The 224,941-nt window shown below is 59.8% G+C and carries 194 protein-coding genes, 1 tRNA gene and 2 pseudogenes; 91 read left to right on the forward strand and 106 right to left on the reverse strand.

What is annotated here, in order from left to right:
- Positions 1-18: 18 nt before the first annotated feature.
- The 5 genes from D8U18_RS02270 to tpx form a co-directional block, all read right to left on the reverse strand.
- Positions 19-1,497 (reverse strand): efflux transporter outer membrane subunit, encoded by a 1,479-nt coding sequence (locus D8U18_RS02270; RefSeq protein ID WP_131106916.1) that lies wholly within the window; start codon positions 1,495-1,497, stop codon positions 19-21.
- Positions 1,494-4,601: an efflux RND transporter permease subunit gene (locus D8U18_RS02275; RefSeq protein ID WP_131106917.1), complete on the reverse strand. Its 3,108-nt coding sequence runs from the start codon at positions 4,599-4,601 to the stop codon at positions 1,494-1,496. The genes D8U18_RS02270 and D8U18_RS02275 overlap by 4 nt, the downstream gene beginning before the upstream one ends.
- Entirely contained in the window at positions 4,598-7,702 is a 3,105-nt protein-coding gene (locus D8U18_RS02280) for an MdtB/MuxB family multidrug efflux RND transporter permease subunit (RefSeq protein WP_131106918.1), read from the reverse strand. Before D8U18_RS02280 ends, D8U18_RS02275 begins: the two co-directional genes overlap by 4 nt.
- Positions 7,699-9,015, reverse strand: a complete 1,317-nt coding sequence (locus D8U18_RS02285) for an MdtA/MuxA family multidrug efflux RND transporter periplasmic adaptor subunit (RefSeq protein ID WP_131106919.1) — start codon at positions 9,013-9,015, stop codon at positions 7,699-7,701. Before D8U18_RS02285 ends, D8U18_RS02280 begins: the two co-directional genes overlap by 4 nt.
- 371 nt (positions 9,016-9,386) lie before the next feature.
- Positions 9,387-9,887 carry a thiol peroxidase gene (gene tpx, locus D8U18_RS02290; protein WP_056855499.1) on the reverse strand — a complete coding sequence of 167 codons (501 nt, stop codon included), beginning with the start codon at positions 9,885-9,887 and terminating at the stop codon, positions 9,387-9,389.
- 360 nt (positions 9,888-10,247) lie between these two features.
- Between tpx and D8U18_RS02295 the strand changes: the two genes are divergently transcribed.
- From D8U18_RS02295 to D8U18_RS02370, 16 genes are all read left to right on the forward strand, one after another.
- Complete coding sequence (locus D8U18_RS02295) at positions 10,248-10,673, forward strand: YciI family protein (RefSeq protein ID WP_131106920.1); 426 nt, start codon at positions 10,248-10,250, stop codon at positions 10,671-10,673.
- Positions 10,674-11,132: 459 nt separating this feature from the next.
- Positions 11,133-11,411: a DUF6124 family protein gene (locus tag D8U18_RS02300; protein ID WP_130905642.1), complete on the forward strand. Its 279-nt coding sequence runs from the start codon at positions 11,133-11,135 to the stop codon at positions 11,409-11,411.
- Positions 11,412-11,709: 298 nt separating this feature from the next.
- Complete coding sequence (locus D8U18_RS02305) at positions 11,710-12,501, forward strand: hypothetical protein (protein WP_056855502.1); 792 nt, start codon at positions 11,710-11,712, stop codon at positions 12,499-12,501.
- An 11-nt stretch (positions 12,502-12,512) separates the two neighbouring features.
- Positions 12,513-13,964: a DUF1254 domain-containing protein gene (locus D8U18_RS02310; protein ID WP_131106921.1), complete on the forward strand. Its 1,452-nt coding sequence runs from the start codon at positions 12,513-12,515 to the stop codon at positions 13,962-13,964.
- A 27-nt stretch (positions 13,965-13,991) separates the two neighbouring features.
- Positions 13,992-15,398, forward strand: coding sequence for a DUF1254 domain-containing protein (locus tag D8U18_RS02315; protein WP_056855503.1), 1,407 nt, complete (start codon positions 13,992-13,994; stop codon positions 15,396-15,398).
- Positions 15,399-15,410: 12 nt separating this feature from the next.
- Entirely contained in the window at positions 15,411-16,355 is a 945-nt protein-coding gene (locus D8U18_RS02320; RefSeq protein ID WP_131106922.1) for a transporter, read from the forward strand.
- A gap of 8 nt (positions 16,356-16,363) precedes the next feature.
- Positions 16,364-17,344, forward strand: a complete 981-nt coding sequence (locus D8U18_RS02325) for a MoxR family ATPase (RefSeq protein WP_130931248.1) — start codon at positions 16,364-16,366, stop codon at positions 17,342-17,344.
- Positions 17,341-18,276, forward strand: coding sequence for a DUF58 domain-containing protein (locus D8U18_RS02330; RefSeq protein ID WP_056855506.1), 936 nt, complete (start codon positions 17,341-17,343; stop codon positions 18,274-18,276). The genes D8U18_RS02325 and D8U18_RS02330 overlap by 4 nt, the downstream gene beginning before the upstream one ends.
- Entirely contained in the window at positions 18,273-18,854 is a 582-nt protein-coding gene (locus D8U18_RS02335) for a DUF4381 domain-containing protein (RefSeq protein WP_131106923.1), read from the forward strand. Before D8U18_RS02330 ends, D8U18_RS02335 begins: the two co-directional genes overlap by 4 nt.
- Positions 18,841-19,833 carry a VWA domain-containing protein gene (locus D8U18_RS02340; protein ID WP_131106924.1) on the forward strand — a complete coding sequence of 331 codons (993 nt, stop codon included), beginning with the start codon at positions 18,841-18,843 and terminating at the stop codon, positions 19,831-19,833. Before D8U18_RS02335 ends, D8U18_RS02340 begins: the two co-directional genes overlap by 14 nt.
- A 1-nt stretch (position 19,834) precedes the next feature.
- Positions 19,835-21,415, forward strand: coding sequence for a VWA domain-containing protein (locus D8U18_RS02345; RefSeq protein WP_131106925.1), 1,581 nt, complete (start codon positions 19,835-19,837; stop codon positions 21,413-21,415).
- A complete protein-coding gene (locus D8U18_RS02350; protein WP_131106926.1) occupies positions 21,412-22,860 on the forward strand; it encodes a BatD family protein in 1,449 nt (482 codons plus the stop codon). Before D8U18_RS02345 ends, D8U18_RS02350 begins: the two co-directional genes overlap by 4 nt.
- Positions 22,857-23,885 carry an HAD family hydrolase gene (locus D8U18_RS02355; RefSeq protein ID WP_131106927.1) on the forward strand — a complete coding sequence of 343 codons (1,029 nt, stop codon included), beginning with the start codon at positions 22,857-22,859 and terminating at the stop codon, positions 23,883-23,885. Before D8U18_RS02350 ends, D8U18_RS02355 begins: the two co-directional genes overlap by 4 nt.
- A 70-nt stretch (positions 23,886-23,955) precedes the next feature.
- Positions 23,956-25,536, forward strand: a complete 1,581-nt coding sequence (locus D8U18_RS02360) for an arylsulfatase (protein ID WP_131106928.1) — start codon at positions 23,956-23,958, stop codon at positions 25,534-25,536.
- A gap of 187 nt (positions 25,537-25,723) precedes the next feature.
- The gene (locus tag D8U18_RS02365) at positions 25,724-28,237 is read left to right on the forward strand and encodes a fused MFS/spermidine synthase (protein WP_131106929.1); all 2,514 of its coding nucleotides are present in this window, start codon (positions 25,724-25,726) and stop codon (positions 28,235-28,237) included.
- Positions 28,238-28,464: 227 nt separating this feature from the next.
- Positions 28,465-30,831, forward strand: coding sequence for a tetratricopeptide repeat protein (locus D8U18_RS02370; protein ID WP_131106930.1), 2,367 nt, complete (start codon positions 28,465-28,467; stop codon positions 30,829-30,831).
- Between the two features lie 137 nt (positions 30,832-30,968).
- On the opposite strand, the gene D8U18_RS02375 is transcribed toward D8U18_RS02370, so the two are convergent.
- The gene (locus D8U18_RS02375; RefSeq protein ID WP_056855515.1) at positions 30,969-31,463 is read right to left on the reverse strand and encodes a hypothetical protein; all 495 of its coding nucleotides are present in this window, start codon (positions 31,461-31,463) and stop codon (positions 30,969-30,971) included.
- Positions 31,464-31,558: 95 nt separating this feature from the next.
- Entirely contained in the window at positions 31,559-31,999 is a 441-nt protein-coding gene (locus D8U18_RS02380; RefSeq protein WP_131106931.1) for a carboxymuconolactone decarboxylase family protein, read from the reverse strand.
- Positions 32,000-32,204: 205 nt separating this feature from the next.
- Between D8U18_RS02380 and D8U18_RS02385 the strand changes: the two genes are divergently transcribed.
- From D8U18_RS02385 to D8U18_RS02400, 4 genes are all read left to right on the forward strand, one after another.
- A complete protein-coding gene (locus tag D8U18_RS02385; RefSeq protein ID WP_130905655.1) occupies positions 32,205-33,638 on the forward strand; it encodes a PLP-dependent aminotransferase family protein in 1,434 nt (477 codons plus the stop codon).
- A gap of 124 nt (positions 33,639-33,762) precedes the next feature.
- Positions 33,763-34,056, forward strand: coding sequence for an antibiotic biosynthesis monooxygenase family protein (locus D8U18_RS02390; protein ID WP_056855518.1), 294 nt, complete (start codon positions 33,763-33,765; stop codon positions 34,054-34,056).
- 183 nt (positions 34,057-34,239) lie between these two features.
- The gene (locus D8U18_RS02395; RefSeq protein WP_056855602.1) at positions 34,240-34,650 is read left to right on the forward strand and encodes a cupin domain-containing protein; all 411 of its coding nucleotides are present in this window, start codon (positions 34,240-34,242) and stop codon (positions 34,648-34,650) included.
- A gap of 229 nt (positions 34,651-34,879) precedes the next feature.
- The gene (locus D8U18_RS02400; RefSeq protein ID WP_131106932.1) at positions 34,880-35,593 is read left to right on the forward strand and encodes an ATPase; all 714 of its coding nucleotides are present in this window, start codon (positions 34,880-34,882) and stop codon (positions 35,591-35,593) included.
- A gap of 165 nt (positions 35,594-35,758) precedes the next feature.
- Here the strand turns inward: D8U18_RS02400 and D8U18_RS02405 are convergent, their stop codons facing one another.
- Positions 35,759-40,654 carry an NAD-glutamate dehydrogenase gene (locus D8U18_RS02405; protein WP_056855520.1) on the reverse strand — a complete coding sequence of 1,632 codons (4,896 nt, stop codon included), beginning with the start codon at positions 40,652-40,654 and terminating at the stop codon, positions 35,759-35,761.
- A 505-nt stretch (positions 40,655-41,159) separates the two neighbouring features.
- On the opposite strand from D8U18_RS02405, the gene D8U18_RS02410 reads away from it, so the two are divergent.
- From D8U18_RS02410 to D8U18_RS02455, 10 genes are all read left to right on the forward strand, one after another.
- A complete protein-coding gene (locus D8U18_RS02410; RefSeq protein ID WP_130905658.1) occupies positions 41,160-41,513 on the forward strand; it encodes a hypothetical protein in 354 nt (117 codons plus the stop codon).
- Positions 41,514-41,803: 290 nt separating this feature from the next.
- The gene (locus D8U18_RS02415; protein WP_003218556.1) at positions 41,804-42,763 is read left to right on the forward strand and encodes a MoxR family ATPase; all 960 of its coding nucleotides are present in this window, start codon (positions 41,804-41,806) and stop codon (positions 42,761-42,763) included.
- A 5-nt stretch (positions 42,764-42,768) separates the two neighbouring features.
- Entirely contained in the window at positions 42,769-43,713 is a 945-nt protein-coding gene (locus D8U18_RS02420) for a DUF58 domain-containing protein (protein ID WP_056855522.1), read from the forward strand.
- On the forward strand, positions 43,710-44,204 hold the full coding sequence (locus D8U18_RS02425) for a DUF4381 domain-containing protein (protein ID WP_056855523.1): 495 nt from the start codon (positions 43,710-43,712) through the stop codon (positions 44,202-44,204). The genes D8U18_RS02420 and D8U18_RS02425 overlap by 4 nt, the downstream gene beginning before the upstream one ends.
- Positions 44,197-45,276, forward strand: coding sequence for a VWA domain-containing protein (locus D8U18_RS02430; protein WP_131106933.1), 1,080 nt, complete (start codon positions 44,197-44,199; stop codon positions 45,274-45,276). The genes D8U18_RS02425 and D8U18_RS02430 overlap by 8 nt, the downstream gene beginning before the upstream one ends.
- Positions 45,273-47,009: a VWA domain-containing protein gene (locus D8U18_RS02435; RefSeq protein ID WP_056855525.1), complete on the forward strand. Its 1,737-nt coding sequence runs from the start codon at positions 45,273-45,275 to the stop codon at positions 47,007-47,009. The genes D8U18_RS02430 and D8U18_RS02435 overlap by 4 nt, the downstream gene beginning before the upstream one ends.
- Positions 47,006-48,646, forward strand: coding sequence for a BatD family protein (locus D8U18_RS02440; protein ID WP_130905661.1), 1,641 nt, complete (start codon positions 47,006-47,008; stop codon positions 48,644-48,646). The genes D8U18_RS02435 and D8U18_RS02440 overlap by 4 nt, the downstream gene beginning before the upstream one ends.
- A 54-nt stretch (positions 48,647-48,700) precedes the next feature.
- Positions 48,701-49,945, forward strand: coding sequence for an exonuclease SbcCD subunit D C-terminal domain-containing protein (locus D8U18_RS02445; RefSeq protein ID WP_056855603.1), 1,245 nt, complete (start codon positions 48,701-48,703; stop codon positions 49,943-49,945).
- Positions 49,942-53,583 carry an AAA family ATPase gene (locus tag D8U18_RS02450; RefSeq protein WP_131106934.1) on the forward strand — a complete coding sequence of 1,214 codons (3,642 nt, stop codon included), beginning with the start codon at positions 49,942-49,944 and terminating at the stop codon, positions 53,581-53,583. Before D8U18_RS02445 ends, D8U18_RS02450 begins: the two co-directional genes overlap by 4 nt.
- Positions 53,580-54,176, forward strand: a complete 597-nt coding sequence (locus D8U18_RS02455) for a glutathione S-transferase (protein ID WP_131106935.1) — start codon at positions 53,580-53,582, stop codon at positions 54,174-54,176. Before D8U18_RS02450 ends, D8U18_RS02455 begins: the two co-directional genes overlap by 4 nt.
- A 105-nt stretch (positions 54,177-54,281) precedes the next feature.
- On the opposite strand, the gene D8U18_RS02460 is transcribed toward D8U18_RS02455, so the two are convergent.
- The 9 genes from D8U18_RS02460 to D8U18_RS02495 all read right to left on the reverse strand — a co-directional run bounded on the left by D8U18_RS02460 (position 54,282) and on the right by D8U18_RS02495 (position 61,222).
- The gene (locus D8U18_RS02460; protein WP_131106936.1) at positions 54,282-54,539 is read right to left on the reverse strand and encodes a hypothetical protein; all 258 of its coding nucleotides are present in this window, start codon (positions 54,537-54,539) and stop codon (positions 54,282-54,284) included.
- Complete coding sequence (locus D8U18_RS02465; protein WP_056855531.1) at positions 54,536-54,748, reverse strand: hypothetical protein; 213 nt, start codon at positions 54,746-54,748, stop codon at positions 54,536-54,538. Before D8U18_RS02465 ends, D8U18_RS02460 begins: the two co-directional genes overlap by 4 nt.
- Before the next feature lie 115 nt (positions 54,749-54,863).
- A complete protein-coding gene (locus D8U18_RS29200) occupies positions 54,864-54,989 on the reverse strand; it encodes a hypothetical protein (RefSeq protein WP_256590244.1) in 126 nt (41 codons plus the stop codon).
- Positions 54,990-55,197: 208 nt separating this feature from the next.
- Positions 55,198-55,377, reverse strand: a complete 180-nt coding sequence (locus tag D8U18_RS02470; RefSeq protein WP_019650041.1) for a hypothetical protein — start codon at positions 55,375-55,377, stop codon at positions 55,198-55,200.
- 155 nt (positions 55,378-55,532) lie between these two features.
- Positions 55,533-56,702: a lactonase family protein gene (locus D8U18_RS02475; protein ID WP_131106937.1), complete on the reverse strand. Its 1,170-nt coding sequence runs from the start codon at positions 56,700-56,702 to the stop codon at positions 55,533-55,535.
- Positions 56,695-57,033, reverse strand: coding sequence for a DUF5629 family protein (locus D8U18_RS02480; protein ID WP_131106938.1), 339 nt, complete (start codon positions 57,031-57,033; stop codon positions 56,695-56,697). The genes D8U18_RS02475 and D8U18_RS02480 overlap by 8 nt, the downstream gene beginning before the upstream one ends.
- Positions 57,034-57,163: 130 nt before the next feature.
- Positions 57,164-58,744, reverse strand: coding sequence for an aldehyde dehydrogenase (NADP(+)) (locus D8U18_RS02485; protein WP_056855534.1), 1,581 nt, complete (start codon positions 58,742-58,744; stop codon positions 57,164-57,166).
- 10 nt (positions 58,745-58,754) lie between these two features.
- A complete protein-coding gene (gene araD1, locus D8U18_RS02490) occupies positions 58,755-59,747 on the reverse strand; it encodes an AraD1 family protein (RefSeq protein ID WP_130906785.1) in 993 nt (330 codons plus the stop codon).
- 152 nt (positions 59,748-59,899) lie between these two features.
- Entirely contained in the window at positions 59,900-61,222 is a 1,323-nt protein-coding gene (locus tag D8U18_RS02495) for an MFS transporter (protein WP_056855536.1), read from the reverse strand.
- 193 nt (positions 61,223-61,415) lie between these two features.
- Between D8U18_RS02495 and D8U18_RS02500 the strand changes: the two genes are divergently transcribed.
- Positions 61,416-63,152, forward strand: a complete 1,737-nt coding sequence (locus tag D8U18_RS02500; protein WP_075945160.1) for an IlvD/Edd family dehydratase — start codon at positions 61,416-61,418, stop codon at positions 63,150-63,152.
- Between the two features lie 142 nt (positions 63,153-63,294).
- On the forward strand, positions 63,295-64,014 hold the full coding sequence (locus D8U18_RS02505) for a FadR/GntR family transcriptional regulator (RefSeq protein ID WP_056855538.1): 720 nt from the start codon (positions 63,295-63,297) through the stop codon (positions 64,012-64,014).
- A 171-nt stretch (positions 64,015-64,185) separates the two neighbouring features.
- Here the strand turns inward: D8U18_RS02505 and D8U18_RS02515 are convergent, their stop codons facing one another.
- From D8U18_RS02515 to D8U18_RS02555, 8 genes are all read right to left on the reverse strand, one after another.
- A complete protein-coding gene (locus tag D8U18_RS02515) occupies positions 64,186-66,570 on the reverse strand; it encodes an RND family transporter (RefSeq protein WP_056855539.1) in 2,385 nt (794 codons plus the stop codon).
- Positions 66,571-66,598: 28 nt separating this feature from the next.
- Positions 66,599-67,651 (reverse strand): YCF48-related protein, encoded by a 1,053-nt coding sequence (locus tag D8U18_RS02520; protein ID WP_130930895.1) that lies wholly within the window; start codon positions 67,649-67,651, stop codon positions 66,599-66,601.
- Between the two features lie 1,389 nt (positions 67,652-69,040).
- Positions 69,041-71,698 carry an aminopeptidase N gene (gene pepN, locus D8U18_RS02530; RefSeq protein ID WP_131106940.1) on the reverse strand — a complete coding sequence of 886 codons (2,658 nt, stop codon included), beginning with the start codon at positions 71,696-71,698 and terminating at the stop codon, positions 69,041-69,043.
- 10 nt (positions 71,699-71,708) lie between these two features.
- Positions 71,709-72,539 carry a DUF2797 domain-containing protein gene (locus tag D8U18_RS02535; RefSeq protein ID WP_130905672.1) on the reverse strand — a complete coding sequence of 277 codons (831 nt, stop codon included), beginning with the start codon at positions 72,537-72,539 and terminating at the stop codon, positions 71,709-71,711.
- Positions 72,536-72,796, reverse strand: coding sequence for a DUF1315 family protein (locus D8U18_RS02540; RefSeq protein ID WP_056855543.1), 261 nt, complete (start codon positions 72,794-72,796; stop codon positions 72,536-72,538). Before D8U18_RS02540 ends, D8U18_RS02535 begins: the two co-directional genes overlap by 4 nt.
- A 31-nt stretch (positions 72,797-72,827) precedes the next feature.
- Entirely contained in the window at positions 72,828-73,697 is an 870-nt protein-coding gene (locus D8U18_RS02545; protein WP_130905673.1) for a rhomboid family intramembrane serine protease, read from the reverse strand.
- A complete protein-coding gene (locus D8U18_RS02550) occupies positions 73,694-74,665 on the reverse strand; it encodes a metallophosphoesterase (protein ID WP_056855545.1) in 972 nt (323 codons plus the stop codon). The genes D8U18_RS02545 and D8U18_RS02550 overlap by 4 nt, the downstream gene beginning before the upstream one ends.
- Positions 74,665-75,555 carry an NAD(+) kinase gene (locus tag D8U18_RS02555; protein WP_056855546.1) on the reverse strand — a complete coding sequence of 297 codons (891 nt, stop codon included), beginning with the start codon at positions 75,553-75,555 and terminating at the stop codon, positions 74,665-74,667. Before D8U18_RS02555 ends, D8U18_RS02550 begins: the two co-directional genes overlap by 1 nt.
- Before the next feature lie 118 nt (positions 75,556-75,673).
- Here D8U18_RS02555 and D8U18_RS02560 point away from each other — a divergent pair, with 118 nt between their 5' ends.
- Entirely contained in the window at positions 75,674-76,624 is a 951-nt protein-coding gene (locus D8U18_RS02560) for a DUF1853 family protein (RefSeq protein ID WP_130905674.1), read from the forward strand.
- A 41-nt stretch (positions 76,625-76,665) separates the two neighbouring features.
- Here D8U18_RS02560 and D8U18_RS02565 read toward each other — a convergent pair whose 3' ends face one another.
- The 3 genes from D8U18_RS02565 to D8U18_RS02575 all read right to left on the reverse strand — a co-directional run bounded on the left by D8U18_RS02565 (position 76,666) and on the right by D8U18_RS02575 (position 79,005).
- The gene (locus D8U18_RS02565; protein ID WP_056855548.1) at positions 76,666-77,949 is read right to left on the reverse strand and encodes an arsenic transporter; all 1,284 of its coding nucleotides are present in this window, start codon (positions 77,947-77,949) and stop codon (positions 76,666-76,668) included.
- Between the two features lie 31 nt (positions 77,950-77,980).
- Positions 77,981-78,328 carry a metalloregulator ArsR/SmtB family transcription factor gene (locus tag D8U18_RS02570; protein WP_130906779.1) on the reverse strand — a complete coding sequence of 116 codons (348 nt, stop codon included), beginning with the start codon at positions 78,326-78,328 and terminating at the stop codon, positions 77,981-77,983.
- A gap of 116 nt (positions 78,329-78,444) precedes the next feature.
- Complete coding sequence (locus tag D8U18_RS02575) at positions 78,445-79,005, reverse strand: NADPH-dependent FMN reductase (protein ID WP_056855550.1); 561 nt, start codon at positions 79,003-79,005, stop codon at positions 78,445-78,447.
- Positions 79,006-79,186: 181 nt separating this feature from the next.
- Between D8U18_RS02575 and D8U18_RS02580 the strand changes: the two genes are divergently transcribed.
- Both D8U18_RS02580 and D8U18_RS02585 read left to right on the forward strand, forming a co-directional pair.
- The gene (locus tag D8U18_RS02580) at positions 79,187-79,414 is read left to right on the forward strand and encodes a hypothetical protein (protein WP_056855551.1); all 228 of its coding nucleotides are present in this window, start codon (positions 79,187-79,189) and stop codon (positions 79,412-79,414) included.
- Positions 79,415-79,501: 87 nt separating this feature from the next.
- Positions 79,502-80,395: a LysR substrate-binding domain-containing protein gene (locus D8U18_RS02585; RefSeq protein ID WP_056855552.1), complete on the forward strand. Its 894-nt coding sequence runs from the start codon at positions 79,502-79,504 to the stop codon at positions 80,393-80,395.
- Here the strand turns inward: D8U18_RS02585 and D8U18_RS02590 are convergent.
- The 5 genes from D8U18_RS02590 to D8U18_RS02610 all read right to left on the reverse strand — a co-directional run bounded on the left by D8U18_RS02590 (position 80,361) and on the right by D8U18_RS02610 (position 85,749).
- Positions 80,361-80,975 carry a GNAT family N-acetyltransferase gene (locus tag D8U18_RS02590; protein ID WP_056855553.1) on the reverse strand — a complete coding sequence of 205 codons (615 nt, stop codon included), beginning with the start codon at positions 80,973-80,975 and terminating at the stop codon, positions 80,361-80,363. The two genes, D8U18_RS02585 and D8U18_RS02590, sit on opposite strands and share 35 nt — an antisense overlap.
- Positions 80,976-80,989: 14 nt before the next feature.
- A complete protein-coding gene (locus D8U18_RS02595; protein ID WP_130906778.1) occupies positions 80,990-83,245 on the reverse strand; it encodes an arginine/lysine/ornithine decarboxylase in 2,256 nt (751 codons plus the stop codon).
- Positions 83,246-83,499: 254 nt separating this feature from the next.
- On the reverse strand, positions 83,500-84,258 hold the full coding sequence (gene dnaQ, locus D8U18_RS02600; RefSeq protein ID WP_130930782.1) for a DNA polymerase III subunit epsilon: 759 nt from the start codon (positions 84,256-84,258) through the stop codon (positions 83,500-83,502).
- Positions 84,259-84,447: 189 nt separating this feature from the next.
- Positions 84,448-84,900: a ribonuclease HI gene (rnhA, locus tag D8U18_RS02605; protein ID WP_056855556.1), complete on the reverse strand. Its 453-nt coding sequence runs from the start codon at positions 84,898-84,900 to the stop codon at positions 84,448-84,450.
- 90 nt (positions 84,901-84,990) lie between these two features.
- On the reverse strand, positions 84,991-85,749 hold the full coding sequence (locus D8U18_RS02610; RefSeq protein WP_130905678.1) for a methyltransferase domain-containing protein: 759 nt from the start codon (positions 85,747-85,749) through the stop codon (positions 84,991-84,993).
- A gap of 65 nt (positions 85,750-85,814) precedes the next feature.
- On the opposite strand from D8U18_RS02610, the gene gloB reads away from it, so the two are divergent.
- The 9 genes from gloB (at position 85,815) to D8U18_RS02655 (ending at position 97,287) form a co-directional block, all read left to right on the forward strand.
- A complete protein-coding gene (gene gloB / locus D8U18_RS02615; RefSeq protein WP_130905679.1) occupies positions 85,815-86,582 on the forward strand; it encodes a hydroxyacylglutathione hydrolase in 768 nt (255 codons plus the stop codon).
- 99 nt (positions 86,583-86,681) lie between these two features.
- Positions 86,682-88,130, forward strand: a complete 1,449-nt coding sequence (locus tag D8U18_RS02620) for a transglycosylase SLT domain-containing protein (protein WP_056855559.1) — start codon at positions 86,682-86,684, stop codon at positions 88,128-88,130.
- 314 nt (positions 88,131-88,444) lie between these two features.
- Positions 88,445-90,277 (forward strand): extracellular solute-binding protein, encoded by a 1,833-nt coding sequence (locus tag D8U18_RS02625; RefSeq protein WP_131106941.1) that lies wholly within the window; start codon positions 88,445-88,447, stop codon positions 90,275-90,277.
- Entirely contained in the window at positions 90,274-92,115 is a 1,842-nt protein-coding gene (locus D8U18_RS02630; RefSeq protein ID WP_130905682.1) for an extracellular solute-binding protein, read from the forward strand. The genes D8U18_RS02625 and D8U18_RS02630 overlap by 4 nt, the downstream gene beginning before the upstream one ends.
- A gap of 4 nt (positions 92,116-92,119) precedes the next feature.
- Positions 92,120-93,193 carry a microcin C ABC transporter permease YejB gene (locus D8U18_RS02635; protein ID WP_056855562.1) on the forward strand — a complete coding sequence of 358 codons (1,074 nt, stop codon included), beginning with the start codon at positions 92,120-92,122 and terminating at the stop codon, positions 93,191-93,193.
- A 1-nt stretch (position 93,194) separates the two neighbouring features.
- On the forward strand, positions 93,195-94,214 hold the full coding sequence (locus tag D8U18_RS02640; RefSeq protein WP_056855563.1) for an ABC transporter permease: 1,020 nt from the start codon (positions 93,195-93,197) through the stop codon (positions 94,212-94,214).
- A 1-nt stretch (position 94,215) separates the two neighbouring features.
- A complete protein-coding gene (locus tag D8U18_RS02645) occupies positions 94,216-95,826 on the forward strand; it encodes an ABC transporter ATP-binding protein (protein WP_131106942.1) in 1,611 nt (536 codons plus the stop codon).
- A 21-nt stretch (positions 95,827-95,847) separates the two neighbouring features.
- Positions 95,848-96,642, forward strand: coding sequence for an enoyl-ACP reductase FabI (gene fabI / locus D8U18_RS02650; RefSeq protein WP_007937760.1), 795 nt, complete (start codon positions 95,848-95,850; stop codon positions 96,640-96,642).
- Between the two features lie 219 nt (positions 96,643-96,861).
- Positions 96,862-97,287, forward strand: coding sequence for a VOC family protein (locus D8U18_RS02655; protein ID WP_131107011.1), 426 nt, complete (start codon positions 96,862-96,864; stop codon positions 97,285-97,287).
- A 120-nt stretch (positions 97,288-97,407) separates the two neighbouring features.
- Here the strand turns inward: D8U18_RS02655 and D8U18_RS02660 are convergent, their stop codons facing one another.
- From D8U18_RS02660 to D8U18_RS02690, 6 genes are all read right to left on the reverse strand, one after another.
- A complete protein-coding gene (locus tag D8U18_RS02660) occupies positions 97,408-97,989 on the reverse strand; it encodes a GGDEF domain-containing protein (RefSeq protein WP_131106943.1) in 582 nt (193 codons plus the stop codon).
- 74 nt (positions 97,990-98,063) lie between these two features.
- On the reverse strand, positions 98,064-98,645 hold the full coding sequence (locus D8U18_RS02665) for a hypothetical protein (protein WP_130906774.1): 582 nt from the start codon (positions 98,643-98,645) through the stop codon (positions 98,064-98,066).
- A gap of 1 nt (position 98,646) precedes the next feature.
- Positions 98,647-100,815, reverse strand: a complete 2,169-nt coding sequence (locus tag D8U18_RS02670) for a xanthine dehydrogenase family protein molybdopterin-binding subunit (protein WP_131106944.1) — start codon at positions 100,813-100,815, stop codon at positions 98,647-98,649.
- Between the two features lie 7 nt (positions 100,816-100,822).
- Positions 100,823-101,278, reverse strand: a complete 456-nt coding sequence (locus D8U18_RS02675) for a (2Fe-2S)-binding protein (protein ID WP_056855569.1) — start codon at positions 101,276-101,278, stop codon at positions 100,823-100,825.
- 355 nt (positions 101,279-101,633) lie between these two features.
- On the reverse strand, positions 101,634-102,788 hold the full coding sequence (locus tag D8U18_RS02685; RefSeq protein WP_131106946.1) for an NnrS family protein: 1,155 nt from the start codon (positions 102,786-102,788) through the stop codon (positions 101,634-101,636).
- Positions 102,788-103,036 (reverse strand): hypothetical protein, encoded by a 249-nt coding sequence (locus tag D8U18_RS02690; RefSeq protein ID WP_056855571.1) that lies wholly within the window; start codon positions 103,034-103,036, stop codon positions 102,788-102,790. Before D8U18_RS02690 ends, D8U18_RS02685 begins: the two co-directional genes overlap by 1 nt.
- 265 nt (positions 103,037-103,301) lie before the next feature.
- Between D8U18_RS02690 and D8U18_RS02695 the strand changes: the two genes are divergently transcribed.
- Complete coding sequence (locus tag D8U18_RS02695; RefSeq protein WP_056855572.1) at positions 103,302-103,805, forward strand: VOC family protein; 504 nt, start codon at positions 103,302-103,304, stop codon at positions 103,803-103,805.
- Between the two features lie 33 nt (positions 103,806-103,838).
- Positions 103,839-104,672 carry an AraC family transcriptional regulator gene (locus tag D8U18_RS02700; RefSeq protein ID WP_056855573.1) on the forward strand — a complete coding sequence of 278 codons (834 nt, stop codon included), beginning with the start codon at positions 103,839-103,841 and terminating at the stop codon, positions 104,670-104,672.
- On the opposite strand, the gene D8U18_RS02705 is transcribed toward D8U18_RS02700, so the two are convergent.
- A complete protein-coding gene (locus D8U18_RS02705; protein ID WP_130930776.1) occupies positions 104,673-105,260 on the reverse strand; it encodes a LysE family translocator in 588 nt (195 codons plus the stop codon).
- Between the two features lie 90 nt (positions 105,261-105,350).
- Positions 105,351-106,682 (reverse strand): PLP-dependent aminotransferase family protein, encoded by a 1,332-nt coding sequence (locus tag D8U18_RS02710; RefSeq protein ID WP_131106947.1) that lies wholly within the window; start codon positions 106,680-106,682, stop codon positions 105,351-105,353.
- A 90-nt stretch (positions 106,683-106,772) separates the two neighbouring features.
- Between D8U18_RS02710 and D8U18_RS02715 the strand changes: the two genes are divergently transcribed.
- The 5 genes from D8U18_RS02715 (at position 106,773) to D8U18_RS02735 (ending at position 110,757) form a co-directional block, all read left to right on the forward strand.
- Positions 106,773-107,669 (forward strand): DMT family transporter, encoded by an 897-nt coding sequence (locus tag D8U18_RS02715; protein WP_131106948.1) that lies wholly within the window; start codon positions 106,773-106,775, stop codon positions 107,667-107,669.
- An 87-nt stretch (positions 107,670-107,756) separates the two neighbouring features.
- The gene (locus D8U18_RS02720) at positions 107,757-108,377 is read left to right on the forward strand and encodes a LysE family translocator (RefSeq protein ID WP_056855577.1); all 621 of its coding nucleotides are present in this window, start codon (positions 107,757-107,759) and stop codon (positions 108,375-108,377) included.
- A 73-nt stretch (positions 108,378-108,450) separates the two neighbouring features.
- Entirely contained in the window at positions 108,451-109,533 is a 1,083-nt protein-coding gene (locus D8U18_RS02725) for a bifunctional transcriptional activator/DNA repair protein Ada (RefSeq protein WP_131106949.1), read from the forward strand.
- A 36-nt stretch (positions 109,534-109,569) separates the two neighbouring features.
- Positions 109,570-110,187 (forward strand): DNA-3-methyladenine glycosylase, encoded by a 618-nt coding sequence (locus D8U18_RS02730; protein WP_131106950.1) that lies wholly within the window; start codon positions 109,570-109,572, stop codon positions 110,185-110,187.
- A gap of 81 nt (positions 110,188-110,268) precedes the next feature.
- The gene (locus D8U18_RS02735; protein WP_056855579.1) at positions 110,269-110,757 is read left to right on the forward strand and encodes a GFA family protein; all 489 of its coding nucleotides are present in this window, start codon (positions 110,269-110,271) and stop codon (positions 110,755-110,757) included.
- Positions 110,758-110,780: 23 nt separating this feature from the next.
- On the opposite strand, the gene miaE is transcribed toward D8U18_RS02735, so the two are convergent.
- Complete coding sequence (miaE, locus tag D8U18_RS02740) at positions 110,781-111,389, reverse strand: tRNA isopentenyl-2-thiomethyl-A-37 hydroxylase MiaE (RefSeq protein WP_056855580.1); 609 nt, start codon at positions 111,387-111,389, stop codon at positions 110,781-110,783.
- Positions 111,390-111,551: 162 nt separating this feature from the next.
- Here miaE and D8U18_RS02745 point away from each other — a divergent pair, with 162 nt between their 5' ends.
- A complete protein-coding gene (locus D8U18_RS02745) occupies positions 111,552-112,415 on the forward strand; it encodes a universal stress protein (RefSeq protein ID WP_056855581.1) in 864 nt (287 codons plus the stop codon).
- A 97-nt stretch (positions 112,416-112,512) separates the two neighbouring features.
- On the opposite strand, the gene D8U18_RS02750 is transcribed toward D8U18_RS02745, so the two are convergent.
- A complete protein-coding gene (locus D8U18_RS02750) occupies positions 112,513-112,983 on the reverse strand; it encodes a DUF1289 domain-containing protein (RefSeq protein ID WP_056854460.1) in 471 nt (156 codons plus the stop codon).
- 457 nt (positions 112,984-113,440) lie between these two features.
- Between D8U18_RS02750 and acnB the strand changes: the two genes are divergently transcribed.
- Positions 113,441-116,041: a bifunctional aconitate hydratase 2/2-methylisocitrate dehydratase gene (acnB, locus tag D8U18_RS02755; RefSeq protein WP_131107012.1), complete on the forward strand. Its 2,601-nt coding sequence runs from the start codon at positions 113,441-113,443 to the stop codon at positions 116,039-116,041.
- A 240-nt stretch (positions 116,042-116,281) separates the two neighbouring features.
- Here the strand turns inward: acnB and D8U18_RS02765 are convergent, their stop codons facing one another.
- Positions 116,282-117,562, reverse strand: a complete 1,281-nt coding sequence (locus D8U18_RS02765; protein ID WP_056854458.1) for a serine/threonine transporter — start codon at positions 117,560-117,562, stop codon at positions 116,282-116,284.
- A 378-nt stretch (positions 117,563-117,940) separates the two neighbouring features.
- Here D8U18_RS02765 and D8U18_RS02770 point away from each other — a divergent pair, with 378 nt between their 5' ends.
- The 3 genes from D8U18_RS02770 (at position 117,941) to D8U18_RS02780 (ending at position 120,086) form a co-directional block, all read left to right on the forward strand.
- Positions 117,941-118,324 (forward strand): tautomerase family protein, encoded by a 384-nt coding sequence (locus D8U18_RS02770; protein ID WP_130905695.1) that lies wholly within the window; start codon positions 117,941-117,943, stop codon positions 118,322-118,324.
- A gap of 29 nt (positions 118,325-118,353) precedes the next feature.
- Positions 118,354-118,962 (forward strand): TetR/AcrR family transcriptional regulator, encoded by a 609-nt coding sequence (locus tag D8U18_RS02775; protein WP_131106952.1) that lies wholly within the window; start codon positions 118,354-118,356, stop codon positions 118,960-118,962.
- A 155-nt stretch (positions 118,963-119,117) separates the two neighbouring features.
- Positions 119,118-120,086 carry a 2-hydroxyacid dehydrogenase gene (locus D8U18_RS02780; protein ID WP_056854455.1) on the forward strand — a complete coding sequence of 323 codons (969 nt, stop codon included), beginning with the start codon at positions 119,118-119,120 and terminating at the stop codon, positions 120,084-120,086.
- 24 nt (positions 120,087-120,110) lie between these two features.
- On the opposite strand, the gene D8U18_RS02785 is transcribed toward D8U18_RS02780, so the two are convergent.
- The 9 genes from D8U18_RS02785 to D8U18_RS02835 form a co-directional block, all read right to left on the reverse strand.
- The gene (locus tag D8U18_RS02785; protein ID WP_056854454.1) at positions 120,111-120,404 is read right to left on the reverse strand and encodes a DUF971 domain-containing protein; all 294 of its coding nucleotides are present in this window, start codon (positions 120,402-120,404) and stop codon (positions 120,111-120,113) included.
- The gene (locus D8U18_RS02790) at positions 120,401-121,363 is read right to left on the reverse strand and encodes a HEAT repeat domain-containing protein (protein WP_131106953.1); all 963 of its coding nucleotides are present in this window, start codon (positions 121,361-121,363) and stop codon (positions 120,401-120,403) included. The genes D8U18_RS02785 and D8U18_RS02790 overlap by 4 nt, the downstream gene beginning before the upstream one ends.
- Complete coding sequence (locus tag D8U18_RS02795) at positions 121,360-122,208, reverse strand: ABC transporter ATP-binding protein (RefSeq protein WP_131106954.1); 849 nt, start codon at positions 122,206-122,208, stop codon at positions 121,360-121,362. Before D8U18_RS02795 ends, D8U18_RS02790 begins: the two co-directional genes overlap by 4 nt.
- Positions 122,205-122,990: an ABC transporter permease gene (locus D8U18_RS02800; RefSeq protein WP_131106955.1), complete on the reverse strand. Its 786-nt coding sequence runs from the start codon at positions 122,988-122,990 to the stop codon at positions 122,205-122,207. The genes D8U18_RS02795 and D8U18_RS02800 overlap by 4 nt, the downstream gene beginning before the upstream one ends.
- Positions 122,991-123,125: 135 nt before the next feature.
- A complete protein-coding gene (locus D8U18_RS02810; protein ID WP_177434979.1) occupies positions 123,126-124,532 on the reverse strand; it encodes an ABC transporter substrate-binding protein in 1,407 nt (468 codons plus the stop codon).
- Between the two features lie 229 nt (positions 124,533-124,761).
- Positions 124,762-125,007, reverse strand: a complete 246-nt coding sequence (locus tag D8U18_RS02820) for a ferredoxin family protein (RefSeq protein WP_056854450.1) — start codon at positions 125,005-125,007, stop codon at positions 124,762-124,764.
- A gap of 27 nt (positions 125,008-125,034) precedes the next feature.
- Complete coding sequence (locus D8U18_RS02825; protein ID WP_131106956.1) at positions 125,035-126,765, reverse strand: fumarate reductase/succinate dehydrogenase flavoprotein subunit; 1,731 nt, start codon at positions 126,763-126,765, stop codon at positions 125,035-125,037.
- Positions 126,762-127,529, reverse strand: a complete 768-nt coding sequence (locus D8U18_RS02830) for a GntR family transcriptional regulator (protein WP_131106957.1) — start codon at positions 127,527-127,529, stop codon at positions 126,762-126,764. The genes D8U18_RS02825 and D8U18_RS02830 overlap by 4 nt, the downstream gene beginning before the upstream one ends.
- A gap of 153 nt (positions 127,530-127,682) precedes the next feature.
- Positions 127,683-128,570 (reverse strand): Dyp-type peroxidase, encoded by an 888-nt coding sequence (locus tag D8U18_RS02835; RefSeq protein ID WP_131106958.1) that lies wholly within the window; start codon positions 128,568-128,570, stop codon positions 127,683-127,685.
- A 255-nt stretch (positions 128,571-128,825) separates the two neighbouring features.
- On the opposite strand from D8U18_RS02835, the gene D8U18_RS02840 reads away from it, so the two are divergent.
- Complete coding sequence (locus D8U18_RS02840; protein ID WP_056854446.1) at positions 128,826-130,451, forward strand: NADP-dependent glyceraldehyde-3-phosphate dehydrogenase; 1,626 nt, start codon at positions 128,826-128,828, stop codon at positions 130,449-130,451.
- A 127-nt stretch (positions 130,452-130,578) separates the two neighbouring features.
- Here the strand turns inward: D8U18_RS02840 and D8U18_RS02845 are convergent, their stop codons facing one another.
- A complete protein-coding gene (locus tag D8U18_RS02845) occupies positions 130,579-131,472 on the reverse strand; it encodes a DMT family transporter (RefSeq protein ID WP_131106959.1) in 894 nt (297 codons plus the stop codon).
- 135 nt (positions 131,473-131,607) lie between these two features.
- On the opposite strand from D8U18_RS02845, the gene D8U18_RS02850 reads away from it, so the two are divergent.
- Positions 131,608-132,045 (forward strand): Lrp/AsnC family transcriptional regulator, encoded by a 438-nt coding sequence (locus tag D8U18_RS02850; protein WP_056854444.1) that lies wholly within the window; start codon positions 131,608-131,610, stop codon positions 132,043-132,045.
- A 65-nt stretch (positions 132,046-132,110) separates the two neighbouring features.
- On the opposite strand, the gene D8U18_RS02855 is transcribed toward D8U18_RS02850, so the two are convergent.
- Positions 132,111-132,782: a Bax inhibitor-1/YccA family protein gene (locus D8U18_RS02855; RefSeq protein WP_008006561.1), complete on the reverse strand. Its 672-nt coding sequence runs from the start codon at positions 132,780-132,782 to the stop codon at positions 132,111-132,113.
- A gap of 123 nt (positions 132,783-132,905) precedes the next feature.
- Here D8U18_RS02855 and D8U18_RS02860 point away from each other — a divergent pair.
- Together D8U18_RS02860 and D8U18_RS02865 are read left to right on the forward strand one after the other, a co-directional pair.
- Positions 132,906-132,993: transfer RNA gene (locus D8U18_RS02860), tRNA-Ser, on the forward strand.
- A gap of 185 nt (positions 132,994-133,178) precedes the next feature.
- On the forward strand, positions 133,179-133,619 hold the full coding sequence (locus D8U18_RS02865; protein ID WP_056856521.1) for a TspO/MBR family protein: 441 nt from the start codon (positions 133,179-133,181) through the stop codon (positions 133,617-133,619).
- Between the two features lie 83 nt (positions 133,620-133,702).
- On the opposite strand, the gene D8U18_RS02870 is transcribed toward D8U18_RS02865, so the two are convergent.
- From D8U18_RS02870 to D8U18_RS02890, 5 genes are all read right to left on the reverse strand, one after another.
- Positions 133,703-134,158: an Hsp20 family protein gene (locus D8U18_RS02870; protein ID WP_056856522.1), complete on the reverse strand. Its 456-nt coding sequence runs from the start codon at positions 134,156-134,158 to the stop codon at positions 133,703-133,705.
- A gap of 557 nt (positions 134,159-134,715) precedes the next feature.
- Positions 134,716-136,842, reverse strand: coding sequence for a TonB-dependent siderophore receptor (locus D8U18_RS02875; RefSeq protein ID WP_131106960.1), 2,127 nt, complete (start codon positions 136,840-136,842; stop codon positions 134,716-134,718).
- Between the two features lie 652 nt (positions 136,843-137,494).
- Positions 137,495-138,973 carry a DUF1254 domain-containing protein gene (locus tag D8U18_RS02880; RefSeq protein WP_131107014.1) on the reverse strand — a complete coding sequence of 493 codons (1,479 nt, stop codon included), beginning with the start codon at positions 138,971-138,973 and terminating at the stop codon, positions 137,495-137,497.
- A 245-nt stretch (positions 138,974-139,218) separates the two neighbouring features.
- A complete protein-coding gene (locus tag D8U18_RS02885; RefSeq protein WP_130905706.1) occupies positions 139,219-140,454 on the reverse strand; it encodes a saccharopine dehydrogenase family protein in 1,236 nt (411 codons plus the stop codon).
- 30 nt (positions 140,455-140,484) lie between these two features.
- Positions 140,485-141,582, reverse strand: a complete 1,098-nt coding sequence (locus D8U18_RS02890) for a carboxynorspermidine decarboxylase (protein WP_131106961.1) — start codon at positions 141,580-141,582, stop codon at positions 140,485-140,487.
- Positions 141,583-141,923: 341 nt separating this feature from the next.
- Between D8U18_RS02890 and D8U18_RS02895 the strand changes: the two genes are divergently transcribed.
- From D8U18_RS02895 to D8U18_RS02920, 6 genes are all read left to right on the forward strand, one after another.
- Complete coding sequence (locus D8U18_RS02895; RefSeq protein WP_056856526.1) at positions 141,924-142,889, forward strand: amino acid ABC transporter permease; 966 nt, start codon at positions 141,924-141,926, stop codon at positions 142,887-142,889.
- A gap of 15 nt (positions 142,890-142,904) precedes the next feature.
- Positions 142,905-143,675 (forward strand): amino acid ABC transporter ATP-binding protein, encoded by a 771-nt coding sequence (locus tag D8U18_RS02900; RefSeq protein ID WP_131106962.1) that lies wholly within the window; start codon positions 142,905-142,907, stop codon positions 143,673-143,675.
- 60 nt (positions 143,676-143,735) lie between these two features.
- The gene (locus D8U18_RS02905) at positions 143,736-144,575 is read left to right on the forward strand and encodes a transporter substrate-binding domain-containing protein (RefSeq protein WP_056856528.1); all 840 of its coding nucleotides are present in this window, start codon (positions 143,736-143,738) and stop codon (positions 144,573-144,575) included.
- Positions 144,576-144,666: 91 nt separating this feature from the next.
- Positions 144,667-145,974 carry an FAD-binding oxidoreductase gene (locus D8U18_RS02910; RefSeq protein WP_131106963.1) on the forward strand — a complete coding sequence of 436 codons (1,308 nt, stop codon included), beginning with the start codon at positions 144,667-144,669 and terminating at the stop codon, positions 145,972-145,974.
- Positions 145,975-145,994: 20 nt separating this feature from the next.
- A complete protein-coding gene (locus D8U18_RS02915) occupies positions 145,995-146,465 on the forward strand; it encodes an Lrp/AsnC family transcriptional regulator (protein WP_056856897.1) in 471 nt (156 codons plus the stop codon).
- Between the two features lie 131 nt (positions 146,466-146,596).
- The gene (locus tag D8U18_RS02920; protein WP_131106964.1) at positions 146,597-147,247 is read left to right on the forward strand and encodes a glycosyltransferase family A protein; all 651 of its coding nucleotides are present in this window, start codon (positions 146,597-146,599) and stop codon (positions 147,245-147,247) included.
- Here D8U18_RS02920 and D8U18_RS02925 read toward each other — a convergent pair whose 3' ends face one another.
- The 11 genes and pseudogenes from D8U18_RS02925 to D8U18_RS02975 form a co-directional block, all read right to left on the reverse strand.
- Positions 147,248-147,847 (reverse strand): SAM-dependent methyltransferase, encoded by a 600-nt coding sequence (locus tag D8U18_RS02925; RefSeq protein WP_131106965.1) that lies wholly within the window; start codon positions 147,845-147,847, stop codon positions 147,248-147,250. It lies immediately after the preceding gene.
- The gene (locus D8U18_RS02930; RefSeq protein ID WP_241664280.1) at positions 147,844-148,560 is read right to left on the reverse strand and encodes a PIG-L family deacetylase; all 717 of its coding nucleotides are present in this window, start codon (positions 148,558-148,560) and stop codon (positions 147,844-147,846) included. The genes D8U18_RS02925 and D8U18_RS02930 overlap by 4 nt, the downstream gene beginning before the upstream one ends.
- Before the next feature lie 53 nt (positions 148,561-148,613).
- Positions 148,614-149,642, reverse strand: coding sequence for an acyl-CoA dehydrogenase (locus D8U18_RS02935; protein WP_131106967.1), 1,029 nt, complete (start codon positions 149,640-149,642; stop codon positions 148,614-148,616).
- A gap of 161 nt (positions 149,643-149,803) precedes the next feature.
- Entirely contained in the window at positions 149,804-150,538 is a 735-nt protein-coding gene (locus D8U18_RS02940; protein WP_131106968.1) for a DUF72 domain-containing protein, read from the reverse strand.
- A 150-nt stretch (positions 150,539-150,688) separates the two neighbouring features.
- Positions 150,689-150,910, reverse strand: a pseudogene (locus D8U18_RS28930) (glutathione-dependent formaldehyde dehydrogenase); the annotation flags it as partial.
- A gap of 100 nt (positions 150,911-151,010) precedes the next feature.
- Positions 151,011-151,511: a CinA family protein gene (locus D8U18_RS02950; protein WP_131106969.1), complete on the reverse strand. Its 501-nt coding sequence runs from the start codon at positions 151,509-151,511 to the stop codon at positions 151,011-151,013.
- Positions 151,512-151,576: 65 nt separating this feature from the next.
- Positions 151,577-151,825 (reverse strand): hypothetical protein, encoded by a 249-nt coding sequence (locus tag D8U18_RS02955; protein WP_131106970.1) that lies wholly within the window; start codon positions 151,823-151,825, stop codon positions 151,577-151,579.
- Between the two features lie 124 nt (positions 151,826-151,949).
- The gene (locus tag D8U18_RS02960; protein WP_130905718.1) at positions 151,950-152,768 is read right to left on the reverse strand and encodes a DUF3618 domain-containing protein; all 819 of its coding nucleotides are present in this window, start codon (positions 152,766-152,768) and stop codon (positions 151,950-151,952) included.
- Entirely contained in the window at positions 152,765-153,193 is a 429-nt protein-coding gene (locus D8U18_RS02965; protein WP_130905719.1) for a phage holin family protein, read from the reverse strand. The genes D8U18_RS02960 and D8U18_RS02965 overlap by 4 nt, the downstream gene beginning before the upstream one ends.
- Entirely contained in the window at positions 153,193-153,840 is a 648-nt protein-coding gene (locus tag D8U18_RS02970; RefSeq protein WP_131106971.1) for a hypothetical protein, read from the reverse strand. Before D8U18_RS02970 ends, D8U18_RS02965 begins: the two co-directional genes overlap by 1 nt.
- Positions 153,841-154,060: 220 nt before the next feature.
- Positions 154,061-155,017 (reverse strand): LysR family transcriptional regulator, encoded by a 957-nt coding sequence (locus D8U18_RS02975; protein WP_131106972.1) that lies wholly within the window; start codon positions 155,015-155,017, stop codon positions 154,061-154,063.
- Positions 155,018-155,142: 125 nt separating this feature from the next.
- Between D8U18_RS02975 and D8U18_RS02980 the strand changes: the two genes are divergently transcribed.
- Together D8U18_RS02980 and D8U18_RS02985 are read left to right on the forward strand one after the other, a co-directional pair.
- On the forward strand, positions 155,143-155,997 hold the full coding sequence (locus D8U18_RS02980) for a type 1 glutamine amidotransferase domain-containing protein (protein ID WP_131106973.1): 855 nt from the start codon (positions 155,143-155,145) through the stop codon (positions 155,995-155,997).
- A gap of 501 nt (positions 155,998-156,498) precedes the next feature.
- Positions 156,499-157,422, forward strand: a complete 924-nt coding sequence (locus D8U18_RS02985) for a TIGR03571 family LLM class oxidoreductase (RefSeq protein WP_131106974.1) — start codon at positions 156,499-156,501, stop codon at positions 157,420-157,422.
- Between the two features lie 147 nt (positions 157,423-157,569).
- Here D8U18_RS02985 and D8U18_RS02990 read toward each other — a convergent pair whose 3' ends face one another.
- Together D8U18_RS02990 and D8U18_RS02995 are read right to left on the reverse strand one after the other, a co-directional pair.
- The gene (locus D8U18_RS02990) at positions 157,570-158,352 is read right to left on the reverse strand and encodes an SDR family oxidoreductase (protein ID WP_131106975.1); all 783 of its coding nucleotides are present in this window, start codon (positions 158,350-158,352) and stop codon (positions 157,570-157,572) included.
- Positions 158,353-158,457: 105 nt separating this feature from the next.
- Positions 158,458-159,387: a LysR family transcriptional regulator gene (locus D8U18_RS02995; protein WP_131106976.1), complete on the reverse strand. Its 930-nt coding sequence runs from the start codon at positions 159,385-159,387 to the stop codon at positions 158,458-158,460.
- Positions 159,388-159,530: 143 nt separating this feature from the next.
- Here D8U18_RS02995 and D8U18_RS03000 point away from each other — a divergent pair, with 143 nt between their 5' ends.
- A complete protein-coding gene (locus D8U18_RS03000; protein ID WP_131106977.1) occupies positions 159,531-160,436 on the forward strand; it encodes an NAD-dependent epimerase/dehydratase family protein in 906 nt (301 codons plus the stop codon).
- 291 nt (positions 160,437-160,727) lie between these two features.
- On the opposite strand, the gene D8U18_RS03005 is transcribed toward D8U18_RS03000, so the two are convergent.
- The 8 genes from D8U18_RS03005 to D8U18_RS03040 form a co-directional block, all read right to left on the reverse strand.
- Complete coding sequence (locus D8U18_RS03005; protein WP_131106978.1) at positions 160,728-161,708, reverse strand: transketolase C-terminal domain-containing protein; 981 nt, start codon at positions 161,706-161,708, stop codon at positions 160,728-160,730.
- A gap of 3 nt (positions 161,709-161,711) precedes the next feature.
- Positions 161,712-162,596 (reverse strand): transketolase, encoded by an 885-nt coding sequence (locus D8U18_RS03010; RefSeq protein ID WP_131106979.1) that lies wholly within the window; start codon positions 162,594-162,596, stop codon positions 161,712-161,714.
- Positions 162,597-162,675: 79 nt separating this feature from the next.
- Entirely contained in the window at positions 162,676-163,779 is a 1,104-nt protein-coding gene (locus D8U18_RS03015; protein WP_131106980.1) for an LLM class flavin-dependent oxidoreductase, read from the reverse strand.
- Between the two features lie 201 nt (positions 163,780-163,980).
- Positions 163,981-164,778: an SDR family oxidoreductase gene (locus D8U18_RS03020; protein WP_131106981.1), complete on the reverse strand. Its 798-nt coding sequence runs from the start codon at positions 164,776-164,778 to the stop codon at positions 163,981-163,983.
- A gap of 29 nt (positions 164,779-164,807) precedes the next feature.
- A complete protein-coding gene (locus D8U18_RS03025) occupies positions 164,808-166,307 on the reverse strand; it encodes a sugar ABC transporter ATP-binding protein (protein ID WP_131106982.1) in 1,500 nt (499 codons plus the stop codon).
- A gap of 23 nt (positions 166,308-166,330) precedes the next feature.
- Complete coding sequence (locus tag D8U18_RS03030; protein ID WP_131106983.1) at positions 166,331-167,281, reverse strand: sugar ABC transporter substrate-binding protein; 951 nt, start codon at positions 167,279-167,281, stop codon at positions 166,331-166,333.
- Between the two features lie 59 nt (positions 167,282-167,340).
- The gene (locus D8U18_RS03035; RefSeq protein ID WP_241664281.1) at positions 167,341-168,189 is read right to left on the reverse strand and encodes an ABC transporter permease; all 849 of its coding nucleotides are present in this window, start codon (positions 168,187-168,189) and stop codon (positions 167,341-167,343) included.
- A 197-nt stretch (positions 168,190-168,386) separates the two neighbouring features.
- Positions 168,387-168,902 (reverse strand): flavin reductase family protein, encoded by a 516-nt coding sequence (locus tag D8U18_RS03040; RefSeq protein ID WP_131106985.1) that lies wholly within the window; start codon positions 168,900-168,902, stop codon positions 168,387-168,389.
- 309 nt (positions 168,903-169,211) lie between these two features.
- Between D8U18_RS03040 and D8U18_RS03045 the strand changes: the two genes are divergently transcribed.
- The gene (locus D8U18_RS03045; RefSeq protein WP_241664284.1) at positions 169,212-170,117 is read left to right on the forward strand and encodes a LysR family transcriptional regulator; all 906 of its coding nucleotides are present in this window, start codon (positions 169,212-169,214) and stop codon (positions 170,115-170,117) included.
- 30 nt (positions 170,118-170,147) lie between these two features.
- Here the strand turns inward: D8U18_RS03045 and D8U18_RS03050 are convergent, their stop codons facing one another.
- The 4 genes from D8U18_RS03050 to D8U18_RS03065 all read right to left on the reverse strand — a co-directional run bounded on the left by D8U18_RS03050 (position 170,148) and on the right by D8U18_RS03065 (position 175,337).
- Positions 170,148-171,713: an FGGY family carbohydrate kinase gene (locus tag D8U18_RS03050; protein WP_277752455.1), complete on the reverse strand. Its 1,566-nt coding sequence runs from the start codon at positions 171,711-171,713 to the stop codon at positions 170,148-170,150.
- Between the two features lie 57 nt (positions 171,714-171,770).
- Complete coding sequence (gene sulP, locus D8U18_RS03055; RefSeq protein WP_131106988.1) at positions 171,771-173,561, reverse strand: sulfate permease; 1,791 nt, start codon at positions 173,559-173,561, stop codon at positions 171,771-171,773.
- Between the two features lie 48 nt (positions 173,562-173,609).
- Positions 173,610-174,428, reverse strand: a complete 819-nt coding sequence (gene ppk2, locus D8U18_RS03060) for a polyphosphate kinase 2 (RefSeq protein ID WP_131106989.1) — start codon at positions 174,426-174,428, stop codon at positions 173,610-173,612.
- Positions 174,429-174,563: 135 nt separating this feature from the next.
- Positions 174,564-175,337 (reverse strand): AraC family transcriptional regulator, encoded by a 774-nt coding sequence (locus D8U18_RS03065; protein WP_130905722.1) that lies wholly within the window; start codon positions 175,335-175,337, stop codon positions 174,564-174,566.
- Positions 175,338-175,638: 301 nt separating this feature from the next.
- Between D8U18_RS03065 and D8U18_RS03070 the strand changes: the two genes are divergently transcribed.
- From D8U18_RS03070 to D8U18_RS03080, 3 genes are all read left to right on the forward strand, one after another.
- Positions 175,639-176,565, forward strand: a complete 927-nt coding sequence (locus D8U18_RS03070; protein WP_131106990.1) for a 4-hydroxyproline epimerase — start codon at positions 175,639-175,641, stop codon at positions 176,563-176,565.
- 61 nt (positions 176,566-176,626) lie between these two features.
- Positions 176,627-177,574, forward strand: coding sequence for a dihydrodipicolinate synthase family protein (locus tag D8U18_RS03075; protein ID WP_131106991.1), 948 nt, complete (start codon positions 176,627-176,629; stop codon positions 177,572-177,574).
- A 44-nt stretch (positions 177,575-177,618) separates the two neighbouring features.
- Complete coding sequence (locus tag D8U18_RS03080; protein WP_241664283.1) at positions 177,619-178,992, forward strand: FAD-dependent oxidoreductase; 1,374 nt, start codon at positions 177,619-177,621, stop codon at positions 178,990-178,992.
- Positions 178,993-179,019: 27 nt separating this feature from the next.
- Here the strand turns inward: D8U18_RS03080 and D8U18_RS03085 are convergent, their stop codons facing one another.
- A complete protein-coding gene (locus D8U18_RS03085) occupies positions 179,020-179,643 on the reverse strand; it encodes an NIPSNAP family protein (protein ID WP_130930750.1) in 624 nt (207 codons plus the stop codon).
- 278 nt (positions 179,644-179,921) lie between these two features.
- On the opposite strand from D8U18_RS03085, the gene D8U18_RS03090 reads away from it, so the two are divergent.
- The 7 genes from D8U18_RS03090 (at position 179,922) to D8U18_RS03120 (ending at position 187,518) form a co-directional block, all read left to right on the forward strand.
- Positions 179,922-180,353: a hypothetical protein gene (locus tag D8U18_RS03090; RefSeq protein ID WP_056856899.1), complete on the forward strand. Its 432-nt coding sequence runs from the start codon at positions 179,922-179,924 to the stop codon at positions 180,351-180,353.
- Between the two features lie 85 nt (positions 180,354-180,438).
- Positions 180,439-180,717 carry a hypothetical protein gene (locus D8U18_RS03095; RefSeq protein WP_056856547.1) on the forward strand — a complete coding sequence of 93 codons (279 nt, stop codon included), beginning with the start codon at positions 180,439-180,441 and terminating at the stop codon, positions 180,715-180,717.
- 151 nt (positions 180,718-180,868) lie between these two features.
- Positions 180,869-181,960, forward strand: a complete 1,092-nt coding sequence (gene psrA / locus D8U18_RS03100; RefSeq protein ID WP_131106992.1) for an iron-containing alcohol dehydrogenase PsrA — start codon at positions 180,869-180,871, stop codon at positions 181,958-181,960.
- Between the two features lie 128 nt (positions 181,961-182,088).
- On the forward strand, positions 182,089-183,384 hold the full coding sequence (locus D8U18_RS03105; RefSeq protein WP_131106993.1) for an MFS transporter: 1,296 nt from the start codon (positions 182,089-182,091) through the stop codon (positions 183,382-183,384).
- Between the two features lie 54 nt (positions 183,385-183,438).
- A complete protein-coding gene (locus D8U18_RS03110; RefSeq protein ID WP_131106994.1) occupies positions 183,439-184,311 on the forward strand; it encodes a LysR substrate-binding domain-containing protein in 873 nt (290 codons plus the stop codon).
- 87 nt (positions 184,312-184,398) lie between these two features.
- The gene (gene phnX, locus D8U18_RS03115; RefSeq protein WP_131106995.1) at positions 184,399-185,226 is read left to right on the forward strand and encodes a phosphonoacetaldehyde hydrolase; all 828 of its coding nucleotides are present in this window, start codon (positions 184,399-184,401) and stop codon (positions 185,224-185,226) included.
- A 171-nt stretch (positions 185,227-185,397) separates the two neighbouring features.
- Positions 185,398-187,518, forward strand: coding sequence for a TonB-dependent receptor (locus D8U18_RS03120; protein ID WP_131106996.1), 2,121 nt, complete (start codon positions 185,398-185,400; stop codon positions 187,516-187,518).
- A gap of 121 nt (positions 187,519-187,639) precedes the next feature.
- Here D8U18_RS03120 and D8U18_RS03125 read toward each other — a convergent pair whose 3' ends face one another.
- Positions 187,640-187,864 (reverse strand): hypothetical protein, encoded by a 225-nt coding sequence (locus D8U18_RS03125; protein ID WP_056856549.1) that lies wholly within the window; start codon positions 187,862-187,864, stop codon positions 187,640-187,642.
- A 618-nt stretch (positions 187,865-188,482) separates the two neighbouring features.
- On the opposite strand from D8U18_RS03125, the gene D8U18_RS03135 reads away from it, so the two are divergent.
- Positions 188,483-189,400 (forward strand): bifunctional helix-turn-helix transcriptional regulator/GNAT family N-acetyltransferase, encoded by a 918-nt coding sequence (locus tag D8U18_RS03135; RefSeq protein ID WP_130905727.1) that lies wholly within the window; start codon positions 188,483-188,485, stop codon positions 189,398-189,400.
- A 20-nt stretch (positions 189,401-189,420) separates the two neighbouring features.
- On the opposite strand, the gene D8U18_RS03140 is transcribed toward D8U18_RS03135, so the two are convergent.
- Entirely contained in the window at positions 189,421-190,185 is a 765-nt protein-coding gene (locus D8U18_RS03140) for a tetratricopeptide repeat protein (protein WP_131106997.1), read from the reverse strand.
- Positions 190,186-191,074: 889 nt separating this feature from the next.
- Positions 191,075-192,031 (reverse strand): AraC family transcriptional regulator, encoded by a 957-nt coding sequence (locus D8U18_RS03150; protein ID WP_131106999.1) that lies wholly within the window; start codon positions 192,029-192,031, stop codon positions 191,075-191,077.
- A gap of 200 nt (positions 192,032-192,231) precedes the next feature.
- Here D8U18_RS03150 and D8U18_RS03155 point away from each other — a divergent pair, with 200 nt between their 5' ends.
- The gene (locus D8U18_RS03155; protein ID WP_131107000.1) at positions 192,232-193,185 is read left to right on the forward strand and encodes a diiron oxygenase; all 954 of its coding nucleotides are present in this window, start codon (positions 192,232-192,234) and stop codon (positions 193,183-193,185) included.
- 82 nt (positions 193,186-193,267) lie between these two features.
- The gene (locus D8U18_RS03160; RefSeq protein WP_056856901.1) at positions 193,268-193,702 is read left to right on the forward strand and encodes an MAPEG family protein; all 435 of its coding nucleotides are present in this window, start codon (positions 193,268-193,270) and stop codon (positions 193,700-193,702) included.
- A 123-nt stretch (positions 193,703-193,825) separates the two neighbouring features.
- Here D8U18_RS03160 and D8U18_RS03165 read toward each other — a convergent pair whose 3' ends face one another.
- The 17 genes and pseudogenes from D8U18_RS03165 to D8U18_RS03245 form a co-directional block, all read right to left on the reverse strand.
- Complete coding sequence (locus tag D8U18_RS03165; RefSeq protein WP_131107001.1) at positions 193,826-194,968, reverse strand: acyl-CoA dehydrogenase family protein; 1,143 nt, start codon at positions 194,966-194,968, stop codon at positions 193,826-193,828.
- 13 nt (positions 194,969-194,981) lie between these two features.
- The gene (locus D8U18_RS03170; protein WP_056856556.1) at positions 194,982-196,175 is read right to left on the reverse strand and encodes an acyl-CoA dehydrogenase family protein; all 1,194 of its coding nucleotides are present in this window, start codon (positions 196,173-196,175) and stop codon (positions 194,982-194,984) included.
- Between the two features lie 171 nt (positions 196,176-196,346).
- Entirely contained in the window at positions 196,347-197,429 is a 1,083-nt protein-coding gene (locus D8U18_RS03175; RefSeq protein ID WP_056856557.1) for a Zn-dependent alcohol dehydrogenase, read from the reverse strand.
- A 29-nt stretch (positions 197,430-197,458) separates the two neighbouring features.
- Positions 197,459-198,811, reverse strand: coding sequence for a coniferyl aldehyde dehydrogenase (locus D8U18_RS03180; RefSeq protein ID WP_131107002.1), 1,353 nt, complete (start codon positions 198,809-198,811; stop codon positions 197,459-197,461).
- A 132-nt stretch (positions 198,812-198,943) separates the two neighbouring features.
- Positions 198,944-201,118 (reverse strand): LuxR C-terminal-related transcriptional regulator, encoded by a 2,175-nt coding sequence (locus tag D8U18_RS29205; RefSeq protein ID WP_131107003.1) that lies wholly within the window; start codon positions 201,116-201,118, stop codon positions 198,944-198,946.
- Positions 201,119-201,254: 136 nt separating this feature from the next.
- Positions 201,255-202,622, reverse strand: a complete 1,368-nt coding sequence (locus D8U18_RS03190) for a DUF1329 domain-containing protein (protein WP_130905736.1) — start codon at positions 202,620-202,622, stop codon at positions 201,255-201,257.
- A gap of 26 nt (positions 202,623-202,648) precedes the next feature.
- Positions 202,649-204,481, reverse strand: coding sequence for a DUF1302 domain-containing protein (locus D8U18_RS03195; RefSeq protein ID WP_056856561.1), 1,833 nt, complete (start codon positions 204,479-204,481; stop codon positions 202,649-202,651).
- A gap of 167 nt (positions 204,482-204,648) precedes the next feature.
- A complete protein-coding gene (locus D8U18_RS03200) occupies positions 204,649-205,437 on the reverse strand; it encodes a crotonase/enoyl-CoA hydratase family protein (RefSeq protein ID WP_131107004.1) in 789 nt (262 codons plus the stop codon).
- Positions 205,438-205,446: 9 nt separating this feature from the next.
- Entirely contained in the window at positions 205,447-206,448 is a 1,002-nt protein-coding gene (locus D8U18_RS03205) for an acyl-CoA dehydrogenase family protein (protein ID WP_131107005.1), read from the reverse strand.
- A 21-nt stretch (positions 206,449-206,469) separates the two neighbouring features.
- Entirely contained in the window at positions 206,470-207,627 is a 1,158-nt protein-coding gene (locus D8U18_RS03210) for an acyl-CoA dehydrogenase family protein (RefSeq protein ID WP_056856564.1), read from the reverse strand.
- The gene (locus tag D8U18_RS03215) at positions 207,624-208,832 is read right to left on the reverse strand and encodes a lipid-transfer protein (RefSeq protein ID WP_130930743.1); all 1,209 of its coding nucleotides are present in this window, start codon (positions 208,830-208,832) and stop codon (positions 207,624-207,626) included. The genes D8U18_RS03210 and D8U18_RS03215 overlap by 4 nt, the downstream gene beginning before the upstream one ends.
- Before the next feature lie 31 nt (positions 208,833-208,863).
- On the reverse strand, positions 208,864-210,003 hold the full coding sequence (locus D8U18_RS03220) for an acyl-CoA dehydrogenase family protein (RefSeq protein ID WP_130905740.1): 1,140 nt from the start codon (positions 210,001-210,003) through the stop codon (positions 208,864-208,866).
- Between the two features lie 186 nt (positions 210,004-210,189).
- Complete coding sequence (locus D8U18_RS03225) at positions 210,190-211,713, reverse strand: long-chain-fatty-acid--CoA ligase (protein WP_056856567.1); 1,524 nt, start codon at positions 211,711-211,713, stop codon at positions 210,190-210,192.
- Positions 211,704-212,120 carry a PaaI family thioesterase gene (locus D8U18_RS03230; RefSeq protein WP_056856568.1) on the reverse strand — a complete coding sequence of 139 codons (417 nt, stop codon included), beginning with the start codon at positions 212,118-212,120 and terminating at the stop codon, positions 211,704-211,706. Before D8U18_RS03230 ends, D8U18_RS03225 begins: the two co-directional genes overlap by 10 nt.
- Positions 212,120-213,679, reverse strand: a pseudogene (locus D8U18_RS03235) (long-chain fatty acid--CoA ligase); the annotation flags it as partial. The gene D8U18_RS03230 and the pseudogene D8U18_RS03235, both read right to left, overlap by 1 nt.
- Before the next feature lie 57 nt (positions 213,680-213,736).
- A complete protein-coding gene (locus tag D8U18_RS03240; protein ID WP_131107006.1) occupies positions 213,737-214,540 on the reverse strand; it encodes an enoyl-CoA hydratase-related protein in 804 nt (267 codons plus the stop codon).
- A gap of 35 nt (positions 214,541-214,575) precedes the next feature.
- Positions 214,576-215,730: a CaiB/BaiF CoA-transferase family protein gene (locus D8U18_RS03245; RefSeq protein WP_131107007.1), complete on the reverse strand. Its 1,155-nt coding sequence runs from the start codon at positions 215,728-215,730 to the stop codon at positions 214,576-214,578.
- Positions 215,731-215,927: 197 nt separating this feature from the next.
- Between D8U18_RS03245 and D8U18_RS03250 the strand changes: the two genes are divergently transcribed.
- The 8 genes from D8U18_RS03250 to D8U18_RS03285 all read left to right on the forward strand — a co-directional run bounded on the left by D8U18_RS03250 (position 215,928) and on the right by D8U18_RS03285 (position 224,549).
- Positions 215,928-218,747 (forward strand): LuxR C-terminal-related transcriptional regulator, encoded by a 2,820-nt coding sequence (locus tag D8U18_RS03250; protein ID WP_131107008.1) that lies wholly within the window; start codon positions 215,928-215,930, stop codon positions 218,745-218,747.
- 315 nt (positions 218,748-219,062) lie between these two features.
- Positions 219,063-220,163 (forward strand): acyl-CoA dehydrogenase family protein, encoded by a 1,101-nt coding sequence (locus D8U18_RS03255; protein ID WP_236708514.1) that lies wholly within the window; start codon positions 219,063-219,065, stop codon positions 220,161-220,163.
- Between the two features lie 29 nt (positions 220,164-220,192).
- Complete coding sequence (locus tag D8U18_RS03260) at positions 220,193-221,377, forward strand: lipid-transfer protein (RefSeq protein WP_056856574.1); 1,185 nt, start codon at positions 220,193-220,195, stop codon at positions 221,375-221,377.
- A gap of 29 nt (positions 221,378-221,406) precedes the next feature.
- The gene (locus D8U18_RS03265; RefSeq protein ID WP_130930739.1) at positions 221,407-221,847 is read left to right on the forward strand and encodes a MaoC family dehydratase N-terminal domain-containing protein; all 441 of its coding nucleotides are present in this window, start codon (positions 221,407-221,409) and stop codon (positions 221,845-221,847) included.
- Between the two features lie 14 nt (positions 221,848-221,861).
- Entirely contained in the window at positions 221,862-222,278 is a 417-nt protein-coding gene (locus D8U18_RS03270) for a MaoC family dehydratase (RefSeq protein ID WP_130906726.1), read from the forward strand.
- Between the two features lie 30 nt (positions 222,279-222,308).
- On the forward strand, positions 222,309-223,133 hold the full coding sequence (locus D8U18_RS03275; RefSeq protein WP_056856577.1) for an SDR family oxidoreductase: 825 nt from the start codon (positions 222,309-222,311) through the stop codon (positions 223,131-223,133).
- Between the two features lie 139 nt (positions 223,134-223,272).
- Positions 223,273-223,920 carry a TetR/AcrR family transcriptional regulator gene (locus tag D8U18_RS03280; protein ID WP_131107009.1) on the forward strand — a complete coding sequence of 216 codons (648 nt, stop codon included), beginning with the start codon at positions 223,273-223,275 and terminating at the stop codon, positions 223,918-223,920.
- Positions 223,917-224,549, forward strand: a complete 633-nt coding sequence (locus tag D8U18_RS03285) for an SDR family NAD(P)-dependent oxidoreductase (protein WP_130905748.1) — start codon at positions 223,917-223,919, stop codon at positions 224,547-224,549. The genes D8U18_RS03280 and D8U18_RS03285 overlap by 4 nt, the downstream gene beginning before the upstream one ends.
- Positions 224,550-224,941 lie beyond the last annotated feature (392 nt).

Genomic DNA, 224,941 nt, shown 5'->3' on the forward strand with positions numbered 1-224,941 from the left:
CCCCCCCCCCTGCAATTCCTACAGATTCTGCGGTGACACCTGCCCGTCCCAGCCGCCGCCCAGTGCGGCAATCAACTGCACGCTGGCGATCAAGCGGCTCTGCAACAAATCCAGGTTACTGCGCTCATTATTCAAGGCCGCCGCTTGCACCACGACCACATCGAGATAAGCGATCACACCGGCCTTGTACTGATTCTGGGTCAAGCGCAACGACTCGCGCGCGGCATCCAGCGCCTGTTGCCGCACGACGGCCTCATCCTGCAATACCTTGAGCTGGACCAGATAGTTTTCCACTTCACGAAAGCCATCGAGCACGGTCTGACGGTACTTGGCCACGGTTTCGTCGTAGGCGGCTTCACTGCGGTCCACTTCAGCAGAGCGTTGCCCGCCATCGAACAACGTCATGGCCAGTTGCGGCCCCACCGACCAGAAGCGGTTCGGTACGCTGAACAGGTCTTTGGAGGTGCTACTGCTGTAGCCGCCATTCAGACTCAGGGTCAGGTCCGGGTAGTACGCCGCCTTCGCCACGCCGATGTTGGCATTGGCGGCGATCACCGAGCGCTCGGCCGAAGCAATGTCGGGGCGCCGTTCCAGCAGTTGCGAAGGCAGGCTCAGGGGCACCTCGGGCAGCGCCGGGATGTTGGGGGTTTCTGCCAGGCTGAACTCTGCTGGCGGCAAGCCGACCAGTACGGCAATGGCATTTTCGAACTGGGCACGCTGCCAGATCAGATCGACCATGTCCGCTTCGGTACCCTTGAGCTGAGTCTGCGCCTGCGCCACCGCATCCTTGCCGGAAACACCGGCACGGTATTGGTTTTCGGTCATTTTAAGAGAGCGTCGATAGGCCTCGACCGTGGCTTCCAGCAGACGCTTTTGCTCGTCGATCACCCGCAATTGCAAATAGTTCTGCACCAGCTCCGATTGCTGGCTCAAGCGCATCGCCGCCAGGTCGGCAAAGCTCGCCTGGGCATTGGCCGTGTCGGCTTCGAGACCACGGCGCAGTTTGCCCCAGACATCCGCTTCCCAACTCACCCCGGCCTGAGCGGTGTAGGTGTCGCGAATACCGCTGGAAGAACTGGTCAGGCTGGAACTGCTGCTGCCGGTGCCCTGGCTGGAGCGGTTTTTGCCCAGCGACAGGTCAACCGTTGGAAAAAACGCGCCCCGGGCGCTGCGCACCAATGCCTGGGCCTGGCGATACTGGGCTTCGGATTGCGCGACAGTCTGGTTGGAGCTGTTGAGTTTCTCGATCAGGCCATTGAGCTGCTGATCGCCATACAACTCCCACCACGCACCGCGAGCCAGGGAATCGCTCGGACTGGCCTGACGCCAGCCTGCCGCTTCCTTGTACTGCGCAGGTTCGGCGGTTTGCGGGCGCTGGTAATCCGGGCCGATGGCGCAGGCGCTGAGCAGGGCCGCGCACAGCGACAGGCTCAACAATCGCGAGCCTCGGGCGGTGATCAGCGGTGTAGCCAGGTTGAACAGCGAACGGTCAGTCATAGCGGAGTTTCCAGAGCAGCATCGGTACGCACCCCACGCCAGTGGTTGAAGCGATGGCGCAGTTTGTCGAGATAGAGGTAAACCACCGGGGTGGTGTAAAGGGTCAGCACCTGGCTGAAGATCAGCCCGCCGATAATGGTCAGGCCCAGCGGCTGACGCATTTCCGCGCCTTCGGCACGCCCCAGCAGCAACGGCAATGCACCGAGGATCGCGGCCAGCGTCGTCATCAGAATCGGCCGCAAACGTTGCAGGCAGGCGTTGCGAATCGACTCCAGCGGCGCCATGCCCTGATGCCGTTCCAGTTGCAGCGCCAGGTCGATCATCAGAATCGCGTTCTTTTTCACCACGCCGATCAGCAGGAACAGGCCCAGCAAGGAAATCAGGCTGAACTCGCCACCCAGCGCGTAGATCGACAGCAATGCGCCGACACCCGCCGACGGCAACGTGGAGAGAATCGTCAACGGGTGGATATAGCTTTCATACAGCACGCCAAGGACCAGATACACCGCCACCAGCGCGCCGAGGATCATCCACGGTTGGCTTTTCTGGGTGGCGGCAAAGGCATCGGCAGTACCGGCCATTTTCGCGATCACATCTTCAGGCAAACCCACCGAGGCAATTGCCCGCTCGATGGCGGCGCTGCCCTGCTCCACGGTTACGCCTTCGGCCATGTCGAAGGCGATGCTTTCCGAAGCGAACTGGCCTTCATGGCTGACCCGATCGTCTTCCAGGCTGTTTTCATAGCGAGCGATGGTCGACAGCGGGATCCGTGCGCCATCGGCGGTAATCACCTGCACCTGATTGAGGGTTATAGGATCCTGGGCGTATTTCGGGTTGACCTCCATCACGACCCGATATTGGTTCAGGCTGTCGTAGATGGTGGAAATCTGCCGCTGGCTGTAGGCGTTATTGAGCACCGCCGTGACCATGTCCATGTCCACACCCAGGCGCTTGGCCTGGTCACGATCGACAATCAACGTCACTTGCTGCGCACCCCGGCCTTCGCGGGCGTCAATCGCGGTCAGCTGCGGCAGCGCTTTAAGCGCGGTGACGACTTTCGGATACCACTCGCGCAGCGAGCCCAGATCGCCACTTTGCAGGATGTAGGAATACTGCGACGAGGATTGCTCGCGGCCACCACCGAATTGCAGGTCCTGGTCGGCCATCAGCATCAGTTGTGCGCCGGGCACCTTGGGCATTTCCTTGCGCAGGCGTTCGATGACCTTTTGTGCGGAAATCCCGCGTTCCTTGATGGGCTTGAGGCGCACCAGCATGAAGGCGTTATTGGTGCCGTTCGAGCCCCCGATGAAGCCCGCCACGCTTTCGACCGCCTCGTCCTTCAACACCTCGCGGCGGAAAGTTTCCATTTTCGGCTGCATCACCGAGAACGAAAGGCCATCGTCGCCGCGCACGAAACCGATCAGCTGGCCGGTATCCTGCTGCGGCATAAATGTTTTTGGAACAACCACATACAACGCGATGTTCACGCCAATTGTCACAAACAGGCTAAGCAACGTCAGGCGCCGATGACGCAGCACCCAGTCCAGGCTGGTCGCGTATTTGCCGACCATCCACTCGTTCGCCCGCTGGCTCCAGCGTTGCAGACGGTTTTCCTGGCCCTGCGTGTGCGGCTTCAACCAACGCGCGCAGAGCATGGGCGTCAAGGTCAGGGAAACGATCAGCGACACCACGATGGACGCCGCCAGCGTAATGGAAAACTCGCGGAACAGGCTTTCGACAATCCCGCCCATGAACAGGATCGACAGGAACACCGCCACCAGCGATACGTTCATCGACAGCAAGGTGAAGCCGACTTCCTGCGCGCCCAGGTACGCCGCTTTCATGGGGCGAATGCCAGCGTCGATGTGCCGGGAAATGTTCTCCAGCACTACGATGGCATCGTCAACCACCAGGCCGGTGGCCAGAATCAGTGCCATCAACGACAGGTTGTTCAGGGAAAACCCGTACAGGTACATCACGGCAAACGTACCGACCAGCGACACCGGCACCGCTAGCGTCGGAATCAGCGAAGCGCGGAAATTGCCGAGAAACAGGAACACCACCAGAATCACCAGAGCCACGGCGATCAGCAGGGTCATTTCCGCTTCGTGCAGGGTGGCCTTGATCACCGGTGAACGGTCCATGGCCAGGTTCAGTTTGACACTGGCCGGCAGCACCGCCTGCAACGCCGGCAACTGGGCCTTGATCTCGTTGACCGTCTCGATGATGTTGGCGCCAGCCTGGCGGTTGATCACCAGCAGCACCGCCGCGTCATTGTTGAAGAAACCGCTGTTGTAGCGGTCCTCGACGCCGTCGCTGACCTTGGCCACATCCTTCAGGCGCAAGGCTGCACCGTCCGCGTAGTGGATGATCAGCGATTCGTAATCCTTGGCCTTCTCCAATTGGTCGTTGGCCTGCACCTGCCAGAGGCGCTGGGCATCTTCCACCGAGCCCTTGGGCCGGCGTACGTTGGCCTCGGCGATGGTTTTACGTACATCGTCCAGCGCGACGCCGTACTGGTTGAGCGCCTGGGGTTCGAGTTCGATACGCACGGCCGGCAGGGAACTGCCGCCGATCTGCACTTCACCCACGCCCTGTACCTGGGACAGGCTCTGGGACAGGATGGTGGAAGCCAGGTCGTACAACTGGCCCTTTTCCAGTACATCAGAGGTCAGCGACAGCACCATGATCGGCGCCTGGGACGGGTTGACCTTCTTGTACGTCGGCATACTGCGCATGCCGCTGGGCAACAGGTTGCGCGAAGCATTGATCGCCGCTTGCACTTCCCGCGCCGCGCCATTGATGTCGCGATCGAGATCGAATTGCAGGATCACCCGGGTCGAGCCCTGACTGGAGCGACTGCTCATGGTGTTGACCCCGGCGATGGCGCCGAAGGAACGCTCCAGCGGCGTGGCCACGGTCGACGCCATGACCTCCGGGCTCGCGCCAGGCAAACTGGCCTGAACCACGATCACCGGAAAGTCCATTTGCGGCAACGGCGACACTGGCAGAAGGCCGAAACTCACACCGCCCAGCAGCATGATCGCCAGGCTCAGCAACATGGTCGCCACCGGGCGCTTGATGAAAGGACCGGAGAGGTTCATGGCTGCTCTACCGCGTCCACAGGCTCAGGCTTGCGCCCCCAGCGCCGACCGAGACGGTCGAAATACAGGTAGATCACCGGCGTGGTGAACAGCGTCAGAACCTGGCTCAGCAACAAACCACCCACCATCACCAGACCCAACGGCTGGCGCAGTTCTGCGCCGGAACCGGTGGCCAGCATCAACGGCACGGCACCAAACAACGCCGCCAACGTGGTCATCAGGATCGGCCGGAACCGCAACAGCGCCGCCTGATAAATCGCTGTCTGCGGGTCCATGCCCTGATTGCGTTCGGCGTCGAGGGCGAAGTCGATCATCATGATCGCGTTCTTCTTGACGATACCGATCAGCAAAATGATGCCAATGATCGCGATCATCCCCAGGTCATTGCCGCTCAGGATCAACGCCAGCAAGGCGCCGACCGCCGCCGAGGGCAAGGTCGAGAGAATGGTGATCGGGTGGATGTAGCTCTCGTAGAGTACGCCCAGCACGATGTACATGGTCACCACCGCCGCCAGGATCAGCAGCAATGTACTCGACAACGAAGCCTGGAACGCCTCGGCAGCGCCCTGGAACTGGGTCTGCACACCGATCGGCATGCCGATGTCCTTTTGCACCTGCTCGATGATCTCCACCGCATGCCCCAACGCCACGCCGGGCGCGAGGTTGAACGACATCATCACCGCCGGGAACTGACCGATGTGGGTAATCGCCAGTTGCGCCTGGCGCTCTTCGATGCGCGCCAGACTGGACAAGCGCACCTGCCCGCCATCGGTGGTCTTGACGTGGATCTGGTCCAGCGCCTGCGGGCCGATTTTCTCGCCGGATTGCGATTGCAGCACCACCCGATACTGGCTGGCCTGGGTGTAGATCGTGGAAATCTGCCGCTGACCGAAGGCGTCATACAGCGCATCGGTGATGTTCGACACCGACACGCCGAGCCGCGACGCCGCATCACGGTCGATCACCAGATAGACCTGCAAGCCCTTGTCCTGCAAATCGCTGGCGACATCAGTCAGTTCAGGCAGTTGTGCCAACGCCTCCACCAGACGCCCACTCCACAGGCTGAGCAGTTCGGAGTCCGGCGAAGACATGCTGAACTGGTACTGCGTGCGGCTGACCCGGTCCTCGATGGTCAGGTCCTGTACCGGCTGCATGAACAGGCGGATGCCCACCAGTTTGTCCAGTTCCGGTTGCAGGCGCGCAATCACTTCAGTGGCGCTCAGGTCGCGGTCACTGTGGGATTTGAGGTTGATCAGCAAGCGGCCACTGTTGAGTGTCGAGTTGTCGCCATCCACCCCTATGTAGGACGACAGGCTCTCGACCGCCGGATCCGCGAGGATGACCTTGGCCAGCGCTTGCTGACGCTCACTCATCGCCGCGAAGGAAATCGACTGCGGCGCCTCGGAAATGCCCTGGATCACCCCGGTGTCCTGCACCGGGAAAAAGCCCTTGGGCACCACCATGTACAGAAACACAGTCAGCGCCAAGGTACCGATGGCCACCATCAGCGTCAGCGGCTGGTGCTTGAGCACCCACTGCAACTTGCGCCCGTACGCCGCGATCATCCAGTCGATGAACGCGCCGCTGGTCCGGTAGAAACGACCCTGTTCCTGTTCCTTGGGCTCGCGCTTGAGCAGGCGCGCGCACATCATCGGCGTCAGGGTCAGGGACACCACAAGCGAAATCAGGATGGCGACTGCCAGGGTAATGGCGAATTCGCGGAACAGGCGCCCTACCACATCGGCCATGAACAGCAGCGGAATCAGTACGGCGATCAGCGACAGGGTCAGGGAAATCAGGGTGAAGCCGATCTGTTTGGCGCCCTTGAGCGCGGCGTTCAGCGGGCTGTCGCCCTCCTCGATAAACCGGGAAATGTTCTCCAGCATGACGATCGCATCGTCCACCACAAAACCGGTGGCGATGGTCAGGGCCATCAGGGTCAGGTTATTGACCGAGAACCCCGCCAGGTACATCACGCCGAAGGTGCCGATCAGCGACAGCGGCACGGCCACCGACGGAATGATCGTCGCACTGGCCCGACGCAGGAACAGGAACGTGACCATGACCACCAACGCTATGGCGATCAGCAGTTCGTGTTGCACATCCTTGACCGAGGCACGGATGGTCTGGGTGCGGTCGGTGAGGACCACCACATCGAGACCAGCCGGCAGGTTGTCGGTGATGCTCGGCAGCAAGGCCTTGATCCGGTCGACCACTTCGATGACGTTGGCTCCGGGCTGGCGCTGGATGTTCAACAGCACCGCCTGGTTTTCGTTGGCCCACGCGGCCAGACGCTCGTTTTCGGCGCCGTCGACGATTTCCGCCACGTCCTTGAGGCGCAGGGGCGCACCGTTGGCGTAAGCGAGGATCAGGTTGGCGTAGTCCTTGGGCGAGGTCAGTTGATCGTTTGCATCAAGCATCGACACCCGGGTCGGGCCGTCGAAGTTGCCCTTGGGCTGGTTGACGTTGGAGGCACCGATCAACGTGCGCACGTCGGACAGGTTCAGGCCGTTGGCGGCGAGCGCCTCGGGGTTGACCTTGATTCGCACGGCCTGACGCTGACCACCGGCAATGCTGACCATGCCGACGCCACTGATCTGGGCAATCTTTTGCGCCATGCGGGTGTCGACCAGGTCATTGAGCTTTGGCAACAGCATGGTCTTGGACGTGATGGCCAGGGTCAGCACCGGCGTATCGGCCGGGTTGACCTTGTTGTACACCGGCGGCGCCGGCAGGTCCGAGGGCAGCAGATTGGTGGCGGCGTTGATGGCCGCTTGCACCTGCTGCTCGGCCACGTCCATGTTGATGTCGAGGCTGAACCGCAAGGTCAGGACCGACGCACCACCAGAACTGGTGGAGGCCATTTGCGTCAGACCGGGCATTTGCCCGAACTGGCGTTCAAGGGGCGCAGTCACGGCGCTGGTCATGACATCCGGGCTGGCGCCGGGATAGAGCGTCATGACCCGAATGGTCGGGTAGTCGACCTGGGGCAAGGCCGACACGGGCAGCAACCGATAGGCGATCACACCGGCCAGAATAATGGCCAGCATGCTCAGGGTCGTCGCTACCGGACGAAGGATGAACAGCCGCGAGAGATTCATGCGCCGCCCTTTTTCGCCTTGTCGGCAGGTGCCGGTTCAGTCGTGGTAGCCGCGGATTTGCCCTGTAGATGGCCGGCTGGGCTGGTCGGCACTTGCTGCGGATCGTTGACCACTTCCACATCGCTGCCGTCCTTCAAGCGATCAGTGCCTTCCAGCACCACACGATCACCGGCGGCCAGGCCTTCGGTGACCACGGTGTTCTCACCGTCGCTGGCACCGATCTTCAGTTGACGAATCTTGACCTTCTTGTCGCCATCCAGGGCATAGACGAAAGTGCCGTTGGTGCCGAACTGAATCGCCGCCGAAGGTGCGAGCACCACGCCTTTGAGGGTGTCGGCCAGCAGGCGCACATTGACGAACTGGTTGGGAAACAGCGCCTGGTCACGGTTGTCGTAACGCGCCTTGAATTTCAGGGTGCCGGTGGTGACATCGATCTGGTTGTCCAGGCTCTGCAACACGCCGGTGGCCTGCAATTTGGTGTCGCCGCGATCCCAGGCCTCGGCTGGCAATTTTGCGCCACTGCGATAGCGCGCCAGCACTACATCGAGGCTGTTCTCCGGCAAGGTGAATGCCACGCTGATCGGTTGCGTCTGGGTGATGATCGCCAGCGCCGTGGTGTCATTGGCCGCTACCAGGTTACCGACATCGAGCTGACGCAAACCGACGCGACCAGCGATGGGCGCACGGATCCGGGTGAATTCGAGATTGAGCTTGGCGTCGTTGACCGCCGCCTGATTGGTCTTGACCGTGCCCTGGTACTGGCCGACCAGTGCTTCGGCGGTGTCCAGAGTCTGCTTGGCGATGCTGTCTTCGCGATAAAGGCCGCGATAGCGCTCGACGTCGACCTGGGCGTTCTTCAGTTGCGCCTGATTCTGCAGCAAGGTGCCTTCGGCCTGGAGCAGCGCGTTCTGGTAAGGACGCGGATCAATCTCGGCCAGCAGATCGCCGGCCTTGACCATCTGCCCTTCCTCGAAATGGATCTTGACCAGCTCACCGCCCACGCGGCTGCGCACATTGATCGTGTTCAGCGCGGTGACCGTGCCCAGCGCCTTGTAATACAGCGGGAAGTCACCGGTGACCGCCGGCGCCACACGCACCGGAACGGGCCCGGACGCCCCGCCGAACCCCGGACGCATACCGCCCGAACGGCCTGTGTGTCCGGCCACGGCTTTCTGCCCCGCCCCCTCTTTGGGCGCAGTACTGCCGGGCCAGAATTTCCAGCACAGGCCAGCGATGACCAGCAGGACAAGCAGGCCGAACAGCCAGCGACGAGGACTACGGGAAGCAGAGGATTGCATTGAATGATCAACCATTGGGCGCGTGGGCTTGTTTTACATGAGGCTGAACGATAAGCACTGGCGGGGATTAAGCAAAGTGCCTTTACCGGCAATTTACCTTCGGCTTACGTAACAGAAGATTTATCCAAGACACTGAAACACAAATGAAAACGGCCTGGACAGAGGGGTAATGCTATTCAGTTATGGACGAACACTGCACCTGTGGCGAGGGAGCTTGCTCCCGCTGGAGCGCGAAGCGGCCCCAAAAATGGGACTGCTAAGCGGTCCAGCGGGACGATGCGGCGCTCCGGCAAGCTCCCCCTCCACAGGTTACTGATTACTCGCTCTATCTCTTAACTGAACAGCATTGTGGAGATTAGGAGGCGTTAAACTTTGTAAAGGTATGCTTATTTCAGGGCAGCGAGCGCTGCTTCGTAGTTCGGCTCTTCAGCGATTTCCTTGACCAGTTCGCTGTGCAGCACGTTGTCATTCTCGTCCAGAACCACCACGGCACGGGCAGTCAGGCCTTTCAGTGGGCCGTCAGCGATGGCCACGCCGTAGTTTTCGATGAACTCGGCACCGCGCAGGGTCGACAGGTTCTGGACGTTTTCCAGGCCTTCCGCACCGCAGAAACGCGCCTGGGCGAATGGCAGGTCGGCGGAGATGCACAACACCACGGTGTTGGCGACATCGTTGGCCTGGGCGTTGAACTTGCGCACGGACGTGGCGCAGGTCGGGGTGTCGACGCTTGGGAAGATGTTCAGCACTTTGCGCTTGCCGGCAAAGTCTTTCAGGGTGACGTCGGACAGATTGCCGGCAACCAGAGAAAAGGCTGGCGCCTTGGAACCGGCTTGAGGCAGTTGGCCGTTGACTTGAACAGGGTTGCCTTTAAGAGTGACTTGAGCCATGAACGGAGTCCTTCTGAACGTTGTGGTAGAGAATTTTGAAGAGGTCGAAGTTAACCACGAAATGGCCCGGTGACCTACCCCGGATACAAATCGTGAAGTATTGCTTTGCCAGTCACCACCAAACCCTGTGGGAGCCGGGCTTGCCCGCGATGACGGCCTTACATTCAACACCGCTGTGACCGGCCGATTGCTATCGCTGGCAAGCCAGCTCCCACAGAGAATCGCGGTGTTACATAAATAATCGCTACGCATCGCAATGCCGCGCCTAAGGTTCTTTCAGTTTTTTTGGACGCGCTGTCGATTTGCGTCCTCACCATTCGACCATTAAGCGAATCGTTCAAATCATGCGGAGAAACCACCATGCGCTTCATGATCATCATCAAAGCCAGCCAGGATTCCGAAGCCGGCATCATGCCCAGCACCGAACTGCTGACCGCCATGGGCAACTACAACGAAGAACTGGCCAAGGCCGGCATCCTGCTCGCTGGTGAAGGCCTGCATCCGAGCAGCAAAGGCGCCCGCGTGCGCTTCGCGGGTGATAAACGCACGGTCATCGACGGCCCCTTTGCCGAAACCAAGGAACTGATCGCCGGTTTCTGGCTATGGCAGGTGAAATCAAAAGAAGAGGCCGTCGAATGGGTCAAGCGCTGCCCCAACCCAATGCCCGGCACGGAAGCGGAAATCGAGATTCGCCAGGTATTTGAAATGGAGGATTTCGGTGCAGAGCTGACGCCGGAATTGCGGGAGCAGGAAGAGCGGGCGTTTGGCAAGGGCAAGCAGTCCTGAGCCATTTTCAAGTGAGTTGCCATGATGCGCTGGCATGGCCACGTCCCGAGTGGACGTGATCTCCGACGGGCTCTACCTCTGCTAAACCGCTTACTTTTGCTCAGCGTCAGTGAGCGTGATGTTTTGCATCAAAATGCCAGCTTCCGGGAGGCTACAGCGCCTTGCGGCATTGCCTACAACTACGCCAGAATCCGCCGGCTTGTGCGTCCCAGAGGCCGTCGGTAACTTGATTGGCGTCGCTGATTGTCAGTGACCGGGTTTAGTAGCCCGGCTTGTTGCTAACGGTTGCATGAGTGTCATCTGGTCAGGTATTCACCTGTATTTGATGGCGGCTGTGCGCATGGCATCTTCGGGTGCACCGGGTTTGGCAACGTACCGGTCTACTAACTTGCGCATAGCTGCCACCCTTTCGTTTAGTAGCGAGATGGTTGCGCCCCCTACTTTTAGAGGTACGTTGCCATGACCAAATCGAGCTCAACTCCACCGGACACCGATCCAGACACCTCCAGCCAATCTCCCCACCAACCCAGCAACATCTTCCTCATCGCCCCCGACATCGACAATCAAACCCTGCTGGCATATGCCTGTGAATCGCTGGCCTCGGCGAATGTCATGGCCAGTGATTTCGCCAGATATCTGCAAGGCTCGCAGAGCAACACGCTGCTGGGGATTCAGCAATCGATCATGCTCGGGGAGTTGGCAGTCAACCGGGTGCTGGACAACCTCGACCCGCCCTGATTCACACTGAACTACAACGTCCGTGAAACCCGCCGTTTGTTTCATTACAGACTGCGGGTTTTCTAGTTCCAGCAACCCCGCCCGCCTTCAACCCACTGATTTTTATTAACTTTTTAGTACACGAGAAAATCAAAAAACTTGTACAAAAAACTAAATAGTTAACACTTTTGGCTGGATTTCCCTCATATTGCTGCTACCTTCAAGGACGTGTCCTACGGGCTTGAAGGAAAGGGATTACGCAGTAACGGCCATCAAGTGCCGAGTCATCCAAGTGAGCCACCAGGGAGCCGGGGGAATCATGTCAAACACATTGGGGAAGCACGCCTTTCTTTTGGCGTTTTCGTTCGTGCCTTTTATTTACGCGCACGCGGATGACGCCGAGACCGCCAACAAAAGCAACAACCCCCTGAACATCGCACCGGGGATGAGTCTGCAGGACTATTACACCCCGAAGTTTTACGACTCCAATATCCACACCAACGATCTGTTGGTGCGTGGCACGCTGCCGATTGCGCCCAACGACTTCATCGGTGTCCCGCAGTTGATACGTGCCACTGCGCCGATCAGCACTCGCCCCGATCCCAGCAGCGGCTACAGCACCGGTGAGGGCGACCTCAACCTGTTCGATATCTTTTTGCTCAAGACCGAGGGTGTGCAATTGGGTGTTGGCCCGATGATCACCGCGCCCACCGCCGATCAGGACGAGCTCGGCACCGGCAAATGGCAAGGTGGTCTGGCCGCCGTCGCCATCGATTCCTCGCCCCGGGGCCTTTTGGGTGCGCTGGTGCAATACCAGAGCTCTTTCGCAGGTGACAGCGACCGGCCCCACGTCGAAAGCGCAACCTTGCAGCCTTTCATCATTCACAACCTGGAAAAAGGCTGGTACCTGCGTTCAACCGGTACCTGGACCTTCGACCTGAAAAACGACACCCACTACATCCCACTCGGTTTGGGTGGCGGCAAAGTCTGGAAGTCCGGTTCCAATATCCTCAACGCATTCATAGAGCCGCAGTGGACCGTCGATCACAAAGGTGATGGCCTGCCGAAATTTACGCTGTACGCCGGCCTCAATGTCACGTTCGGCAAATAGGGATTTTTTCTATGCACATTGCACTTCGCGCCGCCGGTTTCAGCCTGATGACCATGTTCGTCAGTTGTGGGGTCGGTGCGCAGGAGCTGGACACGCGAATCGGCAAGATCAGCATGGAAGGCGAGCTGCCGGCCCACGATTCCGTCGCCAAACTGTACGCTGAACTGGATTTCCAGCAGGCCACCCAGAGTTACCTGTGGGCCTTGCCACTGGTGTCTTACGCGCAATGGCAGGCAGAGTTTCGCGACAAACTCGGCGCCCACAGTGGCGACCTGATGGTACTCAACAGCTACGAAGACAAGCTTGGCGTGATCACCGCCAACGCCACCACGCCGTATATCCTCGGCTTTGTCGACTTGAATGAAACCGGGCCGCTGGTCATTGAATTGCCGTCAGGCCCAACAGCGGGCGGCATCGGTGATTTCTGGCAGCGGGCGATCATCGACATGGGCCAGACCGGCCCGGACAAAGGCAAGGGCGGCAAATACCTGGTGCTGCCACCGGGCGCCGAGCTGCCGGCCGATGCTGGCAAGTATTACCTGGCCAAATCGGAAACCATGAACGTGCTGGTGGGTTTTCGTGTGCTCGATCCGGACCCGGCCAAGGGCAAGGCACTGGTCGAACAATTCAAGATGTACCCCTACGCCCAACGTGCCGAGCCGACCAAGACCAAACTGCTCACTCCCGGTGGCAAAGCCTGGTCCGGCACCCAGCCACGCGGCCTGGCGTATTGGCAGCGCCTGCACCAGATCATCCAGAAAGAACCGGTCAACGAACGCGACCGCTTTTACATGGCCATGCTCGCCAGCCTCGGCATCGAGAAAGACAAGCCGTTCAACCCCAATGACAACCAGCGCAAGGCACTTGAGCAAGGGGCACAGGTCGGTGAGCTGATCGCCAAGGCCAACACCTTCGCCAAGCGTTTCCCGGATGCACAGTACTGGCCTGATCGGCAATGGGACACGGTGCTGAACATCGCCGAGCCATCGCAACGCGTGGCCTATTACGACCAGCTGTGGGAACGCAGTGCGTGGTTCTACGAAGCGGTCACCAACACCAAAGGCATGGTCTCGAAAACCCCGGGCCTCGGTCAGACCTACCTGGGCGCATACACCGACGCCAAGGGTGAATGGCTCGACGGCGGGAAAAACTATCGCCTGCACGTCGGCGCCAATCCTCCGGCCAAGCAGTTCTGGTCGATGACCGTGTACGACATCGACAGTCGCTGCCTGATCGACAATCCGCAGCGCAAGGCCGACCTCTCCTCGCGCCAGGACCTGAAGAAAAACGCCGATGGGTCCGTCGACCTGTACTTCGGCCCGACCGCACCAAAAGGCTTCGAGAATAATTGGGTACAAACCCTGCCGGGCAAGCACTGGTTCAGTTACTTCCGTCTGTACGCGCCGACCGAGGCCTATTTCGACAAAAGCTGGAAACTCGACGACATCACAAACGTGGAATAACGCCCGCGATTGCAACAAGGACGCATGATGAATCAACGTAACGTGCTGTTGACCGTAGTGACCCTGGCGCTGAGCACCAGTGCCTGGGCCGAGTTCACAGCCACCCCGGAACAAGCAAGAGGCATAGCCAAGGAAGCCTATTTATACGGTTTCCCGGTGGTGGAGATGTACAAGACGCTCTACACCCAGGCCGTAGACGAGACGAGCGCGAACTACAAGGCACCGTTCAATCAGATCGGCAACACCGCCAAGGCCTTTACCGCCAAGGACACCGCGTTCGTCACGCCAAATGCTGACACGCCCTACTCCTTCGTATGGATGGACTTGCGCGCAGAACCGCTGGTACTGACGCTTCCGCCCGTCGAAGAGCACCGTTATTACTCCGTGCAGCTGATTGACGCCTATACGCAAAACTTCGCCTACCTGGGCACCCGCAGCACTGGCAATAACGGTGGCCATTTCATGATCGCCGGCCCCGACTGGCAGGGTAAGCAACCGTTGAACATCGATCGGCTGCTGCGCAGTGAAAGCAACATCGCCTACGCGCTGTATCGCACCCAGCTGTTCGACGACGCGGACTTGGCCAAGGTCAAGCAGATCCAGAAGGGTTACAAGGTCGAAACCCTGAGTCATTACGACAAGCACAAGGCGCCGCCGGCCCCGGCAAAAATCGCCTGGCCCAAACCCGCGCCGACCATGAGCGACACCCCGGACCTGTTCCGCTACCTGAATTTCATGCTGGCCTTCACCCCGCCCCAGGACGTTGAAAAGGATCTTCTTGCACGTTTCAAAACCATTGGCATCGAAGCCGGCAAACCATTCGACCTGAGCAAACTGAGCGCCGATCAGCGCCAGGCCCTGGAAGATGGCATCGCTGACGCGAAAGCAGAGTTCGCCCAATTCAAGAAAAGCAGAGTCGATACCCACGAAGTCACCAGCGGCGATTTTTTTGGCACCCGCGACCACCTCAAGGGCAACTACCTGTACCGCTACGCGGGCGCCAACATGGGGATTTTCGGCAATTCCGCTGAAGAGGCGAATTACATCGGTTACTTCGTCGACAAGGACAACCACCCTGTCGATGCCTCGAAGCACGACTACACCTTGCATTTCGATAAAGGTGCACTGCCCCCGGCCGACGCTTTCTGGTCGCTGACAATGTACGACGGCAGGAACAAACTGCTGGTGGCCAATCCGCTCAATCGCTACCTGATCAACTCGCGCATGCTGCCGGACCTCAAGCTCGACGCGGACGGCGGCCTGACCCTTTACATACAAAACAAGGCACCGGCCAAAGAGCTGGAAAGCAACTGGCTGCCAGCACCGAACGGCCCGTTCTATGGCGTATTGCGCCTCTACTTGCCGAAACCGGAAGTCAACAGCGGCCAATGGAAAATGCCGTTGCTGACACCCGTCAACCAACAAGATCAATAAGCGGAGTCAGTGATGATCAAGCCCTGTGTTGTGCGCCCATTGTTGGCGCTGTGCATGATCGGCGGCAGTCCGCTGGTGTTGGCCGTTGAAGGCGGCGTCGGCCGGCCGATCACCGGGCAGCAGGTTTTTTCCAATGCCGGGATCGTGCCGCCCGAACCGGGCTGGGTCATGTCGCTGACCAGCATCTGGTATGACGGCGATCTCAAGGGCAACACCCAAGTGCCGATTGTCGGCGCGTTGAGTACCGGGCTGGACATGAAGGTTTCCTACACCATGGCCAACTTCACCCATGTCTGGGACACCGGCAAGGGACGCTGGAACTACGCCTCGGCCATCGGCGTGCCCGTGCAGTACACCGACGTGACCGCCAACATCACAGGTCCTCGCGGCAGAACCCTGGGGACAGAAGACACAGGCACCCAGTTTGCCGACATGCTGGTGACACCGATCGCCGCCGGCTATCACTTCGACGAGGTCAACCATATCTCGTTCTCGCTGCCGATCTACGTGCCGACCGGCGCCTATAACGACGACCGCCTGGCCAACCCCGGGCAGAACACCTACACCTTCATGCCTACCGTGGCCTTCACTCACCTGGACGGAAACGGTGGCGAGCTCACCCTGTCCAGCGGCCTTGAGTTCTACAGCGAAAACGACGCCACGGATTACCAGAACGGCGATCTATTCACCTTCGACGCGCTCTGGACCCACGGCTTCGGCAATGGCTGGGCTGCCGGTGTGGCCGCCGGTTACATCCAGCAGATCAACGACGATAGCGGCAGCGCCACCAGCGGTTTTCGCGGGCGCTCGGTGGGCGCCGGTCCTGTCGTGGGCTGGACCGGCAAGTTTGCCGACGCCGAAGCCAACCTGAGCCTGCGCTGGGTGCCGGAGTTCGACACCAAGAACCGGCCGGAAGGCAATGGCATCGCCGTCAACATGACACTGGCATTTTTCTAGGAGGCCGCGTGACTGCGCTCAATGACCTCAACGCCCTGCAAGCCAGCATCGCCGAAGCAGTGCTCGGCCAGGACCAGGTGATCCGGCAAATCCTCCTGGGCTTGCTGGCCAACGGGCACCTGCTGCTGGAAAGCCTGCCCGGGCTGGCCAAGACCCGCACGGTAAAAGCGCTGGCCAAGCACCTGGACGCGAAGATGAGCCGCATCCAGTTCACCCCGGACTTACTACCATCGGACATCACCGGCGCCGAAGTGCTGCATCAGGTCGATGGCCAGAACCAGATCCAGTTCCAGCCCGGCCCGCTGTTCGGCAACCTGATCCTGGCCGACGAAATCAACCGCGCCCCGGCCAAAGTCCAGGCCGCGTTACTCGAAGCCATGGAAGAACGGCAGATCACCGTGGCCGGCAACAGCCATGCCTTGCCGGAACTATTCATCGTCGTTGCCACCCAAAACCCGATCGAACAGGAAGGCACGTATCCGCTGCCGGAAGCGCAGATGGACCGTTTCCTGATGAAAGTGCTGCTGGATTACCCGAGCGCGGAAAACGAAAGCCAGGTACTGCGCCTGCTGCGCGAAGAAGAACAGGCCCTCGGCGCCAAAGCCCCCGCGGTCAAAGGCTTCGAGCTGTCGCAAGAGGTGATCTTTGCCGCACGCCGGGAAGTCAGTGCGGTGCACGTGTCCCCCGCCATCGACCGCTACCTGATCGACCTGATCAACGCCACGCGCCACCCGGCCGATTACGACGCCGACCTCGGCCGCTGGATTGCCATCGGTGCCAGCCCTCGCGGCGGGATCGGCCTGGATCGTTGCGCCCGGGCCGATGCGTGGTTGCAAGGCCAGGACTTCGTCTCGCCGGATAACGTGCGCGCCGTGGTGCACCCGGTGCTGCGTCATCGCCTGCAACTGAGCTACGACGCGGTGGCCGATGGTGTAACGGCCGATCAAGTGCTCGACCGTTTGCTCGATAAAGTCGCGATTCCTGCATGAATGCTGATGGGCGGGTCTACGTTTCTCTGGCGCAATTGATGGCCGTGGAGTTCAAGGCTCGCGACCTGAGTTTTGCTGCCCGCCAACCGCAGGGCAGCATCCTGGCCGGCAATCACGCGTCGCGCTTGCGCGGTCGCGGATTGAACTTCGATGAGCTGCGACGCTATCAGCCGGGGGATGATTTGCGGCACCTCGATTGGCGCGCCTCCCTGCGCACCGGCAAACCGGTGGTGCGCACCTTCACCGAAGAGCGCGATCGCCCGGCGTTGATCCTGGTCGATCAACGCATGTCCATGTTCTTCGGTTCGCAACGCAGCTTCAAATCCGCGGTCGCCGCCGAGCTGGGCGCGCTGGCGGCGTGGATGGTGTTCAACGCCGGCGACCGGGTCGGCGGGCTGGTGTTCAACGACCGGCGCATCGACAGCATCGCGCCGCTGCGTAGCCGCAAACGCATCGAAGCGTTGTGCAGCCGCATCGCCGAACAGAATCAGGCGTTGAATGCCGCCAACCCGGACGCTGAAGGTCAAGACCAGCTCGACAAGGTCTTGCAACAGTGCCTGGCCGTGGCCGGTCACGATCACCTGATCTGCATCGTCAGTGACTTTGCCGGTGCCGGCGAACGAACCTTGCAGCTGATGCGGCAGCTCGCGGCGCACAACGATGTGATCGCCATGCAGGTCTACGATCCCTTGGCCTTGAATCTGCCGAAAAATGGCCGGCTGCTGATCACCCAAGGCCAGCTCCAGGTTGAACTGGCGGTGGAACGCCGTCAGGTGCACCAGCCATTGGGCGACTTTCTCAGCGGCCGGCTTAAGGATGTGGCCACGCTGCTGCGGCGCAGTCAGGTGCCACTGATGATGTTCAGCACCGCCGTTGAAGCTCACGAACAATTGCGCGCCGAGTTGGGCAAGCAGTCGGGGACGCGGCGATGAACCCGAATATTCCGGGCATCGAGCAGCTCAAGGAAATCGCCTTGCCGGCACCGATCAGTTATGCGCCGCAAACCTGGGGTTGGTGGATGCTTTTGGCAGTATTGGTTGTTGCGATTTCATTACTGACCGCCCGCCGATATCGGCAATGGCGGCGTGACCGCTATCGGCGTGAAGCCTTGGTGCGGTTGGCGCAGTTGCAAAAGCGCAGTGATGACCTGAACGCATTGCGCGAGCTTCCGGAACTGCTCAAGCGCGTGGCCATCTCAATGCCCCACACAAACCCCGTAGGAGCGAGGCTTGCCCGCGATGCAGACGCCTCGGTCCCCCAGACCAACCGCGTCATCGTTCATCGCGGGCAAGCCATGCTCCTACAGGGGCCTGCTGCGCTTGGAAAAGAGGATTGGCAGGCTTTTTTGCAACGGCACAGTAAAGAGCCACTCCCCGCCGATTTCAGTCAGCAACTGGCCCTGCTCGCCTATGCACCGGATGCGCTGTTGCGCGCCCTGCCCCCCGAACAACGCCAACAGTTGTTCGACACCTGCAAACTCTGGGTGGAGCGGCATCATGTGGCAGCTTGAATACCCGTGGCTGTTATTGCTGCTGCCCTTGCCGTGGCTCGGTTATCGCTACCTGCCTGATTATCGCGAAGCTCGCAGCGCGGTCCGGGTGCCGTTTTTCGGCGCCATGAGCCGTGCGGTTGGCCAGGCGCCAAGCCAGGCCGGAACTCGCACCAACCACTGGCAGTTGCTGCTCAATCTGCTGGTGTGGGCGCTGTTGCTGCTGGCGGCCGCCCGCCCGGTTTACGTGGAAAAACCTATCGAGCGCCAGCAACCGGTGCACGACCTGATGCTCGCCATCGACATTTCCCAGTCCATGGAAACCACCGATTTCACGGATGCCAACGGCCAGAAGGTCAATCGCCTGGCAGCGGTCAAGGACGTGGTGCATGGTTTTATCGACAAACGCAAAGAGGATCGCCTGGGCCTGATCGTGTTTGGCAGCGGCGCTTACCCGCAGGCGCCACTGACCCTCGATCATGCCAGCCTGTCGCTGTTACTGGACGATACCGGCATCGGCATGGCCGGGCCCAACACCGCGATCGGGGACGCCATTGGCCTGAGCCTGAAGCTGCTGGACCAGGCCCATGAACAGGAAAAAGTCGTCATTCTGCTCACCGACGGCAACGACACCAGCAGCGCCATCACGCCGGATCACGCAGCACAAATGGCTGCTGCCAAAGGCGTAGTGATCCACACCATCGGCATCGGCGACCCTGATGCCGAGGGCGAAGCCAAGGTCAATTTGCAGGGCTTGCAGCAGATTGCCACAGCCACCGGAGGCAAGTTCTTCCGTGCCGAAGATCGCAATGCCCTGGCTCAGGTCTACAGCACCCTCGATCAACTCACCCCGCACCAAGTGCAAACCTTCAGCCACCAACCCAAACGCGATCTGTTCTGGTGGCCGCTCGGGATGGCCATCGCGGTACTCGCGCTCTATCACCTGTTCGCCATGCTGCGTCCACGTTTGTTTATTGTGCGTCAGCGGCAGGAGGTTTGAGATGGAGATCAACCTCGGCGACTTGCACTTCCTGCGCCCGCTTTGGCTGTTGCTGCTGCCGTTCGCGGCATTAATGCCATGGCTGTGGCGCCGCAGCCGAGACATGCAGCGGCGTTTGCGCAGCAACATTGCCGAGCACTTGTTGCCGCACTTGTTGATCACCCCGCAAGACCAGCAATGGCTGCGCCCGGTGCACCTGGTCAGCGCAATGCTGATGCTCGGCGCGGTTGCCGCTGCGGGGCCGACCTGGGAGCAGGATCGCCCGGATTTCCTGGAAAACCGTGCACCGCTGATCATCGCCGTTGACCTGTCGCCTTCGATGGACGCCAATGATGTGCAACCGACACGCCTGGAAGCGGCCAAACACAAGCTGCATGACCTGATCCAGCGTCGGGCCGGCGCGCGCAATGCGCTGATCGCCTACGCCGGCAGCGCCCATCTGGTGTTGCCGGCCACCGACGACCCGGCCCTGCTCGACACGTTCATTCAAGCACTGAGCACCGACCTGATCAGCAAACCCGGAAAGGACGTCGGCGCCGTGATCGACCAGGCCAAACGTCTGCTGGCTGCTGAAAAAACCCCCGGCACGTTGCTGCTGATCACCGACGGCGCAGACACATCGACGCTCGATGACCTGAACAAGAAACTCGATGGCGGAGCTCTGCAGGTACTGGTCCTCGCCGTCGGCAACGAGGATGGCGGCATCATCCACGATGCCAGCGGCCAACCGCGCACCGACAGCAATGGTCGCCCGCAACTCGGCCGTTTCGATCAGGCAGCGCTCAAGCAGTTGGCCTCTGCGGTAGATGCGCCGCTGGGCAGCCTGACACTCAACAACGACGATCTGGATTGGGTCGACTTGCACGCCCAGCGACATTTCCAGCGTGCCAGCGACGAACAACGTGAGTTGCACTGGAAGGATGCCGGTTACTGGTTGTGCTGGCCGCTGCTGCTGATCGGTTTTTTCAGCGTGCGCAAGGGTTGGAGCGTGAATTGGGTCGCCGGTCTTTTACTGGCCATCGGCGTCGGCTTGCAACCAACCCCGGCACAGGCCAACCCGCTGACCGATGCGTTCTTCACCCCGGACCAGCAAGGCCGCTGGGCTTTCGAGCATGGGCATTTCCCCCAGGCGGCAGCGCATTTCGTCGACCCTTACTGGAAAGGCATCGCCGCCTATAACGCTGCTGATTTCGACCTGGCACTGGTCAGTTTCGCGCGCCTGCAAACGCCACAAGCCTATTTCTATCTGGGCAACATTTACGTGCGGCGCTTCAAGTTCGACGAGGCCATCGCGGCCTACACCCAGGCGTTGAAGTTGCAACCGCAGTTTCCTGAGGCAACGGCCAACCTGGCGTTGGCGATCGCCTTGCAGAAAGACACCGAAGACGCGCAGAAAAATGCCCCCGAGGTCAAACCCGACGAAATCAAAATGGACAAGGCGCCGGGCAAGGGTCAGGAAAAACCGGTGCAAACCGAACAGGCGGCTTCGGATGAACAATGGTTGCAGAACCTGACGACATCGCCGGCGAAATTCCTCAAACAGAAATTCAGTTTGCAGGATCAGGCGGGGGTCAAACCATGACCTTCCTGAAAAACCGAGTCACCTCCATCGCTGGCAAGTCGAATCGTCGCACCACAGCCCCCACAGGTTTTGCGTCGTTCATTAGATTCCAAAACCACACAAAACCCTGTGGGAGCTGGCTTGCCAGCGATAGCGCCAGAGCAATCACCACCTTATTCGGCACCCTGTTAATCAGCCTCAACGCCCTCGCCGCCGAACCCGAACTGCGGGTCCAGGCCAGCCTGCAACCCAATGAACCGGCGATGGTCGGCAGCCTGATCGAACTGCAACTCGATGTCCTGACCGACACCTGGTTCACCCGTGCGCCCACCCTGCCCGACCTGAAGCTGCCCGGCGCACTGGTGCTGCCGCCTGACGGCCATGCCGAACACATCAATCAGACCCTTGATGGCCAATCCTTCAGCGGTTTGCGCTACAGCTACCTGATCACCCCGAACGTGGCGCAGGGTTTCGACGTTCCGGCTTTGACCGTTCGCGCCACACCGGGCCAAGCCAGTACCGAGTTGAGCGCCCACAGCTTGCCCCTGCATTTCACGGCGACACAACCACCAGGGTTTGACGTCGGCGAGCCGGTGCTGGTGGCGCAAGGCTTGCGCTTCACGCAAAAGGTCGTGAATTCGACCGCCCCACTGAAAGTCGGCGACAGCATCACCCGAGAACTGACGCTACAAGCGGATGGCGCGCTGGGCATGTCATTGCCAACGCCGTCACTGGGCGATGTACGCGGCCTGAGTCGTTACGCGAAATCGCCGCAGGTCAGCAATCTGGATGATGGCCGTGGCCACTTCAACGGCGGGCAGCGCATCGATACCGTGACCTACCGGATCGACGTCGAAGGCCATTACAGTCTCCCGCCGATCGCGGTGAAATGGTGGGACGCCAGCACTCGTCAGATCCGCACTGCGCAAGTGCCGGCGATCAGTTTCGATGCCGCCGCCAACAGTGCCTACAAACCGGTTTTCTCGATCACTGAAGACTTGAAAACACTCGGTCAGGGCAATCGCCTTCACCTTTCGGGTTTTGCCTTCGGCCTGCTCGCGCTGCTGTCGGGGTTGCTTGTGCTGGGCTGGTTTGCCCGTCCCTACGCCTGGCGCGCGTACCTCGGCTGGAAGGCTCGACGTCAGGCTCGGCACAAGGCCTGGCTGGCCTCTGCCGATTACGCCTGGGAACAAATACCGGCGCAACTTGATGGCAAGCCGCCGCAACTCAGCGCGCTGTACCTGTGGACGCGCCGCAGCCGCAAGGGCTTGAAGCTCACTGGCCTCGGCCCGCGCTTGCAAGCGTTTCTGCGGGCCTGCTACGGCCGAGAACCGACCAAAGATCAGGCAGTGCTCCAACTGAAGAAATCCTTGACTACGCTGCATAGTCAGGCCGAACACAACAAAGAATCAGTCGCTACTGCATTGCGACCACTCAACCCCGTTCTCGAGAAGGATTTCCCATGACTAGTCCGAGTTCGTTGCGCCAAATTCAAGGGCTCAAGTTCCTGCTGGCGCTGGCCTTGAGCCTGCCGTTGCTGGTACAGGCCGCCGAGCCGCTGGCGTCATGGAACGACGGCCCATCGAAAAAGAACATCATCGAATTCGTCCAGGCCGTCACCGATCAGGGCAGCAAGGACTTCGTCAAACCCGAGGAGCGCATCGCCGTGTTTGATAACGATGGCACCTTGTGGAGCGAGCAACCGATGTACTTCGAGTTTCTGTTTGCCCTCGAAGAGGTCAAGCGCACTGCGCCGCAGCACCCGGAATGGAAAACCACCCAGCCGTTCCAGGCCGTGCTGGAAAACGATCACAAGGCCCTGGCCGCCACCGGCCTGGAAGGCATGATGAAGATCTTCGGCGCCACCCACACCGGCATGACCACCGAGGCCTTCGACGATTACGCCAAGACCTGGCTGACCCAGGCCCGCCATCCGAAAACCGGCAAGCCGTACACAGAAATGATCTTCCAGCCAATGCTGGAAATGCTCGACTACCTGCGCAGCCAGAATTTCAAAACATACATCGTCTCCGGCGGCGACACCGCGTTCATGCGTGCGTTCGCCGAAAAGGTCTATGGCATTCCACCCGAGCAAGTCATCGGCACCACCTTTGTCACCACGTTTGAGTACAAGGATGGCAAGGCGTCGATCCTGCGCACGCCGAAACTGGCGCACAACGATGACGGCCCGGGCAAACCGGTGAGCATCGACGCAGTGATCGGCCGACGACCGATTCTCGCCTTCGGCAACTCCGACGGTGACTTGCAGATGCTGCAGTGGACGGCCGCCGGGCCGGGCAAACGATTCATGGGGCTGGTGCACCACACCGACGCCAAACGCGAATGGGCTTACGACCGCCAGTCGCAGATCGGCCGTCTGGACAAGGCACTGGACGAAGCAAACAAACGTGGCTGGACCGTCGTCGACATGGCAGCCGAATGGCGTCGTATCTATCCGTTCGATACCACCACTACCGGGCAAGTGCAGTAAAAAAAGCGTAACGCAGGACCGCAATAAACGTTTGTCGCACCGAGCGACGTAAGTGAAAGGAGCTAGTCAGATGACTCGCATACGCAACTGGTTACCGAAACTCGCCCTGGTGGCGACATCGGTAATGGCGATCTCGGCAACCGCCGTGGCCGCCGATAAACCCAATATTCTCGTGATTTTCGGCGACGACATCGGCCAGACCAATATCAGTGCCTATTCCATGGGCGTGGTCGGGTACAAGACTCCGAACATTGATCGCATCGCCAAGGAAGGCATGATGTTCACCGACTATTACGCGGAGAACAGCTGCACTGCTGGGCGCTCGTCGTTCATTACCGGGCAGACTCCCTTGCGTACCGGTCTGTCGAAAGTTGGCATCCCTGGCGCCCCCGTAGGCCTGCAAAAACGCGATATCACCATCGCCCAGGCGCTGAAGTCCCAGGGCTACGCCACCGGTCAGTTCGGCAAGAACCACTTGGGCGACAAAGACGAATACTTGCCGACCAACCACGGTTTCGACGAGTTCTTCGGCAACCTGTACCACCTCAACGCCGAAGAGGAACCCGAGCGTCCTTACTGGCCCAAAGACGATGCCGCGTTCGTCAAAGCCAACGCCCCGCGCGGCGTGATCCACAGTTTTGCCGATGGCAAGATCGAAGACACTGGTGCCCTTACCGCCAAGCGTATGGAAACCATCGACGACGAAACCACCGCCGCAGCACAGGCGTTCATCGAGAAACAGGCCAAGGCCGACAAGCCGTTCTTCGTCTGGATGAACACCACGCGCATGCACCTGTTCACCCATGTGCGCGAGTCGATGAAGGGCCAGAGCGGCATGCCCGGCAACGAATATGCCGACGGCATGCTCGAGCATGACGGTGACGTCGGCAAACTGCTGAAAACCCTCGACGACCTGAAAATCGCCGACAACACCATCGTCGTCTACACCACCGACAACGGTCCCAACCAGTTCTCCTGGCCGGACGCGGCGACCACGCCGTTCCGCAACGAGAAGAACTCCAACTGGGAAGGCGCTTACCGTGTGCCGGCGATGATTCGTTGGCCGGGCAAGATCAAGGCAGGTGAAGTGTCCAACGAGATGTTCTCGGGCATGGACTGGTTCCCGACGCTGCTCGCGGCAGCCGGTGAAACGGACGTGAAGAACAAGTTGCTCAAAGGTTGGGCACCCACTTCGGGCGCCGCGAACTTCAAAGTGCACCTGGATGGCTATAACCAGTTGCCTTACCTGACCGGCCAACAGCCTAAAGGCGAGCGCAAGGAGTTCTACTATTTCAACGACGACGGAATGCTGGTGTCGATGCGCTTCGATAACTGGAAGGCGGTATTTTGCGAGCAGCGCGCACCGGGCGGTTTTAAAGTCTGGAGCGAGCCCTTCGTTTGTCTGCGCGTGCCGAAAATCTTCAACCTGCGTATGGACCCGTTTGAAAGAGCCGACGTGGTTTCCGATCAATACTACGACTGGACCACAAAGAACGTTTATCTGACTGCAATTGCGGTAGGCAAGTCGGCCGCGTTCCTCGAAACATTCGTCGAGTATCCACCCAGCCAGAAACCGGCAAGCTTCAGCATTGACCAGATCCGTGCTGCGGTAGATGCCAAGATCGCTGAAAAAGCAAAAGCTGCACAGTAAGACCGCTGTCGCGCCGCTCGCCTTTATCGGCGAGCGGCGATCGTTCCCACGCTTTGCGTGGGAATGCAACCAGGGACGCTCCGCGTCCCCTGCCGAAGTGGACGCGGAGCGTCCATTGAGGCGTTCCCACGCAGAGCGTGGGAACGATCTGGTCGTTCAATTCGAATTTTGTACAAGGCAATCCGCAATGTCCTCACGTGTCGCCAGCAAGTCGTCGGCCATGCCTGCCCCGCAAGTCGCCTCTCCGGCACTGTTGATCCCTGCCCTGTTGCTGTTCGCTTCCGGTGCCGCAGCGCTGGTGTATCAGGTGCTATGGATCAAACAACTGTCACTGGTGGTGGGCGTCGAGGTGTATGCCATTACTGCCGGGATCAGTGCATTCTTTGCCGGGTTGGCATTGGGTGGCTTGCTGTTCGGTCGTTGGGCGGATCGCCTGCGACAACCGGTTCTGCTGTATGCAGGGCTGGAAGTGCTGGTTGCCGTACTGGGCGTTGGCGCTACGTTCGCCATGAGTCTGGCGGCCAGTCCGTTTGCCTGGCTGGAGCAGCATGTCGGTCTGCTGGCCTGGGTGTTGCCGTTTGCACTGGTGGGTATTCCGGCGTTGCTGATGGGCGGCACGTTGCCGGTGCTGGTGCGTTCCCTGGCAACCGATCCGCAGCACCTAGGCAAGTCTGGCGGGCACCTGTATGCGGCAAACACCGCGGGCGCCATCGCGGGCACCTTGCTCGCCGCTTTCGTGTTGATTGCCACCCTCGGTGTACGCGGCAGCGCCCTGGCCGCTGCGATGCTGAATCTGCTGGCCGCTGCGGGTGCCTTGTGGTTCCAGCGCCATTGTTCGCAGTCCGTGGAAACGGCCGTCACAAACCACACTAAAACAGCGCCGGATCGCCTCGCTTTGTGGCTCTATTCAATCGCCGGTGGCGTGGCCCTCGGTTATGAAGTGGTCTGGTCGCAATCCATCGTGCAATTCATGAGTACGCGCACCTACGCCTTCGCCGTGGTGTTGGCGACCTACCTCACCGGTTTGTTTTTGGGTAGCGCCCTGCTCTCCCGTCGGGTTGATCGCTTGCGCGATCCCTGGGGAGTGTTTGGTCTGCTGATCGCCGGGGCCGGGCTGATCGCGCTGCTGGAAATTGCCTTGCTCGGGCGCTGGCTGGTACTCGCCCAAAGCGTGGTCGAAGCCTGGGTGCTGTCGTTGGGAGCCAGCGAATTGCTGGGCATGAGCGCACGCTTCGCAGTGGCGGCCGTGTGCATCGTGTTCGTGCCAACCGTATTGCTCGGCGCGGCGTTTCCCGTGGCGCTGCGTTTGAGCGTCGGACACGATCACGTGGGGCGCAACGTCGGTGAAGTGGTGGCGTTCAATACCCTGGGCGGGATCGTCGGCGTCATGCTCTGCGGTTTCGTGCTGATCCCGCTGCTGGGCCTGGTGCGAACCCTTGGGTTGCTGGCGATTATCGCTGCCGCGATTGGCTACTTTGCGGTGCGCAAGGGGCACGGCGTGAAGAAAGGTCGGCGTCAGGGGGTGATTGCTGTCGGTCTGATTTCGCTGGCTCTGGCACTGCTGACACCGATAGACAAACTGGCCAGCCTGCTTCCCGGCGCGCGTAACGGCACGCTGGCGTACTACGAGGAAGGACGCGGCGGCACCGTTGCCGTGGTCACCCAAGGCAAGGGACAAAGGACCTTCGAGCGTTTGTATATCCAGGGCGTTTCCAATACCGGCGACGCCATGCCCTCCCTGCGTTACATGCGGATTCAGGCATTGCTGCCATTGCTGATCCACAACGGTGAACCCCGCTCGGCCCTGGTGATCGGCTTCGGCACTGGCATTACCGCGGGCGCGTTGACGCAGTACCCGGGTCTTGAGCATCGGGTGGTCGCCGAGTTGCTGCCCGCGGTGGTCAAGGCGGCACCGTTGTTCAAGGGCAACTTCAACGCGGCAGCCAATCCCGCCGTCGATGTCCGGCTGCGCGACGGTCGCCAGGAACTGCTGCGCAACCCGCAACGCTATGACCTCATTACCCTCGAGCCGCCCCCACCCTCCGCGGCCGGCGTAGTGAATCTGTACTCCCGCGACTTCTACCAACTGGCTGCCAGTCGGTTGAACAAACAAGGCCTGGTCGCACAATGGCTGCCATTGCCGACCCAAAACATCGACGATTCGCGCTCGCTGGTACGCAGCTTCCTCGACGTTTACCCCTACGCCAGCCTGTGGACCAGTGAGTTTCATGAAATGCTGCTGGTAGGTTCCATGGAACCGATGGAACTGGACGCGACGAAGATCAACCAACGCTTCCAACAGGACAGCGTGCGGAGCACCTTGCAGGACGTGGGCATCGGCTCGGCGGCCGCGCTGCTGGCAACCTGGGTCACTGATCGCGCGGGTCTTGAGCGTTTCGCGGCAAATGCGCAACCGGTGACCGACGATCAACCACGTATCGAATACGCGCCGTGGGTACGGGCCAAGGAAATCACCCGTGTGTTGCCGACGCTGCTGGACCTGCACAGCGCGCCACCGTTGTTGAATGCCGACCAAGGGTTTACCGAGCGGATGAACACTCATCAACAACGCCTGATGCAGTTCTACCGGGCCAGCCTGCATGCCTATGAGGGCGATCGCGACGCCTGGAGCCGGGATATCCGCGAAGTCATGCGTGGCGATGGCGGCAATCCGTATTACCGGTGGTTTGTCGGGGAATGAGAGATCGCTATCGCTGCGATGCGGCGACCCGACAAGCCAGCTCCCACAGGTGTTGTGTCGTGCCGGAATGTTGTGACCGATGCAAATCCTGTGGGAGCTGGCTTGCCAGCGATGGGGCGATCCGATTCACCACAACCATCATTTGACACACGCCGGCCTTACGGCAAAGCTGCACCCAGCATGAACGCACGCCTGACGGCAAACGCACCTGGACCACGGAAGTCGCAATGCCGAAACATAAAAACAAAGCAGTAAACCCTGGTCCTGATTCACGGCCCACGTTGATTAGTCGTTATCTGTTCCCCGTCACCATCGGCATCCTGCTCCTGGCGGTCGCAGCTATCGGCTGGTTCCTGTTTGCCAGCAACCCCGCGCCGACGACCTATGCGCCCGTCAGCACGCCCGCCGTGCAACCTGCCAAACCGCCGCCAAAACCGCTGGCCACGGCGCCGGCAACAATGGTCGACGAACAGCAATGCCAAGGCTGCCACAGTGCCCAGGTCAAGGATTGGCAAGGCTCCCATCACCAATTGGCGATGCAACCGGCCAACGCCGATACCCTGCTCGGTGACTTCAACAACGTCACGTTCAAGGCAGAAAACGAAACCACCCGTTTCTCGCGCAAGGACGATGGGTTCTGGGTCAATACGCCTGGAATCGACGGCAAGAACGCAGACTTCAAAGTCGCCTACACCTTTGGCATAGCGCCATTGCAGCAATACCTGATCGAGGTCGGAGACGGTCGCTTGCAAGCGCTCGGCATCGCCTGGGATACCGAGAAACAGCGCTGGTTTCATCTCTATCCGGGCCAGGGCGTGACTTTCAAGGACCCGTTGCACTGGAGCAAACCGAGCCAGAACGCCAATTTCATGTGCGTCGAGTGCCACACCACCGGTTATAAACGTAACTTTGATACGGCAAAAAACACCTTCGACAGCCAGTGGAACAGCCTCGGCGTCGGCTGTCAGGCCTGCCACGGTCCAGCATCCAATCATCTGGAATGGACAGCAAAGAAAACCGACCTGATTCATGCCGGGTTTGCCGTCGACCTCAAGGACAAGGACGCCACCGTTGAAATCGAAACCTGCGCTCGTTGCCACTCCCGTCGCGCGCCGCTGGGTGATGGTTTCAGCGCCGGTAACCGACTGATGGATGATTACCTGCCAAGCCCCCTGACCCGCGAGCTGTACGCCCTGGACGGCAAGATCAAGGACGAAGTGTTCGAGCACGGCTCTTTCGCCCAAAGCAAAATGTTCGACAAAGGCGTGCGCTGCAGCAACTGCCACAACCCGCACAGCAGCGAACTCAAGGCGCCGGGCAACGGTGTCTGCCTGCAATGCCACAACACCGCCGGCAAGACTCCGGTGGAAGGTGTCGACGGCAAAGGCCTGCAAGCGAAAAACTACGATTCCATCGAACACACTCGCCACACCATGGGCCAGCCGGGTTCGCAGTGCATCGATTGTCATATGCCCGGCAAGTTCTACATGGGCAACGATTTCCGGCATGACCACAGCTTCAGCATTCCCAACCCGGAGCGAGCGAAAAAACTCGGCACCCCGGACGCCTGCCTGACCTGTCATCAGGGCAAGGCCGGTGACAAGGTCACCGAGCAGTTCAAGCTCTGGAACACCGCCAACGCCAGTGCGCCGCAGGCCCCGCGTTACGACGAAAGCCTGTGGCTGATCCGCAATGGCCAGCCCGGTGCAGCGCAAGCGCTGTACGAGCAGCTGCAACGCAACAACCTGCCGGCGATTCAACGAGCGACGCTACTGGGCGAATTGCCTCTGTACCCGAGCGAACAGGCACTGAAACTGGCCACCAAGGACTTGGCCAATCCGGCGCCGCAAGTGCGCGAAAGTGCCATCCGTGCGATCAGTGCCTTCCTGCCACCACCGGAGCGAGCCCCACTGTTGACGCCGTTGCTCAGCGACCCTGTCAAAGCCGTGCGCATTGCCGCCGCCCGCGACTTGTTAAGCGTGGCGCGCAGCGCTATGGGCACGGATCAGGACAGCTGGAACACTGCCATTGGCGAGTACGAAGCAGTGCAAAAGAGCCTTGCCGAACGTGCCGAAGCCAACCTCAATCTGGCCATGCTGTACCAGGCCGATGGCCGCGGCGGCGAAGTCGAAGGGCTGCTGCGTACTGCGCTCAAGCGCGATCCGGACTTCTACCCGGCGCTGGTGACGCTGGTGCAATGGCTGGAGGCCAATGGCCGTGGTCAGGAAGCTCAGGCACTCCTGGCGCAAAGCCTGAAAGACCACCCGAATGCCGCCCTTTTGCAGCACACTCAGGGCCTGTCGCTGGTGCGTGCGCGCAAAACCGAACAGGCCATGCCGTTCCTGCGCAAAGCCGCGCAATTGGAACCACAAAGTGCCCAATACGGTTACGTACTGGCCGTGGCGCTTCACGACAGCGGCAAGGTTGATCAAGCCTGCGAGGAACTGGAAAGGCTGTTGAAAGTGCAACCCGCCAACCGCAACGCTCGGTTGGCGCTGATTCAGTACTACCTGAATAATGGCCAGGAGCCCAAGGCCCAAGTGCTGCTGCAAGGCTGGAAGAAAATGAACATGGGCGACCCGGCGTTGAAGTGATCGCTGGTCGCTGAAGATCCCTGTAGGAGTGAGCCCTGCTCGCGATGGACGTCAACGATAACGCTGGCATCCTGACACCCCCGCGGCGTCCTTGCGTGCATCGCGAGCAGGGCTCACTCCTACAGGGGAGACTTGCTTCAGCCGCGATCGCGGGGAATCAGGCTCTGCAACTGCTGCGCCAGGAAGTTCGCATCAAACGCAAAAGTGTCCGGGTCTTTCAAGCCATTGGTCTTGCGCCACTGCCAGTTCGAAGCCGGCGGCAGGCACACCAACGACACACTGCCGACACGCGCAGCAGTAAAGCCCAGCACCGCCACCGAAATCTGCCCGCCAGCGCCCATCACCTCCGGCACAAACTCCACCGGCCTACCGGCAATCAGGATGCTCAGCTTTTGCGTCTTGAACGTCGAAGTCTCGAGCGCAACGCTCGGCCCTGACGCGACATACGCTGCGCGGCTGACCTCCAACAGATGTGGTGCCTGCACCGGTTCGAGCCACTGCTGGATCTGATCGAACAGTTCACCAATGCGCTTGGCCCACTCGGCCGATTGCGCTTCGAACAACTGCTTCTTGTGCGCTTCGCTTTCTGCGTAGTGACGAAGCATCTCGCCCAGTTGCTGTACGTCGTCCATTGCATTGTTCCTTTGATTGAAGCGGTGCTGCGGACATTGAGCATGGCAGATGCGCGTTGCCGATGTACGACTAAAAGCGCGAACGGTGCAGGCAATCAAGCATTAGGGCTTTGGCGAAAACTCACCGCCAGTCGATTCCAGCTGTTGATGGTGGTGACTGCAATGGTCAGGTCGACCAGTTCACCCTCACTGAACTGCGTCCGTGCCTGTTCATAGACGTCATCGGGCACATTATTTTGCGAAAGCAGCGTCACCGCTTCGGTCCAGTCCAGGGCTGCGCGCTCGCGCGGGTTGAAGAAGTTGCTGTCGCGCCAGACCACGATTGAATACAGGCGCCTGTCGGTTTCGCCCAGGCGCCGGGCGTCCACCGAATGCATGTCGGTGCAGAACGCGCAGCCATTGAGTTGCGAGGCGCGAATCTTGATCAGGTGCAGCAACGGCGCTTCGATGCTAAGGCTGCTGGTCAGGGCCTCCATGGCGATCATCGCCTTCATCGCTTTGGGTGAAGCACTGTAGTAATCCAGGCGGGGGGTCATGGCGGGCCTCGTGCAGCGGAGATGTTCCTTTCAAGGTAGTCGCTGCTGCGTGCGCGTTACAGGTCCAATTCTGCGGAAATTCCGTGGACCACTGGATGCCAGACCAATTAACGGTTTTTCCAGCACGCAACTACTGCACCCGCACCCGATGAGGGTAATCTGGCGCCACGCACACGCGCCTCAACTGCTCCGGAGCCTCGCCGGTATGGAACTTCATGTTGTCATCAATGGCCGCAAGGACCTGGCGGGCCAGCTGTACAACCAACTGCGCAGCGCCATCGAATCGGGCCGCCTGGCAGCGGGCACACAGCTTCCGCCCAGCCGCTTGCTGGCCGAGCAACTGGGCATTTCACGCAAGACCATTTCCGATACCTACGCACAACTGACCTACGAAAACTTCCTCACTGGGGTGATCGGTAAAGGTACCTACGTCAATGCGCGGGCCTCCAAGATCGAGCGCAAGCAAAGCCATACGGAATTGGCAGGCTTCGAGGTGATCGAGTCCTGGCGCAACTTGCCGGTGTTTCTGCGCCATCCGACGCTGGAAGGTTCGTTGCGTTATGACTTCATTGGTGGCGCCACCAGCAAGGGCCAGTTTCCGCAGGATGACTGGCGACGCTGCACCGCTCACGCCTTGCGCCAGATTGCCGCGTCCAAGGGTTTCTACAGCCTGCCCGAAGGCTTGCCGGCGCTGCGCAATGCCATCGCCCGACACATCGCGTTCTCCCGTGGGGTCAATTGTCAGGACGAAGACGTGGTGGTGTGCAATGGCGCTCAGCAGGCGCTGGACCTGATTTCCCGGGTGCTGACCCGACCCGGCAGTATCGTGGCCATGGAAGACCCCGGCTATCCGCCCGCGCGCCTGCTGTTCGGCACCCACGGCGCGACAGTGGTAGGCGTACCCGTGGATGCCGAAGGCATTCAGGTGGACAAGATCCCCCTCGGCACGCGGTTGATTTACGTCACCCCGTCACATCAGTTTCCGCTGGGCATGCCCATGAGCCAGGCGCGTCGGGTCGCCCTGCTGGCCAAGGCCCATGAACTGGGGGCGATCATCATTGAAGACGACTACGACAGCGAATTCCGCTACGAAGGCCGCCCTACGGACTCGCTGCAAAGCATGGATGAGCGCGGGATCGTTGCCTACGTCGGGACGTTCTCGAAAACCCTGTTGCCAGAGCTGCGCCTGGGGTATGCGATTTTGCCGCCGGCGATCCACGAGGCGGTGGTTCGCGCCAAGCAACTGACCGACCTGCACACCTCCACCCTGCCCCAATGGGCGCTGGCCAAATTCATTGCTGAGGGCTGCCTGCTCAAGCACATCCGTCGCTGCCATACGATTTATGCCGGTCGGCGCGACCGCATACTGGCGCGCATGGCCGGTGACCTGTCGCCCTGGCTCGAAGCGATCCCGAGCACGGCAGGTTTTCACATGGCGGTCATGTGCAAAGTGCCGATTGATATTCCCCTGGTCATCGAACTGGCGAAAAAAGTGGAAGTGGGGCTTTACTCCATCGAAGGCTTTTTCCACCAGCAAGCGCCACGGGCCGGCTTGCTCATGGGCTTTGGCGCCATCGAAACCCTGGACATCGACCCCGCTCTGGACCGGCTGCGGGACATTTTGCAGCAAGTCGCCTGACGGATTGGTCTGCGGCTTTATCCGGCGATTGGCTATTGGTTGTCCAGGGGGGCAGGCCTATCCTGCATAGGCGTTATCCCTCAATGAGCAGGATTCGTCCGGCCTGATTCAGGAGTCTGAGCCAATGTCCTACAAAGTGATCAATACCGTTAAGGTGCAGGCCGTCGCCGGCCGCTCGGAAGAACTGGGTAAGCAACTGCAAAAGATTGTCGACACCCTGCGCGAACTACCGGGCTGTGACTCCTACATGGTCGACCGCTGCCCTGAGGACAGTAATCGCTGGACCGTCAGCGCCCATTGGCAATCGGAAGCGGCCATGCAGTCGCACTTCAACAGCCCTCAGGTGCAGGGTTTCATCGACCTGATCGACTGCCAACTGGCCAATGCCGTCGACTTCAACAGCTTTCCGATTCGCTAGAAGCCAGATCGAAAAATCGCAGCCTGCGGCAGATCCTACAGGGTAGGAGCTGGCGCAGGCTGCGGTTTTTTTTGCTTTCAACGCTCAGGATTGGTCCCCTGACCTTCCGGAAAATTGGCTGTTTTCCAGTCCGGATGCGCAGCTTATTGTGATCCCGACAACCACTCTTAGAAGGTCATGAACATGAATGTTTTGCGCTTGTGTGCCACTCCTCTTGCTGCCCTGGCCCTGGCCTTTTCCGCCTCAGCCTTTGCCCATGACCCTTCGGAAAAGGTCACGGTGCTGCAAGACCAGATGCTGAAAAACGTACCGGGCAAAAAAGCATTGATGATCGAAGTCGATTACAAGCCCGGCCAATCGTCCATCGCCCACAGGCACGACGGTACGGCCATGGCCTATGTCCTTTCCGGGTCGATTACTTCCCAGGTCAAAGGCGAGAAAGCAGTGACCTACAAGGCGGGCGAATACTGGTACGAAGCGGCCGGCTCCGAGCACCTGGTCTCGAAAAACGCCAGCGCTACCGAGCCTGCAAAGTTGCTGGTGTTCATGGTGCTGTCGCCGGACGAAGAAGTGCTGGTCCCCTTGAAAAACTGATCGCTGAGCGAACAGCCATAAATGAAAACGTCCAAATATTCTATTCGGGCGTTTTTATTTCCAAGAGCAATTAACTTGCTCTGTTTAAACCAAACAATACTAGCAGACTGCCAATAAGCACGAATATTGGCTATTTCATTCCGCGCTTCCCGGTTTAGTCTGGAATGACTGCCGACCCCTTCCGGCAACTTTAACTTCCTTACTGATGTTGTTTCACTGGAGTAACACAATGAAACTTGCACTTGTCAGTACGTTAACCCTTACAACTGCTCTTTTGTCTGGCTGCTCGGTTCCCACCGCACCTTCGGCGGTTTCCTCGCTGGACGGAATCTTCACGCAACCGGTTGGCCGCAGCAATGTGACCCGCATACCCAACGGCAGCCATGTTGCCCTGGGCGTGGTGTACAGCCGCAACACCCAGGCCAACCGTGAATATCTGCAGGATTATCAGGCCAATGCCGGCACCGGTTTCGGCCAGAGCCTGTTGGTGCAGGAGATCCACGATGCCTACGTCGCCACCTCCAAGCCCGACCTCGCCGTGGATTGGGTCAAAGCCTCGTTACAGCGTCAGTTTGGCTCGGTCACGGTGTACCCGGACATGCAAAGCCTCAAGGCTGCGAAACCGGATGTGGTGGCCGTCATCGACAGCCGCAGCCAATTGATCACCTCGCGCAGTTCGGACGTCGAATCCAGAGTCAGTGCCGATTTCTATGACAACCAGTTCAATTATATCGGCACCGCGAAAGGCTATGACGCCAGAGCGCTCAGCCCGGTGTGGGCCGACTATAAACGCAGCGAAGAGATTGTTGCTGACATTAACGAACAACAAAATGTACAAGTAAGGGCATTGCAGAAGTTTGACCAGTCGCTCAATAATTTATTGACTAGCCCGACAAGTAATGTGTCGATGATAAACAACATTCCGAATATGAAATTGTATTAAGTCGAATGGCCTCATCGCCAGCAAGCCGGCTCCTACAGGTTTTGCAACAACACATCACCGTAGGAGCCGGCTTGCTGGCGATGAGGCCTGACCTGACACCACAAAACCTTGGGACAAAAAAAACCCCGCATCTCTCAATGCGGGGCTTTTTCATTCAGCGCCTGATCAGGCAGCCGGTTCCAGCTCTACCGCGACAGCAGCAGGCACTACCGCTTGCCCGCTCAACGCCAGGTCCAGCAGTTCACGGTTGGCCACTGCGTACATGGCGTAGTCGGTGCCGCTGGCGGCACGGATTTCCACCAGCATGGCACGCCAGCGTTCGATCATGCTGTCGTGCTGCGCCATCCACAGCGACAGGCGTGTTTCCACGTCCTGAGTGCCGTCGCCCTGTTGCAGGACCGAGATGGTGATCGCGCGTTGCTGCCAGTCCACATCATCACGGAACGCTTCACGGGCCAGGGCCTGCCAGTTGTTTTCAACCGGCAGAGCGCTGATCTGTTGCATGTACCAGGTGATGTCCAGCGCACTGCCCACGGCGAAGTAAGCCTTGGCCACCTCGGCCGGGTCCTGGCCGGTCACGTCGGAAGCCTCGATGATCGGCAGCAGGGTGTACAGGTGCGAAGTGCCAGCCACCATGCGCGCCAGCAACTCCGGTACACCGGCTGCGACGTAAGCCTGGTAACGGGTCTGCCAGGTTTCGCGGATCTCGCCACTGAGCAACTCGTCGAGCTTGAGCCCCAGTTCCTTCAAATGCGGACCGAAGTGCGCCACATCACGGGCAGCGTTCTGCTCGTTGCGGCGGGCACGCAGGAACCAGCGAGTGGCGCGACGGCCCAGACGCATCAGCTCGTCCATCAGCTCCAGTTGCACATCAGCGGAAACCTGATAATCCAGGGCTTCGATCTGACGGAACCAGTGCGGGAGATGGAAAATGTCGCGCACGATCACATAAGCGCCAGCCACGTTCGCCGGGCTCATGCCGGTGGACTCTTTGAGTCGCTGAACGAAGGTGATACCCATGTGGTTGACCAGGTCGTTGGCGATCTGGGTGCTGACTATTTCGCGCTTCAGACGGTGACGGCGCATGGCTTCGGAGAACTTGCTCACCAGGGTCGGCGGGAAAGCGGTTTCCATGTCGCGGGTCAGATAGTCGTCATCCGGGACCAGCGAATTGAGCAACTGTTCCTTGAGGTCGATCTTGCTGTAGGAGATCAGCACCGACAACTCGGCACGGGTCAGGCCATGGCCTTCGGCGATGCGTTCGTTGATGGCTTCTTCGGACGGCAGGAACTCGATTGCACGATCCAGCTTGCCGCGACCTTCCAGATCGTTCATCAGACGCTTGTATTCGGCGATCCGCGGCAAGGCACGACGGGCTGCCAGGGACAATGCCTGAGTCTGCTTGTAGTTGTTGCCCAGCACCAGACCACCGACTTCGTCGGTCATGCTCGCCAGCAACTGGTTACGTTGCTTGTCGGTCATGTCGCCCGCCTGAACCACTTCGTTCAGCAGGATCTTGATGTTCACTTCGTGGTCGGAGCAGTCCACGCCACCGGCGTTGTCGATGAAGTCGGTGTTGGAACCGCCGCCATTGAGACCGAATTCCACACGACCCAGTTGGGTCATGCCGAGGTTACCGCCCTCGCCCACGACTTTGCAGCGCAGTTCGTTGCCGTTCACGCGCAGTGCATCGTTGGCCTTGTCGCCGACATCGGCGTGGCTTTCGCTGCTGGCCTTGACGTAAGTGCCGATACCGCCGTTCCACAACAGATCCACCGGCGCCTTGAGCAAGGCGTTCAACAGTTCGGTCGGGGTCAGCTTGTCGGCCTTGATGTCGAAGCGTTCCTGCATTTGCGGGGAGATCGCGATGCTCTTCGCGCTGCGCGAGAAGATACCGCCACCTTCAGACATGATGCTGGTGTCGTAGTCCGACCAGGCCGAACGCGGCAGGTCAAACAAACGCTGACGCTCGGCGAAGCTGGTCGCCGGATTCGGGTTCGGGTCGATGAAGATGTGCAGGTGGTTGAACGCGGCGACCAGTTGCAGCTTGTCGGACATCAGCAAGCCGTTACCGAACACGTCACCGGCCATGTCGCCGACGCCCACTACGGTGATGCTGTCTTGCTGGACATTGATGCCGCGTTCGCGGAAGTGACGCTGAACGCCAACCCACGCGCCCTTGGCGGTGATGCCCATTTTCTTGTGGTCGTAACCGGCCGAACCACCGGACGCAAACGCGTCACCCAGCCAGAAGCCGTAGTCGATGGCGATGCCGTTGGCGATGTCGGAGAAGGTTGCAGTGCCCTTGTCCGCCGCCACCACCAGGTACGGGTCATCATCGTCATGACGCACGACGTTGGCCGGTGGCACCAGCGCGCCGTCCTTGAGGTTGTCGGTGATGTCCAACAGACCGGAAATGAAGATGCGGTAGCACGCGATACCTTCGGCGGCGATCTCGTCACGGCTGCCGCCCAGTGGCAGGCGACGCGGCAGGAAGCCGCCCTTCGCACCCACCGGCACGATGACCGAGTTCTTCACTTGCTGGGCTTTTACCAGGCCGAGGACTTCGGTCCGGAAGTCTTCTTCCCGGTCGGACCAGCGCAGACCGCCGCGGGCAACGTTGCCGAAGCGCAGGTGTACGCCTTCGACGCGTGGCGAGTAGACGAAGATTTCAAACTTCGGCACCGGCTTCGGCAGTTCAGGGATCAGGTGCGGGTTGAACTTGAAGCTGAAGTACGACTTGTTCTGGCCGTTGGCGTCGGTCTGGTAGAAGTTGGTCCGCAGGGTCGCCTTGATCAGGTCAAGGTAGCGACGCAGGATGCGGTCTTCGTTCAACACCTGGACGTCGTCCAGTGCCGCCAGGATCGCGTGTTCCAGACGTTGTTGCTTGTCGTCCAGGTCATCGCCGCTCAACTTGCGCGCCAGGTAGAAACGGGTCTTGAACAACCGGGTCAGCTCGCGAGCGATGTCGGTGTGGTTGTTCAGGGTGCTGGCGATGTAACCCAGGTCGAAGCCCAGACGGATCTGCTTCAGGTAGCGAGCGTAGGCACGCAGCAGCGCCACGTCGCGCCATGGCAGGCCGGCGGTCAGCACCAGGCGGTTGAACGCATCGTTCTCGGCATCGCCACGCACGATGTGGACGAACGCGTCCTGCAGGGTGTCGTTGAGTTGCTGGATGTCCAGGTCCAGGCCTTCAGCCGCGGTGAAGGCGAAATCATGAATCCAGAACTCGCGGCCATTGGTGTGACGCAGGCGGTACGGGAATTCACCCAGTACGCGCAGGCCGAGGTTTTCCAGGATCGGCAGCACGTCGGACAGTGCCAGCGGGGTATCGGCGTGGTACAGCTTGCAATGCAGCTCACGCTGACCGGACACCTGGCCCAGCGGCTGATAGAAGCTCATCACCAGCGGATTTTTTTCGCTGAGGTTCAGCAGGTGCTGCATGTCGACCACGGCCGAATGCGCAGCGAAACGCTCGCGGTAACCGGCCGGGAAGCCTTTCGGGAAGTCGGCCAGCACGTTGGTGCCATGGGCTTCGCCGAAGGTTTCGACAGTCAGGGCCGAATAGTCGTCCTGCCAGCTGCGGCAGGCCTGGATCACTTCGTTTTCCAGCTGCTGCGGGTCGATGTCGATACGGTTTTTCGGATCGACACGCAGGATCAGTTGTACGCGGGCCAGCACGGATTCGGAGAAGAAGGTCCAGAATTCGCAGTCCGAGGCTTTCAGGCGATCCATCAGCACTTGCTGGATCTTCTGGCGCACTTCGGTGGAATAGATGTCACGCGGCACATAGGCCAGGCAGTAGCAGAAACGGCCGTACGGGTCTTTGCGCAGGAACACGCGGATCTTGTTGCGTTCCTGGATCTGCACGATCGACATCACGGTGCTGAACAGCTCGTCCACCGGCGTCTGGAACAGATCGTCGCGAGGCAAGACTTCAACGACCTGGGCCAGTTCCTTGCCCAGGTGAGCCTTGGCCTGGAAGCCCGAACGGCGTTCGATTTCCGCGACCTTGCGGCGGATATACGGAATGACCCGCACGCTTTCGCCATACACCGACGAGGTGTACAGGCCCATGAAACGGCATTCCTTGATGACGTTGCCATCGGCGTCGATCTCACGGATCGACACATAGTCGGGGTAAGCCGGACGGTGTACACGGCTTGGGTGCGCAGCCTTGGCGAACGACAGCAGGGTCGGCTCGCGCAGGTAGTTCACGGCGTAGTCTTCGATGCGCAGGTCATCGTAGGTCAGGCCGGCGCGCAGCAGTTTGGTCAGGCCCAGGAAAGAGTTCTGGTCGTAGACGATGTGACCGCCATCGGCCTCATCGCGGACAACGAATTCTTCATAGCCGAGGAAGGTGAAGTGGTTGCCCACCAGCCATTCGAGGAAGCTTTTGATTTCGGCTTTTTCGTCGGCATCGACGACAAACTGGCTGCTGTCCAGATTGGTCAGGATTTCCTGGACCTTGGCTTTCATCGGCTCGAAGTCAGCCACCGCGACGCGCACTTCACCGAGCACTTGCTCCAGCTCTTTGCTCAGCACGTTCAATTCGGCGGTGTTGGCGCAACGGTCGATTTCCAGGTACATCAACGACTCTTGCAGCACGTCGTCGCCCTGGGTGCCTTTTGGCAGGATTTCCAGCAGTTCACCCTTGCTGCCGCGACGCACGCTGAGCACGGTGGTCTGCAGGGTGTGAATGCTGTAGCCGCGACGGTTCAGCTCGGTGCGCACCGAGTCCACCAGGAATGGCAGATCGTGATGCAGCACTTCGACCGCGGTGTGGGTCGACTGCCAGCCGTGGCGTTCGTAATCGGGGTTGTAGACACGCACTTGCGGTTGCGCGTGATCGAAGCGCTCAAGCAGGCGCCACGCAGAGAGAGTACAGCCAGCGAGGTCGGAGAGACGACGTTGAGTCAGCTCGTCCAGGGAAATGATGCCGAAGAATTGTTCAGCGAACAGCGCCACTTGTGGCAGTGCCTGTTCACTGATGTGCTGCGCCAGTGCCGCTTGCAGTTGGTGCTGGAAGTCGGCTTTGCTGGCTGCGGTGAAGAACGCCATCTGTGGTACTCCGCTTGGGCTTGTTATTGATGGAAGCGTCGCGTGCAAAACCCCTGTCAGGGGCTACCCGTCAGCCTGTTCCTGATTCTCGGGCAGAGGAAACAGGGTGACAGGTGGGTGAAGCTGGACGAGACACTCGGGTCACATTCACCTTCCGTGAATGGGCATCTGCAAAAACGACTGGGCTGCGTGCAGCGCAATGTCTTTACGGGTGCTCATCCGTTGCGCAGCTTAACGAGTGCGGCAAGGCCCGTGCTTGCGGTGCTGCGACATATTCGGTCAACGGCACGCAGCTTGACGCCAGTGCAACGGATAACACTAGCATCCGCACAGAAAAATGACGGTTTTGCGCTCGTATTTACGGGACATACGTACCAGAAATGACCAGCAACACTTCCCTCGTTCACGACATATCCTCTGACACTCGGACGAGCATAATTGTGCGTGTGCTGGCAAAATCGCTCTCTATCGCGCCTATCACGCTCGTTCAGCCAGGAATTGCCCCATGCAAATGACAACCGCCCTCTTGATCGTCAACCCATGCGATGACGAAGAAGACAACATGGCCATGCTCTGCTGCCACAGCGAAAAGGGCGAAATGTTCCTGATGAGCCGTTATCCGGACGAGGATGAGCTGGAAATCACCCTCGATGGCGAGCCATCGACGCTGGACGGGGTAAAAGTCACCCTCAGCCCTAGCCTGCTGAAGATTGAAATCGCCGCGGCGGATGCCGATGCGTTGAATGGGGATGATGTGTTGGAGATCACCTTCAATCCGGACATGGTCGATATGGCCGAGGTCGAGCTGACCTTGAAGAATATTCTGGACGGCACTGGCACCTATATCAGCCAGATTTGATGGCGTCTGGACAGGCCCAATCGCTGGCAAGCCAGCTCCCACAGGTTTTAGCGGCGTGCAGGCAATTTATGCAACGCAGCGATCACTGTGGGAGCTGGCTTGCCAGCGATGGGGCCGGAACTGCCGGTCCAACACTCCCCTGCTACAAAAAACCACCAATGCGCCCCGGTATTTCCCGCGCTTTGCACAAATGCCGTTAGTCGCCGCCCCCCGCGATGGATTAAAGTAACGCCCCCAGCCTTGGCGTATTACGCACGCTCTCGGCCATCCATTTCCAGGAACAGTCATCGATGGAACATCGTGAAGCGCTGCTGGCGCTGCGAACCTTTCTTTCAACGCAGATTCTCGGCCAGGAAAAACTCATCGAGCGCTTGCTTATCGCCTTGCTTGCCGACGGCCACATGCTGGTAGAAGGCGCGCCTGGCCTGGCCAAGACCAAGGCCATCAAGGAATTGGCCGAAGGCATCGAGGCTCAGTTCCATCGCATCCAGTTCACGCCCGACCTGCTCCCTGCCGATATCACCGGAACGGAGATCTATCGCCCGGAAACCGGCAGCTTCGTGTTCCAGCAAGGCCCGATCTTCCACAATCTGGTGCTGGCGGACGAAATCAACCGTGCTCCGGCCAAGGTTCAGTCGGCGCTGCTTGAAGCCATGGCCGAGCGCCAGGTCAGTGTCGGGCGCAGTACTTACGAGTTGTCGCCGCTGTTCCTGGTGATGGCCACGCAAAACCCCATCGAGCAGGAAGGCACCTATCCACTGCCTGAGGCGCAGCTCGACCGCTTCCTGATGCACGTGAAAATCGGCTTCCCGGATGCCGCCGTCGAACGCCGCATCCTGCAACAGGCCCGTGGCGAAGCGTTGAATGGTGAAACCAAACCCGAACGCCGGGTCAGCCAACAGGCGATCTTCGCCGCACGCAAGGAAATCCTCGGCTTGTACATGGCCGACGCCGTGGAGGAATATCTGGTGCAACTGGTCATGGCCACCCGCACCCCGGCCAAATTCGACCCGGAGATGGCCGAATGGATCGCCTATGGCGCCAGCCCTCGCGGCTCGATTGCCCTCGACCGCTGCGCCCGCGCCCACGCCTGGCTTGCCGGGCGCGACTTCGTCAGCCCGGAAGACATTCAGGCGGTACTGTTCGATGTGCTGCGTCACCGCATCATTCTCTCCTTTGAAGCCGAAGCCGCTGGCATCGATCAGGACCGAGTGGTCCAGCGGATTCTCGACGTCGTAGCTGTCGCTTGAGTCCGATGAACGCCCTCCTGCCGTCTCAACCGGGCATCCGCGTCACGCTGGCCGAGCTGATCGAGATGCGCCATCGCGTGCGTGAAGTGCAGCTGTTTTCCACGCCGAGCCAACGCAGCCCGCTGATTGGCCTGCACCACTCGAAGCTGCGCGGGCGTGGGGTGGATTTCGATCAGGTGCGGGTCTATCAGGCCGGCGACGACGTGCGCACCATCGACTGGCGCGTCACCGCCCGAACGCAAGAACCACACACCAAACTGTTCCATGAAGAACGCGAGCGGCCGATTTTCATCATGGTCGAGCAAAGCCGCCGACTGTTTTTCGGCTCGGGCCTGATGTTCAAATCGGTGCTCGCCGCCCAGGCCGCAGCGCTGATCGGCTGGGCCGCACTGGGCCACAATGACCGGGTCGGCGGTCTGGTGTTCGGCGACAACGAGCACTACGAAATCAAGCCCCGCCGCAGCAAACAAAGCCTGTTGCAATTGCTCAACCGCCTGGTACGGGTCAATCAGTCGCTGCACACCGAAAGCGAGCCGGATCGCGACGCGTTCGGCATTGCCCTGCGCCGCGCCCGCGAGGTATTGCGCCCCGGCAGCCTGGCGATCGTGATTTGCGATGAGCGCGCCTTGTCGGAAAGCGCCGAACAACAGCTGAGCCTGTTGTCGCGCCATTGTGATCTGTTGCTGCTGCCTCTTTCCGACCCGCTGGATCATGCCCTGCCTGCAGCCGGGCTGCTGCGCTTTGCTGAACGCGGCGCACAACTGGAGCTCGACACGCTCAACTTCGATCTGCGTCAGACCTACCGTGCCCAGGCTGAAAGCCGCATCGCCCGCTGGGAATTGCTCGCGCAAAAGCTGCGGGTATTGCTGATGCCCTTGAGCACCCAAAGCGAAATGGTCGAACAGCTGCGCGAATACTTGAACCCGCAGAAACCAGGAAAAGGCCGATGAACGGTCTCGATCAACTGCAACCACTGATCTCTCCGCCCCAGATCGGATTCTGGCCTCCTGCGCCGGGCTGGTGGTTCTTGCTGTTGCTGTTGCCGATCATTGGTTTCGGCGTGTGGAAGCTGCGCCGATTCATTCCCAACAAACGCCCCGTCGTGCGTGCCGAACAACCGCTGGACCCGGTACGCGTCGCCGCGCTGGCCGAACTGGCGCTGATGCCCAAGCCTTACGACGGTGCTCCGGCCGGCGCCTGGTTGCAGCAACTCAACGGCTTGCTCAAGCGTCTTTGCCGCAACCACTACCCTTACAGCCAGAGCCATACCCTCAATGGCCGCAAATGGCTGGCATTCCTCGACAACCGCTGCCCGGCTGCCGGCCTGACCCGCTGGATGGTGCTGGTCGAAGGCGCCTACAAGCCCGAATGCAAGCTCGACGACAAGGCCATCGCCGGCCTGACCCAGGCGGTTGAAACCTGGATTCGCAAACATGTTTGAGTTCGCCTGGCCGTGGATTTTTGCCCTGCTGCCCTTGCCGTGGCTGATGCGCATCGTGTTGCCGGTGGCCGACAGTGGCGAACCGGCGCTCAAAGTCAGCTTCCTCAACGACCTCGAAGGCCTGGCTGGGCGTCGCGCCCGGGCCAATCTGCCAGCCTGGCGCCAACAGGCTCCGTTCCTGCTGTTGTGGCTGATGTTGTTGACCGCCGCCGCGCGCCCGCAATGGCTCGGCGACCCGCTGCCGATTGCCGCCAGTGGCCGGGATCTGTTGGTGGCGGTCGACGTCTCCGGTTCCATGGACTACCCCGACATGCAATGGCAGGACGAGGACGTCAGCCGCCTGACGCTGGTCCAGCATTTGCTCGGCGACTTCCTGGAAAGCCGCGAGGGCGATCGGGTCGGCCTGATCCTGTTCGGCAGCCAGGCTTACCTTCAGGCCCCGCTGACCTTTGATCGGCACACGGTGCGTGTCTGGCTCGATGAGGCGCGCATCGGCATTGCCGGCAAGAACACCGCCATCGGCGACGCCATTGGCCTGGGCCTCAAACGCCTGCGCCAACGGCCGGCCCAAAGCCGGGTACTGATCCTGGTCACTGACGGCGCCAACAACGGTGGCGAGATCGATCCGCTGACGGCGGCGCGACTGGCGGCCAAGGAAGGGGTGAAAATCTATCCGATCGGCATCGGCGCAGACCCGGAACAAAGCGGCACCTTGGGTTTTCTCGGCATCAACCCAAGCCTGGATCTTGATGAACCCTCCCTGATGTCCATCGCCGAAGCTACCGGCGGCCAGTATTTCCGCGCACGTGATGGCAAGGAGTTGCAGGCCATCAAGGCTACCCTCGATCAACTGGAGCCCGTGACCCAGCAACCGACCCAGGCTCGTCCAGCCCAGGCGTTGTATCACTGGCCGTTGGCGATTGCGCTGTTATTGAGCATTTTATTGGTGGCACGCGAACTCTGGCCGGACAACCCTCTTCAACGGCTGTTTACCAAGGATCTGTTTTTGCAAACGCAACTACCTGACTGGCGCCAGCGTCTTAAACGCCTGCGCCTGCGGAGACGCCGATGAGCGCGCTCTGGCCGTATTGGTTCCGCCCAGGGTGGTTGCTGCTGTTGCCATTGCTAGGCTGGCTGCTCTGGCAGCTCTGGCACCGGCAGAAGCGCGCCGGCCGCTGGCAGATGATCCTGCCGCCAGCCTTTCACGCGGCGCTGCTCAGTGGTGGCAATGGCCGCGACAGTAAATTACCTTGGGTCGCGCTGGGTGTGGCGTGGCTACTGACGGTTTTCGCGCTGCTCGGCCCGAGCTGGTCGCGAGTAGAACAACTCAGCCAGAAACCTGCCGATCCGCTGGTGGTCATCCTTGAATTGACCCCGGAAATGCTCGCCACCGACGTCCAGCCCAACCGCCTGGAACAAGCCCGGCGCAAGCTGTTTGACCTGCTGCAATACCGTAGCGATGCGCAGACCGCCATTGTCGTCTATGCCGGCAGCGCCCACACGCTGGTGCCGTTGTCGGACGACCTGTCGACCAGCCGCAACTTGCTGGATGCACTCAAGCCGTCGCTGATGCCGGAACCCGGCCACCGCGCTGATCTGGCGGTAGCCAAGGCCCTCGCATTGCTGGAGCAAGCAGCGCTGGGAGACGGTCGGATCCTGATGATCGGCTCATCCCTCACGGAAACCGAACGCGAAGGCATCCGCCGCGCGCTGAGTGGCAAATCAACACAATGGCTGATGATTGGCGTCGGCACCGCCGAAGGCGCGCCGATCACTCAGGAGGACGGCAGTTTTCTCAAGGACGAACAGGGCGCCATTCTGGTGCCGCATCTGGATGACCCCGGACTGAAAGCCTTTGCCAAAGATCTGGACGGGCGCTATCGCCATGCACGCCTGGGCGACGCGGATCTGCGTGCCCTCGGTTTGCTCGATGGCCCACGCAACTTGCGTAACGATGGCCAGACCTTGCGCCTGGATACTTGGGCCGATCAGGGTTATTGGCTGTTGTTGCCGCTATTGCTTCTGGCGGCTTGCGCTGGTCGCCGTGGCTGGTTGTTGTGCCTGCCGTTGTTGCTGGCACTGCCACAGCCCAGCCAAGCCTTTGAATTCCAGGACCTGTGGTTGCGCCCCGACCAACAGGGCTTGCACTTGCTCAAGCAAAACCGCCCGGCGCAAGCCGCGCAACACTTTGCCGATCACCAATGGCAAGGCGTGGCCCTCTATGAGGCCGGTGATTACACTGGGGCCGCCCAGCGTTTCGCCGAAGGCAACGACGCCCACGCCCACTACAATCGTGGCAACGCCCTGGCTAAAAGTGGTGAACTGGAGGCGGCGCTGGATGCTTACGAACAGGCCCTCGAGCGGCAACCGGATTTGCGTCCGGCGTTGACCAACAAGGCACTGGTGGAAAGTCTGCTCAAGCAAAAGGTATCCCCGGCTGCAGCCGAACCGGACAACACCGCCAACGCAACGCCCCAGGTCAATGAGCAGGAAACACCGCCCGGCACCCAGGCTCAACCGTTGAGCAATGGCGAACCGAAAGCCACCGATCATCAGGCCAGCGATACCGAGCAACCGTCGACCCTGCCTCCGCGTCCCGGCGCCAACGAAGTCCCGGGCAGCGAGCTGGGTGACGAACAGCACACTACACCGCCCATGCGCCCGGCCAGCGACAGCATCGAAGGCGAGCAGCAACAGGCACTGGAGCAATGGCTGCGGCAGATTCCGGACGACCCGGCAGAATTGCTCAGGCGCAAATTCTGGTACGAACAGCAACAACATCAGGATCAGGGAAAAACTCGATGACCCGCTTCACCGCTTTCACCATCGCCTTGCTGGTCTGCACTTCGCAGGTCCAGGCAGCCGAGCTGGTCGCCAGTGTCGATCGCGCGCGCCTGAACTCTGGCGAGACGGTCGAGCTGACCCTGGAATCCAACGACGTCACCCAATTCGGCAAACCTGACCTGACGCCGCTGGAGCCGCTGTTCGAAGTCCGAGGCACACGCCAGGTCAACCAATTGAACACGCTCAGTGGCGACAATCGCGCGACCACCCGCTGGATTGTCACGCTGTTGCCATTGCAGAACGGCAGCGTGGAAATTCCGCCATTGACGCTCGGTGACGCGCAGAGCCAACCGATTACCGTGCAAGTGGTCGCGAGCGAAAGCCAGAACAATCCGAGCAAACAGGCCGCGGTGTTCATCGACGCCAGCCTCGATCAAACCAGCGTCTACGTGCAAGCCCAGGCGATCCTGACCTTGCGCATCTACCATTCGGTGCCGCTGTACGACGACAGCAGCTTGCCCCCGCTGCAGATTCCCGATACGCGCATCGAACAGCTCGGCGAATCGCGCACCTACGAAAAAGACATCAACGGTGTGCGCCACGGCGTTATTGAAATGCGCTACGCGATCTATCCGCAGCACAGCGGCGAACTGATCATTCCGGGGCAGATTTTCAACGCTGCCCTGGTGGACGCGCAGCCCGCCAAGGACGCCTCGACCCAAGCGCCGAAGTCGGGAAAACTCATGCGTGTCAGCTCCGGCGAACTCCTGCTGACAGTCAAGGCCAAACCCATCACCTACCCTGCCGACCTGCCGTGGCTGCCGGCGCGCAGCCTGAGCCTGAGCGAGAGCTGGAGCCCGGAGCCGGAACATGTCCAGGTCGGCGACTCGCTGACGCGCAGCCTTAAAGTCACCGCCGAAGGGCTGTCCAGCTCGCAACTGCCGCCGCTGCCGGGTACCGAAGTCAGCGGCTTGCGCCGTTATCCGGATCAGCCGGTGCTGGGCAACCAGAACAGTGAACGCGGCCTGGTTGGCAGTCGCGAAGACCGTGAAGCGCTGGTTCCGTCCCGAAGCGGTTCGATCGAATTGCCGTCGGTTGAAGTGGTCTGGTGGAACACCTTTGAAGATCATCTGGAACACACCAGCCTGCCCGCCCGAACCCTGCAAGTGGCGGCCAATCCAAGCCTGATGGTCGATACACCGGCCGGCACTGCCCCGACCAATGCCACCGCCGACAGCGAAACGCTGTGGCGCTGGCAACTCAGCACGCTGATTCTGGCCTGTACCACCCTGCTCGGCTTCGGCCTGTGGTGGCGGGCGCGCTGGCAACCGGCAATCCTGCGCGCCGCGCAAACCGGCCCGAGCCCGCGCACCGTGCTCGACGACCTCAAGCGTGCCTGCCAGGCCAACGACCCCCACGCCACCCGCCAGGCCCTCGACGCCTGGGCCAGGCAACAACCGGAAACCCTGGCCGACATGGCCGCCCGCTTCGTCCCCTTGTCCGACGCGCTCGACGGTCTGAACGGCGCGCTCTACAGCGAGACCGGCCAGCATTGGCAAGGTGAAGAACTGTGGCGGGTGATTCGCACCATTCCGATAGCCGAACGGGTCCAGGACCCGGTAGCTGACAGCGGCTTGCCGCCGCTTTATCCCAAATAATCAAAAAGCCGTGGTCACACCTCACATGGCCACAGCTTCTGTATGGAATTTGTCATGCGCTTGTTTCACACCTCCGACTGGCACCTCGGGCAGAACCTGCACGGCCAGGATCGCGATTTCGAGCACGGTTGTTTTCTCGACTGGCTGCTGCGCCAGCTCAAACTGCAGCAACCGGATGTGCTGCTGATCGCCGGCGATATCTTCGATACGGTCAACCCACCGGTCAAAGCCCAGGAACGTCTTTACGACTTCATCGTCAGCGCCCACGAGCAGCAACCGTTGCTGACCATCGTGATGATTGCCGGCAACCACGATTCCGGTTCACGGATCGAATTGCCCGCGCCGTTGATGCGCCGTTTGCGCACTCATGCGTTGGGCCGCGTGTTGTGGCTGGACGACGGGCAACTCGACGCCGAACGTTTGCTGTTACCGCTGCCGAACGCAAAAGGTAAAACCGTCGCCTGGTGCCTGGCGCTACCGTTCTTGCGGCCTGCCGAAGTCACCGGCCCGCACTTGGGCGACAATTATCTGCGCGGCATCGGACAGGTTCATGAATGGCTGATCGAGGCAGCCAACGCCAAACGCAAGAAGGGCCAGGCGCTGATCGCCATCAGCCATGCGCACATGGCCGGCGGTTCGGTCTCGGAAGACTCCGAGCGCAGCCTGATCATCGGCAATGCCGAAGCCCTGCCCGCCAGCCTGTTTGGGCCGAGTATCAGCTACGTTGCCTTGGGCCACCTGCACAAACCGCAGAAGGTCAACGGTGAAGAACGTATTCGCTACAGCGGCTCGCCAATCCCGCTGTCGTTCTCCGAGATCGGCTATCAACACCAGATTCTCGACATCACGCTCGATGGCGAAACCCTGGTCAGCGTTGAACCGAGACTGATCCCCCGTGCGGTCAATCTGCAACGCATTGGCCCGGCGCCTCTGGCAGAAATCCTCCTGCAACTGGCCGATCTGCCCAATATCGATCTGCTGGCCGACTACCAACGCCAACCCTGGCTTGAAGTGCGGGTTCGTCTGGACGAGCCGCAGCCAGACCTGCGCAACCAAATCGAAACCGCGCTGCAAGGCAAGGCCGTGCGTCTGGTGCGAATCGCCGCCGAATACGCGGGTAACGGCAACCGCGAAGGCGCCGACGAGGGCGACGCCTTGATCGAGCTCGACCAGCTCACACCTCAGGAACTGTTCCGCCGTGCCTGGCAGGACAGCTACGGCAGTGAGGTTGACGAACAAACGCTCAAAGACTTTGCCGAGCTATTGCAAGACGTACAGCTGGAGAGCGAACAACCATGAAGATCCTCGCGATCCGCCTGAAAAACCTTGCCTCCCTGGCCGGCCCGTTTGAAATCGATTTCACCGCCGAACCGTTGGCCAGCGCCGGTTTGTTCGCGATTACCGGACCGACCGGCGCCGGTAAAAGCACCTTGCTTGACGCCCTGTGCCTGGCCCTGTTCGGTGCCGTACCGCGCCTGAACAACACCGGACGCGACGCCAAGGTGCCCGATGCCGATGGCGAAATCGGCACCGGTGACCCGCGCACCTTGCTGCGCCGTGGTACTGGCGAAGGCTATGCCGAAGTGGATTTCGTCGGGGTCGATGGTCGTCGCTACCGCGCACGCTGGGAGGCCAACCGCGCCCGGGAAAAGGCCGGTGGCAAGTTGCAAGCCAGCCGCCAGAGCCTGCGCGATATCGATCAGGATCAACTGCTGGCCAGCCAGAAAGGCGAATACAAAAGCCAGCTCGAAGCCGCCCTGGGCCTGAATTTCGAACAGTTCACCCGCGCCGTGCTGCTGGCGCAGAGCGAGTTCAGTGCCTTTCTCAAGGCCGATGACAACGACCGCAGCGAACTGCTGGAAAAGCTCACCGACACCGCGCTCTACACCCGCCTCGGTCGCCGCGCCTTCGACAAGGCCAAGGAAGCCCGCGAAGCCCACAAGCTGTTGCAGGATCAGGCCAGCGGTGTCACGCCGCTGTCTCCTGAAGACCGGGCCGAACTGGATTCGCGCTTCAACGCCGCCCAGCAACAATTGAAGCTGCAACAGGCACAGCTCAAACAACTGGAACAACAGCATGGCTGGCTCAAGGATTTGCGTCAGTTGCAAGATGCGCAGCAAGCCGCCGCCGAGCAACTGCACAGTGCGCAGCAAACGTGGGAAGCTCTGGCCGGCGAGCGCCTGAAACTCACGCGCCTTGAACAACTCGCCCCGCAACGACACCAGTTCGCCCGCAAGACTGGGCTCGATGCGCAACTGACGCCGCTGGCCGAACAAATTGCCGAGCACACTCGCCAGCACGGCGAACTCAACCAGCGGCAGACGCAACTGGAGCAGGCGCTCGAGTCGGCAACAATTGCCCTGAGCCAAGCGCAGCAGCGACACAGCGAAAGCGCCCCGCTGTTGCGTCAGGCCTTTGAAGAGCAAAGCACCCTCGCCCGCCTCGCCAGGGACACCGCCCTCAGCGCCGAAACCCGACAAGCTGCCGAGCAGGCCTGCACCGAAGGCCAGAGCGCGATTCAGGCGTTGCAGGAAAAACAGGTTCAGGTCGCCGAGCGCCTGCAAAAGATTGCCGCCGAGCTGGAACAAAGCGCCTCTCTGGCGCCGCTGAGCGATGCGTGGAATGCCTATCGCGACCGCTTGCAACAACTGATGTTGATCGGCAATCGCCTGCACAAGGGCCAGGCCGAACTGGCCAGCCTCGAACGGAGCGCCGCGCACAGCGCCCAAGCGCTGGCCGAGCAAAAGCAACAATTGGAAGTGTTGTTCAAAGAGGCTGGCGCCGAGCCCGAAGCCGTCGCCGAGCAAATCGGCATCCTCGGCAATCTGCTGCAGGACAATCGTAAACAGCTGCGTGCCGTCGAAGACCTGACGCGGCTCTGGGCCAGTCAGCAAGCGCTGGAAAAACACGGCGCCGAGCTGCATCAGCGCCTGCTCGATGCGCAACTGGAGCGCGAGCGGTTGACTGAGGACGGGGTGAAGACCAAAGCCGAACTCAGCGTCGCCGAGCAAACCCTCAACGTCACCCGTGAACTGCTCGAGCGTCAGCGTCTGGCTCGCAGCGCCAGTGTCGAAGAGCTACGCACGCAGTTGCAGGATGACCAGCCGTGTCCGGTCTGTGGCAGCAACGAGCATCCGTATCATCAGCCGCAGGCCCTGCTGCAAAGCCTCGGCCGTCATGATGAATCCGAACAGGCCAGCGCGCAGCAAGCGGTGGATCGGCTCAAGGAAAAACTCACCGAGTTGCGCGCCGACGTCGGTGGCGTGATCGCCCGACAGAAAGAGCTGTTGCAACAACAGGAGCAATTGACCGCCCAGCTTCAGGCGCTGACGCCGAGCCTTGAAGCGCATCCGCTGGCAACCACGTTGCTCAATCAGGACGCCGACAAGCGCGACGCCTGGCTGGCCCGGCAAAACGAGCAATTGAACCAGAGCATCACCCAGGACGAGCAACGCCAGAGCGCCCTGCTCACCCTGCAACAGGACGCGGCGCGTCTGACCCAGCAACTGCGCAACGCCGAAACCGCGCATCAGCAAGCGGCGCAGCACCTGAGCGATCAACAACGGGAACTGAGCAGCGACCGTCAGCGACTCGATGAGGAACTCAGCGCGTTCGCCAGCCTGCTACCGGCAGACACCTTGGAAGCCCTGCGCGTCGAGCCTGCGGCGACCTTCCTGCAGCTGGATCGGCAAATTGCCGAGCGCCTGGCGCAAGCCGATCAGCACAAAGAAGAGTTGACCGAACAGCAGCAACGCCAGCAAATGCTGGAGAAGGAACAGGATCGCCAGCTCAGCCGCGCGCAACAGTTGCAAAGCGCCCAACAGCAATTCAACGCACTGGCCGCCCAGCAACAGGCCAGCCAGGCGAAACTCGCGCAGCTGCTGGGTGAACACGGCAGCGCCGAGCACTGGCAGCAGCAGCTCGAACAGGCTGTGGAACAGGCGCGCAACGCCGAAAACTCAACGGCCCAGGCACTGCAGAACGTGCGCACGCAATGTGTGCAGATCGTTACGCAGTTGAAAGCACAACAGGAGCGTCAGCAGATCCTGGAAAACGAAGACCGCGAGCTGACGGGCAAAATCGCCGAGTGGCGCGCGCGTCATCCTGAGTTGGACGACGGCGGTCTCGAAGACCTGCTGCGTGTCGATGACACTCAGGTCAGCGAACTGCGTCAGCGCTTGCAGCACAACGAAAAAGCCGTTGAGCAGGCCAAGGTACTGCTGCAGGAACGTGACCAGCGTCTGGCCGACCATCAAGCGCTGCACAACGGCAATCTCGATGCCGAACAACTCGCCGGCGCCCTCGCCGACCTGCAAGGTCAATTCAACCTCAGCGAGCAACAATGCGCCGAACTGCGCGCCGAGCAAGCCGAAGATCAGCGACGGCAGAATGCCAATCAGGCGCTGGCCGAGCAAATTGCCAAGGCCTACGCCGAGTTCCAGCGCTGGGCGCGCCTGAATGCTCTGATCGGTTCCGCCACTGGCGACACCTTCCGCAAGATCGCCCAGGCCTACAACCTCGACCTGTTGGTGCACCACGCCAACGTGCAACTGCGGCAACTGGTGCGCCGTTATCGCCTCAAGCGTGGCGGCAGCATGCTCGGCCTGTTGGTGATGGACACCGAGATGGGTGACGAACTGCGCTCGGTGCATTCGCTGTCGGGTGGCGAGACTTTCCTGGTGTCGCTGGCCCTGGCGCTTGGGCTCGCCTCAATGGCTTCAAGCACCTTGAAAATCGAATCGCTGTTCATCGACGAAGGCTTCGGCAGTCTGGACCCCGAGTCGCTGCAACTGGCCATGGACGCGCTCGACGGCTTGCAGGCGCAAGGTCGCAAGGTTGCGGTGATTTCCCATGTGCAGGAAATGCATGAGCGCATTCCGGTGCAGATTCAGGTGCGCCGCCAAGGCAACGGTCTCAGCACGCTGGAGGTGAAATGAGTACGCTGTATTCGTTCCGACGTTGCCCATACGCCATGCGTGCGCGCATGGCCTTGCGCTACGCCGGCGTTGCCGTGGACATCGTCGAAGTGAGCCTGAAGGCCAAGCCGCCAGAGATGCTCGCGCTATCGAGCAAAGGCACGGTGCCGGTGCTCAGCGTCGACGGCCAAGTGATCGAGGAAAGCCTGGACATCATGCGTTGGGCGTTGGCACAAAACGATCCGCAGGACTGGCTGCTCAAGGATGATCCGCAAGGGCAGTTGCGAGTCGCAGAGCTGATCGCGGAAAACGATCAGTCGTTCAAAATTCATCTCAATCGCTACAAGTACGCCGAACGCTACCCCGAGCAACCGATGGAAACCTATCGCGCCGAGGGCTCGCAGTTTTTGCACAAGCTGGATCAACTGCTGGAGCGTCGCGACTACTTGTTGGCGCAACACCCCTGCCTGGCCGATGTGGCGCTGATGCCGTTCATACGGCAATTCGCCCATGTCGATCGCGACTGGTTCGCGCAGACGCCGTATCGGCATTTACAGGCGTGGCTGCAACGGTTTCTGGAGTCAGACCTGTTCACTTCAATCATGAAGAAGTAACCGATACCTGTAGGAGCAAGGCTTGCCCGCGATGGGGCCGTCAAGGACGCAAAAAAACATCGCGGGCAAGCCTTGCTCCTACAAGGACGGTGGTGTTTCAAGGAATCAGGCCAATACTTCGCACATTCCGATCACCGAGCAATCGACCTGGAACGGCCCGAAAAAACTGCTTTCAGGTTCGACTGGCGGATTACCGGCCAGCAGGCCCATGCCCTTGGCGATGTCGATGTTACGCGCAATGTTGTGGTTAGCTTCGATGGCCCGCGCTACACCACCTATCGAACCTTGCCCGATCCCCAGCAAGGAAAATCCATTGGTGATGAAAGCCAGGAAGGCGATGACCAAGAGTTTGCATCTGTTCATGCTCCGCCGACTCCTGCGAGGTCAGCTTGATCGACCATTGCCTGTTGGGCGCGGTGTTCAAACTGGATACCAGGATGGGCGACCTGAATCGGCGCTTCGTAGGTTTGTTGTGACTGCGGCGAAAGACTGACAACCAGCACCATGACCAGGTAAAGACCGATAGCCACATAGGCGCCGCGTTTGGCGGAAGTGATGATTGCGTGGGCCATGATGAACTCCGTGGACATGTTTCAGAGTCCACAGATTCAATCAAAACAGCCCCAAGAACCAACGAGTCTCGTCTATACCAGATATCAACTTCGTTGATCATTAAGCCAGACTATCTCAGTCTTCAATAAAACTGATCATGCGCTCGCGGGCCGCGTCAGGCTCGCCGGAAATCGGCTCTGCCGCTGACAGAATCGGGGTCGAATAGAGAAACAGCAAAACCACGGCCAGACGCATCGCCATATTGTCGATCCTTTTCTTGGGAAGGAGTCAATAAATTCGCGCCAAATTTAAACCGCTGGCCAGATGATATCAAGCGATACCTTGATGGCAATTTGATGCTGTCGTAAATGCGTTATGCAGGAGCGACATCACTTCAGCGCTTTTCGAGTGGTTGAACCTCGATCGGCAAGTGACTTCGCTCCTGCATAAAGGCAGCAGAAAGGAAATTTCAGTGCTGGGTTTTGTGATCCAGCGCGGCGTAGAAGTTAGCGCTTTGTTGCAAGTATTTCTGGGTGTAGCTCTGGGTGTGGGATTTTTTGTCGCTGATTTCAACGTTGGCGCTGGCTGGCAGAGCCACGGTGGCAGAGATGGCGGACGCGGCGATTACGGAGAAGAGATTGAAGTTCATGCTGTATTCCTCGAAGTCAGTTGGCTTGCATGCCCGGTGGGGCCGTGAAGCAAACTTAACCCTCGAAGAACGAGGCCTTGAAATGCTTTGTAGCATTACCACATATCAGCCTCATTGATAGAAAGACGCAGGCCCCGCAAACCGGGGACTGCGGCCTATTGTCGCAGCAAAAACCTGAGGTCGCTCGGGGCGTCCATCGGCAGTTTTTGTACGGTCTTGCCCAGCAAACCGGTGTTGGCGTCGCGTTCGATGACGACAATCTGGTTACTTTTCTGGTTGGCGATCAGCACGAACTTGCCGCTTGGATCGAGGCTGAATTCACGCGGATGATCGCCCTCCACCGCTCGGCGTTGCAGCTCCTTGAGATGGCCGGTCGCCGGGTCGATGGCGAACACCAGCAACTGATTGGCGGTGCCACGGTTACTGACGTAGAGGAATTTGCCGTCGGCCGAGCTGTGCAGCGCAGCAGCGGCTTTGTCGGTAACCGGCTGACCGGCTGCCAGCTCAACGAGCTGCGTTTGTTCAAGCTTGCCATCGCGGTAGTCGAACACGGCGACCTGGGCGCTCATTTCCATGGTCAACCAAGCGTGGTTGCCATCGGCGCTGAACAGCAGATGACGCGGACCGCTACCGGGCGGTAGCTGGACGAAAGCTGGCGTGGCCGGGGTCAACGGCAGTTGCGGATTGGCCTTTGGGTCGAAACGGTAGACAAAAACCTTGTCCGCACCCAGGTCATTGGAGAACACGAACTTGCCATCGGGCGATGGAACCGTCGAATGCACGTGCGCTGACATCTGCCGCTCGGCATTGACCCGACTGGCCGGGTGACTGCTCATCTGCACCACGGGCTTGAGCGCGCCATCAGCGCCGATCGGCAACACCGCCAGGGTCCCGCCCGGGTCTTCGGCCACCGAATAATTGCTGACGAACAAATGGCTGGCATCGTTGCTCAGGCTCGAATGCGTCGGCTCATTGCCCAGGCTCTGCACCTGATTGATCAGGCTCAGTGCCTGGCTTTTCGGGTCAATCGAGTAGCTGCTGACACGCCCAACCGGATCTTTCTGGCCCGGGCCGTTTTCGTTGACCACAAACAGGTGCCGCTGATCCTTGGAAAGGGTCAGCCACGACGGGTTTTCGCTTTGAATGACTTGCAAGGGCCTGGCGGCGATCTGCCCGGTTGCGCTGTCAAAATTGAGCCGGTAAATGCCGTGGCTCTGCCCACCGGTGTACGAACCCACGAGCAATTGATAATCATCGGCCCACGTTGCCTGAACGCCCATCGCGCCCATGCTGCCGGCGATTAACAGTGGCCACAGCTTATTCATCCGCAGGTTCATCGTCGTCGTTGTCGCCACTGACGACATCGCCGAGGCACACCAGTCGGTGTTCGCCGTTGTTATCGCTGATCAGCCAGCTTTGCAGTGTGGCGTCGAACGTCGCGGCCTGGATCTGCGCCGGGGTGAACTCCCAGTGCAACGCATTGCGGCCATCCATGCATTCGATGTGCAGATTGTCGTCCTCATCGAGGGCGAATTCGAAGGCATGCAGCCCATTGATTTCCACCATCCCGCAGTGTTCGAGGGCGTTGAGCAAGGTGTCGGTTGCAGCTGTCATGGCAGTCGATCTTTGAATGGGAAAAACGCAATGATAGCTCATGCCCTTGATGATTGTTCCACACAAACCTGTGGGAGCGGGCTTGCTCGCGATGACGGTATGTCAGCCAACAATTGCGTTGGCTGATACACCGTCATCGCGAGCAAGCTCGCTCCCACAGGGAACCCGGTCGTTAGATGGCCTCGCGCGATGGCTTGCCATCCACCAGCCGCTGAATGCGCAACGGATTGGCATTTTTCAGGGCATCCGGCAGCAGGTTGTCCGGGTAGTTCTGGAAACATACCGGGCGCAGGAAACGATCGATCGCCAGGGTGCCCACTGACGTGCCGCGGGCATCCGAGGTCGCCGGATACGGTCCGCCATGGACCATCGAATCACACACTTCGACACCCGTCGGATAGCCATTGAGCAGGATTCGACCGACCTTCAGTTCCAGCAACGCCGTCAGTTCGCTGAACTGCTGGAAGTCCGCCTGTTCGCCGATGATGGTCGCTGTCAGTTGACCGTGCAGGCCGTTCAACGCAGCGCTCAGCTGCGCTTGATCCGCCACTTCGACAACGACGGTGGTCGGCCCGAACACTTCCTCCTGCAGTACTTCATCGCCGTTGATCAACAAACTGACATCAGCCTTGAACAACTGGGGTTGCGCCCGACGTCCCTGCTGCGGTTGACCCGCCAGTTGCTCGATGCCCGGATGATCGAGGAGCTTTTGCAGGCCTTTACCGTAGCTGGCCAGCGTCCCGGCATTGAGCATGGTTTGCGCCGGCTGATCCGCCATCACATCGGCCAGCAGTTTTTGGAACGCGCTGAACTGAGGCGAGCGAATACCAATCACCAACCCCGGATTGGTACAGAACTGGCCGCAACCTTGCACTACCGAGGCCGCCAGCTCACGGGCAATGGTCTCGGTACGCACCTGCAACGCCTCGGGCAGGAGGATCACCGGGTTGATGCTCGACATTTCGGCGAACACCGGAATCGGTTGAGGGCGCGCCGCGGCCATATCGCACAATGCCCGACCGCCCTTGAGCGACCCGGTAAAGCCCACCGCCTGAATCGCCGGATGCTTGACCAGCGCTTCGCCGACCCCACCGCCATAAATCATGTTGAACACACCGGCCGGCATCGAGGTTTTTTCCGCCGCCCGGATGATCGCGTCAGCGACGTGCTCGGCCGTTGCCATGTGGCCACTGTGGGCCTTGAACACCACCGGGCAACCGGCAGCCAATGCCGACGCGGTGTCGCCACCGGCAGTCGAGAACGCCAAGGGAAAATTACTAGCGCCGAATACCGCCACCGGGCCGAGACCGATACGGTACTGGCGCAGGTCGGGACGCGGCAGCGGTTGACGGTCCGGCAGTGCCTTGTCGATACGCGCACCGTAGAAATCGCCGCGACGCAGCACGTTGGCGAACAGACGCATCTGCCCACTGGTGCGGCCCCGTTCGCCGATGATCCGCGCTGCCGGCAGTGCCGTTTCGCGGCAAACCAGAGAGACGAAATCATCACCCAGCGCATCCAGCTCAGAGGCAATCGCGTCCAGAAACTGCGCGCGCCGCTCTGCGCTCAAGCTGCGATAAGCCGGGAACGCGGCAGCGGCAGCCTTGGCGGCGGTATCGACTTCCTCCGGCGTGGCCTGGATGAAATCATGGGGCAATGCCTCGCCGGTTTCGGCGTCGACGCTCTGCAGCTTGACGCTACCCAACGCGCTGCGCTGGCCGCCGATGTAGTTGTGACCAAGAATCAGGGACATTCAATATTCCTCAAAGTGTGCCAACGGTGCCGGGCTCGAACGCTGCTGCAACCGGTGCGATGCCATTGATCAGCGGCGCGCCGAATTCCGCCTGGCTGATCTCGAACACATCCCCCGGTTGCGTGCGCACGCCATCGGCAAACGACAGCGTTGCAGTGCCGAAGAAATGAATGTGCACATCCCCCGGGCGCAGGAATTGGCTGTATTTGAAATGGTGGAACTCAAGGTTTGCCAGGCTATGGCACATGTTGGCTTCGCCGCTGAGGAACTCGTTCTGCCACAGGACTTCGCCGTCGCGCAGGATTCGGCTGGTGCCGGCCAGATGCTGGGGCAATTCACCGACCCGCAACTCCGGACCATAACTGCAACTGCGCAGTTTCGAGTGGGCCAGATAAAGGTAATTCTTGCGCTCCATGACGTGATCGGAGAATTCGTTGCCCACGGCGAAACCGAGGCGATACGGTTTGCCGTCATGGCCGATGACATACAGGCCGCTGAGTTCCGGTTCCTCACCGGCGTCTTCGGCAAACGGCGGCAACGGGAATGGCTGGCCGGGACGCACAACGATGCTGCCGTCGCCCTTGTAGAACCATTCCGGTTGTACACCCGCCTGACCTGCGGCGGGTTTACCGCCCTCCACGCCCCACTTGAAAATGCGCATGGTGTCGGTCATCGCCGCTTCGTCACCGGCCTGCTGGTGCATCTTGTCCCGGGCCGAGGCGCTGCCCAAGTGGGTCAGGCCGGTGCCGCTGACCAGCATGTGCGCAGGGTCCGGGTGATCCAGCGGTGGCAGGATGCGCAGTTGTGTCAGCAGTTGCGCGTAATCGTGGCTGATCCCCAGGCCCAAGGCTTGTACTTGTTGCTCAAGGCCAACGCCTGCCTCGATAGCCGCCAGGGCCAGGTCGCGAACGGTGCGGGCGTCTTGCACTTCGCACACCAGGCCATCCTCGACCACACCAACGCGGCGTTCGCCGTTACTTAATTCGAATTGAACCAAACGCATGAAATTTCTCCTGTTATTCCAAACACTACAGTTCCCTGTGGGAACGGGCTTACCCGCGATGACGGCTGCACATTCAACATTGATGTGCCAGATCAATTGCTATCGCGGGCAAGCCCGCTCCCACAGGGGGGGTGGTGATTTCCGGTTTTGTGTCAGGTACGGGTCGCGCCACGTGCACTGGCCGCAAACTCATCCGCCGGCAGCACATGCTTGCGCTCCAGCAAGCGGTAAACCACGCCAGTCAAGATCAACCCGAACACCATCACGCACGACAGGAAATACAGGCCGGAAGCCAGGTTGCCGGTGTATTCCTTGAGCGCACCAATGACGAACGGGCCGATGTAACCGCCGAGGTTGCCCACCGAGTTGATCAGCGCAATCCCCGCCGCCGCACTGGCCCCGGCGAAGAACCGGCCCGGCAAGGTCCAGAACACCGCCGTACAGGAGAACAGCGCGAACGCCACCAGGCACAGTGCTGCCAGTTGCAGCACTGGCACCGACAGCCAGGCACTGAGGAACAGGCCGATGGCGCCCAGTACATAGAGCACCGCCAGATGGCCGTAGCGATCATTCAATCGGTCGGAACTGCGTGGAATGATCAACAAGCCGATGATCCCGAAAATGTACGGCACCGATGACACGAACCCGGTCACCAGATCGCTGCCGCCGAACTGCTTGATCAACGTCGGCAACCACAAACCGAGGCCATAAATGCTCAAGGTCACCGGCAGGTAGAACAGCGCCAACAACAACACGCGCTTGTCCTTGAGGGCATGCAAAGGGTTGCCATGACGGGTCTGGCCGTACGCTTCGAGGTCTTTTTTCAGTTCGCCGGTCAGCCAGTCCTTTTCCGCCTGGTCCATCCACTTCACTTGCTGAGGGCCGTCAGGCAACCAGCGCAACACGGGCCAGGTCAGCAGGATCGCCGGGGCGCCGATAACGATGAACAGCCACTGCCAGCCGTGCAGCCCAAGCACACCGTCCATGCCCAACAAGCCGCCGGACACGGGACCTGTGATCATCATGGCAATGGGTTGGGACAGGATGAACAGCCCGAGGATCTTGCCGCGATGGCGAACCGGGAACCACTGGGTGATGTAGTACAGAACGCCAGGGAAGAAACCCGCTTCGGCGGCACCGAGCAAAAACCGCATGACGTAGAAGCTGTTCGGCCCTTGGACGAACGCCATGCCAATGGTGATTGCACCCCAGGTGACCATGATCCGCGCAAACCAGCGCCGCGCGCCGAAGCGGTCGAGCATCAGGTTGCTGGGGATTTCCAGCAGGAAGTAACCAATGAAGAACAGCCCTGCACCGAGACCGTAGGCCGCGTCGCCCAGTCCGATGTCGGCGCCCATGTGCAATTTGGCGAAGCCCACTGCGGAGCGATCCACATAGGCGATCAGGTACAGCAGGATCAGGAAGGGAATCAGTTTCAGCGTGATGCGACGAATAAGCCGCAGTTCCTGGCTCATGAGATCGGTCTCCGATTGTTGTTTTTATAGAACCTCGGGGGACGCCTCTCGCGACAAATCGCCAGGACCATCCCTCCGCTGAAAATGACTATATAGTAATACTATTTACTCAACAACACTTCCAAAGCGGCGAATTTGAGCTTATGTTACGCCTCAGCTCGAACAATATAGTCATACAATAAGAGAATCGATCATGTCTGATAAGAAACCCACCCTGCGCTCCGCCCAATGGTTTGGCACCGCCGACAAGAACGGCTTCATGTACCGCAGCTGGATGAAGAATCAGGGCATCGCCGACCACCAGTTCCACGGCAAGCCGATCATCGGCATCTGCAATACCTGGTCGGAACTGACCCCATGCAACGCGCATTTCCGCCAGATCGCGGAACACGTCAAACGCGGGGTGATCGAGGCCGGGGGCTTCCCGGTGGAATTCCCGGTGTTCTCCAACGGCGAATCCAACCTGCGCCCGACCGCCATGCTCACCCGCAACCTGGCGAGCATGGACGTTGAAGAAGCGATTCGCGGCAACCCGATTGACGGTGTGGTGCTGTTGACCGGTTGCGACAAGACTACCCCTGCATTACTGATGGGCGCCGCCAGTTGTGACGTGCCGGCCATCGTCGTCACCGGCGGGCCGATGCTCAACGGCAAACACAAGGGCAAGGACATCGGTTCGGGCACCGTGGTCTGGCAGCTCAGCGAACAGGTCAAGGCTGGCACCATCACCATCGATGACTTCCTTGCAGCCGAGGGCGGCATGTCCCGCTCGGCCGGCACCTGCAACACCATGGGCACCGCTTCGACCATGGCCTGCATGGCGGAAGCCCTCGGTACTTCCCTGCCCCACAACGCCGCGATTCCGGCCGTGGATGCACGCCGTTATGTGCTGGCGCACATGTCCGGCATGCGCGCGGTGGAGATGGTCCGCGAAGACCTGAAACTGTCGAAGATCCTGACCAAGGAAGCCTTCGAAAACGCTATTCGTGTGAACGCGGCCATTGGTGGCTCGACCAACGCGGTGATCCATTTGAAAGCCATCGCCGGGCGCATCGGCGTGGAACTGGATCTGGACGACTGGACCCGCATCGGTCGCGGCATGCCGACCATCGTCGACCTGCAACCGTCCGGGCGCTTCCTGATGGAAGAGTTCTACTACGCCGGCGGTCTGCCTGCGGTACTGCGTCGCCTCGGCGAGGCCAACCTGATCCCCAACCCGAATGCTTTGACCGTGAACGGCAAGTCCATTGGCGAGAACACCAAGGATGCGCCGATCTATGGCGAAGACGAAGTGATTCGCACCCTCGACAACCCGATCCGCGCCGACGGCGGTATCTGCGTGCTGCGCGGCAACCTGGCGCCACTGGGCGCGGTACTCAAGCCGTCCGCCGCGACGCCTGAATTGATGCAGCATCGTGGACGCGCCGTGGTGTTCGAGAATTTCGACATGTACAAGGCGCGGATCAACGACCCGGAGCTGGACGTGGATGCCAACTCGATTCTGGTCATGAAGAACTGCGGGCCGAAGGGTTATCCGGGCATGGCTGAAGTCGGCAACATGGGCTTGCCGGCCAAGTTGCTGGCTCAGGGCGTGACCGACATGGTGCGCATTTCCGATGCGCGCATGAGTGGCACCGCGTATGGCACCGTGGTCCTTCACGTTGCCCCTGAAGCCGCTGCGGGCGGTCCGTTGGCGACGGTAAAAGAAGGCGACTGGATCGAGCTCGACTGCGCCAGCGGCCGGCTGCACCTGGACATCCCGGATGCGGAACTGGCCGCACGCATGGCCGACCTGCAACCACCGCAGCAATTGCTGGTAGGCGGTTACCGTCAGCTGTACATCGACCATGTGTTGCAGGCTGATCAAGGCTGCGACTTCGACTTCCTGGTCGGCTGCCGCGGAGCCGAAGTGCCGCGTCATTCTCACTGACCCCTCTCCACCGATCGTTCCCACGCTCCGCGTGGGAATGACTCAACGGACGCTCCGCGTGGGAACGATCAATCCGCCTCAAGATTGTGTCGTGCCTGCTATCATGCGCAGCACCTCCACGCACAGGACCGCGCCACTCCCCATGGATTACCGCAAACCCTCCGACCGCAAAAGCATGCACTCGCGTATCGTCCAGGAATTGGGCATGCAGATCGTCTCCGGACGCTTCCTGCCAGACGACAAACTGCCCGCCGAGGCGTTGCTGTGTGAAGAATATGCGGTCAGTCGGCCAGTCCTGCGTGAAGCCACACGGGTGCTGGTTGCCAAGGGTCTGGTGTACTCCCGCCCGCGAGTGGGCACCGTGGTCAAACCACGTCGGGAATGGCACATGCTCGACCCGGACGTGTTGCATTGGCTGATGCAAAGCAGCCCGCAAAATGAATTCTTCAATCTGTTGACCAGTGTACGCAGCATCATCGAACCGGCGGCCGCCGCCCTCGCCGCGCAGTTCGCCACCGACGACGACATCGCCGCGATCGGCGAAGCCTACCAACGCATGGAAACCGCGCCGACGCCTGAAGCCTTGCTGCAACCGGACCTGGATTTCCACAGCCGCATTGCCGACGCTACCCACAACGACTTGCTGGCCAACCTGTGCAACATGCTGTCGGTGGCCATCGCCGAGGCCTTGAAGCATTCCAACCAACGCCCGAACCTGCATGAACTGGCGTTGCCACGGCACAAGGCGATTCTCACCGCCATCGAAAACCGCGACGCCCTGGGTGCGCGGCATGCGACGCTGGTGCAGCTGGATGATGCGCGCAGTGCGTTGAATGTCGTGCTGGGTAGCGATCCCACCTGACCACCACTATCCCTGTGGGAGCTGGCTTGCCAGCGATGGCGGCTTATCAGTTACATCATCGTTCAATGTTAAACCGCAATCGCTGGCAAGCCAGCTCCCACAGGAAGTGTGTCGATCTTCAGATGCAAAAAAGCCGCAACCAGGGTTGCGGCTTTTTCATTGCAGCGTGAATCAGTGAGCGAACAACGAATTGCCCTTCTGCCCTGCCAGTTTCTCCGGTTTGATCAGGAATCGCGCCAGTGCCGGCAACAGCCACAGCGCACCGAACATGTTCCACAGCAACATGAAGGTCAGCATCAGACCCATGTCGGCCTGGAACTTGATGGCCGAGAAGATCCAGGTGCACACGCCGATGGCCAGGCACAGGCCGGTGAACAATACGGCTTTACCGGTGGATTTCAGAGTCTGGTAATAGGCTTCCTGCAACGGCAGACCGGCACGCAGGAAACTTTCCAGACGGCTGTAGATGTAGATGCCGTAGTCCACACCAATCCCCACCCCGAGCGCCACCACTGGCAGGGTCGCCACTTTCACGCCGATGCCCATGAATGCCATCAGGGCGTTGCCGAGCACCGAGGTCAGCACCAGCGGCAGCACGATGCACAAGGTCGCCGCCCAGGAACGGAAGGTGATCATGCACATGACCGCTACGCAGATGTACACCAGGATCAGGATGGTCAACTCGGACTTCTTGATCACTTCGTTGGTGGCAGCCTCGATCCCGGCGTTACCGGCAGCCAGGATGAACTCCAGGTTCTCGGTGTTGTGTTCCTTGGCGAAGTCCTGCACGGCGTGGACCGCGCGATCCAGGGTTTCAGCCTTGTGATCGTTGAGGAACACCAGCACCGGTGCCAGCGAGCAACTGTTGTTGTACAGGCCATCGGCCCGGGCAATCGAGTTGTTCAGCACGTCCGGGTTGCGCGACAGGGTTTCCCACTTCAGGTTGCCTTCGTTCATGCCCTTGATCATTTGCTTGGACACGGTCACCAGGGAAATCGCCGACTGCACGCCCTCGGTGTTCTGCATCTTCCACATCAGCTCGTCGATCGGCGCCATGGCTTCGTAGCGTGAGCAGCCTTCGGACTTGGTCTTGACCATCACCACCAACACGTCAGAGCTGGTGGAATAGTTGTTGATGATGAAGTTGTTGTCCTTGTTGTAGCGCGAGTCCGGACGCAGCTCCGGCGCACCCTGGTCGAGGTCACCGATTTTCAGGTTCTGGCTGTACCAGAGGCCGCCGCCGAACGCGATCAGTGCCAGCGCGATGGATACTGGCGCGACTTTCGGGCTGGCGAAGTTCGACAGCAAGCGCCAGAACGGATGTTCGCGAGTCGCATCTTTCTTGCTGCGCGCAACTGCGCGCTTGCTGATGCCGACATAGGAAATCGCTACCGGCAACAGGATCAGGTTGGTGAACACGATCACCGCCACACCGATGGAAGCACCGATGGCCAGCTCGCGAATCACGCCGATATCAATGATCAGCAGCGTGATGAAGCCCACGGCATCGGCGAGGATCGCGATCATCCCGGGCAGGAACAGCTGGCGGAAGGTCCGGCGCGCTGCGGTCAGGGCGTTGTCCGCCTCACTGGATTGCAGGGCGATGCCGTTGATTTTCTGCACGCCGTGGGAAATACCGATGGCGAAGATCAGGAACGGCACCAGCATCGAATAAGGATCAAGACCGAAACCGAAGAAGTGCATCAGGCCCAATTGCCAGACCACCGCCACCAGCGTCGTACTCAACACCGCCACGGTACTGCGCATGCAGTTGGTGAACCAGTAGAGCAGGATCAGGGTAATGACAAACGCGACCCCGAAGAACATCACCACCATCACCAGGCCATCGATCAGGTCACCGACCTTCTTGGCGAAACCGACGATGTGGATCTTGATGTTGGGGTTCTGCGCTTCGAACTTGTTGCGGATCTTGTCTTCAAGCTCATGGGAGAACTTGCGATAGTCCAGGGCCAGCAACTTGCCCTGGTCCTGCGGGTCCGGATAGGCCTCCAGCAACGGGATGTCGACGATGCTCGACTTGAAGTCGTTGGCCACCAGGCGACCGACCTGCCCGGACTTGAGGACGTTGTTGCGCAGCATGTCGAGGCTGGCCTGGGAGCCGTTATAGCTCTGCGGGATCACTTCACCCCCGGCAAAGCCCTCCTCAGTCACTTCGGTCCAGCGTACGCTCGGACTCCACAGCGACTTGAGGCCGGAACGGTCAACGCCGGAAATGTAGAACACTTCGTCGTTGATCTGGCGCAGGGTCTCCATGTATTCCTTGGAGAAGATGTCGCCATCGGTGGCTTCCACCGAGATCCGCACGGTGTTGCCCAGGTTCGCCAGATCGTTGCGATGCTCCATCATCTTCTGGATGAAGGGGTGCTCGAGCGGGATCATTTTTTCGAAGCTGGTGGACGGACGAATCAGCGTCGCCTGCCAGAACAGGAAAATACTGACCAACAGGCAGATGAAGATCACTGCCGGGCGGTTGTTGAAGATCAGGCGCTCAAGGAGTGTCGCCTTTTCCTGGTGATGAGTACTCAAGGAAGTCATAGCTGCGCCTTCTTATTATTAACCTGGCTCATTTGCCCGACTCGGTGCCGTTCGGCGAGGTGACGCGAACGCCACCCTGTCCTGCCAGAACCAGATTGCCATTGCCTGCCGCCGTGACCGCCGAGACGGAAATACGATCCGCGCGGTTGACCACTTTGAAGGTTTCACCATCGTCGCTGCTGCGAATCACCGAACCGCCGTTACCGACAATCACGATGGAGCCGTCTTCGAGCAGCGTGCCGCCGGACAGACCGAACTCCAGATCGCCGCGCTCAGCCTTCAACTCGATCTGTTCCCAGTTGCTACCGAAATCGGTCGAGCGATACAGATTGCCACGCAGGCCATACGCCAAGAGGGTAGAAGGTTGCGCGGTGCCGATCACACCAAACAGCGAGCCTTCGTAAGGGCCTTCAAGTTTTTCCCAGGTCTGGCCCCAGTCGGCGGAGCGGAACATGCTGCCCTGCTCACCGACGATGAACAGACCGGAATCCTTGACGGCGGCGATGGCGTTGAGGTGGAACTGGTCTTCGTTGTCCAGGCGATCACTGACGTCTTCCCAGTGCTTGCCGCCATCGCTGGTTTCCAGCAATGCGCCGTAAGCGCCTACGGCAAAACCTTTGTTGACGTCCTGAAACCAGACGTCGAGCAATGGCGACTCACGCTTGAGGTCTTCGAATTGCTTGGTCCAGGTGACACCGCCGTCCTCGCTGGCGAGGATCTGTGCATCATGGCCGACCGCCCAGCCGTGCTGGTCATCGACGAAAAACACCGAGGTCAGCAATGCCCGGGTCGGGACCTTGGCTTGCATCCAGGTAGCACCCTGGTCATCAGAATACAGAATATGCCCACGATCCCCGACTGCCACCAGGCGCTTGCCAGCGTGGACGACATCGAGCATCAGGCTTTTGCTGGCCTTGGCCGATTCAATGGAATAAACAACGTCGGATGCCGGCGCAGCCGCGGCCAGCACAGGTGCTGACAGCATGGCAGAGCCCAACAGCGAGAGCGCTGTAGCCAGCAACGCGAATTTGCGTAATGCCAGCGGGCGGCAGATACCCACACCCATGACAGGCTCACTCATAGACCTTCCCCCATTATTATTGTTAGGTCATTCAACCTTTCTGGGCGCCGCAAGGGTGCTGACCGGGATTACCTGTTTCAGAGCATAGACCTGAAACCCGCAATCCAGAGCCCCTTCGGAAGCTGGCTTATCCTATCGGTGTTTTCGAAGGGCTGACAATCGACGGCACGTTATGTTTTGTTAACCGCAGGGGTGGTTGTTTTTTCTGAATGGTGGGGTATCAGGTGGGGTGATTGGGTGTTTTTGGTCGGAGTACATATCCGTTGCTGCGGTAACGGCGGCTTATGTTTGGTTGTGTACATATCCGTTGCTGCGGTAACGGCGACTTATGGTTTCGCTCTTACAGCGAGTCCCTTTTTCAAACGCCAAAAAGGAACCAAAAGGCTTTGCCCCGGCGTACGGCACCTCGCTGGGGCTCGGTGTTCCCTCGCTACGGTGTCCATCCGGGGGCATCGCCTACGGTCTGCTTCGCGACGACCTCCTCTCGATGTGTGCGGCTTCGCCGCACGGCGCTACGCGCCCCCCCCCCAGATGAACACCTACGCTCGGCCTGCCGAAGGGGCAAAAGATCAAGAGCCGAAGCGAGGCGGCCTACCGGCCGGCCTGATAGGTTGGGTTGGGCATTGATTCTCCCCTGTAGGAGCCAGCCCTGCTGGCGATGGTCGTTAACGATGACGTGCCCTGTCTGGATGATCAGGGTGTCTGGGCGTTTTTCGCGAGCAGGCTAGCTCCTGCAATGGGATTGATGGCATATGGTGGAGGTTTGTTGGCTGGCAGGTCGTCATCGCTGGCAAGCCAGCTCCCACAGGGGAGGAGTACATCTGGCAGGAATTGGTTGGCTGTGAGACCGTCATCGCCAGCAGGCTGGCTCCTACAATGGGGTTGGGGGCATCTGGTAGAGATTGGTCGGCTGGCAGGCGGTCATCGCTGGCAAGCCGGCTCCCACAGAAGAGCAAAAGCAAGAGCAAGAGTAAGGGCAGAACGCCATACAACCGCCGTTGCTTCTAACCACTCAACAGGCCGAGCGTTAGCTCGCCTGCAGCTTTTGATCTTGATTCACCCGCCCCATCGGCAGGCTGAGTGGAGGCGTTCATCCGGGGGTGGGCGCGCAGCGCCGTGCGGCGAAGCCGCACACATCGAGAGGAGGTCGTCGCGAAGCAGACCGGAGGCGATGCCCCCGGATGAATGCCGGAGCGAAGGTACCCCGAGCCCCAGCGAGGGGCCGTACGTCAGGGGCGAGCGTTTTTTGCTTACTTTTTTAGGCGCTTGTAAAAAAGTGAGTCGCCGTAAGGGCGAAACCATAAGTGGCCGTTACCGAAGCAACGGATATACACAAAAAACAACCCAGAACCTGGTCGACCCAAAGGCCGCCAAGGTCAAGATCCAACATCAAGCCAAACTCTTGCTCACCACCTCAAACACATCACTGGACAACTGCCCCGAATTCAAAATCCGCTCCAGCTCGCCCTTCATCAACGCCTGACGCGCATTGTCATACTTGCGCCAGCGAGTCAAAGGCGCCAACTGGCGAGAAGCAATCTGCGGATTGAAGCCGTTCAACTCGATCACCAGATCCGCCAGGAAGCGATACCCGGAACCATCCGCCGCATGGAAATTGATCAGGTTCTGCCCGGCAAACGCACCGATCAACGCCCGCACCTTGTTCGGGTTCTTGATGTTGAACGCCGGGTGCTGCATCAATGCCTTGACCCGCTCCAGCCCGCCCGGCAACGTACTGCCGGCCTGGACACTGAACCACTGATCCATGACCAACGGATTGTCCTTGAAGTGCTCGGCGAAGCTCGCCAGTGCCTTGGCTTTTTGCTCTTCGAAGGGCGAGTTGACCAACACCGCGAGGGCGGTCAGGCGTTCGGTCATGTTGTCGCACGCGGCGAACTGCTCCAGTGTCGCGGCCAATACTTCTGGCTTGCCGCTGAGCATCAGGTACGACAGCGCGATGTTCTGCAAGGCACGGCGGGCGAAATGTTCGGCTTCGGCCACATACGGGGTTTGCTTGGACAAGTCGCGGTTGGCCTGATAACGCAGCCACAAGGCCTCGAACAGCGCATCCGCCAACTGCTTGCGGGCAAACTCGCGGGCGGTGTGGATGGCGTCTACATCGGCCACTTCAATGATTTCGGCCAAATAAGCTTCGCTTGGCAGCGAAAGCATTTCGGCGACCATCGCCTGATCCAGCGACTCATCGGACAGCACGGTACGCAAAGCGGATACCAGACGCTGATCCAGCACCAGCGCTTCGCCCTTCTGTTGCTGGGCGATCAATTCCTGCAACACCTGCACCGACAATTGCTGGCCGGCATCCCAGCGGTTGAAACCGTCGCTGTCGTGCTGCATGAGGAACATCAGCTGATCGCGGCTGTACGGGAAGCTCAGTTTCACCGGGGCCGAAAAGCCGCGTAGCAGCGATGGCAGCGGCTGTTCGGCGATGTCGACGAAGGTGAATGTCTGCTCGGCTTCGGTCACCGAGATCACCCGCGAGGTGCCTTGCGCCGACGCTTCACCAGCCAGACGCAGGGCTATTTCAGCACCCTTGCTGTCCAGCAGACCGAGCTCCACCGGGATCACGAACGGCAGTTTTTCGACCTTGTCCGGAGTCTGCGGGCAGCTCTGGCGGAAGGTCAGGCTGTAGGTTTTTGCTGCAGCGTCGTAGGACTCGCTCACTGCCAGTCGTGGCGTGCCCGCCTGGCTGTACCAGCGCTTGAACTGGGTCAGGTCCACGCCGTTGGCGTCTTCCATGGCCTTGATGAAGTCGTCGCAGGTCACGGCCTGGCCGTCGTGGCGCTCAAAGTACAGATCGCTGCCTTTGCGGAAGCCTTCGGCGCCGAGCAAGGTATGGATCATGCCGACCACTTCCGAACCCTTTTCGTACACGGTCAGGGTATAGAAGTTGGAAATCTCGATGAAGCTGTCCGGGCGCACGGCGTGAGCCATGGGGCCGGCGTCTTCGGCGAACTGGTGGGTACGCAGGTAGGCCACGTCCTGGATGCGCTTGACCGTCGCCGAGTTCATGTCGGCGGAGAAATGCGAATCGCGGAATACGGTAAAGCCTTCCTTGAGCGACAACTGGAACCAGTCGCGGCAGGTCACGCGGTTGCCCGACCAGTTGTGGAAATATTCGTGGGCGACGATCGCTTCGACCCGCTGATGCGCGGCGTCGGTGGCGGTTTCGGCGCGGGCCAGCACGGCGCTGGAGTTGAAGATGTTGAGACCTTTGTTCTCCATGGCGCCCATGTTGAAGTCGTTCACAGCGACGATCATGAAGATGTCCAGGTCGTACTCGCGACCGTAGACCTCTTCGTCCCAGCGCATGGACTTCTTCAGGCTGTTCATGGCGTGCTGGCATTTGTCGATGTTTTCCGGCTCGACATAAATGCGCAGCGCCACGGTGCGCTCGGTCATGGTGGTGAAGGTGTCTTCGACGCACCACAAATCACCGGCCACCAACGCGAACAGGTACGCCGGTTTCATGAACGGGTCTTCCCAGGTCGCCCAGTGCCGGCCATCTTCGCCGGGGCCGCTGGCAATCGGATTGCCGTTGGACAGCAGCACCGGATAGCTGTGCTGCTCGGCCACCACGGTGGTGGTGAACTTGCTCATCACGTCCGGGCGGTCGAGGTAATAGGTGATCTTGCGAAAGCCTTCGGCTTCGCACTGGGTGCAGAACATCGTGCCGGACTTGTACAGGCCTTCCAGCGCGGTATTGGTTTCGGGATGGATCTTGACGCTGGTATCGACCGTGAAGGTAGCGCTGGTCGGGTGCAGGGTCAGGTGATTGTCGGTCAGTTGATATTGCGCCGCTGTAAGCTCCTGATCGGCCAGCGTGACCGATAGCAGTTCCAGTTGCTGGCCATCCAGCACCAGCGGCGGCAGGCCCGGACCGCGTTCGGGGTTGCGGCGCATCACCAGTTGCGCGTGGACCAGGCTGTGGTCTTCGAACAACTCGAAGGTCAGGTGTGTTTCATCAATCAGGTACTCAGGGGCCTGATAGTCCTTGAGGTAGATCATCTTCGGTTGTTCGGTGCGCATGCTGGAGTCCTTAACTATGCACGGCGAGCTGATAGGCCGTGTACTTACGAATATTGATCACGCCGGTGTCGAAGATCAGGTATTGGCCTTTGATCCCCATCAGCGTGCCTTCGGCAATCGGATTCTTGTCCAGGTTGAAGCTGACGATTTTCGCCGGATACTGCTCGACCGGAAAGCGGATTTCGAGCGGTTCGACGTCGGCAATCGTCTGGATCGCCTGTAGGCCGAATCGTTCCTGCAATCCTTGCAGGCCCTCGGCGCAGCGATCGAACAACTGGTCACGGATCTGTGGCAGGTCCACCGATATTGCATCGCCCTTGAGCAAGGCACGCCAGTTGGTCTTGTCCGCTACCTGGCTGCGGAACAGGTCTTCGACAAAGCCCGATTGCTGGCGGGTGGAAACCCGCATGATCGGCAACGCCTGGCTGGCACCCTGATCGATCCAGCGGGTCGGCAACTGGGTAGCGCGGGTGATGCCGACCTTTACCCCGGATGAATTCGACAGGTAGACGATGTGATCGGTCATGCAGAACTTCTCGCCCCACTCCGGCTCCCGGCAGGTGCCGGCGTCGAAATGACAGCGCTCGGGGCTCATGATGCACACGTCACACTGGGCCAGTTTGGTCATGCACGGGTAACAGTACCCCTGGCTGAAACTGGTTTTGGTCTTGCGTCCGCAATGGGTGCAGTGGATCGCTCCCAGATATTCCAGGCGCACCGTGGTGCCGATCAAAGGGTTGACCGGAACCTCTGCGTCGCCCAGACGAAATGCGTATTGCACGTTCGGCCCGTCCAGGCGCGCCGACATTTTGCTGATTGCACCGCGGCCAATCTCGATCAATGGATGGCATCCGACTTGAACAGGATGTTGGGCACTTGAATCGACTTGGAGCTGCATTCTTGCGGACCCATGTAGCCAGTACGCTCTTCCTCGGGCAGGTTCTGGATTTCCCAGGCGATCATCGCTTGCAGCGACAGTTCGCGTTGCTCGGCGGTGAGCTTGCCACCGTCGGACCATTTACCGATTTCCACCGCCAGCTTCAGGCTCTGGTAGATGTCCGGGGTGATGTTCTTGATCATTTCGTTAAAAGAGGACATTGGGTCTCCGCGTTCTCTATACACAACGGTTTCAGACGGTCAGTTTACGGCGGTTGTACAAACCACCCAACAAACCGGTCAAGCATCCGACGAGCAACCCGCTGACGTGGGCCGCGTTGGCGATTTCGCCGAAGCCGATCATCGAGACCAGCCCGGACAGGCACAGCAGCAACCACACCAGCATCATCGCCAGCACGCCACGGGGCAGGCGGTAAGCGGCGTTCGGCGACAGCAACTGGAAGATCCAGCAATGCCCCAGCAGACCGTAAAGCACCCCGGACAATCCGCCGAACAGGGTCGGGCCGCTGAAAACAAACTGAACGTAGTTGGAGACGAGGCTGAACAGCAGGGTCAGCCCGACCAGGTTGATGCTGCCCTGGCGCGATTCGATGCGTCGTCCCAGCTCCCAGTACCACATGCCGTTCATGGCCAGGTGCAAAATGCCGAAGTGGATCAGCATCGGCGTCACCAGTCGCCACCACTGCCCCGCCGCCAGGCTGTCAGCCAGGGGCACGAAATGGATGTATTCGCCGACGACGCGGAAATCGAGGAAGGTCAGCCAGCGCAGCGTATCGAGATTGTCGCCGAGCAACGTGATCGCACCGACGATCAGACTCAGGATCAGCACCAGCGCCGTGGCTTTTGCGTGGCGAACCTGCTCGGCGAACCCCGGACGCTTTCGGGTTTGCGCCGGCTGGATGTCCAGTTGTTGATCGGGGTCGCCCGCCGGGAAGCGTTCGTAGAGCGCACGGACGTCTTCGCTGATGTTCTGCGGCACCCACAACACCTGCTCACCGGACTCTTCGCTGACCCGATGCGGCACCTGCATGCGTTCCAGCAATTTGACGAAGCCGCTCAGGTCTACCGCCAGGGGCAGACGCAACACCGCTACTGCACTCATCGCAGAACCTCTGGCCGCTCGACATCGACCCAGACGAATTTATGCGGATCGAGCCGCGTTTCCTGATCCAGCCGATAGGCGACCAGTTTGCCGTAGAGCACGGCACTGTAATCCAGGCACGCCAGGTTCGGGCGGATCGGTGCCGGTTTACCGCTGCGCCAATAATGTCCGACGAACAGCAACGGTTCATCGATGCCGTAACGCAGCAGCATGTTTTTCTCGGTCGAAGACAGCGGTGTGCGGGCCACCGGGTCCGGTAAGGCGTCAGGCTGGAAGACGATGTCGCCGTAGGTTTGCGGATCGTCTTCCCAGAACTTGGTACGGAAGAACGACCGCACCAGGCCATCGCCGCTGGTCATGGTCAGGCCGTCAGGCAGGCGCATGTCGGTGCCGCGCAGCAAGCGGTCGAAAACGGTGCAGGCAAATGAGCCCGACTGGGCCGAAGCCTGGAGGAAGTGCTCGTCGATACAGCCATCGGGAAACAACTGGCGCAAAGGTTCAATCAGCCCGGCATCCCAGCAGGCATGCACCACCCGGAAACGCCCGGCATCGACGAACAGCGGCAGCTCATAGAACCATTGCTGGAAGTCATGCCAGTCGCCGGGATGATGTTCGAACTGGGTCAGGGTTTCCTGAAGCAGCCGGGCATGGCGCGGCGTGTGCTCGCGCACGAACTGCTTGCCACTGCCGGGCAGTGCCGGCGTGACCCAGCCCAGCGCGTTGAACTCGTGGTTGCCCATGATGCACAGCGCCTGCCCGGCCTCGACCATGTCGTGGACGATGTGCAACGCCTCGCGAATTCGCGGGCCACGGTCGATGATGTCGCCGACGAACACCGCCATGCGCGACGCATGGCGCCAGACGCCACCGTGCTTGTGATAACCGAGCCGGTCGAGCAAGTGCTCAAGGGTCATTGCGCAACCGTGCACGTCACCGATCAGGTCGTAGCTACGCGCGGGATCGAGCATCAGTCGCCTCCACCACCCAACTTGCTGCCCCAGCCGAGCTTGGTCCGGCAGACTTCGTAGTAGTTGTGGTCGAGCGGATGAATCAACCGCAGCTTCTGGGCTTTCTTGCTGACGGTGATGGTGTCGCCGGGCGCACAGGTAAAGTGGTTCTGCCCGTCACACGAGACTTGCGGGTAAATCTGCATATCCTTGGACACGACGATTTTCAGCTCACTGTTGCCATCGACCACAATTGGCCGACCCGACAAGGTATGGGGGTACATCGGCACGATTACAATGGCGTCGAGCTTGGGATGCATGATCGGCCCGCCGGCAGACAGCGCGTAGGCGGTGGAACCGGTCGGCGTGGCGACGATCAGGCCGTCGGCCTTCTGGCTGCAGACGAACTGGCCGTCGATGTACAGCTCGAACTCGATCATCCGCGTGGATTTGCCGGGGTGCAGCACCACGTCGTTCAGCGCATCACCCTGGCCGATAGCCTCGGCATGCCGGCGAACTTCAGCCTGCAACAGGAAGCGGTTCTCCACCAGATAGTGGCCATCGAGCACTTCGGCGACCTTGAGTTCCAGCTCGTCAGGGCGGATATCGGTCAGGAAACCAAGACTGCCCCGGTTGATCCCCAGTACCGGAATATTGTGCTTGGCCAACGCCCGGGCGGCACCGAGCAGGCTGCCGTCACCGCCCACCACAATCACCATGTCACAGACTTCACCGAGCATCTTGCGCGACGAGGTTTGCAGGCCGTGACCCGGCAGGACTTCGGCAATGGTGTCTTCGAGGATCACGTGCAGGTGACGATCGAGCAGAAACCGTTTCAGTCGGCGGACGGTATCCAGCACCTGGGAACTGCCCAGGCGACCGATGATGCCGATATTGCGAAATTGCTCCATGGGGCTCCTGCTGGGAATCTGTGCGACGACGAAAAACACGATTATGGGCGAAAGCCGCTGATAGACAAAATCCTTTCAGCCTCAAGGGTGTGCTCGGGTTTCGGGCTATGCTCGCAAGATGATCCTATTTCCAGATTTGCTCCAGCTGCCCCACCAGTTGCGCCACCCCGAAGTGCGCGACCTGGCATGGGTCATCCTCGCGCCGCCGATGCTCGCCGACACACCGTGGCCGCAACGCCACCCGCTGGCCGGCAGCGACTGGGTGCAGGCACCTGAGCGCCTGGAACACTGGCTGCGTCAGCTGGACCAGGACAGCTATGGACTGCTGCACTGGCTGGCCCAGGCCCGCACCCGGCGTCTGGGCTTGTACTACGAGCGTCTCTGGCAATTTGCCGTGGAGCATGCGCCCGGCATCGAACTGATCGCCGCCAACATGCCGATCCGTCGCGAAGGCCATACGCTCGGCGAGCTGGACATGCTGCTGCGTGACCGCGACGGTGTGCATCACCTGGAACTGGCGATCAAGCTGTATCTGGGCCCTCAATCAGGTGATGGATGCGACACCGCGCAATGGCTTGGCCCCGGTTGTCACGATCGACTGGACCGCAAGCTGGCGCACCTGAGCCAGCATCAACTGCCGATATCCGCTCGCCCAGAGAGCCGCGAAGTGCTGGCAGCGCTGGATATCCGCCAGTTCACCGCGCATTTGTGGCTGGGCGGCTATTTGCTCTATCCATGGCCGGGGCACGCGGCAGCACCGAGCGGTGCACATCCACAACATTTGCGCGGTCGTTGGTTGCATCAAAAGGATTGGCAGGATTTTGTCGAGCAAAGTCCGCCGGGGCGCTGGCAACCCCTGCCCCGCCACGCTTGGCTGGCGCCGGCGCACTACTCGGCGGAACACACCTGGAACGTCGAGCAATTGAACGCCTGGCTGTGCGACCTCGACCCGCTGGCGCCGGCACAATTGCTGGTGCGATTGACCGAAAATGCCCATGGCGACTGGGAAGAAGCCGAGCGATTGTTCCTGGTGTCGGACCTTTGGCCGAATGTGCCCGGCCAAGGCTGATCCGAATCTTGTGCGAACTTTTGAACCAGCCTTTCAACAATCTAAATGGACAACCGCAAAGCCAGCGCCGCCAACGTCACCAACAACACCGGCACCGTCAGCACGATCCCGACCTTGAAGTAATACCCCCAGCCGATCCGGATGTTTTTGCGTTCCAGCACATGCAGCCACAGCAAGGTTGCCAGACTGCCTATCGGGGTGATTTTCGGCCCCAGGTCACTGCCGATGACGTTGGCGTAGATCATCGCTTCCTTGACCACCCCGCTCGCCTGGCTGGCATCGATGGATAGCAGTCCGATCAACACCGTCGGCAAATTGTTCATGATCGAGGACAACAACGCGGTCAACACCCCCGTACCCATTGCCGCGCCCCACACGCCGTACTCGGCAAAGCCATTGAGCCAGCCCGCGAGATAGCCTGTGAGTCCGGCGTTGCGCAGGCCGTAGACCACCAGATACATGCCAAGCGAGAAAATCACGATGTGCCAAGGCGCTTCCTTCAGCACTTTGCGCGTGGAAATCTTGTGACCACGGGCGGCAATCGCCCACAGCAAGGCCGCGCACACGGCCGAAATGGCACTGATGGGAATGCCCAGCGGTTCCAGCGCGAAGCAGCCGAGCAGCAGAATCACCAGCACCGCCCAGCCGGCGTAGAACGTCGCCTTGTCATGGATCGCCGACGCCGGATGTTCCAATTGCTCAGGGTCATAGTTTTTGGGGATGTCGCGGCGGAAAAACCACATCAATACCGCCAAGGTAGCCGCGACACTGACCAGGTTGACCGGGATCATCACCGCCGCGTACCGGTTGAAACCGATGTTGAAGAAGTCAGCGGAAACGATGTTCACCAGGTTCGACACCACCAGCGGCAGGCTGGCCGTATCGGCGATGAAGCCGGCGCCCATGACGAACGCCAGCGTCGCCGCCGGAGAAAAACGCAATGCCAACAGCATGGAAATCACAATGGGCGTGAGGATCAGCGCCGCGCCGTCATTGGCGAACAACGCCGACACCAATGCCCCGAGCAACACCATGTAGGCAAACAACTGGCGCCCACTACCCCTTCCCCAACGGGCCACATGCAGCGCTGCCCAGGCAAAAAATCCGGCCTCGTCCAGCAACAAACTGATGATGATCAGTGCGACAAAGGTTCCGGTGGCGTTCCAGATGATTTGCCACACCAATGGAATGTCGCTCAGGTGCACAACGCCGAACATCAAAGCCAGCACCGCGCCCAGCACCGCGCTCCAACCGACGCCGAGCCCTTTGGGTTGCCAGATCACCAGTGTGATCGTCAGCAGGAAAATCAGTGACGCTACAAGCATGCGCAGCTGCCTTTAAAGAATGGAGAAATAATCAGCAGCAACGAACCGGTCGGTCTGTCATCGCCTGCAGACGTGCCACATCGGCGGCAAGCCAATCAGCATTGGCCGCCAACGCTTCTTGCAGCATCGTGGCGACCCAAGGTGCAAGTTGCGGGTTCAATCGGTAATAAACCCATTGCCCCTGCCGTCGATCCGTCAGCAAGCCATTACTGCGCAATTGCGCCAAGTGACGGGAAATTTTCGGTTGGCTGAGGTCAAGCGCAGCCGTCAGCTCGCATACGCACAGTTCGCCTTCACGAGCGATCAGCAAGGCAACACGACTGCGAGTGTCATCGGCCAAGGCCTTGAAAACATCGACGGGACTGCGGAAGTCGGACATGAAAACACGCCTCTGTGCGAACGAGGCGTGAATATATGGAATTTCGAATATTCAGTAAAGCACTGCCTGGAAAAGCACCTCCGGCGCTCCGTCACCCGGAGCGCCAGAAGCGGCAATCACAGCTTTTTGTGTTGCTCGACCCACTGCCCATAGGCATTGATGAAACTCTGCAGGAACGGCTTGACCGACTCCGACAGTTTGCCGGCCTCATCAAACGCCGAGCCAGCGCCGCCCAGATAGGCCTCGGGTTGCTGCATCAGCGGCACATTGAGAAACACCATGGACTGGCGCAGGTGATGGTTGGCGCCGAAACCGCCAATCGCGCCCGGCGAAGCGCTGATCACCGCGCCTGGTTTGCCGCTCCAGGCACTCTTGCCATACGGGCGCGAACCCACGTCGATCGCATTTTTCATCGGGGCCGGCACAGAACGGTTGTATTCAGGAGTAACGAACAACACCGCGTCGGATGAGCTCACTTGTTGTCGGAAAGTGCTGTAGGCTGCCGGCGGTGTATCAACATCGATATCCTCGTTGTAAAGCGGTAGATCGCCAATTTCAACGATAGTGAGCTTCAGATTCGCCGGCGCCAGATCGGCCAGGGCGAGCGCGATCTTGCGGTTGATCGATGCTTTGCGCAGGCTGCCGACGATAACGGCGACGTTATAGACACTACTCATGGAAGATTCTCGATTGTCCGTGGGGGAGCCTGTAGTTATAGATGATCGGACGATGTTTCAACCAGTAAACACAGGTATATCTGCGTCCTGATTATTTTTTTCGAGCAGGAAAACTTACCGTGCTCGACGGCGGTCTACAAAGCCGTCAATCAAGTGTTTTATCTCCAGAGGTTCTAAGCAGATGGCAGCAGTACTCGTCGGTCAGTTCCATGCAAGAGACGCGGAAGGCCGTATTTATTCGGTACACGAGTTTCAGGAGTCCACCCCGTCCGCAGACGGTTCCGGGCCTGCAACCACGTACAAACTGGCCATTGGCGATCGGGTCAACAAAGTTGATGACAATGAGTTCATGCTGGTGCAAACGGGCGTCACTCTCACCCGTGAGCCGGCAACCTGCGTCGCGTCATAACTCGATGTTATGAGCAGAAGTCATATGCGCGGACTTGGGTTAGGATTCAGTGACTGACTCCTCACCTGCTGAACATGGACTTCACGCATGCGCTTACGCCATATCGAAGTGATCCAGGCGCTCCTTCAGACCGGTCACACAGGCACCGCCGCCGAATGGTTGCAGTTGCCGGTGGCCGAGGTCGAAGGTATTTTGCGCGACGCAGAGGGCCAGTTGGGTTTCATGCTGTTCTCCAGCGTGCGCGGGCGGTTGCAGGCTACGCGCGAAGCACGGGAGCTCCAGGTAGAAATTGCCCGCGTCTACGATGCGCTTGAACCGGTGCAACGCCTGGCCAATAGCCTCAAACAATACCTGGCACCGCCGTTACGCATCATCTGCACCCCGCCCCTCGCCCAACAATTGTTGCCACAAAGCATCGCGGCCTTGCGCCGACGCCTGCCCGACGCACCTTGCACCCTCCTGAGCCAGCCCACCCGGGACATCGTCAAAAGCCTTTTGCTGCGCGAAAGCGACTTGGGCCTGAGCCTGCATGACCCGGATCGCGCAGAAATCGATTGCCAGGTGATTGCCCAAGGCAAGCTGCAATTGCTGGCTCCCCATGGCTGGCTGCAACCGAAGCAAAAGTACATCTCCCTGCAAGACCTGGCTGGCCAGGCGATGGTCGGTCTCGAAGGCCATGACCCGCTGAGCCCCGCTCTGGAAAACAAGCTGCATGGCTTGCGTCCGGCACCGGTGATCCAGACCCGGGTTCAGACCCACCAGATGATGCGCAGCATGGTCGAGGCCGGTGAAGGCCTGGCCATTGTCGACCCCTTTACCGCCCTCGGTGCCAAATCGGCCGGGCTCGATGTATGCCCACTGGCACCTGCCGTACCGATCAGCGTCTACGCATTGACCTTGAAGAACGGCGAGCCATCCCCCGCCGTCCAGACCTTGTTGACCATCATTACGGAACAAGCCGCGGCGATGCTGACGAACTGATCGGGTTTTCCAGCGGGTTATCGAACAATCGATACCAGAACAGCGCGACCTCGGCAGTATTGGGGTCAATGCCGCGATAGCGCAGGTGGTCGATGCCGCCAATCACATAGCCACAACGCTCGTACAAGCGGCAGGCACCGAGGTTGTTGTTCTGGGTTTCGAGCATGATGCCCGGCAGTTTCTTCTTGCGACTCCAGAACTGCGCCACATCCAGCAACGCCTTGGCCACCCCATGGCGCCGCGCCGGAGCGTGCACCGCCAGTTCGTCGATATGGGCAAAACCGTTCCAATTGGTGCTGATCACCAAGTGCCCTACCGGCTCGTCATCCAGGAATGCCATGAAAATCGCACTGTCCGGTGCATCGCGAAAACTGCTGAATTCCTCGGGATCGATGCCATAGCATTTACGATAAGGGGTAATGGGGGTGACTCGCCATTGCTCGACCGGCTGCCCTATTTCAGGCGCTCCGTAGGCGGCAACCTCAAAACTGAAATCGCTGCCCCAGATGTAGGCAGCAAAACCTTCGTCGGCGACGCGCACCGACAGCCCTGGATGATTAGGATTCATGACCGGCTGCATACTGGGAAAGGTCCTCATTCCTTGATGCAATCGACGGTGTAGTGCCGCCCATTGCCCTCGTCTTCATGTTGCAATCCGTGCACATCTGCAACGAACCCCGGAAAATTGCTATCGAACGTGCGAGCAAACGCCAGGTAGTCAATGATTGAGCGGGTCGCTCCGGTAAAACGCTCCCCTGGCATGATCAACGGAATGCCCGGGGGATACGGCACCAGCATCACGGCAGCGATTCGCCCATCCAGCGCATCGATCGATACGGCTTCGACTTCGCCACGTACCAAATGATCATAGGCGTCAGCCGGCTTCATGGCGATTTCCGGCATGACCGTGTACATGCGCTTGAGGTGTTTGGCCGTGGCATTGCTGCGATAACAGGCATGCAACTGATCGCACAGGTCACGCAGCCCCATGCCCTGATAGCGCGTGACATGTTGCTGTGCCACGCACGGCAGACAGCTGGCCAGACTGACGTTGGCGTCATAGCTGCGCTTGAACTCCAGCAATTCGGTGAGCAACGTGCTCCATTTGCCCTTGGTGATACCCATGGAAAACAGCACCAGGAACGAATACAACCCGGTCTTTTCCACCACCAGCCCACGCTCCCAAAGGAATTTGCTGACAACCGCTGCGGGAATGCCACGTTCACTGAGCGCACCACCGGCGGTCAACCCCGGCATCACCAGGGTGACCTTGATCGGATCGAGCAACACGTAATCGTCGGTCACGCCGCCAAAGCCGTGCCAGTCAGCGTCCGGTTGCAGCAACCAGTCTTCGGTGACCACGCGGTTGATGCCTTCAGCCGAAGGTGGCTGCCAGATGGAAAACCACCAGTCATCCGCCGCGATGTGCTGACGCAAGTTGGCCAGGGCGCGGCGAAAGCTCAAGGCCTCATCGAACATCTCCTGTAACAGCGAACGACCGGCCGGCCCCTCCATCATGGCCGAAGCGACATCCAGCGAGGCGATGATGCCGTATTGCGGCGAGGTCGAGATGTGCATCATGAACGCTTCGTTGAAACGGTCTCGATCCAGTTGCCTGGCACCGCCGTCCTGCACGTGAATCATCGACGCCTGGCTGAACGCCGCCAGCAGCTTGTGGGTGGAATGGGTCGTGAACACTAACGGGCTGTCCTGTCCACGGGAGGTGCCCATGCCATAACGCCCGCTGAAAAACTCATGAAACGCCGCGTAGGCATACCAGGCTTCGTCGAAGTGCAATACCTCGACGCTGTTGCCCAGTTGCTGCTTGATCAGCTCGGCGTTGTAGCAGAGGCCGTCGTACGTCGAGTTGGTGACTACCGCGAGCTTGACCTTGGGCGCCCGGCCCTTGGACAACGGGCTGGCGTCGATCTTGGCCTGAATCGCTTCGGGACTGAATTCGCTCAAGGGAATCGGACCGATGATCCCCAGTTCGTTACGCTCCGGGCACAGGTACAACGGGATGGCGCCAGTCATGATGATCGAATGCAACACCGATTTATGGCAATTGCGGTCCACCAACACCAGGTCATCGCGGGCGACCATCGAATGCCAGACGATCTTGTTGGCGGTGGACGTGCCATTGATGACGAAGAACGTATGATCGGCGCCAAAATTGCGCGCCGCCCGGGCCTCGGCTTCGGCCAGTGGGCCAGTGTGGTCCAGTAAAGAGCCAAGTTCTGGCACCGACACCGACAGATCCGAGCGCAGGGTGTTTTCCCCAAAAAACTGATGAAACGCCTGCCCCACCGGACTCTTGTGGTACGCCACGCCACCACCGTGTCCGGGGGTGTGCCACGAATAGTTGGAATCGGCGGTGTGTTGCACCAAGGCTTTGAAGAACGGCGGCAGCAACCCATCCAGATATTTGCGTGCGGCCCGCGCCACTTGCCTTGCGAGAAACGGCACCGTGTCTTCGAACAGATAGAGAATGCCGCGCAACTGATTCAGCTCGGCCATCGCGTCGGCGGGTGCGTTTTCCAGAGTCACTTGCTCGCCGAGGGCGAAAATCGGTAGATCGGGCGCACGCACTCGCGCCAATCCTATCAGTTCGGCCATATTCTGTAACAAATGCGAGTGAGCGCTGGCGTCCTCCGCCGCGATCAACATGCACGAGAGGCCGTGATGGGTGGATGCGACCAAGCGTCCTTCGGTGTAGTCCATCGCCGAAACGATACTGAAACCTTCCTGTTCCAGCTCCCGGGCGATTCCACGCACACGGTCGCCGGCAACGGTGTCGGCCTTTATGTCGCGATGGACGATCAGGACCGGGAATTTCAAATCTTTATACATGGGGCTCAGTGTCCTGAGGCGGCAGGCCAGAGCCTGCCAATCACCTCAGGGTAGAGGGTCGCAGCCGATGTGGCGAGTGCGTTGCACTGAAGCGGTACCGGCGCCGCACTATTTTGTAGCGAAAATTTTTTTTGTAGGGGCAAGGCTTGCCTGCGATAGCGATCTTTTAAACGCTATCGCGAGCAAGCTTTGCTCCTACAGATGACCGCAGATAGATGACCGTAGACAGATGAGCGCATGCAGATGAGCGCACATCAGGCCTGCGCTGCCGCCTCAGCCAATTGCAACCACAACGCCGGAGCGCCCGCGGATTTGCTGATGATTTCCAGGCGCGCTGCGTGCTGGGCCAATTCTTCTTCACTGGCGCGAATGATGCGGGCTGGCGTGCGACCGGCCGGCAAACGGCGGATCTCCGTGGCGGAGTTGTCAGCCCCCTCACCGGAACCATTGCCGTCGGAGGCATTGCCTGCCAGCGACAGGCTGGTCTGGCCGCCCGTCATGGTCAGGTAGACGTCAGCAAGAATTTCGGAGTCGAGCAAGGCGCCGTGAAGTTCACGACCGGAGTTGTCGACGCCATAGCGTTTGCACAGGGCATCGAGGCTGTTGCGCTGCCCGGGGTGACGTTCCCGGGCCATCATCAGCGTATCGAGGATCGTACAGTGCTGCGTGATGTCCGCACGATCGTGCTGGCCCATCAGAGCGAATTCGTTGTTGATGAAGCCAACGTCGAACGCCGCGTTATGGATGATCAGCTGCGCGCCCTTGATGAATTCAAAGAATTCCTCGGCCACTTCAGCGAAACGCGGCTTGCCTACCAGAAACTCGTTGGTGATGCCGTGGACGCCGATGGCACCCTCGTCACTTTCACGGTCCGGTTGCAGGTAAACGTGAAAATGCCGACCGGTCAGGCGCCGACCGATCAACTCGACACAACCAATTTCGATAATCCGGTGGCCGTCGGTCACCGGCATGCCGGTGGTTTCGGTATCGAGTACAACGGATCTGGTGGCCATCAGTGCTCAGCTCTCAATCGGTCAATCGTGCAAAAGCGGCGATGTTAACACGCTCGCTGGGGTCTTTGATTGATCGTTCCCACGCTCTGCGTGGGAATGCCTCAAGGGACGCTCCGCGTTCCAATGGGACGCAGAGCGCCCCGGGCTGCATTCCCACGCGGAGCATGGGAACGATCAGCAGGCACACATTCAGTCTTGTTTGTAACCGCGCACTTCATCCACGCCGCGGTTGGCCAGTTGGTCAGCGCGCTCGTTGCCGTGATGGCCAATGTGCCCGCGCACCCACTTCCAGGTGACGTTGTGACGGTTGACCTGTTCGTCGAGCAGTTTCCACAGGTCGGCGTTCTTCACGGGTTCTTTCGCTGCAGTTTTCCAGCCGCGTTTTTTCCAGTTGGCCATCCACTCGTTGATGCCTTTCATGACGTACTGGGAGTCGGTCACCAGCAGCACATCGCATGAACGCTTGAGTTCTTCCAGGCCGCGAATCGCGCCCATCAACTCCATGCGATTGTTGGTGGTGTTGGCTTCGCCTCCCCAGAGTTCCTTTTCAACGCCCTTGCACACCAGCAACGCACCCCAGCCGCCAGGGCCAGGGTTGCCTTTGCAGGCACCATCGGTGAAGAGTTCTACGCTATCGCTCATGCAATCTATCCAGAAAATGCGGTGGCTCGCCGATCGTTGATCGACAACGCCCGAGACCGGGGCAACCCGGTCGGAAAATGATATGAGGTATTACGGCTCGATATTGCGACGATTGACCTTGGCCATCGGCAGCGGAATCAACTTGCCCATTGTTTCGCGGCGTTCCTGACGCAGCGGCCGCAGGCCTACGACGATCTTGCGCGCCACCAATAAATAGAAGCCGCCGCCAGACAACTGCCAGTCGCCGGCCTTGCGTTCCCAGCCAGCCAGACGGGTCTGCCAGGCAGGTGAAGCCAGCGGCGGACGATAGCACCCGAAGCGGCGTTTCTCCAGCGCGAAGCCCAGCAGGTTCAACCAGTCAGCCACCCGTGACGGAGAAATGCAGCGAGCCTTGCCCAACCCGTCATGGGCAAACACATGACGCAAGCCCCAACTGCTCCAGGGATTGATACCGATGATCAACAGGTGCCCGCCAGGCCGCACACTGCTCGCGGCTTCACGCAGCAACCCATGGGGCGACAGGCAGAAATCCAGCCCGTGCTGCAACACCACCACATCGGCCGCATGTTCACTGAGTGGCCAGGCCTGCTCTTCGCAGACGATCTCGACACCCGGCAAGGGCGCACCCAAGCGCACATTGCGCTGCACCTGAGGTGCAGAAGGCGGCGTCTGCGCCGAGGGGCCGTAATGCACCAGGTAGCCACCGAAGAAGCGCCCGAGTTCGTCTTCGAGCATGCGCCGTTCTTCGTCCAGCAAAAATTGCCCGATGGGGCCGGACAGCCATTCACGGGCCGTGCTGATCAGCGCCAGCCAGTCAGGATCAGCTTGAGCGAACGCTTTATCGGTCATTGCATTCTCCAACGCGCCAGGAAGTTCTAAGATGCGCCATTGTTTCCAGCTTGGCGAATCCGACGATGATACAGATCACTGCCCTGCCCGCCTTCACCGACAACTACATATGGTTGTTACAAGACACTGCCACCCGCCACTGCGCGGTGGTCGATCCAGGGGACGCAGCCCCGGTGCAAGCCTGGCTCGCGGCCAATCCGGGTTGGGCCTTGACTGATATTCTGATCACTCACCATCATCATGACCATGTCGGCGGCGTCGAGCAGCTGAAGAAAGCGACGGACGCGAAGGTCTATGGTCCGGCCAGCGAAAAAATCCCGGCGCGGGACGTCGCGCTGAAGAACGACGACCGGATTACCGTACTGGGCCATGATTTTGATGTCATCGCCGTACCCGGTCATACCCTGGGCCACATTGCCTATTATCACAGCGGTCTGCTGTTCTGTGGCGATACCCTGTTCGCTGCCGGTTGCGGGCGATTGTTCGAAGGCACGCCGCAACAGATGTACGCCTCGCTGTCGCGTCTGGCCGCCCTACCCGAGGACACCCGCGTCTACTGCACCCACGAATACACCCTGAGCAATCTGCGCTTCGCCGCTGCTGTCGAACCGGGCAATCCAGACACCCTTGAACGCCTGGCTAGCGTCACTCGACAACGAGAAGCCGGGGTCATCACACTGCCTTCCACGGTGGCCCTGGAAAAGCGCACTAATCCGTTTTTGCGCACCGGCGAAACATCCGTTAAAGAAAAAGCGGACGAACGGACCGGCACCGATAACTCTCGGCCCGATATGGTTTTTGCTGCGCTCAGGGCGTGGAAAGACACGTTCTAAACAGCTTGCACGATGGTCCAAAAACGCTGAATGGTTGACCGCAGGGGGTCCGCTTTCTAGAATCGCCCGACATTTTTGCCCGGAACTTACTTCCAGCCAATGTCGTCATCCATACGTAAGTCCATCAATTCAGACGCATTGACCCGCTTGGCTCAAGCCATAGCGGTGGCTGTGTCCGCCACGTTGGCGGGCTGTTCCAGCCACGCTCCGCAGCCTGAAGCGACACATACGCCGAACGTGGCGGCCCGCGCCAAGCAGAAGCCCATCTGGCTCAGCGAAAAGCCGAGCCCGCAGATCCCGCAGGACGTCTGGGAGCGCATGCGCCAGGGCTTTCAGTTGCAGGACAACGTCGGCGTGAACCCGCGCATCGAACAACAGCGCCTGTGGTTCGCCAGCAATCCGTCCTTCCTCGAAAACGCCGGGGAACGCGGCAGCCTCTATATTCACTACATCGTCGAACGCCTGGAAGAACGCAACATGCCGCTGGAACTGGCGCTGCTGCCGGTGATTGAAAGCGCCTACAACCCGATGGCCTATTCCCGCGCCAATGCGGTGGGCCTGTGGCAATTCATCCCGTCCACCGGGCGTTACTTCAACCTGCGCCAGACCCGTTTCTATGATGGCCGTCGCGACATCACCGCTTCGACCACCGCCGCGATGGATTACCTGACCCGCCTGCACGACATGTTCAACGGCGACTGGCTGTTGGCGCTGGCCGCCTACAATGCCGGTGAAGGCACGGTCAGCCGTGCCATCGAGCGCAATGAAAAGCTCGGCCTGCCAACCGACTACTGGAACCTGCCGCTGCCGGCAGAAACCCAGGCCTATGTGCCGAAGCTGCTGGCCCTGTCGCAAGTGGTGCTGGCACCGGAAGCCTACGGGGTGAACCTCAACCCGATCGCCAACGAACCGTACTTCCAGGTCGTCGAAATCAACCAGCGCATGGACCTGTCCAAGGTCGCTGCAGTGGCCAACATCGACGAAGACGAACTGTTCCAGCTCAACCCGGCCTTCAAGCAACGCACCACCATCGACGGCCCACAGCATTTGCTGGTGCCGACGTCCAAGGCGCAATTGCTGACCACCAGCCTGCAGACGATGCGTCCGGAAGAGCTGATCAGCAAGAAACCGCTCAAACCGGTCTTCGAAGGCTCGGACAGCACGGCAGTGGCCAGCGCCAAACGCAGTTACCGGGTCAAGCGCGGCGACAATCTGGGCTCCATCGCCAAGGCCAACAACGTCGACGTCAAGGACCTTCAGCGCTGGAACAAACTGTCCGGCAAGAACCTCAAGCCCGGCCAGACCCTGGTCATGCAGGACACCAGCAAGCGCAGCGCCGGGCGCATCAACACCGTCGTCGCGGCCAATGCCAAGACCAAAAGCCCGGACAAAAAACCGCAGTCGAAGTACAAGGTTCAGCAAGGCGATTCGCTGTACATCGTGGCCAAGCGCTTCAATGTTGAAATGCAGCACCTCAAGCGCTGGAACCCACGTGTCGGCCAGGCATTGAAGCCAGGTCAGATGCTGACGGTTTCCAATCCGCACTAAAAAACGAGCCCCTGATTATCAGGGGCTTTTTTATCTTTGCAGCATCGAAAGGCTTTGTGGCGAGGGAGCTCGCTCCCGTTGGGCTGCGCAGCAGCCCCAAACCCTGATCCCTGGATACTTCTGACATACCGCGTGCACTGGATTTACGACGGCTTCGCCGCCGAGCGGGAGCAAGCTCCCTCGCCACAGGATTGGCGCAGGCAGAACTGTCTTGCCAGTAATTAAGAGCGCATTAACCCCCCGTCTTTTTCCTGTCCATACAAGCTGTTACTGTACGGGCCACAAAGCCCAAGCCGCTGGATCGGATTTCTTATTTGAAGCGTCCCCTGCTCCCGCTCCTGATCAGCCTGGCCTTGAGCTCCACCGCAAGCGCGACGATCAGCGAAAGCCATGGTTATGCGCAGTTCGGCACGCTCAAGTACCCGGCCAGATTTACCCACTTCGACTGGGTCAACCCGCAAGCGCCCAAGGGCGGTACGTTGCGGGTAATGGCGTTTGGCACGTTTGATACGCTCAACCCTTACACTTTCAAAGGCACCAGCCCGGTTGCCACGCCGAACTTCCTTCAATACGGCATCAACGAGTTGAACGAACCGCTGATGGTCGGCACCGGCCAGTACGCACCGTCCGGCGACGAGCCCACCTCAAGCTATGGCCTGATCGCGCAATCGGTCGAGTACAGTGAAGACCGCAGCTGGGTGGTGTTCAACCTGCGTCCGCAAGCACGCTTCCACGATGGCACGCCCATCACCGCCTACGACGTAGCGTTCTCCTACCGCTTGCTGCTCAAGGAAGGTCACCCGCAATACCGCACCAATCTTCAGGAAGTATTGCGGGTCGACATCCTCAATCCTCAGCGCATTCGCTTCGTATTCAAGCGCGCCGGCAATCCATTGCTGATCCTGCGCCTTGGCGAGTTGCCCGTGCTGCCGCAGCATTACTGGAAAAACCGCGACTTCAAGGCCACGACCTTCGAACCACCGCTGGGCAGCGGGCCGTATCGCGTCACCTCGGTGACGCCGGGGCGACAAATCGTTTTCGAACGGGTCAAGGACTATTGGGGCAAGGACCTGCCGGTCAACCGCGGTAAGTACAATGTCGACCGTATGGAAGTCGAATTCTATCGCGACAGCGACGTGGCGTTCGAAGCGTTCAAGGCCGGCGAGTTCGACATCTATATCGAACACCAGGCCAAGAACTGGGCCACTGGGTACAACTTTCCGGCAATCCGTCGTGGCGAAGTGATCAAGGCACAGATTGCGCACCAGATCCCCACCCAGACCCAAGGCTTGTTCATGAACAGCCGGCGCCCGACGTTTGCTGAACCCCGGGTTCGGGAAGCGCTGGGGCTGATGTTCGACTTCGAATGGACCAACCGCACGCTGTTCAGCGACGCTTACAAACGCGCCACGAGCTACTACCCCAACAGCGAGTTTTCCGCCACCGGCCTGCCGGTCGGCCATGAATGGCTACTGCTCAAGCCGTACCGCGAGCAACTGCCCGCCCGATTGCTCAGCGAACCGTTCAGCCTGCCGCAGACCCAGGGTCGCGGCATTCCCCGGGAAACCATGCGCAAGGCCCTGAGCCTGCTCGCCGAAGCCGGCTGGAAGCTCAATGGTCAGCGCTTGCAGAACGCCGCCGGGCAGCCGCTGCGCCTGGAGATCCTGCTGGTCAACCCGAACCTGGAACGCATTCTCCAGCCTTACGTCGAGAATCTCGCCAGCATCGGCATTGATGCGCGCTTGCGCACGGTGGATCGCGCCCAATACAAACAGCGCCTCGACCAGTTCGACTTCGACATGATTCTGATGACCCTCAACCAGACCCTCAGCCCCGGCCTGGAACAGTGGCAGTACTTCCATTCCAGCCAGGTCGCGGTCAAGGGCAGCAAGAACTACGCCGGTATCGCCAACCCGGTGATCGATCATCTGCTCGAGCAATTGCTCGCGGCCAAGACCCGCGACGAACAAGTCGCCGCCGGCAAAGCCCTCGACCGGGTGCTGCTGTGGCAGCACTACATCATTCCCAACTGGTACCTCAATTATCACCGCCTGGCGTACCGCAACCGGTTCGCCTTCGTCACCACGCCGCCCTACACCCTGGGTTTGAGCGCGTGGTGGCTGAAATCTTCGGAGAAAGATCGATGAAAGCCATCAGCGCCCTGCTCTTGCAGGCCAGCGCCCTGTTGTTCGCTGGGCTGGCCAGCGCCGCCCCGCAACATGCCCTGACCCTGTACAACGAACCGCCGAAATACCCGGCCGATTTCAAACATTTCGACTACGTCAATCCGGATGCTCCCAAGGGTGGCAAATTCCGCCAGGCCGGGTTCGGCGGCTTTGACAGCCTCAACCCGTTCATCAGCAAAGGCGTGTCGGCCAACGACATCGACCTGATCTACGACACCCTGGCCAAGCAGAGCCTTGACGAGCCCTTCACCGAGTACGGCCTGATCGCGGCCAGGATCGAGAAGGCTCCGGACAACGACTGGGTGCGCTTCTATCTGCGGCCCGAAGCGCGCTTCCACGACGGCCATCCGGTGCGTGCCGAAGACGTCGTGTTCAGCTTCCAGACGCTGATCAAGGATGGCGCGCCGATGTACCGCGGCTACTACAACGACGTCGCCGATGTGGTTGCCGAAGACCCGCTGACCGTGCTGTTCAAATTCAAACACAGCAACAATCGCGAACTGCCATTGATCCTCGGCCAGTTGCCGGTGCTGCCCAAGCATTGGTGGGCCACCCGCGACTTCAACAAAGGCAACCTCGAAGTGCCGCTGGGCAGCGGTCCGTACAAAGTCAGCGAGGTGAAGGCCGGACGTTCGGTGCGCTATGAGCGGGTCAAGGATTATTGGGGCAAGGACCTGCCGGTGAATCGCGGCTTCTACAATTTCGATGTCATGACCACCGACTATTACCGTGACAACACCGTGGCGCTCGAAGCGCTCAAGGCCGGGCAGTTCGATTACTGGCTGGAAATGACCGCGAAGAACTGGGCCAACGCCTACAACATTGCGGCTGTCACCGAGGGTCGCTTGATCAAGGAACAGATCCCCAACGGCAACCCCACCGGCATGCAAGGCTTCGTCTTCAACTTGCGCCGACCGGTGTTCCAGGACGTGCGTGTGCGCCAGGCCCTGACGCTGTTGCTGGACTTCGAATGGACCAACAAGCAACTGTTCAACGGCGCCTACGCGCGTACTCGCAGTTATTTCGAGAACTCGGAAATGGCCGCCACCGGCCTGCCGGACGCCGATCAACTGGCGATCCTCGATCCGTTTCGCGGCAAGATTCCCGAGCAGGTGTTCAGTGAAGCGTTCCAGAACCCTGTCACCGACGGCAGCGGCATGATCCGCACCCAGCAACGCAAGGCCTATCAACTGCTGCAAGAAGCCGGCTGGCGCATCGTCGATGACAAAATGGTCGACGCCAGCGGCAAACCGGTGAACATTGAATTCCTGTTGGCACAGACCGAGTTCGAACGGGTTTTGCTGCCGTTCAAACGCAACCTCAGCGACCTGGGCATCGAGCTGGTGATTCGCCGGGTCGACGTCTCACAGTACGTCAACCGCGTGCGCTCGCGGGATTTTGACATGGTCGTCGGCAGCTTCCCGCAGTCCAACTCGCCGGGCAACGAGCAGCGTGAGTTCTGGATGACCGCGGCTGCCGACAAACCTGGCAGCCGCAACTCCATGGGCCTGAAAGATCCAGTGGTGGATCAGTTGGTGGAGCAATTGATCAACGCTGATTCGCGCAAAAGCCTGGTGGCCCACGCCCGGGCACTGGACCGAGTGCTGCAATGGGGCTATTACGTCATTCCCAACTGGCACATCAAAACCTGGCGCGTGGCGTACTGGAATCACATTGGTCACCCGAAGGTCTCGCCCAAATACGACATCGGCATCAATACCTGGTGGATCAAGCCCGATGCCAAACCGGCCATAGAAATCGAAACCAAATTGCAAGCCGACCCTGCAGGCATGGAGTAATCAGATGCTGGCGTATATTTTTCGGCGACTGCTGCTGATCATTCCGACCCTGTTCGGCATTTTGCTGATCAACTTCGTGATCATCCAGGCCGCCCCCGGCGGGCCGGTGGAACAGATGATCGCCAAGCTCGAAGGCTTCGAAGGCGCCACCAGCCGCATTGCCGGCGGCGGTGCCGAGGTGTCGGTGGCCGGGTCCGCCTATCGCGGTGCCCAGGGCTTGGACCCGGCGCTGATCAAGGAAATCGAGCACATGTACGGCTTCGACAAATCGGCGCCGGAACGCTTGTGGATCATGGTCAAGAACTACGCATCACTGGATTTCGGCGACAGCTTTTTCCGCGATGCCAAGGTCATCGACCTGATCAAGGAAAAGCTGCCAGTGTCGATCTCGCTGGGACTGTGGAGCACGCTGATCATGTACCTGGTGTCGATCCCCCTGGGGATCGCCAAAGCCACGCGACATGGCAGCCACTTCGATGTCTGGACCAGTTCGCTGATCATTGTCGGCTATGCGATTCCGGCGTTCCTGTTCGCCATCCTGCTGATCGTGGTGTTTGCTGGCGGCAGTTATCTGGATTGGTTCCCTTTGCGTGGGCTGACCTCGAACAACTTCGATGAACTGAGCACGGGCGGCAAGATTCTTGACTACTTCTGGCACTTGGCGCTTCCCGTGACAGCGCTGGTGATCGGCAACTTCGCGACCATGACCCTGCTGACCAAAAACAGCTTTCTCGACGAAATCAACAAGCAGTATGTGGTCACCGCCAAAGCCAAGGGCCTGACCCGACACCGCGTGCTCTACGGCCACGTATTCCGCAACGCCATGCTGTTGGTGATCGCCGGATTCCCGTCGGCATTCATCGGGATTTTCTTCACTGGCTCGCTGCTGGTCGAAGTGATCTTCTCCCTCGACGGCCTCGGCCTGATGAGTTTCGAAGCAGCGATCAACCGCGATTACCCGGTGGTGTTCGGCACGCTGTTCATCTTCACCCTGCTGGGGCTGGTGGTGAAACTGATCGGTGACCTCACCTATACCTTTGTCGATCCGCGCATCGACTTCGAAAGCCGGGAGCATTGAGATGAACCTGTCCCCTCTCAACCGCCGCCGATTCGAACTGTTCAAGGCCAACAAGCGCGGATGGTGGTCGCTGTGGCTGTTCCTGATCCTGTTCGGCGCCAGCCTGGGCGCCGAGCTGATCGCCAACGACAAGCCGCTGGTGGTGCATTACGACAACGGTTGGTACTTCCCGGCGCTCAAGCGGTACCCGGAGACCACCTTCGGCGGCGAATTCCCGCTGGAAGCCAACTACAAGAGCCCGTATATCCGCGAGCTGCTCAAGGCCAAGGACGCCTGGGTGTTATGGGCGCCGATCCCGTTCAGCTACCAAAGCATCAACTACGACCTGAAAGTCCCGGCACCGGCACCACCCTCGGCGGACAACCTGCTGGGCACCGACGACCAGGGCCGCGATGTACTGGCACGAGTGATCTACGGGTTCCGCGTCTCGGTGCTGTTCGCCCTGACACTGACACTGCTAAGTTCGATCATCGGCGTGGTCGCCGGGGCGTTGCAGGGGTTTTACGGCGGCTGGGTCGATCTGGCCGGACAGCGGTTCCTGGAGATCTGGTCCGGGTTGCCGGTGCTGTATCTGCTGATCATCCTCGCCAGTTTCGTCCAGCCCAACTTCTGGTGGCTGCTGGGGATCATGCTGCTGTTTTCCTGGATGAGCCTGGTGGACGTGGTGCGCGCCGAGTTCCTGCGTGGGCGTAACCTGGAATACGTGCGTGCGGCGCGGGCGCTGGGCATGCAGAATGGCGCGATCATGTTTCGCCATATCCTGCCCAATGCCATGGTTTCGACCATGACCTTCATGCCGTTCATCCTGACCGGCGCCATCGGTACGCTGACCGCCCTGGATTTCCTCGGGTTCGGCTTGCCGGCCGGCAGTCCGTCGCTGGGCGAGCTGGTGGCCCAGGGGAAATCCAACCTGCAGGCGCCGTGGCTGGGCATGAGCGCGTTTGCGGTGCTGGCGTTGATGTTGAGTTTGCTGGTGTTTATCGGCGAGTCCGCTCGCGATGCCTTCGACCCGAGGAAGTGAAATGAATCAGGACAATCTGATCGAAGTGCGCGACCTCGCCGTCGAATTCGTTGTCGGTGACAACAGTCAGCGTGTGGTTGAAGGCGTCAGTTTCGACATCAAGCGTGGCGAAACCCTGGCTTTGGTCGGTGAAAGCGGCTCCGGCAAGTCAGTGACTGCGCACTCGATCCTGCGCCTGCTGCCCTACCCGCTCGCCCGGCATCCGTCCGGCACCATCGAGTATGCCGGCCAGAACTTGCTGGACCTGAAGGAAAAAACCATTCGCCACATCCGCGGCAACCGGATCGCAATGATCTTCCAGGAGCCGATGACCTCGCTCAACCCGCTGCACTCGATCGAGAAGCAGATCAACGAGGTGCTGGGCATCCACAAGGGCCTGACCGGCAAGATCGCGACCCGGCGTACCCTGGAGTTGCTGGAGATGGTTGGCATTCCCGAGCCGCACAAGCGCCTCAAAGCCCTGCCCCATGAGTTGTCCGGTGGCCAACGCCAGCGAGTGATGATCGCCATGGCGCTGGCCAACGAGCCGGAGCTACTGATCGCCGACGAACCGACTACCGCGCTGGACGTGACCGTTCAGCTGAAAATCCTCGAGTTGCTCAAGGAATTGCAGGCCCGTCTGGGCATGGCGTTGTTACTGATCAGTCACGATTTGAACCTTGTGCGAAGAATTGCGCATCGCGTATGTGTCATGCAGCGCGGTTGCATCGTCGAACAGGCATCGTGCGAAGAGTTGTTCCGCGCGCCGCAGCATCCGTACACTCGGATTTTGCTGGCAGCGGAGCCTAGCGGGACGCCGGCAACCAATGAAATAGGCCCGCCGATGCTCACGATCGAGGACTTGAAGGTCTGGTTCCCGATCAAGAAAGGCCTGCTCAAGCGCACGGTGGATTACGTAAAAGCGGTGGACGGGATCAATTTCAGCCTGCCCCAGGGCCAGACCCTGGGGATTGTGGGGGAAAGCGGGTCCGGCAAGTCGACGTTGGGGCTGGCGATTTTGCGGTTGATCGGCAGTACAGGCGCGATCCGTTTTGAAGGCAAACAGCTAGACTGCCTGACGCAGCAACAAGTCAGGCCGCTGCGTCGAGAGATGCAGGTGGTGTTCCAGGACCCGTTTGGCAGCCTGAGCCCACGGATGTGCGTGAGCCAGATCGTTGGCGAAGGCTTGCGGATCCACAAGATCGGCACCGAAGCCGAACAGGAACAAGCGATTATTGCGGCACTCAAGGAGGTAGGCCTGGATCCGGAAACCCGGAACCGCTACCCCCACGAATTTTCCGGTGGGCAACGGCAGAGAATCGCCATTGCCCGGGCATTGGTGCTAAAACCGGCGTTGATTTTGCTGGACGAGCCGACTTCGGCCCTCGACCGCACCGTACAGCGCCAAGTGGTGGAGCTTTTGCGCTCACTGCAAAGCAAGTACAACCTGACGTATCTGTTTATCAGCCATGACCTGGCTGTCGTCAAAGCGCTGAGCCACCAACTGATGGTGGTCAAGCATGGCCAAGTGGTCGAACAGGGAGACGCGCAAAGTATCTTTGCCGCCCCCCAACATCCGTATACACAGCAGTTGCTGGAAGCCGCTTTTCTGGCACCAGCCACTGCGCAATAAACCTGAAAAGAGGAGCAACACATGGGTTTTCTCGCCGGTAAGCGCGTACTGATCGTCGGTGTCGCCAGCAAGCTGTCCATCGCATCCGGCATCGCTGCCGCCATGCATCGCGAGGGCGCTGAGCTTGCCTTCACTTATCAGAACGACAAACTCAAGGGTCGTGTCGAAGAGTTCGCACAAGGCTGGGGTTCGAGCCCGGAGCTGTGCTTCCCGTGCGACGTGGCCAGCGATGCCGAAATCGCCAAGGTCTTCGAAGAGCTGAGCAAGAAGTGGGACGGCCTGGACTGCATCGTGCACTCCGTCGGCTTCGCCCCGGGCGACCAACTGGACGGCGACTTCACCGAAGCCACCACCCGTGAAGGTTTCCGCATCGCTCACGACATCAGCGCCTACAGCTTCGTGGCCCTGGCCAAGGCCGGTCGCGAAATGATGAAAGGCCGCAACGGCAGCCTGTTGACCCTGTCGTACCTGGGTGCCGAGCGCACCATGCCGAACTACAACGTGATGGGCATGGCCAAGGCTTCCCTGGAAGCCGGTGTGCGTTACCTGGCCGGTTCCCTGGGCCCGGACGGCACCCGCGTCAACTGCGTATCGGCTGGCCCGATCCGCACCCTCGCCGCTTCCGGCATCAAGAACTTCCGCAAGATGCTGGCTGCCAACGAAGCGCAAACCCCGCTGCGTCGCAACGTCACCATCGAAGAAGTCGGCAACGCCGGCGCCTTCCTGTGCTCCGACCTGGCGTCGGGCATCAGCGGTGAAATCATGTACGTCGACGGCGGCTTCAACACCACCGCGATGGGCAACATCGAAGAGTGATCTTCGCTTAGCGCCAAAAAAACCCGCCTGTTTCGGCGGGTTTTTTATTGGCTGTGATGTTCAGGAAACAACGCAACCCCCTGTAGGAGCGAGCCTGCTCGCGATGGACGTCAACGATAACGCGCCTTGCCTGAAGAGCTCGTCACAACAACTATCGTCTTTAAATCGATATACACATGGCTAAACTCAACTCAACTTCCCATGACCGAGACTAGCCCGATGCAACTATCCCCCTTTCACTTGGCCATTCCCGTTTACGACTTGGCCGCCGCGCGGCACTTTTATGGTGCGGTATTTGGCCTGAAAGAAGGTCGCTCAAGCGATCATTGGGTCGATTTCAACTTTTTCGGCCACCAACTGGTGATACACCTGGCACCGAAAAATGCCTCACAAGAAGCCGCACATACCAATGCCGTTGACGGGCATGACGTACCGGTGCCGCATTTCGGTGTGGTGCTGGGGATGGCGGAATGGGAGGCGCTGGCTGAGCGTTTGCAGTCCCTGGGTACGCGATTCGTGATTGAGCCGGGGATTCGCTTTCAAGGGTTGGTGGGTGAGCAGGCGACGATGTTTTTGTTCGATCCATGCGGGAATGCGCTGGAATTCAAGGCGTTCAAGGATATCGGGCAGTTATTTGCCAAATAAGCGCTGACTGTAAAGGTCTCATCGCGAGCAGGCTCGCTCCCACAGGGGATTTGTGAACACCGCTGATCAAACTGTGGGAGCGAGCCTGCTCGCGATGAGGCCAGCCAATTCAGTACAAAACTAGCGGCCCAACACTGCTTGCGCCTCAGCCAAAAGCTCTTCCACCGAGCCATGCACGGTGGGGTCGAATTCGATCTGCCCGATGCTGAACCTGATGTCATAGCCACGATGCACCGTGGCGTTACGCTCATCGAGCATTTCCTCAAGCCGCGCCTTGATCGCCGCGAGATCCACGCTGCCGGAACCGGTCAACAACGCGACAAAGGTTGCGCCTTCCAGTCGGCCGATCACATCGCTTTCCCTGAAGCCGATGCGCAGCACATCGGCAAAGGTTTTCAGGGCATCGTCGCCCTCGGCATGCCCGAACAGGTAGTTGATACGCTTGAAATCATCGAGGTTGAAGAACAGCAGCGTCGCTGGCCGTTCCAGTTGAGCGCAGGCATCCAGCCCCATTTGGGCCAAGGCCAGAAAGCCATGGCGATTAGACAACAGCGTCAGCTCATCCATGCTAGCCATCTGCACGCCCGTCAGTTCCTGTTCAGCCTTGCGGGCCAGGTCGCGCAACATTTCGCGCTCCTGTGCGGGCGTGCGCAGAGGGTCTGCGCAGACGCTTTTCTTGTGTGGCTTGCCTGAAATCAGCATCACATACTCCATTGGCGGGTATGTTCTTTAGAGCCCTGGATATCGGGTTTGACTCCCTGTTTACCAGCCGTTGGTCAGCTACCCGTCACCGGGCACGGTCCACCGGCCTCCGTCCAGAGCTTGAATTGCGCGACGAAAACATCGTGCGCTACCGGCACCGGGGCGCGATTGCCGCCAGGATTCCAGCCCCATAGCACCAACTTGTCTTCGCTGACATGTTTGAGCAGCGCGGCGAAATCACGGTCGCCATTGCTCCCGCGGTCTTTGATCATGGCGCACAGCTTGTCAGGTGGCAGGCCGATCCAGGCCATCTTGTGCGCCGCTGGCGGCAGACTCCAGTGCGGCGCTCCCGGTGGTGCGTTGGGACCGTAACTCGCCGGGGGATTGGCTTCGGCATGGCAGCTGGCGCAAGGCAACCCGGCCGCCCCCTTGCCGTCCAGGCCTCGCACCACATTCATCGCGTGGGGTGTTCCGGCATCGAATTGCAACGGCGCATCGCCGGGAATGTGGCAGTTCTGGCAACGTGGGCTCTGGAAGACTTGTTGCACGGTGTCGAAGGCCTTCAATGCCGCCTTGTCCTCGGCAAATAGCTCCGTCGCATAAACAAAAAGACCCAGCAACAACACCGAGCCGAGCAACCAATGGTGTCGTTTCATCTCACACCCCCGACAATTGCAGCGGCAATTCCCGCAGGCGTTGCCCGGTCAAGGCAAAAACCGCATTGGCCACTGCCGGTGCGGTAGGCGGTACGCCGACTTCGCCGATCCCTCCAGGCTTGTCGCTGCTGGGCACGATGTGCACTTCCACTATCGGCATCTCGTTGAGCCGCAGCACTTGATAATCATGGAAATTGGACTGCACCACCTGACCCTTGTTGAACGTCAGATGACTGTGCAGGGTGAAACCCAGGCCAAAGGCAATGCCTGACTCCATCTGCGCGGCGATACTTTGCGGGTTGACCGCGATCCCGCAATCCACTGCGCATACCACGCGATGCACGCGGATTGCCAGGTTGTCCTGGGACACCTCGGCGACCTGCGCCACGTAACTGCCGAAGGATTCATGCACCGCCACGCCCAGGGCATGACCGTCCGGCAGTGGCGCTTTCCAGTTGGCCTTTTCTACGGCCAGGTTCAAGACACCCAGATGACGCGGGTGCTCCTTGAGCAGTGTCCGTCGATATTCCACCGGGTCCTTGCCCGCCGCATCGGCCAATTCATCGATCAATGATTCCATGACGAAAGCCGTATGCGTGTGCCCCACCGAACGCAACCACAACACGCTGATGCCGGTTTGCGGCGAATGAAGATCCACCTGATGATCGGCCATTCCCGCGAGGTAAGGACTGTCCGCCACGCCTTCGACCGAGGTTTTGTCGATGCCATCCTTGACCATGCTCGCTTCGAGCGAAGTGCCGGCCATGATCGACTGCCCGACCAATACGTGCTTCCACGCCACCGGCAGCCCATCCGCACCCAGGCCAACCTGCGCCTGGTGCAGGAACGCCGAGCGGTAATAACCGCCACGGATATCGTCCTCCCGCGCCCACACGGTTTTGACCGGTCCACCGGCCGCTTTCGCCACGTGCACCGCTTCGGCGACAAAATCCGAGGTCGGGTTGGCCCGTCGGCCGAAACCGCCTCCAAGGAATTCGGTGTGGATTTCGACTTGCTCGGGTTTAAGACCGGTGATTTTCCCGGCGATCATCTGGTCCAGAGTCTGGAATTGCGTGCCCGTCCAGATCTCGCATTTATCCTGGGTGATCTTTACGGTGCAGTTGAGCGGTTCCATCGGCGCGTGGGCCAGGTAAGGCACGCTGTACTCGACCTCAAGCTTCTTTGCAGCCTTGGCCAACGCAGCCTGGGCATCCCCTGCCTTGCTGGCGGGCAAGCCTGGGGTGGCGGCGAGTTTGCGAAAGTTTTCCAGCAGCTTCTGACTGTCGAGCCCGGCATTCGGCCCCAGGTCCCAATCGACGTGCAGGGCATCACGACCGAGCTTCGCCGCCCAGTAATGATCAGCAATCACCGCCACGCCCGTCGGCACCTGCACCACTTTGTGCACGCCTGGTATCGCCAACGCCTCGGCACCTTCGAAGGATTTGACTTTGCCACCGAACACCGGCGATCGGGCGACCATGGCAGTCAGCAAACCGTCGAACTGCACGTCCATGCCGAACTTCGCCCGACCGGTGATTTTTTCCGGGGTGTCCAGGCGTTTGGTGGGTTTGCCAATCAGCTTCCAGTCCTTGGCTTCCTTGAGCTTGATCGACGCCGGGTCCGGCACAGGCAACTTGCCAGCATCATCCGCCAACTCGCCGTACGTGGCGCGCTGGTCGCCGGCAATGACCACGCCGGATTCGGTACGAATCTGCGAAGGCGGCACATTGAAACGCTTGGCCGCGGCATCGATCAGCATCAACCGCGCCGCCGCGCCGGCCTGACGATACCGATCGAATTCCATCCAGGTCGAGGTGGAACCGCCGGTGATCTGCATCCCGCCGAACCCGGCCATGCCGTAATCGGCAGCCGAGGCTGGCGAATGCTCGACCTTGATTTTCGACCAGTCGGCATCCAGCTCTTCGGCGATCAACATGGTCAGGCCGGTCCAGATGCCCTGACCCATTTCCGAATGGCCGAGCAGTACAGTAACGCTGTTGTCATTGCCGATCCGCAGGAATGCATTGGGCGCGAACACATTGCCCTGATTCTCCGCCGCCCCGGCAAAACGGTGGGCGCCGGGGATGACGAACGCCACCACCAGCCCCCCACCCAGCACGGCAGTGCCCTTGAGGAAACCGCGACGCGACAGCGGATTGAAACTGTCCATGGTCACCTCACCCCAACTCGGCAGCGCGTTTGACTGCGGCGCGGATCCGCGGGTAAGTGCCGCAGCGGCAGATATTGCCCGACAGCGCCTGATCAATGTCGCTATCGGTCGGCTTCGGGATCTTCGCCAACAACGCCGCGGCCGACATGATCTGCCCTGACTGGCAGTAACCGCACTGCACCACATCGAGTTCGGCCCAGGCTTGTTGCACCGGGTGCGAACCGTCGAGGGAGAGCCCTTCGATCGTGAGGATTTTTTGCCCGTGAGCCACTGCGGTGGCCGGCGTGATGCAGGAACGCAGCGGCGTGCCGTCGACGTGCACGGTGCAGGCACCGCACTGGGCCATGCCGCAGCCGAACTTGGTTCCGGTCAGGTGGGCAACATCACGCAAGACCCAGAGCAGCGGCATATCCGCGGGGACATCCAGTTCCTGGTCCTTGCCATTGATATTCAGGGTCAGCATTTGCGAAGGTCCTCAGACTCACGGTGTTCTGAAGGGGCGTCGCTGCGGTGATCTGATCCCTGTGCGCCGCCTCGGGTTATCCCTACAGCTAAGCGCAAAATGACTTGATGGCCGGGGTGTATCGACCACCGGTCACTAATGGTGGGTTTTGTGGTGCCTGTCAGGCCGCCATCGCTGGCAAGCCAGCTCCCACAGTGATCCCGGTCATACACGGGACTGAGGCGCTAGAGGTCCCTGTGGGAGCGGGCTTGCCCGCGATGGACGTTAACGATGACGCGCACTGTCTGAATGATCGCGTTGGCCGGACGTTTTTCGCGAGCACGCGGTGGGTCAACCTACTCAATTTTCGCAAGCTCTAAACCCTTGGCCCGACCAAAACCCCGGTATAGCGCAATAAAAACACCGCAAACGCCAAACACCACAACAACGCCGAAAGCCCGACTCCCAACCCGGAAAACGGCACCAGCACTACCCGCGACAAACCCGCTAGCAGAATCAGCACAAACCCCATCACCACAACCCTGGAAGGCTGCAACGCGCGCCCGGTATGCCCCAGACTGACCCGGGCAATCATTGCCAAAATCAACCCACCCGCACCACCGACCGCCAGCGAATGAGTGGCCAGACTCTGTTGCGCCATCAACCCGAGGTGCCACAGCACCATGGCAAAAACCGCTACCACCAACCAGACGTAAGACAGATACAACGACCACAACAGCGGTACCCGCCACAGGCCTCGATCATGCCAGCGCCACAGACGAAACGAATGCAATAACCCCATCAGCGCAAACACCGCCGCCAGCCACAGCCTGGGCACGTCCTGCAAACCCACCAGGAATGTCAGCGTGACCAGCAAACCACTCACCAACAAGACCCGGGTCGGCCATGGATTGGCTGCCGGTAAAGCCGGCCGATTCAATCCACGCTGAATGAAGAACGGGATGACTCGACCGCCAATCACACTCATCAACGAACCGATCAGCCACAACGCCGCCAGCACTCCACGCCGCTGCAGATCGAGCTCTTCGATCCAGAGGCCCCAAAGCGTCATGGCCTGACACCCGGCCAGCAACGTCACCATCAACAAAACCGGATAATTGTCGCGCTTGCCGGCAGCCACCAGATCACGGCCCAGCACCCAGGCCAACAGGGGCAAAAACGGAAGCTGCGACAACAGCAACACAGCAGGCGACACCGGCAGGACCCAGGCAAGACGCGCCAGCAGCCACACCAGCATCAGTGCGATCAATGGCCACCCGTTGAGCCCCGGCCGACCTGTCCAGTTCGGTACGGCTGTCAGCAAGAAGCCGGCGATGATCGCCACGGCGAACCCGAACGGCATTTCATGCCGATGCCAGGCAAGCATGCCGCCCACCGGTTGCGCGCCAGGCAATCGACCGTACAACCACAAGGCCCAGATCGCCACCGCCAACGCAGCGAACGCCGCGCCCGCCAGAAAGAATGGACGAAACCCGAGACTGAAAATCGGCGCAGCCGCCAGTTTGCGCATCAAACCATCACCTTCGAGAAAGGCCTGTACAACTGGTGCTGGGACAGCAGGCGCATGACATAGCCGATTTTCAGCAGCGTCGGCCCAACGATGGTCATCGCGTGCAGCGACACCAGCGCCAGGATCGACAGATGGCCTTCATAGAGGTAAGCGCCGTAGATGCCTGCCATTAGCATCGCCAGGCCAGTCACGAGCACGCGACTGGAAAGCTGCAGAACATTCTGAGGATTGCTGAAGAAATGGAACATTTTCCGTACTCCTGTAGCAGTTCAGTTGTACTGGAGAGGTATCAAGTCCCGTGCCAGAAATTCAGCCGTTAATAATCAATCAGTTAACAAATCCGAGTCAAAACGACTCAGCCCTATAATAGTCTTTACGACTCATTGAATAGTCATATTGACTTCAATCCAACAACATCTGCTTGCACACTTGTCGATCTACGGCACCACCCTAGAGGCCGCGGCTGGCTACGCTGAAAGTCCAGCATGCAAAAACCTGCCAAGGAGACCCGCCATGCTCCACGTACAAAAACTCACGCCGTGCCTGTGGTTCGACGGCCAGGCTGAAGAGGCTGCGAAGTTCTATTGCGCGATCTTCGATCACTCAAAAATCACCGCCATCACGCACTACGGCAAGGCCGGACAAGAAATCCATGGTCACCCCGAAGGCTCCGTGCTGACGGTCAGCTTCGAACTCGACGGACAGACGTTCACCGGACTCAACGGTGGCCCTGAGTTCAAGTTCAACGAGGCGATCTCTTTTCAAGTCAACTGCCAGACCCAGGAAGAGGTCGACCATTTCTGGGGGCGGCTGTCTGCGGGTGGACCGGTCGAGGCCCAGCAATGCGGTTGGCTCAAAGACAAGTACGGTGTGTCGTGGCAGATCGTGCCCGTGGCGATGATGGAGATGCTCAAAGACCCGGACACGAACAAATCCCAACGCGCCATGGCCGCGATGATGCAGATGAAAAAGCTCGATATCGCCACGCTGAAACGAGCCTTTGACGGTGAGAGCTAATACACTCCGAGGCGAACCTGCCAAGGATTGACCATGAAGCTCTCAAAGCCCAAGGATACCGACAAGGCCCCGCGCTTCTGGCGTGATGACGCCCTGCCCTTCATCGAAGCACGCGCCATCGCCGACGGACGCGAGGTTTGCTACACCCGGCATTCCCACGAGCACTTTTCCATCGGTGCGATCACTGCCGGGCGCAGCACCTATGTCCACGAGCACTCGCAGCTCGAGGTCAACGCCGGTACCGTGGTGTTGATGAACCCAGGCGATGTGCATGCCTGCAATCCGATCGATGACGAGCCCTGGTCGTACTTGATGCTGTATGTCGAGACTGCATGGCTGACCGACTTGCAGCATCAGTTGGGGTTCAGCGATGACCTGGCGTTTCGCCGCTTTGCGATCACCCATACCGCTGACGCCGATCTGTTTGCGGGTCTGCTGGGCTTTTATGAGGTGCTGGTCGATCAGCAACAGGACGTGCTGCGCAAGCACAGTGCTGCGGTGGAGTTTTTCAGCGATGTGCAACAGCGACTCAATCCCGTCGATCAGCCATTGCGCGAACCGAATTTCAAACTGGAACGCGCCGCCGAATTCATCCGCGAACATTGCACGCAAATGCTCAAGCTCGAAGACATTTGCGCAGCGGCGCAGCTGTCACCGTCCTACCTGATCCGCGCGTTCAGGCAGCACTATGGCATGACGCCCCATGCTTTCCTGGTCAACCGGCGCATCCAGTTCGCCCGCGATCAGTTGCGTAACGGCAAGCTGATCGCCGAGGTAGCGCTGGAAGCCGGTTTTGCCGATCAGGCGCATTTTCAGCGGGCGTTCAAGCAGCATCTGGCAGCGACGCCAGGTCAGTATCGCGGTTGATCAAGGGAGTAGCAGGTACACCGCACTCACCGCCAGCAGCAACGCCATGCTCCGGTTGAACCAGCGCATGTTTGCCGGATTGTTCAGATAGCCGCGCAAGAATGTCCCGGCATAAGCCCAGCAGCCGACCGACAAATAGCAGATCACCAGATAGATTGCCGCGAATTGCCACACCAACCGCGCCTCGCCATCGGCAACGAACGCGCCCATGCCCGCCACGCAGGCCAGCCAGGCCTTCGGGTTGAGCCATTGCATGACCGCGCCGTAGAGCATCGACGGCGCGCGACCTGAATCATTCGCCTCCAGCTGCCCATCGTCGGCCGCCAGTTTGAAAGCCATGTACAACAGGAATGCCACGCCGGCCCACTGCACCACTTGGGTCATGGCGGGCCAAAGCTGCAGCAACTGGTGCAAGCCCAACCCCATCAACACCAACAGCAATACGAATCCCAGGGTCGCCCCGGCCACGTGCCGTTGGCTGGCCTTGAAACCGAAGCGCGCCCCGGAACTCAAGGCCACGATATTCACCGGCCCCGGGGTGATCGAAGCGGCCAACGCAAATGCCGCCATGGACATGATCAAACTCATCGCACACCTACTTTCAGTCAAATGAACCAGGCGCCACGGTAAAGCGCCCGGTGGTGCGCGTATTGAACAAAACTACCCTCAGATCAACCGTCAGGCGAAGTAGCCAACCACCCTCTTCACTTTGATCAATGCCTGACGCAGGGAATCCATGTCTACCGAACCCAGCGCCAGGCGAATGGCGTGAGGTACATGCGGGGTGATTGCGAAGGGCTCGGCAGGCGACACCGACACTTGTTCGCGCATCAGCGCCATGGCGATCCGGTCGGCCCGGGCGTCTTCGGACAACGGCAGCCAGACGAAATACGAAGACGGATGGCTGACCATGCTCAGGCCCGCCAGCACCTCGCGGGCAATGGCCTGCCGGGCCTGCGCATCCGCACGTTTTTGTGCTTCCAGTTGGTACACCGTGCCGTCATCCAGCCAGGCCGTGGCGATAGCCGTCACCACCCCCGGCGTGTTCCAGGTCGTCGCCATCACGGTGCGTTCAAATCCCGCGATCCAGTGAGTGGGGGCTGCGATAAAACCGACGCGCAATCCGGTGGCAATGTTCTTCGATAAACCGCTAACGTACGCGGTTCTTTCCGGCGCCATTTCAGCCAGCGGTGGTGGCGGGTTCTCGGCGAGAAATGCGTAGGCCGCGTCCTCGATGATCATCAGGTCATGCTGACGCGCAATCGCTACAAGTCGCTCACGCTGCTCGGCGTCCATCACCCAACCCAGCGGATTGTGCAAGGTTGGCATCGAGTACACCGCCCGCACCGGACGACTGCGGCACAGTTTGTCCAGGGCTGACAGATCCGGTCCCTTGTCCGTGACAGGAATGGGCAAAACCTCCAGGTGCAGTGTTTCGGCCAAGGTCTTGAACCCGGGATAGGTCAACGCATCAGCGGCAATCACGTCGCCGGGTTTGAGCAACGTCATCATCACCACGGCCAATCCATGCTGGGCACCACTGACGATCAGTACCTGTTCGGCCGGTACGTTCACTCCGCGCTCACCCAGGTGGCGTGCAACCGAGGCCCGCTCGTGCAAGCGCCCGGCGTGGGGCTGATAACGCAACAACGACTCCAGGTCCCCGGACAATGCCAGTTGACGCAATGCCTGGCGCAACAGGTCGGCCTGGCCCGGCAGCGATGGATAGTTGAAGTTCAGGTCGATCATCCCCGCCGCTACCACGGATTGCGAAATGCCCTGGCCAGGCGGCAGCGATGTCTCCCGGACAAAGGTCCCGCGCCCGGTTTCACCACTGACCAGCCCCATGCCTTCAAGCTCGGCATACACCCGGCTGGCGGTGACCAGCGCCAGGCCATGCTCGGTGGCGAGTTGGCGGTGGGTCGGCAGCCGTGTACCCGGCGGCAAACGCCCCGCGCGAATGTCGGCGGCAAAGCTGTCAACCAGGCTTTTATAGCGGGATTTCGGCATGAGGCGATGTATCCATGACAATTTTTTGATTGTATCGATTGCCAACCCTACCATGACTTTCGTGCAATCAAACAATGAGTGAGAGCGAACATGGAAAGGACTTCGAACCTGCATAACCGCACGCTGGACAGCAATGCCAGCGGCTGGATCAATGGCCTGATCGGCGTGGTGATTTTCAGCGGCTCACTGCCGGCAACGCGGGTGGCGGTGCTGGAATTCGATCCGGTGTTCCTCACCGTGGCCCGCGCCACCCTCGCCGCACTTCTGGCGCTGTGCCTGCTGCTGTTGTTCAAGGAACAACGCCCCGCGCGCCATCAGCTGGTGCCGCTGATCATCGTGGCTCTGGGCGTCGTGGTGGGTTTTCCGCTGTTGACCGCGCTGGCACTGCAATACGTGACATCGGCACATTCCATTGTGTTTGTCGGCCTGCTGCCTCTCGCCACCGCGGTGTTCGGCGTGTTGCGCGGTGGCGAACGGCCACGGCCAGTGTTCTGGTTGTTCTCGGTGCTCGGCAGTCTGCTGGTGGTTGGTTTTGCCGCGTCACAAGGCCTGAGCGCTTCACCTCAAGGCGACATCCTGATGTTGTTGGCGATCCTCGCCTGTGGCCTTGGGTATGCCGAAGGCGCCAAGCTGTCCCGCACGCTGGGTGGTTGGCAGGTGATTTCCTGGGCGCTGGTGCTCGCACTGCCGGTCATGGCGGCACTGGCCTGGTGGCGGATGCCGGCGTCGTTCAACGGCATCAGCACACCGGCCTGGTTCAGCCTGGCTTACGTGTCGCTGTTCAGCATGCTGATTGGCTTCGTTTTCTGGTATCGCGGCCTCGCCCAGGGCGGGATTGCCGCTGTCGGTCAACTGCAACTGCTGCAGCCGTTCTTTGGCCTGGCGCTGGCGGCAACCCTGCTGCATGAACACGTCAGCATCGGCATGCTTGGGGTAACGGTCGCGGTGATCCTGTGTGTCGCCGGGGCCAAGAAATTCGCCCGATGATGTTCGGCCAATTTGCCGGTGACTGTACGGGTCCGAGGTTGCGGCAGCTGTGATAAAAATACCGCTCTCGCAACTGGAACCTGCCCCATGGACCTCGCCACCCTTAGCCTCTTTCTCCCGGCCTGCTTCGCCCTGAACATGGCGCCCGGCCCGAACAACTTGCTGTCGGTCAGCAATTCGACCCGTTATGGCTACCGCACCGCTTGCCTGGCCGGGATCGGGCGCTTGCTGGCATTCGCCGCAATGATTGCCCTCGCCTCGGCGGGCCTGGCGGTGGTGTTGCAAACCTCCGAGCTGTTGTTCTACGGGATCAAGATTCTCGGCGCAGCGTATCTGTTCTATCTCGCCTGGCAGCTGTGGCGAGCAGATCCTGGGGCAGAAAGCCTGGTAACCGGTGCGCCGGTCGGCATGCTGGCACTGGCACGGCAGGAATTCCTGGTGGCGGCGGGCAACCCCAAAGCGATCCTGATCTTCACGGCATTCCTGCCGCAGTTTGTCGATTCGACCCGCGCCATCACGCCGCAATTTGCCGTGCTGGGCGCGTTGTTCCTGATGCTCGAATGGGTTGCTATCGCGGCCTATGCCTACATGGGTCTGCACATGCGTCGCTGGTTTGCCAAACCGTCGGGCAAACGGATGTTCAATCGCTGCTGCGCCGGTCTGTTGTCGGCGGCGGCCTCAGTTTTACTGCTGGCACGCCGCACCTGAGGAACGGGTGTGCGCGCAATTCTCTGTCGATTTTGCGGTGGAGGCTGTCGATGTCGCGCACTATGCTGGGCTCATGAACCTACAAAGCACGCTACTTCCGCCCCATGCCGAGATGGTCCGCGCCATGCTCGAACGCGACACCGCCTACGAGGGGGTGTTCTTTACTGCGGTCAAGACAACCGGGATTTTCTGTCGCCCCAGTTGCACGGCGCGCAAACCTAAACCGGAAAACGTCGAGTTTTTCGCCCACGCCGATGAATGCTTGTCGGCGGGCTACCGCGCCTGCCTGCGGTGCAAGCCACTGGACGCTGCCGCCATAGCGCCGGACTGGGTGCAGAACCTGCTCAAGTCGGTGGACGCCGACCCCGAGCAGCGCTGGACCGACGCCCAACTGCTGGCCGAAGGGATCGAGCCGCTGAAGCTGCGTCGCTGGTTCAAACAGCACTTCGGCATGACCTTCCACTCCTGGTTGCGCACCCGGCGCCTGGGCATGGCATTGGGTGGAATCAAACAGGGCGATTCCATCGACAGCGCCGCGTTCGACTCCGGCTACGAATCACTGAGCGGCTTTCGCGATGCCTTTCAAAAGTCGTTTCACATCACCCCGGGACGCGCCGCCAACAGCGAGCCCTTGTTGTTCACGCGCCTGACGACCCCGCTGGGGCCGATGATCGCCATGGCCGAACGTCGTGGCCTAGTATTGCTGGAGTTTCTCGACCGTCCGGCGCTGACCCGGGAAGTCGAGCAATTGCAGCGCCGTTATGGCTACGCCGTGGCGCCTGGGCACAATGGGCATTTGCAGCAGATCGAACAGGAACTGGCGCAGTACTTCGCTGGCCAACTGACGCAATTCAACGTTGCGCTGCACCTGCCCGGGAGCGAGTTCAGTCGGCAGGTCTGGGCTGAGCTGGCACTCATTCCCTACGGCAAGACCACCACTTACGGCGCCATCGCGGCCAGGCTGGGCAAGCCCGGCGCCAGTCGTGCGGTCGGCCTGGCCAATGGACAGAACCGTCTTTCGATTGTGGTGCCTTGTCATCGGGTGATCGGGGCGGACGGCTCATTGACCGGCTATGGTGGCGGACAACCGCGCAAGGCGTTTTTGCTCAGACTCGAAAGCGCCGCCGACCAGATCACCCGGCAATTGGCTTTCTGATCGCAAGCCGTGTTCGTCAGTACGCAAGGATGATTGATGCCCGACCCCTATATGCCCGCCACGCAGTTCCTCGCGTCCATCGACGACGACTGGCGGCGCCATGTCGCCGCCGTCGGCCCGTGCCGGCATCAACCCCACGCCGCCCGTGATCCCTACGAATCGCTGGTGCGGGCGATTGCCTACCAGCAACTGCACGCCAGGGCCGGTGATGCGATTGTCGGGCGGTTGCTGGCGTTGTTTCCCGGGCAGGCATTTCCTCGCCCTGAGCAGTTGCTTCTCACAGATTTCGAGCGAATGCGCAGTTGCGGTTTTTCCGCCAGCAAGATCGCGACCATCCAGGGCATCGCCCAAGCGGCACTGGATGGCGTGGTGCCGGATTACACCACGGCGCTGGCCATGGATGATGAAGCGTTGATCGAACGCTTGATCACCCTGCGCGGCGTGGGTCGCTGGACCGTTGAAATGCTGCTGATTTACAGCCTGGATCGACCGGATATCCTGCCGGCTGACGATTTCGGGGTCCGCGAGGGTTATCGCCGACTCAAAGGTCTGGACGTACAGCCGACGCGCAAACAGATGATCGAGATCGGACTGGCGTGGAGCCCTTATCGGACGGTCGCTGCGTGGTATTTGTGGCGGGTGGCGGGCAAATAGAGAAACTGCTCGCGACAGGCGCTACGATTCTGGTACCGGTCTAGGCTCAAGGGATAAACCCATGGCCTGCCGGAGGTCGCCATGCAACTCGAAGGTTCCTGCCATTGCGGTGCGGTGTCGTTCAGCCTGACCAGCGCCCACCCTTACCCTTATCAACGTTGCTACTGTTCGATCTGCCGCAAGACCCAGGGCGGTGGCGGCTATTCGATCAATATCGCCGGTGACGCCAACAGCCTGAAAGTGCGCGGGCGCAAGAACATCGCGATTTACCATGCGCTGCTCAAGGGCGACGGCGAAAAACGGGCGCACCGCAGCACTGCCGAGCGCCATTTTTGTTCGGTTTGCGGCTCGGGATTGTGGCTGTTCAGCCCTGAATGGCCGGAACTGATTCACCCGTTTGCGTCAGCCATCGACACACCGCTGCCGGTGCCGCCGGTGCATACGCATTTAATGCTCAGTTCAAAAGCGTCCTGGGTCGAGGCAGAGGTCGAACCGGGTGACAAACAGTTTGATGTTTATCCCGAAGAGTCGATTGCCCAATGGCATGAACGGTTGGGGTTGAGTGGCTGAGTGTCAGCGGTGCGATCTTTTGATTATGCGGCTACCGGCACGCCGCTGTGGAACCGGAACTCCACATCCGCCGACTCGATAAGCGCCTGCTCGGCGGCGCGAACCCTGTCGATCACCTGGGCAATGTCCTTGGCATCCCCGTACTGGTAAGCCAGTTTCAGATATCCCTGGAAGTGCCGGGCTTCGCTTTTGAGCAAGCCGAAATAGAACTTGCCCAGTTCTTCGTCCAGATGCGGTACCAATGCCTCGAAACGCTCGCAACTGCGGGCTTCGATGAACGCGCCGACCACCAGCGTATCGACCAGTTTCACCGGTTCGTGACTGCGCACTACTTTGCGCAGGCCCGACGCGTAACGCCCGGCGGACAGCTGACGCAGTTCGATCTTGCGCTTTTTCATCAAACGCATGACTTGCTCGTGATGCACCAGCTCTTCACGGGCAAGCCGTGACATCATATTGATCAGATCGACGTGGGAGTGATATTTGGCAATCAGGCTCAGCGCGGTGCTGGCAGCCTTGAACTCGCAATTCTTATGGTCGATCAGCAAGGTTTCCTGATCGGCCAGCGCGGCCTGGACCCAGCCGTCAGGGGTGCGACAGCCAAGGAACTCGTGAATTTCGGGAAGGATCATGTGGCCCACGGGATAAAAGGTTCAAAACGAAGGGCGCCGATTATACCGGCCTGTCGGCAGACCACCAGACACCGACCGTTGATATGCATCAAGTCGCTGAATGCCGGGCAGCAACTATAGTTGAGCAACGCCATGCTTATTCATTTTCAGGAGATCCCGATCATGCAAGCCATTCGCAGCATTCTGGTGGTCATCGAGCCCGAACATTCGGAAAGCCTGGCACTCAAACGAGCCAAGTTGATTGCCGGGGTAACGCAGGCGCATTTGCACTTGTTGGTGTGCGACCCCAAGCATGATCACAGCGGCATGCTGGGGGTGCTCAAGGCCGCATTGCTGGAGGACGGCTACAGCGTCACCACCGAACAGGCCTGGAATCAGAGCCTGCACGAAACCATCGTCGATGTGCAGCAGGCCGAAGGTTGTGGCCTGGTGATCAAGCAGCATTTCCCTGACAGCGCACTGAAAAAGGCACTGCTGACCCCCGCAGACTGGAAATTGCTGCGCCACTGCCCTACTCCGGTGCTGCTGGTGAAGACTTCAGGTTCGTGGAAGGACAAGGTGATTCTGGCGGCCGTCGACGTCGGCAACACCGACCCCGAACACCGTCACCTGCACAACACCATCATCGATTACGGCTATGACATCGCCAGCCTGGCCAAAGCGCATCTGCACGTCATCAGCGCCCATCCCTCGCCGATGCTGTCGGCGTCCGATCCGACGTTGCAGCTCAGCGAAACCATCGAGGCGCGCTATCGCGAGCAATGCAGGGCGTTCCAGGCGGAGTTCGACATCGACAACGATCACCTGCACATCGCCGAAGGGCCGGCGGATGTGTTGATTCCGTTCATGGTGCACAAGCTGCAGGCGGCCGTGACGGTGATTGGCACGGTGGCGCGTACCGGGTTATCGGGGACGCTGATCGGCAATACCGCGGAAGTGGTGCTGGATGCGGTGGAAAGCGATGTGCTGGTGCTCAAGCCTCAAGAGGTCGAGGATCATCTGGAAGAGATTGCAGCAAAGCATTGAGAGGTGTCGCGTCGGTTAGATCGTCTTCGCGGGCAAGCCTCGCTCCTACAGGTCCGCGAGTGCCCTTGTAGGAGCGAGGCTTGCCCGCGAAGCTTTCTCAACCGCCAAACGCGTCCTTGAGGAAACCCGGGGCGATATAGCGCTGATAATGCGCCTCGGACAGCAGGAAAAACTCCCGGTCGATTGCATCGCGCAATTCCGGCAGGTTCCAATCGCGGAACTCCGGCAGCAACACCATGCCATAGGCTTCCAGGTTGTTGATGACCCGTGCGCCCCGCGCGATCAACTGGTAAGCCCAGCAATATTCCGACTGATGGGGCACAAAGCGGATCTTGCGTTGTTCCAGCTGGGTTCGTAGCAGCGCCGGGTCGAAAATCTCCACCTTGGCAGCCATTACCTGGGACAAAAGCTGCTCCAGACGCAACCACACCGCGCGCTTTTCTTCCTCGTTGTAACCGTTCCAGTGAATCACTTCATGGTGGAACCGCTTGCAGCCACGGCACACCAGGTCACCGTAGACAGTGGAGCAAAGGCCGACGCAGGGCGTCTTGATGGTCTGATTGGGCATAGGTAGGTAAAACGCGAAAAAGCAAAACAGGCCGGCATGTTAGCCCTTTGTCCGATATTCATCACCCCTCAAAGTTGAAGGGTCAGGGGCAACGGACCTTTGCCGGGCGTCACCACCAAAGTCCAATAAACCCTGACTTACCTTTAATTTTTTTTTGCCGTAGAATCAGCCTGCCTTTTTAGGCGCCAATGTCCGTTAGAAGCTGTTTTCAAAGCGTCACGAGCACAGTCGTTCCTTCAGAGCGGTGTTGGCGAGGGGTTTTTCCAGCGGGGAAAAGCCCAACGCCAACCCTCATCAGCTCCCGTTCTGCAGGCGTAAAACTTTGAAAGCAGCTTCTGTAAGGAATTGTCGGTAATTCTGGCTAAGTGGCTCACAACGCCATGCAGCGCATGAGTACGGCAATTTCGGGATGAGCGTCCCGGACACCCATTTGGGACCACTGATGAGGGTAATAACTGTGCTTGAAGCCTACCGCAAACATATCGAAGAGCGCGCAGCACTGGGTATCGTTCCCCAGCCGCTTAACGCCGAACAAACTGCAGGCCTGGTCGAGCTGCTGAAAAATCCCCCGGCTGGCGAAGAAGCATTCCTCGTTGACCTGATCACCAATCGCGTTCCGCCTGGCGTGGACGAAGCCGCCTATGTCAAGGCCGGTTTCCTGTCTGCCATCGCCAAGGGCGAAGCCAAATCCCCCCTGATCGACAAGAAGCGCGCTGTAGAACTGCTCGGCACCATGCAGGGCGGCTACAACATCGTGACCCTGGTCAACCTGCTGGACGACGCCGAACTGGCACCAGTAGCGGCCGAAGAACTCAAGCACACCCTGCTGATGTTCGATGCGTTCCACGACGTTGCTGAACGTGCCAAGAAAGGCAACGCTCACGCCCAAGGCGTGCTGCAATCCTGGGCTGATGGCGAGTGGTTCAAGAACCGCCCGACCCTGGCCGACAAGATCAGCCTGCGCGTGTTCAAGGTCACTGGCGAAACCAACACCGACGACCTCTCCCCTGCTCCCGATGCCTGGTCCCGCCCGGACATCCCGCTGCACGCCCTGGCCATGCTGAAAATGGCTCGCGACGGCATCGTGCCTGACGCACAAGGCGTCACCGGCCCAATGAAGCAGATCGAAGAAATGCGCAATGCCGGCTTCCCTATCGCCTACGTCGGTGACGTGGTCGGTACCGGTTCTTCGCGTAAATCGGCCACCAACTCCGTTCTGTGGTTCTTCGGCGACGACGTTCCGTACGTGCCGAACAAGCGTGCCGGTGGTTTCTGCTTCGGCAGCAAGATCGCCCCGATCTTCTACAACACCATGGAAGATGCCGGCGCACTGCCAATCGAATTCGACGTTTCCAACATGCACATGGGCGACGTGATCGACCTGTACCCGCATGCTGGCAAAGTCTGCAAGCACGGCACCGACGAAGTCCTGACCACCTTCGAAATGAAGACTCCGGTGCTGTTGGACGAAGTTCGCGCCGGCGGCCGTATTCCGCTGATCATCGGCCGTGGCCTGACCGAGAAGGCGCGTGCCGAGCTGGGCCTGCCACCGTTCGACCTGTTCAAGAAGCCTGAAGCCCCGGCCGAAAGCACCAAGGGTTTCACCCTGGCGCAGAAAATGGTCGGCAAGGCGTGCGGCGTAGCCGGTGTGCGTCCTGGCACCTACTGCGAACCGAAGATGACCACCGTGGGCTCCCAGGACACCACCGGTCCGATGACCCGTGATGAACTGAAAGACCTGGCGTGCCTGGGCTTCTCCGCTGATCTGGTAATGCAGTCGTTCTGCCACACCGCGGCTTATCCAAAGCCGATCGACGTGACCACCCACCACACCCTGCCTGACTTCATCATGACCCGCGGCGGTGTTTCCCTGCGTCCGGGCGACGGCATCATCCACTCGTGGCTGAACCGCATGCTGCTGCCGGACACCGTAGGTACCGGTGGTGACTCCCACACCCGTTTCCCGATGGGCATTTCGTTCCCGGCCGGTTCCGGTCTGGTTGCGTTCGCCGCTGCCACTGGCGTCATGCCGCTGGACATGCCGGAATCGATCCTGGTGCGCTTCAAAGGCAAGATGCAACCGGGCGTCACCCTGCGTGACCTGGTTCACGCCATTCCTTACTTCGCGATCCAGAAAGGTCTGTTGACCGTCGAGAAGAAGGGCAAGAAAAACGCCTTCTCCGGCCGCATCCTGGAAATCGAAGGCCTGGACAACCTGAGCATCGAACAGGCTTTCGAACTGTCCGACGCCTCGGCCGAACGTTCGGCTGCCGGTTGCACCATCAAGCTGTCCAAAGATTCGATCACCGAGTACCTGCAGTCCAACATCACCCTGCTGCGCTGGATGATCGGCGAAGGCTACGGTGATGTGCGTACCCTGGAACGCCGCGCGCAAGCGATGGAAGCCTGGATCGCCAACCCTGAGCTGATGGAAGCCGATGCTGACGCCGAATACGCCGAAATCATCGAAATCGACCTGGCCGACATCAAGGAGCCTGTACTCTGCGCGCCGAACGACCCGGACGACGCCCGTCTGCTCTCCAGCGTTGCTGGCGAGAAGATCGACGAAGTGTTCATCGGTTCGTGCATGACCAACATCGGTCACTTCCGCGCCGCCGGCAAGCTGCTGGATCAGGTCAAGGGTCAGCTGCCAACTCGTCTGTGGCTGTCGCCGCCGACCAAGATGGACGCTCACCAGCTGACCGAAGAAGGCTACTACGGCATCTACGGCAAGGCCGGCGCACGCATGGAAATGCCAGGCTGCTCGCTGTGCATGGGTAACCAGGCACGTGTAGAGCCGAACTCGACTGTCGTGTCGACTTCGACCCGTAACTTCCCGAACCGTCTGGGTGACGGCGCGAACGTCTACCTGGCTTCGGCCGAACTGGCGTCCGTGGCTTCCATCCTGGGTCGCCTGCCGACCGTCGAGGAGTACATGGAATACGCTGGCAAGATCGACAGCATGGCGGCCGATGTCTACCGCTACCTGTCCTTCGACCAGATCGCCGAGTTCCGTGAAGCGGCTGCGAACGCCAACATCCCGGTCGTTCAAGCCTAACGGTGTAACGCAATGAAAAACGCCGCCCATCGTGAGATGAGCGGCGTTTTTTTATGCCTGAAGAAATGTCGGGCTTCACTGTGATCGTTCCCACGCTCCGCGTGGGAATGCAACCCAGGACGCTCCGCGTCCCTTTCGAGAGCTGGAACGCGGAGCGTCCCTTGAGGCATTCCCACGCAGAGCGTGGGAACGATCAAAAACTGCTCTTCGCGGGCAAGCCTCGCTCCTACGCAGGATGTGTCAGGCAGTCAGGGAGTAGATCAACGCCGTAATCGCCACCAGGCCCACCGCCGTCACGAAGACGTTGGACGCCTGCCCGCGATAACGCGCCATGGCCGGCACTTTGCGGATCGCGTACATCGGCATCAGGAACAGGATCGCCGCGATGACCGGGCCGCCCAAAGTTTCGATCATGCCGAGAATACTCGGGTTGAGCGTCGCTACGATCCAGCACACCACCAGCATGAACGCCGCGGTCATGCGGTCCAGGGACTTGGCAGACGGCCGCTTGCCACTCTTGACGATCAGGCCCTTGAGGCCTTCGCTGGCGCCGATGTAATGGCCCAGGAACGACTTGGAAATGGCCACGAAAGCAATCAACGGCGCCGCGAAGGCGATGGTCGGGTTGCTGAAGTGGTTGGCCAGGTACGACAGGATCGACAGGTTCTGCGCCTTGGCTTCAGCCAGTTGCGCTGGCGACAGCGTCAGCACGCAACTGAAGACGAAGAACAGCACCATCACCACCATCAACAGATGGGCGCGGGACAGGATCTGCGAACTGCGCTCCTCGGCGTGTTCGCCATAACGGCGCTTCTGGTCGACGGCGAACGCCGAGATGATCGGCGAGTGGTTGAACGAGAACACCATCACCGGAATCGCCAGCCACAAGGTGTGCAACAGCGCGGATGGCGCAGGCACCTGGCTGGCGGTGGCGAGAATACCGCCGTTCCAGTGCGGAACCAGGTACACCGCCAGAAACAGCAGCGCGACAATGAACGGATAGACCATCAGGCTCATGGCCTTGACGATCATCTGCTCGCCGCAGCGCACCACCGCCAGCAGGCCGAGGATCAGCACCAGCGACAATACCGCGCGCGGTGGCGGCGTGATGTGCAATTGATGCTCAAGGAAACTGCCCACGGTGTTGGTCAGCGCCACGCTGTAAATCAGCAGGATCGGGAAGATGGCGAAGAAGTACAACAGCGTGATCAACGCGCCGGCCTTGATACCGAAATGCTCTTCCACCACTTCGGTGATGTCGGCGCCTTCGCGACCGGACAGCACGAAACGGGTCAGGCCACGGTGTGCATAGAACGTCATCGGGAACGCCAGCAGCGCCAGGATCAGCAACGGCCAGAAGCCGCCCAGACCTGCGTTGATCGGCAAAAACAGGGTGCCTGCACCAATCGCTGTGCCAAACAGGCCCAGCATCCAGGTGGTGTCTTGGCGATTCCAGCTCGACAGCGTCGCGGGGGTCGTTTCTACATAGCGTTTGTTGACGCTATTGGCCTGATCATTCATCCGGTGGGATCTCCACATTCCGGTCACTTGCCACCCGGCCAGAACGCGTCGGAATACCCGACAGGCAGCGCTCTGACCGAAACAGGGGCGCGATTGTCCGGGATTAGTGAACAGAAGCAAAGACTTAGGTGAGGAACGGTGGTACCAAGTCGAAGAGAGTGGTCGACGCCCCCCTGTAGGAGCTGAGCTTGCTCGCGATGGCAATGTAACTACTGACATCAATGTTGAATGTGATTGCGCCATCGCGAGCAAGCTTGGCCCCTACAAGTTGATTCGCAGTATCACCACTGCATTTCACCCCCAGACGACGAACCGACCTTGATAAAGGTCTATCGTCATGTATTTTGAATACACCTGTATCCTTTCTGGAGTCTGCCCATGCCACTGGTTCGCGTCGACATCAAAAAACAGCAGGATCCCACTTACGCCAAACGTATCGGGCAGTTGATCTACGCCGCTTTGCGCAGCGCCATCGACGTGCCGGAAAACGATAACTTCCAGATCCTCAACGAACACGATGAGCAACATTTCATTTTCGACCCGCAGTACCTGGGCATCCAGCGCACCGATAACCTGGTGATCATCCAGATCACCCTGAGTGAAGGGCGAACGCTGGAGAAGAAGAAACTGCTCTATAAAACCATCGTCGATGGCCTCAATGCACAACTGGCGGTGCGCCCGGAAGATGTTTTCATTAATCTGGTGGAAGTGAAGAAAGAGAACTGGTCGTTCGGCAATGGTCTTGCTCAATACGCCCTCTGATTTTCAAACCTGCTAATGGTGAGTGCCTGATGCCCCGAGTTTCCCGCAAGCAAGCCGACCTCAACCGCGAAATCATTGTCGAGGCCGCCACACGGTTGTTTCGCGAGCGCGGCCTGCATGGCATCAGCGTGGTCGATGTAATGGCGGCCGCCGGCCTGACCCATGGTGGGTTCTACGGGCACTTCGAATCCAAGGAAGCACTGGCCAGGGAGGCCAGCGAGCGGGCATTCAAACAAGTAGGAGAGCGCTGGCGGGAACGGGCCGCCTCCGGCGAAGACAAAGCCTCGGCGCGCCGGGCTTTGATTGAACCCTACCTGTCCGTCCATAGCCGCGATAACCCGGGCGACAGCTGCCCCGTGGTGGCCTTCGCCGCGGACATCTGCCATGAGAGCGCTGAAAGCGGCTTGCGCGAGCCGTTCATGGACGGCCTTAACAGGCTGCTCGACGCCTTCAGCCAGCTGATGGAATCGGCTGATCCCGGCGAAAACCGCAAGCAAGCGCTGGTGCAGTATTCGATGATGGTCGGCGCCCTGACACTCGCCCGCGCTACCCGTGGCGAAGCCCTTTCTGATGAAATCCTCGAAGCGACGTGCAGTTTTCTGACCGCAGCGAAGCCCGATACGCCTCCTGCCGCGTGAAATCCCACGACAATACCCTCGCAGGCTTCCCAAGCTCCTACACTCATCAACGCGGCTGCGCGGACGGGCAGTTTTGGTCATTGCCAAATCGCTCCGCAGCCAGCAATCTCAAGTGACGTTCGAGCCCGATTCTGCGATGCACACAGGAGCCAAGCATGCCCGCAACCGTTCTGGTACTGGTTGAAACCATTAATGATTACCTGCCCATCCTCGAACATCAGGGCTTTCACCTGATCCTCGCCCCGACCCCGGCCGAACGCGCCGCCGCCATTGCCCGACACGGCGGCCAGATCGACGCAGTGCTGACCCGCGGCCCACTCGGTCTGTATGCCGACGAAATAGCCGCCCTGCCCTCGCTCAAGATCATCTGTGTGATCGGTGCCGGCTACGAACATGTCGACCTGCAGGCAGCGGCCAACCGTTGCATCACCGTGACCAACGGTGCCGGCGTCAATGCCTCATCAGTGGCTGATCACGCGATGGCCTTGCTGTTGTCGCTGGTGCGCGATGTTCCGCGCTGCGACGCTGCCGTGCGCCGGGGAGAATGGCCAAAGATCATGCGCCCTTCCCTGGCCGGCAAACGCCTGGGCATTCTCGGCCTTGGCGCCGTCGGCATGGCCATCGCCAAACGCGCCAATGCCGGCTTCGACATGAGTGTGTGCTACCACAACCGCCAGCATCGCAGCGACGTGCCCTACACATTCTGCTCGACGCCCAGCGAACTGGCACGGGCCTCGGACTTTCTGATCGTCGCCGCGCCCGGCGGGCTTGGCACCCAGCACCTGGTCAACAGGCAAGTGCTCGATGCACTCGGGCCTAATGGCTTCCTCGTCAACATCGCCCGGGCAAGCGTGATTGTCACCGCGGACCTGATTACCGCACTCGAACAGCGGCGGATCGCCGGTGCCGCGCTGGATGTCTTCGATAACGAACCTCAGGTTCCGGATGCGTTGAAAAATCTCAACAACGTGATCCTCACGCCCCACGTTGCAGGCCTCTCGCCCGAGGCGACCCAGGGTACGGTGGAGCTGGTGGGCAAGAACCTGCAGGCGTTTTTCTCCGGGCAACCGGTGCTGACGCCCATCGAGCTACCCCTGCCGACCGCCATCCAGCACGCTCACTAAGGCTCCGCTGGCGAAGGCAAATCCTCAACCCCCCGCAGCGTACGACGGGAGTTGCGCCAGGTAAGGCCATGGATAGATCCCCCGTTCGTGGCCGTCGCTGAACACCAGTTGCAAGCCATAGCCCTGAGCGTTCAACCCGAGCACCTGAACACGGGCGTCGACCAGCGGCGGTGTGCCCTGCAAGCGAAACGCGCGACATTGCGAACACGGGCATTGGCGGCGCAACAACGCGTAATCCAGCCATTGCTCGCGGCCGTCGGGCCAGCTCAGATGCAGTTGCTGTTTGCTCCGGGAATTGGCAACGGCCAGCGGGCTCATTGCAATTGACTCAGGGCAATGCGCACCGCTTTGCGCACTTCCGGGTCGCCGTCGTCTTGCGCAGCCAGCAAGGGGGCGATTGCACCGCGTTCACTCAGCTCACCCAGCGCCAGTGCAGCCTCCTTGCGCAGATTGCTGATGCGATGGCCCAGGGTTTCGATCAACGCGTCCAGCGCCGGTGCATAGCGCAGTCGTCCGAGGCTGCGGGTGGCACGCAGCCGCACTTGCCAGTAATCGTCAGTCAAGGCCTCGACCAGTGCCGCTCCTGCATCGACGTGCCCGACCTTACCCAGCGTTGTTGCGGCTTCCTCGCGCACTTGCCAGGCCTGGTCCTGCAGGGCCTGGCGCAAGGCTGGCAACACTTGCGCATCGCAGGCCAGGCCGAGAGCGCCCGTGGCGGCGCGGCGGACTTCGGTGTCCGGGTCGTCGCTGGCCAATTTCGCCAGGGCCGGCAAGGCATCGAGCTGTTTGAGCCAGCCAAGCACGCCGACCGCTTCGCGACGAACGCCGGCGTCTTCATCGTTCAAGGCACCTGAAGCAGCCGCAGCGGCATCGGGAAAGCGCAATTCGCGCAAAGCCCTGAACGCGGCGATGCGCACGCTGATGTCCGCATGCGCGGTCCACGGCAGTATCACCCGGCCCGCCGCCTCGCTCTTGAGCAGGCTGAGGCTTTGCGCGGCGGCAGCCTGTACCGCCGGGGATGGATCGGTCAGGGCCTGGCACAACGCTTCGACCACAGGCTCGTCCTCCCAGGCTTCAAGCAATCGCGCGGCTTCGGCACGAACCTCTGCGGTCGGGTCTTGTGCCAGACGATTGACCAGCCACAGCAAACCGTCCGGTTCTTCGAGATCGGCCAGTTCGATCAAGGCAATTCTGCGCACGCCAGGATCTTCATCCGTCAGGCGCGGTTGCAGGGCGAGAATGTCGTCGTTATCGGTTACGGCAAATAATGAGGTCATAGGGCAAATCGCGGCAGTTTGTTTTCAGGAGGCAATCCGAGAGGGTTCAGGCGCGGTAGCTGCCGACCGTCTTCGTGACGCAGGAGTTCGAGGCAATGACGCTTCAAGCGGGAAAATTCGGGGCTGGTCACCAGCTCGGTGGTACGCGGCCGGGGGAAATCCAGGCGCAGGTCTTCGATGATGCGACCAGGACGGGTGCTCATGACCAGCAAGCGATCAGCCAGGAACAACGCTTCGTCAATGTCGTGGGTGACAAACACAACCGTGGTGCGGATCCGTGTCCAGATGCCGAGCAGCAGTTCCTGCATGTTCAATCGGGTCAAGGCATCGAGGGCACCGAAGGGTTCGTCCATCAGCAGCAGGCGCGGACGATTGACCAGCACCCGGGCGATCTCCACCCGCTGCTGCATACCGCCAGACAATTGATCCGGCCAACGATCGGCGAAACCTGCAAGGCCGACCAAGGCGAGGATTTCATCGGCCGCCCGCTGCCGCTCCGCTTTGCCGACGCCGCGCATTTTCAGGCCGAAAGCAACGTTGTCTCGCACTGTTCGCCATGGAAACAGGGTGTGCTGCTGGAACACCATGCCGCGCTGGGGTGATGGTCCGCAGACTTTGGCACCATCGACGTTGAGCGTGCCGGTCCGCGGTTGCAGGTGACCTGCCAGCGCGCCGAGCAACGTCGATTTGCCGCAACCGGACGGCCCGAGAATGCACACGAACTGACCCGGTTCGATCTGACACTCCAGACCCTGCACGGCTTCGAAGGCCGCCTTGCCCTCGCCGAGGCTGATCGACAAGTCACGTATATCGATCCGCCCTTCAGGATGTTGAAAAACGCTCATGAGGCTTTTCCTCGTGGTCGATGCCAAGGCGTGAACAACCCGCCCAGGCGCTTTATCAGCAGGCTGCTGCCCATGCCGAGCACGCCGATCAGCAACATGCCGACGACGATGTCGGGGTAGTTTTGAATGGTGTAGGACTCCCAGGTGTAATAACCGATGCCGTACTGGCCGGAGATCATTTCTGCGGTCACCAGGCAGAACCATGAAGTGCCCATGCCGATGGCCAGGCCGGTGATGATGCTGGGCGCGGCGCCCGGCAAAATCACCTCCAGCAAAATCGCCCGGCGCCCTGCCCCAAGGCTTTTCGCCGAGGCAATCAGCCGTGGGTCGACACCTTCGACGCCGTGCACGGTGTTGAGCAGGATCGGGAACAAGGCACCGGTGAACGTGATGAACACCATCGACAGTTCAGACGACGGAAACATCAGGATTGCCAGCGGAATCCACGCCACCGCCGGGATTGGCCGCAGCACTTCCAGCGGTGGCAAGAGCAAATCCTCAGCCCATTTCGAGCGGCCGATGGACAGCCCCAGAGCAACGCCGACGATCAACGCTGCGCAGTAACCGGCGAAGACCCGGGTGAGACTGCTGCTCAAGTGACGAGCGAGCTTGCCGGAATCACCCAGCCCCAGCGCCGCCTCAACAACCGCCCCGGGGGTCGGCACGTTGGCGAAGGTTACCAGGCCGAGATTCCAGTGGTGGCTGGCGGCGAGTTGCCAGAAAAGCAGGCAAAACAACAGCGAGGCGACTCGGAAGAGCCAGCGTAAACAGGGTCCGTACACAATATTCCCTCTCACTTGAAAACCTGTGGGAGCTGGCTTGCCAGCGATTGCAGAGTGTCAGTCGACATCGGTATCGGCTGGTCTGGCCCCATCGCGGGCAAGCCCGCTCCCACAGGGGATTGCGGCGTTTTTGGGTTAGCGAACAGCCACAGCCTGCGCGGTGGCATCGGTGAAATCGAAAACCTTGCCGCCCTGGGCGCTGGCGAACTGCTGGGCCTGGCCTTTGAGCAGGAACGCGCTGAGGCGCCCGTTGGCATCGCTGGCAAACCACGCCTGATCCGCCAGCAACTTGATCCCGCTGTCGCTGGCCTGGGCATACACCGCGCGGATGTTTTTGCCTTCCTGCTTGAGGGTGGCCAATGCACTGAACGCCGCTTGCGCCGAGGCGTACTGGCGGACTTTCGGCTCACCGCGCACCCAGATTTCCGCCACGTGGCTGAAGTCGGTGATGGCTTTGCCGGTGGACGCATCCGTTGCAGTGAGCGGCGCCTGCGCGTAGTTCGCCAGTTGCGCGGTGTAGTCGAGGTTCGAGGCCTTGAAGGCGGCGCGGATGTACTGATCGTCAATGAAGGTGTTCAGATCCAGACCGCGATCGGCTTTCTTCAACAGTTTGAGCGTATCGATGGCCGTGCCCACCGCCTGGCGGTACTCCGGTTTCCAGCTCAGGTCGCGGGTTTGCACGCCCAGAGGGCCGTGGAACAGGTAATTCACCTCGGCATCGACGCCAGTGACCTTGGCGATCAGCTCGCTGTATTTCTCGGGCTCAGCGGCGAGCAACTGATTGGCCTCGATGCTGGCGCGCAGATAAGCGACGACAATTTCCGGGTACTTTTTCGCATAGCTCTGGTCGACCAGCGCGCCATGGAAGGTCGGCGCTCCGGCCTGGGAACCGTCGTAGATCTTGCGCGCGAAACCGCGGCTCGGGAACAGTTCGGCGAACGGTACGAAGTCGGCATGGGCGTCGATCTTGCCCGCCTGCAACGCAGAGCCGGCGACTTCCGGCGGCTGGGCGATGATGTTCACGTCCTTGAGCGGGTCCCAGCCCTGGGCGGCCACGGCGCGCAGCAACATGCCATGGGCGGTGGAGGCGAACGGCACCGAAATGGTCTTGCCCTTGAGCTCCGCCAACGACTGCACGCCTGATGCACTCGGCACCACGATGCCGTTGCCACTGCCTTTGGTGCTGCCCGACAACACGCTGATGAACAGGCTGTGCTTGCCCGCTGCTTCAAATGCCACGCCATTGAATGAGCCCGGGAAATCGGCCATCGCGCCGAAGTCGAGTTTGCCGGCGACCATCTCATTGGTCAGCGGCGCGCCGCTGGTGAAATTCTTCCACTGCACCTCGTATTTGGCATCCTTGTATGGGCCGTCGTGGGGCAAGTATTTGTCCAGCAGACCAAGTTCGCGGATCAACAGACCACCGGCGGCGCAGTTGATGGTGGTGTCTTGAGTGCCAATGGCAATGCGGATGGTTTCGGCCGAGGCCGACAAGGTAAATGACGCCAGTACCAGACCGGCCAACGCTGCACGCAACATCATGAGTGTTTCCCCTCGAATCATTTATTGGATGTTCGTCTCCGCCACGATCTGGGCGTGGTGGGAAACGAGGGGTGTTGTGGATCAGGCGTCCGGTGGTTGCCGGATGGCTTTTAGGGTTGTCTGAACTCGATCCACTGTGGGAGCGAGCCTGCTCGCGATGGCGTTCGCTCTGTCAATGCAGATGCAAGCTGTGCCGGCCTCATCGCGAGCAGGCTCGCTCCCACATTGTTCAGCGCAACAGGTAAGGGATATCCACTTTCACCGCCCCGGTCGGGCAGTCCTTTTCACAGGGCATGCAGTACCAGCACTCATCGAACGCCATGTAGGCCTTTTGGGTGGCTGGGTTGATTGCCAGAAGGTCCATCGGGCAAACGTCGACGCACACGGTGCAGCCTTTGTGGGCGATGCAAAGCTCTTCATCGACCGTGACCGGTGCGTTGGAACGGAAGAAAATTTCCTGGGGTTGATAGGCCATGTTTAGAACTCTCTTATAGGGACCACGTCATGCCGCATCGGCACCGACCCGCAACCGGTCGTAGGCCTGCATTTCTTCGGCGCCCAGCGGGATGATGTAAGGCTCGACGGCTTTCTTGAAACTGGTCATCCGACCGTCATCGCCCTTTTTCAAGTGGCAATGGCAAAACCAGTCGCTGTCGTTGCGCTGCGGGTGATCGACCCGATAGTGGTAAAGCCCCCAGCGACTTTCGGCACGAAACAGCGAAGCCCTTGCAGCCATTTCCGCGCAGTCGCGGATCATGCTCACTTCCATGGCGCGCATCAGTTCGTGGGCGTTGTGGGCCTTGATCTGGTCGAGGTCGCGCTGGATATCGCTGAAGCGTTGCAAGCCGATCTGCATCTTCTTGGTCACTTTCGGCGGCTGCAGGTAATCGTTGACGAAGCGGCGCAGCTTGTACTCGACCTGAGCCGGTGGCAGCCCCTGCTCACGGTCCAGCGGTGCGTAGACCCGTTGTTTTTCGCTTTCGATCTGCCGGGCATCCAGCACAGAGAACTCGCGATCGGCGACGAAATCCGCCGCGTTGTTGCCGGCAAACCAGCCGTAGGTGAACGCGCCGAGCATGTAATTGTGCGGCACGGCGGCCATGTCACCGGCCGAGTACAAGCCCTTGACCGACGTCTCGGCCTTCTCGTTGACCCACACCCCGGACGCCGAATGCCCACTGCAAAAACCGATCTCGGAGATGTGCATCTCGACCATCTGCGTGCGGTAGTCGGTGCCGCGATTGGCGTGGAACTGTCCACGACTCGGGCGCTCGTTGCTGTGCAGGATCTCTTCGATGTTCTGGATGGTTTCCTCGGCCAAGTGATCGAGTTTGAGGAACACCGGCCCGTTGCCGCTTTCGAGCTCCTGGTGGAACTCCCACATCATCTGCCCGCTCCAGTAGTCACACTCAATAAAGCGTTCGCCCTTGTTGTTGGCGGTGTAGCCCCCCAGCGGACCGGTGACGTAGGCGCAGGCCGGGCCGTTGTAATCCTTGATCAACGGGTTGATCTGGAAGCACTCCAGGTTCGCCAGTTCAGCCCCGGCGTGGTAGGCCATCGAGTAGCCGTCGCCGGCATTGGTCGGGTTTTCGTAGGTGCCCATCAGGTAGCCCGAGGACGGCAATCCCAGGCGCCCGGCGGCACCACAGGCGAGGATCACCGCCTTGGCCTTGATCACATGAAAATCAGCGGTGCGGCAATCAAACCCCATCACGCCGTTGACCGCGCCCTCTTCGTCCTTGAGCAACCGGGTGCACACCAGGCGATTGGTGATGTTCACCCGCGCCCGTTTCAACTGGCGATACAAGACCTTCTTGATGTCGTGACCTTCCGGCATCGGCAACACGTAGGCGCCCATGTGATGGACTTTTTTCACCGCATAGTCGCCGGTTTCGTCTTTCTCGAACTTCACACCCCAGCGGTCCAGTTGTTCGATGGTTTCGAAGCTGTGGGTGGCGTAGGCGTACACCGCCGCCTGGTTGACGATGCCATCGTTGGCAATGGTGATTTCCTTGGTGTACTGCTCCGCTGTCGAGTGGCCGGGAATGATCGCGTTGTTCAGGCCATCCATGCCCATGCTGATCGCGCCGCTACGCTTGACGTTGGCCTTGTCGACCAACAACACCCGCAGATCACGGTTGCGTTCCTTGGCCTTGATCGCCGCCATGGGGCCGGCGGTGCCGCCGCCGATGACGACGATGTCGTATTCCTGTTCGAGGGTCTTGCGACTCATGCCTGCTCCCCTTTTTGCCGGTCGATCCGCAGGCGGTACTGGAACGCATCGCCACGGTAATAAAGGTGTTCAAAGTCCACAGGGCGCCCCTGGGCATCGTGGGTCAGGCGCTCGATGCGCATGATCGGCGAGCCAGGTTCGACATTCAGCGCCTGGGTCAAGTCGCTGTCGGCCAGCACTGCATCGATCGCCAGGTCGGCGTGCCCGAGGGCCACGCCGCAGTCGTTTTCGAGGATCAGGAAAATGTCGCGGGTCACCAGATCCGCCTTCTCCAGGCGCTCACCGATGGCTTTGGGCAAGTAGGTGATTTCCAGCGAAATCGGCTCACGGTTGATCAGCCGAACGCGCTTGATCTGCGCCACGGTCTCGCCTTCGGCGACCTGCAATCGCTCAGCCACCAATTTATCGGCGGCGATGAACTTGAAGCTGCGCAGGCGGTTGATCACCTCGTAGCCGCGACCGGTCATGGACTCGGCCAGGCCTTGCAGGGTGCTGACGTTCTGGAAGGTTTTCGGCTTGGCAACGAAGGTGCCCTTGCCGTGGATCTTGAAGATCAACCCTTCCTTCTGCAGATCACCGAGGGCCTGGCGCACGGTAATTCGGCTGACTTTGAACAGCGTGCCGAGTTCGCTTTCCGACGGCATCTGGCTGTCTTGCGGGTATTCACCGTCAAGAATGCGGGTGCGCAATACGTCACGCAGTTGGGTGTGCAGCGGGATACTGCTGTTGGAAAGAGGGCTGAGAGATAGAACGTTATCGGTCATCAAGATCACTTGTTATAACGAGTTATGACATGATCTTAGAGAGTCGCCGTTCCTCTTGAGAAATACTGTTTACGCATAAGGTTAGAAGTGCACTGGCGCAGGGCATTGTGGCGCCTTGTCCCAGCGCACCACGTCGATCATGCCCTGCGAGGATCAGCCGATGTGCAGGGCACGCAAGTCCAGTCGGCCGTCTTGCATTGGCGGGCACCAGTAGTAGCCCCCGGTGATCGGTCGGCTGATGCGGTACAGACCATCAGTAATGCCGTCTTCCAGGCCGCTCATGCGACGCAATTGGACTTCGAAAGCGTCGAGGGAAAAACCGAAGGCAAGGAACATCAGGCCAGCACGTTCATCTTCAATCCATGGCATCGAGCGACGGACCACGAACGCTTCGGGGGCGAAGCTTTCCTGAGCGGTGCGTTTGACGTGGGCAGAGATCGGCGCGTCATCGAGCTCTTCGTTATCGCTCAAGCGGCGACCCATGATGTCGTCCGTTTCATGGGACGCCATTGCGTGAAAACGCTTGAGGTCATGCTGCCATTGCTGGATCGCGGCGAAACTGCCGCCCACCGTCCCTTCAGGGCCGTCGTTTACCAATGCGGCAGCCGCAGCGGCCTCGTCGCGAGGGTTTTCCGTGCCGTCTTCGTAGCCGGTCAGGTCATGGCCGTCACGGTGACGAAAGCCTTCAGTCACCTGCACCAGACGCAGAGCTGGTGCCAGCGCGGCTTCAAAGGCGTTGCTGCGATTGAGCAATTCGCCACGGTCAGTACCGTGCAGCCAGCACCACAGCGCCTGCTGCGTCGACGGATTGTCGACACCGATACCGGTCAACGCAGGAAACGCTCGCAGGCCCTGGATGTGGCCATTCAGCGCCTTGACCAGCGACTCACCAAAACCCACCACTGCCGATTTGCCATCCACCAGTTGCAGCAGCTTATCCAGCGCCGCCGGCAATTGTGCGGCGGATTCCAGGGCGAAGAACATATGACGGGCGTGAGGTGGAACTGGGGTGGCGAGAATGCCCGGCTGGTAATGACTCATATGAACTCCTTGATAAAGATCGCGAAGTTTAACCGCAGCACCGGCCGTTGTGTGCTCCGAGGTCAAAAGTTGCATTTCTAGATCCGGCCAAAGCGGTCTACGCTTGAGGCACAAGAACCCGATCCCAGCCCCTCTATTCTGCCCATCAGCGCTCGATTGTCTTAAAAAACCAGCTCATTAAGGCGTATAACCTTTGCAGCGATTTCCGAACGGCAAGCCATCAGCATTGGCTGACATCTCACACGGGGTAGCGACATGAGCACAGCAGATCTCCTCGGCAACCTGTTTCCCGAGGCCGGCAGCATCCCGGAAAAATACCGTCTCGACGGTCCGACCGAGCAGCGCGAATACTTGGTCGACGGTGTCCTGAAAACCTGGCCCGGTGCCCTCGCCCAGGTCCGCAGCCCGGTGTACCTGAGCGGGGCCAATGGCGACGAACAAGTGATCCTCGGCAGCACGCCACTGTTGGACGCCGACACCGCTTTGACCGCTCTGGACGCCGCCGTCCGTGCCTATGATCGCGGCCAGGGCCTGTGGCCGACGATGCGGGTGGCCGAACGCATCCAGCACGTTGAAGGCTTTCTTGCGCGGATGCGGGAGCAACGCGACGCCGTGGTCAAATTGCTGATGTGGGAAATCGGCAAGAATCTCAAGGACTCGGAAAAAGAGTTCGACCGCACCTGCGACTACATCGTCGACACGATCAACGCACTCAAGGAACTCGACCGCCGCTCCAGCCGCTTCGAGCTGGAACAGGACACCCTCGGCCAGATCCGCCGCGTCCCGCTGGGCGTGGCATTGTGCATGGGGCCTTACAACTATCCGTTGAACGAAACCTTCACCACGTTGATTCCGGCGCTGATCATGGGTAATACCGTGGTGTTCAAACCGGCGAAACTCGGCGTGCTATTGATTCGCCCGTTGCTCGAAGCCTTTCGCGACAGCTTCCCCGCCGGGGTGATCAACGTGATCTATGGCAGCGGTCGGGAAACCGTCAGTGCGCTGATGGCCAGCGGCAAGATAGACATCTTTGCCTTCATCGGTACCAACAAAGCCGCCAGCGACCTGAAAAAACTCCATCCAAAACCTCACCGCTTGCGTGCGGCACTGGGGCTGGATGCAAAGAACCCCGGCATCGTCCTGCCGGAAGTGGACCTGGACAACGCGGTCAACGAAGCAGTTACCGGCTCCCTGTCGTTCAACGGCCAGCGCTGCACCGCGTTGAAAATCCTGTTTGTCCACGAGGATGTGGTCGATGCTTTTATCGAGAAATTCAACGCCAAACTCGCCACCCTCAAACCCGGCATGCCTTGGGAAAGCGGTGTAGCCCTGACGCCTTTACCGGAGTCAGGCAAGGTCGACTATCTGCATTCGCTGGTGGCCGACGCCGTCAACAAAGGCGCTAAGGTGGTCAACCCCAATGGTGGCGCAGCCCGGGCGTCGTTCTTCTACCCCGCCGTGCTGTACCCGGTGACACCGCAGATGCGCGTTTACCAGGAAGAACAGTTCGGCCCGGTCGTACCCATCGTGCCCTATCGACATCTGGACACCGTGATCGATTACGTCCTGGAATCGGACTTTGGCCAACAGTTGAGTATCTTCGGCACCAACCCGGTGGCCGTTGGCCGTTTGGTAGACACCTTTGCCAACCAGGTCGGGCGCATCAACCTCAATGCCCAGTGCCAGCGCGGCCCGGACACTTACCCGTTCAACGGGCGCAAGAACTCCGCCGAAGGCACCTTGTCGGTACATGACGCTTTGCGGGTGTTTTCGATCCGCACGCTGGTGGCCACCAAATTCCAGGAGACCAACAAAGACCTGATCAGCGAGATCATCAGTGGTCGCAGCTCGAGCTTTTTGACCACCGACTACATCTTCTAAGTAGGCTGAGTCTTACTGCCAGCGCTGGTGCAACACCAAGGCAACATCGGCATAAAGCCGCTGCGCCTTGACGCAGTGCACCAGCGACTGGCGAAGACCGCACCGCGCTGGAACATCTGACCTCTCGTTACGGCGTAACGGCCCGACGAAATTTCAGGCTCCAACCCTGCTGCATACCCGCAGCCGCCAGCAGAATCGCGGCAACCCCGACCCATTGCAGCAACTCCAGGCGATGACCGAAGGCAAACCAGTCGACGAAGATCGCCGCGATCGGATAGATGAATGACAACGCGCCAGTCAATGCGGTCGGCAGTTTCTGGATAGCGCCGTACAACAGCACGTACATCACACCCGTGTGCACAATACCCAACGTCGCCAGGCTGGACCACGCGCTCGTTGTCTGCGGCATGGCCGAAAAGTGCGCAAACGGCGCAAGTAGCAGTACACCGGTACTCACCTGAATCAGGGCAATCAGATGCGGCGGCGTGCCCGTCAGGCGTTTGATGATCAATGCGGCAATCGCGTAAAGCAATGCCGCACCCAGCGCCAGCGCAATGCCCAGCAGGTATTCGTTGCCACTCTCGCCCTGCCCTCCATGGGCGCTGACAATCGCCAACATCCCGAGGAACGACACGCCCAGCCATGCAAGCTTTTGCAAGGTGATTTTCTCGTTGAGAAAAATTGCCGCAAGCCCCACCAACATGAACGGCTGAACGTTATAGACCGCTGTACCGATGGCAATCGAAGCACGGGAATAGGAGGCAAACAACAACACCCAGTTGCCGACAATCGCCACACCACTGAGCACGGCCAACAGGAAAGTGGTACGAGTCAAAATGCCGGGGCGCAGGAAGCCGAATGCCGCGCAAATCAGCAGCAAGGTCCCGGCACCAAACAGGCAGCGCCAGAACACCACATCCAGTACCGGTTGCCCTGAAACCAGCACAAACCAGCCAATGGTGCCGGAGATGAGCATGGCGGCGGTCATTTCAAATGAGCCGCGACGTATTGAGTTGTCCATCATTAGACTCCTGTGTTGATGGGCAAATTATGCCGATCAGCCGAAGCGCTTCTCCAGCGCAAAAAGAAGGCTAAAATCCAAATCTGCCTTTAATGCGAAGGCGATCTTGAACAACTGCCTAATAGAGGTTTCGCCATGACCGATGACATCGACCAGGTGCTGATCACGGCTTTGATGGAAGACTCACGACGTTCGCTCAAGGCGTTGGCGCAAATCAGCGGGCTGTCCTCGCCCAGCGTTGCCGAGCGCCTGCGTCGTCTGGAAGAACGAGGTGTGCTCAAGGGCTACACCGTGGAAATCGACCCGAAATGCTTCGGCTATCAACTCCAGGCCATCGTGCGCATTCGCCCGCTGCCGGGCCAGTTGCATGAAGTGGAACGGCAGATCATGGCCATCCCCGAGTTCACCGAATGCGATAAAGTCACCGGTGACGACTGCTTCATCGCCCGCCTGCACGTCCGTTCGATGGAGCAATTGGATACCCTGCTCGACCGACTCAATACCCACGCAGAAACCAACACCGCCATCGTCAAGAAAACCCCGGTAAAACGCCGTTTGCCGCCGATGGCGTAGGTCATTTCACCCAATCGCAGACAATAAAAAACCCGCCGAAGCGGGTTTTTCGTTAGTGCCGACTTTTAGTCATCGCGGCTCATGATGCCAAACAGCTGCAACAAGCTGACGAACAGGTTGTAGATCGATACATACAGGCTGATGGTCGCCATGATGTAGTTGCGCTCGCCGCCATGGATGATGGCGCTGGTCTGGAACAAAATGCAGACCGAGGAGAACAGCACAAAACCTGCGCTGATCGCCAGTTGCAGGCCGCTGATCTGGAAGAAGAAGCTCGCCAGCGTCGCACCCAGCAGCACGAAGAAGCCTGCAGTGATGAAACCGCCGAGGAAGCTCATGTCCTTACGGGTGATCAGTACGTAGGCCGACAAGCCGCCGAACACCAGTGCCGTCATCGCGAAGGCCGAGCTGACGACTTCGGCACCGCCCTGCATGCCAAGGTAACGGTTGAGGATCGGGCCGAGCAGGAAACCCATGAAACCAGTCAGGGCAAATGCCGACACCAGGCCCCACGCGGAATCACGAAGTTTGTTGGTAAGGAAGAAAAGACCGTAGAAGCCGATCAGCACCACGAAGATGTTCGGGTAGCCAACACGCATCTGCTGGGCAACGAAAGCCATTACACCGCTGAAAGCGAGGGTCAGGGCGAGCAAGCCGTATGTGTTGCGCAGGACGCGGCTAACCTCTAGCTGCTCAGCCTGCACGCTGTTATTAACTGCGTAATCCTGTTCGCGCATGGCGACACTCCTGTTGGTTTGAAACGTTCAGTCGCAAAGATCATAACAGACGCCCTGTAACAAGCTATGCAGAGAGTTTGACAGTGTGTTTCATTCAGGTATTATGGCGCCCGCAACGCAAACGGAGGTGTGGCCGAGTGGTTTAAGGCAACGGTCTTGAAAACCGTCGACTGTAACAGGTCCATGAGTTCGAATCCCATCGCCTCCGCCATATTTGTAGTGACAAAGCCCTGATTATTCAGGGCTTTGTCGTTTCTGGGGTTTGGCAAAATCCATCAGCCCATACTTCAGCCCATCGACCAGTCCTTAAATTTCATCGCCCATCCAAACTTTTCGCATCACCAGGCGTCCTTTTCTTATAACTTCCCATCGGCTGGCTTCAGCCAAGGACTGGCAATGACATTTTTCATTTTTCTTCTGGCCTGCGCAGCAGCAGCAAGCACCGGCGTCATGTTCAAGCCGGGTGCATGGTACGAAGCGCTGAACAAACCTGGCTTCACCCCGCCCAACTGGGCGTTCCCGCTTGCCTGGACAACTATTTACCTGTTGCTGGCCTGGGCCGGTTACCGCTTGAGCCTGATCCCGGGCAGCCAGACAGTCCTGGCGTTGTGGGCGGCACAGATTGCATTGAACACACTGTGGACGCCGGTTTTCTTTGGCGCGCATCAGGTGTTGGCGGCGATGGTGATTCTGCTGGTGCTATGGTTGGTAGTGGCGGCGATGGTGGTGTTGGCGCTGCAGCTCGATGTAATTACGGGGTTGATCCTGTTTCCGTATCTGGCATGGCTGTGCGTCGCGGCCGCGTTGAATTTTTCGATTTTGATCAAGAATCGCTGATGCCCCATCAAACCGCCTCGACGAGGAGGCTCAATCTGGGTAGATAAAAAAAGGCGCTCCGAAGAGCGCCTTGTTCTTGGCTATCAATTGAGTTGTTTCATATCCGCGTTACCCGAACCATCTATGTTGATGCGCTTAGGCTTTGCCTCTTCCGGCACAACTCGCAACAGATCAATACTCAATAGCCCGTTGGACAACGATGCACTTTTGACCTCTATGTGATCCGCCAAACGGAAGGACAGTCTAAATGCACGCTGCGCGATTCCCTGATGAAGGTAAATCGCTTCCTTATCGCTTTCTCGCTTGCCACCAGCGATGGTCAAAACCTCCTTCTCGACTTGTATCTCAAAATCCTCCTCCGTCAGACCCGCCGCCGCTATGACGATTCGATAATGATCGTCACCATGCTTTTCGACGTTGTGTGGAGGATAAGTAGTCGATGCCGCCTCGCTGCGAAGCGCGGATTCAAAAAGGTCGTTGAAACGATCAAAGCCTACCGACTGACGAAACAGTGGGGCCAACGAAAAAGTAGTAGCCATAGCTAAATCTCCTGAGTTTTCTCCAAGTGATTTATGACGCGGCCCGGTTTCGGCACCGCGTAAAAAATATATAGCGATGCCGGAAATACGATTCAAGAGGTTCAAAAATAATTTTTTGTTCTCAAGAAACAATGCAAAAAAATGCGATCTTCTAACTGTTGCGCTTTGCTGAAAACGCATTCCACTGGTCTACTTCGTACGCCTTGAATGCAAGTCAGCAAAGCAATCCCGCCGTAGAAACTGGCCACAGAGCATGAGGTACACGTAAAGCCTTTTTCATGAGAACCCATGTGCTACGACGGTTCACCGCTGTCGCGTCGAAGGCGGCTGGCGATCACCCTCTCGTCACGCGCCTTTACTTGTTGCGGCAGGCGCGGCGCTGTTGCTGGGTGGCGTCCTGTTTGCAATCAACCGCCCCCTTCGCCAACCTTTCAAAAAAATACGCTAGTCACCCTCCAGAGAGTGCAAAAAGGCCCTCCCTGAAGATAGTGCGTTGGCATCCTGTGACGAGGGAGCTTGTCCTTGAGAAAACAGCATTGCGCTCAAACACAACTCGATTACAACGTATATGAAATACCGACCTGTACCGTTCTTGGGGCTCCCGGATAGGCGTAAACGTTGCCGAACGCTCCTTCCTCATAGTCTTCATCCGTCAGGTTCTTCACATCCAGGTTTAGCCTGACCTTTTCATTGACCTTGTAATAGCTGAGCAGGTCGACGACGGTATAGCTGCCCATCGTGAAAGCCGTGTTGGCTGTCTGCCCTGCGCGCTCATCGACGTACTTCAGACCCGTGCCCAACCCCAGGCCCTTGAGTGCGCCATCCTGAAACTCGTAGACGTTGAGCAGGCTGAAGCTATTCTGCGGAATGTTCATCAGTCGGGTGCCGGACTTGATGACGTTGTCCTTGGTCACCTCGGCATCGACATAGGCATAACCGCCAATCATCCGCCATTGCGGAGTCAGGTTACCGGCCACGTTGAGGTCGAACCCACGGCTGCGCACCTCGCCTGCCGCCACGCTGAACGTCGAGTCCAGCGGATCGGTGGTGAGCACATTGCGCTTTTCAATCTGGTAGATCGCCGCCTCGACGCTCAATTGGCTGTCCAGCGCATCCCACTTGATCCCAAGTTCATAGGACTTGCCCTTCTCCGGATCAAACCCTCCGCCCTGGCGACTGGCTCCGGTGTTGGGCTTGAACGAACGCGCCGTGTTGGCGTACAGCGCCACGGTCTCGGTCAGATCATAAGTGAAACCCAGGCGCGGGGTGACTGCATTGTCGCTGGCCTCCCAGCTCCTGCCGCCCGGGACAAACGTTTGGTAGTCATGCTCGAAGCGCTCGAAACGCGCGCCGGCCAACAGTTTCAATCGCTCGGTCAAGGCCACCTGATCCTGAACGAAAGCGGCGTAGGTCTTGAGGTTTTCCTTGTCATCCGTCGGTGTTCGGGTCAGGGCTGGGCGAGGCTGACCATACACCGGATCGAAGATGTCGATCGGGTAGGCACTCACCGCCCCGCTGGAGCGCTGAATGATCGACGTGTAGTCGTAGTCCTCGTACTCGACCCCGGTCAGCAAGGTGTGATCGAAACCGCCGGCGGTGAAGTGGCCGGTGAGGTTGAGTTGGGTGTCCTTGTCGGTCCACTCCAGCTTGCGGTAATTAAAGTTGCGCCCCAGCGTGCGACCGTCTGCGGCGACGCCGTTGGCCTCGACGGCATTCCCCTGCAACGTGCCATCAAGCCATTGGAACCCGCCTCCCAACGTCCAGTTGTCACTCAACAGATGCTCGAACCGCAGTTGCGCCATGTTGTTGTCGTTGTGCAATTTGCCAACGTCTTTTTCGCCGAAAAAAGTGTCGCGAGACGCGGTGCCGACCTGGTTGGGATATCGCGTCAGGCCACGATCAAGCGGGTGATTGTTGCGCATGAAATCGCCTTCGAAGATCACCTTGGTCTCATCGGTGACCTGCCAGCTCAGCACCGGCGTCACGCCATAGCGTTCGGTTTCAACATGATCACGAAAGGTATCACCGCCCTCACCCACCACATTCAGGCGATAGGCCAGGCGGCCTTCTTCGTCCAGCGGGCCGGAGGCATCCAGCGTGCCGCGCTGCATTCCCTGGTCGTCGAGTTGACTGCCCAGCGTGACGGTGGGCTCGGCCAGAGGTTGCTTGGAAATGACGTTGAAAGTGCCACCTGGATCGCCTCGACCATAGAGCATGGTCGCCGGCCCTCGCAGCACCTCAAGCCGCTCGATGGTATTCGCATCGGGCATATTCGGGTAACCACGGTTGATGGGAAATCCGTTGCGATAGAACTCGCCGGTGGTGAATCCACGCACAGTGAAGGTGGTCAGGCCCTGGCCACCGAAATTGTTCGCCCGCCCCACACCGCCGGCGTAATCGAGCGCGTCCTGCAAACGAGTGGCACTGATGTCCTCCACGACATCCTTGGGCACCACGGTGATCGACTGCGGTGTCTCGTGGATCGACGTGTCGGTGCGCGTGGCACTGGCCGAGCGCGTCGCACGGTATCCATCCACCGGCCCCAACGCCGTTTCAAAGTCAGCGCTGCCAACGATGTCGGTCGCTTGCAACTCCAGACCGGGCTGATGGGTAGTCGCTTGTTCCGCCCAAGAGGAAGCGGAAAACGCCTGTAGCATGCAGATAGAAACCAGGGTACGACGCATTTAAGGAGCCTTGATAAACCAGCCAAATGGGGTGGCATACGTGCCAACAAATTGCGGCGCATGGTATATCAATTTTTTAGCGTTTGATACGTATTCGCATTTATATCTTTGTTTGGTGCTGTCTGATCAGGGTTTTCTGAGCTTGCGGATGACCTGCCGTCACACTACGTACTTGCAAAGTGGGTCGAGGTTTGTGGAACGGAACGGGAAAGCAAAGTGTCATTCCTTATAGACACATTGAGTTCGCCCATCCCGCTGAGATTGAGAGGTCATCTTCATGAACAACATCATCTACATCGTTGGCGCAGTTGTGATCGTCTTGGTGATCCTGTCGTTTGTCGGTCTTGTCTAGCTGCGCTTGGTAGACATTCCATCTCGTGAAGCGCCGGACATTCAGGCTTTGTGTCTTGCGCTTTTTTGCGATTCGATCCGAATCCCAATAATCTCGCAATGGCCGAAAAACAACGCCCCGGCAAACACCGTAATGTTGTTCACTCAGGGACAAACACTGAACTTGTAGCGAGGGAGCTAGCTCCCGCTCCGGCGCGAAGCGGCCCTAAAAGGGGCTGCTGCGCACTCCAGCGGGACGGTGCGGCGATCCGACAAATCCTCGCCACAGTTTGCTAACGGTGTACATGCATGCAGCCAGGTTTTATTTCGATACCACGACACCCGCCGGTTTCCAGCTGCCTTCACCCGCCGGCAGGACTGAAGGCGGTGTTTCTTTAGGCCAATAGAGGCGCATCACCAGATAAATCGGACCGTTGGGCGCTGGCAGCCAGTTGCTTTCGAGCGCCTTGCCGGGCGAGTTTTTCTGTATATAGAGCGTCAGCGACCCATCGGCATTCTTTTTCATGCCGGGCAGCATCGGCGAGTTCAACAGATAACGGTCGATCGGGTTTTTGATCAACAGCTGTGTTTTACCGTCATACATCGTCACCGACCAAAAGGCATTCACTGGCGGCAGTTGCCCCGCCGGGAACGTGAGCTTGTAGTCATGTTTGCTGCCGTCCAGTGGCTCGCCGGTCATGGTTGTGCGCGTAATGGGATAAGTGGCTTCCACTGAATCGTTCCCGTAGATGCCCCCCTTGGCGGCGCCTGCCCGCTTCAACCAGTCGCCGTTATAAAAATGGCGATCGCCAAAGTACGAGCCAATGCCCCAGCCGTTGACATTCTTGAGTCCGCCGGCCAACCACTTGTCGACCTTTTCGTTGCCCTCCTTCATGCCGAGCAGGACTGCGGCCTTATGCTCGAGCGAAAGCTCCTTGAACTCAAAACTTTTGCCCGGACCGATGCCGATTCGCGCGATTCGAGTCCGGATGCCCTTGTCTTCCGGCGTTACCGGCACGTACTGCAACGCGGTATCAAGATACTCAAAGAAGTTCTCTTTGATCCCTGTCGTGCTGATTGAAGTGAAATTGATGACGGGTGATGCAGGCGGTGCCGGCTGTTTCAAAAATGCCGACAGCGGCTGGACTTTATAGCCCGACTGCACATTGACCACATTCGGCATGTCCATGGGGTTGAAGAGTTGGGTCCGGTAGCCCGCCAACGTGAAGGGCGTAGTCGAATAGAAGACTTTGTTGATGCCTGGCGGGGTGGTGCCCTTCCAGTCAGGTCCGACAACCATGTAGTTACCCGCACCGTTACCCGTGGTGCGGCTGCCGATGTAACCGTAGTTGTAGGTATTGCCGTCAATCAATTGAACCGAGTAGTAACGCCTCTTCTCCACGGCCGGAACCGTGAGGACCATGGGCTCGGTGCGCAAATCCATCCAGAGGAATGAATAAGGGGTATCACTGTTGGGTGTGACAATAGCCGTATCCCGGTAAGTGAAGACACGGGGTTCATTCTTGATTTGATTAAAGGGAGCCTTGAACTGCGGACTGCTTTTGTCCACGGCATACTCATACATCACCGCATGGTTCATCACGATGGGCAGCCCATAGATAAAGGCTTCTTCGGCAATGGCTTTCGTTTCGGCCAGGCTGGGTGCCGCAATGCCCTTGGCTGCATCGGCTGTCTCGGCCTGGGTCACAGGATCATTCTTGCTGGAACAGCCCGCTAAAAAAGCCACCGAAGCGGCAGCGATGGCGATCCATTTCATGCGGGTTGAATATTCCGATTTCATCATTCGTCGCTCCCGACCAACATCAACTTTGCCCTGGATGTCTTGATCAGATACGCAAATGTAGAGACACCCGCCGGTTTACTGCCGCGTTTGAGCGTAGGTCATTTAGCAGCCACCTGCTATCAGGCGTCGGGCAGAGAACCTGAACATGGGATTGCCACACACAAAAACGCCGCTCAAAGAGCGGCGTTTTTTGTAGGGAACCAAAGACCAGACTCACCTGTGTTCAGGGAGTCTCTGGCGTTTCAGTTCCAGGGACGGTCACCCTTTTCGTCCTTGATGCGGGTCGGCAAGCCCATTACATCCAGCGCCTTGAGGAACGGCTCAGCCGGCAGCTCTTCGACGTTGGCCATGCGCTGCACGTCCCACTCGCCGCGGGCGACCAACAGGGCTGCAGCGACAGGCGGCACGCCAGCGGTGTAGGAAATGCCCTGGCTGTCTGTTTCTGCGTAGGCTTCCTCGTGGTCGGCGACGTTGTAGATGAACACTTCGCGCGGCTGGCCATCCTTGGTGCCCTTGACCAGATCGCCGATGCAGGTCTTGCCGGTGTAGCCCGGCGCCAGCGAACTCGGGTCAGGCAGCACGGCCTTGACCACTTTCAGCGGCACGACTTCCAGGCCTTCGGCGGTCTTGACCGGTTGCTCGGACAGCAGGCCGAGGTTCCTGAGGACGGTGAACACGTTGATGTAGTGCTCGCCGAAGCTCATCCAGAAACGCACGTTCGGCACGTCGAGGTTCTTCGACAGCGAGTGCACTTCATCGTGACCGGTCAGGTACAGGTTCTGCGAGCCTACGACCGGCAGGTCGTCGGTGCGCTTGACTTCGAACATGGTGTTGCTGGTCCACTGGCTGTTCTGCCAGCTCCACACCTGCCCGGTGAATTCGCGGAAATTGATTTCCGGATCGAAATTGGTGGCGAAATATTTGCCATGGGAGCCGGCATTGACGTCGAGAATGTCGATCGAATCAATGCGGTCGAAATACTGTTGTTGCGCCAGCGCTGCATAGGCGTTGACCACACCCGGGTCGAACCCCACGCCGAGAATGGCGGTGATGTTCTTCTCTTGGCATTCTTCGAGGTGGTTCCACTCGTAGTTGCCATACCACGGCGGCGTCTCGCAGATTTTGCCCGGTTCTTCGTGAATGGCGGTGTCGAGGTAAGCCACGCCGGTATCGATGCAGGCACGCAGCACCGACATGTTGAGGAAGGAAGAACCGACGTTGATGACAATCTGTGATCCGGTTTCGCGGATCAGCGTCTTGGTCGCTTCCACATCCATGGCGTTCAGCGCGAAGGCCTGGATTTCGGCGGGCACTTTGAGACTGCCCTTGGCCTTGACGCTTTCGATGATGGCCTGGCATTTGGAGATGTTGCGCGACGCGATAGCAATACGACCGAGTTCATCGTTGTGCTGCGCGCACTTGTGGGCCACCACCTTGGCGACACCTCCTGCACCAATGATAAGAACGTTCTTTTTCAATTGCTTGAGCTCTCCTTCAAATTGTCCGCTTTACGAAAGGCTGGACAGGTAGTCTTCATAACCAAATTCGCGAACCACTTCGACTGTACCGTCGAGTTGTTTCACTACGATGGACGGCATTTTCAGGCCGTTGAACCAGTTTTTCTTGACCATGGTGTAACCCGCGGTATCGATGAACGACAGTCGATCGCCGATGGCCAGCGGACGCTCGAACTGGTACTCGCCAAAGATGTCGCCGGCCAGGCAGGACTTGCCGCACACCATGTAGGTGTGATCACCCTCGCTCGGTGCCAGTTTGGCGTTGAGGCGATAGATCAGCAGGTCGAGCAGGTGAGCTTCGATGGAACTGTCCACCACCGCCAGGTGCTTGCCGTTGTACAGGGTGTCGAGCACGGTCACTTCCAGCGAAGCACTGTTGGTGATCGCCGCTTCGCCCGGCTCCAGGTACACCTGCACGTCGTACTTTTGCGAAAACGCCTTGAGCCGCGCGCAGAATGCGTCCAGCGCATAGCCTTCGCCGGTGAAATGAATGCCACCACCCAGGCTGACCCAGCTGACCTTGTGCAACAGCGGACCGAAGCGCTCTTCGATAGTGCCGAGCATCTGGTCGAACAGGCCGAAGTCGCCGTTCTCGCAGTTGTTGTGGAACATGAAGCCGGAGATCTGCTCGATCACGCCTTCGATCTTCACCGGGTCCCACTCGCCCAGACGGCTGAACGGACGCGCGGGATCGGCCAGCAGGTAATCGGAGCTGCTCACTTGCGGGTTGACCCGCAGGCCGCGGGTCTTGCCTTGCGAGCGTTCGGCAAAGCGCTGCAGTTGGCTGATCGAGTTGAAGATGATCTTGTCGCAGTTGTCGAGCATCTCCTCGATCTCATCATCGGCCCAGGCCACGCTGTAGGCGTGGGTTTCACCGACGAACTTGTCGCGACCGAGCTTGAGCTCGTAAAGCGACGAAGACGTGGTGCCGTCCATGTATTGCTGCATCAGGTCGAACACCGACCAGGTGGCGAAACACTTGAGTGCCAGCAAGGCCTTGGCCCCGGAATGCTCACGCACGTAGGCAATCTTCTGCATGTTGAGCAGAAGCTTTTGTTTATCGATGAGGTAGTACGGTGTCTTGATCATTTCGAGGCCTCCGGCAAGGCCAGCCAAAAAAGGATGCGCATTGTGCCTTCACTGGCCGCATATCGAAAGAGCAGTGAGCAAAAGCTGCCTTTAACGGCCTTTCAGTAATCGAGGTTCATGCCGCCTACTCGCCGCTGAAATTGACAGGGCCCCTGGTGTTGACCGGCCTGTTCCCTGTCCCGCTGTAACTGTCGGTGGTTTCCGTCAGATGTAGGGGTGACACCCGCTGATATGCCAGTAAATACCGATAACTCCAACATTTTGCAGGGTCCCGCCCGGCATTTCGCACACCCATAATTGGCTTACAACAATAAAGGGACTCACCCTGAGGTACGTAAGCCATGTACAAGGACCATATCGTCAAGGCCCGCATGACTGACAGCGCGCTATTCATGGGCGCAGTCGCAGCGGTCATCTTCATTATCACGCTGGTCTGCGGTGTCGGTGAAAGCCGGCTGTCCAATTTAATGGGGCCGATCGTCCTCGACTTGCAAGCACCTCTGGCGCGAGACATCGCGGTGGGCGGCACCTTCACCCTCACCGTTGTACTGAATCTGTTCATCCTTGGCCGGTTTCCGTTGCGGGCGCAGATCATTACGGTCTGGTGCGAACTGCTGGTGCTGTTCCTTTTATTCTTCGATACCTTCAATCTTTCCTACAGCTTCATCGCCACCAAAGTGGGTTTCATGATTACCCAAGGGGTATTCACCACGGTCTACGTGTCGGCGATTTCCATTGCCATTGCTTTTGTCCTGGCATTGTTGGGCGCTACAGCCCGCTTGTCTTCCAACGGCTTCGCCATCGCCATCGCGAGTTTCTACACCTCGTTTTTCCGCGGCGTTCCGCTGCTGATCCAGATCTACCTCATTTATCTGGGCATTCCACAGCTTGGTTATGTGGTGGGTGCCGTCCCGGCAGGGATTCTGGCGCTCTCGCTGTGCTATGGCGCCTATATGACGGAGATCTTCCGCGCGGGTATCAGCAGTATCTCGCGGGGACAGTGGGAAGCCTCCCGGGCGATTGGCCTGAACCCGTTTCAAACGATGACCCGGGTGATTCTCCCGCAGTCCATGCGCCTGATCATCCCGCCGACCGGCAACCAGTTCATCTCGATGCTCAAGGACAGTTCGCTGGTCTCGGTGATCGGCGTCTGGGAGCTGATGTTCCTGGCACGAACCCAGGGCCGCGCCGAGTTCCGTCACCTGGAAATGCTCATCACCGCAGCAGTGCTCTACTGGCTGCTTTCGATCGTGCTGGAAACCGTCCAGGCCCGCCTGGAAAAGCACTTCAATCGCGCCCACCGCTGAATCAGGAGCATCAGGATGAATCAGCCGTCAGCTTCAGCCGTCATTGCCCCGTATCCCGCTGTATCGATTCACGAGATGCATAAATGGTATGGCGATTTTCATGTGCTCAAGGGCATCGACCTGCACATTGCCAGCGGCGAGATCGTGGTCGTGTGCGGACCGTCGGGTTCGGGCAAGTCGACATTGATTCGCTGCCTGAACCTGCTCGAAGACTTCCAGAAAGGCCAGGTGTTCATCGACGGCGTCGAGTTGACCCGCAATGCCGCCTGTGTGGCGAACATCCGGCGCCAGGTCGGCATGGTCTTCCAGCAATTCAATCTGTTCCCGCACATGACGGTGCTGGAAAACCTCATGCTGGGACCGCGTCTGGTGAGCAAGCTTAGTCAGTCCGAGGCGCGCGAACTGGCTTACGAATACCTTGATCGGGTGCGGATCGGCAACCAGGCGGACAAATACCCCGGCCAACTCTCGGGCGGTCAGCAGCAACGCGTTGCCATCGCCCGCGCCCTTTGCATGCGACCACGCATCATGTTGTTCGACGAACCCACCTCCGCGCTGGACCCGGAAATGGTCAAGGAAGTGCTGGATGTGATGGGTGAACTGGCCCACGACGGCATCACGATGGTGTGCGTCACCCACGAAATGGGCTTTGCCCGACGGGTTGCCGACCGAGTCATCTTCATGGATCAGGGCTGCATCCTCGAGCAAGCCAAACCCACCGAGTTTTTTGAGAACCCGCAGCACGAACGCACCCGGGAATTTCTCTCACAGATTCTCAGCCACTGAGAAGCATCGTCGTACCGACAAAAACAACAAGAAACGCACTCAAGCTACCTGGAGGCTTACATGATCTCGATTACACGCTTGTTCACCGCCGCCGCTGTCACCACCGCCGTTACGCTCAGCGCAGGCGCCGCCTGGGCAGGCTCGACCCTCGATCGCATCCATGAAACCAAGGTGATCAAAGTGGCTACCGCGGCAAACTGGCCACCGCAGTCGTTCCTGGGACCGGACAATAAACTGCAAGGTTTCGATATCGATGTCGCCACTGAAATCGGTCGACGGCTGGGAAGCAAGATCGATTTCGTGACCCCCGAATACGGGATCATCACCGCAGGTCGCTGGTCGAATCGCTGGGACTTGTCGGTCGGTTCGATGACGCCCACCACCGAGCGTTCCCGAGTCCTCGACTTCCCCGCAATCTATTACTACACGCCCTATGTATTCGCAGTGCACAAGGATGCGGCCGGAACGAAAGCGGCGGATTTGAACGATAAGGTTATCGGCGTCGAAGCCGGCACGACTTCGGAGGACTACATCAATCATCGGCTCAAGATCGACGCCGCCGATGTGCCGGCGTACACCTACGACGTCACCCCTGGCGAGGTGAAGACATACGGTGACAGCATGGGCCCACTCGATGACCTGCGCATGGGCAACGGGGTCAGAATCAACGCCACCCTGTCCGCCCTTCCTACCGTTGTCGCTGCCGTCAAAAATGGCTATCCCATCGTCAGAGTGGAAGGCAAACCCGCTTACTACGAACCGTTGGCCATCGCCGTGGATAAAGGCGATGAAGCATTCAACAGCGTACTGACCAAGACCGTTGCAGACATGAAAGCCGATGGCACGCTCAAGCAACTGTCTGAAAAATGGTACGGCGCCGATCTCACCAAAGTGCAATAAATTCCACAGGCAACAAGCCGAAGTACTGCAGGCGCCCGTCCTCGACGCGGCGCGCTGCATGTCTGCGCCGCGAAAAAGGACAACCGACCCCATGCACACCTATAACAACAACTACTACACCGCCACCATGAACGCTACGACTCAGCGCGCGGCGCTATCGGCCAACGTCCAGGCCGATGTCTGCATCATCGGCGCAGGTCTGGCGGGGCTGAGTACTGCCTGGGAACTGATATCGCGGGGGCAGTCCGTCGTGCTGATCGAGGCCGGTCGTGTTGCCTGGGGGGCATCGGGGCGTAACGGCGGCTTCGTCCTTCAGGGCTGGTCCGAAGGCTTGTCATCCATCGAGCGACGCTGTGGAAAATCGACAGCCGCTGCGTTGTTCAAACTTTCCCTCGAAGGTGTCGACACGGTCCGCGAGATGATCGCCCGCCACCAACTGCCCGGCTGCGCACCAACACCAGGAAAACTGAGTGTGGTGCGTTACGAGGATGGCGATAACCTCAAGCGTCTGCGCGACAAAATGGCCACGGATTTTGACTTCCACCTCGACTACCTCGACCGCCAGGCCGTGCGTGAAAAGTTGAAGACCGAACGATATTTCCAAGCCCTGCGCGATAACCACGGGTTTCACTTTCATCCGTTGAACTACTGCCTGGGTCTTGCCCGACTCATCGAAGGCCACGGCGGCAAGATTCATGAACACTCGCCCATGGTCCGGGTCGAGAGCCGCAATGGACGGCATCGAGTCGTCACCGACAAGGGCACCGTCGATTGCGCCAACGTGGTGTATTGCTGTGGCGGTTACGGTGGTCCTGAGTTCGGCAAGCTGCGCCGCGCCTTTCTGCCGATCGCCACCTACGCGGTGCTGACCGAACATTTGGGCGAGCGTCTGGCCGATTCGGTTAGCACCACCGATGCCGTGGGCGATAATCGCCGGGCCTCGGACTATTATCGAATCGTCGAGGGTGACCGCCTGCTCTGGGGGGGGCGTATCACCACCCGGAACCTGCAGGATGAAAAGCGCCTGGGGCAGTTGCTGACCGACGACATTCTTGACGTGTACCCGCAATTGCGCGGCATCAAGATCGAAAAAGCGTGGTCCGGGCTGATGGGCTATGCAAGGCACAAAATGCCGCACATCGGCCCGCTCGGGAAAGGGCTATGGGCATGTACATCATTTGGTGGCCATGGTATGAACACCGCCCCTATCGGCGGCCGCGTCATTGCAGAAGCCATTTGCGGCGAGACCGATCGCTACCGCTTGTTCGATGCCTATGGGCTGGAGTGGAACGGCGGCCCGCTCGGCCCGGCAGCGGCGCAGACGGTATATGCAGGCCTGAAGATAATGGATATGTTCCAGGAGTCACGCTCTCAACGCAGGGCGACTCATAAACATTGAATCCGAGCGAGAACACGTTCATGGATGTGCAGCACGGCGGTCCACTGTTCAACCTGACTGAAAAGGACCGGCAATTGCTGGGCCTGCTGCAGGCCAATGCCCGCGAGCCCACCGCTTCGTTGGCACGCAAACTCGAGGTCTCTCGCTCTTCTGTCCAGGAGCGCATCAGCCGTCTGGAAAAGGCCGGCGTGATCACTGGCTACAGCGTGCGCATCGACCAGAACAGGCTCCAGCAGACCATCAACTGTTTCACCATGACCTCCTGCACCAACAAGAGCTATACCGATGTCATGACCTCACTGCGCAAGATGGATTCGGTGCAGGCCGTGTATGCGGTGTCGGGCGAGTCCGACTTCATCATTCATATCGCCACGCCGACCCTGAGCGAACTCAACGCAGAGCTCACCCGGATCAACATGATCAAAGGGGTTGCGCACACCGCCTCGCATATCGTGATGGAAACCAAGTTCAGCCGGAAATTGACGGTGTAGAGCGCTGTCGATAGCTGGCTTGCGGGCAGCTAATACAACACGCCTTCATACGTTCATTGCAACCAAACGTCATGCGCATCGGTCGACATCCAATAGCCAGATAATGAGCGCTGGCGTATGGAGGTCTTCAAATGATTGGAGTCATTGTCCCGGTGCACAATGAAGAGCGGCACTTGAACCAATGCATCGAGTCATTGCTGGAGGCGGCGTTGCATCGGGGCCTTGATGATGAAGAAGTAAAGATCCTGATCGTTCTGGATGACTGCACGGACACATCACTGCACATCGCCCGGTCCTATGACGTGATGACTTTGTCCTGCACCCACCGTAACGTCGGAAAAACGCGGGCACACGGCGCAGAACACTTGCTGGGAGTTGACGCACGCTGGCTGGCGTTCACCGATGCCGATACGGTAGTGCCCAAAGCCTGGCTGGCTGACCAGATCAGGTTCAACGCGGATGCCGTGTGTGGCCTGGTTGAGGTCAGCGACTGGTCCGAACACCCACGACGCGTGCGCGAACGCTACCACGCCAACTACCACGCCATGGACGGCCACCGGCATATACACGGGGCGAATCTTGGTGTTTCCTCGGCGGCTTATCGCAGAGCTGGCGGCTTCCAGGCCTTGGCCGCCCACGAAGATGTGCAACTGGTCTCAGATCTTGAGCGCAGCGGTGCAAACATCATGTGGACAGCCAGCAACCGGGTAACCACCAGCGCACGGAAAAACTGTCGTTGTCGTGAAGGCTTTGGCGACTATCTGAAGTCGTTGGCCCTGTAATTATTCGCAGGTTTCGGCGAGATCAATCGAGGCGGGGTTGCGGCTCCAGTATTCCAGTAAAAAATCAGCTTCCTCATGATGCACCAGACGATGCAGCTGCAGATTTTGCGCAAGTGCTGCATGGACGTCTCGGCCGTCCTGCGAGCATCCCTCAAACGGATGCAGCCAATGACACGCCAGCACCCCGCCCTGCGCATCGAGACTGAGCAACGTGCGCTCGATCACCTGACGCCAGGCCCTGGCATCGAGAAAGTAGCCGACTTCACTCAAGACGATCAGGTCAAACGTACCGTCGGGCCAGTCTTCGGGAATGCGTGCCTGCTCGACCCGGACATGGGGCAAGTGACTGAGCCGACGACGGGCAAGCGTCACCGCCTTGTCGATGATGTCCTGGCACAGCAGCGATTCACTGCGCTCGGCCAGCAGCGCACTGAATTCCCCGTTGGCGCAGGCGGGCTCGTAAACGCGCTGATAGCGCTGGCGTGGCAGGCTCGCCAGCATCAGTTCGCGTTTGCGTTTTTCGTACCAGCGGGTGCGGAACGACCAGGGGTCATCACTGGCGTTGAACAGTTGCTGAAAGTAGTCAGGCGAAACGCTCATAGAAACACCAGTTCAAAGGGCTGCAAAAGTCGCTCAATGGTTTCTTGATCAAGGACTGCCGAGGACCGGCCTTCGGTACTGACTTGAGAAACGTGGGCGTTGATCGCCTGGCGTTTTTTCTCCACGAGCTGCGCATCAAGCATCAACTTGCGAGCACGCGCCCAGGGAATTCTCGGATCCTGTGGCCGTGCCCAGTGCCACGCCCAGACCGGCACCTCGATCAAACAGGCTTGGCGCTGTGATGTTGCGAACGCCACGGCCCTGCCGGTCGCTTCATGATCGCAGTGCCCGTCCGATTGCCAGGTGGTCACCACCCGATCGCCGGGATGAATCAGCGTCAGCAGCCGTTCGACCAACTGCGTCTCCCGCCCCGCCACCGCGCTATCCGGCAGCCCCAATCGTTGCCAGTTCAATGCTTTGGTGTCGAGCCCCAATCGCTCGAGGGCGTGCTGACTTTCCAGCGGGCGCTGTTGACGCAATCGAGAGGCAGTCCATTGCCGCGAACCGGGGTGACTGGCTTCGCCATCGGTGACTGCAACCATCACCACATCGGCCTCTCTGCCTTTCATGCCGGCCAAAATGCCTGCGCAGCCAAGGATTTCGTCGTCAGGGTGTGGAGCCACTACAACCACACGCCGTCCCTCGGGGATCAGTTGTTGATGGGTGATGGTCTGCACCTGAGCCAGCAACGGACAGGCCTGCCATTCAGCCACGGTGGTTCCCCTGCCTTGAATGAGATTTTCTGCCTGAGCGGCCGCTTCACCCCTCACAACAGCCACCCATCAGCCGGTTTCGCAGCGACCAGTTCACCAAGCGCCGCGAGGTCTTTATGCGCATGGCTTTGTCGGACGAACACCGGCAGGTCGGCCGCGAGCCTGGCAAAGTGCGGGTTGCGACAAAACGGTGTGGCGCCCAATGCACGCCCTACATGTTCAAGCACCACACTGACCGTCACTTCCACCTGGGCACGTAATCGCCGGACAGGCAGTTGCGCCGATTGCCCGGGGTTGGCATCGATCCACATCGCCGTATCTTTCAAGCAGGCCGAAGCACTGCACAGCGCCGCATCGACAGCGCCCAGGTGTGCGGCGGCATGTGCGTCGTGCCAGGGCTGGCGACAGTGTTCACGAAGGTAACCGGCAAGCGCACACGCCGCGCCGTACCAACAGGCGGCGATCCCTCCCCCGCCCTGCCAGAAACCCGGTCGATCCACATACTGGCCGGGCATGCCGACACATCGGCCCAAGGCACCCTTGAACGCAACATCGACGCTGGCCGTATTGCTCATGCCAACCGCCTGCCAGGCATCGGCCTCAATGCTGATCGTCGATTGCCGCAAATCCACGGCGACCAGTTGTGGTCGATGCTGCTCATCCCACGTCGTCAGTAATGCCCAATCAAGCATTTGCGCACCGGAACACCAGGCTTTACGCCCGTGCAAATACACTTGGTCTCGCTGGCGATCCATGATGTTGACCCGGGCAAAGTGCGGCTCGGCAGCCCAGGTGCCCCAAAAGCCGCGGGCGTTAAGTTCGTCGGGGTCAAGCTCTGTCATGATCGCCAGTGCATCGGTATGTCCTTCGTACAACTTGGCCAGCGCCAGATCGCTGGCGGACACGGCCGCCAGCGTCCGCCATCGTTCCAGCGTCCGGCCTTGGCCGGGCATAGGCAAGGAGGCGAATCCGCTACCGATGAATTCCTGCATCAACTTTTGCAGCGCACTTTGCGCATCAGCGTTCACGGGCCGGGCGGCGAATCTGGCCAACAGGTTTTCGAAGTGTGCGGCGTTGTTCATGACCGACGTTCCCAGGTAGTGACTCAATAGGCAGGTGCTTGTGCTACGAGCGAAATGCAGCAGCTGAATGCGCGTTGACGAGCTCTTGATGTTCAGAGGCAGGTGGCTGGCAGGAGTTCATTGAACCTTCAGGTGTTGCTTAACGGCATGCGTGAACGGATTCAATCAGCCGATGCGAGTAACGCCTTCAGTTCCAACGCATTGCCCAGCGCGGCACCGCTGGCGGTATTGTCGAACAGGCAGTAAACGCTCACGCCTTTGGCAGCGGCAGCCCGCAGTGTGTGTGCAAGGCTATTCAGACAGGTTGGAGCGTAAGCACTGAAGTAGATACGCGGCGAGCCATGCAGACGCCAATACTGCACGTCCAGTGTGCCCATCGGAGACACGTCAGTGCTGATCCTCGAGGGGTCAACGGCTGCCTGACTCACCCCGTATGCCATCAGCAAGGCGCCAGCCTCCACCCAGGACGGGTGCCGTGGTTCCAGAACCACGGGGCCTGAGTACTGCGCTCTCAGTGCCGTCAAAAACACCTCTACGACTGCTTCGTCAAACGCCAGTGACGGCGGCAGCTGTACCAACAGGCAACCCAGCTTTTGGCCCAATCCGCAGCATTGACCCAGGAACTCTTCGAGCAACGGTTCACTATTCGCCAAGCGCAGTTCGTGGGTGATTTGCTTGGGAATCTTTACGCTGAAGCGAAACCCTGCCGGCACCGACTCGGCCCAGCGCACGTAAGTCTGATGCCGGTGCGGTCGGTAAAACGAGCTGTTGATTTCAACGCAATTGAACTGTGCGCTGTAGCGTTGCAGATGGGTGCCTTGCGCAGGAAATTGCGGTGCATGTTCGCGCCCGACGTTCCAGCCCGCGCAACCTATGTAAATCGATTGAGGGTTCAAAGGATCTCCCTCTCTGCTTCCTGCATGAAAACCTCGATGGTGCAGTGATCAATCCCGAACGGGGCGAATTTCGCGAGACTAACGCGCAGCCAGCAGCACCGACTCAGTAGCTTCCATGATGGACAATCGACCAGAGCTGTATGAACTGATCTAGAGGCTCGGTACCCCACGGTCAGCGAAACCCACTCCCGGTTCAATCGACTCCGTCAACGGCTCAACGGGCGCACCCGGAATCAGTATGACTTTGCGGCAGTCTTCCTGGCGCTTGTCGAAAATCTCGTATCCCTGGGCGACTAGCTCCAAGGACATGCGGTGAGTAATGATTTCTTCAGGACGCAAATGACCCAGCTCGATATATTCCAGCAACACCAACCCCGTCGTTCAAAACGCCAGACCCACAATTGGTAAGCTCGCGAACAGCATATTTACGACTGCTCAAATCCGGATGTTCTGAATCGTCGTTCATGTGCTTTCAACCTTGTTCGCCACTCATCAGGCGACGATGAAAGTGCGGCAGCCATTGCAAAGCGTATTCGGTTGCTTGCGTTTGCACCTCACAGCGAGAACCGATAAACCGATGCTCGTGGCTGAACAGGCAATGTTCACCACTGGACTGAAACGCCCAGGCAAAGCAGATAGTGCCCGCGGGTATGCCGTCGACATCTTCCGGCCCGAGAATGCCGGTGGTGGCCACAGCGACATTGGCGGTACTGTCTCGCAGAGCACCCAGCGCCATTTCCTTGGCAACTTCCACGCTGGTCAGATTGAACGTTTCGATGGTGCGCGGGCTGACATGCAACACGCGCTGCTTGGCTTGTGGCGAATACACCACATAACCGCACTCGATGAACTCGCCGCTGCCTTCAACTTCCGACAACAGCGTCACGATCTTGCCGGCTGTACAGGATTCGGCCGTTGTCAGCACCAAAGCGTTATCGCGCAAGTATTCAACGGTATCGTCAGCGATGGGCATGAGCAGCACTCACGAAATGATTGTTCGGTTGATATGTGAAGGCGCCGAAGACTCCAGGAAAATCCTCAGTGGTAGTCTTCGCCGGCGACTGCACGCAAATACGCCTGGTCGGCCTCTCTGCGCAGGTCGCGCCATTCGGCCCAGGTGACTATACCCAGACGATCCATCTCATCGGACCGACGCAGCAGTTCTTCATGGTAGGCATCAGGACAATCCATGCGCAGCCGCTTGTTTTCCAGCGCGCGATGCCAGGCATCGAGTGCGCGCAATTTCAATTCCTGAGCCGGCGACAGCAAATCTTTGAAGGCATTCATTTCACTAGCCCATGGCAGATGTTTCCTGGTGGAGCCCGGACACTCGCGATTGGTTCACACCATCTGACGATGTCGGTTGCAAGGAAAATGGGAGGCCGTTACCGACCTCCCGCTGTTGAGACAATCAGGACGTCCCCAGTCCACTGGAAAGATCCGCCGGTGTGCCGGACGTGCGGGATGCCTGCATATCCGGCCTGGCTTCCACGTCCGTTTGCTCAGTGGTTTTAGTGACGGTGTCACGCACCGCTTCATAGCCTTCCTGCGCTTGCTTCTTCACTTTGTCGACCAGGCCTGCACTGGTACGTCCCAGGTAGCGCTGCTCGGTCGCGGTGGTCGGCAAGGCAGCACCGATCATTGCGCCCAGGGCGATGCCTGCCGCCGCCACCATCAGCGGTTGCTCCTTGAGCAGCTGACTGAACTGCTGACCTATCACCTGAGTGTTTCGCGTCACGCGGTCACTTACGTCGTGCACGGCGTGGCTTAAGTGGTCAGTGGCGGCGCCGACGTTGTCAGACATGTGGACAGCCTTGTCTTTCAACGAACGATAACCTTCCTTCAAGGTATCGGTGGTCTGGTGCACATGCTCACGGGCGCTGTCGAAGCCTTCCGCTATATCATCGGCCCAATCACCCAGCTGATCCGGCCCGGTGCGATAGCTTGGGCGCGGTACTGGCGGACGGTTCTGGCTCATCATCAACCAGAGCAAGCCCACCGATGTCAGCACCGCGGGAACCGGATTGTTGCGCACACTGGTGCCGAGGTTGCTGAGGAATGTCGAGCCATTGTCCTGCATCATGCCCCACGCCTGGTCGATCATCTGTCCGGGGGTGAACTTGCTTTCCAGGCGGTCGACGATGTTGCCGATGCTCGCGCGCTGCGCGTCAATCTCGCGTTCTATCTGTTCGGGGCTCTTTTCCGATTCCAGCTCCAATTCGCTTTTCATGAAACTTTCCTCCGCAGCGCTTCCTGATCTTTATTCAGAGCGTCCAGTGTCCGGTCAGGCTTGAAGTGGGACGGCTCGAATTGTTTTTTCCCCGACTGCAACATGGCGAAGCCGATGATCATCACCACCACGCCAACAATCAGCGCGGCCAACCACGGTGCCATGAACAGGCTAAGACCGTAGACGACTGCCATCAGCAAAATGATGAATCCCGCCAACAGCACGATCGCGCCCCCCGCTACGCCGGCGATTCCGGCCTTGAGCGTTGTCAGGCTGGCCTGGAGTTCGGCTTTGGCCAGTGCGAGTTCCTTGGTGAACAACGCGGGCACTTCGCGGGACAACTGCCTGAGCAAGCCCACAACCGATGCGTCATCAGCCTGGGTAACCGGTCTAACGCCCGGCAAATCTGATTCGTCTCTGTTCATCACAGTTCTCCTTTGACGTTTGGCGAAACGGTTGTCGATGCCGCAGCAAAGTCCGATGGATGGTCGTGTACATCCGCCGAAGCCGGCGTGATGCCCGTGGCGAGTCCGGGAGCCGGGTCGGTATGGGGGGGAGATGTTTCATAGGGGCGCTGGGCGCCAAAACCACCGGTTGGAGGCGTTGACGTGCCTGTTGCAGGATCGTGCCCGGCGTGCACGGTCATGGCCGCAGAACTGCCTGCCTTGAGAAACCGTGACAGGCCAAAACCCAACGCAATGCTGCCGGCAATGAACAGCGCGGGATTACTGCGAGCCAGCTCAGCGCCGTCATGCAGAAGCTGCTCGGCACTTTTGCCGCGCAGGTTTCCCGCCAGTCCGCTCATGGACTCCGCCATGTCGGTGAGATAATCGGACATGCCGAGCGTGTCTTTATCCTCCAGCTCGGAGACGAAGCTTTTCGCTCCCTGAGCCAAGGCGTCGATCTGGTCAGCCGCCGTGTCACGGTATTGCCCGAACTGTGCATCGGCTTGTTGCCTTACATCGCCGAGCGCCTCGGTGACGTCCTCCTTTAAATGTTGAAACCCTTGCTGCGGATTACCGTTCCCTGGATTGCCCGTATCGGTGCCAGTCCTGCTGTCTGAAGTGTTCATGTCGTCCCTCGCCTTCTGAATCGAAAACGTTCATGGGGACTACGCAGCTGTATTGCCCTGAGCCCCTCATAGCAGAGGACGGAAGAGCTCAGTTGGGAGTTCAACGCGGATGATGAGCGTGATGCAGAATTTGTTGCAGCCTATGGAGATGTTCAGTCGACGCGGGCGAAAATAGCAAAATTCACATTGATCGCCCATCATCCGCCAGGGGCATTTCGCTTCATTCCTCGGCCCTACTGATCGCTTGTCGCTCGACGAGTGGCGCGGGGACCAGATCCGCCACTTCGCGGTTCAGGAAGTCGATCAACGCCCGAGACGCAGCCGATAACTGGCGATGCGGCGGGAATATCACCGAGAACGGTCGGGATCGCCCTCCCACGTGTTCGAGCAGGGACACCAGGCGCCCACTTTGAATCCGCTCCCGGACAATAAAGTCGTAGGTCTGGCAAATCCCCATGCCATGCTCGGCCAAAGACACCGTGCCCAGCACGTCATCGGACACATGAACACTCGCATCCGGAATCCATTCCCGATCAATCCCCTGCTCACGGAACAGCCAGGGGCCGATCTTGCCGCTGCTAGGCATCACAAATGGCAGGCAGGCATGCACCTGCAGTTCACCGATACTGCTCGGCGTACCTGCGCGCCGCAGGTAATCCGGTGCAGCGACCACGCATAAACCCGCATCCTCAAGCTTGCGTCCAATCAGGCCACTGTCAGGTAACTGCCCCAGGCGAATAGCCAGGTCATACCCTTCGGCCACCAGATCCACATTTCGATTACTGATGCTCAATTCAATGCGCACCTGCGGGTACTGCCGATTAAACCGGCACAGCAACGCCGGCAATCGGTAATGCCCGTAAGTCGTCGGCACACTAAGTCGTACACGACCGGTCAAAGCGCCTTCCTGCCCAAGGATCGCCCGCTCGGCATCATCGATCAACGAGAACGCCGCGCGGGATTGTTCGAGGTAAAGCAAGCCCGCCTCAGTCAGGCTCAGGCGGCGAGTTGTGCGCCGTAACAACTGAACGCCAAGACGTATTTCCAGGCGCGAAATCGCCCGACTGACCACGGATGGAGTGGTCGCCAGAACAACGGCCCCGGCACTTAGGGAGCCCTTCTCCACAACGGTGACGAAGACTTCTACATCGGCTAGATAATCAAATCGACGGCTCATCTTTATCTCAAAAGAACAAGTGCTGTTCGCTGGAGCAAGTTTATCGCCCTGCAAGGCATGAATATAGTGGTATCACCGATCACGCAACGGCTGATCGAACACAACACCCACTGCTCGGAAATACCATGCGCCCCATTACCCGACTCGCCCTTGCAATGGCCATTTGCACTACGGCCTTCAACGCCCACGCCAGCAACTTACTGGTTGTGCTGTCCGATTCAGACCATCTCGACCTCAAGGACAATAAAGTCTTTGCGACCGGCTTTTATCTGAATGAATTGATGCAACCTGTGAAACTGCTGCTCGATGCCGGACATTCAGTGACCTTTGCAACGCCGACGGGCAAGGCGCCGACGCTGGACAACTCGTCCAACGACAAGATGTATTTCAACAATGACGTTACCGCACTGGAAGAGCACAAGGCGTTGCTGGAACGTCTCAAGATCACCTCAGCGAGTGAGTCACCGGTCATCAGCCTGTCGCGTGTCGAACAGATTGGCTACGAGCATTTCGACGCGATCTATATACCCGGTGGCCACGCACCGATGCAGGATCTGCTACACAGCCCCAAGCTGGGCAAACTGCTGAACAACTTCCATGCAAACAACAAGACGACCGCCCTCGTCTGCCATGGCCCGATTGCATTACTGTCGACCCTGGCCGACCCGAAGGACTTCACAAGCAAACTCGAATCCAACACCAAAGCCGCCGCGCCAACCTGGACCTACGCCGGCTACAGGTTCACCGTCATCAGCAATCAGGAAGAGGAGCTGGCCAAGGGTTTATTGAACGGGGGGGCCATGAAGTTCTATCCGCAAACAGCCCTTGAAAAAGCCGGAGGCGTGTACAGCAGCAACACGTCCCCGTGGACCGCTCATGTCGTCGTCGACCGCGAACTGGTGACCGGGCAAAACCCGGGCTCAGCCCTGGACGTGGGTAAGGTCATCGTCGAGCGACTCAAGTCCGCGAAACAAAAATAAAGGCTGATCGATTCAAGCTTTCTTTTTGTAGCGAAGACGCCGCTCAATGAGAGGAATGCTGTTCACTTAAGGACGAACACTGTATCTGTGGCGAGGGAGCTTGTCGGATCGCCGCACCGTCCCGTTGGGGCGCGAAGCGGCCCTAAAAATGGGACTGCTGCACAGTCCAGCGGGACGGTGCGGCGATCCGACAAGCTCCCTCCCCACAGGTTTCTTGTTGTTCGCTCTATCTCTTAAGTGAACAGCATTACGCTCGATGAGTGGCGTTTTCGTGTGTTTTGAGTAGAACGCGGACGGGGGCAACAGTCACGTCGCAGCGCCCGCCCAATCGACCTACCTCCCTCAGCAATCGCTCCTGCCTTCACAAAGAAAGTCGTCCAATAGTGCATTTAGATCAAAACTATTGTGCCCGTTGATGCATTTTTCTCCCAAGCGGCGCCGCCGATACTGTCGGCATTCACCCAGGGCGCCGCCCTGGATTGTGCAGACACAGGAGACCTCATGAACTCACACTTTCAACGTTTACTTGGTCCCACCCATTTTTCCATCGGACTTGAATTGCCACTGGACAATGATTGGTCCACAGCCGGCCAGCGCTTGCGCCTGGCGCAGAACCGACCCTTTGGCGTTCCTGACCTGAAGCAACACACCCAACTGGCCCGATTGGCAGACACCAGTGGCTTTCGAGCACTCTGGGTACGTGATGTGCCGATGTATGATCCGAACTTTGGAGATGCCGCCCAGGTTTTCGAAACCTTTTCCTACTTGGGATATCTGGCTGGCATCACTGAAAACATCATGCTGGGCACTGCCGCGGTGGTGTTGCCGCTTCGACAACCGTGGTTAACCCTCAAGGCGGCCAATAGCATCGATGAACTGAGTGGGGGTCGCATGCTATTGGGCGTCGCCAGCGGCGATCGACCGATGGAATACCCGCTGTTCGGTGTCGACTACAACCAACGGGGAGCGCATTTTCGCAGTGCCGTGGAGTTGCTCAAAAGCCAGGGCACAGGGCGCCTGCCGGAGGGCGCGCAACTCTTGCCGCAGCGTGAAGAGCGCGTTCCCTTGCTGGTTGCCGGGCTTGGCCAGCAATCACCCAACTGGATTGGAGAACACATGGACGCCTGGCTCGCCTACCCTGGAACGCCACAGGAACATCAGCGGCGCGTAGGCCTGTGGCGTGAGGTAGGCACTGACAAACCCTATATCACCTTCCTGCATCTGGATCTTGAAGCCGACCCTCACGCGCCGATGCAACGACTGCGCTTCGGTGGGCGTGGCGGGCGAATGGCACTCATTGCAGAGCTGGAGGCACTGCGTGAAGCGGGTGTGCAACATGTTGGCCTGCACTTGCGTCGCAGCGAACGCCCGCTGGTGGAGGTGATGGAAGAAATTGCCGAGTACGTATTGCCTGGATTTCAATGAACTCCCATTGCAATCATCGGTGCGAGGCTCGGTAAATTGACCCTTGCGCGAGTCCTTCATCTCCACGGTATCGCGGCGGGTGTGACCGACACCCGCCTGAACAGACAGCGCTGCCAGGAAAGCCAGCGCTTGCCTTTGAAACTCACCTCACAGAATCGACCGAATAGTCCCGCCTTCGACACGCATCGCCATGCCATTGAGCGCCGGTGATGCCGCCAGATGCAAGACACTGCAGGCCACTTCCTCTGGCTCGATCATGCGTCGGATCAGTGAAGTCGGTTCGGTCTCGTCGAAATAATCGTGGACAACCTGTTGCGCCGAGATGCCTTTTTCTTCGGCGATTTCCCGGTGATAGCGCTTGACTGCATCGGTGTAGGTTGGCCCCGGGAGTATCGAGTTGACGCGCACCGCAGTCCCCTTGGTCAACTCCGCCAAGGCTCTGGAGACACCCAGCAGGCACGTTTTCATCGCGCCATAGTGAACCATCCACGGCTGCGGCTTGACGGCGGATTCACTGCTGATGAACACAATTGAACCCTGTCCGCGATCAAGCATTGCCTTCATCACCAGGCGAGTCATGCGCACACCGCTCATGACGTTGACGTTGAAGTAATGAAACCACTGGGCATCGTCGGTTTCGAAAAAATCGCGAACCTCGAAGATGCCGACATTGTTGATTAGGAAGTCGATCGGTCCCGCCTCAAGAGCCAGGGCCACCAGGCGCTCCGCGGCCCCGTCTTCGGTCAAGTCGGCAACCATCCCGCGGCTGCGATCACCCAGTTCCTGAAGGGCCGCGCTGACCTCTTCTTCATGCAGTCCGCTGATCACGACGCGGGCGCCCTCAAGGATGAAACGTTGGGCAATGGCCTTGCCGATGCCCGTGGCGCCTCCGGTGATCAGCGCGGTTTTTCCAGTCAATTGGTAATCCATGGGTGCAGCCTTCTTTTGTCATTGTGCACGCAATCATGCCCGAGGCCTTGACCGATGATTTTCAAGGATTTCTGAAGACGGAGTTAGCCAATGACGGAAAGTGCATCACGGCCGGTCAGTCACCAGTTGCGGTCCGACCTTGTCCAGCAGGAAGTCGATAAACACACGCACGCGATGGGGCAGCTGCTGGCCAGGACCGATAAACACCGCATGAATCGCCTCGGTCTCTCCACTGTCGTAATCCTGCAGAACCGGGACCAGGCGGCCTGCTTCGAGATCGTCATGAATGTGGAAATTCGCCAGTCGGGCAATCCCCAGGCCTGACAGTGCAGAGCGACGCATGCTTTCGCCGTCACTGAGCAGGACATTGCCCTTGGGCTCGATCTCGATGCGTTCGCCGTCAGCGCCTCGAAACACCCAGGCCTGTGAGTGCCGGTGAAAACCGAAGCTGAGGCGGTTGTGGCGCTGCAGTTCCATGAGGTTTTTCGGTGCGCCGCAACGCGCAATGTAAGCCGGGGACGCCACGGTGATCATACGGCTCTCACCCAAGCGGCGCTGCACCAGGCTCGACTCCTTCATCGGGCCGGTGCGAATTGCGATGTCGGCGCGACGTTCCAGCAGATCGACAACCGTGTCCGTGAGCTCCACGTTGAGGGTGATGTCCGGGTAGGCCAAGAAAAAGTCGGGTAGCAGCGGCAACAGGCAATGCAGACCAAACGGCAGATTGGCGTTTACCTGTATCAGCCCACTGGGTTTGGCCACGTTGCCGATATCCCGTTCGGCGGAGTCGATCATTTCGAGAATGCGCAGGCATTCACTGTTGAACCGCTCGCCTTCGGCGGTGAGTTCCAGGCGCCGGGTTGAGCGATGCAGCAAGCGCGCACCCAGGCGCGCCTCCAAGCGCGCAATCAATTTGCTGACGGCCGAAGGCGACATGTCCAGCTGTCGTGCGGCCTCAGAGAAGGTCCCGGCATTGACGACCCGGGTGAACACTTCCATTTCCCCGGAACGATTGACGTCTTTTATGTTTAGCATGAACTGAATTCACAGATACTTGTAGTTCAAGCAGTCTAGCTCATATGCAGGGCTGATCGTATGGTAAAGCGTTCCTGAACCTGGAATGCCTGCCCTTTGCTCCGGTGAAGGTCAGGAATCACAAAAAATACGAGGACAAGACATTGAAGATTTTCGTTACCGGCGTGACCGGATACATCGGCGGCTCCGTGGCCAAATACCTCGTGGACGCGGGTCATGAAGTCAGTGGCCTGGTGCGTAACCCGGAACAGCGCAGCGCCCTCCAGGCCCTGGGCATCACCCCCGTACTCGGCACCCTGGATGACGCTTACATTCTCGGCGAACAGGCACGCTGGGCCGATGCGGTGGTCAACGCCGCGAACTCGGATCACTTGGCCTCGGTAGAAACCTTTATCAAGGCTTTGAGCGGCAGCGGAAAAGTGCTGTTGCACACGTCGGGCTCAAGCGTGGTCGGTGACGACGCTCGCGGCGCTTACGAACGCGCCGACATCTTCACCGATGAGACCCCGTTCACCCCGATGGACATCCGCAAGGACCGGGTCGAAATCAATCAGATCGTGCGTCGCGCCGGGGTCGAACAAGGCATTCGCAGCATCGTGTTCTGCCCTACCATGATTTACGGCGAGACCTTGGGGGTTGCAGCCAAAAGCGATCAACTGCCCAAGCTGTTCGCCCAATCGCGCAAGTACGGTGCCGGCGCGTACATGGGTGCCGGCGTGCATCGCTGGTCTAACGTGCATATCGAAGATTTGGCTGAGTTGTATCGCCTGGCCATCGAAAAAGCCCCTTCAGCGTCACTGTTCTTCGCCGAAAACGGCGAAGCATCGTTCATCGAAATCGCCACTTCCATCAGCAAATCACTGGGTTTCGGTGGCGAGATTCGCAGCTGGCCGGCGGATGAGGCGATTGCACTGCTGGGTGATTGGGCGCGCTTTGCCATCGGCTCCAATAGTCGTGTTCGCGCGGTGAATGCCCGGGTATTGCTGGGGTGGAAGCCCAAGCGCGAGTCGATTCTGGAGTGGATCGAAAACAGCGGAGTGCAGTGGTAACACCCCTCCATTTTCGAAACCTTGAAAGCTCACTTCGGTGAGCTTTTTTTATGCCCGGATGAAAGCCCGCCCCTATAAATCGCAGCCATAAAAAAACGTGCGACCAGGGCTTTCGTCAATGAAAGCCCCCATCGCACGCCAGGCTCAGAACGCCTAAAAGGGGAAACCGTTGTTACCTCGCAGAACAGCCAAAGCTGTGTGAGCAAGCCTGCTCGCGACGACCATTACATGGCCAGCATGATCATCGACTGACAGCGCGCCATCGCGATCAGGGTCGCTCCTGCATCGGGCTTAACCCAATACCTCCAGTGCCACGCTTTCGATGCCCGCCGCATCCAGCCGGTAATGCCGATACAGATGAGTCGGCGGCGCAATCAGGCTGTATTCGTCGTAAATGCCATGGCGTCGCACTTTGACGCCGATGCCCTCTTCCGCGATGACTTCGCACACCGCGCCACCCAATCCGCCGATGATGTTGTGTTCCTCCACGGTGAGAATCGCCCGGCTGTTGCGCGCGGCGGTCAGCACCGCCTCACGGTCCAGCGGCTTGATGGTGGTCATATCGATCACGCCCACCGAACGCCCGGCGGCATTCAACGCCCTGGCTGCCTCAAGTGCCGGGTGCACCGTTGAGCCTGTGGCAATGATCGTCAGTTCATCGCCCGTCAGATGCACCGTGGCTTTGCCGAAGACAAAGTCAGGCACGGTGTCGTACACCACCGGATCACGCCCGCGCTGGATGCGGAAGTAGATCGGTTGCGGGTAGTTGGCCGAGGCGAGGATCGCGGCCTTGAGTTGATTGCCATCGGCGGGAGCAACCACCGTGATATCGGCAATCGAACGCATGATCGCCAGGTCTTCAGTGGCGTGATGCGAAGTGCCGTAGAAGCCCAGGGAAATCCCGGCGTGGTGGCCGATCAGGCGCACCGGCAGTGCCGAGTACGCCACGTCCATGCGGATCTGCTCACAACACAGCAATGGCAGAAACGAAGCGAAAGTCGCCACGAATGGTTTCATGCCCACCGCAGCCATACCGGCTGCGGCAGACACCATGTTCTGTTCGGAAATACCGAACTGCACGAATTTCTCTGGATACAGTTCGGCAAATTTAGAGAGGCCGTTGGAGTACTGCAGGTCGGCGGTACCGGCAACGATCGGCTCGCCCCGTTCCGCCAATTCGATCAGGGCATCCGACAAGGCATTCAAGCTTGGTGTCTGGCTGTTCAGTTCCCGGTACTGCCAGGAGTTGTTCGACAGAGGTGCGGTATTCATGAGTTAGATCACCTTGCTTTTGATTTCGTCGATAGCACGCTGTGCATCCTCGGGATCGAGATACCCCAGGTGCCAGCCCGGCTCGGTTTCCATATAGGAAACCCCTTTGCCCTTGACGGTATTGGCGATGATGCACACCGGTTGCGTGCGGGTCGTGTCGGCTTTGAGGCGACGTAACAGGCTGGTGATTGCAGCGAGATCATGACCATCCACCACGTGGGTCTCCCAACCGAAAGCAATCCACTTGTCCGCCAAGGGCTCGATACCGATGACGTCATCGACATTGCCGTCGAGCTGATAGCCATTGCGGTCGATGATCGCCACCAGGTTTGCAGTCTTATGGTGGGCCGCCGACAGTGCCGCCTCCCACACTTGCCCTTCCTGCATTTCCCCGTCGCCGAGCATCACGTAAGTGGTGAACGACTTGCCCAGCATCCGCCCGGCCAGGGCCATTCCCAGCCCGCCGGACAGTGCATGACCAATGGAGCCGGAGGAGAAATCCACACCGGGGACTTTGCGCATATCCGGGTGGTCGCCCAGGGGGTTACCGAGACGCGTGTAGTTGTCGAGGATTTCTTTGGCGAAAAAGCCCCACTCCACCAATACCGGAAACAATCCGACGGCCGCATGTCCCTTGCCCATCATGAAGCGGTCGCGGTCTGGCCATTTTGGCTCGGCGAATCGCAGATCCATCACGTCGTAGTACAACGCGGCAAACAACTCCGCGGCCGAGAACACCGAGGTGTAGTGGCCAACCTTGGCGATTTCGATCAGTCGGATGGTTTCCAGGCGAATGAACTGGGCTTTATCCCGTAGCCGAGCCAACTCCTTTTCAGTCAGTTCAAACGCTCGATCCGCGCTTTCGCGCAAGTCTGTCAAATCAGTCATATGTCGTGTCCAGGCGCATTACCAAAGTTTCGGCCACATCCGCGATGCGGCCGCACATAAGCCCAACGCAATCGGGCGATTACTGCGCTTTGAGTCGGGGGGTCATGTAATCGTTGAGGCGCGGCATCACCTGCTGCGCGGTCAGTTGCATCGAGCGCCGCCACAGCGCTTCGTCGTCCCACTCGTGGAATGTGGTCATCAAGGTGCCGAACGGCCCGGTCTGTTCACTGAACGCAACCAGTTGCTCGGTGACGGAATTCACGTCGCCGTAAATCACCATCTCCTTGATGCAATGATCGACCGTCACTTCCTCGTCGGTCATGTCCGGGCGGGTCTTGAAGATCTTGGTGTAATGGTTGGTGGCCAGGTTATCGATCATGTAGTCGAAGTAGCGTCGCAATGTGCAACTCTCTTGCGCCAGATAGTCTTCGGCCTGAGCCTGTGAGTCGGCGACGAATACCGAACGGGCCACCCGCCAATTGTTGGCATCGGCCTTGATCCCGGCACTTTGCGCACCCTGACAATAAGCTTGCCAATGGGAAGCTACGGTCGCCGTCGGATTGAAGTTGGCGGACATCAGGTCCCAATCCTTGGCGCCCGCAAGTTTTGCGGTGCCGGAGAACGGGCTCATGGCCGTGGTTGCCACCCGTGGAAACGGTTTCTGGAACGGCGTCGGCATGTAGCCGATTTCCAGTTCGTGATGCACCGCCTCTTTGAGGCTCACTTGGTAGTGTTGCGAGGAAAGATCATAGGGCGCACCCGAGTTCCAGATCGCACGGATCATCTCGTAGCATTCCACCATCATCTGCCCACGATCCTTGCCGTTGCTGCCGTATACCTCGAAGTCGGACGCCAGCCCACCCGGGCCGATCCCCATGATGAAGCGCCCCTTGGACATGTGGTCGAACATCGCGGCATCAGCGGCGATACGCGCCGGAAAATGGTGCGGGAGATTCAGTACACCGGTGCACAGCTTCATGCGTTGGGTAAGCGGAATCAGGGTGGAAAGAAATTGCAGTGCGTTAGTGATCGGCTCGGTGCGCTGTGACGTATGTTCACCGACCCAAAGCTCATCGAAACCGACGCTATCGGCATGGACTGCACAAGCGATGTCCTGATCATACATCTCGTGATAGTCCCAGCCCTTGTGATGAAGTGGCTGCATGAACATGGCGAGTTTCATGTCGTTCTCCTGCTGTTTTCAGTGACCGGCGCATTGCGAAGGTTTTTCACAACGCACCGTTTTCATGACGAGCGCTCGTTTCGCAGGCGTGCCAGTGCCGGCGCTGCAAGTCGCAACGTTCAAGGAATGGTTCAAATATCCGAGGCAGTCGACGCGTGAGTTCAGCGCGTACAACTCATCCTCAAAAGCTTTATTTGCGTTTCAACTTCCGTGCAGCAACCAGCCGCCGTCCACCAGCAAATCGATGCCTGTCACATAGGACGACAGCGGCGAAACCAGGAACAGCACGGCATCGGCGATCTCCCAGGGCTCGGCCGCCCGACCCAGGGCGATGTTGCCCAGCACGTTGTTCTGCCGGTGCTGTTCGAGCAATTCCGGTTCCAGGTTGCCCGGCGTCGCGGTCAATCCTGGCGAGATCGAATTGACCCGAATGTTGAAGGCACTCAAGTCCTTCGCCAGGCTTCGGGTCATAGCCAGTACCGCGCCCTTGGATGCGTCGTAGGTGCAGTGATTGGCCATGGGCCGGTGACCGCAAATCGATGACAGGTTGACGATCGATCCGGCACTTTTGAACCGGCGCATCTGCCGTTGCGCCGCCTGTGCCCCCAGAAACACTGCGCGCGTGTTAATCGCGTGGAGCCCGTCCCAGAAACCTGCATCGATGTCATCAATCGCCCTGAGCGGGTAGATCCCAGCGTTGTTGACCCAGACATCCAGGCCGCCGAAACGCTCGATCGCGGTGTCCGCCAGGCGCTGAATGTCAGCCGGATGGCTGACGTCGGTGGCTTGAAAGGCCACGGTATAACCGGCTTCAACCAATTCACTACTGCGCTCAAGCGCGAGGCTGCCGATCAGCACATTGGCCCCCGCTTCGGCCAGTCGCCGACTGATGGCGAAGCCGATGCCGCTGCTGCCACCAGTGACGACGGCGGTTTTTCCGCGCAAATCCAGCAACTCGGCAAAGGGCCGATACGGCAACGCCTGGTACGGGTCAGACATGTTTGAACCTCCTCGATTAATGCCCGTCATCAAGCAGTGGCCAGGGTCATGATGCTGTCGGGGGCGATCTGTGGCCGATGCAGGATGCCTTGGGAACAACCACGCGCCATGACCATCACCCGATGGGACAGACCGATGACTTCCTCAAGGTCGGAACTGACGACAATCACTGACACCCCGGTTTTCGACAGGTCGATGATCAACTCGTAGATTGCCGCGCGTGCCCCCATGTCGATGCCACGAGTCGGTTCATCGAGGATGATGACTTTGGGATTGCGTGCGATCCATTTGGCGATCACCACTTTCTGCTGGTTGCCGCCGGATAACTTGTCGAGCATCTGCCCCGCCACGCCCTTGATCCCCAACGTCGCAATGCGTTCACGGGCAAACGCCGCAACCCTGCGGTTGGCCATGACACCGCAGGAACTGAGGCTGTCCAGATTGCAATAGGCAAGGTTTTCGGCAATGGTCTGGCTCAGCACCACGCCTTCGGATTTACGGTCCTCGGGAATTAACACGACACCGGCATCAATCGCCGCCAGTACGTTGTTGGCTGGCAGCAGTCGGTCACCCAACATCACCTTGCCCTGAGCCAGTGCACTCAACCCGGCGATTGCCTGCACCAGCTCCGTACGACCGGCACCGACGATGCCGGCAATACCGAAGATCTCCCCGGCCTTCACTGAAAATGACACATCGTGAAAACGCCCTGCCTTGTCCGACAGGTGTTCGACGCTCAAGACCACCGCTTCCTGTGGTTCCGCCAGTTCCGGAAACAACCGATCGATAGGGCGTCCTACCATCTGCGACACCAGGATGCTGACATCAGCCTTTCCACTGTCGTGACGCGCAATCAGGTGACCATCGCGCATGACCACGACCTTGTCGGCAATCCGGGCGATCTCATCCATGCGATGACTGATGTAGATGAAGGAAACGCCCTCCTTCTTCAGCTCCTCAATCTGTTTGAACAACAGGTCGGTTTCGTCCTTTCCCAGGGCTGCTGTCGGCTCGTCGAGAATCAACAGGCGCGAATTGAGGGTCAGCGCCCGGGCGATTTCCACCAGTTGCTGGGCGGCGATTTTCAGTTGCCGCACGGGAGTATCCGGTGAGATATCCAGCCCCAGGCGCCGCAGTTGCTTCTCTGTTTCACGGAACATTTTCTTGCGATCGATGATGCCGTCGCGGGTCGGCAGATGACCGAGAAAAACGTTCTCCGACACACTCAAGTCAGGCAGCAGGTGAATCTCCTGGTGAATCATGTTGATTCCCAGCGCCATCGCAGCTCCCGGCCCGGTCGGCGCATAAGGCTCACCGGCCAGAAACATCGTGCCTTTGGAGGGTGTCAGCGCACCGGCGACGATCGAGGAAAAAGTCGATTTACCTGCGCCGTTTTCCCCGAGCAATGCCACCACTTCTCCATAGCCGATATCCAGGCTGATATCTTCCAGCACCCTGACCGAGTTGAATGACTTGCCGATATTGCTCGCCCGGAACAGCGGCTCCTGAGCGGTACTGATCGCATTCATGACGTGCCCTCCCTCTGCCGATCTCAAGGATGCTTCTCAAGGAAGGCTTCTGCGTTCTCGCGAGTGGTGACAAAAGCTGGTAACAGCTGAGTCTTGGTCACCTGTTTGCCTTGCTGCAGATCGACGGCGGTGCGCAATGCGCTACGCCCCATTTCCACGGCTTGTTGAGTGATGGTCATGTCCAGTTTGCCGTCGCGAATTGCTTCGAGGGCAGAAGGCAAACCGTCATAGCCGAACACCCAGACCTTGTGATCGATGTTCGCCACCTTGACTGCCTGAGCCGCACCGAGTGCCGGCGCATCAGAGCGCCCGATGAACACGTTGATCTTCGGGTTCTTTTGCAACATGTCCTGAGCAACCTTGAAGCCGTTGTCCTGAAGCCAGTCAGTCGGTTTGCGGTCGATGATTTTCATGTCCGGCGCCTCGGACAGCACCGCATCGAGGCCTTTGGCGCGAGCCACTTCCGTGGAATCGCCGAGGGTGCCCTGCAACAGGCCGATTTCAGCCTTGCCCCCCGTCAACTTGATCATCTGCCGGGCCAGCTCCCCGGCGGCGGCCAGGTTGTCGGTCGAGATGTAGGCGTCGCATTCGACGTTTTTCGGAAAGTTGTCAATGCAGATCACCGGCACACCCTGCTGTCGCGCCAGTCGCACCGGCACGGCCGAAGCAGCGCTACCGGTGGCGGTGTACAACAGCACATCGATACCTTTGCTCAACATGTCCTGAATCTGGCTGACCTGACGCGCTGGATCGGCCTGCGCATCGGCCACCAGCACATTATTGATGCCGAGCGTCTTGGCTTGCTCCATGACGCCATCACGGACCATCAGGTAGAACACCCATTGCAAGCTCGGGATCGACATCCCTACGGTGATTTCTTCCACAGGTTTGCTTTGCGCGTAAGCGCCGGCCGACATCAAGCAGCCCAGCAGTGGCAACCCAAAAAAACGTAGCGAAAAATCAGACAGGCTCATGTTTTTATCCTTCTTATTGTGCGTGGAAGTTGATGGCGGATTCTGTTAACCACCCGCAATCAATCAGTCTTGCGCTTGAGCAAATCGAGCATCACTGCGAATGCGATGACCGCGCCGATGACCACTTGCTGGACGAAGGGCGAAATACCGGCCAGGTTCAAGCCATTGCGCAAAACGCCGATGATCAATACGCCGATAATCGTGCCGACCACACTCCCAGCGCCGCCCTTGAGGCTGCCACCGCCAATCACCACGGCAGCAATCACGTCCAGCTCATAGCCAACACCCGCGCCGGCACCGGCGGTGTCCAGGCGGGAGGTCATGATGATGCCGCCCAGGGCCGCACAGATGCCCGAGATGATGTACACCGCGCTCGTGTATCCCTTGACGCGGATGCCGGCGAGCTTGGCCACTTTGCTGCTGCCGCCGATGGCGTACAGGCTGCGACCGGGTACGGTGAACTTGAGGACGAACCAGAACGCCAGCGCCAACACGGCGAAGCAACTGACGGTCAGCGACAGTACGCCGCCGTAGCGAATAATCGAGAGGTTGCTGAACCATTCGGGAAAGCCGCTGACCTGCGCACCGTCCGTGACCATATAGGCAAGCCCACGGGCGATGGACATCATTGCCAGTGTCGCGATAAAGGATGGAAGACCGGCCTTGACGACCAGCAAGGCCGTGGTCGAGCCACACGCTGCACCGACCGCTATTGCCCCAAGCATGGCCACCCACATCGGCAGGCCGAGAACCTGCTCAAGCCAACTCATGACCATGATCGCTACCGCCAGCACTGCCCCCACTGAGAGGTCGATGCCACCGATGAGAATGACCAGCGTCATGCCCAACGCCATGATGCCGAGGACCGTTACCTGATCCAGCACATTGAGCAGGTTACTCAGCGTCAAAAAGCTATCGGTAAAGAAGGTCAATACTGCACATAACAAAAACAGCCCGATCGTAGGGCCGGCCACACTCGTATCCAAGCCGACCCACTTTGGAATGGACCCCGGCACTCTTGTTTTTGCCAACAACTGATTGTTCATACCCACATCCACTTCTTATGTAATTGTTATAAGATCGAGCAGCACACGACAACTACGGGTTAACAACCCAACTCCCGATAACGCCCTCCCATATATAAAAGTGGCTCGTTCAACGGCTGCGTGATGACATCAATGACATTGCCGATAAATACCGTGTGCGTCCCGTGTTCAATCTCTTGCACTACTTCGCAAAAAATCGCTGCCTGGGCGTCGGCCAAATAACGGATACCATGAACGCCGGTGTGCCAGTCACCCTCGACAAAGCGTCGCTCGCGCAGGTCGGGTTGGCTGAAAATCTTGCAGATCGGCTCGTGCTGACTTTGCAGCATGTTCACGCAGAACAACCCCGAGCGTTTGATGATCGGTGAGGCGCTGGCGGTTCGGTTGACGCAGATCAGCGCCGAGGCAGGGTCCATGGACACCGAGGAAAAAGCAGTTGCCGCCAGGCCGTGGGGCTGACCATCGTCGTCCAATGTGGTGATCAGGGTTATAGAAGAGGCAAAGCGTCCCATTGCTGATTTGAACTGACCCACCAGGTCTATCGAAGGGGCGGCCTCTTGATATTGAACACGCATAACATAAACCTCTTTTTATTGTGACTCACAGGCACTGGCTTTCATTATTAACAATCACCCCAACTTTTCTATTCGATTTTAGAAAATTGACTTTTCACCGATTCCGAAAGATGAATCAAACAACAAACATATTTGAATTATCTTCACAGGCACCCGGAAACACCCATTCCAAAGGGATTTCGCCTTTATTTGGTGGCCTGTAGGATTCTTTAATTAGATGGTTTTTGCTGAACAATTGGCTAATACTTTGCAGACAATAAAAAACAACTTCCACGAGGCGAAACCATCATGGTCGATCGATTACAAGACATGCGGCTGTTTCGTCTCGTCGTACAGACAGGATCGCTATCAACGGCGGGTCGTCAGATGGGCCTGTCACCCGCCGCCATGAGTGGTCGCCTCAAGGCGATGGAGGAGTTCTATGGTTTGCGGTTGCTCAAGCGCAACACTCGCAGCTTGTGCCCCACCGCCGAAGGTCAGTTGCTGTTTGAAAATGCCCTGAAGATCCTCGAAGAGGTCGACGCCCTCGACAGCATCATCAAAAACGGCCACAGCGACTTGCTAGGCACTATCGGTGTGACTTGCCCTACTGATTTGGGGCGACAGTGGATCAGCCCGCTGGTCGACAGCTTTATCAGCGAAAACCCCCATGTACGCATTCGCCTGTTTTTCACCGACCGAATTTTGGACTTCGTAGAGTCCGGCTCCGACATTGCGATCCGGTTCGGTGACCTCCCGGACAGTTCACTGATCGCTCGTTCCCTCGGGGTGGATCGGCAAGTGGTTTGCTGTTCTGCGCAATACGTTGAGCAACATGGCGCGCCACTGCGCCCCGAAGACCTGCTGCAACACAACTGTCTGGTACAACTGCGTGCAGATTTCACCCTGGATCGATGGCGGTTCATGAACAAGGGCGTGTCGACCACGATTCAGGTCAAGGGCAATCGGTTGGCCAATGACGGTTTCACCTTGCGTCAGTGGGCGCTGCAAGGCTTGGGGATCGTCTGGAAATCAGCGTGGGAGGTGGCGGACGACATACAGGCCCAACGGTTGATCCCGCTGCTGGAAGACTATCAGTGCCCAACCACCGGGTTTCACCTGCTCACCGAGGGCGGCAAGAAGCTACCTTTGCGTGTTAAAACCTTCGTCGATTTTGCCGTGCAATACTTCAAAAAACTCGACATCCCTTCGCGGTACGTCCTACCCCCACAGTAGCGACGGCATGTATGGCCGACGCTATCGCACTCAAGAGAGCGGGACCGAATGCAACTCGTCGAAAACGGGTTTGAGACTGGTCAACATCTGCTCATACGCTTTGCGCATGCCCGCATAGAACGGGTGCTTCGAAGCGTCTGGAAGGGCCACGGCCTCGACCGGTCTTTGCCAATCGATAACCGTCTGCTTCAGATCCGCAAAAATACCGGCACCCTGCCCAACCAACAACGCCGCACCCAGCACACCGTATTCGGCGCCAGGTAACCGGCTGAAAGGCATTCCCAGCACATCCGCTTTGATCTGATTGAACAACGGACTATTGGCTCCGCCGCCCAAACTGAATACGCCCCCTTCGTCTAACTCGAGGTTCATATCCCTCATGCACTGCAGGAAACGCGCATATTCATAGGCGACCGCCTCCATCATTGCTCGATACTGGTCGGTACGGTCGTGCGTCCAGTCCAGCCCGACAAAGGCGCCGGCCATCGAAGCATCGAACGGCGCATGCCGCCCGCCCACGTGAGGCAGAAACAACAGTTTGTTGCGCTCGGACAAGGGCGCACGCGCCTTTATCGACAAGCGCCGACATTCACTTTCTTCAAGGGCAAACTTGTTGAAACTGATGCCCGCCCCGCCCACATACGCCAACGAGTAAAACAGTTCGGGCAGGCAATGCCTGAATGTCGTGACCGTTTTGTGTTGGCTGTCGACGGCGTAGTGGTCCTGCAAGGTGGCGAGTACCGACCCGGTGCCGGCGATGTCGAACAGTTTTCCAGGTTTGAAAATCCCGGTGCCGAGCAACGCGGCGGCGACGTCTGCGCAACCGGCAAAAATCGGCGTACCGGCAAGTAATCCGCAGAGGCTTGCGGCACTGACAGAGACCGATCCGATGCGATCTGACGGTGATACCAGATTGGGCAGTCGCTCGACATCAAGGTTGAATTGGTCGATCAGTGAGGTGTTCCAACGCACAGCACGACTATCGGCAAAGCTGTTGAAACCCAGGTAGGTGTAATCCATGAACGCATCGTCGCTTTGCAGCTGCGCCATGCGCCCTGCCACGTAGGCAGCCGGCATGATGATCTTGGAAATATTGCGATAGACCTGTGGCTGTTGCTCGTGCCAGTACAACCATTTCGCTGCATGGTTGGCACCCGCTGGCCCTCCTGAGTGCTCGATGATCTGCTGCTCGTACGCCTTGAGTCGCAAAACCTGGCTGGCACACCGCATATCCAGCCAGGAATCGTAAGGCGCGACTGCCTCCCAACGTTTACCGATGGGCGATATCCCGGCCATTTGACCGCACATCGCAACGCCGCCGATCTGCGATACATTGATATCGTAGCGGCTCAGTACATCCTTGATGGTCAAGAGGACCGACAAATACATCTGCTCAGGGTCTTGCTCGAACACTTGGCGTGTCGGATTCAAGCCCGGAGCGGGTCGGCTCGCAGCCCCCTGGCTGCGACCCTTTTCGTCCAGCACAAGGACTCGGGTGCTTGAGGTGCCCATATCCACCCCAATCATCAATGCTCGACTCTTCAAAGGGACTACTCGCACAAAACGATGATGGTTATGGAGAGAGAGTACTGCCATCGGTCAGCCGGGGGCAGTGCTTTTTGACTCAATGGGCCCCGACCAATCGGCTACTTCTCAACGCCCCTCAACCTCCCAACCCGTCAAATCCAGCGAATGACTTTGCAGATAGCGGCCGACCGCATCGTCTATCGTTGGAAAAAACGCCGCCTCCCCCAGCAAGGTGTAGAGGCCGAACCGCTTGAGCTTGTCCTTGACCGGGTCTTTCATCTCGGCCACGCACAATTTGATGCCCGCGGTGCGCAGGGTTTCGTCCAGTTCGGCGAGCATGTCGGCCGAGGTGACATCCACGCTGGTGATGGGTTCCGCGGCGATGACCAACCAGCGCACCGGCGTTGGCGAGGCCGCCAGGGCGTCGATGACCCGGTCGTGGAACAATTCGGCGTTGGCGAAAAACAATGATGCATCCCAGCGAAACAGCACCAGGCCGGGAATGAGGATCGCGTCGGGATAGCGCTGGGTATCGTGAAAACCCTTGACCCCTTGGGTGCGTCCGAGCACGGCGGAGTAAGGCCGCCAGCCGTCCCACAGAAATTCAATGACCGCGATCACGATGGCCAGGCCAATGCCTTCGATCGCGCCAAAAACTGCCACTCCAATGGTGCAGATGATCGACAGCCAGAACTCCCAGCGCTGCATGCGATAGATGCGCAACAGGTCAGTGACTTCGATCAGGCCGATGGCCGATGCGATGACCACCGCTGCCAGGGCGCTGTTGGGCAAGTCACGCAGCAGGTCGGGGGCAAACACCAGCAACAACGCAACGGCCACAGCCCCGACAACACCGGTCACTTGGGTTTTCGCCCCGGCGGCTTCGGCCACGGGTGTGCGCGACGAACTGCTGCTGATCGCAAACCCCTGGAAGAATCCGGCGGCCAGATTGGCGACACCCAGGCCGACCATTTCCTGGTTCGGATCCACGTAGGTGCGGGTCCGCGCCGCGTAAACGCGGGACAGTACGCTGGTGTCGGCGAATGAAACCAGGGCCACGGCGCAGCCGCCGATCAGCACCGGGACAATATCGGCGCGGGTGATCCAGGGAATGGCGAAACCCGGCAGGCCTTGCGGGAGAGAGCCGAGGACCGAGACCCCGGCGTTTGCCGCAAGGTCCAGAACCGCGACGACGACGGTCGCGGCCACCACGGCAATCAAGATGCCGGGCACGCGTTTGTATCCCTTGAGCAGCAGGATGACGACCAGCGTCGCAGCACCGACCGCAAAAGTGACCCAATTGGTTTTACCATCGATGATCGCGGTCACGATCGCCCAAAGACTTCTCAGCGGTCCCTCGGCCTCGATTTTGAAGCCGAAGAGTTTGGGCAGTTGGCTGATCAAGACCGTCAGGGCGATCCCGTTCATGTAACCGTAGCGAATCGGTTTGGACAGAAGCTCGGTCACGAACCCCAGACGGGCGATCCCCGCCAGTACACACACAGCCCCCGAGACGATCGCCATGGCCGCCGCCAGCGCGATGGCCCGTTGCGGGTCGCCCCCCGACAACGGCAAGACAACCGCGAGAATGACAGCCGCCAGCGATGAATCGGGACCCAGCACCAGAATCCGGCTGGGGCCGAACAGCGCATACGCCAGCAGCGGAACGATGGTCGCATACAGGCCATAAATGCCCGGCACCCCCGATGCCACCGCGTAGGCGATACCTACAGGCACCAACATGGTGGTCAACACCAGGCCGGCGACGAGGTCGTGGCGCAACCAGGCCATATGGTAGCCGCGCAATGTGCGCAGCCCGGGAAACCAGCGGCTCCAGCCAGACTGATCGCTGCCTGCGTCCCGACGTGCAATCCGACCCGGTTCCGGGTCGGGCGACGAAGCATCCGAATGGCTCATAGGACATTGGCCCTTCTGTGTGAGTCGCAGGTTCGCTGCCGTTAACGGTCAATACTTTTCCGGGATGCGTTTGAGCGGATAGTCAGGTTCGCGATAGCCACCGGGCTTCTGCCGTTTAGGCAATACGACCTTGTCGCGGGGCACGTCTTTGTAAGGGATGCGACTGAGTAAATCGCTGATGATGTTGAGCCGCGCCCGACGCTTGTCATTGGAATCGGCCACCAGCCACGGTGCATGATCGGTGTCGGTCGCTTCGAACATGGCGTCACGGGCTCGCGAGTAGTCATACCAGCGGCTGTATGACTTGAGATCCATCGGTGTCAGTTTCCAGATTTTTCGCCCGTCCTTGATCCGCGCTTCGAGCCGACGCGTCTGTTCCTGCGGACTGACTTCCAGCCAATACTTGAGCAGGATGACCCCGGAGTCGACGATCGCACGCTCTACATGAGGGACAGACTTGAGAAACGTCTCCACTTGTTCTTCGGTACAGAAGTTCATTACGCGCTCGACGCCCGCACGGTTGTACCAACTGCGATCGAAGATCACCACCTCGCCCGCCGCCGGCAGATGGGGCAAGTAGCGCTGGACATACATCTGGCTTTTTTCCCGCTCGGATGGCGCAGGCAGCGCCATCACCCGAAAGACCCGCGGGCTGACCCGTTCGGTGATGGCCTTGATCGTCCCGCCCTTGCCCGCACCGTCACGCCCTTCGAACACAATGCAGATCTTGACGCCTTTCTCTTTGACCCATTCCTGCAACTTGACCAACTCGACGTGCAAGTGGCGCAACTGCTCCAGATAGTCTTTGTTCGTCAACTTTGCGGGTTCAGCAGAAACTTTAAAGGCTTTTTTCTTATCTTTTGCCATGACCAAACCTCAAAAATGCCAATGACGGATGTATTGGCAGCGGTTGCTGAAGAGTCGACGCTTCATCTGACGGCGTGAGTCTAGTCCAAGGTCAAACGCCCGGCATGGCGAGGCAGGTGAAAATCGTTCCCCCTATCAATTTCCCGTGGTTTGCCGAATTTGACGAGGGGTAAACCCGGTCAACGCCTTGAACTGGCGGGTGAAAGCACTGTGGTCGGTATAGCCGCACTGCAAGGCGACCTCGGTGATCGGCATATCGGTGTGAAGTAGACGATGCGCGTGTTCCAGGCGGACTTTCTGGATCATCTGTCGCGGCGTCAGGTGGAACACGCGTTTGCAGTAGCGCTCCAGTTGCGCCACCGAAATGCCGGCGATTCGCGTCAGCTCGCCAAGGCTGACTCGACGGTGGAAATGCAGGCGGATGTGTTCGTCCACAGCCGCCAGGCGCTGATACGCCGGATGGGTGTCGCTGGCCGATTGCAGGTCGACTGAAATGCCCACCAGGCCCATGATTTCGCCACTGCGGTTGTACAGCGGGCGTTTATGCGTAAGGCACCAACCGGGCTCGCGGCTGCCATACAGATGCAGCTCCAGTTGGTCTTCCAGGACAAACCCCTGCTCCAGTACCCGGCGATCCTGTTCGGTATAGCCAGGCCCCAATTGCGCGGGAAAGACCTCGGCGCTGGTTCTGCCCAGCAACGGTTGCAGGTGCTTGAGGCCGCAACGCTGCACCAGCGTCTGGTTGGCCATGACGTAGCGGGCCTGAACATCCTTGATGAAGATCGCGGCGTTGGGAATGACGTCCAGCATCGGTAGCACAAGCGCTACGCCTGCCAACAATTGCTCCATGGTTTCGGGACGTTGCTCCTCGTTCCCCTGGCACAGGATCGCAAAGGCGTTCTGCGTCATGAGTCTCACTCTCCCACGGTCCGGATCGACGAAAGCCAAACAGATTGCCCCAAGACCGGGGCAGTGTCGAGACGGGATCCGGGCCTGGGATCAGCAACTGGCATTGTGCTGATTTCGTCATCGCGACCTGCACAAACCATCAATCGCAGCCGTTCCGGCACGTTCAATCTATCGCCATTGCTGCCCTCGGCGCCCCACGACGACAGCGTTATCAGTGACATCACAGCCGCTCTCCCGTTTGGCGCATCGATCCAGACTTCTCTCTGAACCGGCACCTGGTGCCTCTCAAATTGGACGGTTTATGAAACAGGTTCACATCATCGATTCCCACACCGGCGGCGAACCGACTCGTCTGGTGATGAAAGGCTTTCCGCAGCTGCCAGGCCGCACCATGGTCGAGAAACGCGATGCCCTGCGCGACCAGCATGACCAATGGCGCAGGGCCTGCCTGCTGGAGCCTCGAGGCAACGACGTACTGGTCGGCGCGCTGTACTGCGAACCGGTATCGGCGGATGCCACCTGCGGGGTGATTTTCTTCAACAACGCCGGCTATCTCGGCATGTGCGGTCACGGCACCATCGGCTTGGTCAACTCGTTGCAGCATCTGGGTCTGATCGGCCCTGGCGAGCACAAGATCGACACGCCGGTCGGCCCGGTCAGCGCCACGCTGCATGCAGACGGCAACGTCACGTTGCGCAATGTCCCCGCTTACCGCTATCGCCAGCAGGTGCCGGTCGAGGTACCGGGCCATGGACGTGTCTTTGGCGATATCGCTTGGGGCGGCAACTGGTTTTTCCTGGTGTCCGACCACGGCAAGACATTGCAAATGGACAACGTCGACGCCCTGACCGAATACACCTGGGCGATGCTCCAGGCACTTCAAGCGCAAGGCATTCATGGCGAAGACGGCGCGCTCATCGACCATGTCGAATTGTTTGCCGACGACGATCAGGCCGACAGCCGCAACTTCGTGATGTGCCCCGGCAAAGCCTACGACCGCTCGCCGTGCGGCACCGGCACCAGCGCCAAACTCGCCTGCCTGGCAGCCGACGGCAAACTGGCCGCCGGTGAGCGCTGGGTCCAGGCCAGCATCACCGCCAGCCAGTTTGTCGGCAGCTTCGAATGGGAAGGTGAACGCATCCGCCCTTTCATCACCGGCCGCGCCTACATGACCGCCGACGCCACGCTGCTGATCGACGAACAGGATCCCTTTGCGTGGGGCATTTAAGCCCCTCGGCGGCGCCCACACCCTCAACCGACCTGAATAAACGCTGCAAGGAGTTACCACAATGAGCGACAACATCTTCACCGGCTGCATTCCTGCACTGATGACCCCGTGCACCGCCGATCGCAAACCGGACTTTGACGCGCTGGTGGCCAAGGGTCGCGAACTGATCGACATCGGCATGAGCGCCGTCGTGTACTGCGGCTCCATGGGGGACTGGCCGTTGCTGACCGAAGCCGAGCGTCAGGAAGGCGTGGCACGTCTGGTTGCCGCCGGCATACCAACCATTGTCGGTACCGGTGCGGTCAACAGCCGTGAAGCGGTGTCCCACGCGGCACACGCTGCCAAAGTCGGCGCCCATGGCCTGATGGTCATTCCTCGCGTGCTGTCCCGTGGTGCTTCGGCAACCGCGCAAAAAGCTCACTTTGCCGCCATTCTCAAGGCTGCCCCGGGGTTGCCGGCAGTGATCTACAACAGCCCTTACTACGGCTTCGCCACCCGTGCGGACCTGTTCTTCGAACTGCGTCGCGAGTACCCGAACCTGATCGGCTTCAAGGAGTTCGGCGGTGCCGCCGACCTGCGCTACGCCGCTGAGCACATCACCTCCAGGGACGACGATGTCACCTTGATGGTCGGGGTCGACACCCAAGTGGTGCATGGCTTCGTCAACTGCAACGCCACCGGCGCCATCACCGGCATCGGCAATGCACTGCCGCGCGAAGTGCTGCAACTGGTGGCCCTGAGCAAACAAGCTGCCAAAGGTGACGCCAAGGCTCGCCGGCAGGCTCGGGAACTGGAAGCGGCAATGACAGTGCTGTCGTCCTTCGACGAGGGCTGTGACCTGGTGCTGTATTACAAACACCTGATGGTGCTCAACGGCGACAAGGAATACGCCCTCCACTTCAACGAAACCGATGTGCTCAGCGATGCCCAGCGCCGTTACGCCGAGAAGCAGTACGCCTTGTTCCGCCAGTGGTACGAGCACTGGTCGGCCGAGCAGAACGTCGCCTGACGCTCCGCATTTGTTTCCGTCCTCTGCTATTTTCAGGAAATGCCATGACGCTCACAGGCAACATGCTGAACGGCCAGCACGCCACGACGGGTCGCCACGAAGCGATTCGGGCGATCAATCCAGCTACCGACCTGGCGCAGGATGCTATCCACTCCACTGCAAACGATCGGCACGACATAACCGTCATCGGTGCCGGGATCATCGGCGTCGCATGCGCGCTGCAATTGGCGCGTCAAGGATTGCGGGTGGTGGTCCTCGATCAGCAGGAGCCCGGCCACGGCGCCTCGTTCGGCAATGCCGGGCATCTGGCGACCGAACAGGTGTTTCCCATCGCCGAACTGTCCATTGTCAAACGCTTGCCCGCCATGCTCTTGGACCCGATGGGGCCGCTGCGCCTGGACTGGAAGTACATGCCGCGAGCGCTGCCGTGGTTTGCCCGGCTGTTGATGAACCTGCGCCCGGCGCCTTTCCAGCGCACGGTGGCCGGCATCCGCGCGCTTAACGAGAGCAGCCTTGGCGCGTGGCAACGACTGTTGCAGGCGATCGTGCGGCCTGACTTGCTCAAAGAAGATGGTTCGTTACTGGTATTTGAGCGCCCGGATTCGCAACCGGCGATCGAAGCGCTACAGGCACGCCTGCGCCAGCAGCAGGTGCCGGTCGAGCGCTGGCAGGCCAATGCCGTACGCGATGCCGCGCCGCAACTGAGCGAGCACATTCAGGGGGGATTGTTCTTTGAGCGCACCGGGCATTTCCTCGACCCTTATCGCGTCGTCTGTGAACTGGTACACGCCGCCAAGACCTGCGGTGTGCATTTCCTCAAGCGACGGGTGAAGGGCGGACATCTGGACGCAGGCGGAGTATCGCTGGTCACCGATCAAGCCCTGGTCAGCAGTCGGCGAATCCTGATCGCCTGCGGTGCCCATTCAGCGAAACTCACCCACGCGCTGACCGGCAAAAAGGTGCCGTTGGACACCGAGCGTGGCTATCACTTGATGCTGCCGCATGAGCACGAACGGTTGCCGTTCGCCGTCACCTCGCTGGAGCGCAAGTTCATCATGACGCCCTTGACTGACGGACTGCGGCTGGCAGGCACCGTCGAGTTCGCCGGTCTCGAGAGCCCGCCGAGCATGCAGCGCGCATGGCAGTTGCACCGTCTCAGCAAGGGCCTGTTCCGTCGTGACCTGAACGCAGACGCCGCCACGCCCTGGATGGGATTTCGCCCTTCCCTGCCGGACTCTCTGCCGATCATCGACAGTGCGTGCGACGGCAAGGTATTGCTCGCGTTCGGCCACCAGCACCTGGGTTTGACGCAGGCGGCGGTCACGGCTGAAATGATCGCTCAATTGGTTTCGCCAACGAGTGCTTTGCACAGCCTTGGATTACCAACGGTGGAGGCATACAGGCTGGAGCGTTTTTGAGCATCAATCGTCGATCGGACAGCCGCCTCATTGCAAAGGCGAAAACTTCGCCGGCAGGTAAATCGTCGAGCACATGTCGCGCAGTTGAGGGCCGGAGTTTTCCGGTGGCCAGACGCCGTCGGCTACGGCTTGGGTGCGCACTTGCAGGCGTTGTTCCAGTGTCGTCCAGGGCCAGATGTGCAGGTAACGCGGCAGCGAGCCGTCGGTGGCGTAAAACGCCGCGTAAACCGGTGAATACTGTTCGGCGGTTCGAGCTTCGATGGCTTTGCGCCAACCGTCCAGCGTGGGTTGCAGGCCGCTGCTGATCAGGTCATACACGCGCAGTTCGTAGAAAGGGCCGTGTCGGCCTGCGACCAGGGGCTCAAGAAAGGGAAACAGCGTGTAGTTTTCAATGCGCAAATCGGTGATGAACGGGCTGATTCCAAAGACGTCGCCAGCCAGCAGGAACCGCTCGCGCTCCGCCTGCCTATGGCATTCGTCCGCAAACCCGCGCAACACGGCGATCTGGTTCAGCTTGCCCAGTTCCGAAGCCCAACACCCCATCAGCGTTCCACCGACTTCAGGCTGTGCCAACCCGAGTTCGATGCGCGCCAGGGCGTCCGCCACCGTGCGCACGCGCACCGTAAAAGTGATCAATTCAAAAAAAACCATAACCCACTCCGACAATTTGCCCCAGCCTATGACAGCGCCTGCAACAAGGATATTGACGCGCCTCCCATTCGATGACGGCTTTTGCCGCAGTGGCCTAGGTAATAGCCTTATCACCAGGATGGTGAACAGTGAGCCACACTCCTCTCGTCTCACGACCAAGTGATAATGAATCCCATGAAGGGTCTGCTACGCTTTTTTATCCGGAAATGGAGTCGCACAATGAACCCGAAAAACTGTTGCGCACGGCGCATGCGGGGTGAGCTTTGAAAGGCAAAATGCTGGGTGTCGCCCTGACGCTCATCGTTGTGGGCGCTGCGTCCTATGGGCTTAACCGATGGGAGCGGGTCGAGAACCAGCGCCAGGCAGCGGTGTGCAAGGCAAACCAGGAGCATCTGAAAAACCTCGAAACCCAAGTCCGGGCCATGACTGCCGGTTTATCCGTGGAAGCCTATGCCGAGGCTGAAAAAGCCGAGGCCGGCAAACTGGTTCGCGCCCTGGATACCGCCCGCAATGAAGCGGAGGTCAACGCGGTGATCGACGAGCATTCCGCCGCCATCGAGAAGCAGATCGTTGCCGAGGATGCCGAGGTTAAATCCCGCGGCGAGCAACCGTTCTTGGGCCAGGAGCTGAAAAAACAGCGCATTACCACGGACATCAAGCAAGAACTCATACGCGCCGAGAAAGCCGTCGCCGATGCCTGTGACGAGTAGGCCATTACCGCTGGTCAGCTAACCAGCACGTTCCCACTCCCCGCCCTTCCAAAACTGTACATCCCTTCAATGGAAGACTCGAATCATGAAGCGTAAAGCCGCTGTGTTTCTGCTTGCGAGCTTGATGTCGACTAGTTCGCTGTTCGCCTTCGCTGCCTACGAGACTGCTACCGACCCCGCTGTTCCGCCTGCCGCCCTACCGGGCCTGAACCAGGGTAAAGCGGCTCAATCCAACGAGGACAAGGCCGACAAAAAAGGCGAAGAGGCGTCAGGCTCCAACTCCGGAGCGGATACGAGTGCCGCAGAAAAAGATGCCGCGACATCCAGCGGCTCGCCAGATGAAGTCAAAGAACCGAAGCAGTAACGCCAGGTTTGAGTCTAACGCCAGGTACAGGGCATTTCGCGACTGTTGTTATCGGCCCAGCCGATCCGAACCTGCGATTTATCGATTTGTGCAGTTGATGCCGTAACGCGAGCATGGAGCCACTTCCAACAACAAAAACAAAGGACCCGCCATGACTGCCCGATTTCACAACCCCGTCGATACGCGTTTCGGCTGGGGTAGCCTCCAGGAGCTTGTCTCCATCACTGAAAACCAGAAAGTCGCCCTCGTCACTTTTCCCGAAGCCCGCGCGCTGGGTCTGATTGATCGTCTGCAGGACCTGCTCGGTGATCGCTTGATCCATGTGATCGAGAATGTGCAACCCAATCCGGACGTGGCTCAACTTCGCGACACTTATGAGCGCTTTTGGCAAGAGGCTGGAGACTGCCACACGGTGGTTGCTGTCGGCGGTGGCAGTGCAATTGATACGGCCAAAGCGTTGATTGTGGGTACCGAGTCTGGTCGATTCGACGAGTTGCTCGCATTACTGGCAGCGGGTAAGCCCTTTACCCCGGCGCGCAGTAAATTGCTAGTCGCGGCGCCGACCACGGCAGGCACCGGCAGCGAGGTGACGCCCTGGGCTACGATCTGGGATACCGCCAGCCATAAAAAATATTCCCTGCATATGGAATGCACCTGGCCCACGGTGGCGATCGTCGACCCGGAATTGATGCTTACCGTTCCCGGCAGCGTGACGATCTCCACGGGCCTGGACGCCTTGTCCCATGCACTGGAGTCGGTGTGGAACATCAATGCCAACCCGGTTTCCGACACCTTCGCCATATCTGCCATCTTGGACATTCTGGAGTGCTTGCCGCTGCTGAGTCGTGACCTCTCCAACAAGGAGCTGCGTTGCCGGATGGCGTTGGCGGCGCTCAAGGCAGGGTTGGCATTTTCCAACACCAAAACCGCGCTGGCTCATTCCATTTCCTATGAAATGACGTTGCATCACGGTTTGCCCCACGGCATAGCGTGCTCCTTTACATTGCCGTTGGTTCTTGGACTGGCGTGGGGTCATGACGAAGCACGTGACCGCACCCTCCAGCGCATTTTCGGCAATGACCTACCCAGCGCCCAGGATCGGCTACGCGCCTTCCTGCACAGCCTTGATGTGAAAACCGAGTTCGCCGACTACGGCGTCACGGACACAGAAGCCCGGCGCATGATTGATTTTGCGATGCAGGGTGCACGCGGCAAGAACTTCATCGGTTCACGAGCGGCCTAGGGCCAGCCTCCCCCCAACACAACACTGCCAGCGGCGTAACAGGCCGCGACGTTTTCCTGCTGCACCTGAAAAAAGAGTGCGCCCCGCGATGCGAATCGCAGGGAACCAACAAGAATAAGGAAAAGATCATGAATCGTGCCCAAACCATGCCAGGTCTTGCCGTACACACTTCATCGTTCCGAGTCGCCCAGTGGCGCATGTTGCTGGCAGCCATGTTCTGTTATTTGTTTTTCTACACCGGACGGCAGACGTTCGGTTTCGCCATACCCGGTATCCAGGCCGAGTTCGGCCTGTCCAAGGAAACCCTCGGCTGGGCATCGGCCGCCATGCTCTGGGCCTACGCCATCGGCCAGGCTATCAATGGCAACCTGGCCGATAAATTCGGTGGCCGACGTATCATGACCCTCGGCGCCGTGCTGTCCTGCGGTGCCAACTGGGTGACCAGTTTCGCCAGCGGATTCGCCGGTCTGATTCTTCCATGGGGCATTAACGGCTACTTCCAGGCACTCGGATGGGCACCCGGCAGTCGCCTCATCTCTAACTGGTGGAGCACTGGTGAGCGCGGCAAGGTCTATGGCTTTTACGTGTTTGCGGCCGGTTGCGCCTCTGTCCTTTCCTACGTTACCTCGATCGTTGTCCTGGAAGTGATGCAACTGGAGTGGCGCTGGATCTTCCGTTTACCGGTGTTACTGATGCTGGCAGGCGGCATCATCTTTTACCTGGTTGCCCGTGAACGCCCGCAGGACATGGGATTCGAGCCACTGGCCGATACGGGCGTAGCCAATGCCGACGACAAAAACCATGAGGTGGCCCACGGTGAAACCGAGACCTCCGCGCAACGCTACAAGGCTGTTCTGAAGAACTTCCGCCTGATCATCGCTGCACTGTCCCTCGGCTTTCAGAACGCTGCGCGCTATGGCCTGATCGTCTGGGTGCCGGTGCACTTTCTCGGTGCCAACTGGAAAAGCGGCGACAGCATGATCGATCCAAAATGGATCACCGTTGCCCTGCCCGTCGGCATGGCCATCGGCGCCCTCAGCAATGGCTGGATTTCGGACAAACTGTTCGGTTCCAAACGCTATCTGGCGATCATGCTCTACATGGTCCTCGGCGCCGGCACCAGCCTGTGGATGTGGACCCTGGCACCTCACAGTGCGACCGGTCTGGTAGCGTTGTTTCTCTGCGGATTCTTCGTCTACGGCCCCGCCTCCAGCTTCTGGGCGTTGTGCCCTGACCTGGTGGGTGCCAAGCGTGCCGGCACCGCCACCGGTGTGATGAACTTCTCGTCCTATCTGTTCGCCGGCCTGGCGGAACCGCTGATCGGCAGTATGCTCGACAGTACCGGCAACACTTCGTTGATTTTCATCGTGGTCACTGCCGCCTGTTTGTGCAGCGCAACGGTCGCGCTGTTCATCAGGCGTTGACAGCCGGCGAAGCGGCTTGAATAACGGGCGAAGACCCAGGAACAGGATCATTTCATGTACCAGTACCACAAGTGGCTGCGTTCCTTTCACGCGGTGGCGAAGACCGGCAGTTTCACCCTCGCCGCCGAGTACCTGAGCGTCGGGCAGCCGACCGTCAGTGAGCAGGTCAACGCCCTGGAGAAGAAGTTCTCGGTGGAGCTGTTCTATCGCCGGGGCCGCTTCATCGAGATGAGTTCAGCGGGCCACCAGCTCTATGCAATCACCCAGGGGCTGTTCGGCCAGGAGGATGAAGCCGTGCAACTGCTGCAAAGTTTCAAGCAACGCAAACTCGGCATGCTGCGCCTGGGTGCGGTATCGCCACCGATAGCAATGAACCTGACTTACGAACTGATGCAACGGCATCCGGACATCGAACTGGAAACTTCGTTTTCGCCTGAGAAAGAAACCCTGGATCGCCTGTTCAACTTCGATATCGACGTGGCCATCCTGGCACTCTCCGAGTTTGACCAACGCTTCGATACCCAGCTGTACCGACGTTATCCGATCATTGCCGTGGTGCGTGACGACCACCCGTGGGCTCGGCAAAAGGAAGTGCACGTCGAGCAGATCAGCGATGAAAAATGGGTCATGCGCGAAAAAAGCTCACGCACCCGCCAATTGGTGGAAGAAAGCTGCAAACAACTGGGTGTTGCCGTGAACTGTGTCATGCAGTTGAACAGCCGTGAAGCCATTGTCCATGCCATCGCCAAAGGTATCGGCATCGGTTTCGTTTCGGCGGTCGAGTATGCCGAAACACCGGGTACCAAACCGATTACATTCGTCAATCACCCGTTTTCCATCGACTACCACCTGTGTTGCCTGGGCATTCGCAGAAACCGGCCGATGATCGCAGAGCTCTTCGATTCCGGCCCACTACCGACCACCTGATTGCGACTCACTCTGATCCACCTCACTGGCTTACTTCTTGATCACAAGAGGGACGGCCGGCCCACAACAAAAAATGGAGAATTCACCATGAACTATCAACAACCTTCGCACCTGCAAGCCGTGATCCTGGACTGGGCGGGTACGGTCGTCGATTTCGGGTCCTTCGCCCCCACGCAGATTTTCGTCGAAGCGTTTGCCGAATTCGGCGTTGCCGTTTCGCTGGAGGAAGCACGGGGTCCGATGGGCATGGGCAAGTGGGATCACATTCGCACGCTATGCAATCAACCGCAGATCGCCGAACGCTACCGCGCGGTGTTTGATCGCTTGCCCACCGATGATGATGTCACCGCACTGTATGAGCGGTTCATGCCGCTGCAAATCGAGAAAATCGCCCTGCACTCGGCCCTGATCCCCGGTGCCCTTGACGCCATCGCCGCCCTGCGCGACAAGGGCTTGAAAATCGGTTCCTGCTCCGGTTACCCAGCGGTGGTCATGGCAAAAGTCGTCGAACTTGCGCGACACAATGGTTACGTGGCCGATCATGTCGTCGCCACCGACGAAGTACCCAACGGGCGGCCTTACCCGGCTCAGGCTCTGGCCAATGTGATTGCCTTGGGCATCAGTGACGTCGCGGCGTGCGTCAAGGTCGACGACACCTGGCCAGGTATCCTCGAGGGCCGTAGCGCCGGCATGTGGACCGTGGCCCTGACCTGTTCCGGTAATGCCCTGGGGTTGACCTACGAGCAATTCAAAACCTTGCCCTTAGACAAACTGGCCGTAGAACGAGCGCGCATCGCCAAGATGTTCGAAGGCTCGCGCCCTCATTATCTGATCGATACCATCGCCGAACTGCCGGCTGTCATCGACGATATCAATGCCCGGCTGGCCCGTGGCGAAACCCCGCAAGGTGCCTGACGCCGAAGGCAGTAGGCGGTGTTCCCCGGAGCACCGCAACCTGGCGCAACCTGTTCGCACGCCCTGCCAATCCTCGCTCAACGGAAAAAAACAAAATCCCCATGTGCTCCCTTCGTTCATTCTTGCGTCGCAGTGTTCACTGCCCGTGCCTAAACGTCTGGAGTTCATTCGATGCCCTCGCCCAAAACCTTCCCCGCTGCGCTGTTGGGGCTGGCCCTCGTTTGTCCGGCCATGGCCCAGGGCCTGGAGCTGGGGCAAGTGTTGATCGGGGCTGAGGATCAAAGTGGCCAAGACCTGGAGATCGAACAGGCCAAGGCCCGTCTGGCAGAAGTCCCCGGTGGCAGCAATGTGGTCGACATGCGCCGCCCCCTGCAAGGCCGCGTGGCCAGTAACCAGGATGTGCTGGCCTACCAGCCGGGGATTTACGCCCAGTCTGCGGGCAACGAAGGGGTGAAGATTTCGATCCGCGGATCGGGGATCAACCGGGCTCCGGGTGCCCACGCTTCAGGGTTGTACGCCATGCTCGACGGTCTGCCGCTGACGGGCCCTGGCGGCACGCCCTATGAGTTGCTGGAGCCGCTGTGGCTCGATCATGTGGAAGTGCTGCGCGGCGCCAATGGGTTCGACAGGGGTGCACTGGCGCTGGGTGGCGCCATCGATTACGTCAGCCACACCGGTTACGACGCACCGAAGTTGCAAGTGCGCTACGCGACCGGCAGCCACGGTTATCAGCAGCGACAGGTCAGCTCCGGGCAGGTCTTGGGTGACTTCGATTACTACGTGTCGTTGACCGGCTCCAATGCCGATGGTTATCAGGATCACACCGCCAGCGACAGTCAGGGCGTGATTGCCAACTTCGGTTATCGCTTCAACCCGAACCTGGAAACCCGCTTTTACCTGCGCTATCGCCAGACCGACAACGACCTTGCCGGACGAGTGACCAAGCACTCCATCGAACACAACCCACGGGCCGCCAACCCCGCCTATGTGACGCGCGACGACCGCCGTGAGCAGCCCGGCAGCACCTTTATCGGCAACAAGACCACCTACTACATCGACGACGATTCGAGCATCCAGACCGGCCTTGTCTACCACGACTACCCCATGGACTTGCGTGAAGGACCCAATCGCCTGAAGGTTGCGTACACCGACGTCAGCGGCACGTTCGACTATAAGCGTCGCGATACGCTTTGGGGCCTGCAAAGCCAAAGCACGCTGGGCTTGCGCGTGACCAAGCACCTGCCCAATGCCGGCGCCAGCGAACAGGTGCGCATTCCCACCGGCAACACCGCTGGCTATGCGCCGGGCACGCACATTCGCGATTTCACCTATCAGGGTTCGGACACCGTGTTGCATCTGGGCAATGATCTGGAGATCGCCGACGACCTGTGGCTGACCACCGGCCTTGCTGCCATCTATACCCGCAGGGAAAGCGCTGTCACCTACCCGCAAGCCGGCGGCAAGACCAGCCTGAGCGATTGGGACTACGCTCCGCGCGTGGGTCTGCGCTATCAACTGACGCCCGATCTGCAGCTTTTCGGCAACCTCAGCCGCTCGGTTGAAGCGCCGCACCCCTGGTCGCTGATCTACAGTTCCAACGTGCGCTTCCCGGCAGGCACCGGCCCGGCCACGGGTGCCCAGCGCGATCCGATCGAGCTGCAAAACCAGACCGCAACCACCCTGGAAATCGGCGGCCGCGGTGACAGCTCGCTGGGGCAATGGAGCCTGTCCTGGTATTACGCCCAGGTGCACAACGAATTGCTCTCGGTGTTGCCGGACGCCAATGCCACCACGCCCTATGAACTCAACGCCAGCCCTACCGTGCACCAGGGAGTGGAAGCCGGCCTGACGAGCAGCCTGTGGTCGCCGGACAGCGGTGGCCAACTGACCCTGCGCCAAAGCTATACCTTCAGTGATTTCCACTACCGCGACGACGAGCGTTTCGGCGACAACCGCCTGCCGGGCCTGCCGATGCATTACTACCAGGGCGAACTGCGCTTCGACTGGCCGCTAGGTTTCTTCGCAGCAGTCAACACTCAATGGGCGTCCAAGGTTGCGGTCGACTACGCCAACAGCTTCTACGCCGATCCCTACGCCATATTCGGTGCAACCCTGGGTTACAACGCGCCCAAGGGCGACTGGCAGACATGGCTGGACATGCGCAACCTGACCGACAAGCACTACGCCGCGACCGTCACCCCGGGCTACGACGACAAAGGGCTCGACGCGGCGCGATCCACCCCTGGTGAAGGCATGGCGATGTATGTCGGGGTGTCGTGGAGCCTGCTTTGAGGCTTTGGCAAAGAGCAATCGGGCAGCCGGTGAATGGAGCGATGGAAAACGGCCGCTAAGCTACCTTCTAATCGGGTTTATTGGGCAGATTGCCTTTGACGTTGAATCGATGCTGTTCAACTCAAACCACCCTGATCCGGGTCAATCCAAGCCGTTCAGCCTGCGCCAGGATTTCTTTCGGAGTTGCGTCCGCTGAAGGCATCAGCAGGCTGTTCTCGCCATCTCCGAAATGCAGCTGCAAAAGATGCATTGTCGCCTCCTGTACGGAGAGTTGAGGTTGCTTGAGTTCGAGCTCGACCTCACGAGATTCGCCGTTGAACAGGTATTGCAGTGTGTAGAGGTGCATGGGCGGATTCCAAAATGAAAGAAGTACAACCGATGCCGCTGTCTTCAGGGCAGCAGCAGTGCTTCATGGACTTCGATTGAAGGAACAGCCCCCGCCACTCGCTGACTACTTAGCCAACGTCTGGTTTTGTTCACATCGAATATTTGCCCTTGCTCCATCAGCATCATGATGAGCTCATCCGACACGCGATAGCGACCACACTCTGGACAGTCCCGCTCTTCCCAGGGGCCAAGACATTGAATGCGCTGCGCAGTACCGACACATATAAGACAGTTCATCGCGATCACCATGGTCTGCTCAGACGGTCGCGAGATGATCGCGATCGTGCAGAAGAGACCGCTCGAGTGTTGAGAAACAGGTGATGGGTCGACAGGTAAACGCCTGGCAGAGTTCGATGACATGTCGCTTACAGTACAAACAGGTCGTATACACCGCTCAACGACTGCGCCTGGAAGCGGCACCCCATGATCGGCTCCCGTTCGTTTAAAGGGCTCGCGCACATTCTCAAAAACGTGTCGTGAAAATCATTGGCATGCATCATTCAAATTCTAATCACACGATTGACATAGTTGCCTTGGTCAACCATATAATTGCCAAAAGCAAATATATGGAGCTTCCATGTCCGCCACCATTTTTGAGCGCGCCGAAACGGTACGCCGCTTTAACAGGTTCTACACCCGCCAGATCGGCGCCCTGCAAGAACACTTGCTCAAGGCCGAATTTTCCCTGACCGAGGCGCGTATCCTTTTCGAATTGGGCGCCAGTGCCGGCCTGAAGAGTTCAGACCTGTGTCAGATGCTCGGCCTGGACGCCGGTTACGTCAGCCGAGTCATCGGCGGATTCGAGAAAAAAGGCTTGATCGGCAAGACGCGTTCGACAAGCGATGCCCGAGCCTCTCAGATCCAGCTTACCGAGCCAGGTCGCACCGTGCTGGCCTCGCTGGAGCACGCCGCTCGTGAGGAAGTCGTGTTGATGCTGCAAGGCTTGCCTGAGCCACAGCAGGATCAATTGACCCAAGCCATGAAACAGATACAGACGCTATTGGGCGACAGAGATCCCTCCTACCTCCTGCGCGATCCTGTAGCGGGTGACATGGGAATTGTCGTTCAGCAACAAGCTCAGCTATATGCTCGCGAATACGGTTGGAACTCGGAGTTCGAAGCGCTGGTGGCAGAAATCGTCGCCAAGTACCTTCGTGAATTCGATCAATCCTGCGAGCGATGCTGGATCGCGGAAAAAGATGGCAAGGTCATCGGTTCGGTGTTTGTCGTCAGGCATGACGAGACGACCGCCAAACTGCGAATGCTCTACGTGGATGCGAGTGCCAGAGGCATGGGAATCGGCAATCGATTGCTGGAAGAAAGTCTCAGATTTGCACGGGATGCGGGTTACACAAAGATGATGCTCTGGACCACCAGCGTGCTTTGCGATGCGCGAAAGCTCTATCAAAAGGCAGGTTTTCAGTTGGCCGAAGAGGAGCCGGTACACAGTTTCGGAAAAGACCTGGTCAGCCAGACTTGGGCTCGGGATCTGTAGTGGTCTGAGCAGTCGGGAACTCAACCGCGCACCAAGTAAGCACCTGAAGGAACCCGATCACGCAACTTCTTGCATTTACCCGGTGGGGGCTGATGCCCCGGCGGGCGATCAGGGAACCAGATTCGGCATTTGCCCGGGGGTGGCATGTGGCCGCGGGGAATTTCAAATTCAGCAGGCGCGGGCTCTGGGAGGACATTAGACTGTTGGAACGCCCCTGCGGTCCCGGCTCTGCCAACTGTCGGTGCAGCCGAAACCCGATTGTCCTCTGCGTGACTCAGGTTGCCAGCGTCACGCCCGATTTCCGAAGCGGACTGCTCAACAGCCGCCATGTCCGCTACGCGGCGCCTTTGGGCTTCCTCTTCCAACCCCTTCTGTACCGCAACCACGTCCCCGGTGGCATTTGGTGGGGTACCCGATGATTGGGCCTGCTGCGCCGCCTGAATCAATTGGAAGTTGCGGTTGCGCAACTGGACGTTGTTACCCACCCGCATGTTCGAGCGCGCCGCCAAGGTTTCAGCCTGCTGGTACTGCCCCTGTTGAAGTCGCAAAACACCCAGGTAATGCAGCGTCGCGGGATTGTTCGGCTGGATGTGCAGGGCGCGCTCCAGCGTGGCGGCAGCCTGGTCCAGTTGGCCATTTTCATACTGGCGCGAGGCTGTTTCGATCAGGGTGGTTGAGGCGCTGTTGCTTTGCGCGGTCGCTCGTCGCTCGGCTGCGACAGAACCGCACGACGCGAAGGCACAGAGCACCAGGATGAGGCCTGACAAATGGTTATTGATTGGCATCAGGGGACTTACTCGACTGAACTCGGAAGGTACTGCCGTAAACAGCGCTGTTCGGCGCTTCCGATACAGGGCCGCTATTGACCAAGCCAAACACCGGAAGTTCCTGCTGTAACGACCGCGGCAACTGTTCTTGTTTTTTTCTCTAGCGAGTGAAAACCGCTGGCTATTTAAGTAACGGTTCCCTAGAACTTTTCTCTGTATATCGGTCTATGTGGATAGGCAGATGCGCTGATTAAGCACGCGGTCTTCAAGCGTCGCAGTCATAGGCCACACGTCCAATCTTCCCTCAGAGGTTGTCTTCACTCATGAAATTCCATGTCCCACGGTTGGTGCTGTTCGGCCTGTTGACATTCGCGGCAGTGGGCTCGGCATCCGCCACACAGATGAAGGCCTCAGACCCTGTTTTCACAAAGCAAGCCACAGCCGTTGAGGCACCTGTCCAGGCCGCAGACAACCCTTGGCCGGCCTTGGCCAGTATGGCCGGCAAGCAACCGGCAACGTTGCTTGCCCATGACGACCGATACTGGCATGACGGCCGTTGGCACGATCGTAGACACGATTGGCGCAGAGACGACTGGCGCCGGGATAACTGGCGCAGAGAGCAAGCCCGCCGAGAAGCTGAACGCCGTCGTGACTGGGAGCGCCACCAGGACCGCGCCATGCGGCACCGTTACGAGGACGGTCACCGGTACTATCGTCGCTGATGCGAAGCCTATGATTCCACGTCTTGCGTGTGGAGTTTCAACGCGGGCATCCGTACATCCGATCGGCGCCAAAGTTGTTTGCAGGGCTTAGGCGCTGGATCAACCCCAGCCTGACGAAATGCGCACGGCTCTATCAAACATTTTCTGCCTGCCTTGATGTGAGCGTCCTCAGGCGCCAGCCCCTCTCATGCTGATTGCCTGCGCCAGATACCGGGGGATGTGCCGAACTGTCGTTTGAATGCACGACTGAACGCGGCCTCGGATTCGTAGCCCACTGCAAAGCCGATTTGCGCCACATTGCCGCGACCCTCGCGTAGTTGTTGAGCCGCCACGTGCATGCGCCAGAACGTCAGGTATTGCATGGGTGGCTGTCCGACCAACGCCGTGAATCTCTCCGCGAATACCGAGCGCGACATGCCCACTTCAATCGCCAGCGCTTCTGCCGTCCAGCCCTCGGTTGGACGAGCATGGAGCAGCGCCAGCGCGCGCCCGATATGTGGATCTCGCAAGCCCGCCAGCCACCCGCGCCGTTCAGCGGGGAGGTTGGCGACATACTGGCCGACGGCTTCGACGAACAGTAATTCGGAGAGTTTGGCGATGACCGTTGCCGAGCCGACGCGCCCCGCCGCAATTTCACTGACGGCGAAACGAAATGAACTTTCAATCCAGGCACCCGAAGGTGTCGCACGGACGTCCAGTTTCAATAAGGATGGCAACGACGAAAGCAACGGACTGAACGGTGTTTCAGAGCCGAGGAAGCCGCACAACAACTGTGTGGCCTCGCCGCCCCCGCCGCATTTGATTCTTGATATGCCACCGACTTGCGGCGGCTGAATGACTTCGCGCGCCGACATCGGGGCAACGCTTAGATCACTGCCAAACGTATGAACGTCATTGCGCGGTAGCAGAATGAGTTCGCCTGCCTGCACGTCGAGGGTGGCACCATCGTCGACCTGCAACTGCATGTGCCCCGCTGCGACAAAATGCGATGCAATGATGTGTCGCGGGGCCGCCAGGAACGGTTTGCAATCGTCCGCAGAGATTCTTCCGCTGAGACACCAGGGCGCAGTGAACTCTGCCTCGAGGAAGATCCCCCCGGACAGCCGAATCACACGCAGCACATCAGATAGCGCATCCAGCAATTGCCAGCCCTCCTTTCCGGAGTTTGGAGCAAGTAATCAGGCGCACTGGTCATTCGCCGCCTGAGCGGCGAGGCCTAGATTAGCACCAACGAGGACTCAGTGATCGAGACGATCCACAGACGCTACACCGATGGTCATTGACTCCCGCGTTAACCGTAATTGGCCCTATTCCAACTCGACCACGCCAGCCGGAGATCAGTATGAACGCTGCCACTACCCTGCCCCGCCCGGATTCAGGCAATGCCGCCCGTTATGCTCAACTTGTCCGCTCATCGAAGAAAGCGGAATGGCAGATCGATCGCGACTTGCTGCAGGACCGCGACTTCGACTTCTCGCGAAAATTCTTGCCCGACGGCCTCTCGCATATCGACCGTCTGACCTTTCTCGCCGCAGACGACGCCCGCCTGCTTAGCCAGATTCAGGGCCGGACCTATGCGTATATCTTTGGCCTGGTCGAGCGTTTTATCAGTGCCAAGATGCTCGATCAGGGTCGGGCCCATGTATTTGACGATCAGCTTGCCCTCGAAGCGTTGGTTCGCTTTTCCAACGACGAGATCAAGCATCAGGAGCTGTTCCGGCGCATTGAGACGATGATGGGTACTCAATTGCCGGCAGGCTATCGCCAAGTTGCCGATCCGAACGATGTGGCGCGCGCGGTACTGGCGGCCAGCACTTGGGCGGTGCTGGCGCTGACCTGTCATATCGAGCTGTTTGTCCAGACGCACTATGTGCAAAGCATCGCCCCGCGTGAGGAGTTGTGCCCACTGTTCAAGGACGTCTTCAAATTTCACTGGAAGGATGAGAGCCGGCACGTCGTACTCGATGAACTGGAGTGGCAGGCAGAGCACGCAAAACTCTCGCTGGCCGAGCGCGACCATGCCGTGAACGACCTGATTGGGCTGGTGGCGGCGGTAGACGCCATCCTGCAGGCGCAATCGACAGCCGATGCCGACTACTTCATTGGAAATGCCTCACGATCGTTCAGTGTCGAGCAGACCGCGCAAATCAAAGCCTGCGTGCTGCGAGCCTACCGCTGGCAATACATTGTCTCGGGTGTGCAGCATCCACACTTTGCACGGCTGCTTGCGCGCATGACAACGCCAACACAGATGTCCAGGATTCAGACCGCACTGGCACCGATCATGAGCCATTGATCAATACGTTGCGACCGACCGCGTGTCGGTCGCGCGACAGTGGAATGACGTGCTGAAACATGATTGATTGAGGATGGCAGCCATGACGATCGCGATGTGGATGCTGCTTGGATTTGCGACCTGGACCCTACTATTGTTGATGGCAACCGTTGGCGTCTATCGCTGGGTCAGAATCCTGTTGTCGAATGTCCCGATCGCTTCTTTCCGGAGCGATCAGCTCGAAGGCGAGGATTGGTATCGGCGCGGGACCAGAGCTCATGCGAACTGTGTGGAAAATCTGCCGGTCTTTGGCGTCATCGTGTTCGTGATTTCAGCCCTTGGGTTGGACGGTCCTGCGGTGAGCTACTTGTCCATAATCGTCCTGATCGCTCGTGTGTGTCAGTCTCTGGTTCACGTATCCCATGTGCAAACCGATACGTTCGTCGCGGTTCGGTTTACCTTCTTTTGCATACAGTTGATCTGTTTTCTCGCACTCATTGTCATTGCCGTTTGTTACGGCGCAGGAATGCTCAAATAGAGAGATGAATTCGTACGGGGTCTGCCTTACAACATCACGCCAGGTGGTGTGCAGATTGCACAGGTCCGTTCGAAGGCGCCGGGGCGGCTATCGCCGCCACCGTCTTTCTCAGTTGAAACTGCCTTACGCTGCCGGCATCAGCTTCGCATAAGCCTGCAAATGGTGATCGTCATCGCCAAACTGACGCGCCACCATCAGCAAATGCTTGGCGTGGTGCGACAGCATGTATTCCCAAGTCAGGCCGATCCCGCCGTGCAACTGGATGCCCTGGTCGGCGACAAAACGGCTGGCGCGGCTGACGATGAATTTGGCCGCCGCCAAGACCCGGCGGCGCTCGTCACTGTCTGCCTGATCGGCCACACAGGCGGCGTACAGGGTCATCGAAGTGGCTTGGTCCAGCTCGATGCGCATATCGACCATGCGGTGCTGCAAGGCCTGGAACTTGCCGATCGGTTGGCCGAATTGCTGGCGCGTCTTCAAATAATCGAGGGTCAACGCACAGGCAGCCTCCATGCTGCCGATAGCTTCGGCACATTGCGCGGCGATGGCGCGGCCCTGCTGGTAGCGCAGCGCTGGCAACGCCTGGCCCGGTTCGCCGAGGAGCGCGGCGCTGGCGACGAACACGTCTTCGAGAAACAGATCGCAGGCCTTGCGCCCATCCACTGTATCGAAGACGCGCCGCTGCACGCCGCAGGCTTGCGGATCAAGCAGGAACAGGCTGATGCCATTGTCATCCCGCGCGCCCTCGCTGGTGCGTGCCGAAACCAGTATCAGCCCGGCGCTCTGCCCGCCGATGATCACTGACTTGCGGCCATTGAGTTTCCAGCCACCGTCTACCGGCTCGGCCAAAGCCTGCACGTCATGCAATTGGTAATGACCCTGCGGCTCATCGACCGCCACCGCCAGTTGCAGGCTGGCATCGGCGACTTGTGGCAACAATCTGGCCTTCTGCGCTTCGCTGCCCAGTTGCGCGATCAGGCCACCGGCAAAGATCACCGAGTGCAGGTAAGGCTCCAGGCACAGTCCGCGCCCCAGCTCGGTCATGATCAGCATGTTATCCACGCCGCTGCCGGCATAGCCGCCGTAGGCTTCGGCAAAGGGCACTGCGCATAATCCCAGATCGCCCAACTGCTGCATGAATGGCACGCTGAAGCCGTGCGTGCTCTGGCGATACTGTTCTCGTTGCTCGAAGCCGTAAACATCACGCACCAGGCGCCCGGCGGTTTCCTGCAGCATCAGCTGCTCTTCTGTCAGTTTGAAATCCATGATCGGGGGCGCCTTAGAGTTCTAGGATCATTTTCGCGATGATGTTTTTCTGGATTTCGTTGGCACCGCCATAGATCGAAGCCTTGCGCGCATCCAGATACTGATAGGTGGCCGCGCTGCTGTAATCGGTGTACAGCAACGGTTCGGTGCCGTAACCCAGTTCATCCTCGATGAACGGCATGGCGTAGGGGCCTACGGCTTTACTGATTAACCAGGTAATCGCCTGACGAATTTCGGTGCCCCTGATCTTCAGGAACGAGCTCTCCGCGCCTGGAACTCCCCCATCGCGAACGGCCGCCAAGGTCCGCAGGCTACTGATTTCGGCGGCAATCAATTGCATCTCGACTTCGGCGATCTGTACGCGAAACAGCGGGTCATCGATCAATGGCCGGCCATCACGCCGCTCTTCACTGGCAATCTGTTTCAGACGATTGAGCAGCGCCTTGTTGTGGGCGATTCCGCCAATGCTGGTGCGTTCATGGGTCAGCAAATACTTGGCGCAGGTCCATCCCTGATTTTCCTCGCCAACCAGATTGGCCACCGGCACCCGCACATTATCGAAGAACACCTCGTTGACTTCATGCTCACCGTCGAGGGTGATGATCGGTCGTACAGTGATGCCCGGCGTCTGCATGTCGATCAACAGAAAGGAGATGCCCCGCTGCTGGCGAGCTTCGGGGTCGGTACGTACCAGGCAGAACATCCAGTCGGCAAAATGCGCCAGGGTGGTCCAGGTTTTCTGACCGTTGACCACATAGTGATCGCCGTCGCGCACGGCGCGGGTTTTCAATGACGACAGATCAGAGCCCGCACCCGGCTCGGAATAACCCTGACACCACCAGTCGTCGCAAGTGAGAATGCGCGGCAGGAAGTGGGCTTTCTGTTCGTCCGTGCCGAACTTCATGATGACCGGAGCCACCATTTTCAGGCCAAACGATGAGACCTTCGGCGCGCCGGCGGCGAAACACTCTTCGTCGAAAATATGCTTTTGCACGTCAGTCCAGCCGGTACCACCGAACTCGACCGGCCAGCCAGGGGCCAGCCAGCCCTGGCGGTTGAGTGTGCGCATCCACTGCACTTGGTGCTCTTTGCTCAGGCGCTTGCCCTGGGCGATGCGCGCAGCGAATTCGCTGGGCAAATGGTCGCGCAACCAGGCACGAACCTCCTCGCGAAAGGCGCGTTCGTCCGCTGTGAAATCAATGTCCATCCATCCACTCCAAAAAAACCGAATGCTCAGGCACTTATTCGAATGCAGCAGAAAAACCTGTAGGAGCGAGCCTGCTCGCGATGGTCGCCGACGATGACGCTGGCGGCCTGACACCCCGTGGCGGTCTCTGGTTTTTCGCGAGCAGGCTCGCTCCTACCGGAATTACGGCAATTACTCGAAAATGATCACCGAACGCGCCAACTCGCCACGGCGCAGCTCGTCGAACGCATCGTTGATCTGCTCAAGCCGGATGCGCTGGGAAATCATTTCGTCGAGCTTGAGTTTGCCCGCCATGTAGAAGTCCACCAGCCGAGGCATGTCGACCGGAAAACGGTTCGAGCCCATCAGCGAGCCCTGGATGCGGCGTTCATGTAGCAGTTGCAGGGGGTCCAGCTCGATTTTCAGGCCGGGCTTGAGCATGCCGATCACAGTGGCAGTGCCGCCGCGAGCCAACATGGCGAACGCTTGCTCGGCGGTCTGCTTGAGGCCGATGCACTCGAAAGCGTGATGCACACCGCCACGGGTCAGCTCCATCACCTGTTTGGCCGCGTCGCCGTTTTTGCCATTGATCAAGTCGGTGGCACCAAACTGCTTGGCCAACTCCAGTTTCGAATCAAGCATGTCGATGGCAATGATGCGCCCTGCCCCGGCCAGTGCTGCGCCATTGATGGCCGCCAGACCGATCCCGCCACAACCGATCACGGCCACGGTTTCACCCGGACGCACTTTGGCGGTATTGAACACCGCGCCGGTGCCGGTGGTCACCGCGCAACCGAGCAGGGCGGCACGGTCGAGTGGCATGTCGCGGCGAATCGCAACGCAGGCGTTTTCGTGCACCAGCATCTGTTCGGCGAAGCCTGACAGGTTGACGAACTGCGGTATCGGCTTCTGCACATACGTGAGCCGCGACTCTTCATCCGCGCCGCGCTTGGTTTCTGGCGATACGCAACGTGCCAGGTGGCCAGTCACGCAATGTTCGCAATGGCCACAGAACACGGTCAGGCAGGTGACGACATGATCGCCCGGCTTGACCGAACGCACTTCGGAGCCGACCTGTTCGACCACACCGGCCGCTTCGTGGCCCAGCACCAATGGCCCCGGATACGGGAACGAACCGTCAATCACATGCAAATCCGAATGGCAGACACCAACCGCTTTGGTGCGGATCAGCACTTCACGCGGGCCCGGTTTGCTGATGCCCACTTCTTCAATGACCAGCGGAGCTCCAACCTGGTGGAATACAGCAGCTTTCATGGCAGTTCTCTCAAAAATTAATCAGGGGTTCAGGCCGGGTTTGGCGCGGTGCGCAACACGGCTTTGGCATGACTGAAGGTGCGGAAACCGTCGATACCGTGATAGGCACCCATGCCGCTCTGGCCGACGCCGCCGAACGGCAAGCCTTCGGTGCTGGCGTGACTCAATACACCATTGAGGGTCACGCCACCGGAGCAGGTACGGGACAGCACTTGCGCTTCCTCGGCGGCATCGTTGCCGAAGTAATAGAGAGCCAGCGGACGTGGCCGCGCGTTGATCCAGGCAATCACTTCGGTGATGGTGTCGTAGGGTTTGATCGGCAATAACGGGCCGAAGATTTCGTCCTGCATCACCCGTAGATCGTCGCCGGGATCGCGCAACAGGGTCGGCACGATTTTGTTGCGCGTCGCGTTACTGAAGTCTTCAGCGCCGGCATTCAATTCGACTAGCTCGACACCGGCCTCGCGCGCTTCACTGAGGTAGCCCAGCAAGCGCTCGTAATGCCGACTGTTGATGATCGAGGTGTATTCGGGATTGTCCTTGAGCGTCGGCAGAAATCCGGCGACCACCGCTTTGGCGATGCCGATGAAGGTATCCACCGATTCCCGTGGCACGAACACGTAATCTGGCGCGACGCACAACTGACCGGCGTTGAGCAACTTGCCGATGACAGTCTTGGCCACCGCGTCCTTGAAGTCCGCCGTGCGGGAAATAATGGTCGGCGATTTACCGCCCAGCTCCAGGGTCACCGGCACCAGATTTTCCGCCGCGGCACGCAGCACGTGCTTGCCGATGCTGGTGGCGCCGGTGAACAACAGATGGTCGAAAGGCTGGCCGCAAAACGCCTGGCCAACGTCGGCACCGCCCAGCACCACCGCCACTTCGTCTTCGGCGTAGACCGAACGAATCAGGCGCGCGATCAGGGCCGATGTCTTTGGGGTGAATTCCGAGGGTTTGATCATCACCCGATTGCCGGCGGCAAGGGCGCCGGCTAGACCACTGAACACCATGTAGCCAGGGACGTTCCATGCCGTCACGATGCCCACCACGCCGAGCGGCTGGTATTGAACCCAGGCTTCACCGGCTCGGGCCTGCCGTTGCTGCGGGCGCATCCACTCGGCCAGTTCGGCCTGGGTCTGTTTGAGGGTCGCCAGTGGCGAAAGCACTTCACTGCCTTTGGAGAAACCGGGGCTGCGATGGCCGAAATCCGCCGTCAGCGCGTCGATGATTTCCCGTTCGTGATTGACCAGCAGACCGATCGCCCGCTCAAGCAACTCACAGCGTTGCTCGACACTCCAGGGTTCGCAGGCCAGGAAGGCCGCCCTCTGTTTTTCCAGCACCGTGCGGATGTCCGTGCTCGTCCAACTCTCGATGGCGCTCATCACTACCTCTCTTGTTGTTGTCTGGACGCCACCGCGATTGCGCAGCATTGCGTCGGGTTCACTGCATGGTTGACCATCGGTCGCGCCACGCCGCCACCCGGATCAGGTGGGTGGCGTTTCAAGTGGTGTGGTTCAGGCCAGAATGCCCATGGCCTTGGCGCTGTTGATGGCCTGGGTGCGACGACAGGCGCCGAGCTTGACGTTGATGTTCTTGGCGTGGGTCTTGACGGTATTCACCGAAATGAACAGGCGATGGCCGACCTCGCGCACCGACATGCCCGCGGCAAGCAACTTGAGCACTGACACTTCGCGGGGTGTCAGACCGTCCTGATAATCCGGCATGCGTGCCACGGCGGGGACGTCAATGTCGGCCCCCTGATCGCGAAATCCATTGCGGTTTCTCTGCAACTCGATCGGGCCCTGGTAGCAGGCGCTGTCGATCCTGCCCCAATGCATGCGTCGCTCGGCTTCACACAACAGCTGCTGCGCCTGTTCCTGGTCATGCCTGCGCGAAGCGATCTCGGACAGCAACAGGTAGGCATTGAGCACAAATGGCGCGCAACAATCGCGGACCTGCATCAGTCCCGCCTGCACCACTTGCTCGGCTTCATCGGCGCGGTCTTGCTGTAACAGCAACTCGCCTTGCAGGAACAGCAGCCGCCCGAGCAGTGGATAGGGCTGGGTTCTGCTGCCCGTCAGTTGCGCAAGTTCAGTGCGCAACAGCGAATGCGCCAGCGCCGATTTTCCCTGAAGCAACAGCAACCGGACTCGATCTGTGTTCACCAGCACCTCGGCTTCGCGACTGCCCTGGCGCCTTGCAAGCTCCAGCGAGTGTTCCAGCAACACCTGGGCTTCGTTGAGTTCTCCGGTCTGCATGTCGATCCGTGCGAGGGTGCAATGACACAACAACACTGACAGCCAGTCCTGCACGGTCAGGTATCGCAGCGCTGCGTGGCAATGCAGGCGCGCCTGTTCGACGTTGCCGCGCAGGGTGTGCAGGGTGCCGTACAACGCCTGCCAGTTAGCCAGCAGGCGTTGATTGCGCTTGCGATCGGGCAGCGGGCAAAAACGCCCCAGCCGTTGCAGGCACTCCTCGGCCTCGTCCAGTCGACCACTGAACAGCAGCGCCTTGGCGCACAAATAGATCAGCCGCGAGCTGCTTTGCAGCAATTGCGGTTCGATACGCTCGCGCCAATCAATAAAGCGGTCCAGATGCCGTTCGCTGAGGATCCAGCTCAGCCACAAGCGCTCCATGTAGCTTGCGGCCACTTCTGGCTGATCAGCACAGAGTGCTTGCTCGACAGCATCGTCGACCTGCCCCAGTACGCCCAGCAACTGACAGGCGCGCAAGCGCAACCGATTCAACGGCACGCCGCTCAACCTGTCTTGCAGCGCCTGCGCCACGGCAGGCAACAACCGGAACCAACCGGGTTGGTGGTCGATCGGGACAAGAAAAACCTGGGCGTCGAGCAGACTTCTGAAGACCCTGGCGCCCTGCTGTTCTTCCCAGAGTTGCTGGCAGAGATCGGCGCTGGCCTTGGCCAAATGAGCCAGTCCGTAGAGGACTTCGCGCTGTTCGTCGTTCAGACGCGCCAGCAGTTCACGCTCGAGGTAGGCGCCGAGCAACGCAGACGGCAGCAGACGAACACCGGCGCACCACCCCGCCGTTTGATGCCACAGTTTTTCCCTGGACCTGATGTCCGCGGTCGGCATGAGCACACTGACCAGCGACTCGAATTCATCAGGCCGCAACGCCAATTGCCGGGCATCCAGCTCCAGCAATTGCCCGCCGAGCATCAGCTGCGGCAAGTTCCATTCGGGGCGTTGGCGGCAGGTGACCAGCACCTGCAAGCCCGGGTTTCGCAGGGACAGGAGTTGGTCGAACCAACGATTGAGGTTTGCCGGCATTTGCGCTGGCAAGTCATCGAAGACCAGGCGAAGTGTTGGATTTTCGCTGCCTGGACTGGCCCTATCACTGGTAGGCAAGCTCCCACAGTTGATCGCATTTCCCTGTGGGAGCTGGCTTGCCAGCGAAGACGGTTGAGCAGTCAGCAGTTCCCTTGAGTCGAGCAACGCCAGCAAGGCATCAGGCACCGTTTCGGGCGCCAAGCCCAGCTCACCGGCCAGCATCTCGCTCAAACCTTCCAGTGTTTGCGGCAAGCCACCCAGGCTCATCCATACCGCCTCACCGCGCAAATACTCGCGCAGCAATGCTGTTTTCCCATAACCGGCAGGCGCGCAAAGCAGTTGCAAGCGACACTGCTCGCGCTTGAGTACGTCGCACAGATGCGGCCGTGGCACAAACATGGCGGACCTCGCTGATGGTGTGAGGATGCCATCATTGGGCGAGCCGACTGTTTGCGCGCCACCCGCATCAGGTGGGGCCTGCCTGAAAGCACAACGCCCTGCGAACAGGGCGTTGGATTCAAGCCAGGGCCCGACGTCAGCGAATGCCGGCGTTACGCAGCGCCGATGGGGTGAAGTCGGTCATTTTCGCGGTCATGCCATAGGTCGTTGCATGTTTGGCCTGATTGGTCATGGCCAATACGTTGTAGCGACCCGCGATCAGGTCATAGATCCCGAGCATGGCGAAGTTGGAAGCGCCGCGCTCGTAGTCATTGATCGCATAGCCTTCGGCAACTCGCCACAGCTGTCCGCGACCATCGTAGTGATCGACCTCGGCAAGCTGCCAGGTGTCTTCGTCGAAGTACATGTCACGCTTGGCATATACATGGCGCTGGCCCGGTTTCAACGTGGCCTCGACATGCCACACGCGGTGCAACTCATAACGGGTCAGGTCCTGATTGATGTGCCCCGGCTTGATGATGTCGTCGTACTTCACTTTCGGCGACTGCAACCGATAGTTGTTGTACGGGATGTACAGCTCCTTTTTGCCCACCAGCTTCCAGTCATAACGATCCGGCGCGCCGTTCATCATGTCGGTGTTGTCGGCGGTACGCATGCCGTCGGAGCCATTGCCCGGCCCGTCGTAAGCCACTTGCGGTGCACGGCGTACGCGGCGCTGTCCGGCGTTGTAGACCCATGCCAGGCGCGGTTCCTTGACCTGATCGATGGTTTCGTGGATCAGGATCACACTGCCGGCCATGCGCGAAGGTGCGGTGATTTCCTGTTTGTAGTAGTACAGAACGTTGTCACCTGCCCCACCTTCGACCCCTTCCATCAGCTGCGGGAATGCCAGCTTGTCGTCGTACTCGACGATCGAGTACGACCCGTTGGCCTGCGGTGCAGCCTGAGCCGCCTGCCGCTCCATGTTGCCGCCGCGATAGCGGTTGGTGTGGTTCCAGTAAACCTCGACGCCATTCTTTGGAATCGGGAACGGGTAGTAACGGGTTTGCGTGAAGTTCTGCAGGCCATTACCGTCAGGTGTCAGCTCGGTGGTCACCGCGCTCTTTTTCGCAATGTCGTAAATGTTCTGCGGTGACGCCGCGGTGCGCTGAGTCTTGTACACCGGGATCCTGTAGCTGTCCGGATAGCGTTTGAACATCGCCAGTTGGCCCGGCGTCAGCTTGTCCTTGTACTGGTCGGCGTTGGCCGCGGTAATCACCATTAGTGGCTTGTCACCAGCGAAAGGATCGCCGAGAAAGCCATTCTCGAGTGCCGCCGCACCGGGCTTCAAACCACCGGCCCAGGCCGGAATGCTACCGTTGGCGTTACCTTCTTTCTGTGCGCCCAACGGTGTCAGCGTGGTGCCCAACTGGGCGGCTTCCTGGGGCGAAACGGCGGCCATTACAGCACTGGCCAGCAACGACAGACTCAGTGCGCCGGCGCGCAGAATAAAACGTGCGTTCATGTTCAGTTTCCTCTGGCAGGGTTGCATCAGAAATTCACGCCGAAGCTGAGCGCAACGTAGTCGCGATCGACGTTGGTATTGAAATCGCCACCGAAGTAATTGGTGTAACTGAGGCTGGCGTTGTAGGTGTTCAGGTAATCGGCATCTACCCCGACACTGACCGCTTTGGACCCTTCATCGAAGTTCGGACCGTAGCCAGACACGTCATGGGACCAGGCCAGGTTCGGCGACAGGTTGATGCCGGCGATCACGTTCTGGTAATCGAGCTTGCCGCGCAGGCGATAGCCCCAACTGTTGCTGGTATAGAAACCATCGTCGTTGCATTCCTGCGCCGGGTTACTGGCAGTCGGCGTGCCGGCGGCAGTGCCCAGGCAAGTAGCCGGTCCCGCTGCACCTTGCAGTTCGCCACTGCCAAAGGCCGGGCTGCGACCGAAACGCAGGTCGGAACCGTCGGCCTTGCCCAGGCCGTTGATATGGTTGTAACCGACCTCACCCACCACAGTCAGGCGACTGGCACCGAGTACCTGGTCGAAGAACTGGGTCGCGGTGACCTGGGCCTGGGTCACTGGCATGCGCTTGTAGCCGTTGACCTCGGCGCCCAGATTGCGGCCGGCAAAACCGGTAGTGATCAGCGGCGAAGTTGCACCGAACGTCGCCGCAGACAGCAAATCAGCCGTGTTCAGTTGCAACGGCATGTTCGGCCGGTAGCTGACTTCGCCACCCAGCGATACGCCTGAAACGTTGGTCTGGAAGCTCAAGCCGTAAAGGCGAATGTCTTCCGGATAGTCGACGAAATAACGGACACTGCGCGCCGAAGTCACACCGCCAGCGGCACTGCTCATCTGATTGATGCTCAGGTAAGGGTTGCGGCTGTGGTAGTTCATTGCGTAGGCACCGAACTCGGTGTCGTTCGCCTCCGGCACGTACCAGCGCAGGGCCAGGCCATACTGTCCGCTGTCGCGCGCATCGTTATCTTTCAGACGTGGAATAAAGGCGTCGTCGGTCCCTGCCGCGACGGCAGCCAGACCGCCGGTGTTGCGTGCCGCACCCGGTGGCAAATCCAGCCCGGCAACCACCAGGCGGTCGTTACAACCTTGCGGTACGCCGTCATTGCCGAAGAACGTGCCGCAGTTGTCGACCACCGACTTGTCCCACTCCAGCTGATAAAACGCTTCGGCGGTAATGTTATCGGCCAGCCCCTGGGACACGTAGAGCAAGTTGACCGGAATCAGGCCTTCCTTCACTTCCGCGCCCGGACGACGCAGGGCTGCGACGTCGATCGGGTTGATGCTGTTGATCGAGTTGCCGATAAATGTACTTTCGCCCCAGCTCACCACTTGTTTGCCCAAGCGAACGTTGCCGACCTGATCACCGATGTTGTAGTTGTGGTAGACGAAGCTGTCGAGGAACATCGCCCCGGACGATTTCGCCGCGCGATCACGTCCCGAGTCGTTGATGTCATAGAACGGACGGCTCTCGTCCATCAGTTCAAAGTCATACCAATATTTGCCACGCACGAATGCGCCGCTGTCTGCGTACTTGAGCTCCAGGTCGTGCACGCCTTTGAAGATCTTCGAGAAGGTCTCCCCTTTCTTGAAGTTCAGGCGGTTGTCATCGGTCGTCCGCGACGAGGACTCGCCGCCAGTGACACCTTGGGAGTTGAAGTTGGAAATGAACTGCTTGTCCGGGTCGGCCGTCGACCAACTGGCCCCTACCGACAGCGACGAGTCGAACGTCCCTTGAATCTCCCCGATGTTGAAATCCACAGCATGAGCCTGATTGCTCGCGCAGGTGGCAACCATCACAGCGACGGCCAGCAGACTTGGCTGAAAGACTCCGCGCATTGTTGTTTTTGTCATGCGGTTTCCCCGGTTAAGGATGACGTGGTGAGAGCCCATGCTAGCGAGGCTCCCGGGATGCCCTCACACCCGAATGGGTGATTTGAAGGACGTGTTTTTTGCACTTTTCATTGCCGCGTAACGACCCGTTTCGAGATGCGCTCGACGGGCGTTACGCCTGGTGACACTTACCCGGTGAAAGTCGGGGAGCGCTTTTCGATGAACGCCGTTACCGCCTCCCGGTGATCGGCCGTCTGGTGCGACAGCACCTGGAAGGTCGCCGACATTTCCAGCAGCGTGTCGAGTCGCGTATGCAAGGCTTCGCGCAACAACCGTTTGGCCAGGCGCACGGCGTGGGGTGGGTTGGCAGCGATCGCCGCGGCAATTCCCCTGGCGTTGTCCAACAGTTGCCCGGCCGGGACGACGCGGGACACCAGGTTCCATTGCTCGGCCTGGCGGGCATCGATCGTTTGCCCGGTCAGGGTCAGTTCGGTGGCCCGCGACAAGCCGATGATGCGCGGCAACAACCACGCACCGCCGTCGCCGGGAATGATCCCGAGCTTGACGAAGCTTTCAGCAAACTTGGCCTGCTCGGATGCCACGCGGATGTCGCACATGCAGGCCAGATCGAGGCCTGCACCAATGGCGGCGCCGTTGACCGCGGCGATGACTGGCACTTCCAGATTGAACAGCGCCAGTGGCAGTCGTTGAATGCCGGTGCGGTACTCCTGACGCAACTGCATGCCCGACATCTGCGCGTATCGGTCCATGTCGCGAACGTTGCCGCCGGAGCAAAACGCGCTGCCTGCGCCCGTGATGATGACCGCGCGCACACTGCTGTCGCGCTCGATCCGTTCGATGGCTTCGAGGAACTCGGGAACAGCGCTATTGCCCGTCAAAGGGTTGCGGCGCTCGGGGTCGTTCATCGTCAGGGTGACGACATGCCCCTGTTGTTCGTACTTCAGAAACTCACTCATGGGGTGTCCTCAAGCAGTTTGTGACGGGGTAACAGTGCGCACGAATTCACTGGCGGTAACCTTCGGTTTCTCCAGCAATGCCTGGCCGACGATGTTGTTCCACCAGGTCTCCGAACCTTCGCTGACCCGCCATTGGTGCAGGCGCCGAGTGAACAGTTGCAGATCCAGCTCTTCGGTCACGCCGATAGCGCCGAACAATGCATGGGCAATGGCGGTCACCTGTGGAACGGCCATGCTGGTGCGGGCCTTGGCGATGGCCGCGGGAATCAAATCGGGCACCGGACGGTCGCCTGCAAAGGCCAGTTCGGCAGCAATTCGGGAAGCGGCCACCTGCTCCGCCATGACGCTGAGCTGATGCTGGACCGCCTGGAATTTGCCGATGGCCTTGCCGAACTGGATCCGGTCATTGCAGTACTCAAGCGTCATGCCGAGCACCTTCTCCATCGCGCCGGCAATGGACGCTGCATGGATGGCAGCGTTAAACAGGCGAGCCTCTTGTCCCTTGCTTCCAAGAGACACGCCGCCGGCGTCCTGCGGCCAATACAGCGTGGCGCACTGGCTGCCATGCACACCGTCGGGCTCGCGCCGTGCCTGACTGCAGTCAAGCAACAACAACTCGCCCTGCAGGTTCACCAAGGCAAAATCGGCAAGGGTGCCGTAGGCCAGGCGCGGTACGCACAAGCCATCATCGGCCTGCCGGAAAGCCGCGCCCGCCAGGGTCAACATGCCGTTCGGCGGTGCATGCGGGCAGTCACGCATCAGTGCCCGTGCGGCAATGCTTTGGGCTACCGGAAGCGGCAGTGCATGACGGCCGAAAGCGAGGAAAATCGGGAACAACGACTCCAGTGTCAGCCCCGCGCCGTCCGCCACTTCCGGGGTCAACAACTCGAGAAACCCGCCGTTCTCCAATGCGCTCCATAGCGCCGTGGCGCGGTCGCCGTTTTCAACCGCGCGAACCAGCGCCGGGGTGCACAAGTCAGTCAGTATTTTCTCAATGGCTTCAGTGAACATGACGATGTTTCCTATTCGATATCAGCGCAGGCCAAGGCCACGGGCAATCATGCCGCGCAGGATTTCCCGGGTGCCGCCGCGCAACGAAAAAGTCGGCGCGACCTGGTTCAGGTAGGCGACGGTGCGGTACAGCTCATCGTCAATCGGAGCATCCGGATTCGCGCTGATGGCTGCGGCAATAGCGGCCGGAATCGATTGTTCGAATTCGGTACCGATGTCCTTGACCAACGCCGCTTCCACCACCGGACTCTGCCCTTGGGCGAGCAATGACGTCAGCGCCACCGATAAATTGCGCAGGCTGGTCAGTTGCGTAAGGAAACCGCCGAGCAACGCTGTCTCGGCGACGCTGGCACCGTTGCGGCGCAGGGTCTCTGCCCACAGGTCGAGCAGCACCACGCTGGAATAGAAGCGCTCCGGCCCGCTGCGCTCGAACGCCAGTTCGGCATTGACCTGTTTCCAGCCACTGCCCTCCTCGCCCACCAGCGCGTCCTCACCCAGCAGCACATCGTCGAACGCCACTTCGGAAAAATGCGCATCCCCGGCGAGGTCAACAATGGGCCGCACGCTGATGCCCGGTTGCTTAAGATCGATGATGAATTGCGACAGCCCGTTATGGCGGTCTTCCGGCGAACCGCTGGTGCGCACCAAAGCGATCATGTAATCGGCATGGTGGGCATTGGTGGTCCAGATCTTGCGACCGCTCAGGCGCCACCCGCCTTCGCAACGGCTGGCCCGACTGCGCACACTGGCCAGGTCGGAGCCTGAGTTGGGTTCGCTCATGCCGATGCAGAAAAACGCTTGTCCGGCACAGATGCGCGGCAGGTAAAAATCTTTCTGTGCGTTGCTGCCGAACTTCAGGATCAACGGCCCGCTCTGGCGGTCAGCGATCCAGTGCGCCGCCACCGGGGCACCGGCCGACAGCAACTCTTCGACCAACACAAAGCGGCTGAAGGCATCGAGCCCGGCGCCACCGTAGGATTCGGGCAAGGTCAGACCGACCCAGCCACGCTGTGCCAGTTTGCGACTGAAGGCGGCGTCGAAACCGGTCCAGCTGCGTGCCCGCACATCGGCCGCAACCATTGGCAGGTGCTCGGCCAGAAAGCTTTTGACTTCGGCCCGAAAGGCCTGCGCGTGGTCGGGCAACGCGGTCAAGCGGAAGGCGTCGAGCAGGCTGCTCACTGGGCACCCCCGTTGACTTTACCGTACAGCGTCACCACGCACGCCCCACCCAGACCGAGGTTATGCGCCATGGCCAGGCGTGCGCCCTCGACCTGTCGCTGATCGGCGTTGCCGCGCAATTGCTGGGTCAACTCGTAGCACTGCGCCAGACCGGTGGCGCCCAGTGGGTGGCCCTTGGAAAGCAGGCCACCGGATGGGTTGACGACAATTTGTCCGCCGTAGGTGTTGTCGCCGTCCATGACGAATTTTTCCGCGCCGCCTTCGGGGCAAAACCCCAGCGACTCGTAGCAGATCACTTCGTTCTGGGCGAAGCAGTCGTGCAGCTCGCAGACGTCGATGTCTTGTGGTCCGACGCCCGCCTTTTCGTACACCTGGCCGACGGCGGCATGGGTCATGTGCGTGCCGACCCAATCGAGCATTGACGGTTTTTCGAAGTTGAAGGATTGCGGCGTGTCCGTGGTCATCGCCTGGGCGACGATTTCCACGTCACGACGCAAGCCATGCTTTTTCGCGAAACGTTCGGAGACCAGAATCGCCGCCGCGCCACCGCAGGTCGGCGGACATGCCATCAGACGGGTCATGACGCCTGGCAGGATTACCGGGTCGTTCATCACGTCTTCGACACTGAGCACCTTGCGAAACAAAGCGAGCGGGTTGTTGGCGGCATGACGGCTGGCCTTGGCGCGTACCGCGGCGAAGGTTTCCATCTTGCAGCCGTATTTGTCCATGTACTCGCGCCCGGCACCGCCAAAGGTACGGATGGCCTGCGGCATGCCCTCCATATCGGCGGTCAGGCCACGCAGAATCGGCAGGAAACGCTCGCGGGTCGGCGGGCGGTCGTCCCAATGGGATTTCAAAGCGCCGGCCTGCATTTGTTCGAAGCCGACCGCCAGCACGCAATCGGCAGAACCGGATTCAATGGCCTTGCGCGCCAGGAACAGCGCAGTGGAGCCGGTCGAGCAATTGTTGTTGACGTTGACCACCGGAATCCCGGTCATGCCGATTTCGTACAGCACGGTCTGACCGCAGGTGGAGTCGCCATAGACGTAACCGGCGTAAGCCTCCTGGATCAGGCTGTAATCGATCGCCGCATCGGCCAGGGCGAGACGTATCGCTTCGGCCCCCATCTGCACGTAGGTCGGGCTGTCGCTGGGCTTGCGGAACGGGATCATGCCGACGCCGGCAACCAGTACTTTTTCGCTCATGGTGTCACCTGGAAGAATGAGGGGGAAAGGATCACAACTGGCGCGCGATGAGTTCGCGCAGCACTTCGCTGGTGCCACCGAAAACCCGGGTCACGCGCATGTCGACGAAGGCGCGGGCGATCGGGTACTCCATCATGTAGCCGTAACCTCCATGCAACTGGACCATGTCGTCGATGCACTTCCACAGGGTTTCAGTGGCCAGGAGCTTGGCGATGGCCGACTCCTGGACCGTGAGGCGACGACGCATGTGTTCGCCGATGTAGTGATCGATGGTCAGGCGCACGGCCGTGGCCTGGGCCTTGATGTCGGCGAGCTTGAATTTGGTGTTCTGGAAGTCCCAGACGGTCTGGTTGAACGCCTTGCGATCCTTCACGTACTCGACGGTCTGTTCCAGCAGGCGTTCGAGTTTGGCGGCGCTGTACAACGCGATCACCAGGCGCTCCTGCGGCAGCTCTTCCATCAGGTGCATGAAGCCTTTGTTTTCCTCACCGAGCAGGTTGCCCACCGGCACGCGCACGTTGTCGAAGAACAGCTCGGCGGTGTCGGCGGCATGCTGGCCGACCTTTTCCAGCTTGCGCCCGCGACGGAAACCTTCGCGGTCGCACTCGACCATGATCAGGCTGCAGCCCTTGGCGCCGGCACTCGGATCGGTCTTGCAGACGACCACCACCATGTCGCAGGTCAGGCCGTTGCTGATGAAGGTCTTGCTGCCATTGATTACCCATTCGTCGCCGTCACGCACGGCGGTGGTGCGGATCGCCTTGAGGTCCGAACCGGTGCCCGGTTCAGTCATCGCCACGGCCAGAACGGTTTCGCCGGTGCAGATTTTCGGCAGCCATTTGTGTTTCTGCTCTTCGGTGCCCAGACGCACGATATAGGGCGCGACGATGTCCGAATGCACACCCAGGCTCCAGCCCGAAACCCCGGCGCGGTACAGCTCTTCGATCAACACCGCAGAGTGACCGAAGTCACCGCCGCCACCGCCGTATTCGGTCGGCACGGTGAGGCACAGCAGATTGTGGCGGCCAGCCTTGAGCCAGGTTTCCCGGTCAACCTGCCCGGCCTCGTCCCACTGAGCCTGTTTGGGCAGGCATTCACGTTCGAAAAAACGCCGCGCAGTTTCACGCAGCATTTCGTGGTCTTCACGGTAGACGGTACGGTTGATATGCATCGGGCTCTCCAGTGGGTTGCCAGGCAAGGCTTGCGCCTGGTTCGTGAGTCCACTGTATTGACGCGGGCGGGTGGTGCAGCCACCCGGATCGGGTAGCGATTGCGCGATGACTGGAGAAGCGAAATTCACGCAACAACGCAATACCCTGTGGGAGCCAGCTCGCTCCCACAGGGGTTCAGGGTGTGGTTATTTGCGCAGTTCGCGCTTGAGCACTTTGCCCGCAGCCGACAGCGGCAGTTCGGCGCGGAATTCGACGGTTTTCGGGCATTTGTAGGGCGCGATGAACTCGCGGCAGTATCGGCGCAATTGTTCTTCGTCGACCTGTGCATCAGGCTTGCGCACCACGACCGCGTGCACCGCCTCACCCCATTGTTCATGGGGAATGCCGATCACCGCGCACAGCGCCACGGCCGGGTGCCGGGCCAGGACGTTTTCGACTTCCGCCGAGTAAACATTTTCGCCGCCGCTGACGATCATGTCCTTGAGGCGGTCGACGATGAACAGGTAGCCCTGTTCGTCCATGTATGCGGCGTCACCGGTGTACAACCATCCGTCACGCAATGCCTTGGCGGTTTCTTCGGGTCTGTTCCAATAGCCCTGCATGATGTTCGGCCCACGCACGATGATCTCGCCGACCGTGCCACGCGCAACCTCCCGGCCTTGCGGATCGACGATCTTCACATAGACCCCCAACCCGCCACGCCCGACCGAGCGCGACAAACCACGCTTGCGCGCGTCCGGCGTGTGGTTCCAGGGCAGATTGCTCGACACCACCGGGCACGCTTCAGTCAGCCCGTAGGAATGGGAAAGTTCGATATCCGGAAGCCTGGCCAACACGTGCTCGACCATTTCACCGGCGCTGGGAGACGCGCCGTAGGTCAGTCGCCTCAAGCTGCTGAGGTCACGCCGAGCAAAGTCTGGATGGGCCAGCAGCGCGAGAATCATGGTCGGCACCAGCAGCGTTTCGGTGATCTGTTCACGCTCGATCACCTGCAGCACTTCACCCGCGTCGAAACTCGCCACCAGCACATGGCTTTCACCGGCCAGCAACTGAATCAGCGCCCGCGCCATGCCGGCGACATGGAACAGCGGCGCCACATGCAACAGTCGACCGTCACGGATTGGCGGCATGTCAACCATGCGCGGCATGCATGCCGACCACAGGTTCAGGTGCGATTGCATGACGCCCTTGGGAAACCCGGTGGTACCGCCGGTGTACATGATGCAGGCAAGGTCTTCACCCCCGCGTCCGGCATCTTCGACCGGTGCCGCCTGTGCCAGCAGTTGCTCGAAACCGAGCATGCCCACCGGCACCTGGCCCTCCCCGGCGTAGATGAAGCGCGGCGCGTGGCGGGCGCTCTTGCGGATGTTCTCGGCCAACGCGGCGAAGTGCTCATCGACGATCAGAATCCCGGTCGCACAATCGTCCAGCGAAAAGACGATCTCCGGCACACTCCAGCGCGTGTTGATCGGGTTGAGCACGCCACCGCCCCACCAGACGCCCATGATGTACTCCAGATAACGGTCGCTGTTGAGTGCCAGCATGCCAACCCGGTCACCCGCTTGCATTCCCAGCTGTTGCAAGGCGCCCGCCAGGCGAGCCACGCGCTCACCAAACTGGCGGTAGGTCTGACGCCGATCACCGAATACCGTCGCAAGCTGATGCGGATTTTGCTGCAGGGTGCGTTGCAGGCATTGGGTCATGTACATGGTGTCTGGCCTTTCCAGGTGGTGAAGACGCCATTGGCACGCAGGACCAGACGCTCGCCGACCTTCAACAGGCAGCAGGCGCTTAAAAACGTGCCGCTGCTCTTGAGCACTTGCACATGCGCCTCGAGCCAGTCGCCTTCGCGCACCGGGCCGAGGTAATCGACATTCAGATTGACCGTCACCGCCACCGACTGCGACACCGAATGGCGCCGCAGAATCACGCCGAACGCGCTGTCAGCGACGGTGGCGAGGAAGCCGCCGTGGGCGATGCGCACGTAATTGAGGTGCTGCGGTTCCAGGCGCACCGCCAGGATCGGCAGCACTTCATGCAAATAAAATTCGCCACAGCTGCGCAGGAACCCCGAGCGTTGTTCCAGCGCGGTGAAGCCCTCGGGGATCGTCGCCATCAGCTCACCCCTCGATCCTTGCCAGCCCAAAACGGCTCACGCAGATCGCGCTTGAGCACTTTGCCGGCACCGGACAGCGGCAACGCGGCGCGGAACTCAACCGATTTCGGCGTCTTGTAGCCGGCGATCTGCCGTCGGCAATGTTCGATAATCTCTGTGCCAGGCACTTCGTGATCGGGCTTGAGCACGATCACTGCGTGCACCGCTTCGCCCCATTGCGCGCAAGGAATGCCGATCACTGCACAGGCGGCGACGGCCGGATGACTGGAAATCGCGCTCTCGACTTCACCGGAGTAAACGTTCTCGCCACCGCTGACGATCATGTCCTTGAAGCGGTCGACGATGTAGATGTAACCGTCGTCGTCCATGTAGGCGCCGTCGCCGGTGTGCATCCAGCCGCCACGCAAAGCCTTGGCGGTTTCCTCGGGTTTGTTCCAGTAACCGAGCATGATGTTCGGGCCACGCACCAATACTTCACCTACCGTTCCGCGCGGCACTTCGTTGTCATGTTCGTCGACGATGCGCACGGTCACGCCCAGCCCGGGGCGCCCCGCCGAACGCAGTCGGCCATTGGCGATACCTTCGGGGCCGTGATTTTCCGGACCGTTCGCTGAGATCGGCGGCGCAGCTTCGGTCATGCCGTAACCCTGGGTGAACTCGACATTCGGCAAGGCCTTGAGGGCCAGTTCCAGCAACGGCACGGCTATCGGCGACGCACCGTAGGTCAGGCTGCGCAGGCAACTGAGGTCATGGCGAGAGAATTGCGGGTGCATGATCAAGGCCTGGATCATGGTCGGCACGATCAGAATGTCAGTGATGCGCTCGCGCTCGATGGTTTGCATCACGTTCAGCGGGTCGAAGGCGGGGACGAAAATGCTCGGCAACCCCAGCAACGAGATCAGGATCACCCGCGACAGCGCTGCAAGGTGGAACATCGGCGCGATGTGCAGGGTCAGTGCATCGGCCGGCACCGGAACATCGGCGGCACGCGCGACGGCGGCGGTCCACAGGTTCATGTGTGACTGCATTACGCCCTTTGGCAGGCCGGTGGTGCCGCCGGTGTACATGATGCTCGCCAGGTCGTCGCCGCCACGAAAGGCATCGTCCACCGGCTCGGCATCGGCAATCAGCTGCTCGTAGGACAACATGCCGTCAGGCGTCGGGCCTTCGCCGATATGGATCAGCAGTGGCCGCACCCTGGCGCTGCCGGCAATGCTTTGGGCCATCGCCAGGAATGTGTCGTCGATCATCAGGATCCGCGTGTCGCAGTCGTCCAGCGAATAGACGATTTCCGCCACGCTCCAGCGAATGTTGACCGGGTTGACCACGCCACCGCCCCACCAGGTGGCCAGGTAATACTCGAGAAAGCGGTCTGAGTTCAGACCGAGCAGGCCCACACGGTCGCCGGTGTGCATGCCCAGTTGCTGCAAGGCGCCAGCCAGGCGAGCGACGCGCTCGGCCAACTGTGCGTAGGTGTGGCGCCGGTCACGAAAGACCGTGGCGAGGGCATGAGGGCGTTGCTGCAAGACACGGTGCAGTCCTTGGGTCAGATACATGGTCGTTTCCTGTGAATTATTGTTGTCAGGCCGGGACGAATGCGAGGGTGAAGAACGCCGTCAGGCGCCGGTGTATTTGGGGACGCGCTGTTCGTTGCTGGCCGCACGCCCTTCGGCGTGATCCTTGCTATCGCGCAATAGCCCCCAATGAAGATGAGCCAGGGTGACGAAGTCGCGGGGGGATAAATGCGCGGTCTGCAGCGCCAGACGCTTGATCGACTGCACCGCCAGCGGACCGTTGGCAGCGATTGATTCGGCCAGGGTCAAGGCCGCCGACAGCAGTTGCTCCCGGGGCAGCAGGTCGACGATCAGGCCGATGCGCAAGGCTTCCTGCGCGCTGATCGGCTCGCCGGTCAGGGCCATTTTCATCGCGTGGGCGGCGGGTACCGCCCGCAGCAGGTACTGCACACCACCCGCGGCCGGAATGCTCGCATCGCGCACTTCGGGCAAACCGAAGGTGGCGCCGTGAGCAGCAAGACGCAGATCACATTGCAATGCCAGTTCAAGACCGCCCCCCAGGCAAGCACCATTGACCGCCGCAATCAGTGGCTTCCAGACCTCAAGATCAGTGAGATCGAACAAACGTGTGTAACCACCCTCTTCGGCTTCGGTCTCGCGGCTCTTCATGGCGCTGGCTATGTGACCGACTGTCGACAGCGACGACTCCTTCTGGCTCGCACCGCAGCAAAACGCGCGATCTCCGGCACCGGTGAGCACGATGACCCGCACCTGCTCATCATCCTGGCAAGCCACCAGTGTCTTGCGCAGGTGCATCAGCTCGCTGACGGTCAGTGCGTTGTTCGACGGTTGCGCATCGAGCGTGATCAGCGCCACGTGATCGATGATCTTGAACTGAATGGCCATGGACTAACCTCTTCGTTGTTTTTATGGGTGGGAGGTCAGGCCTTGAAGCCCAGGCCAAGCGCATGCAGACGCTCGATGGCGAGGTTGTCGAAACCCCAGTCACGCAGCGCATCGTGCCCGTGTTCGCCGCGTTGCGGCGCCGTTCGTGGCGGGGCCGAGGGCGTGCCGAGAAAACGCGGGGCCGGCACTGGCTGGACCACGCCGTCAACCTCAATGAAGCTGCCACGGGCCACGCTGTGCGGGTGTTCGGCGGCTTCGGCCAGGCCCAGCACCGGCACCACGCAGGCGTCGCTGCGGGCAAACGCTTCGGCCCAATCTGCCCGGGTACGGCTGAGGAAAGCTGCGGTAAACGCCTCACGCAAGCGCGGCCAACCGGCGCGATCGTGCTGCCTCGGCAGATCGGCGTTTTCCAGCCCGAGAATCTCCAGCATTTCGGCGTAGAAGCGCGCCTCGATCGGCCCGATCGACATGTGCTGGCCGTCGAGGGTTTGGTAGGTGTCGTACCAGGGCGCACCGCCATCGAGCAGGTTGCTGCCACGCTGCTCGGTCCAGTGACCGCCGGCCAACAGGCCCCAGATCACCGAGCCCAACTGCGCCGCGCCTTCGGTCATGGCGGCATCGACCACCTGTCCCGCCCCGCCACGCTGCACGTTAACCAGCGCCGCCAGCACGCCCATGGCCAGCAGCATGCCGCCACCGCCGTAATCGCCGACCAGGTTCAAGGGCGGCACTGGTCGACCACCGGCCGGACCAATGGTGGACAGCACGCCCGACAACGCGATGTAGTTCAGGTCGTGGCCGGCACGGTCGGCCATCGGCCCGGTCTGGCCCCAACCGGTCATGCGTGCGTAAACCAACTGCGGGTTACGCGCCAACACCACCTCCGGGCCCAGGCCCAGGCGCTCCATGGTGCCGGGACGGAAACCTTCGATCAGCACGTCGGCGCGCTCGATCAGCTCCAGCGCGGCGGCGACACTTTCCGGGCGTTTCAGATCCAGAGTGACCGAGCGGCGGTTGCGGCCGGTGATGTCAGCGCGCTTGCCTTCAAATTTCGGCCCCAGGTCGCTGGCCTTGACCGGACGGTCGATACGCACCACGTCGGCGCCCATGTCCGCCAGCAGCATGGTGCCGAAAGGCGCCGGGCCGATGGCCTCAAATTCAACTACTCGAATGCCGCTCAGTACGCCCATTGCCGCCGCTCCTTGTTCTGACGGAGCGCCAGTCAGCACCCCTATTTTGTGCCATCCAGTAAATCAATCCGTTATCCGGGGACCACCACCCGCATCGGGTGGCGAATGCCAAACACAGGGTCATGACTGCCCGGTGGTGCGTTACACTCCTGTGGATTCAATGCAATCCCATAACAAAAAAAGATTCGGACAGCCCCATGGACAAACCCCGCAAGTCCAATGCCCTGGACACGCCCGCCCGCCTGGTCTTGAATCCGACTCAGTCGCCGATCGTCAGCACCAAACTGATTCCGCCGCGCAGTGCCGGACGCCTGATTTCCCGCGAGCGCCTGCAAGATCAGATGCTCAAGGCCCGCCGCCAGCGCTGCATCGTGCTCAAGGGGCCGGCAGGCTGCGGCAAGACCTCGACGTTGATTGCCTGGCGTCAGGCGCTGCTGCCGCTGGGCTTCGATGTGGCCTGGTTGACCCTGTCGGCCGACGACAACGAATTGACCCGTTTCCTCGATTATTTGCTGGCCAGCCTCGGCCAGGTTGACCCTGTGCTTGTTCACGAGGCCACCCAGCTGGAAGGTCGCGGGATCGACAGCGAAGCGGTGGAACGTACGGTCATCACCCTGGTGCGCAGCATTGCCAGCCGTTCGCGGGAATTGGTGCTGGTGCTCGATGACCTGCACCATTTGACCGATGTCGGCATTCACCAGGCCTTGCAATGGCTGATCGACTACGCCCCGGCCAATCTGCATCTGGCCCTGGTATCGCGCAGTGCCGTGCCGTTGTCGCTGGCGCGGTTGCGCAGCCAGGAACTGGTGCTGGACCTGAACCTGCGGGATTTGCGCTTCACGGCCACCGAATCGGAACAGTTTCTCAAGGCACAACTGGGCGATATCAGCGCCCAGGAGGCCAAGCGCATGCATGAGCTGACCGACGGTTGGGTGGCCGGGCTGCAACTGCTCGCGGTCAGTCGCAAGAAAAACCGCTCGCTCGTCACGTCCATCGACCAGACACAAATGCGCGACGACCAGGCGTTCGCGAAGTTCTTTGAAGTCGAGGTGTTGTCCCACCTGTCGCCGACCGATCTCGACTTGATGTTGCTGATGGCGGTCTGCAACCGCTTTTGCGCCTCATTGTGCGCCGCCCTCAGCGGCAACCCGGAAGCGGTGCGCGAGGCCAACGCCTTGCTGGCGCGACTGGAACGGGACAACCTGTTCCTGATTCCGGTAGACAGTGCCGCGCCGGAAACCTGGTATCGCCTGCACCCGCTGCTGCGCGAAACCCTGCTCAAGTATTTCGATTCGCGCAGCCCGGCCGAACAACAGGCGGTGCACGCCCGCGCATGGGCCTGGTTCCGTGATCACCAGCATCTGGATGAGGCGGTGCACCATGCGGTGATGGCCGGCGCCCCGGATGCCGCCGCCGACCTGGTGCAGCAACATGCTGAAGCGCTGTATGCCCATGGCGACCTGCGGATGTTGATCGAACTGGTTCGCCTGCTGCCTGTCGAGCAAGTGCAGGCGCGGGTGAAACTGCGCATTCTCAAGGCGCGGATGCAACTCTATGCCAGGGATTTCGTGGCCTGCGCCAATAGCCTTGATCAGTTGTTCCTCGACGTGCCCGAAGCTGACGTCCACGATCGATTCATGATCGCGATCCTGCGGGCCTCACTGGCGCTGCAACGGGATGACACCGATGCGGCGATGACCGTCCTGCCGCAATTGCTCGATCCGCCGCCAGGCAGCAACAGTGTCGCCCTTGGCTCATGCGCCAACATCCTTTCCTGGCTCTACATGCACCGGGGTGAATACGAGAAGGCGCGTCAGGTGCAACTCGAGCGCCCCCTGCTGTTGATCAATGGCGAACCGCTGCTGGGCACCACCGCCGGCAGCCTTCAGGGCCGCTGCATGATTGGCTTGAGCCATGCCCTCGAAGGCCAGATGAAGCAGGCCGAGCGGGTGTATCGGGATGTGATGCATGAGGCCGCACACTGTGGCAAGGCCGGCGCCGATGCGACTTACCTCTCCGCCGCGTTGCTGGGTGAGGTGCTGTACGAAACCAATGACGTCGATGCTGCCTTCAAGCTCTTGTCGGGATGGGTCGATATTCTCGAGCGGATTTCCATTCCGGATTCGGTGTTGCGTGTGTTGCAGGTGCTGTGGAACGTGCAATGGCTGGCGGGCAATCATCAGGAAGCCCTGGCCTATGTCGAACGGCTCGATGAGTACGCCATCAAACTCGGTCTGGAACGCCTGCAAGCCTACTGCCTGACCTGGCAGGTGCGATGGCTGATGATTCTCGGAGAGCACTCGCAGGCCCGGACCAAACTGGCGCGCCTTGAAGCCATCGATGCGCGCCACCCGGATGCCGGGCACAGTGCACTCAAGGAAATCCACATCCTGGCCGAGAATGCGCGGGCGCGCTGGCAAATTCAGCAGGGCGACCTGGACGGTGCGTTGAAACGCATCGAGCAACTGATCGAAACCTGTGAACGGCACCGCCGTCAGTTGGGCACCGTTCGCCTATTGGTGTTGAGCGCAGTGATCGAGTCTCAGCGCGGCAATACCGATGCCGCCCGTGATCACATCATGGAAGCACTGCGCCGCGGTCAACGCTTCGGCCTGTTGCGCAGCTTGCTCGACGCCCACCCCGATGCGTTGATGCTGATCTCGGACATCGCCAGCAAAGAAACCCTGGACCCACTGCTTGCCTTTTACGTCGAGCGCCTGCAGGCGGCGCAGGTCACTACGCCCGCCGTGCCAGGCGACAAACCCTCTCCGCCCCCGACAAACAAGCCTCTCGCCAGCGGCATGGAGCCCCTGAGCGAACGGGAAATCGAAGTGGTGCGCTTGCTCGCCCAGGCCCTGCCCAACAAAAAAATCGCCCGTGCTCTGGGGCTGTCTCCGGAAACCGTGAAATGGCACCTGAGCCATATCTACAGCAAACTCGGGGTCAACAGCCGCGACGAAGCGGTGGCGCGGGTGCGGGATCTCGAATCCCAGGAAAATGCCGCAAGCCGACACTGAATCCTGCAGGAGCGAGCCGGCTCCGGGCGGCGTTCCGACGATGGGCGTGAACGATGACGCGTCCTGCCTGAATGATCGCGATGTCCGGGCGTTATTCGCGAGCTGGCTCGCTCCTACAGGGGCTTGGGCTGCTTTCTGATTTTCCTCCCGCCACCCACCTCGGGTGGCGTTCCGGCCAGCCCCCGACCCTATCGTAACCCTCAGTTCAAAGGCGCAGCTCGCGCCTTGCATCAGCGCCCGGCCCAGGCCGGGCCCGTGATCATTGAGGAGTCTTGCGTGCATATCGCCCGAACCGTTTTCCGCGACGACCATGAGATGTTTCGCACCACCGTGCGGCGTTTTTTCGAGCGCGAATGCCTGCCGCGCCAGGCAGCCTGGGACAAGGCCGGTCAGGTCGACCGGGAAACCTGGCTCAAGGCCGGGCGCGAAGGCTTGCTGGGCATCACCCTGCCCCCCGAGTACGGTGGAGGCGGCGGGGATTTCGGCCACTGTGCAGTGTTCAACGAAGAGTTCGCCCGGGCTGGCGTGAGCGGTGCTTACTTCAGCATGCACTCCGACGTCATTGCTCCTTATATCAATCGTTGCGGCAACGAAGAACAGAAACAGAAATGGCTGCCGGGCATTTGCTCCGGCGAGACCATCCTGGCGATCGCCATGACCGAACCCGGCACCGGCAGCGACCTCAAGGCTGTACGTACCACCGCCGTGCGCGACGGTGACGAATACGTCATCAATGGCAGCAAGACCTTTATCAGCAACGGCCTGACCGCCGATCTGGTGATTGTCGTGTGCAAGACCGATCCGTCCGCGGGCGCCAAGGGCATCAGCCTGATCGCCGTGGAAGCCAGCCGTGCCGGCTTCAAGCGCGGGCGCAAGCTGGAGAAGGTCGGCCAGGCTGCAGCCGATACCGCCGAGCTGTTCTTCGACAATGTCCGCGTGCCAGTGGGCAACCGCCTTGGTGAAGAAGGCCTGGGCTTTACCTATCTGATGGGTGAACTGCCACAGGAGCGGTTCTCCATCGCCGTGTCCGCTGCCGCCAAGCTCGAGCGCCTGCTGGAGCAAACGCTCGAGTACGTGAAGGACCGCAAAGCGTTCAACCAGACCGTATGGGACTTCCAGAACAGCAAATTCAAACTCGCCGACATCAAGGCCCAGGCCACCGCCATGCGCGTGATGGTCGACTACTACCTGGGCGAGCACATGCGCCGGCGCCTGACCCTCGAAGAAGCGGCGATCGCCAAGCTCTACACCACCGAAACCCTGTGGAAATGCATCGACGACATGGTCCAGCTGCATGGCGGCTACGGCTACATGATGGAGTACCCGATCGCCCGAGCGTTCGTCGACTGCCGCGTCAATCGCATCTACGGCGGAACCAGCGAAGTCATGCGCGAACTGATTGCGCGCAAGCTCTGATCCTCAAAAACAAAAAAAGGAAATACACGATGAGCCATAAGGTATTCGTTGCTGGCGTCGGCATGATCCAGTTCAAGAAACCGGGGACCAACGAGCCCTACGACGTCATGGGTGAACAGGCGATCCGCCAGGCCCTGGCTGACTCGGGCGTGGACTTCGCTGACATCCAGCAGGCCTACGCCGGCTACGTCTACGGCGACTCAACCTGCGGTCAGAAAGCCTTGTACCGCGTGGGCATGACCGGCATCCCGCTGATTAACGTCAACAACAACTGCGCCACCGGTTCCAGCGCCCTGTTCCTCGCCCGTCAGGCCGTGGCCAGTGGCGCCGTGGACTGCGCCCTGGCGTTTGGTTTCGAACACATGAACCCGGGCGCGTTGAAATCTGCCTGGCCCGATCGCGCACCGGCCACTGAGCGTGCCTTGGTGTTGGCCAACGAACTGATCGGCATGCCTGACCTGCCCAATGCCATCCGCCAGTTCGGCGGCGCCGGCTACGCGCACATGCAAAAGTACGGCACCCGACTGGAAACCTTCGCCAAGATCCGCGCCAAGGCCAGCCGTCATGCGGCCAATAACCCGCTGGCGGTGTTCCGCAACGTGGTGAGCGCCGAAGAAGTGATGGCCGCGCCGATGCTGTGGGAAGGCGTGATGACCCGCCTGATGGCCTGCCCGCCGACCTGTGGCGCTGCTGCCGCCATCGTGGTGTCCGAGGCCTTCGCGAAAAAACACGGCCTGCGCACCGACGTGTTGATGGCCGGCCAGGCCCTGACCACTGACCTGCCGAGCACCTACGACACCAAGGACATGATCCGCGTGGTCGGTTTCGACATGACGCGCATGGCTGCCGACATCGCCTACAACCAGGCCGGTATTGGCCCGCAAGACATCGACGTGATCGAGTTGCACGACTGCTTCGCGCAGAACGAATTGCTGACCTACGAAGGCCTGGGCCTGTGTGCCGAAGGCGCAGGCGAGCAATTGGTCAACGACGGCGACAACACCTACGGCGGCAAATGGGTCACCAACCCGTCCGGTGGCTTGCTCTCCAAAGGACATCCGCTGGGCGCCACCGGCCTGGCCCAGTGCTACGAACTGACCCATCAACTGCGCGGTACCGCCGAGCAACGTCAGGTGCAGAACGCGCGAATTGCGGTGCAGCACAACCTCGGCCTGGGCGGCGCCTGCGTGGTGACCGTGTACCAGAAGAACTGACACGGCCGGCAATCCAGGGAGACATTTCGATGATCGACAAGAAACACATCGGCAGACAACTGCCCACCTTCCTCGTCAACGCCGAAGCAGGTCAATTGCGCTTCTTCGCCAAGGCCACCGGGGAAACCAACCCGATCTACTTCGACGAGCAAGCTGCACGTGATGCCGGCCACCCCAACCTGCCACTGCCGCCGACCTTTCTGTTCTCGCTGGAGTTCCAGATTCCGTCGAACGCCTGGCGTGACGAACTGGGCATCGTCACCGCGCGCATCCTGCACGGTGAAGAATCCTTCCGCTACCACCGTATGGCCTACGCCGGCGACACGTTGCGCTTCGATGTGCGCATCGCCGACATCTACGACAAGAAAGGCGGTGCCCTGGAATTCGTGGTGCGCGAAACCCGAGTCACCAATCAGCACGGTGAGCACGTCGCGGATCTGCGCAGCGTGCTCGTGCAGCGCAACAGCTGAAGCGGAGAACACTGATGAACGCCATAAGCCTGGAAAAAATCAACATCGGCGACACCCTGCCGCCACTGGCCCTGCCACCGATCAACCGCACCACCCTGGCTCTGTTTGCCGGTGCGTCGGGTGATCACAACGCCATTCACATCGACACCGATTACGCGCGCCGGGCGGGCATGCCCGATGTGTTCGCCCACGGCATGTTGTCGATGGCCTACCTCGGTCGCCTGCTGACCCAATGGGTCGACCAGCGCCAGTTGCGCGAGTTCGGCGTGCGCTTCCTCGGCATCACCCACCTGGGTCACCAGATCACCTGCAGCGGCACTGTCGTCGACCGCTTCGAGGTCGAGGGCGAACAACGGATCAAGGTCGAAGTGCGCACCACCAATCAATACGGCGAGACCAAGATCGTTGGCGACGCCGTGATCGCTCTGTAAACAAAACCGATAACTGAGGAGCAACACCCCATGGCAAAACTCGAAGGCAAAGTTGCACTGGTCACCGGCTCCGGTCGTGGCATCGGCCAGCAAATCGCCCTGAAACTGGCGAGCGAAGGCGCGCGCATCGTGATCAACGACCTGGACGCCGATCCGGCCCACGAGACCGCTGAAATAATCCGCAAACTGGGTGGCGAAGCTGCCGTGTGCCACGGCAACGTCAGCGCCCCGGACTTCGGCGACCGCTACGTCAAGACCGCAATGGACAACTTCGGCGCCATCGACATCATCGTCAACAACGCCGGCTACACCTGGGACGACGTGATCCAGAAGATGACGGACGAGCAGTGGTACGCGATCCTCGATTGCCACATGACCGCGCCGTTCCGCATCCTGCGTGCCGCCTACCCGATCATCAAGGCGCAAGCCCAGGCCGATGCGGCAGCCGAGCGTGAAGTGTTCCGCAAAGTGGTGAACATCTCCTCGGTTTCGGCCCTCAAAGGCAACGCCGGGCAGATGAACTACTCCTCGGCCAAGGCCGGTGTCCTCGGCATGACCCGAGCGCTGGCGCGTGAATGGGGCCGTTTCAAAGTCAACGTCAATGCCGTGGCATTCGGTTTCATCGAAACCCGCATGACCAGCGCCGATGCCCATGCCGGTGCGACTGTGAGCATCGAAGGTCGTGACATTCGTGTCGGCATCAGCCCGGAGGCGGCCAAGTCGTTCAGTCAGCGCAACCCATTGGGTCGCCCGGGCACCGTGAAAGAGGCAGCCGACGCCGTGTACCTGTTCTGCTCGCCGGAGTCGAACTACATCACCGCGCAAACCATCGCTGTGGCCGGCGATCTGCAATAACCGTAACTGCACTTGTAGGAGCGAGCCTGCTCGCGATGGTCGTCAACGATAACGCTGGCTGCCTGGCACCCCGCGGTGTCGCGGACATTTTCGCGAGCGGGCGCGCTCCTACAGGGACGCAGAAACGCAGGATCACACCATGAACATGACTGAAAGCAATATCCGCCTGGCCGCCATCAAACTGATCTCGCGCAATGGCTACGGTTCGATGAGTCTGCGTCAGCTTGCCAGCGAAGCAGGCATCAATGCCTCCACGCTGTACCTCTACTACAAAGGCAAAAACGAACTGCTGCTGGAGCTGATCCTCGAGTATTTCCAGGGAGTGTCCCGGGAGTGGGCGCGGCGTCGGCCGAAAAAGGCAGCGAGCGCCGATGTGAAATTGCTCGCCTTCATCGCCTGCCACGTACGCTATCATCTGGAACATCAGGACGAGGCGATGCTCGGCAATCTGGAGTTGCGCAGTCTCCCCGAAGAGGATCTGGAGCAGGTCCGCCAAGCCCGGCGCCAGTATTTGAAAGCCTTGCAGGAACTACTAGAACAAGGGGTCAAGGAAGGTTCACTGAGCTGCGCCGAACCCAAGTTGATGGCGCGCACCCTGTTCAACATGCTGACCCATGCTTGCGTCTGGTACCGCACCGATGGCCGCTGGGACATCGATGCCGTCATCCGCCATTACTCGGTACTGGTAATGAAAATGCTCGGCGCCGCAACCATCCCGTCGCCTCGGGCGCCTGTGCCGCAAGTCATGATCACCCGCCGTGCCATGCCTGTGGAGGTGCGTCCATGAGCGATCTGATGCAGCCCTTTTCCATGACCGGCAAGACGGTGCTGGTGGCCGACGCCACCACTCGACTGGGCGCGCATTTCGCCCGGCTGATCAGCCGTGCCGGAGCGCGTGTGGCCCTCGGTGGGCAACACCCGGCGCAGTTGGAGCAACTGGCAGCGGATTTGCGCTGGGAAGGGGGCGAAGTCTTGATCATCAGCCTCGACAATGCCCGCCGGCCGAGTATCGAAGCCGCCCTGGACACCGTCCAGCAACGCTTTGGCAGCGTCGATGTGCTGATCAACAACAGCGCCGAGCGCGATCATGTTGCCTTGAACAATCACATCGTCCATTGCACCAGCCTGCACATGATCAGGGCCGAACGCGGAGGCAGCATCGTCAATATCGATCCGCCACCGCAGCCCATCAGCGAGCCTAACCCGTGCCTGCGCCCCAACAGCAGCCTGATCCGCATGAGCCGCGCCATGGCCCAGTCACTCACACCACACCGCATACGCATTAACGTCATAGCCCCAGGCCGAGACAAGGACGCCGGACTGCAGGAGCTCAATGGCCCTATGCTGTTGCTGGCCAGCGGCGCCGGGGCGAGCGTGACCGGTGCCGTGCTGCACATCGATAACCCGGGGCTCTGAGCGCGGTTTTCTTGTGGGAGCAACTGTCTTCCCCATGCCACTCGTCACCGCCTTCGCGAGCAAGCCCGCTCCCACAGTGGTTTGTGATGCACACAGATTTCGTGAGCGACTCACACCCTGTGGGAGCTGGCTTGCCAGCGATGGCGGCCTTGAAGACACCCATGATTTTGCGCCTGAACCCATTCCTCTGTGGGCGGGCTTGCTCGCGAAAGCGCCGGCACATCCAGCATTAGTGGCGACTGATACTCCGCCTTCGCGGGCAAGCCCGCCCCCACAGGGTAATGGGTCTGGCCGGACGTTCAGAGCTGGCTGTCAGGCCGTCATCGCTGGCAAGCCAGCTCCCACAGGAATCGCATTCCGACAGGAGGAATGCGTAATTGCCGCAGCCAGGT

It is taken from the genome of Pseudomonas sp. Sample_10 (genome assembly GCF_004321495.1).
Lineage (GTDB): Bacteria > Pseudomonadota > Gammaproteobacteria > Pseudomonadales > Pseudomonadaceae > Aquipseudomonas.

Bases quoted from the DNA above. Each gene is read 5' to 3' on its own strand.
- D8U18_RS02270 (WP_131106916.1), bottom strand. From the start codon at position 1,497: ATGACTGACCGTTCGCTGTTCAACCTGGCTACACCGCTGATCACCGCC.
- D8U18_RS02275 (WP_131106917.1), bottom strand. From the start codon at position 4,601: ATGAACCTCTCCGGTCCTTTCATCAAGCGCCCGGTGGCGACCATGTTG.
- D8U18_RS02280 (WP_131106918.1), bottom strand. From the start codon at position 7,702: ATGAATCTCTCGCGGCTGTTCATCCTTCGTCCGGTAGCGACGACCCTG.
- D8U18_RS02285 (WP_131106919.1), bottom strand. From the start codon at position 9,015: ATGGTTGATCATTCAATGCAATCCTCTGCTTCCCGTAGTCCTCGTCGC.
- tpx (WP_056855499.1), bottom strand. From the start codon at position 9,887: ATGGCTCAAGTCACTCTTAAAGGCAACCCTGTTCAAGTCAACGGCCAA.
- D8U18_RS02295 (WP_131106920.1), top strand. From the start codon at position 10,248: ATGCGCTTCATGATCATCATCAAAGCCAGCCAGGATTCCGAAGCCGGC.
- D8U18_RS02300 (WP_130905642.1), top strand. From the start codon at position 11,133: ATGACCAAATCGAGCTCAACTCCACCGGACACCGATCCAGACACCTCC.
- D8U18_RS02305 (WP_056855502.1), top strand. From the start codon at position 11,710: ATGTCAAACACATTGGGGAAGCACGCCTTTCTTTTGGCGTTTTCGTTC.
- D8U18_RS02310 (WP_131106921.1), top strand. From the start codon at position 12,513: ATGCACATTGCACTTCGCGCCGCCGGTTTCAGCCTGATGACCATGTTC.
- D8U18_RS02315 (WP_056855503.1), top strand. From the start codon at position 13,992: ATGAATCAACGTAACGTGCTGTTGACCGTAGTGACCCTGGCGCTGAGC.
- D8U18_RS02320 (WP_131106922.1), top strand. From the start codon at position 15,411: ATGATCAAGCCCTGTGTTGTGCGCCCATTGTTGGCGCTGTGCATGATC.
- D8U18_RS02330 (WP_056855506.1), top strand. From the start codon at position 17,341: ATGAATGCTGATGGGCGGGTCTACGTTTCTCTGGCGCAATTGATGGCC.
- D8U18_RS02335 (WP_131106923.1), top strand. From the start codon at position 18,273: ATGAACCCGAATATTCCGGGCATCGAGCAGCTCAAGGAAATCGCCTTG.
- D8U18_RS02340 (WP_131106924.1), top strand. From the start codon at position 18,841: ATGTGGCAGCTTGAATACCCGTGGCTGTTATTGCTGCTGCCCTTGCCG.
- D8U18_RS02345 (WP_131106925.1), top strand. From the start codon at position 19,835: ATGGAGATCAACCTCGGCGACTTGCACTTCCTGCGCCCGCTTTGGCTG.
- D8U18_RS02350 (WP_131106926.1), top strand. From the start codon at position 21,412: ATGACCTTCCTGAAAAACCGAGTCACCTCCATCGCTGGCAAGTCGAAT.
- D8U18_RS02355 (WP_131106927.1), top strand. From the start codon at position 22,857: ATGACTAGTCCGAGTTCGTTGCGCCAAATTCAAGGGCTCAAGTTCCTG.
- D8U18_RS02360 (WP_131106928.1), top strand. From the start codon at position 23,956: ATGACTCGCATACGCAACTGGTTACCGAAACTCGCCCTGGTGGCGACA.
- D8U18_RS02365 (WP_131106929.1), top strand. From the start codon at position 25,724: ATGTCCTCACGTGTCGCCAGCAAGTCGTCGGCCATGCCTGCCCCGCAA.
- D8U18_RS02370 (WP_131106930.1), top strand. From the start codon at position 28,465: ATGCCGAAACATAAAAACAAAGCAGTAAACCCTGGTCCTGATTCACGG.
- D8U18_RS02375 (WP_056855515.1), bottom strand. From the start codon at position 31,463: ATGGACGACGTACAGCAACTGGGCGAGATGCTTCGTCACTACGCAGAA.
- D8U18_RS02380 (WP_131106931.1), bottom strand. From the start codon at position 31,999: ATGACCCCCCGCCTGGATTACTACAGTGCTTCACCCAAAGCGATGAAG.
- D8U18_RS02385 (WP_130905655.1), top strand. From the start codon at position 32,205: ATGGAACTTCATGTTGTCATCAATGGCCGCAAGGACCTGGCGGGCCAG.
- D8U18_RS02390 (WP_056855518.1), top strand. From the start codon at position 33,763: ATGTCCTACAAAGTGATCAATACCGTTAAGGTGCAGGCCGTCGCCGGC.
- D8U18_RS02395 (WP_056855602.1), top strand. From the start codon at position 34,240: ATGAATGTTTTGCGCTTGTGTGCCACTCCTCTTGCTGCCCTGGCCCTG.
- D8U18_RS02400 (WP_131106932.1), top strand. From the start codon at position 34,880: ATGAAACTTGCACTTGTCAGTACGTTAACCCTTACAACTGCTCTTTTG.
- D8U18_RS02405 (WP_056855520.1), bottom strand. From the start codon at position 40,654: ATGGCGTTCTTCACCGCAGCCAGCAAAGCCGACTTCCAGCACCAACTG.
- D8U18_RS02410 (WP_130905658.1), top strand. From the start codon at position 41,160: ATGCAAATGACAACCGCCCTCTTGATCGTCAACCCATGCGATGACGAA.
- D8U18_RS02415 (WP_003218556.1), top strand. From the start codon at position 41,804: ATGGAACATCGTGAAGCGCTGCTGGCGCTGCGAACCTTTCTTTCAACG.
- D8U18_RS02420 (WP_056855522.1), top strand. From the start codon at position 42,769: ATGAACGCCCTCCTGCCGTCTCAACCGGGCATCCGCGTCACGCTGGCC.
- D8U18_RS02425 (WP_056855523.1), top strand. From the start codon at position 43,710: ATGAACGGTCTCGATCAACTGCAACCACTGATCTCTCCGCCCCAGATC.
- D8U18_RS02430 (WP_131106933.1), top strand. From the start codon at position 44,197: ATGTTTGAGTTCGCCTGGCCGTGGATTTTTGCCCTGCTGCCCTTGCCG.
- D8U18_RS02435 (WP_056855525.1), top strand. From the start codon at position 45,273: ATGAGCGCGCTCTGGCCGTATTGGTTCCGCCCAGGGTGGTTGCTGCTG.
- D8U18_RS02440 (WP_130905661.1), top strand. From the start codon at position 47,006: ATGACCCGCTTCACCGCTTTCACCATCGCCTTGCTGGTCTGCACTTCG.
- D8U18_RS02445 (WP_056855603.1), top strand. From the start codon at position 48,701: ATGCGCTTGTTTCACACCTCCGACTGGCACCTCGGGCAGAACCTGCAC.
- D8U18_RS02450 (WP_131106934.1), top strand. From the start codon at position 49,942: ATGAAGATCCTCGCGATCCGCCTGAAAAACCTTGCCTCCCTGGCCGGC.
- D8U18_RS02455 (WP_131106935.1), top strand. From the start codon at position 53,580: ATGAGTACGCTGTATTCGTTCCGACGTTGCCCATACGCCATGCGTGCG.
- D8U18_RS02460 (WP_131106936.1), bottom strand. From the start codon at position 54,539: ATGAACAGATGCAAACTCTTGGTCATCGCCTTCCTGGCTTTCATCACC.
- D8U18_RS02465 (WP_056855531.1), bottom strand. From the start codon at position 54,748: ATGGCCCACGCAATCATCACTTCCGCCAAACGCGGCGCCTATGTGGCT.
- D8U18_RS29200 (WP_256590244.1), bottom strand. From the start codon at position 54,989: ATGGCGATGCGTCTGGCCGTGGTTTTGCTGTTTCTCTATTCGACCCCG.
- D8U18_RS02470 (WP_019650041.1), bottom strand. From the start codon at position 55,377: ATGAACTTCAATCTCTTCTCCGTAATCGCCGCGTCCGCCATCTCTGCC.
- D8U18_RS02475 (WP_131106937.1), bottom strand. From the start codon at position 56,702: ATGAATAAGCTGTGGCCACTGTTAATCGCCGGCAGCATGGGCGCGATG.
- D8U18_RS02480 (WP_131106938.1), bottom strand. From the start codon at position 57,033: ATGAGCTATCATTGCGTTTTTCCCATTCAAAGATCGACTGCCATGACA.
- D8U18_RS02485 (WP_056855534.1), bottom strand. From the start codon at position 58,744: ATGTCCCTGATTCTTGGTCACAACTACATCGGCGGCCAGCGCAGCGCG.
- araD1 (WP_130906785.1), bottom strand. From the start codon at position 59,747: ATGCGTTTGGTTCAATTCGAATTAAGTAACGGCGAACGCCGCGTTGGT.
- D8U18_RS02495 (WP_056855536.1), bottom strand. From the start codon at position 61,222: ATGAGCCAGGAACTGCGGCTTATTCGTCGCATCACGCTGAAACTGATT.
- D8U18_RS02500 (WP_075945160.1), top strand. From the start codon at position 61,416: ATGTCTGATAAGAAACCCACCCTGCGCTCCGCCCAATGGTTTGGCACC.
- D8U18_RS02505 (WP_056855538.1), top strand. From the start codon at position 63,295: ATGGATTACCGCAAACCCTCCGACCGCAAAAGCATGCACTCGCGTATC.
- D8U18_RS02515 (WP_056855539.1), bottom strand. From the start codon at position 66,570: ATGACTTCCTTGAGTACTCATCACCAGGAAAAGGCGACACTCCTTGAG.
- D8U18_RS02520 (WP_130930895.1), bottom strand. From the start codon at position 67,651: ATGAGTGAGCCTGTCATGGGTGTGGGTATCTGCCGCCCGCTGGCATTA.
- pepN (WP_131106940.1), bottom strand. From the start codon at position 71,698: ATGCGCACCGAACAACCGAAGATGATCTACCTCAAGGACTATCAGGCC.
- D8U18_RS02540 (WP_056855543.1), bottom strand. From the start codon at position 72,796: ATGTCCTCTTTTAACGAAATGATCAAGAACATCACCCCGGACATCTAC.
- D8U18_RS02545 (WP_130905673.1), bottom strand. From the start codon at position 73,697: ATGAGTGCAGTAGCGGTGTTGCGTCTGCCCCTGGCGGTAGACCTGAGC.
- D8U18_RS02550 (WP_056855545.1), bottom strand. From the start codon at position 74,665: ATGCTCGATCCCGCGCGTAGCTACGACCTGATCGGTGACGTGCACGGT.
- D8U18_RS02555 (WP_056855546.1), bottom strand. From the start codon at position 75,555: ATGGAGCAATTTCGCAATATCGGCATCATCGGTCGCCTGGGCAGTTCC.
- D8U18_RS02560 (WP_130905674.1), top strand. From the start codon at position 75,674: ATGATCCTATTTCCAGATTTGCTCCAGCTGCCCCACCAGTTGCGCCAC.
- D8U18_RS02565 (WP_056855548.1), bottom strand. From the start codon at position 77,949: ATGCTTGTAGCGTCACTGATTTTCCTGCTGACGATCACACTGGTGATC.
- D8U18_RS02570 (WP_130906779.1), bottom strand. From the start codon at position 78,328: ATGTCCGACTTCCGCAGTCCCGTCGATGTTTTCAAGGCCTTGGCCGAT.
- D8U18_RS02575 (WP_056855550.1), bottom strand. From the start codon at position 79,005: ATGAGTAGTGTCTATAACGTCGCCGTTATCGTCGGCAGCCTGCGCAAA.
- D8U18_RS02580 (WP_056855551.1), top strand. From the start codon at position 79,187: ATGGCAGCAGTACTCGTCGGTCAGTTCCATGCAAGAGACGCGGAAGGC.
- D8U18_RS02585 (WP_056855552.1), top strand. From the start codon at position 79,502: ATGCGCTTACGCCATATCGAAGTGATCCAGGCGCTCCTTCAGACCGGT.
- D8U18_RS02590 (WP_056855553.1), bottom strand. From the start codon at position 80,975: ATGCAGCCGGTCATGAATCCTAATCATCCAGGGCTGTCGGTGCGCGTC.
- D8U18_RS02595 (WP_130906778.1), bottom strand. From the start codon at position 83,245: ATGTATAAAGATTTGAAATTCCCGGTCCTGATCGTCCATCGCGACATA.
- dnaQ (WP_130930782.1), bottom strand. From the start codon at position 84,258: ATGGCCACCAGATCCGTTGTACTCGATACCGAAACCACCGGCATGCCG.
- rnhA (WP_056855556.1), bottom strand. From the start codon at position 84,900: ATGAGCGATAGCGTAGAACTCTTCACCGATGGTGCCTGCAAAGGCAAC.
- D8U18_RS02610 (WP_130905678.1), bottom strand. From the start codon at position 85,749: ATGACCGATAAAGCGTTCGCTCAAGCTGATCCTGACTGGCTGGCGCTG.
- gloB (WP_130905679.1), top strand. From the start codon at position 85,815: ATGATACAGATCACTGCCCTGCCCGCCTTCACCGACAACTACATATGG.
- D8U18_RS02620 (WP_056855559.1), top strand. From the start codon at position 86,682: ATGTCGTCATCCATACGTAAGTCCATCAATTCAGACGCATTGACCCGC.
- D8U18_RS02630 (WP_130905682.1), top strand. From the start codon at position 90,274: ATGAAAGCCATCAGCGCCCTGCTCTTGCAGGCCAGCGCCCTGTTGTTC.
- D8U18_RS02635 (WP_056855562.1), top strand. From the start codon at position 92,120: ATGCTGGCGTATATTTTTCGGCGACTGCTGCTGATCATTCCGACCCTG.
- D8U18_RS02640 (WP_056855563.1), top strand. From the start codon at position 93,195: ATGAACCTGTCCCCTCTCAACCGCCGCCGATTCGAACTGTTCAAGGCC.
- D8U18_RS02645 (WP_131106942.1), top strand. From the start codon at position 94,216: ATGAATCAGGACAATCTGATCGAAGTGCGCGACCTCGCCGTCGAATTC.
- fabI (WP_007937760.1), top strand. From the start codon at position 95,848: ATGGGTTTTCTCGCCGGTAAGCGCGTACTGATCGTCGGTGTCGCCAGC.
- D8U18_RS02655 (WP_131107011.1), top strand. From the start codon at position 96,862: ATGCAACTATCCCCCTTTCACTTGGCCATTCCCGTTTACGACTTGGCC.
- D8U18_RS02660 (WP_131106943.1), bottom strand. From the start codon at position 97,989: ATGCTGATTTCAGGCAAGCCACACAAGAAAAGCGTCTGCGCAGACCCT.
- D8U18_RS02665 (WP_130906774.1), bottom strand. From the start codon at position 98,645: ATGAAACGACACCATTGGTTGCTCGGCTCGGTGTTGTTGCTGGGTCTT.
- D8U18_RS02670 (WP_131106944.1), bottom strand. From the start codon at position 100,815: ATGGACAGTTTCAATCCGCTGTCGCGTCGCGGTTTCCTCAAGGGCACT.
- D8U18_RS02675 (WP_056855569.1), bottom strand. From the start codon at position 101,278: ATGCTGACCCTGAATATCAATGGCAAGGACCAGGAACTGGATGTCCCC.
- D8U18_RS02685 (WP_131106946.1), bottom strand. From the start codon at position 102,788: ATGCGCAAACTGGCGGCTGCGCCGATTTTCAGTCTCGGGTTTCGTCCA.
- D8U18_RS02690 (WP_056855571.1), bottom strand. From the start codon at position 103,036: ATGTTCCATTTCTTCAGCAATCCTCAGAATGTTCTGCAGCTTTCCAGT.
- D8U18_RS02695 (WP_056855572.1), top strand. From the start codon at position 103,302: ATGCTCCACGTACAAAAACTCACGCCGTGCCTGTGGTTCGACGGCCAG.
- D8U18_RS02700 (WP_056855573.1), top strand. From the start codon at position 103,839: ATGAAGCTCTCAAAGCCCAAGGATACCGACAAGGCCCCGCGCTTCTGG.
- D8U18_RS02705 (WP_130930776.1), bottom strand. From the start codon at position 105,260: ATGAGTTTGATCATGTCCATGGCGGCATTTGCGTTGGCCGCTTCGATC.
- D8U18_RS02710 (WP_131106947.1), bottom strand. From the start codon at position 106,682: ATGCCGAAATCCCGCTATAAAAGCCTGGTTGACAGCTTTGCCGCCGAC.
- D8U18_RS02715 (WP_131106948.1), top strand. From the start codon at position 106,773: ATGGAAAGGACTTCGAACCTGCATAACCGCACGCTGGACAGCAATGCC.
- D8U18_RS02720 (WP_056855577.1), top strand. From the start codon at position 107,757: ATGGACCTCGCCACCCTTAGCCTCTTTCTCCCGGCCTGCTTCGCCCTG.
- D8U18_RS02725 (WP_131106949.1), top strand. From the start codon at position 108,451: ATGAACCTACAAAGCACGCTACTTCCGCCCCATGCCGAGATGGTCCGC.
- D8U18_RS02730 (WP_131106950.1), top strand. From the start codon at position 109,570: ATGCCCGACCCCTATATGCCCGCCACGCAGTTCCTCGCGTCCATCGAC.
- D8U18_RS02735 (WP_056855579.1), top strand. From the start codon at position 110,269: ATGCAACTCGAAGGTTCCTGCCATTGCGGTGCGGTGTCGTTCAGCCTG.
- miaE (WP_056855580.1), bottom strand. From the start codon at position 111,389: ATGATCCTTCCCGAAATTCACGAGTTCCTTGGCTGTCGCACCCCTGAC.
- D8U18_RS02745 (WP_056855581.1), top strand. From the start codon at position 111,552: ATGCAAGCCATTCGCAGCATTCTGGTGGTCATCGAGCCCGAACATTCG.
- D8U18_RS02750 (WP_056854460.1), bottom strand. From the start codon at position 112,983: ATGCCCAATCAGACCATCAAGACGCCCTGCGTCGGCCTTTGCTCCACT.
- D8U18_RS02765 (WP_056854458.1), bottom strand. From the start codon at position 117,562: ATGAATGATCAGGCCAATAGCGTCAACAAACGCTATGTAGAAACGACC.
- D8U18_RS02770 (WP_130905695.1), top strand. From the start codon at position 117,941: ATGCCACTGGTTCGCGTCGACATCAAAAAACAGCAGGATCCCACTTAC.
- D8U18_RS02775 (WP_131106952.1), top strand. From the start codon at position 118,354: ATGCCCCGAGTTTCCCGCAAGCAAGCCGACCTCAACCGCGAAATCATT.
- D8U18_RS02780 (WP_056854455.1), top strand. From the start codon at position 119,118: ATGCCCGCAACCGTTCTGGTACTGGTTGAAACCATTAATGATTACCTG.
- D8U18_RS02785 (WP_056854454.1), bottom strand. From the start codon at position 120,404: ATGAGCCCGCTGGCCGTTGCCAATTCCCGGAGCAAACAGCAACTGCAT.
- D8U18_RS02790 (WP_131106953.1), bottom strand. From the start codon at position 121,363: ATGACCTCATTATTTGCCGTAACCGATAACGACGACATTCTCGCCCTG.
- D8U18_RS02795 (WP_131106954.1), bottom strand. From the start codon at position 122,208: ATGAGCGTTTTTCAACATCCTGAAGGGCGGATCGATATACGTGACTTG.
- D8U18_RS02810 (WP_177434979.1), bottom strand. From the start codon at position 124,532: ATGATGTTGCGTGCAGCGTTGGCCGGTCTGGTACTGGCGTCATTTACC.
- D8U18_RS02820 (WP_056854450.1), bottom strand. From the start codon at position 125,007: ATGGCCTATCAACCCCAGGAAATTTTCTTCCGTTCCAACGCACCGGTC.
- D8U18_RS02825 (WP_131106956.1), bottom strand. From the start codon at position 126,765: ATGAGTCGCAAGACCCTCGAACAGGAATACGACATCGTCGTCATCGGC.
- D8U18_RS02830 (WP_131106957.1), bottom strand. From the start codon at position 127,529: ATGACCGATAACGTTCTATCTCTCAGCCCTCTTTCCAACAGCAGTATC.
- D8U18_RS02835 (WP_131106958.1), bottom strand. From the start codon at position 128,570: ATGAGTCATTACCAGCCGGGCATTCTCGCCACCCCAGTTCCACCTCAC.
- D8U18_RS02840 (WP_056854446.1), top strand. From the start codon at position 128,826: ATGAGCACAGCAGATCTCCTCGGCAACCTGTTTCCCGAGGCCGGCAGC.
- D8U18_RS02845 (WP_131106959.1), bottom strand. From the start codon at position 131,472: ATGGACAACTCAATACGTCGCGGCTCATTTGAAATGACCGCCGCCATG.
- D8U18_RS02850 (WP_056854444.1), top strand. From the start codon at position 131,608: ATGACCGATGACATCGACCAGGTGCTGATCACGGCTTTGATGGAAGAC.
- D8U18_RS02855 (WP_008006561.1), bottom strand. From the start codon at position 132,782: ATGCGCGAACAGGATTACGCAGTTAATAACAGCGTGCAGGCTGAGCAG.
- D8U18_RS02865 (WP_056856521.1), top strand. From the start codon at position 133,179: ATGACATTTTTCATTTTTCTTCTGGCCTGCGCAGCAGCAGCAAGCACC.
- D8U18_RS02870 (WP_056856522.1), bottom strand. From the start codon at position 134,158: ATGGCTACTACTTTTTCGTTGGCCCCACTGTTTCGTCAGTCGGTAGGC.
- D8U18_RS02875 (WP_131106960.1), bottom strand. From the start codon at position 136,842: ATGCGTCGTACCCTGGTTTCTATCTGCATGCTACAGGCGTTTTCCGCT.
- D8U18_RS02880 (WP_131107014.1), bottom strand. From the start codon at position 138,973: ATGAAATCGGAATATTCAACCCGCATGAAATGGATCGCCATCGCTGCC.
- D8U18_RS02890 (WP_131106961.1), bottom strand. From the start codon at position 141,582: ATGATCAAGACACCGTACTACCTCATCGATAAACAAAAGCTTCTGCTC.
- D8U18_RS02895 (WP_056856526.1), top strand. From the start codon at position 141,924: ATGTACAAGGACCATATCGTCAAGGCCCGCATGACTGACAGCGCGCTA.
- D8U18_RS02900 (WP_131106962.1), top strand. From the start codon at position 142,905: ATGAATCAGCCGTCAGCTTCAGCCGTCATTGCCCCGTATCCCGCTGTA.
- D8U18_RS02905 (WP_056856528.1), top strand. From the start codon at position 143,736: ATGATCTCGATTACACGCTTGTTCACCGCCGCCGCTGTCACCACCGCC.
- D8U18_RS02910 (WP_131106963.1), top strand. From the start codon at position 144,667: ATGCACACCTATAACAACAACTACTACACCGCCACCATGAACGCTACG.
- D8U18_RS02915 (WP_056856897.1), top strand. From the start codon at position 145,995: ATGGATGTGCAGCACGGCGGTCCACTGTTCAACCTGACTGAAAAGGAC.
- D8U18_RS02920 (WP_131106964.1), top strand. From the start codon at position 146,597: ATGATTGGAGTCATTGTCCCGGTGCACAATGAAGAGCGGCACTTGAAC.
- D8U18_RS02925 (WP_131106965.1), bottom strand. From the start codon at position 147,847: ATGAGCGTTTCGCCTGACTACTTTCAGCAACTGTTCAACGCCAGTGAT.
- D8U18_RS02935 (WP_131106967.1), bottom strand. From the start codon at position 149,642: ATGAACAACGCCGCACACTTCGAAAACCTGTTGGCCAGATTCGCCGCC.
- D8U18_RS02950 (WP_131106969.1), bottom strand. From the start codon at position 151,511: ATGCCCATCGCTGACGATACCGTTGAATACTTGCGCGATAACGCTTTG.
- D8U18_RS02955 (WP_131106970.1), bottom strand. From the start codon at position 151,825: ATGAATGCCTTCAAAGATTTGCTGTCGCCGGCTCAGGAATTGAAATTG.
- D8U18_RS02960 (WP_130905718.1), bottom strand. From the start codon at position 152,768: ATGAAAAGCGAATTGGAGCTGGAATCGGAAAAGAGCCCCGAACAGATA.
- D8U18_RS02965 (WP_130905719.1), bottom strand. From the start codon at position 153,193: ATGAACAGAGACGAATCAGATTTGCCGGGCGTTAGACCGGTTACCCAG.
- D8U18_RS02970 (WP_131106971.1), bottom strand. From the start codon at position 153,840: ATGAACACTTCAGACAGCAGGACTGGCACCGATACGGGCAATCCAGGG.
- D8U18_RS02975 (WP_131106972.1), bottom strand. From the start codon at position 155,017: ATGAGCCGTCGATTTGATTATCTAGCCGATGTAGAAGTCTTCGTCACC.
- D8U18_RS02980 (WP_131106973.1), top strand. From the start codon at position 155,143: ATGCGCCCCATTACCCGACTCGCCCTTGCAATGGCCATTTGCACTACG.
- D8U18_RS02985 (WP_131106974.1), top strand. From the start codon at position 156,499: ATGAACTCACACTTTCAACGTTTACTTGGTCCCACCCATTTTTCCATC.
- D8U18_RS02990 (WP_131106975.1), bottom strand. From the start codon at position 158,352: ATGGATTACCAATTGACTGGAAAAACCGCGCTGATCACCGGAGGCGCC.
- D8U18_RS02995 (WP_131106976.1), bottom strand. From the start codon at position 159,387: ATGCTAAACATAAAAGACGTCAATCGTTCCGGGGAAATGGAAGTGTTC.
- D8U18_RS03005 (WP_131106978.1), bottom strand. From the start codon at position 161,708: ATGAATACCGCACCTCTGTCGAACAACTCCTGGCAGTACCGGGAACTG.
- D8U18_RS03010 (WP_131106979.1), bottom strand. From the start codon at position 162,596: ATGACTGATTTGACAGACTTGCGCGAAAGCGCGGATCGAGCGTTTGAA.
- D8U18_RS03015 (WP_131106980.1), bottom strand. From the start codon at position 163,779: ATGAAACTCGCCATGTTCATGCAGCCACTTCATCACAAGGGCTGGGAC.
- D8U18_RS03020 (WP_131106981.1), bottom strand. From the start codon at position 164,778: ATGTCTGACCCGTACCAGGCGTTGCCGTATCGGCCCTTTGCCGAGTTG.
- D8U18_RS03025 (WP_131106982.1), bottom strand. From the start codon at position 166,307: ATGAATGCGATCAGTACCGCTCAGGAGCCGCTGTTCCGGGCGAGCAAT.
- D8U18_RS03030 (WP_131106983.1), bottom strand. From the start codon at position 167,281: ATGAGCCTGTCTGATTTTTCGCTACGTTTTTTTGGGTTGCCACTGCTG.
- D8U18_RS03040 (WP_131106985.1), bottom strand. From the start codon at position 168,902: ATGCGTGTTCAATATCAAGAGGCCGCCCCTTCGATAGACCTGGTGGGT.
- D8U18_RS03045 (WP_241664284.1), top strand. From the start codon at position 169,212: ATGCGGCTGTTTCGTCTCGTCGTACAGACAGGATCGCTATCAACGGCG.
- D8U18_RS03050 (WP_277752455.1), bottom strand. From the start codon at position 171,713: ATGGCAGTACTCTCTCTCCATAACCATCATCGTTTTGTGCGAGTAGTC.
- sulP (WP_131106988.1), bottom strand. From the start codon at position 173,561: ATGAGCCATTCGGATGCTTCGTCGCCCGACCCGGAACCGGGTCGGATT.
- ppk2 (WP_131106989.1), bottom strand. From the start codon at position 174,428: ATGGCAAAAGATAAGAAAAAAGCCTTTAAAGTTTCTGCTGAACCCGCA.
- D8U18_RS03065 (WP_130905722.1), bottom strand. From the start codon at position 175,337: ATGACGCAGAACGCCTTTGCGATCCTGTGCCAGGGGAACGAGGAGCAA.
- D8U18_RS03070 (WP_131106990.1), top strand. From the start codon at position 175,639: ATGAAACAGGTTCACATCATCGATTCCCACACCGGCGGCGAACCGACT.
- D8U18_RS03075 (WP_131106991.1), top strand. From the start codon at position 176,627: ATGAGCGACAACATCTTCACCGGCTGCATTCCTGCACTGATGACCCCG.
- D8U18_RS03080 (WP_241664283.1), top strand. From the start codon at position 177,619: ATGACGCTCACAGGCAACATGCTGAACGGCCAGCACGCCACGACGGGT.
- D8U18_RS03085 (WP_130930750.1), bottom strand. From the start codon at position 179,643: ATGGTTTTTTTTGAATTGATCACTTTTACGGTGCGCGTGCGCACGGTG.
- D8U18_RS03095 (WP_056856547.1), top strand. From the start codon at position 180,439: ATGAAGCGTAAAGCCGCTGTGTTTCTGCTTGCGAGCTTGATGTCGACT.
- psrA (WP_131106992.1), top strand. From the start codon at position 180,869: ATGACTGCCCGATTTCACAACCCCGTCGATACGCGTTTCGGCTGGGGT.
- D8U18_RS03105 (WP_131106993.1), top strand. From the start codon at position 182,089: ATGAATCGTGCCCAAACCATGCCAGGTCTTGCCGTACACACTTCATCG.
- D8U18_RS03110 (WP_131106994.1), top strand. From the start codon at position 183,439: ATGTACCAGTACCACAAGTGGCTGCGTTCCTTTCACGCGGTGGCGAAG.
- phnX (WP_131106995.1), top strand. From the start codon at position 184,399: ATGAACTATCAACAACCTTCGCACCTGCAAGCCGTGATCCTGGACTGG.
- D8U18_RS03120 (WP_131106996.1), top strand. From the start codon at position 185,398: ATGCCCTCGCCCAAAACCTTCCCCGCTGCGCTGTTGGGGCTGGCCCTC.
- D8U18_RS03125 (WP_056856549.1), bottom strand. From the start codon at position 187,864: ATGCACCTCTACACACTGCAATACCTGTTCAACGGCGAATCTCGTGAG.
- D8U18_RS03135 (WP_130905727.1), top strand. From the start codon at position 188,483: ATGTCCGCCACCATTTTTGAGCGCGCCGAAACGGTACGCCGCTTTAAC.
- D8U18_RS03140 (WP_131106997.1), bottom strand. From the start codon at position 190,185: ATGCCAATCAATAACCATTTGTCAGGCCTCATCCTGGTGCTCTGTGCC.
- D8U18_RS03155 (WP_131107000.1), top strand. From the start codon at position 192,232: ATGAACGCTGCCACTACCCTGCCCCGCCCGGATTCAGGCAATGCCGCC.
- D8U18_RS03160 (WP_056856901.1), top strand. From the start codon at position 193,268: ATGACGATCGCGATGTGGATGCTGCTTGGATTTGCGACCTGGACCCTA.
- D8U18_RS03165 (WP_131107001.1), bottom strand. From the start codon at position 194,968: ATGGATTTCAAACTGACAGAAGAGCAGCTGATGCTGCAGGAAACCGCC.
- D8U18_RS03170 (WP_056856556.1), bottom strand. From the start codon at position 196,175: ATGGACATTGATTTCACAGCGGACGAACGCGCCTTTCGCGAGGAGGTT.
- D8U18_RS03175 (WP_056856557.1), bottom strand. From the start codon at position 197,429: ATGAAAGCTGCTGTATTCCACCAGGTTGGAGCTCCGCTGGTCATTGAA.
- D8U18_RS03180 (WP_131107002.1), bottom strand. From the start codon at position 198,811: ATGAGCGCCATCGAGAGTTGGACGAGCACGGACATCCGCACGGTGCTG.
- D8U18_RS29205 (WP_131107003.1), bottom strand. From the start codon at position 201,118: ATGTTTGTGCCACGGCCGCATCTGTGCGACGTACTCAAGCGCGAGCAG.
- D8U18_RS03190 (WP_130905736.1), bottom strand. From the start codon at position 202,622: ATGAACGCACGTTTTATTCTGCGCGCCGGCGCACTGAGTCTGTCGTTG.
- D8U18_RS03195 (WP_056856561.1), bottom strand. From the start codon at position 204,481: ATGACAAAAACAACAATGCGCGGAGTCTTTCAGCCAAGTCTGCTGGCC.
- D8U18_RS03200 (WP_131107004.1), bottom strand. From the start codon at position 205,437: ATGAGTGAGTTTCTGAAGTACGAACAACAGGGGCATGTCGTCACCCTG.
- D8U18_RS03205 (WP_131107005.1), bottom strand. From the start codon at position 206,448: ATGTTCACTGAAGCCATTGAGAAAATACTGACTGACTTGTGCACCCCG.
- D8U18_RS03215 (WP_130930743.1), bottom strand. From the start codon at position 208,832: ATGAGCGAAAAAGTACTGGTTGCCGGCGTCGGCATGATCCCGTTCCGC.
- D8U18_RS03220 (WP_130905740.1), bottom strand. From the start codon at position 210,003: ATGCATATCAACCGTACCGTCTACCGTGAAGACCACGAAATGCTGCGT.
- D8U18_RS03225 (WP_056856567.1), bottom strand. From the start codon at position 211,713: ATGTACATGACCCAATGCCTGCAACGCACCCTGCAGCAAAATCCGCAT.
- D8U18_RS03230 (WP_056856568.1), bottom strand. From the start codon at position 212,120: ATGGCGACGATCCCCGAGGGCTTCACCGCGCTGGAACAACGCTCGGGG.
- D8U18_RS03240 (WP_131107006.1), bottom strand. From the start codon at position 214,540: ATGGCCATTCAGTTCAAGATCATCGATCACGTGGCGCTGATCACGCTC.
- D8U18_RS03245 (WP_131107007.1), bottom strand. From the start codon at position 215,730: ATGGGCGTACTGAGCGGCATTCGAGTAGTTGAATTTGAGGCCATCGGC.
- D8U18_RS03250 (WP_131107008.1), top strand. From the start codon at position 215,928: ATGGACAAACCCCGCAAGTCCAATGCCCTGGACACGCCCGCCCGCCTG.
- D8U18_RS03255 (WP_236708514.1), top strand. From the start codon at position 219,063: ATGTTTCGCACCACCGTGCGGCGTTTTTTCGAGCGCGAATGCCTGCCG.
- D8U18_RS03260 (WP_056856574.1), top strand. From the start codon at position 220,193: ATGAGCCATAAGGTATTCGTTGCTGGCGTCGGCATGATCCAGTTCAAG.
- D8U18_RS03265 (WP_130930739.1), top strand. From the start codon at position 221,407: ATGATCGACAAGAAACACATCGGCAGACAACTGCCCACCTTCCTCGTC.
- D8U18_RS03270 (WP_130906726.1), top strand. From the start codon at position 221,862: ATGAACGCCATAAGCCTGGAAAAAATCAACATCGGCGACACCCTGCCG.
- D8U18_RS03275 (WP_056856577.1), top strand. From the start codon at position 222,309: ATGGCAAAACTCGAAGGCAAAGTTGCACTGGTCACCGGCTCCGGTCGT.
- D8U18_RS03280 (WP_131107009.1), top strand. From the start codon at position 223,273: ATGAACATGACTGAAAGCAATATCCGCCTGGCCGCCATCAAACTGATC.
- D8U18_RS03285 (WP_130905748.1), top strand. From the start codon at position 223,917: ATGAGCGATCTGATGCAGCCCTTTTCCATGACCGGCAAGACGGTGCTG.